We start from the raw sequence: 230,686 nt of genomic DNA, 5'->3' as shown, positions 1-230,686 counted from the left end.
ATAATTTTTATGCTGTTGCGAGATTGTGTGATGAGCAAAAAGATATTATTGACCAAGTTGTCTATCAAAAAAATAATACTATTTTAAGACGCGATTTCTATTCTTACACTAAGTATGCAGCAGAATACTATTTAGGTGCAGCTGAAAATAATCGTGTAGTTTTCAGAGAATTTTATAATGAAGATGGGTCCGTTGCATATACTCAGCATTTAAATAATGATCAAGAGACCTATGAATTTACAAATGGTGAAATTATTTATTCTAAAGATGAATTATATTTAAAGATGCTCAAAGCACTTCATTTTGTTAAAAATGATGTCATTATATTGGATCGTGAGGATGAAGATAAGACTTTAATTAATGGACAGTTAATTTTTGAAAATCATGGCTTAGCCAAAATTATTGTTGTTGTGCATGCTGATCACTATGATAAGCATTTTACTAATGATAAGCATGTTTTATGGAATAATTTTTATGAATATCAATTTTCACATGCTTCAGAAGTAGCAAGCTTTGTAGTGGCAACGCCGGCACAAAAGAAAGTACTAGAAGAACAATTTCAAAAATATTATCATATTACACCCCGTGTTGATTGTATCCCGGTTGGTAGTCTGTTGAAGTTAACTTATCCGGTTAAAAAACGTGAGCCATTTTCACTCATTACTGCATCGCGTTTAGCTAAAGAAAAGCATCTTGATTGGATTGTTAAAGCTGTGATTGCTGCTAAGAATCAAATTCCAGAACTAAAGCTTGATATCTATGGTAATGGCAGCGAAGGAGCAGCTCTTGACGAAATGATTAAAAAACACCAGGCTGAAGATTATATTCATTTAAAGGGGCAACACGATTTAAAAGATATTTATGTTAAATATCCAGCTTATATCGCTGCTTCAACCAGTGAAGGTTTTGGATTATCATTACTTGAAGCGATTGGCTCAGGATTAGCCATGATTGGTTTTGATGTTCCTTATGGAGATCCAACCTTTATTAAAAATAATGAGAATGGGTATTTACTGCCTTATGACGAGGATTGGAATGAGTATCGCAAGGTGGAATTATTGACTAAGGCAATTATTAAATTGTTTAAGCAAAGTGATCTAAAAGCCTTTAATGAAAAATCATATCAAATTGCGGAACCTTATCTAACTGATCGCGTAGCTAAGCAATGGAAAGAAGTATTGGGAGAATTAACAAATGATTAACTTATTTGAAAATTTGGATGTCGCATCAACTGATTTCTTGAGGTCGCAACTTTTCGCTGGGCTTAATATTCCTTCAGTCGTTATTCATGATGATGGTTTTTTACCCAAAGAAGTAGATTCTCCAATCAAATTTTATTGTAAGGTTACCGACCGAAATACTCCCTTATATTTTGATAAAGTTAAGATACCAAAGTTCTATCGTATTGTTGCTACGGCGCAAAAAGGTGAAATTTTTGATCTTCATCAAAAGAAAGCTGATATTGTTTTTGCTGCTACGGATAATAATCGTTTAGTTAAAGAAGTAAGGTGGTTAGACGATAAGGGGCAATTAAGCTGGATTGATCATTATAATCGTGAGGGGAGAATTTTTGCCAAGACTTATTTGAATAATGGGCAAGAAGCTTTACGAAAGTACTTTGATAATGAGGGAAAAACTGTAATTGTTCATTATTTAATAGCTGGAGATATTTTACTTTTTGATGCTGATCAAACAAGACATTTCCCTAATTTGGTCCAATTTATGCAATATTATTTAAAGGTACGCCATTATAAGGTAGATCATATTTTTTATAATACTTTGAATCAATCACTGTTCGTTAGTTTAGGCATGGATGAAGGAGGCTCGGATACGCTGTTTTGGCATGAAAAATTAGGTGAAGAGTTGCCAGGAAATATGACCTACCTCTCAAAGAATGGTACACGTACTAAGCATGTAGTATTTGAAAATTATTTAGATTGGGAGAAGTGGAAAAATAAGGTACCTAAAGATGGTAAGTTAGATTTTCGCTTTTTAGGGATGATTTATCCACATGCACGTGGTAATAAATTACGTCCAGAGGCTGTCATTTTGACTAATTCTGACCAAATAGAACACTTGCAAGAAATAGTTGAAGCACTACCTAATATTAATTTTCATATTGCAGCTATAACAGAAATGTCATCTAAGCTTTTAGATTTTGATAAATACAATAATGTTCACTTGTATCCTAATGCTACACCGAAGAGAATGAAGGATTTATATCAGTCGTGCGACATCTATTTTGATATTAATCATGGTAATGAAATTCTTGATGCTGTTCGTGGCGCATTTGAACAAAATATGTTAATTGTTGGCTTTAAGAATACTCTGCATAATCCTAATTTTGTAAGTCCAGATAGTATTTTTGAAGATGATCAAGTGAATGATATGGCATTGAGAGTTAATGAAGCGTTAGAGGACACAAAAAAGATGCAAGAATTTGTTGATGACCAGCGATTAACTGCTGGAGATACAACGGTTGAAAATTATCGAAAGGTAATTGGAGCATTGAATCATGAATGAAAAGGGTAAAACGCTTGTTGAAAAACATGCATTAAAAAGATTAGCGAAAGTAGAAAAGAATAAACAAAAGGCATATGAAAGAAAACCAAAAGAGATCCCTTGGAAGACAATTATTATGGGAATATGTTTTACAATTATTTTAGTAATGATTTTATTACAGACTTTTGTTAGATAAAAATTTGTACTAAATAAGGCAAAGTAGTGAAATATATACTTTGCCTTATTTTTGTCATCTTTTTATAAAGAAATCGATCTGTTCGATGTTATGTTTGTAAGAAAGAAGATAATATAACAATGCGAAAAAATTGAAAAGAAAAATTATTAGTAAACTTCATTTAAACTTACTAAAAATCAACAAAAATCACTAAATAATATATTAAATTCTATGTGTAATTTAATAACGATTGATGTATTATAAATTCAGGTACTACTATTAATTTAACGGTTATATAACTTGGTTATAATTAAAATATTACTACTAGGAATAAATACATTAGAGGCACAGCTTATGAGAAGATATTTTAGAAATAGAAAACGTCAAAAACATGTTAAACATTATGTTGATCCTAATGCAATTAGAGACGACAAGGATGATGCAACTTCTTATTTGAAAGATATTGCAGGGCTAGCTACAATTCTTGGCGTTGGAGCAACTGGTGGAGCTTTGCTTCCTAACGGGCGAGTATATGCGGCTCAAACTTCCGTTGATCCAAAATCTCAAGTTGTTGGATCTGTTTCTGACTTTATTAAAAGTGGAGCATCAGATACTACTGGTAGCAAGTCCGATAACAAGACTTTTAGTATTAGTGCGTCTGAGGATAAGACTAAATCGACTTCCGCATCTAAAAGTACTCAACTATCTCAAAGTCTTTCAAAATCTGTGAGCCAGTCAATTAGTCAATCTGAATCTTTAAGTCATTCGTTAAGTGAATCTGAAAGTGTCCTTAGTTCACTAAGCTTAGCTAAGAGTAAAGAAAAAGAAGCTAAGTCTAATAAACAACAATCAAGTACTTCACATAAGTCAAATACCAAAGAGAGCCAATCTGAAACAACAAATGTAAAAAAGAGTGAACAAAATAATAGACAAAGTGCTGAAAAATCTCTCTCAAATGGTTCTACTTCTGCTAGCCAAGAACAGAATTCTACATCTGTTTCTACCTCTAATGATATTACTAACGGGTTACAGTCAAGCCTTAATCTAAGTAATGATCTTTCTTCATTATCTAACTTACCATTAGCCTTTAATAGTGTTTCTAGCAATAATTCCACTTCAAATAATTCAAATTCTCAATTATCAGTTGCTTTAGCTGCTAACTTTATGACTTTGGCAGCAACGAATGATGCTGTTGTTAAGCCAACATTTTCTGGTACTGTATGGCTTGATGCAAATGGAAAATCATATAGCGGAACTAATGTACCAAATTATACTTTTAGATTATCTACTTATGGTTCTTCTACAGTAAAGAATCCGCAATTTATTGTTGCAATTCCAGCAGGATTTACTGCTACTCCAAGCGATTTTACTTTCAATGGTAGTACTTATCCTGGGAAAGTTTCATCAGTTACTTATCTTGGTGAAGTAGAAGATAGTGCAAATAAGGCCAATGTACAATTATTTGAAATTTCCTTAACTGGTGATACGCCAAATTATGATAAACCAGTTAGTGGTCAAGTTAAGTTGAGTATAAATTCACAGTCTAGTGGACAATATACGTATAATGACTGGAATTTACCATTGATTTCTGAATTGTCTGAATATGGAAATGAAGGTGCTGTGGCCGGTGCTGGTGGTGGTTCATATACATTTAACGTTAACGGAAAGACCTATAATGTGGTAAAAAGTACGTGGACGGTTAATGAACAACAATGGACTGGCGCTGGAAGTACTGTTACTTACGCTGTAAACCAAGCAGTAAAGCCAACATTCACTGGTATTGCTACTTTAGGTAATCTTTCTAATGGCACTTTTGTTTCAGCTGACGGTACTAACTACAATACTGATACCCCATCAGGACAATTACCTACATTAAATATTCGTTTGTCAACAAATGGTACTACGACTGTTACTAATCCACAATTTATTGTTACAATTCCTAAAGGATTTAAGGTAACTGGTAATAGCTTAATTTCATCTGATACTGTAACTAAATATTTTGATGGTAATTTCAAAGGAACTAATAATTTTAATAGCAGTGATTACAGTGTTAAATCATTAGGAACAAATAGTAATGGTGAAGAAGTTTACAGCGTAAAGCTAAACTTCAATCCATCTGAAAGTGACAATAAAGATTTAGGGTTACAGTTTAAATTAGCTGTAGATACAAGTGCCAAAGGTAATTTTAAATATGACAGCACCACTCCGTTAGTAACTGAACTTGCAAGTGATGGCCAAAGTACAGCAGGAACATCTACAGTTACAGTTAATGGCACAACATATGACGTTGTAAAGAGTAGTAACGCAATAAATGTAAGCTACTATATAAATGATGCACAATTACCGTCATTTACTGGTGATGTAGCTTTTGGTAATTTAAATTCCTCAAATCAATTTGTATCTGGAAGTTCAATTAACTATACATCGACGAGTACAAATCTTCCGACTCTTTCTGTTCGTTTGTCGACAAATGGTACTTCCACTGTTAAAAATCCACAATTTATTGTGATGATTCCTAAAGGATTTACTTCTAGTACATCTGATTTTGGGTTAATTCCCGCTAATTCAGGAAATTACTTTAATGGAGTATTTAATGGATCTAACAAAAGTAAAGATTACTCAATTCAAGATTTAGGTAAAATTGGGCCAAATGGCGAACAACTCTTCAAAATAACATTAAACTTTAATCCAAGTTGGTCTCCAGCAAGTAATTTTGGTGGTCAATTTAAATTAACTTTAGATCCAACACAAAAGGGTTACTATACATATGATTCGAAAACTGCACCAATAGTGTCTGAGCTTGCAAGCGATGCAACATCAAGTGTAAGTGGAGATAATAAAACATATACATTTGATGCTAATGGGCAAAATATTAAGGTTGTAAATAGTAGTTACGCATCTTCAAACAGTATTAATTACGGCATTGATACAAATGAACTACCAACCTTCACTGGTACTGCCAATCTACTTGACGCTAACGGAAATCCGATAGCAGATAATACAGTATACAGTGGCACGCAAGTTCCACAATATACTTTCCGCTTATCCACTGCTGGTAATTCAACTGTTCAGAATCCTAAATTTATTGTAATGATTCCTGCAGGCTTCACTGCAACTACAGATTCATTTAAATTTACGTATGGCTCCTATGACGGAACGGCTAAAGTTGAAGAAGTAGATGGTAAAGGACCAAATGGTGAACAACTTTTTGAAGTTACATTATCTGGTGCTACACCAAACTTTACGACTGCTCAAGTTACTGGCTCTATAACTTTAACGCCAAACTTTACTGGTGAAAACGGTGGTAGTCATACTTATTCAAATTCTACAGCACCGTTAATATCGGAACTTTCAACAGATGGTCAAGCTGGTAGAGGTACATATACTTTTACTACGAATGCAGGCCCTATAAATGTTGTTCAAAGTAATCAAACTGTAAATTGGCTTAATGCAGGAACTACTGGTGCAAACAGCGGAGTAAGTGCTACTTACATTATTCAAGTGGGTAAAGAAAAGTTGGCAACAGATGCTTACTCTATCAGTAACATTAAAGCGACACCTCATGAAGGTAAGACTAGTAATGATGCTGGATATGAACAACTTAGCTTTACTTTTACTCCAAAAGGTGAATTAAAAGATGGGCAATACTTTGATGTTCACTTAGGCTTACCAAATCAAAATGGTATTGAGTTATATGACAACATGCTAGGGGCTAATCTTCCTATTTATGCAAAAGATGGTACTCAAGTTGGTACTGCCTATAAGATGGGAACATATTATAGAGTTGTCTTTAACTCAAATGCTGAAAAAGTTACTACCGGTAATAATCATCCAAGTTGGACTTTAAACTTGAATTGGGGTAATCCTCAGTCTCAACAGCCATCAATTAGCACTAATCAAAGTAGTAGTAATACTACCGACTTAGGTAAGGTGTATGTATATCAATATACAGACGATCAATCTAAGAATGGAATGGGATTTGCCTACACTCCAACAAATGACGTAAATATTAATGGACAAACATTTGCTAGTGGATTACATATTCAAGGTGAATATGTTTACAGTAAACAATATCTTGAATACAACAAGAAAACAATGCCGGAAATTACATTTCCTTACAATAGAACCTGGAGTCCAAATAATGGTGTCGTTACAAATACTGACTGGTATAACAATATTGGCTTTCAAATTGCTACTAGTGGAGCAACTAAGTCCCAACAAAATACAAGCAATAATTTTGATTTAACTATTACTGTAGGTAAAAGCGATCAATTTAATTATAATTGGGCTTCTGATGCTGATATAGAAAAGCAAATTAAAAATAACTTTGCGTGGTATGTGAACAATGAGTTAAGTAATGAGGTCACAGGTACGACTTCTGACCAAGTTTACTTGAAGAATGAAGTAAAAAAGGATACACAAACTACTTCAGATGTAGTTGTGACACATGAAGACGTAACTACAACAGATGGAACTCTTAAGAGAATTTACCATGTCCAAATTAGTGATCCAAATGTTCGTTTAGGAAGTGTACCTGGTACTTCTCAAAGTGGTATTATTTTTCCACTATCAGTAACTGCTAAAAGTGCATTTACGATGCCGACTGATATTAAGTCATATCAAGAAGATTTAAATGCAGCAGCTACAGTAGATAAAGATAATTATGCTAATTATCCACAATATGGGTTAAAAACTTCAAATGAAGCACTCCAAAATGCTTTGATTAATACACAACACCCAACTATGGTTATAAAAAATAATACTAGCAATGAGGTTGTTCCTGAGCCTTCTAATTTTTATTACAATACTTGGAAATCCTCTATTGGTTATAACAATAATCGCGGTGTTAATAACTCAGCCGATGCATCTAACTATAGAACAGCTACACTTGAATTTTACAATGATAATGATCCAGCTAATCCAGTTCTAATTGATGGTACAACTATTGATTATCAAGGTGCTTCTGATACTCCAATTGATTTTGCAAATGCTACATCAACTTTAGCTGACTTAATAAGTAAAGGTTATACTTTAGAAAAAGTTGAAGATCCTAATGGAAATGTAATGACACCAGGACCTGACGGAAAACTTGCTTTAAGTGATTATCCTTATGGAAACTTAATTAACTCTTCTAATATATTCAAAGTTTATTTGCATTACACTGACGTTCAAAGCATTAGCACAAGTCAAAGTGTGTCTACCAGTATTTCAAATAGTTATTCAATTCAAAGATCTGAAAGCAGAAGTGAATCATTAAGTATTAGTGAAGCTACGTCAGGAAGTATAAGCAGAAGCTTAAGTAATTCAATTAGCCAGAGTGAAAGTACTAGTAGGTCACTCAATCAAAGTGAAAGTCTGAGTCATTCAACAAGCCAGAGTGAAAGCTTAAGTAACAGCTTGAGTCAGAGTGAGAGCTTGAGTAACTCCTTAAGTCAAAGTGAAAGTTTGAGTAACAGCTTGAGTCAAAGCGAAAGCTTAAGTAATTCCTTAAGTCAGAGTGAGAGCTTGAGCAACAGCTTGAGTCAAAGCGAGAGTTTGAGTAACAGCTTGAGTCAGAGTGAGAGCTTAAGCAACTCCTTAAGTCAGAGTGAGAGTTTGAGTAACTCCTTAAGTCAGAGCGAGAGTTTGAGCAACAGCTTGAGTCAAAGTGAGAGCTTAAGCAACTCCTTAAGTCAAAGCGAAAGCTTATCTAACTCCTTGAGTCAGAGTGAGAGCTTATCTAACTCTTTGAGCCAAAGTGAAAGTTTGAGTAACAGCTTGAGTCAAAGCGAAAGCTTGAGTAACTCCTTAAGTCAGAGCGAGAGTTTGTCTAACTCACTAAGTCAAAGTGAGAGCTTGAGTAACAGCTTGAGTCAAAGCGAGAGTTTGAGCAACTCCTTAAGTCAAAGTGAAAGCTTGAGTAACAGCTTGAGTCAAAGTGAGAGCTTGAGTAACTCCTTAAGTCAGAGTGAAAGCTTAAGCAACAGCTTGAGTCAAAGCGAGAGCTTATCTAACTCCTTGAGTCAGAGTGAGAGCTTGAGTAACTCCTTGAGTCAAAGTGCGAGTTTGAGCAACTCCTTGAGTCAAAGCGAGAGTTTATCTAACTCCTTAAGTCAGAGTGAAAGCCTAAGCAACTCCTTGAGCCAAAGTGAGAGTTTGAGTAACTCCTTAAGTCAGAGTGAAAGCTTATCTAACTCCTTGAGTCAAAGCGAGAGTTTATCTAACTCCTTAAGTCAGAGCGAGAGTTTGTCTAACTCACTAAGTCAAAGTGAGAGCTTGAGTAACAGCTTGAGTCAAAGCGAGAGTTTGAGCAACTCCTTAAGTCAAAGCGAAAGTTTGAGTAACTCCTTAAGTCAAAGTGAAAGCTTGAGTAACTCATTGAGTCAGAGTGAAAGCTTGTCTAATTCCTTGAGTCAAAGCGAGAGCTTGTCAAACTCCTTGAGTCAAAGCGAGAGCTTATCTAACAGCTTGAGTCAAAGCGAAAGCTTGAGTAACTCATTGAGTCAGAGTGAAAGCTTGAGTAATTCCTTGAGTCAAAGTGAGAGTTTGAGTAACAGCTTAAGTCAGAGCGAGAGCTTGAGTAACTCCTTGAGTCAAAGTGAGAGTTTGAGCAACTCCTTGAGTCAAAGCGAGAGTTTATCTAACTCCTTGAGCCAAAGTGAGAGCTTGAGTAACTCCTTAAGTCAGAGTGAAAGCTTGTCTAACTCCTTGAGTCAAAGCGAGAGTTTGAGTAACAGCTTGAGTCAAAGCGAGAGTTTGAGTAACAGCTTGAGTCAAAGCGAAAGCTTGTCTAATTCCTTAAGTCAAAGCGAAAGCTTGAGTAACTCCTTAAGTCAAAGCGAGAGTTTGAGTAACTCCTTGAGTCAAAGTGAAAGCTTGTCAAACTCCTTGAGTCAAAGCGAAAGTTTGAGTAACTCCTTGAGCCAAAGCGAGAGTTTGAGTAACAGCTTAAGTCAAAGTGAGAGTTTGTCTAACTCCTTGAGCCAAAGCGAAAGCTTGAGTAACAGCTTGAGTCAAAGCGAGAGTTTGAGCAACTCATTAAGTCAAAGCGAAAGCTTAAGCAACAGCTTGAGTCAGAGTGAGAGCTTGTCTAACTCCTTGAGTCAAAGTGAAAGTTTGAGTAACTCCTTGAGTCAAAGCGAAAGCTTAAGCAACAGCTTAAGTCAAAGTGAAAGCTTGAGTAACAGCTTGAGTCAAAGTAAGAGTTTGAGTAACTCACTAAGTCAAAGCGAAAGCTTGAGTAACTCACTAAGTCAAAGTGAAAGCTTGTCCAACTCTTTGAGTCAAAGCGAGAGTTTGAGTAACAGCTTGAGTCAAAGCGAAAGCTTATCTAACTCCTTAAGTCAAAGTGAAAGCTTGAGTAACAGCTTGAGTCAGAGTGAGAGCTTGAGTAATTCACTCAGCCAAAGCGAGAGTTTGAGTAACTCCTTGAGTCAGAGTGAAAGCTTGAGTAATTCACTCAGCCAAAGCGAGAGTTTGAGCAACAGCTTGAGTCAAAGCGAGAGTTTGTCTAACAGCTTGAGTCAAAGTGAGAGCTTGAGTAACTCACTAAGTCAAAGCGAGAGTTTGTCTAACTCCTTAAGTCAAAGTGAAAGCTTGAGTAACAGCTTGAGTCAAAGTGAGAGCTTGAGTAACTCCTTAAGTCAGAGCGAAAGCTTAAGACAAAGCGAGAGCTTAAGTAACAGCTTGAGTCAAAGTGAGAGTTTGTCTAACTCCTTAAGTCAAAGCGAAAGCTTGTCCAACTCATTGAGTCAAAGCGAGAGCTTATCTAACTCCTTGAGTCAGAGTGAAAGCTTATCTAACTCCTTGAGTCAGAGTGAGAGCCTGAGCAACTCCTTAAGTCAAAGCGAAAGCTTAAGTAATAGCTTGAGTCAAAGTGAGAGTTTGAGTAACAGCTTGAGTCAAAGTGAGAGTTTGAGCAACAGCTTGAGTCAAAGCGAAAGCTTAAGTAATAGCTTGAGTCAAAGTGAGAGTTTGTCTAACTCCTTGAGTCAAAGTGAAAGCTTGAGTAACAGCTTGAGTCAAAGCGAGAGTTTATCTAACTCCTTAAGTCAAAGTGAGAGCTTATCGAACTCCTTGAGTCAAAGCGAAAGCTTAAGTAACAGCTTGAGTCAAAGCGAGAGTTTATCTAACTCCTTAAGTCAAAGTGAAAGTTTGAGTAACAGCTTGAGCCAAAGTGAAAGCTTATCTAACTCATTGAGTCAAAGCGAGAGCTTATCTAACTCATTGAGTCAAAGCGAGAGTTTGAGCAACTCCTTAAGTCAAAGTGAGAGCTTAAGTAACAACTTGAGCCAGAGTGAAAGCTTATCTAACTCATTGAGTCAGAGCGAAAGCTTGTCTAACTCCTTGAGTCAAAGTGAAAGCTTGAGTAACTCCTTAAGTCAGAGTGAGAGCTTGTCCAACTCCTTGAGTCAAAGCGAGAGTTTATCTAACTCCTTAAGTCAAAGTGAGAGCTTATCTAACTCCTTGAGTCAGAGTGAGAGCTTGAATAACTCCTTAAGTCAGAGTGAAAGCTTATCTAACTCTTTGAGCCAAAGTGAGAGCTTGAGCAACAGCTTGAGTCAAAGCGAAAGCTTATCTAACTCCTTGAGTCAAAGTGAGAGTTTGAGTAACTCCTTAAGTCAGAGTGAGAGCTTAAGCAACAGCTTGAGTGAAAGCGAGAGCTTGAGTAACTCCTTAAGTCAGAGTGAAAGCTTGTCTAACTCCTTAAGTCAAAGCGAGAGTTTATCTAACTCCTTGAGTCAGAGTGAGAGCTTGAGCAACAGCTTGAGTCAAAGTGAGAGCTTGTCCAACTCCTTGAGTGAAAGTGAAAGCTTAAGTAACAGCTTGAGTCAAAGCGAAAGCTTGAGTAACTCCTTAAGTCAGAGTGAAAGCTTGAGTAACAGCTTGAGTCAAAGCGAGAGTTTGTCTAACTCCTTGAGTCAAAGCGAAAGCTTGAGTAACAGCTTGAGTCAAAGTGAGAGTTTAAGTAACAGCTTGAGTCAGAGTGAGAGCTTGAGCAACAGCTTGAGTCAGAGTGAAAGCTTAAGCAACAGCTTGAGTCAGAGTGAAAGCTTGTCTAACTCCTTGAGTCAAAGTGAGAGTTTGAGTAACAGCTTGAGCCAAAGTGAGAGCTTATCAAACTCCTTAAGTCAAAGCGAAAGCTTAAGTAACAGCTTGAGTCAAAGCGAAAGCTTGAGTAACTCCTTGAGTCAAAGCGAGAGCTTGAGCAACAGCTTAAGTCAGAGCGAAAGCTTGTCTAACTCCTTAAGTCAAAGCGAAAGCTTAAGTAACAGCTTGAGTCAAAGCGAAAGCTTGTCTAACTCTTTGAGTCAGAGCGAAAGCTTATCTAACTCATTGAGTCAAAGTGAGAGTTTGTCTAACTCATTAAGCCAAAGCGAAAGCTTGAGTAACAGCTTGAGTCAAAGCGAGAGCTTGTCTAACTCCTTAAGTCAAAGTGAAAGCTTGAGTAACTCTTTGAGCCAAAGTAAGAGTTTGAGCAACAGCTTAAGTCAAAGTGAGAGCTTGTCTAACTCCTTAAGTCAAAGCGAGAGTTTGAGCAACTCATTGAGTCAAAGCGAAAGCTTATCTAACTCATTGAGTCAAAGTGAGAGTTTAAGTAACAGCTTGAGTCAGAGTGAGAGCTTGAGTAACAGCTTGAGTCAAAGCGAAAGCTTGTCCAACTCCGTGAGTCAAAGCGAAAGCTTGTCCAACTCCTTGAGTCAAAGTGAGAGTTTGTCTAACTCCTTAAGTCAGAGCGAAAGCTTGTCTAACTCCTTAAGTCAAAGTGAAAGCTTGTCAAACAGCTTGAGCCAGAGTGAAAGCTTATCTAATTCTTTAAGTCAAAGTGAAAGCTTGAGCAACAGCTTGAGTCAGAGTGAAAGCTTAAGTAACTCATTCAGCCAAAGTGAAAGCTTGAGTAATTCCTTAAGTCAGAGTGAAAGCTTGAGCAACAGCTTGAGTCAAAGTGAAAGCTTGTCTAACAGCTTGAGTCAAAGCGAGAGTTTGAGTAACTCCTTAAGTCAAAGCGAGAGCTTGTCTAACTCCTTGAGTCAAAGTGAGAGCTTGAGCAACAGCTTGAGTCAAAGTGAGAGCTTGAGCAACAGCTTAAGTCAGAGTGAGAGCTTGAGTAACTCCTTAAGTCAAAGTGAAAGCTTGTCTAACTCCTTGAGTCAAAGCGAGAGCTTGTCTAACTCCTTGAGTCAAAGTGAGAGCTTAAGTAACAGCTTGAGTCAAAGCGAGAGCTTGAGCAACAGCTTGAGTAACTCCTTAAGTCAGAGTGAGAGTTTAAGTAACTCCTTAAGTCAGAGCGAAAGCTTGAGTAACTCACTCAGCCAAAGCGAGAGTTTGAGCAACAGCTTGAGTCAAAGCGAAAGCTTGTCTAACTCCTTGAGTCAAAGCGAGAGCTTGAGTAACAGCTTGAGTCAGAGTGAAAGCTTGAGTAATTCCTTAAGTCAGAGTGAAAGCTTGAGCAACAGCTTGAGTCAAAGTGAAAGCTTGTCTAACAGCTTGAGTCAAAGCGAGAGTTTGAGTAACTCCTTAAGTCAAAGCGAGAGCTTGAGCAACAGCTTGAGTCAAAGCAAAAGCTTGTCTAACTCCTTGAGCCAAAGCGAGAGTTTGAGTAACTCCTTAAGCCAAAGTGAAAGCTTGAGTAACTCATTGAGCCAGAGCGAAAGCTTAAGTAACTCCTTAAGTCAAAGTGAGAGCTTGTCTAACTCATTAAGTCAAAGCGAGAGTTTGAGCAACTCCTTAAGTCAAAGTGAAAGTTTGAGTAACTCCTTAAGTCAGAGCGAAAGTTTGTCTAACTCCTTGAGTCAAAGCGAGAGTTTGAGCAACAGCTTGAGTAACTCCTTAAGTCAAAGTGAGAGTTTGAGTAACTCCTTGAGTCAAAGTGAAAGCTTGAGCAACAGCTTAAGTCAGAGTGAAAGCTTGTCTAACTCCTTAAGTCAAAGCAACAGCTTGAGTAACTCTTTGAGCCAAAGTGAGAGTTTGAGCAACAGCTTAAGTCAGAGTGAGAGCTTGAGTAACTCCTTGAGTCAAAGCGAAAGCTTGAGTAACAGCTTGAGTCAAAGCGAAAGCTTAAGTAACAGCTTGAGTCAAAGCGAAAGCTTAAGTAACAGCTTGAATCAGAGTGAGAGCTTGAGTAACAGCTTGAGTCAGAGCGAAAGCTTATCTAACAGCTTGAGTCAAAGCGAGAGCTTGTCTAACTCCTTAAGTCAAAGTGAAAGCTTGAGTAACTCTTTGAGCCAAAGTAAGAGTTTGAGCAACAGCTTAAGTCAGAGTGAGAGCTTAAGTAACTCCTTAAGTCAGAGCGAAAGCTTGTCTAACTCCTTAAGTCAAAGTGAGAGTTTGTCTAACTCCTTGAGTCAGAGTGAGAGCTTGTCTAACTCTTTGAGTCAAAGCGAGAGCTTGAGTAATTCCTTAAGTCAGAGCGAAAGCTTAAGTAACAGCTTGAGTCAAAGCGAGAGTTTGAGTAACGGCTTGAGTCAAAGTGAAAGCTTGAGTAACTCCTTAAGTCAGAGTGAAAGCTTATCTAATAGCTTGAGTCAGAGCGAAAGCTTAAGTAACAGCTTGAGTCAAAGCGAGAGCTTGAGTCAAAGTGAAAGCTTATCTAACTCCTTGAGTCAAAGTGAGAGTTTGTCTAACTCCTTGAGTCAGAGTGAAAGCTTGAGTAATTCACTCAGCCAAAGCGAGAGTTTGAGCAACAGCTTGAGTCAAAGCGAAAGCTTAAGTAACTCCTTAAGTCAGAGTGAAAGTTTAAGTAACTCCTTGAGTCAGAGCGAAAGCTTGAGTAACTCACTAAGTCAAAGCGAAAGCTTGAGTAACTCACTAAGTCAAAGCGAAAGCTTAAGTAACTCACTCAGCCAAAGCGAGAGTTTGAGCAACAGCTTGAGTCAGAGTGAAAGCTTGAGTAATTCACTCAGCCAAAGCGAGAGTTTGAGCAACAGCTTGAGTCAAAGCGAGAGTTTGTCTAACTCCTTAAGTCAAAGTGAGAGCTTAAGTAACAGCTTGAGTCAAAGCGAAAGCTTGTCTAACAGCTTGAGTCAAAGTGAGAGTTTGTCTAACTCCTTGAGTCAAAGCGAAAGCTTATCTAACTCCTTAAGTCAGAGTGAGAGCTTGAGTAACTCCTTGAGTCAGAGCGAGAGCTTGTCTAACTCCTTGAGTCAAAGCGAAAGTTTGAGTAACAGCTTAAGTCAAAGTGAAAGCTTGAGTAACAGCTTGAGTCAAAGTGAGAGTTTGAGTAACTCCTTAAGTCAGAGTGAAAGCTTGTCTAACTCCTTAAGTCAGAGTGAAAGTTTGAGTAACTCCTTGAGTCAAAGTGAGAGTTTGAGCAACAGCTTGAGCCAAAGTGAAAGCTTGAGTAACTCCTTAAGTCAGAGCGAAAGCTTGAGTAACTCACTAAATCAAAGTGAGAGTTTGTCTAACTCCTTGAGTCAGAGTGAAAGCTTGAGTAACTCTTTAAGTCAGAGTGAAAGCTTGAGTAACAGCTTGAGCCAAAGTGAAAGCTTGAGTAACAGCTTGAGTAACTCCTTAAGTCAGAGTGAAAGCTTGTCTAACTCCTTGAGTCAGAGTGAGAGCCTAAGCAACTCCTTAAGTCAAAGTGAGAGTTTGAGTAACAGCTTGAGTCAAAGTGAGAGCTTCTCCAACTCTTTGAGTCAGAGTGAAAGCTTGAGCAACAGCTTGAGTCAAAGCGAGAGTTTATCTAACTCCTTGAGTCAGAGAATGAGCGAAAGTGCTTCCGATTTGAAATCAACAAGCCTGGCAAGTCAAACAATGAGCGAGAGTATTTATGAAAATTCTGATTCAAATAATTCGTCAAGTGAATCAATTACACAAAATATCTCAATTCCTTCAACTGTTAGTCATAATACTTTGACTCCATCTACCAAGCCTTCGGAATCTATCTTTGGTAAGAATGGAAAGCAACGTAGAAGTCAAACTCAAAACGTTCCAACTAAGAAGATGAATGTTAAAGGAACTAGACAAAGAAGATTGCCACAAACAGGTACTTCAGAAGGATCAACTTCATTACTTGGTGCAATTGCAGCAACTATAGGTGGCTTACTTGGATTTAGACGCAATAAGAAACGTAGAAAAAAGTAAAAATAAATAGATAAATGAATAAACCCCTGGAACTTCAGTGAAGCTTCAGGGGTTTATTTATACAGAAATATATGAAACTAATATAATTAAAATAACGTTGTAAACAGTAAAATCATTGGCGGATATAATGTCTATGCTAGTTTTAGAAAAGTATAATAAAGTCATGAATATAATAGTGTTAAGTGGAAGTTATAGATAAGATAGAAACAACAATTAAATCGCTTCTTTATCATAATAAAAACATTGAAGTTCATGTAATTAATCCTGACATTTCACATGAGTGGTTTGTTAATCCAAATTAATGCAATGTAGGTTAATTTTGATAAAAACAGATCTCAAATAACTTAGTCAGCAGGATAAGCTATAACATAGTAAGTTAATTGATAGAGTATGAATAGTTTAAAAATAAAGCAAAGATTAAACTAAAAGCAACTAAACTTAACTTTAATGAAAGTATTGGAATACAAAATTTCAATACAGAGTAGCAATAAAAATTATATGATTTTTTGATTGATGTATTTTTATAATCACAAAATAAGGTAAATATAATATTTTACTTTCATTTACTATATTTGGTTTTCCATTTAATAACATTAGGTGTAAGATAAACATAGTTATTATATTGGCACTTAAAAATATATGATTGTGTAATAATTTTCTATAAAAGGTTCAAATATCGGAGTAGAGGTAAAGTATGAGACGATTACATTTTAGAAATAAAAAGAATCGCAAACAACAAAAAAATTACATTGATCCTAATGCATTAAGGGAAGATCAGGATGATCCTAAAGCATATCTTAAAGAATTAGCTGGATTGGCGACAATTATTGGAGCAGGTGCAACGGGTGCGACCATTTTACCAAATGATCGTGTTTATGCTGCACGTACCTCTGTAGATCCTAAGTCGCAAATTGTCGGTTCTGTAGCCGATAGTATTCAAACTGGGATATCAAATAAGCCGAATAGTAAGTCCAACGAAAAAGGGTTTAGTATTAGTAACTCTGAGGCTAAAAGTATGTCAGCTTCTATCTCAAAGAGTTTATTGATTTCTCAAAGTACTTCCATTTCTGCGAGTCAGTCAATAAGCCATTCGCAAATTTTATCTAAATCCTTAAGTCAATCTCATAGTATATCTGAATCCTTAAGTCAATCGAGTAGTATTCTCGGTTCTTTAAAGCTCTCTGAAAAAGAGACCTCTAGTTCTGGGAAAAGACATACTACTACATCATCAAAATCTCATACTATTAAAAATTCTACTTCTAAAAATTTTATTAAAAATAGTAGTTCGAACTCAGTAGATAATTCTTTAAGCCAAGAATCTCCTAAGGACCTTACAGCTAATAATTCTGATACTACTATAAATAGTTTGGAATTAAGTAATGCTTCATATCCTGCTAACCAACTTTTGAATGAAAATTTAAAGACGCCATTTGGATTGCAAACATCCACTACTAAAACTACTAATGTAGACAAAGTTCAAAGCGATAAAAAGAAGCAAAGCTATGAATTAAATTTAAATAATTCCTTTGTTGAATTAGCTCAGACTAATGATGGAGTAAATGTAAATACTGCACAAGGATTTTATAACCAAATTAATAATGGTAATGCATCCGTTATTAATTTAACTGGTGATATAGATCTTGGAAATTACACTTCTAGCGCCATTGTTATGAATAATTCACGAAGTGTAACGGTTAATGGTAATGGTTATACCATTAACTTTGGAAATAGTTATATTAATCCTAATTGGAGTTTATCTTCTTCCCCTGTGGTCTTAACTTTTAACAATACAAATATTTATACTGCTAATAAGTATGGAGCTGTATTTCTCAAAGATTATGGTATACTTTATAATTCCAATGTAAAATTGATCTATAATAACGTTCATGCAATTGGTGGGACAGCAGTATTTGCTGATACGACTGTTAACGATTTTATGAACGGGCGTGCTAATCAGAATAAGCCATTAAAAACTTTTGAAATTTCTGGTAATACTACAATTACTGGTGTAAATTCTTACACTTTTAACGGAAATTCATATAGTACAAGTTTTAATAATGATGATGGCCATGGAACAGCACTCTTGTCTCCATCTTTTAATTTAATTATAGATAATGGTTCTCATGTTACACTTGATGGAGGAAATAATTGTCAATATGATATTAAACTTGTCGGCAATAATGCAACTCATACAATTACCATTGGGAAGAATACAGAAGTAGCAATAAAGGGCGCTACAACAAATAATATTTACTCCCCTAATTATAATGGTGGTAATAATTCAATTTCTATCGGGGAAAATGCTAAAGTTAAATTAGATACTCCCGGAACTAATATTTCACTTAATAATTATGGATCATCAATAAATAATACAGTAACTATTAATAATGGTGCTACTGTAACAATGAATGGTGCGGCTAATTTTAGTTCAACTACATATTCTCAATCAACTACCATTAATATAAATGATCCTCAAAAAGTTACTTTAAACAATAATGGCGCAGCTGCATATAGCGGTGGTGCAGTCTATACGATACATGCTACTTACACTAATGTGCAAGCTGATGGTCAAAGTTCGCCATATTTTGAAAATAATATAGCGACTATCCAAGGAACTAATGTTACAAGTAGTAATACTGTATTAGAGCCTGACCAATTAGGAACAGTTGCAGACGTAGCCAATGTAAATAATAATATTGTAAAAAATAGTACTAAAACAGTAATTTATAACGGATATACAACTTATGAACATAGCACATCAACAAGTACATCGACATCCGTGTCAAAGGCTATTTCTCAAAGTATAAGTAACTCAGTAAGTACACATAAGAGTCTAAGTAATTCGTTAAGTGAAAGTAGGTCTAGTTCCCTAAGTCAAAAAGAGAGCATTAGTAACTCAGTGTCGCTGAGTGAGAGTTTAAGCAACTCAGTGTCAATAAGTAAAAGTTTGAGTAATTCAGTTTCAGCGAGTGAGAGCTTGAGTAACTCCTTAAGTCAGAGTGAAAGCTTATCTAACAGCTTGAGTCAGAGCGAAAGCTTAAGTAACAGCTTGAGCCAAAGTGAGAGCTTGAGTAATTCCTTAAGTCAGAGCGAAAGCTTAAGACAAAGCGAGAGCTTAAGTAACAGCTTGAGTCAAAGCGAAAGCTTAAGTAACTCCTTAAGTCAGAGTGAGAGCTTAAGCAACAGCTTGAGTGAAAGCGAGAGCTTGAGTAACTCCTTAAGTCAGAGTGAGAGCTTAAGCAACAGCTTGAGTGAAAGCGAGAGCTTGAGTAACTCCTTAAGTCAGAGTGAGAGCTTAAGCAACTCCTTGAGTCAGAGTGAAAGCTTGTCTAACTCCTTAAGTCAAAGCGAGAGTTTATCTAACTCCTTGAGTCAGAGTGAGAGTTTGTCCAACTCTTTGAGTCAAAGTGAGAGTTTGAGTAACTCCTTAAGTCAAAGCGAGAGTTTGTCTAACTCCTTGAGTCAAAGTGAAAGCTTGTCTAACTCCTTAAGTCAGAGCGAAAGCTTAAGTAACTCCTTGAGTGAAAGCGAGAGCTTGAGTAACTCACTAAGTCAAAGTGAGAGCTTAAGTAACAGCTTGAGTCAGAGCGAGAGCTTGTCTAACTCCTTGAGTCAGAGTGAAAGCTTGTCCAACTCATTGAGTGAAAGCGAGAGTTTGAGTAACTCCTTAAGTCAGAGCGAGAGTTTGAGCAACAGCTTGAGTCAAAGTGAGAGCTTGTCAAACTCCTTAAGTCAGAGTGAGAGCTTGAGTAATTCCTTAAGTCAGAGCGAAAGCTTGAGTAACAGCTTGAGTCAAAGCGAGAGCTTAAGTAACTCACTCAGCCAAAGCGAGAGTTTGAGCAACAGCTTGAGTCAAAGTGAGAGCTTGAGTAACAGCTTGAGTCAAAGTGAGAGTTTGTCTAACTCCTTAAGTCAAAGCGAAAGCTTGTCTAACTCCTTGAGCCAAAGTGAGAGCTTGTCTAACTCCTTAAGTCAGAGTGAGAGCTTGAGTAATTCACTCAGCCAAAGCGAGAGTTTGAGTAACAGCTTGAGTCAGAGCGAGAGCTTGAGTAACTCTTTGAGCCAGAGTGAAAGCCTAAGCAACTCCTTGAGTCAGAGTGAAAGCTTGAGTAACTCATTGAGTCAGAGTGAGAGCTTAAGCAACAGCTTGAGTCAAAGCGAGAGCTTGAGTAACTCCTTAAGTCAGAGTGAGAGCTTAAGCAACTCCTTAAGTCAGAGTGAGAGCTTGTCCAACTCTTTGAGTCAAAGTGAGAGTTTGAGTAACTCCTTAAGTCAAAGCGAGAGTTTGTCCAACTCTTTGAGTCAAAGTGAGAGTTTGTCTAACTCCTTGAGTCAAAGTGAAAGCTTGAGTAACTCCTTAAGTCAGAGCGAGAGCTTATCTAACTCCTTGAGTCAGAGTGAAAGCTTGTCTAACTCCTTAAGTCAAAGCGAAAGCTTGAGTAACAGCTTGAGTCAGAGTGAGAGCTTAAGTAACTCCTTAAGTCAAAGCGAAAGCTTATCTAACTCCTTGAGTCAAAGTGAGAGTTTGTCTAACTCCTTAAGTCAGAGCGAAAGCTTAAGTAACAGCTTGAGTCAAAGCGAGAGCTTATCTAACTCCTTAAGTCAGAGCGAAAGCTTATCTAACTCCTTGAGTCAAAGCGAAAGCTTAAGTAACTCCTTAAGTCAGAGTGAGAGCTTGAGTAACTCCTTGAGTCAAAGTGAAAGCCTAAGCAACTCCTTAAGTCAAAGCGAAAGCTTAAGCAACAGCTTGAGTCAGAGTGAAAGCTTATCTAACAGCTTGAGCCAGAGTGAAAGCTTATCTAACTCATTGAGTCAAAGTGAAAGCTTGAGTAATTCCTTGAGTCAGAGTGAAAGCTTATCTAACTCCTTGAGTCAAAGCGAGAGTTTGAGCAACTCCTTAAGTCAAAGTGAAAGCTTGAGTAACTCCTTAAGTCAGAGTGAAAGCTTGTCTAACAGCTTGAGCCAGAGTGAAAGCTTATCTAACTCCTTGAGTCAGAGCGAAAGCTTAAGTAACTCCTTGAGTCAAAGCGAGAGCTTGAGTAACTCACTAAGTCAAAGTGAGAGCTTAAGTAACAGCTTGAGCCAGAGTGAAAGCTTATCTAACTCCTTGAGTCAAAGTGAGAGATTGTCCAACTCCTTGAGTCAAAGCGAGAGTTTGAGCAACTCCTTAAGTCAAAGCGAAAGCTTAAGCAACAGCTTGAGTCAGAGTGAAAGCTTATCTAACAGCTTGAGCCAGAGTGAAAGCTTATCTAACTCCTTGAGTCAGAGCGAAAGCTTAAGTAACTCCTTGAGTCAAAGCGAGAGCTTGAGTAACTCACTAAGTCAAAGTGAGAGCTTAAGTAACAGCTTGAGCCAGAGTGAAAGCTTATCTAACTCCTTGAGTCAGAGTGAAAGCTTGTCTAACTCCTTAAGTCAAAGCGAAAGCTTGAGTAACAGCTTGAGTCAGAGTGAGAGCTTGAGTAACTCCTTAAGTCAGAGTGAGAGCTTGAGCAACAGCTTGAGTCAAAGCGAGAGCTTGAGTAACTCCTTAAGTCAGAGTGAGAGCTTAAGCAACTCCTTAAGTCAGAGTGAAAGCTTGAGTAACTCCTTGAGTCAAAGTGAGAGTTTATCTAACTCCTTGAGTCAAAGCGAAAGCTTAAGTAACAGCTTGAGTCAAAGTGAGAGTTTGAGTAACAGCTTGAGTCAAAGCGAAAGCTTGTCTAACTCCTTAAGTCAGAGTGAGAGCTTAAGCAACAGCTTGAGTGAAAGCGAGAGCTTGAGTAACTCCTTGAGTCAAAGCGAGAGTTTGAGTAACAGCTTGAGTCAAAGCGAGAGCTTAAGCAACAGCTTGAGTCAAAGCGAAAGCTTGAGTAACTCCTTAAGTCAGAGTGAAAGCTTATCTAACAGCTTGAGTCAGAGCGAAAGCTTATCTAACTCCTTGAGTCAAAGTGAAAGCTTGAGTAACAGCTTGAGTCAAAGTGAGAGCTTATCTAACTCCTTAAGTCAAAGTGAAAGTTTGAGTAACAGCTTGAGCCAGAGCGAGAGCTTATCTAACTCCTTAAGTCAGAGCGAAAGTTTGTCTAACTCCTTAAGTCAAAGTGAAAGCTTGTCTAACTCCTTGAGTCAGAGCGAGAGCTTGAGTAACAGCTTGAGTCAAAGCGAGAGCTTGAGCAACTCCTTGAGCCAAAGTGAAAGCTTGAGTAATTCCTTGAGTCAGAGTGAAAGCTTAAGTAACTCCTTAAGTCAAAGCGAGAGCTTATCTAACTCCTTAAGTCAGAGTGAGAGCTTGAGCAACTCATTGAGTCAAAGTGAGAGCTTGAGTAACAGCTTGAGCAACTCCTTGAGTCAAAGCGAGAGTTTGAGTAACAGCTTGAGTCAAAGCGAGAGCTTAAGCAACAGCTTGAGTCAAAGCGAAAGCTTGAGTAACTCCTTAAGTCAGAGTGAAAGCTTATCTAACAGCTTGAGTCAGAGCGAAAGCTTATCTAACTCCTTGAGTCAAAGTGAAAGCTTGAGTAACAGCTTGAGTCAAAGTGAGAGCTTATCTAACTCCTTAAGTCAAAGTGAAAGTTTGAGTAACAGCTTGAGCCAGAGCGAGAGCTTATCTAACTCCTTGAGTCAAAGTGAGAGTTTGAGTAACTCACTCAGCCAAAGCGAGAGTTTGAGTAACAGCTTGAGTCAGAGTGAGAGCATGTCAAACAGCTTGAGCCAAAGTGAAAGTTTGAGTAACAGCTTGAGTCAAAGCGAGAGCTTATCTAACTCCTTGAGCCAAAGCGAGAGTTTGAGTAACAGCTTGAGTCAAAGCGAAAGTTTGTCTAACTCCTTGAGTCAAAGCGAGAGCTTGTCTAACTCCTTAAGTCAAAGTGAAAGCTTGTCTAACTCTTTGAGCCAAAGTGAGAGTTTGAGTAACAGCTTAAGTCAAAGCGAAAGCTTAAGTAACTCCTTAAGTCAGAGTGAAAGCTTATCTAACTCCTTGAGTCAGAGTGAAAGCTTGTCAAACAGCTTGAGTCAGAGTGAAAGCTTGAGTAACTCCTTAAGTCAAAGTGAAAGCTTGAGTAACAGCTTGAGTCAAAGCGAGAGCTTGTCTAACTCCTTGAGTCAGAGCGAGAGCTTGTCTAACTCCTTGAGTCAAAGCGAAAGCTTGAGTAACTCCTTGAGTCAAAGCGAAAGCTTGAGTAACTCCTTGAGTCAAAGTGAGAGTTTGAGTAACAGCTTAAGTCAGAGTGAAAGCTTGAGTAACAGCTTGAGTCAAAGTGAGAGTTTGAGTAACAGCTTAAGTCAAAGTGAAAGCTTGTCTAACTCCTTAAGTCAAAGTGAAAGCTTAAGTAACTCCTTAAGTCAAAGTGAAAGCTTGAGTAACAGCTTGAGTCAAAGCGAGAGTTTGAGTAACAGCTTGAGTCAAAGTGAGAGCTTGAGTAACTCCTTGAGTCAAAGCGAAAGCTTGAGTCAAAGTGAAAGCTTGTCTAACTCCTTAAGCCAAAGCGAAAGTTTGAGTAACTCATTGAGTCAGAGTGAAAGCTTGTCAAACAGCTTGAGTCAGAGTGAAAGCTTGAGTAACTCCTTGAGTCAAAGTGAGAGTTTGAGTAACAGCTTAAGTCAGAGTGAAAGCTTGAGTAACAGCTTGAGTCAAAGTGAGAGCTTGAGTAACAGCTTGAGCAACTCCTTGAGTCAAAGTGAAAGCTTGAGTAACTCCTTAAGTCAGAGCGAAAGCTTATCTAACAGCTTGAGTCAAAGCGAAAGCTTGAGCAACTCCTTGAGTCAAAGCGAGAGCTTAAGCAACAGCTTGAGTCAAAGCGAAAGCTTGAGTAACTCCTTAAGTCAGAGTGAAAGCTTATCTAACAGCTTGAGTCAGAGCGAAAGCTTATCTAACTCCTTGAGTCAAAGTGAAAGCTTGAGTAACAGCTTGAGTCAAAGTCAGAGCTTATCTAACTCCTTAAGTCAAAGTGAAAGTTTGAGTAACAGCTTGAGCCAAAGTGAAAGCTTGAGTAACAGCTTAAGTCAGAGTGAAAGCTTGTCTAACTCCTTGAGTCAAAGTGAAAGCTTGTCTAACTCCTTAAGTCAGAGCGAAAGCTTATCTAACTCCTTGAGTCAAAGCGAGAGCTTGAGTAACTCACTAAGTCAAAGTGAGAGTTTGAGCAACTCCTTAAGTCAGAGTGAAAGCTTATCTAACTCCTTGAGTCAGAGTGAAAGCTTGTCTAACTCCTTGAGTCAAAGTGAGAGCTTGAGTAACTCCTTGAGTCAAAGTGAGAGCTTGAGTAACTCCTTGAGTCAAAGCGAAAGCTTGAGTAACAGCTTGAGTCAGAGTGAGAGCTTGAGTAACTCCTTAAGTCAGAGTGAGAGCTTGAGTAACTCCTTGAGTCAAAGCGAAAGGTTGTCCAACTCCTTGAGTCAAAGCGAGAGTTTGAGCAACTCCTTAAGTCAAAGTGAAAGCTTGAGTAATTCCTTGAGTCAGAGTGAAAGCTTGTCTAACTCCTTAAGTCAGAGCGAAAGCTTATCTAACTCCTTGAGTCAAAGCGAAAGCTTAAGTAACTCACTAAGTCAAAGTGAGAGCTTGAGTAACAGCTTGAGTCAGAGTGAAAGCTTGTCTAACTCATTGAGTCAAAGCAAGAGCTTGAGTAACTCACTAAGTCAAAGTGAGAGCTTAAGTAACAGCTTGAGCCAGAGTGAAAGCTTATCTAACTCCTTAAGTCAAAGTGAAAGCTTGTCTAACAGCTTGAGTCAAAGCGAAAGCTTAAGTAACTCCTTAAGTCAGAGTGAGAGCTTGTCTAACTCATTGAGTCAAAGCGAGAGTTTATCTAACTCCTTGAGTCAGAGTGAGAGCTTGTCCAACTCTTTGAGTCAAAGTGAGAGTTTGAGTAACAGCTTGAGCCAAAGTGAGAGCTTGAGTAACTCCTTAAGTCAGAGTGAAAGCTTGAGTAATTCACTCAGCCAAAGCGAGAGTTTGAGCAACAGCTTGAGCCAAAGTGAGAGCTTGAGTAACTCCTTAAGTCAGAGTGAAAGCTTAAGTAACTCACTAAGTCAAAGTGAGAGCCTATCTAACTCCTTGAGTCAGAGTGAGAGCTTGAGTAACTCCTTAAGTCAGAGTGAAAGCTTATCTAACTCTTTGAGCCAAAGTGAGAGCTTAAGTAACAGCTTGAGTCAAAGCGAAAGCTTATCTAACTCCTTAAGTCAGAGCGAAAGCTTAAGTAACTCTTTGAGTCAGAGTGAAAGCTTGTCTAACTCCTTGAGTCAAAGTGAGAGTTTGAGTAACAGCTTGAGTCAAAGCGAAAGCTTGTCTAACTCCTTAAGTCAGAGTGAGAGCTTAAGCAACAGCTTGAGTGAAAGCGAGAGCTTGAGTAACTCCTTAAGTCAGAGTGAAAGCTTGTCTAACTCCTTAAGTCAAAGCGAGAGTTTATCTAACTCCTTGAGTCAGAGTGAGAGCTTGTCCAACTCTTTGAGTCAAAGTGAGAGTTTGTCTAACTCATTAAGTCAAAGCGAGAGTTTGTCCAACTCTTTGAGTCAAAGTGAGAGTTTGTCTAACTCCTTGAGTCAGAGTGAAAGCTTGTCTAACTCCTTAAGTCAAAGCGAAAGCTTGAGTAACAGCTTGAGTCAGAGTGAGAGCTTAAGTAACTCCTTAAGTCAAAGCGAAAGCTTATCTAACTCCTTGAGTCAAAGTGAGAGTTTGTCTAACTCCTTAAGTCAAAGTGAAAGCTTATCTAACTCCTTGAGTCAGAGTGAGAGCTTGAGTAATTCCTTAAGTCAGAGTGAGAGTTTGTCTAACTCCTTGAGTCAAAGCGAGAGTTTGAGTAACAGCTTGAGTCAAAGCGAAAGCTTAAGTAACTCCTTAAGTCAGAGTGAGAGCTTGAGTAACTCCTTAAGTCAAAGTGAAAGCTTATCTAACTCCTTGAGTCAGAGCGAAAGCTTAAGTAACTCATTGAGTCAAAGCGAGAGCTTGAGTAACTCACTAAGCCAAAGTGAGAGCTTAAGTAACAGCTTGAGCCAGAGTGAAAGCTTATCTAACTCCTTGAGTCAAAGTGAGAGCTTGTCCAACTCCTTGAGTCAAAGCGAGAGTTTGAGCAACTCCTTAAGTCAAAGTGAAAGCTTGAGTAACTCCTTGAGTCAGAGCGAAAGCTTAAGTAACTCATTGAGTCAAAGCGAGAGCTTGAGTAACTCACTAAGTCAAAGTGAGAGCTTAAGTAACAGCTTGAGCCAGAGTGAAAGCTTATCTAACTCCTTGAGTCAGAGCGAAAGCTTGTCTAACTCCTTGAGTCAAAGCGAAAGCTTGTCTAACTCCTTAAGTCAGAGTGAGAGCTTAAGCAACAGCTTGAGTCAAAGCGAGAGCTTGAGTAACTCCTTAAGTCAGAGTGAGAGCTTAAGTAACAGCTTGAGCCAGAGTGAAAGCTTATCTAACTCCTTGAGTCAGAGTGAGAGCTTGTCCAACTCTTTGAGTCAAAGTGAGAGTTTGAGTAACAGCTTGAGTCAAAGCGAAAGCTTGTCTAACTCCTTAAGTCAAAGCGAAAGCTTAAGTAACTCCTTAAGTCAGAGTGAGAGCTTGAGTAACTCCTTGAGTCAGAGTGAAAGCCTAAGCGACTCCTTAAGTCAAAGCGAAAGCTTAAGCAACAGCTTGAGTCAGAGTGAAAGCTTGTCTAACTCCTTAAGTCAAAGTGAAAGCTTAAGTAACAGCTTGAGCCAGAGTGAAAGCTTATCTAACTCCTTGAGTCAGAGTGAGAGCTTGAGTAATTCCTTAAGTCAGAGTGAGAGTTTAAGTAACAGCTTGAGTCAAAGCGAGAGTTTATCTAACTCCTTAAGTCAAAGCGAAAGCTTGAGTAACTCCTTGAGTCAGAGTGAAAGTTTGAGCAACAGCTTAAGTCAGAGCGAAAGTTTGTCTAACTCCTTGAGCCAAAGTGAAAGCTTGAGCAACAGCTTGAGTCAAAGCGAGAGCTTATCTAACTCATTGAGTCAGAGTGAAAGCTTAAGTAACTCACTCAGCCAAAGCGAGAGTTTGAGCAACAGCTTGAGTCAGAGCGAAAGCTTGTCTAACTCCTTAAGTCAAAGTGAGAGTTTGAGTAACAGCTTGAGTCAAAGTGAGAGCTTGAGTAACTCCTTAAGTCAGAGTGAAAGCTTGTCTAACTCCTTAAGTCAAAGTGAGAGTTTGTCTAACTCCTTAAGTCAGAGCGAAAGCTTATCTAACTCCTTGAGTCAAAGCGAAAGCTTAAGTAACTCCTTAAGTCAGAGTGAGAGCTTGAGTAACTCCTTGAGTCAGAGTGAAAGCTTGTCTAACTCATTAAGTCAAAGTGAAAGCTTGAGTAATTCCTTGAGTCAGAGTGAAAGCTTATCTAACTCCTTGAGTCAAAGCGAGAGCTTAAGTAACTCATTGAGTCAAAGCGAAAGCTTGAGTAACTCCTTGAGTCAGAGTGAGAGCTTGAGTAACTCCTTAAGTCAAAGCGAGAGCTTGAGCAACAGCTTGAGTCAAAGCGAAAGCTTGAGTAACTCATTGAGTCAAAGCAAAAACTTGAGTAACTCCTTAAGTCAAAGCGAAAGCTTGAGTAACAGCTTGAGTCAGAGTGAAAGTTTGAGCAACAGCTTAAGTCAGAGCGAAAGTTTGTCTAACTCCTTGAGTCAAAGTGAGAGTTTGTCTAACTCCTTAAGTCAAAGTGAAAGCTTGAGTAACAGCTTGAGTCAGAGTGAGAGCTTGAGTAACAGCTTGAGCCAAAGTGAAAGCTTGAGTAACAGCTTGAGTCAGAGTGAGAGCTTGAGTAACTCCTTAAGTCAAAGTGAGAGCTTGTCTAACTCCTTGAGTCAGAGTGAGAGCTTAAGCAACAGCTTGAGTCAAAGTGAGAGCTTAAGTAACAGCTTGAGTCAAAGTGAGAGTTTGAGTAACAGCTTGAGTCAAAGCGAGAGCTTAAGCAACAGCTTGAGTCAAAGCGAAAGCTTGAGTAACTCCTTAAGTCAGAGTGAAAGCTTGAGTAACAGATTGAGTCAGAGCGAAAGCTTATCTAACTCCTTGAGCAACAGCTTAAGTCAGAGCGAAAGCTTGTCTAACTCATTGAGTCAAAGTGAGAGTTTGTCTAACTCATTAAGTCAAAGTGAAAGCTTGAGTAACAGCTTGAGTCAGAGTGAGAGCTTGAGCAACAGCTTGAGTCAAAGTGAGAGCTTATCTAACTCCTTGAGTCAGAGTGAGAGCTTGAGTAACTCCTTAAGTCAAAGCGAGAGCTTGAGTAACAGCTTGAGTCAGAGTGAGAGCTTGAGTAACTCCTTAAGTCAAAGTGAGAGCTTGAGTAACTCATTGAGTCAGAGTGAGAGCTTAAGCAACAGCTTGAGTCAAAGTGAAAGCTTGTCTAACTCATTGAGTCAAAGCGAAAACTTGAGTAACTCACTAAGTCAAAGTGAGAGCTTAAGTAACAGCTTGAGTCAGAGTGAGAGCTTGTCTAACTCCTTAAGCCAAAGTGAGAGTTTGAGCAACAGCTTAAGTCAAAGCGAAAGCTTGTCTAACTCCTTAAGTCAGAGTGAGAGCTTGAGTAACTCACTGAGTCAAAGCGAGAGCTTAAGTAACTCCTTAAGTCAAAGCGAAAGCTTAAGCAACAGCTTGAGTCAAAGTGAAGATTCAATTACTAATTCAACTAGTCAATCAACTTCAATTTCTAGTCATTCAGAAGTAAGCGAGAGTATTTCTGAATTGAACAGTAATACTAATAATTCTGAATCGATAAATAGTATTACTAATCCACGTCCTGCTGAATATGTCAGAGAACAAGCTAACGTAAGCATTACTCCAGAAAAACAACCAGCAGAATCAACTGAACAACAAGTTAGTGCTAAGAGACATCATGTAAGAATGAGTAATCGTCGCAGATTACCACAAACTGGTGCTTCTACGAATTCATCATCCTTACTTGGATTAATTGCAACTGCCGTTGGTGGTCTTCTTGGTTTGAGACGTAAGAAGAATAGAAAGAGAAGAAGATAATAGAAAAAGAAAAAGACCATAGCTCGTTTGCTATGGCCATTTTCTTGTCTAAAATAAATAACAAAACAGCTCCCCAAAATTTTTAAAAAGTTTTAGAGAGCTATTTTTATTATTGATAACATGTGTGTGAATTATTTTTAAATTTGAAATATAGAACTAATAATTAGTATTATAATTATTAATAGATGATAGTTATGGGATAAAGATAGAAAGCGAAGTAAGTTATGAAAGTAATCGCTTTATGTGCAGATTATGGATATCTGGATAAAACAGAGACTGCGATTAAGTCAATTTTATATAACAACCAGTATGTAAAGATTTATCTTTTGAATTGTGATATTCCACAAGAATGGTTTGTTAATATTAATCAGTATATTAATCAGATTGGGTCTGAAGTAATTGATGCAAAGTTTGACCATGGAATTTTAAATGATTCTCAAGGCCCTAGACCGGGCATTAATGAAATGGGATTTGCTAGATTTTTAATTCCAGAATTAGTGCCAGAAGACAGAGTTTTATATCTAGATAGTGATTTAATTGTGGATGATGCAATTGATAAGTTATTTACTATTCCTTTTAATGGAAAAGAAATATTGGGAGTAGGCGATATCTTTGATTCGGATGATCAAGGGGATAAAACAACAAGTTGCTTAATAAATTCAGGGGTTTTAGTTTTAGATAATGCTGCGTTAAAAAAGAACAATGTAAGTCATGACTTAATTGAAATGAGTCGTAAAAATTACGTCAACGGCGATCAGCAAATAATTAATGAATATTTTAAGGATCAGATTGGTCTGCTTTCTCATCAGTATAATTATCAAGTGGGTGCGACATATTTTGCTTACTCCAGAAATGATCAACGAATGATCAATCTTCTTAGTTCAGTTAAAGATCCTAAAATCATCCATTATATTATGAAAGGAAAGCCATCAGATTTTTGTTATTTGGGAATAATGCGAGAAAAATGGTGGTTTTACCGTAATTTAGAATTATCAAAAATTGTCCAAAAATTTACGATCTTTGATTCAATGAAAATAGGAGCATCTAAGTTTGCTACGGAAGCCTTGATTTTTACGTATTCTGCTAATATCCAAAATCTTGAAAGCTTAATTAAGGCATTGCCAGAGGTTCACTTTAATATTGCAGCTTATACAGAAGTTGCGACAGGATTATTGAATCTAATGAAATATCCCAATGTTACTGTTTATCCTGCAATAATTTATGCTCGTATGGAAGAATTGATTAAAAAGTGTGAGTTGTATTTAGATATTAATTATTATCAAAAAGATGAAAATATTTTGCATCAAATCCAAGACAAAAATATTCCGATTTTATCTTTTGAAGATACTGCAAATAAAGAAAATAAGTATTCAAATTATAAGGTATTTGGAAATAACCAAGTAGATCAAATGGTGCAAGAGATTAAAAATTTGGAAGAGTAAGAGTAATGAAAAAAGTAATAGCTTTAAGTGCTAATTATGGTTATATCGATAAAGTTGAAACTACAATAAAATCAATTTTATACAATGTAAAAAACGTAGAGATACATCTTTTAAACTATGATATTCCCCAAGAATGGTTCGCAAATATTAATCGTTATGCAAATCAAATTGATTCCAAAATTATTGACGAGAAATTTGATCCCGAAGAATTGCATGATTTGAATTCTGGATTCAAACATATTAATCAAATGACTTATGCTCGTTTATTAATACCTAAATTAATTAAAGCAGATCGAGTATTATATTTAGATTCAGATCTTGTTGTAGATAATGAAATTGATGAACTATTTTCTCGCAAGTTTAATGGAAAAAAGATTTTAGCAGTCACGCATATTTTTGATGTTAGAAATAAAAATGAAAGTAGAGTAGATCTCCCTGTACCTTCAATAAATGCAGGTGTTTTATTAATTAATAATCAGGAATTGCGTAAAGACCATAATTTGAGCGAAAAACTGTTAGATTATGCTCGGAAAAATAATTTTCCGCAAGATGACCAAGATACAATTAACAATTGGTTTAAGGATGAAATCGGAAGTTTATCTTTTAAATATAATTATCAAATTGGTGCAGATAGATTTCTATTTTGGTCAAATAATTCTAATACAGAAACAGCAACTGAAATATTGGATAAGGTAAAGAATCCCAAAATAATTCATTATGTTTCAGATGATAAACCGTTCAATATTTTTTCTGAAGGAAGAATGAGGGAGACTTGGTGGTTTTATCGGAATCTAGAGTTAAGCCAAGTAGTAGAAAAGTATAAGCCATTAAATGTGGATAAACTGAAAGAAGGACATTTTACTGGAGAAATATTTACTTTTACTAACTCAGCTATTATTGATCATTTAGAAGAATTAGTACAAAAGCTACCAGAATTTCATTTTAATGTTACAGCTTGGAGTAATATGGCTTGGAATTTAAAGCATTTGGTTAAATATCCTAATATTACTTTGTATCCTTTTGTAATTGGAAAACGTCTGGATTATTTATTTAAGAATACAAATATTTATCTAGATATAAATGAAGGAAATAAAGAAAAAGATATTGTTGAACAAATAAAAGAAAAAGACATTCCAATCTTATCATTTGAATCAACAGCAGATAAAAATAATAAATATTCAAGGTATGAAGTATTTGATAATGATCAAGTAAATCAAATGGTGCAAAGGATTAGACAATTGGCTAAGTAGTAACACCTAATCTCATAGAAAGAAGAGTATGAATGGATACTATTGCATTAGATGCTGATGTTAACGATTTAAATAAAATTGAGACAACGCTTAAATCAATTTTTCTTCATAATCAACATGTAGAAATTCATATTATTAATTTTAATATTCCACATGAATGGTTTGTTAACGTTAATCAATATGTAAACCAATTTGGGAGTATGATAATTGATGAAAAAATTGACCCAAATTTTTTAGGTAATGTTAGTACTAGCTCTGATAAAATAAGAAAAATTTCGTTTGCTTATTTTTTAATTCCAGATTTAATTTCAGCTGATAAAATTTTTTATCTTGGCTCAGATTTAATTGTAACTGATAATCTGCAAAGTATTTTTAAAATTAATTTTGATAATAAGATGTTATTTGCTGCATCTGATTATCAAAATTTAGATCAATTTAACTCAAGTGTAATGCTAATTAATAATAAACGCTGGCGTGAAGAAAAAATGAGTTCTAAGCTCGTTGAAATGGTTAAAAAGCAAGGATTAGCAAATGATCAAGCAATTATTAATGAAGCGTTTAAAGATAAAATTGGAAAATTAAACTTATCATACAATTATCAGATTGGTCTTGAAAAGAATGCTTATTGGAATAATAAACAAGTAGTTTTTGATAATTACAAAAGGGTGCCTATTCCTCGAATTATTAACTATTCTGGTGATGATAACCCGTTTAATTTGGTTTCCACAGGAGATTTAAGAAATAATTGGTGGCAATATCATAATTTAGAATGGTCAGATATTGTTAAGCACTATGGTAAATTCGATAAGAGCAAGATTAGAAAAAAAGAATTTGATGCTGAAACATTTATTTTTGCCCGTGTTGCTGAAACTAAAGATTTAGAATTATTAATTCAAAAATTACCTAATGTACGTTTTAATATTGCTTCATATACCGATATGTCATGGCTATTGAAAAAGTTGGTAAAATATGACAATGTAAAATTACATCCATTTGTAATGAATCCAACTTTAGATAATCTAATCAGTAATGCTGACTTTTCTTTAGATATTAACTATCTTAAGGAAGATGATGTTACTGAAAAAATTGTTAGTCAACAAAAGCCAATTCTTTCTTTTGAAGAAACTAAAAATAATAATATTTCTTACGATAAATATTATATTTTCGCAAATGACGCTCAAGATGAAATGGTAGAAGCAATAAAAAAAATAATTGATAAGAAAAAGAAAACTTCTGTTTTTGACATTAAAGTAAAAGATATTGATGAATCCTTAGACTTAATTTTGAATGAACATAAGTCAGTCATTCGTTTTGGGGATGGCGAGTTTAATATTATTCGTGGTGAATCCATTTTTTATCAAGATTACAATAAAGAATTAGCTTTGCGCCTAGAAAGTATCATTTTAAGCGGTAATTACGATAATACATTGATTTGTTTGCCAGATGTATTTGAAGATTTGGCACGCTACAATGACTATGCTCAAAGAACTTATAAGAAGCGCTTTTTCCCGCAGAATGCTGCTTTCTTAAAGCGAATAGAACAAACTAGAAATTGGTATGGATCTACTTTTGTGTCAAGGCCATATATTGATTTGGTCGATAAGAGTGAAAGTCCTGGCTATTTTGAAAAGTTAAGACAGATTTGGAGTCAACGTGATGTTTTAATTGTGGAAGGTAAGTATTCACGTTCAGGCGTAGGAAATGATTTATTTGATAATACTAAATCAATTAAGAGAATTCTATGTCCATCTCAAAACTCATACGAGAAGATTGATCAAATTGAATTAGCCATTAGAAAGTATGCGGACAATAGGTTAATTTTATTAATGCTTGGTCCTACAGCGAAAGTTATTGTAGATGACTTACAAGATCTTAATAATCAAAAAATTGATATTGGTCATATCGACTCAGAATATGAATGGTTCAAGATGGGAGTTACAGACAAGATAAAATTAAAGAACAAGCATACTGCTGAATTTAATCGAGATGTAAATATCACACCAATTCATGACAAAATGTATAGTAGTCAAATAATAGAGAGAATTGAGTAGGTTTAAGATGGAAAATAGTAAAAAAGTCTCTGTAATTATTCCTGTGTATAACGATGAAAAATATTTAAGACAGTGTGTAGACAGTGTTTTGGCTCAAACTTATTCTGATTTAGAAATTATCTTGGTAGACGATGGTTCAACGGATCATACGCCAGAAATATGTGAAAAATATCGTGAAAAATATGATCAAATCAGAGTTCTTCACAAGAAAAATGGTGGAGTTGGTTCAAGCAGAAATGCCGGACTTGCCCTAGCAACTGGCGAATATGTCTTATTTGTCGATCATGACGATTGGCTTGACCAACATCATATTGAAGACTTGTATAACTTAGCCGTAAAAAATAAGGCTGATATAGCAGCAGGGAATTTCAATATCTTTTATGATGATAAGTCGACTTTTGCTTATTGGCTAAATAAAGATAACTATTTTGAAAAAGATTATTCAATCAAAGAATGGTTTAGTTTGCAGTATCGCACTGATTATTACAATATGTCTTTAGTTTTTACCGTTCCATGGGATAAATTGTATAGACGCTCTTTATTTAAAAATATAGTTTATCCTGAAAATGTTCCAGTAGAAGATGATTTGACTACATGGAAGATATATTTACTTGCAAATAAAATTGCGTATGAAAATAAAGCGATTTATACGCATCGCATTTTAAAATCAAGCGTATCAGCCAGTGTAAGTGAAACTGATGTCTTTCCTTTACGATCAATTGAAGAAAGAATTACAATTTTACGCTTAATCGGTTTTGATACGAGTAATGAAGAATCTGCTTATCGGTATCGGTTAGAAAAATGGAAAAATCATGCGTTAGATAAGGGAGAATATTTGAAATACAGAGATACACTACAAAAACTGGCTATTCTTGAAAAGTGGAAAAACTAATAAAAAGGGTTGCTGAGCATTTGAGAGCTTAGCAACCTTTTTGTATATAGATTATAGATTAATTTAAATTCAGCATATAATGAACAAAATTTATTCGTATCTGGCTTTAACTACTGCATCGGCTAAGGCTTTTTTAGTGAAATAACCTTCACGAATTAATTTAGCAAAACTGTAGTGACCCACAAAAATTGGACACTTTATTAATATTATGCAACTAAGGATTGATTTCGATATTGAATCGGAGTCAGTCCTTTTAGTTTACTCTTTGTCCTTTCGTAATTATAGAAATGAATATAATCTTTAATCGATTGTTCCAATTCATTCAGATTGGCATAGTTTGATTCTTTGCCATAAAACATCTCTCTTTTAAGTATGCCAAAGAAGCCTTCCATAAGCCCATCGTCTGGAGAACAGCCTTTCCTAGACATGCTTTGTTCAATGCCACGTCTTGCAAGTTCATATTGATAAGTCTTATGTTGATATTGCCAGCCACGATCTGAATGAAATACTAATCCATTCAATGAACCATTAGCTTTAAATGCATCATCAAGCATAGTCATTACCTGCTGTAAGTTGGGACTACGAGAGATATTATAAGCGACAATATCTCTCCCACAGCCATCGATAATAGGCGATAGATAAAGCTTTTGTCCTCTTAAGTTGAATTCAGTAATATCTGTGTACCATTTCATATTTGGCCTAACGGCAAAGAAGTTGCGTTTAATTAAGTTAGGTTTAATTCTTCCTTCAATTTCACCCTCAAAGCTGTTGTAGCGTCTTCTACGTTTCATACGATATCCAATCAAATTAAGTTTACGCATTAAACGATAGACTGTTTTTCGATTGATTATAAAGCCTTCACTATGTAAGTGATCAGTTATTGTTCGATAACCTGGAGCAGTGTATCTAGCTTTAAGTTCAAAGAATATTTCTTTAATTCGTTTAATTAGACCGTGGTGCTTTATCTCATCTTGATCTTCGCGCTTTAAAATATCGTAATAATTGCTTCTGGATAAGCTAGGTAAAGCATTATTCGGATCATTTAAAATCGACAAGATAGTTTTAACACCCAACCCAAGTTCTAGCCTTAATTCTCTAACAGCTTGTGCTATTTCTGTTTTGGTTGGTTTTTTCTCTTTTGAACCAAGGCATCCAATTTTTTTATAAATGCGTTCTCGACAGTAAGCTTTAAATTCTGGCGACGCAATTCTTCGTTTTCTTTCTTCAATTTCTCTAGTTCTTTGTTCACAGGTTCGTCGTCCCTTCCTCTTAATAACGACATTATACCCGTTTTCTTTATAAGAGCGAATCCAATTAATAAGCATGCCTTGACTTTTCAAGCCCAATTCTAAAGATACAGAGTAAGCAGTCTCATGATTGACTAAAACCCGATTGATAGCTTCTAGCTTAAATTGGGCTGAATAATAAGTATAGGGCTTATCTAATATATCTATTCCATGCCTATGAATGAGTGAAACTAAGTACTTAATACTAACTGATCCTATTCCATACTTTTTACTTAAATATGTCGATCTTTTATTTTCAATCGTCCATTCTTTATAAATATTCAATTTATCTTTTTTAGTTAATTTAGACATAGTAAAACCCCCGAAATCCGTGTCCGAATTTCGGGGGTCACTACAAACTTTCTACATTATCAGTCATTTCTTTATATTCATCATCATTTACTTGAAGGACCTTGGCTTGTGCCTCAGCTAAACTATCAGCAATAATTCCTAGTTTCTTACGTTTAATAGTTTCTGCTTCAGGCGTTTTACTATTTACAATAATTGGAATTCCAGCAGCAAGGTAGGTACTTAGTTTATAAGAAGTGTTCATTGTCATATATTCTGACCAGTATGGTTCTTCTGACCAAACTAGACCAAAGCCACCAGATCTACGTAATTCTTCAAGTAAGATAGGATCATTTTTCCAACCCATAAATTCCAAGTTTTGATCATCAAATTTTTTGCTTGGATCGGAAAAGACCTGTAATTTCACATGAGGATTTCCCCAATTGTTAACAAAGTCAAACTTGTCCGCATTACCAGCAAAGTTTATTACCTTATTATTTTGTGGAGTTATAAAATAGTTTATTTGGCAAGGATAGTGATCCCAAAAATGCTGTACGACATATGGTTTTTCTTTTAATCCATTTTTTCTTAAAAAATCGTACATCTTTTTGGAAGGTACAATTAAGACGTCTGCCTTGTTATAGTAATCAATATGTTGTGGCAATAAGTAACGATTGCTTTCAAACATTAAGGGGATAACATCATGAATAAAGATAATTTTTTTTACGTTAGGATAAATATTAACATGATCAATTAACGCTTGATCCCATTCAATTGCTATCCAGTTCGGTGATTGGAATATAACTGTGTCCCCAACTGATAACGAAGCAATGATTCCATCAAAGCGTGTACTTTTAGCTTGGTCAGGCTCTTCTTTCCAATGGTAGGCATAAATCCCAAGTTCATTCATTCCCATTTGGACTCCAATTTTAGCGACCATTTGTTGTGCTATTTGTGCAACACTATTCATTGCCATGCCATATAAATTCGTAATATGAACTGTCATAAATAACTCCTTATATAAACCTATAAATTAAGTATAGGGCAGGGAAAATCGATTTACAAATTTAACTCTCAATAAAAAACTCCGTTAGATATTTTTCTAACGGAGTTAATTTTTATTTGCTTTTGACTTCTTGATATCCGTCTAAGACATTAGCGTAGCGAGCTAGGGTAAAGAGATAGTCAGATAGACGATTAATATATTCCAGGTTAAAAGGTGAAATTGGCTGCTTTTTATCATTTAGCTCAACTAGTGACCGTTCAGCGCGCCGTGTCAATGTGCGGCTATACTGCAAATTGGCAGCGGTGGGTGAGCCACCAGGAAGGATAAAAGCTGGAATTCGAGGATATTGCTGTGTAATCTTATCAATCCTGACTTCTAATTCTTTAACCTTATCGGGAGTAATTTCTTGGTGTCGTCTGACGACAATATCGGCTTGAAACTGATATAGTTCTTTTTGTCTCTTTTGTAGTTCATCTTTTAGAACTTGGCAATTATCTGATAAGTTAGCGATTGTTACGCCTAAGTAAGATTGAAGTTCGTCAAGATTGCCGAGAGTTTCAATTTGTAAGTCATATTTTGGGACCATTTTTCCACTAACTTGCTTGGTTTTTCCCTGGTCGCCGACTTTAGTATAAATTTTAAGTGTCATATTAATCCTCAAAGAAATGCTTAAGTGCTAAAGAGATAGGTTTATATAAGAGTAAGTAAAAAACAACATTGCCGATTGCATGATAGGTATCAAATAAAATACTACCTGCCCAGTAAGCAATAAAGGCTGGTAAACTGCCAAAAATCGTCATTCCTAAATCTACTAAGATCCCATATTCAATACCTAAAAATGCTACTAGAGCTAATTGCAACCAAAACCATTTTGTAAGTGGAGTTAGCTTTTTAAATAGAAGAATTGTTAAAACGCAACCACCATAGGCAAGAATCTGCGGAATTGTCCAAATGCCGAAACCAAGAAAAATATTGGAAATAATCATCGTTAAAATGGCCAAGGCAAATCCCATTTCTCCGCTTACAAAGAGGGTAGTGAGCATGATGATTGCAGTAACAGGTTGAACATTAGGAACAGGAATAATTTTGAAAATTCTCAAAACAACGCATAAGGCGGTTAGAACTCCTAAGAGCGCGAGCCTCTTAGTTCCTGCAAGTTCTTCTGTCACCATTAATACTTACTCCGAGTGAATACTACCTTGTCCTTGTTCTTAAGCTTTTGTTGGTAAGCAGTTTTGTTTACCATTTTGCCATTTACTGTATAAGTCCAGTAGATCTTCTTTTGAGGATTTTGCTTTTTACCATCAATAGCAGTGATGAATTCTTTTTGGCTCTTTACTTTCCAATTTTTTTTAAGACCAGTAGCTACAGTAGAATTCTTTTTAAGATGAACTTTTTTGTTAGCAAAGGTCTTTTTGTTATCTTTCAAAGTATAGGTAACAGTAATTTGATCGGTTTTAGCCTTAGCTTTTTCTTGATTATTTTGACAGCCAGTTAGACTAAAGGTAAAAAATAAAATAATTGCAGCAAAAATACTTAACTTTTTAGTGTTTTTCATTATTAGAATTCTCCTCTTATTACTTAATTGGGCAAGCACCATTATCACAATCGCTTTGGTCTACTAATTCAAGTCCCTTTTGATCCTCATTATTCTGTTCAAAGACTATTTCGACATTGCCAGTGATTTCGTTATCAGCTTTTTCGTATTTTTCTTTACTAATTGGTTCTTTTGGAGCTTGCTTTAGTGAGCCGCCATAATAAGGAAGAAGTGAAGTAGATTTAATAGCGTGGCGATATTGATGTAGAAGTGGTGCTATTTGATCACTTTCATCATTTTGAAAAGTAATGGTACAACTTACGGCGTTGTCTGACCAATAAGTTTGGAGAAAGGCTTGCGTAGCAAATTGTTCAGCAATTGAAACAGTTCCAGCAGAGGCAAAGTTGTTACTATCGGCATTGGCAGCCTTAATTGGAAACTCAACACAGATAGTATGTGGTGTGTAGATATCAGGTTCAGTTCGATAGCCGCAAGCTTTTAGTGCTGGAAGAAGGGGATCGGTTTCTTGGAAGCGAATGCGTTGAATCAAGTAACCTGAATAGTGGAAGTGCATTCCTTCGGAAACTCCTGCAAGTTTGGCCACAGTACCAGAAGGCTTTACTGTAGTGTGTTTAATTGAGGTATTGCAATTTAGTTCTTGGCTGTAGTCTTTATCTGCGTTAACAACAGATTGATATAAGTCGTCCACAGTTTTGATGATTTCAGGATCATAAACAGGATCTTTAATTTCTTTGCCGGTTTCTGAATCCGTTGCAGTCTTAAAGCCAGTAACCACGCGATGGCCAAAAGTAGATAGAATCCAGTCTTGAATACCAGACATTGATACACCAATTCGGCGATTTTTGTTGATAATCTTACGCGAAACTTCCCAATCATAAGGACTGAAAGTAACACGTTTGGTGTAGCGAGCAGCTAATCTGAAAGCTTCTTTAAGATCCCAGCCTTGCTTTTGAGCAATGAAAGGAAAGACTTCAAATAAGTTACATGGTTCACCGTTAGCTAATGAAATTTCTCCACAAGGATTAGTTCCTTCGACCTCATCATCAATGCCAGCTTGATAACCGTCTTTAATACGACCGTAATTGCGAGATAATTCAAGGTTAACAACACCAGGTTCACCGTTATGCAAAATGCTGTCTGCAATTGGTTGATAATTATCGAATTCCGAATTAATAGCTACACTATTATTTGATGCCCAGCGGTGGTGGTAAAGTTTCTTTTTATCTTGCTTCATTGTGATGAAATCTTGATTATCACTTGAGCCAAGTGCTAGCTCTGCACTTCTTCTTACGTTACCAGCAACTACTGTTTTACCAATTAAGTTGCAGATATCTGTTGCATCAACCGCAGTTAGTTTTTGACCAGCACGGTCATTAAGAATTTGATTAATATCAAAAAGCATTTCTACTAGTGGCATTGGGCCAGAAGCTGTACCGCCAAAGCCGTGAATTTTTGCTCCATAAGGACGAATGTCACTGATATCGAGTACGAGCTTTTTCTTATTTTCAGGATTAGTTGAGTCGAAATGCATGTCAATTAAACGGGCATTGGCTAAAACCCAACCTTCACGAGTGTCAGGAAGTTTGTAGTAAATGTAATCATCTTTTTCGTGATTATCTTTTTTCCATTCATCAAGGTCGGTAGCACCTAACTTGATTGAAGCATCATATGATTTACTCTTTTTGTCAATAACAATGGCTAAGTCTACCTTTTGATTAAGCTTAGGAATCTGCTTAATGTTTTCATCAACTACAGAAAAGCCAACGCCGCCGCCTTTCATTAATTGGTCAAAAAGAAATGAAAAAGGCATCGATGGGGCGATTTGGTCTTGAGTAAGGTAAGCAGGAACTATGTGACTATTACCGTATTTTTGAGGACGAATGGCAATAAACCAGCAGTTATTTAGTGAATCGCCATTTCTCTTTTGATAGTCAGTTCCTGAAATCCATAAGTTTCGACCAGATGGAGTAGCAGCTAGACCATAGACTAGACGGAATAGTTGCTTAGCCTCAGCTGTTAATTCTTGGACGGTCTTTTCACTAGGATTATGTTGCAAGCGTGGATCAAGATTAATATTACCTTCAATTACGCGTTTAACAGTTTCGTCCCAATTTTCAGAACGATTTTTATCATCAAGCCAGCGTGCATATGTTCTTTTATATGTAACCCAGCCTAACTCTCCCCAGTGAGGAGTAATCTCTTTTTTAGTTTGTGCAATAAAATCTGGATCAAGTGTGATTCTCAAATCAGACATATTTTTATCTCTCCTAAAGTACAATATCTTGTCGACACTTCAGAGGATAACACAATATCTAGTACAATCAAGTGGCGTAAACTACTAGAAATTGTGATTTGTATCTAACAAAAAGTTGAGAGAGCAGGGAAGAGAATAGCTTGGAAAAAATTTAAAAGTTTTATTGTAATATGTAAAGCAAAAAAATTTTGAATATGAAAAAACTAGAAAGGGTTGATTGATCACTCCTTTCTAGTCTTTATAATTTAATCAATAACAGTAATAGAGTTATTTTTTATCTCTTTAAGTAAGTATTTGGTGTACTTATCAATTTTGGAAACAGAGGTAGTATTATGTAGTACTCCTTCAATTAAATAAGCCAATGCATACACATTTTTATATTTTTCTTTCCAGTTATTGTTCATAAAAATAACTCTATCTTGGTTAGAAGCAACTGGAATATAGGTTGGATTCATATCAAGACAAATACAATCGATATTTTTTTCTTGCGCAAAATTTTCTAAGCGTTGAATTAAAACTTCTTCTGTCATGATAATTCTTCCCTTACCTTAACGCTAACATCTGTATCAAATTTAATCCAAAATAAAAATGCGAGGTTGCCTCAATAGCACCTTGCATTTTTATATATTATTAATTTCTATCGCTAAATCCAAAGATTTGTAAGAATTGTAAGAACAAGTTAACGAAGTCTAGGTAAAGTGCTAAAGCACCTGCAACAGCCAAACCATCAACAGAAACTTGACCACCGTAGTTTTCGTAAATTTGCTTCATTCTTTGTGCATCCCAAGCAGTTAAGATAGTGAAGATGATAACTGCGATGAATGAAAAGATGTAAGAAACCATTGGATTTCTTAAGAACATGTTGATAAGCATTGCAACAATTAAACCAATCAAGGCAGCTGAAGCGTAAGAGCCAAGATTGTTTAAGTTCTTCTTAGTTGTTGTACCAATTACTGCCATTGTAATGAAAACAGTAGAAGAAGCAACGAATGCGGAAGCGATGCTACGACCAGTGTAGGCACCGGCAATTAAAGAAAATTCAACTCCGTAAACAATTGCCATAATCATTAACATGACAAAGCTAGCTACCGGATTTCTTGTTGCTCTAAAGCTAATTCCAAAAGTCAATGCAAGTGGAACTAACAATAAAATCCACGTCATTGCTGGGTTGCTAGCAAATAAAGTCATTACTTGTGTTCTAAAGACAGTCATTGTTAAGTAAGCACTTAAAGCAGAAACTAAAACGGCGATTGTCATCATACCGTACATTCTGCTTAAGAATCTATTTAAGCCAGTTACGTCAACGATTGTGCGACGTTCTGGTTCTTGTGAAAAGTTATTCATAAGCTCTCCCTCTTTCATTATTATTAATATATTTTAACGTATATTAACAGTAAAAGAAACTTTTACACAAACGGATTGTAAAAGCGTCCTGAGTTGACTTTGAAGAGCAGAATAACAACTAAAACGAGAATAAAAGCTAGACTTGTAACTAAGTAATCAGCTAGGCTAAATTTTTCAGCTACGTACCAAGTTCGCTTTTTCTTTGAGCCGAATCGTCTGAGCTGCATAGCAGTACTGATTGTATCAATACGGTCAAGACTTGAAAAGATAAGGGGCGTCACAATATTTAACGTTCCGTGGATTCGCTTGCCTAGGGATGCCTTTTTAGAAAGCTCATTTCCTCGCGCTTGTTGAGCAGCAGAGATAGACCAATAGCTCTCTTGAATGTTAGGAATATAGCGCAAGGCTAGAGAAACAGCATAAGACACCTTATAGCTCACACCAATTTTATTTAAGCTAGCTGCGAATTGACTAGGATTAGTTGTTAACAAAAAGAGCAGAACTAATGGAATTGAGCAGATATATTTCAGACTAACATTGAATAAATAAAATAGTTCTTGAGCAGTTAAGGTAAAATAACCCGCATTGATTAAAACAGTTCTTGAATGATACAAACTTTCACCATAAGTTGGTTGAAAAATGAAAACCGCCAAAATATTAATTACAGCAAACACAATAATGAACTTAACAATAAAAGAAACTTGTTTCCACTTGATACCGGCAATTTTTAATAAAATCAACGATAGAACGCAGATTGCAATTAAAAAACGAGTATCGTAAGTAACCATGCAGGCGATTGAGACTAGAATTAAAAAGATCATCTTTGTAGTAGCATTCAAGGCATGAATAAAACTATTTCCTGGCTGGTAGCCTAAAATCTTACTATCATTCATAATCTTCATCCTTCCAGTTCTTTTGTTCAGAATTAATGTAGGCTTGTACAAACTTATTTGGATCAGGTAAATGGTAATGCTGGGCAAGTTCAAATAGACTTGTGCGTTTCAAAGATGCTTCGCTAATTAATTCAGGATTAGTGAGTAGGTCGATTGGACTTGTGTCTGCAATTAGTTTTCCTTTAGCAAAGGCAAGTGAGCGCGTAGTATATTCAAGCATTAAGTGCATGTCGTGCGTGATGATAATGATCGTCTTGCCTAAATTGTTTAAGTGCTTTAAAAAGCCCATGATTTCTGTATATGTTTTCCAGTCTTGTCCAGCAGTCGGTTCATCCAAAATAATAATTTCTGGTTCTAAGACTAAAATTGAAGCAATTGTCACACGTTTTTTTTGTCCAAAACTAAGGGCAGAAATTGGCCAATGTCTGAAAGGATAGAGACCACAAATTTTTAAAGTTTGATTTACCTTTTGTTTGATAGTATCTTCATCAATATTACGCAAGCGTAAGCCAAGAGCGATTTCATCAAAAATCATCTTTTGTGAAATCATTTGATTTGGATCTTGCATTACATAGCCGATTTTTTCAGCTCTTTCTTTGATTGATAAATTGGCTAGATCTTGATCTTTAAGAGTAATCTTTCCTTCATTAGAAATAAAACCACAGATAATGCGACATAGAGTGGTCTTGCCAGCTCCGTTTTGACCAACAATTGAGATAAAGTCGCCCTGATTAATAGTGGCAGAAACGTCTTTTAAAGGATAAGGTTGATTCTTACTGTATTGGTGCCCAACGCGATCTAATTTTAATAAAGGTTGATGAGCCTTTGTTCTTTCTTTAACTGGAGTTTGATCAACCCAATTTTCTAATTTTTGACCAATTGACTCTGAATCAGGTAAGTCAGATATTTTGTCTAATTTTTTAATCGAATCTAGGTCAATATTTGCTGCCGACATGGCTTTTAAATAAAGTGGTTGCCGTACGCCAACTTTTTCTAAAATGTCATCGTGAAGAAGCTGATTAGTGGGCTTATCGGCAAGAATTTGACCCTCATTAACTAAAACGATCCTATCAATTGGTTGGCTGAGAACTTCTTCGACACGGTGTTCAATAATAATGACTGTGGCGTTAAGTTCTTTCTGGATTTTGTCGATAATTGCCATCGTTTTAAGACCAGAAGCAGGATCAAGGTTAGCAAGTGGTTCGTCAAAAAGTAAAATTGGTGATTCATCAACTAGGACGCCGGCTAGGGCAACAATCTGTTTTTGACCACCAGAAAGACTTTGTGGCGATTGGGTGAGAAGCTCTTTAATTTGTAATTCTTCTGCCCATTGATTTACAGTTTGATGCATTTTATCCTTGGGCTGGCAATCATTTTCTAGGGCAAACGCAATGTCTTCGCCGACTGTTAAGCCGATAAATTGACTGTCTGCATCTTGTAAAATTGTTGAAGTAGTAAATGAGAAGTCAAAAAGACTGGTTTGAGTAATATCTTTACCATTGACTAAGCATTCACCGCTTATCTCACCTTGATCAATGTTTGGAATAAGACCATTAAGGCAGCGACCAATTGTGGATTTGCCGCTGCCTGAAGGTCCGGCCAAGAGAATTTTTTCCCCTTTATTAATTTTAAGATTGATATTTTTAAGGGTAGGTTCAGCTTGGCTATTGTATTTAAATGAAAAATCTTTAAATTCAATAATCGGTTCTGTCATTAATTGAGTAACCTTTCGTGATTAGTCTCTACGTAAACTACCTTTCTTAACTTTAGTTGCTGCATAGGCCTTAAGTAAGATAGTTCCTAAGATAAGAATGGAAAGTGAGTTAGTAATAGTTGCAGTTGCACCTTGTAAGAAAACTTTGTTTTGAGGTTCGCTGTAGATTAAAATATCGCCAATTGGAGCAATTACTAACCAGGAAACAACATTAGCAATAATCTGTACAATGTTGAAACCAACCATTTGCTTAACAGTGAAGACGCCATTTTCTAAGTCAAGACGCATACCGTAAAGACCAATGATTAAACCTAAAACAGCAGTAGCTAAAACCCAGCTCCACCAGGTTTGACCATACATTAAGAAGTCACCTAATGCGTGTCCAATAAAACCAACAGAAAAGCCGACAACAGGTCCATAAATAGTTGCAAGTAAAGCTAAGAATGGATAGACAATTTCGATATTAGTGTTTGGAATACCAGTTGGAATTGATGTGAAACGTGCCAAAATAACATAAATAGCTGCTCCAATACCAATTGCAACGACGCTTTTTACTGATAAACCTTTTTGATTATTCATAATTTTCCCCCGTAAATAAAATTTATTCTTTAGTTAAATCAATTTTCCAATCATTTCCTGTGCCAATATTGTAAGTATTCGCAAATGAAGCTTGATTCAATCCGATACCAACCTTAACCAAGGAATTGATATACATTAAAGGATCATTGAGTGCTACATCAGCAAAAGATGTTACAAAAGGTATTGTATCATGATAATAAGTTTGATTTTGATAAGTAATTGTGACGGTAATTTTGTCACCACGCTTGATATTAGCCTTTTTAACTAATTCATAAGGAATATTTGTCCATAAAGAGCCAAAACGAATATCTAATACATCAATTGACCCCTTAAGGTGATCACTTTCTAATTTAGCTTCAGTGAGTGGCAATTTTACAATTGAATTTGGATCTAATGATTCTCCCAATTCTTTAAAAGTCTTTTCACCATCAGCTAAAAGAGCACCGTTGTAAGCATAGATATCGCGACCATGAAAAGTGTTACTTTCAGATGAGTAGGGAAGGCGATTTTTTTGTTCGTCAATTTCTCTCACTTCGTCGATTCCCATATAAGTCGCAATATGAGTTAGAGAACCATTATCAGGTGTGATAATAAAGTGCCCGCTTTTGGTTTTAACTGCAATACTCTTTCGATCTGAACCTACTCCTGGGTCAACCACTGAAACGAAAGTTGTACCTTCTGGCCAATACTTAATTGTTTGGTAAAGGCGATAAGATGCAGCCCAAATATCATAAGGCGGAATCTCATGAGTTAAATCTGAAACAACAACATGCGGCGCAACCATATGAGCTACTCCATGCATGGCACTAACGGCTCCATCTTTTAAGCCAAAGTCGGTTTGTAGTACTAGAAAATGATTTGTTTCCATCAAATTCCTCCTTTAATATTTTTTTAATTACTAATAATTTACAATGTAATAAAAAATTCGTCAATAAAAATCCGTACTATTTCGCTATGTAAGCGCATATAGTACGGATTTTATTAATGATAAATTATTTTTCAGATTTATTTTGCCACTTTAAGCCAATTCCGGTTACTCCAGAAATAATTGAGAAAATTGGAGAAAGTAAACTAAAGAAAGTAAAAGGAATAAAAGCTAAGACAGGAACGCCAAGAGTAGAAGCCGCAAATGATCCGGCTACTCCCCAAGGAATTAAGTAGTTAATTACACTACCACCATCTTCAAGAACGCGACTGAGAGCAAGCGGTGCAAGTCCAATTCTGTCGTATGCTTGCTTAAAAGCACGACCGGGCAAGATTACAGATAAGTATTGTTCACCAACAAATAAGTTAATACAGATACCTGAAAGAATAGTAGTAATTACTAAACGGCCAGGTTTTTTTAGGTGTTCGACTAAAGGTTCCATGGCAGTTTGAACAATGTTAAATTTCATTAATAAGCCGCCAAGAGATAGGGTGGCAATAATTAAACCAACAGTATCCATCATGCTGGAAATACCACCACGAGTCAGTAAGGCATTAACAGAGGAGTCGCTAGTTTTTGCGACAAAACCTTTCATAATAAGGTTGGTTAGGTCCGTAATTGATTGCTGGCGATTTTGAATAAAAATCATGATAATGGTGACTGTAATATTTAAAAATAGAGTAGGAATAGCAGGAATTTTTTTCCAAGCACAAACTAGCATTAAAATAATTGGAATAATTGCCCACCAAGTAATAGTAAAGTTCTGCTGTAAAACAGCAACGGTATGGTTAATTTTTGAAGCATCGATTGATCCGCTATTTCCTAAGATCCAAAATAAAATTAAAGATACAAGAAAAGCAGGAATAGTGGACCACATCATATTTTTGATGTGAGCAAATAATTCGCTTTCAGCAACGGCAGAAGAAAGATTGGTAGAATCAGATAAGGGAGACATTTTATCGCCAAATACTGCTCCAGAAATAATTGCTCCTGCGACAAGAGCTGGATTGGCATTCATGCTAGCCCCAATACCGAAGAGGGCGATTCCAACTGTTGAAATTGTAGTAAAACCACTTCCGATTGCTAAACCAACGATTGAACAAACAATAAAAACAGAAGGTATGAAGAACTGTCCACTAATTAGGTGAAAACCAAGAACCATGATTGAAGGAATAATACTACCCTTGATCCATAAACCAATTAAGGCACCAATTAGAATGAAGATAAAGATTGGAATAATAGCAACGCCAATTCCTTCTTTAATTCCGTCCTGGATAGACGCCCAGTCATTTCCACGTATTCTAAGCCAAAAAACTAATAAGCAGACTGTAAATAAAACTGGAACTTCTGGCATTAAACCAAATTTTATTACCGAAATACCTAAGATAACTAAAAGCAAAAGTAAAATAATAATTGCTTCTGGAAAAGAAACTTTCTTTTTCATAAAAATCCTCCATAAAAAAAGTCCTGTTGAAATTAATCAACAGGACGCATTACCGTGGTACCACCTATCTACTGCATATTTGCAGCACTCTCATCAGGTGATAACGGCACTGATTGTGGCCGAATAAAGATTGATCGCTGTAATTCGTAACTTATGCCTGACTGGTTCGCACCTTACCACCAGCTCTCTGACGCCCAACATAAGCACTACTGTGACGATAATTGTTGCAATTATGATAACAAGCTTAAAAAAAGATGTCAATGAATTTATTCATAAAAATGATTAGAATTTCGAATTATGCACTCCGAGCGGTAAAATAGATAGGTAGAGAAAAAAGTATAAATATAAATTGAGGGATTAAGATGACTGATATTTTAACCACCAAAGAATTAGGAAAAAACTTCAAAAATAAACATGTTTTGAGCCGAATCAATATTCATGTTCCTGAAGGAAAAATTTACTGCATCATGGGACCGAATGGGGCTGGTAAGTCAACTCTTTTGAAAATGATTAGTGGAATTGAGAAACCAACTGAAGGCAGCATTAACTTTAATGGAAAAAACTGGAAGCGAGAAGATTTAAAAGCTATTGGATCCTTAATTGAAGAGCCGGGGTTGTTTGATAATTTAACTGTTGAAGACAATATCAAATTGAAGTTAAAACTTCATCATGTTGAAAATAAGGATCAAGAGAAAATCTTGAACACGTTAGGCTTTGGCGATCATAATCAAGAAAAGGTTAAAGGATTTTCAACCGGAATGCGACAGCGCTTAGGAATTGCCCTTGCTTTTATGGGAAATCCAGATTTAGTAGTTTTAGATGAACCAACAAATGGTCTAGATACATTTGGAATTCATGAATTGCGTGAGCTATTAATGTTAGAGAAAAAGCAAGGTAAAACAATTATTATTGCTAGTCACATGCTTTCTGAAATTCAAAAAGTAGCTGATCGCATTGCAATCTTGGGTAATGGAGAACTTTTGCTAGAAGAGGATTATGGTCAGGAGAGAGATTTGGAGGATTTATTTATTTCAACTCTAGAAAAGGCAGGCGTAAAGCATGACTAATATTTTGAAAGTTGAATTTTTAAAAACAAAGCATACCATTATTCGCTTACTAGTTTGGCTTTTACCGTTAGTTGCTATTTTAATGATGGCCGCTGTTTTCTGGGATAATCAATATTCAGTACAATTAATGATGGGGCAGTGGAGTTATTTTTGGCTGAATATGTCTCTTGCTCTAATAATAGGTATTAGTACTTATTACCAAAAGCAGGCTACAAAATTCAAAGAAATTTTGACTTCACCACAAGATCTTTTTACTTATGAGATTGGTCGAATCATTCACGGAATTTTACAAGCAACTTTAATGAGTGTAGTTTTCTTAGTACTGATAATTATTGTTCGCTTTATCTTTTCAAGTAGTGAAGAAATCGGTTTAATGGCTAGCTCTATACTTGGAATTTTGCTCACTTCTGTTTGGCTAGTTCCGTTTTATTCGTGGCTGTGCCGAATCACTAACTTATATTTTGCCTTAGGAATTGGATTTTTAAGTTCAATTATAGCTATGTTCTTAAGCCGTACGCTTTGGAGTATGTGGTGGCCTTTTGATTGGGGAATACTTTTAAATAATATGTGGCTTAAGGGTGATTTTACATTTGGATCTTGGAGTTTAATCATTTGTAGCTTGATTTTAGGATTTATTTTAAGTATCTTTAGTGCCTATTCTTTTAAAAAACAATAATATTTTTTAGTAAAATAGTAGCAAGTATCTAAAAAAGGATTGAAATTATGCAAAAGAATCAAATTGTCGATTTAGAAATTACCGACTTATCTTATGAAGCAATGGGAGTTGCTCACTTAGACGGACTGACTGTCTTTGTAAATAGTGCTCTTCCAGGCGAAATTGTTTCAGCTAAAATTTTAAAAGTAAAGAAGAACTTTGCTTTCGCTAAAATTGAAAAAATTAAGAAGGAAAGTCCAGATAGAATTAACGTTGAACTTCGTCAATGGGTTCAAACAGGCTTGGCCTCACTTGCTCATATTAAATATGAAAAGCAACTTGAATTTAAACGTAATCAAGTAGTGAACTTATTACATAAGGCCGACTTAGATAATATTAAGGTTGGTCAGACTTTGCCTAGTCCAGAAGAGACAGGCTATCGTAATAAGGCACAAGTGCCAGTTCGTGAAGTTCATGGCAAGCTTGATATTGGTTTCTTTAGAAAGCATTCACATGATTTAGTGCCGTTAACTAATTTCTTTACCACTGATCCAGAAATTGATCGAGTTTTAATTAAAGTTCGCGATATTTTAAGAAAGAATCATGTACCAGCTTATGATGAAATCCACAATAAGGGTGAAGTGCGTTATCTTGATGTACGGCGCTCAAAAGCAAGTGGAGAGATTATGGTGATTTTGGTCTGCTTGCATAAGGATTTTCCACAATTGCAAAAAGTGACTAAAGAAATCAGTGAAATTAAAGGTGTTACAAGCATAGTGTTGAACCATAATCCTAAAAAGACTAACGTGATTTTAGGTAAGAAAGATTACTTGCTTTGGGGAGAGCCTCAGATTACCGACAAAATTGGGGATGTTAGTTTTAAGATTTCACCGCAAAGTTTCTTTCAAATTAATTCACTGCAAACTCCTCGTTTGTATGATTTGGCAATTCAAAAGGCAGATCTTAAACCAGATGATGTGGTAATTGATGCCTATTCCGGAATTGGAACAATTGGTTTGTCAGTTGCTAAGCATGTAAAGGCGGTGCGAGGGATGGAAGTTATCAAGCCGGCCGTTGACGATGCTAACGCAAATGCCAAATTAAATGGGATCACGAATGCTGAATATGTTGTAGGTAAAGCAGAAGAAGTAATGCCGCGCTGGGCTAAAGAAGGGTTAAAGACTGATGTCATCTTCGTTGACCCGCCTAGAAAAGGATTAACTCCAGAATTTATTGACGCAGCTGTTGAAACTGACCCTAAGAAAATTGTTTATATTTCATGTAATCCGGCTACAATGGTTAGAGACCTGCAATTGTTCCGTGAGCAAGGCTATGATTTTAACGAAATTGATCCTGTCGATATGTTCCCTCAAACTCCGCATGTTGAAGCTGTGGCGGTGCTTGAGAAGAAGTAATAAATGTATCTAAGAAATTATAATTCCACCGATTGTAAGAATTTAGCGGAGCTATTTTATGATACGGTTCATAGTGTAAATGCAAAGGATTATGCCAAAGAAGCATTAGATGTTTGGGCAACGGAAAAAATAGATTTGAAGGAGTGGAACCGTTCTTTCATTCGGCATCATACAGTTGTTGCTGTGGAAAATAATGTGATTGTTGGATTTGGCGATATAGATAATTCTGGATATTTGGACAGATTATTTGTTCATAAAAATTATCAAAGACAGGGAATTGCAACAGCAATTTGCAATGAACTAGAAAGTGCTGTAACTGTGACACGGATTACAACTCATGCATCTATTACAGCAAAACCATTTTTTCAACGAAGAGACTATAAAATTGTTAAAAAGCAAGAAATAATCCGATGTGGGATAGTTTTGACAAACTATTTAATGGAGAAACTTAAAAGAGATAAAGATTTTAGCTATGATAAGAAAATTACAGAAAGCAGATATAGATAGGGTAATGGAAATCTGGCTTATTAGTAATGAAGATGCGCATCCCTTCGTGAATAAAAAATACTGGGAAGCGAACTTTAATGAAGTTAAGAAACAAATGTTACAGGCCGAAGTTTTTATCTATGAGCAAAAATCAGAAATTCAAGGTTTTGTTGGACTAGTTGACAATTATATTGCTGGGATTTTTGTTGATAGAAAATATCGTTCTTCTGGTGTTGGACATAAACTGATTAAGTATATAAAAGAAAGTCATAATGAATTAACATTGGAAGTATATACAAAAAATAAAGGTGCTGTTAACTTTTATAAAAGAGAAGATTTTAATATTATTTCAAAGCAAGTAGAACCAGATACGGATGAAACAGAATACTTGATGTCATGGAATAAGATTAATTTTGATTAAAATGTATAGTGAAAAGGCATGACTTAGGATTAGCTAACCAAGTCATGCTTTTTGCTTTGTTTTCATCAATCGTCTGTATTTTATTTAGGTTATTACCTTTTTTAACATACTTGTAAATTGAAAGTGTACTTTTTACGTGGATAGCTTGAGCGTACTGACAAATTAGGCATACAATTAAAGAAAAGCAATCAAGGAAATTCTGCAAAAAACGTAGTTATCTTGGACGGTAATTGAAAGGAATAGCTATGCATCTGAAAAAAATTATCCTCTATATTTTCTTAGCTGTCTGTATGTTCTCAGTGTTTTTATTTGTTGTCCCTTCAGGAAGCAGAATAGATCCTGGAATTAAAAATTCACAAAAACAGCTAAAGGCTTACATGAAATCTCATCATATAAATGGTGTGATGCTCGTGAGCGGAAAAGATGGTCAGCCAATTGTCATTAAAAATAATGAAACGTCTAGCAAAAATGACATAGTGAATGCAGATCAGTTATTTCCAACTGCTTCTCTTCAAAAGATTATCACAGGAACTGCGATTTATAATTTACAGCAAAAAAGTCAGCTAAATTGGAATACGCCTTTATCTAAGTATTATCCGCAAGTTTCAGGCAGTAGCGATATAACGATTCGTGAGTTGATGAATCATACGAGTGGATTAATTAATAATGCCCGTCCGTCTGAGCCGCTTAAAAATCAAGAAGAGCAAATTGCTTATATGCTTAAATATATGCAGAATGATCATTTGCATACTTGGGACTACCAAGATGTAGACTATGAGTTATTAGCAGCTATTATTAGTAAAGAAAGTGGTTCAAGCTATAATTCATATATTCAGAAGAATTTTGCTAAACCATTAAAACTGCATCAAATCAAAGATTATTCTGAAGTTAAGCAAAATGAGGTTCCTCAACCAATGAGTAGTAATGTTGACTGGCATAAGGTGGTTGTTACGACATCGTCTGATTTTGGTGCTGGAAACTTGTTTGTATCGCCGAATGATTATTGGAAATTTGTATATAACAGTGTTTTAAAAGACCCCAAAATGATTAACGAATATGCGCAGCAGGCTAAACACCAAGAAGTAGCTTACTATGGTGGTGTCTACTTCAAGGGAGATGTTATTCGTGCAGAGGGTAGTATTCCTGGGTATAATTCATGTTTTGTAGCTAATTACAAAACTAAGGAAATGATTATGCTGTTTTCCAATAATATTAATTACTTAACTTTGAAGAGAGCATCTGATTATTTGCTTCATCATTATATGGGACTATTTTAATGAAACAGACTTTAATTAAGAAAATTCCAAATCAAGTACCGCAAGAATTGCAGCATTTGATTGCTGGTGCAGATATTTATGATAGTTCATCATCTCCTGAGGCTCGCGTATATTTTATCGATAAAGATGGCGGTTATTATTTAAAATGTTCCAAAACTGGTACGCTTGAAAAAGAAGCTAAAATGACGCAATATTTTCATTCAAAAAAATTGGGTGCTGAAGTGTTGAACTATACTTCAAATACTCATGATTGGCTGTTAACTAAGGCAGTAGTAGGGCACGATTGTATAGATAGTGAGTATTTAAGCCATCCTAAGCGCTTATGCGATACGATTGCTACCGAATTAAGAAAATTACATGAAATAGATTATAGTGACTGCCCAGTGATGGATAGAACGGCTGAGTATTTAGCAAATGCTGAAAATAATTATAGGACAGGAAATTATGATAAATCGAGTTTCCCAGATAGTTTTGGGTATCGTTCAGCTGAGCAAGCTCATGAAGTTTTAGCTGCTGGTAAAAATGCTTTGCAAGGCAAAGTTTTATTGCATGGAGACTACTGTTTACCCAACATTATTCTAGAGAACTGGAAACTTTCAGGATTTATTGATCTTGATTGTGCAGGTGTTGGCGATCGCCATATCGATTTGTTTTGGGGAGCTTGGACACTTTGGTTTAATTTGAAGACTAATCAATATCGTGATCGCTTTCTTGATGCATATGGTAGAGATAAGGTAGATGAGTCATTACTCAAAGTTGTTGCTGCTGCGGAAGTTTTTGGGTAATTGAGATAATGTCTTAAAAAGTGAATATGGGCAGTATCAAGATGTATAAAAAGTAAAGAAAATAATATATTGAATAGTATGGTTACTCTTCTATTAAGTAATCATACTTTTTTTGAACTATGTAAATTAACAAGCCAGAATGTCTATTGAAATGGACATTTTTTTACTTTCAAGATCATTAGCAATTGCTAAACTTAAGGTAAGGAGGGAGGAATGATGCCTAAAAATAGCAGTAAAATTATTAATATTTTAGTTAAATCAGGACGTTTTATGACGTCACAAGAATTGGCCCAAATTATAGGTGTTTCGTCTAAAACCATTTATCGGGCAGTGAATAAAATAAACCAAACTTATGAATTTCCAATTATTAAATCTGAAAGAGGAAAAGGTTATCTTTTGGATTATGAAAAGTATCTTGAGTTAAATGACGGTTTTCATGAAAAGCCCCATTTAATGATACAGTCACCTTTGGAAAGACGAAATGAAGTAATTATTAAATTACTTTTTAGTGCACCATTATCGGTTAATATCAAAGACGTTTATGCTTCTTATTATGTAAGTACCGAGTTGATTCGCCAAGATTTATTTACAATTGGCGAATTATTAAAAAGATATAACTTGAAATTAGCTCATCAAGGTAATTATGTAGTTATAAAAGGTGAAGAAGAAAATATCCGTAAAGCAATTAATAATGCACTTATTCAAAGTAAAGCGATGAATACAGAAAGTATTAGTGATTTGGCAAATGAATTTAAAGATTTGAGTAGTTATGATAATCAATTTTTAACTACACAAATTGAATGGATTCAAAAATCACTTCATACTACTGTACCTTATCCATACAATGTAAATATTTTTTCGCATTTATATATTTTGATTAAAAGATTTAGAAGAGGAAAAACAGTTCAGTATAAAGAAAAAATAAATATTGGAAATAAATATCATCACTTAAAAGAAAATAATTCTATTTTTTGGAAAGTTAGTAATGATGTAATTCATAACACTGCTGATTATGTTCACCGAGAAATACCTAGTGCCGAAATTTACTACTTGTTAGAGTATCTGATCTCTATGCGTTACAATCACGATTTTGCCATTGATGATAAGATTTCGGCAGATTCAAAACGTTTAGCAAATTATTATATTAAATGCTTTAACTTAGATATAAATAATCCCAAAACACGAGCGTTAAAAAGTGATTTGATTAGTCATATTCGTCCAATGTATAACCGTCTAAATAATCACATTATAATTGCTAATAAATTACTTGATGATATAAAAAACGAATATAAGGAGACTTTTAGTAAATTAAAGGCATTAAGTTCTAAAGCTTATGGCAAGAAATACTTACCATGGAGAATTAGCGATGATGAGATTGGTTTTTTAACATTATATTTTGCTAAATATTTTGAAGAAACTAACTTTACAAAAAAAGCTATTGTAATGTGCGCTAGTGGGATAGGGACCTCAAAACTATTGTATGCAAAGATTCATAGAAATTTCCCCGATTTGGATTTAATGGGAACTATTTCTAAAAATGAGTATGAAAAAAATTATACTCAATACGCTGATCTTGACCTTATTATTTCAACTATTCCTATCCTTCCTCAAAATAATGAACAGGTTATTCTTTCTAGTGCTATGTTCAATACTCAGGATAAAAATAGATTGAGTAGGTATTTGAATGAAAATAAAGTTAGTGAAATTAAATAATATTAGCAACTATGAACAATGGCTTCAACAAACTGTTGACAGTCTTGGCTTTTCATCGGGATTAAACATTAATTTATTGAACTTACTTCATGAACGGGATGCTTTAGGAAGTGTTCAGATTTCTCAACACGTAATAATGCCCCATATAGTAACATATGAAATTCCTGAAAGTGTAGTAATCGTAAGCCAATTGACCAAACCAGTTAAATATTTTACTAGTAAAGATATCACTACTGCTATTTATATATTTTCATATCCTGATGATATTTCAATCGAATCACTAATTAATTGCTTAGTAGATGAGAAGATAATTAATAGGTTACAAGCCCCTACATTATCTTCTAAAGAATTAAAAAAGATGTTTAATTTAAGTGTAGGAGAAAAAAATGCTTTTTGATAAAAAAGTTTTACTTTTTGACAAAAATCCTTCGACTAAAACTGAAGCGTTGACTGAATTGGCCAATGAGTTATACAAAGTCGGAGTTGTAACTAAAGAGTACACACCCGCTATATTAAAACGTGAATCCAACTTTCCAACGGGATTAATGACACAAACAATGGGAGTAGCCATTCCTCATTGTGATCCAGATAAAGTTATTGCTCCTCAGATTGGATTTATGCGTTTAAAAGAACCAATTACCTTTCATCAAATGGGAGATAATACTAAAATTCCAGTTAATATGATTTTTATGCTGGCTTTAAAACAATCTGATAGCCAGCTTAGTATGTTGCAGAAGTTAATGGCTCTCTTTCAAAATCGAGAGGCTATGAACACTCTTCGTAGTATTACTTCAGTTGATGAATTTATTTTAGTGATGAATAAAAATGGCATTATTAATTTAGAATAAGGGGATAAAGACTATGGATGCGATTAGTTCAGGTTTACAATGGTTTGTTAACCTGGGAGCTAGTGTTATGCTACCGATACTTTTATTTGTTTTTGCATTAATTTTACGAATAAAACCAGGTAAAGCTTTTAAAGCAGGGTTAACTGTTGGTATTGGATTTGTAGGATTAAATTTAGTGATCGAATTACTTACAAAGAATTTAGGACCAGCCTCACAAGCAATGGTTAAGAATTTTGGCTTACATCTATCAACATTAGATATTGGTTGGCCTGCTGGTTCTGCGGTAGCATACGGGACTGTACTGGGAAGTTTAGCTATCCCAGTGGGAGTTATTACAAATATTGTTTTACTTTTAATTGGTTTGACTAAAACATTAGATGTTGATGTTTGGAATTATTGGCATATAGCTTTTACAGGCTCAATTGTTTATGCAATTACAAATGATTTTGCACTTGGAATTTTTACAATGGTAGTGCATATCATGATTATTTATTTGTTAGCGGATATGTCAGCTCCGTATATTCAGAAACAATATGGCTTACCCGGTATTTCCTTCCCTCAGGGAGCTTCTGATCCAGGATTTTTACTGGCATTACCATTAAATTGGTTAATGGACCATATTCCAGGAATGAATAAGATCAAAATAACTCCTAAAACAGTTCAAAAAAGAATGGGAGTTTTTGGTGAACCTTCTGTTATGGGATTAATTATTGGGATCGTAATAGGAATTCTAGCAAAATATTCGGTAGCAAAAGTTCTTCAATTAGGAGTGATTACGGCGGCAGTTTTAGTTTTAATGCCACGAATGGTATCACTTTTAATGGAAGGGTTAACTCCAATTTCTGAAGGAGCAAATGATTTCATTAAGAAACGTTTTCCAGGTAGAAATTTATATATTGGGATGGATAGTGCCTTAGCTGCAGGTAATGAGACAGTTCTTTCCTCTGCTTTGATTTTAGTACCGATTACTCTGTTAATTGCAGTTATTTTACCAGGAAACAGTACTCTTCCGTTTGGAGATTTGGCTACTATTCCATATATGATCGCTATTATGGCAGCTGTATTTGGCGGAGATATTTTTAGAACGCTTATTGGTGGTGTAGTAGATATCATTATTACTTTATATATCGCTTCTTGGGTAGCACCATTTGTCACTGCTTCAGCTAAAGCAGCACACTTTGGTTTACAAGGCGCTAGCTCAATCACGGTTATGAGCGATGGAGGAGTATGGACTACTTGGCTAATTGTTGGTCTTGGAAAATTAATGACCTGGGGCGGAATTGGCTTGATTGGAATAGTAACTCTCGGTTTTATGATTTGGTTTAATAAATTTCATAAAGCCAAAAATGAAAATACATTATAAGAGATATTTTACAAGGAGAATTTATTATGAAAACTTTAATGGTTGTTTGTGGTAGTGGAGTCGCTACATCTACAGTGGTAGAGGGGAAAATTCGTGACTTTTTAGAATCGAAGGATGTTTTAGATAAGGTAAAATTGTTAAAAGGAAATATTGCTGAACAAATTAATAATGTTGATGATTATGATGCATTTGTAAGCACAACTGTAGTTCCTGATGATGTAAAAGATAAGGTAATTAGTGGGTTACCAATTTTAACAGGTATAGGGGCTGATAAAGTTTATGATGAGATTTTGCGAAAGTTAGATTTAAAGTAAAGCTATATTGATATAAGTATAAAGATATTTGTAAAGCGTAAATTAAAAAGCCTATTAGATTTTGGTGCAGTAAATCAATTATGATTTTAATGAGGAATCAAGCAGTTAAAAAAAGTTGTTTGATTCTTTTTTTGACAAAATTTTTTTAAGTTTGATTTTAATTAAAAGATTGCTAAAATTCCTAATTTATCACTGAGACAATCAAGTAATTATTATTTGGTTTTTATTTTATAAGAAAAAATATGTTATAAATTTATTTGATAATGTCATAAATTTCTTTAAGTTGTATGGGTAATTATCATAAAAATGAGTAAAGGATTTTTAATTCTAAATTATTTAGTTGCTATTATTGCTGATATGATTTTGGCAACTAAGTATATTGAAGTAGTCGTATTTTTATATCACTTTTCATCAGTAACTTAGGTATTTATTGTTTAATTGTTATTAGTATGATAGAAATAAAATTAACGACAGGACATTAAGAAAGTAAAATGAGAAAAGTAAGTTTATTTATTGCGATGAGTCTTGATGGTTATATAGCTGATACTAAAGGCGGAGTTGACTGGATTTCTGGTCAAGGCGATCATGAAAAAATATAAATACATATTCTGAATTTATTAAAGATATTGATATCGTTTTAATGGGATGGAATACATATCATCAAGTTGCTACTGAACTTTCTCCGAATAATTGGGTATATGCTGGAATGACGACATATGTTTTTACTTATCATCAAGAAAAATCTACTGATGATATTAAATTTACAGATGAAAATCCAGTTGATTTGATCAACAGGTTGAAGCAACAAGATGGCAAAGATATCTGGATTTGTGGTGAAGCTAATCTTATTCAGCAATTAATTAGAAATGACTTAATTGATAAATATTATATTTCTATTGTTCCGACTTTATTAGGTAAGGGATTGCGTCTCTTTGGAGAGAGTTGCCAAGAACAAAAGCTTAAGCTCATTAATACATTAATACCAGAAATTATAATGGGATTGTCGATGTAGTTTATGAACGCAGATAGATGAACGATTATCAGAAAGTTTCAATTAAATAATCTTGATCTGTAATGAAGATATGGTTAGAAAACAATATACAAGCTTATTCCTTTGTTACAAAAATTACTGGAATGATCATTTTTCTGAGATTGACGAGGCTATACAAACCACCGAGAATATCATAAATTTTATTTTTATTGATGAAACTGGAAATTTAGAATATGTAATAAGATGAGAAAAATAAATTATCTTGCCTTATTAATTAAGATTTTTCTTTCCAACCTTGTTAACTTTTTGGTATGATAGATATGTTGTAAAGGTTGCCTCAATGGCGGAATTGGCAGACGCGCAGCGTTCAGGTCGCTGTTCACGCAAGTGAGTGCAGGTTCGACTCCTGTTTGAGGCACATGAAAAAGAGGTATGCAATTTGCATATCTCTTTTATTTTTATCTCAATTTAACAGTTTTACTTTCAAACTTAAAAGGTCTCATAAATGTGAGTTGATAAGCAGTTAACTGTAATTTCTCTCCATTTTGATAATCTGGATTATATAGTGGATCTCCAATAATTGGAGCATCAAGTGCTGCTAAGTGAACTCTAATTTGATGTGTACGCCCAGTTTCGAGAGTAAGTTTTACCAATACCTTATTTTCATATTCTTTAACTATTTCGTAATGAGTAATAGCCTTTTGACCGTCGGGGTGCACCATCCTTTTTCTTTGATCATTTGGGTCGTGACTAATTGGAAGAGAAATAGTACCACTTTGCTTCAACTTGCTAGATTTATTTACCCAGGCTAAGTATTCTCGATGCAATGTTTTATTAGTTAATTGCCGATTTAAGATTGGAACAACGGCTGGATTTTTAGCTACTAGTAATAGACCATTTGTAAGCATATCAAGTCTATGAACAATAAAAGGACTATAGCCTAAGTAAGTAGCGCAATCATTTAATGCAGTATCTTTTTCATATAAATTCGGATGTGTTTTTTGTCCAGCAGGCTTATTAATTACTAGAATATCTGGATCTTCGTAAACAATTTGGGGTAAATTTCCACTAGCTGGATAAGTTTGTTGATCACTTTCAACATGCTCAAGATAAATATCAATTTTATCACCTGGTTTTATTAGAAAATTAATTGGCAAGTATTTGTTATTAATCAGGATTTTATTTTCAGTACGTAAAAAATGACGCCATTTTCTTGGAATCAGGAGCTTACGCATTAAGTCATCAACGCTTATTGGTTTTAAATTAGTGGGATATTTAAGAGAATAATGGTATATAGTCATCTTTTTCACCTTATCTAATTTTTAACTTTTAAAATACTATTTTTCAAATAAAGATATGCTAAAATCGTCATATTAGGTTTATTGATGAAAAGGGAGTTTTAATTATATGCATTCCCAAAATCACGAGTTTTGGCATCGCGTTCATTTAGCGATTAAAAACTTCAACCATCGCTTTCAAATTTGGCGTTGGTTAATTTTAATATTGCTGTCGTGTTGTTTATTCGTTTGTACTTATTATACCGTTAAGGTAAAAACTTCAAACATCTCTAACATGAAGGCATCGCTTTCTACTACAACTACTATTTATGATAATAAAAATCAAAAGGCAGGTTCGCTCTATTCTCAAAAGGGTTCTTTTGTTGAGTTAAGTCAGATTTCGCCTTATATTCAAGATGCTGTCATTGCAACTGAAGATAGGACATTTTATAAAAATCCTGGTTTTAGTGTGAAAGGGATGGCGCGTGCTGCGGTAAGCAGTCTAATTCATCGCGGAATTGTCGGTGGTGGATCGACTTTAACGCAGCAGCTGGCTAAGAATGCTTTACTAACGCAAAAGCAAACTTTTTCTAGAAAGTTAGAAGAATTATTTTTTGCAATCGAGATTAATCGTGTTTATTCTAAAAAAGATATTCTGACAATGTACTTGAACAATGCTTACTTTGGCAATGGCGTTTGGGGCGTTCAAGATGCAGCAAGGCGCTATTTTGGTAAAAACGCAAGTGACGTAACTGTAGGTGAAGCTGCAACAATTGCCGGAATGCTTCGAAGTCCAAGCTACTATAATCCGATTGATCATATGGACAATGCAATTTCACGACGCAATGTAGTATTAGGCTTAATGGCTGATACTGGCAAAATTTCGCAGACGCAAGCTGATAATGCTAAAAAAACTACATTAACTTTAGATGATACATTTTCTCAAGAAGATGGGTATCGTTATCCTTACTTCTTTGATGCAGTCGTTGATGAAGCAATTGATCGTTACGGCTTAAAAGAAGAAGATGTAATGAACAAGGGCTTGAAGATTTATACAACTCTTGATACAGGTTATCAAAGTGCCTTGCAAGATAGTTTTGAAGAAAGTTGGAATTTTCCACCAAACGCAAGTGATGGTACTAAAGTCCAAGGAGCAAGTGTTGCGATGGATCCAAAGAGTGGAGCTGTTCGGGCAATCGTTGGAGGAAGAGGACAGCATGTTTTCCGTGGCTATAACCGTGCAACACAGATGAAGCGACAACCAGGCTCAACTATGAAACCACTTGCTGTCTATTCACCGGCTCTTCAAAACGGCTATCATTATGATTCTGAGCTTTCTAATAAATTACAAAAATTTGGTAAGAATGGTTATGAACCAAAAAACGTTGATAATCAATACTCGAATAAGATTCCAATGTATGAAGCTCTAGCACAAAGTAAAAACGTGCCAGCTGTTTGGTTATTAGACAAAATTGGTGTCAGCAAGGGTGTTCAATCTGTTGAAAACTTTGGTATCCATGTTAATAAGAGTGATCAAAACTTAGCCTTAGCCTTGGGTGGTTTGTCGACTGGAGTTTCTCCAATGCAAATGGCAAGAGCATATAGCGCTTTTGCTAATGAAGGAAACTTACCAAATCAGTCTTACTGTATTACTAAGATTACTGATGCTAGCGGAAATGTAATTGCCCAAAATAAGAATCCTGGTAATCACCGAATTATTTCGACTAATACAGCTAAAGAAATGACTTCAATGCTCTTGGGAGTGTTTACATCTGGTACAGGTAGATCAGCACAACCTGCAAGCTTTAGAGTAGCTGGTAAAACTGGTTCCACAGAAGTACCAGATAGTTATGGATTTGGTACAAAAGACCAATGGATTGTTGGTTATACTCCAGATGTTGTTTTATCAACTTGGGTTGGTTTTGATAAGACTGATCAAAATCACTATATGGAAGGAATTTCTGAAACAGGAATTACGCACCTTTATAAATCTGAGCTTGAACGCTTGCTGCCATATACTTCACAAACGCAGTTTAAAGAAAAGAGTGCTCAGCAAATTTCGCAAGATACAGGGGCAAATTCAGATTGGCTTGGTAATATTGGAAAACAAGTACAAAAAGGGATCAATGATACTGGGTCTAAGTTTAACGAATGGTATAATAATCTTAAAGGACTTTTAGGTCAGTAAAAATAAAGGAGTTTAATTTTAAAATGGTTAATATTTATGATAATGCCAACCAATTGGCAAAAGACTTACAAGAAACTGAACAATTCAAGGATTTAAAGAAATCTCTTGAAAACTTAAAGAATAATCCAGAAAGCTTGGACCTTTACCAAAGAATGGATAAACTTCAACAACAAATTTTGGCTGCTCAAAATTCAGGTCAACCACTTTCTGACGATGTTAAGAAAGAATATCAAAAGATTAACGAAGAAGTTCGTAACAATGAAGAATTAAAGGACATGATCACTAAAGAACAAGCTCTCTTCCAAATGATCAATGATGTTCAACAAGCTATGACTAAGCCAATTGGCGATTTATATGATGATTTAAAGGCAAAATAGTTAATATGAAATTTATGCATTTAGCAGATGCGCACTTAGATAGTCCCTTTCAAGGACTATCTTTTTTGCCATCTAATGAGTTTAATAATATTAAACAGTCAACCCAAAAGTCGTTTACTAAAGCAATTGATATAGCTCTAGAGCAGAGTGTAGATTTAGTCCTAATTGCGGGTGATACTTTTGACTCAGTTCATCCTAGCCCTCAAAGTCAGTTGTTTTTTAGCAGAGAAATAAAGAGACTTACTGATCAAGAAATACAAGTTGTTATGATCTTAGGAAATCATGATTATTTAAATCCAGATGAGATGATCTTACCTCAATCGCCATACTTTAAGCTCTTAGGTCCTGATGAAAAAGTAGAAGAAGTTCAATTTAAAACCAAGACCGGTTTTCCTTATACAGTTGCTGGCTTTTCTTACCAACATAATCATATTGAAGCTGATAAGATTAGCGAATTCCCAAAAAAGGGCGACAATTTTACTATTGGTTTGATGCATGCTGGGGCTAAGACTACAGCAAAACATCAAAATGTTTACGCTCCTTTTACTACAGCTGAGATTAAAGACTTAAATTATGATTATTTTGCTTTAGGACATATCCATTTGCGTCAGACCTTAAGCCAAGAGCCATGGATTGTCTATAGTGGTAATTTACAGGGAAGACACATTAATGAGAGAGATGCTAAAGGCGTTTATCTTAATACAGTAGATGAGACAACTAAGAAGATTAGTCTTGACTTTGTTGAAACCGCGCCAATTATTTGGCAAATGGTGACTTTAAGTTTAGACCAAGAAGTTTCACAAGCTGACTTAACAAAAAGAATAGTTGATATTCTGACTAAGAAAAATACGCAAAAAACTTTATTTGGTCTGACAATTCAAGGCGCTCAATATTTAAGTGAACAAGAGTTAGAATTAATCAACGACAGTGACTACTGGCTTCAGTTATCTAACTCATTGAACTTCGATTCTCGTCTAGTCAAAGTTTATTTAACAAACAATGAGAAGCTACAACTTAAAACAGCAGATAAAGAAGCGTTTGACCAAGCAGAAAGCGAAATTTTTGATCTAGACAAAATTTATTCATTAGCTAACGATTTAAGCAAAAAGAGTAATTATGTTGCTGATCTTTTGAAAAAGCAAGAATTTATTGACGAAGTAAAAGAATTAGCGCAGGTTAAGTTAGGACAGAAATTAAAGGATATGGATGATGAAACTAACTCAAATTAAAATTATTCACTTTGGAAAATTAAATGATGTAACTTTTAATTTGAACAAAGATTTAACTGTATTTTTAGGTGCAAATGAAGCAGGAAAAAGTACTACTGTCGCTTTTGTTAAGCAAATTTTGTTTGGCTTTCACTTAAGAACTAATAAATCACCATTTTTTGAAAATTATCAACCTTTAGACCACGTAAGCCCGATGGGTGGGAGTTTAACCTTTGAAGATAAGGATGGAACTTTTGTTTTAAGTCGTTTATATGCAAAGGGCGATACTAAAAAGGGTGTTTTGACTGTTAGCTTAAACGACCAGGAAGTGCCAGAAAGTGTATTTTTTGATCGAATTCAGAATATCGACGGTAGTTTCTATACTGATAGCTTTATTTTTAATCAAGACATGTTGCGAGAAGTAAATGGCTTGTCGCAAGCAGAGTTGATGGAGCAGATTTATTTTTTAGGTGCTTCGCAAAGCCATAAGCTGCTTGATTTAAGGGATGAATTCTCAAACAACGCACAAAAATTATTCAAAAAAAGCGGGCGCAAACCTGTAGTTAACCAATTAATTAATCAAATTCAAGAGCAAAAAGAGGTTTTAGCTCAAACAGATAATGAATTTAAAGATTACCGTGAGCTTGAAGAAAAGCTAGCTCAAGAAAGAAATAATTTAAAAGAAGTTCAAGAAGAGCTAGCTAAGTTAAATGAACAAGGGCAAAAAATTAGTCTTTTGATGCAAAAATTGACTAATTTTAAGCAATATCAGGAACTTAAGCAAGAGTTAAAACCTATTTCGTTTTCTAAAGAAGATTATGAAAAAGCACAAGCTATTCAAAGTAAGATTGCTGACTTAACAGTTGATGTTAATAACTTAGACAAGCAGCTACAAGAAATTGAAACAAGTAGTGACTTAACTAATAAAGATAAAATTCAAGCCTTAGTTGACCATAAAGCGGAAGTACTTCATTGGGAAAGCGAAAGTAAGGATTTGCAAAGGCAAATTGAAGCGACTAAAAAAGATTTACAGTCTTATGAACAATTCCAACCAGAAGCGGTTAAATTAGGAAAGCTTTCTAGTGAAACAAGAGAACAAATAAAGTCAGATTACCAGGATTTGAAAAATCAAAAACAAGAAGCTAATAATTTACCCGGAATTGTGTCATTGATTTTATTAGTTGCTGGTCTATTTAGCGCAATCGCAATTAATAATTTATTTGTCCGTTTTCTTGGAACAATGATCGCACTTGGAGGCCTGGGTCTATTTGTTTGGACAAGACAAAAGAATGCCAAGGATGGACAAAAAGAGCAAGAATTTATTGAGAAATATGGACTTGATCCAAATACAGTAGATTTAAACAGTTTATGGAACGAACTTGTTCAAATTGAATCTAAGAAGCAAAATCTTTTGCAATTAGACCAGGAACAACAGTCTTTAAACGAAAAAATTCAAGCCTTTGTACAAGATTTACATCCCTTTATTACAGGCAATATTCAGACTTTTTCAGATATTGTGAGTCAATTAAATTCCCTACAAAAATTGCTTGACCAGAATAATTTAGCTAAGCAGCATTTAAATGATCTTGCCGTGCAATTGCAGGAGAGAAAGAACCAATTAGCAAAAAATAAAATTGAGCTTTCTAAAATTTTTGCCGCAAATAAGGTTACTGATTTTGCAGAATTTTCCGACTTAAAAAAGCAAGCTGAAGAGCAAGATCAATTAAAATTGAAAATAGATGCATTGCAGAATGACTTGCAAGCTGATTTAACGCAATTAGAAAAAATTGCTCAAGATCCAAATGCTTTGGCAGAAAATAAGGCTCATTTAGAGGAGCAAATTTCAGCTAAGCAAGCGCAAATTAATGATTTACATGCAGAAAATGCTAAGCTAGAAAATCAGATGAATATTTTGGCAAATTCTGATAAATACTTTGCAGAGAAACAGAAACTTGCTGATTTAGAATCGTCATTAAATGAAAATGTTAAAGAATATCTGGCTAATTTGTTAACGAGCAACTGGATTGCTAGAGGGCTCGATCTAGCTTCAAATGAACGCTTTCCTAAGATGCTTGAAGATGCAAAGAAATACTTTAAGTTATTAACTGGTGGCAGGTATATCGATATCGAATTAGATAAAAAACTTAAAGTTAAAAGAGCAGATGGTAAGAAGTTTGAGGTCGACTATCTGTCTCGAGGAACCAGTGAACAATTATATTTTGCTCTAAAATTAGCCTTTGTTGAGCAAGTTTCTGATAAAATCGCCTTACCAATTTTAATTGATGATGCTTTTGTAAACTTTGATGCACAAAGAACTAGTCATATTGTTAAACTGCTAGAAGAATTAGCTAAAAAGACACAAGTGTTAATTTTTACAGCAAGGCAGGATTTAGTAGATAACTTAGCTATTGAACCGATAAAGATAGAGAAGGAATAACCATGATTAAAAGGTTGCTTGATTATAATGATGGCGAAGATATGGATTTGGTTTTACTTTTAAAAGATTCCAGTCTTCGTACCAGTAAAAACGGAAAACAATATTTAGTTTTACAATTTAGTGATTCAAGCGGAACAATTAGAGGTAATTTGTGGAATGCGAGTCAACAAGATGCTGATACCTTTAGTCCTGGGACAATCGTTGAATTAAGTGGAAAAAGAGAAGAGTATCAAGATCGACCACAAATAAGAATCTATGATTTAAGAGTAGTGGGACCAAATGAAGGCTATGATTTAAGTCAATTTGTTCATTCTGCTCCGATTAAGCAAAAAGAGCTTGAAGAAGAAATTAATAAACGCGTATTTGAAATATTGAATCCAACTTGGAATCGGATTGTACGCTATTTACTTAAAAAGTGGAATAAGCAGTTTTTCTCATATCCGGCAGGTAAGTCTAATCACCATGCTGTCAGAAACGGTTTGGCTTTCCACACTGTTTCGATGTTAAGGGATGCAGAGGGAATCGCTAATACTTATCCGCAAATTGACCGTTCTCTCCTTTACGCAGGTTGCATTTTACATGATATGGGAAAAGTAATTGAGCTATCTGGCCCGGTTGCTACCAAGTACACGACTGAAGGAAATCTAATTGGACATTTAGTTTTGATTGATGAACAAATTATGTTGGCAGCGCATGAATTGAAGATTGATGAACATAGTGAAGATTTAATGCTTTTAAGACATCTTGTTTTATCACATCATGGTTTGCCAGAATATGGTGCAGCTCATCGACCTGTAGTTTTGGAAGCTGAAGTTTTGCATAAAATTGATGATTTAGATGCAACTGTTTATGCAATTACTAATGCTTTGCAACAAACCAAACCAGGTGAGTTTACCGAAACAATTAAGTCGCAAGATAATCGGAGATTTTACCGTCCAAAAAATGATGAAGCTTTAGATAAAGCACCAAAATTAGAATAGAGCAAAAAAATACCGAGATCGTAAATTGATCTCGGTATTTTAGTTATAATGTTTTATTTTGAAAGGCTATCTGATGAAACGTATTGAGAAAGAACATTCTTCAAGTCCTTGTCCTTGATAGAAACATCAGCACGCTTAAGAACAGTAGCAATTACGCTTCTCATAACGCTTTGATCTTCGGACATTGATTGATAGATTTGGTTATCAATTTGTTTCTTGTGTTCTTTGAAAGTACCTTTAGCAGGGTGCTTAATCATTTTAATTACGTGATAACCGTATTGAGTCTTAACTGGAGTAGTAGTAATTTCACCAGTCTTAAGTTTAAATGCAGCAGTCTTGAAACTAGAATCTAAAGTAGAATCAGTTGAGTCAAATGCAGGTAACTTACCGGCATCATTTTTAGTTGCAGTATCAGTAGAGTATTTCTTAGCTAATTTCTTGAAGTCGCCACCATTTTGTAATTGTTTAATGATGTCTTCAGCTGTACTCTTCTTTGAAACAAGAATGTGTTGTACAGTAACTTCTGGTTGATAATTCTTCCAAGCTTTCTTTTCTTGAGCTGGAGTAATCTTCTTGATGTGCTTCAAAGCAGCTTCAGTTAAAAGATTAGTCTTCAAGTTGTCCTTAAAAGTAGAAGCAGTCATTCCATTTTGTTCAAGGACAGAATCGAATTGACTACCATATTGCTTCTTGTACTTGTTGTATTCTTTATCAACTTGCTTTTGAGTAACGTCTTTGCCGTATTGACTTTCTAAGGCATCAGAAACAATCATGCTGGCAAGAGTAGATTGACCTGCTTGAGATTCTTTCATTTTGTCGTAGTATTGTGATTCGGTAATTTTACCACCCTTATAAGTAACGACAGCTTTACCGCCAGAACAAGCAGTAGCGCCCAAGGCAATTCCTGCAAAAGCTAAAACAGCAGCTGCTTTTTTCCATGTTTTTTTCATAAATTAATTTGCACATCCTTTGCTTAATTACAAATTCAAATATAACATAAAAACTCCCATTATCCCAATGGACAATAGGAGTTTTCTTGATATTTATAAAAAAGACTAACAAATCTTAAGATTAAAGTTCATTTTTTATTCCATCAACTGTAGTTTTTGCTTCTTCAGTCAAATGAGAGACATTTTCCATCATTTGATCTACTTCTGGTTTTATTGAACTTTGAAAATTAGTTAAGCTATTTTGAATATCTTTAACTGACTGTTCGGCTTGTGGTAGATCACTAATTAGTTGACTAGCAGCGTTTTTAGCTTGTTTTGTGCTAGTTGCTAATGAAGTGGCATCATTTTTAGTATCATTTAAAAAGAGACGGACATCGTCTTTAACTTTATGACCAGTTTGTGGATTGGGAAGAAGAGAAATACCTAATCCTGCTAAACTTCCTAATCCTAAGCCAATTCCAAAAAATTTCATTAATTTTCTTCCTTATTTTCTTTATGTTCTTCTTCGCTTGCACCAGAATTTGTATCTACTTTTTCTTCATCTTGAGTAGTATCTTTAACATCATCGCTTGCGTCTTCAAGATCTTCTTTTGCTTCATCTAATTTATTTTTAATTGCAGCAAATACACGATCATGATCGACAGCCTTAAATGAAGCTGCAGAAAAAGCATCGACTAAATCATGAGCTTTGTCTTTAAGTGAAGGACGTTCTGAAACTGCAACTTCTTCATCTTCAGCTGGAGTTTGAGTAGCATCAGTGTTGTCAGTCTTTGTTTCTTCTGGTTGTTCCATTCTCTTTTCTTCTAGTTCATCATAAATTGTCTTAACGCGGTGAACAGAATCAGTGAAGTTATTTGCTGAATCCTTAACATCACTTCTAATTGAGTTGCCACTTAATGGATTCTTTGCGTATGATAATAAGCCACCTGCAACAGTTCCACTAAGAATTCCTAATAAAAATCCAGACATAATGTATACCTCTTATCTATTCAATAATTTTTTACTTAATAACCATCTTTATTGTACCGCATTAAAAGGAAAATTACTGATATTATAGATTGTTTTTGATAGCGTTTGCAACAGCTTGATAATCTTCTTCTGAGTATTTATCGGCATTGTTTACATGTGGAGTGGAAATAGGATCACTTTCACCTCGGCGTGGAATTAAGTGAATGTGTGAGTGCATTACTACTTGACCAGCAATTTCTCCATTATTTACTTCAACATTTAATCCTTTAATAGTTGGATCGGATTTTTTGATTGCTTGTGCAACAACTGGAATATATTGTAAAAAGCGAGCTGCATCTTCTTGGCTGTAATCAAAGAAGTTAACGAGATGCTTTTTAGGAATAATTAGAGTATGTCCCTTAGTTACTTGAGAAATATCAAGAAAAGCTTTAACGTCATCATTTTCAAAAACTGTGTAAGAGGGAATTTCTCCTCTAATAATTTTACAAAATAAACAATCCTTTTCTAATTCTGTCATGAATAAGACCCCTTTCGTAATGAAAAGAAAATTTAGTTTAACTTATGTTCATGCTATCATAAATATGTATCTTATTGCAGTAGAGAGGAAAAAGTAATGGCACTTAAAATAGAAAATTTAACCGGGGGCTACTCGGGAATTAATGTCATTAAAAATGTAAATTTAACAATTGAACCAGGTCAAGCTGTTGGTTTAATTGGATTGAATGGTGCTGGTAAGTCAACTACAATTAAGCACTTGCTTGGATTACTAAGAATGCAAAAGGGAAAGATTACTTTAAATGGAGTAAGCTTAACTGAAAATCCTGCTGAATTTAAAAAGATGATTGCTTATATTCCGGAAACACCAATTTTATATCCAGAATTAACTTTAAAAGAGCATCTTGAGTTAATAATGCTTACTTATGGTCTAGACCATGATCAAGCGTGGGCACGAGCAAAAGAATTATGCAAGATGTTTCGATTAGAAAATAAGCTTGAATGGTTGCCGATTAACTTTTCTAAAGGGATGAAGCAGAAGGTAATGATTGTAACCAGCTTTTTAGCAAATGCGGATCTTTTAGTAATTGATGAACCATTTACTGGACTTGATCCCTTAGCCGTAGCAAACTTTATCGACTTGGTTAAAGAAGCAGTTGCTAATCAAAAAATGGTTTTAATGACTACTCATGTTTTAGCTGAAGCCCAAGAAGCTGTTCAGACTTTTGCAGTACTAAATAATGGCACAATTGAAACTGAAGGTAGTTTAAATGAAATTAGAAAATTTTATGGGCTAGAACCAAGCGACTCATTTGATCGTTTATATCAAATTTTAAATCAGAAAACGGTGAAAAAGCATGACTGAGTTAATTAATAATAGGCTCAATAAGAACTTTAAAAAGCAGATGCACTATTTGACTTTAGTCTTCAATGACTTTTTTATTCTAGCTTTAATTTTTCTATTCGGAGCCTTAATGTTCTGGTATGCTCAAAATATTAAGAAATGGCCAAATAATCTATGGTTTTATAAGCCACTTTTAGCCTTAATTTGGACTGCTACTTTAGGAATAGGGCACTTTGCAACTTTATTTGATAGAGCGGATGAACATTTCTTGTTCAATCAAGATAATGAAATGAAAAAATATTTTAAGCCATTGTATATACACAATATGATTTTGCCGGTGGTTTTGATTATCTTGGTATCAGGTATTTTGTTGCCATTTGCGACAATGAGAGCTAATTTTTCAATTGGTAACTTGGTCTTTATCGTAATTGGATTAATTGCAAGTAAAGATTTACAGTTTAAGTTGATCGTTAGAAGTTTTTATTTTAATAAGCGTGATTATTACAATACTTGGCTTTTTTTAGGGATTAACTTTTTAGTACTCTATTTATCTTTTTTAGGATATTATCCTAACCCAATTCTTTATTCAACTGTAGCAATTGCAGGGTGGATTTGGATAGATTACTTACCACGTGGTAAGATGTTTGACTGGTACAAGGCCCTAGATTATGAAGAAAGAAGAGTAGACTTACTAAATAATTTCTATAGCATGTTTACTGATGTACCAGATAAGAAGGTTCGCATTTCTAGAAGAAAGTATCTAGACTTTTTAATTAAAACTGAAGATCAAACACCGAATACTTTTATTTATCAAAGGGTATTATTAAGAGATCCAGAGTATAGTAATTTATTAATTAGAATGGTGCTTTTTTCAATTTTATTAATTGCTTGTTTGCAAGATGCGCGCTGGGCAATTGGAAGCGGAGCCTTGATTATTTTCTTAACGCTTTATCAATTAATTCCTCTTGGAACGGTTTATGAGCATAATATGATGTATCATGTAATGCCAATCCCATTTGCTTCTAGAGGAGAAGCATTAAGAAAAGTTTTACAAAAGGGAATGTTACTTGAGTGGGGATTGATTAGCTTAGCAATTCTTATCTTTTCTCCGCAAAAATTAGAAGCAGTTGGCGGCGTAATTGGTTTGCTTGCTTTAACATTCTTATTGCTATATTTCTATTTACCAAGTAAAATTGAACAGTTATTTAAAAAAGTTAGATATTAGGTTGTGAAAAAATGAGATTAAGAAATAAACCTTGGGCTCAAAAGTTGGTAGTTGAGCATCCAGAAGCAATTTTAAATGAGCCAGATCCAGAAAAGAAAATTAACTGGGAGGAAAGATTTGATGATTTTTCTAAACCTCTTGCTATTGAAATTGGTTCAGGTAAGGGTCAATTTATTACTACTTTAGCTAAAAATCATCCCGAAATGAATTTTATTGGGGTCGAGTTGCAAACAACAGCTGCAGGGATGATTTTGAGAACTAAGTTAGAAGAAAAGATAGATAATTTACAGTTGATGTGTGCAGATGCAGCTAATATTGCAATGTATTTACCAGAAAACAGCGTAGACGTTGTATATTTGAACTTTTCTGATCCATGGCCAAAGACTCGTCATGAAAAGCGGAGATTGACTTATAAGAGCTTTTTAGACAAGTATCGTCAGATATTAAAACCAGAAGGACATTTAGAATTTAAGACAGATAATCAGGGATTATTTGAATATAGTTTGGTAAGTCTCAACAATTATGGGATGAAATTTGATTATGTAAGTTTGGATTTACACCATGCAGAAAATGAGATTTCTGAAAGAAATGTCGAGACTGAATATGAACATAAATTTGCAGCAAAAGGTAATCCAATTTACTGTCTACATGCACATTTTGAATAGAGCCGAAAAATGTTTCTCATTTTGGGAAGCATTTTTTATTTTCTCAGGAAAAATAGCACCACTTTGCGTAATAAACATATGGGGTAGCCTGATCAAGATAAGTCGAAACAATTGCAGGATGGTGTGACAAAGATTATCATTAATTCACAAGTTTCAGCTGAGGGACAAAGTGAAGACTTAAAGGCTCTAGCTAAACTAATGAACAATGAGCCAGTTAAATTAAATAAACGTTTTGATTACGTGCAAAGAAGAATTAAAGAAATCAATGAAGATCCAGAAATGAGGGAAAAGATCATGCTTTGCAAAACAAGAATGCTAGAACGTGAACAAGCTGCTGGGAGAGCAGGATATGAGTAAGGAAAAGTCGATTCTGCCAAAATTATTCTTGAGAATCAAATGGAAAATGGCAGTACTTTAGAACAAGCTACAGAATTCGTAAAAAATTTGAAATTGATTTCTGACAAAGAGTTAGAAAAAATCGTTGCTATGTATAAATAATAAAAAGTGTCTGAGAAAAATTGATTTCCTTAGACACTTTTTTCATTCAATTATCTATTTTGTAATTTCAACTCTAGAAGCAATTCATTTGTATAGTTAACCGCTCTAACAAACTTTGTAAAAGCTTTAATATGATCGCTACTATCTACAAAATTATCGAATGTAAGAATTTCGTCATTGAACGCATCCATTACTTTTAAAGTTTCATTTGAAGCATATTTTAAGTGTGAAGGTAAACCGTTCTTTCTTGTATTGGTAGTGATTCTGGCCGCGATTTTATGATAATTAGAGATCGATAAAGAAATTTGGTCAATATTTTCTTCAATAATCATAATCCAATTATCAGTATCTTTTCTGATATCTTGAATCATTTCATCAAAAATTAAGTGTAGACGATAACCGGCTTGAAGTAGTTTCTTGTTCATATCAACCATTATTTTACTACCTTCTTTCTTAATTTTTATTGTAGTCTGTTTTTATGACAAGCTAAAAGATCTTGGACTAGATTTTTAAAATAAAAGGTTGTAAAATAAATATAACTTATAAAAAGTAAGAAAAGAGTGAGATAAAATGGAAGAAATTAAAGAATTAACTCCTGAAAAATTGAAGGAAATCACTAAAAGTGGCAAAGTAGTTCTATTGTTTTCAGCTAAGTGGTGCCCAGATTGCCGGTTCTTAGATCCATTTTTACCACAAATTGAAAAAGATAATTCTGATGCAAAATTCTATAAGATTGACCGTGATGGCTCAATTGATGTAGCAAAAGAATTAAATATCTTTGGAATTCCTAGCTTTGTTGTCTACCAAGATGGCAAAGAAATTGGTAGACTAGTAAATAAGGACAGAAAGACTAAAGAAGAAGTAGAAAACTTCCTTAACTCTCTCAAATAGTCTAGGAAAGGAAATTTACTAGAAATGATTATTTCTACCAATAAAACAAGTTACCCTGATACTTTAATTGTGATTCTTGACCAAGATAAGGGTCGTAGTAAGTTCACAGAAAAGGATCAAGTTACGCGAGTTGAAAATGAAGATGGCGAAGTTATTGGATTTAATTTCTTTAACGTAAGTAGCTTTTTAGATTATGATAAGCTACCAAATGGTGAAATTAAGCCAACGCAAGAATTAGTTGATACTTTGAACAAGAAGTTAGTTGAAGCTGGTTTTGACACTAAGTTAGAAATTGGGAAGCCAACTCTTGTTTATGGTTACGTTAAGACTTGTGAACCACACCCAGATTCTGATCACTTGCATGTAACTACTGTTGATGTAGGAAATGGTGAAGAACACCAAATCGTTTGTGGTGCTCCAAATATTGCTCAAGGTCAAATGGTAGTTGTTGCACTTCCTGGTACTTTGATGCCAAATGGTCAACAAATTTGGCCAGGTGCACTTCGCGGTGTTGATTCATACGGTATGATTTGTTCAGCTCGTGAATTAGGATTGGCACATGCTCCTCAAAAGCGTGGTATTATGGTCGTTCCTGATGATTTTAAGGCTGGAGACGAATTTGAACCAACTAAATGCGATGAATTATTAGCTAGTGGTCAAATTAGTTTGTAATAAATTTTAATTAATAAAATTATAAAACCCGGAATTCAGACGAATTCCGGGTTTTGTTGTAATATAAAGATAAAATTAAACTTCAGTGAGGTATAACGGATGATCAAGGAAGTATGCGTTGAGAATTTTACTAATGTTCCTTTGCTAATTAATCGTGGAGCTAACCGAATTGAATTAAATAATGACTTGGTTGCTGGCGGAACAACACCTTCATATGGCGTAATTAAGAAGACAGTTGAATATGCTCATAAGTATGATGTTCCAGTAGTCGTTATGATTAGACCACGTGGTGGAAATTTTATTTATGATGCTGATGAACTAGAAATAATGGTTCATGACATCCAGATTTGTAGCTTGCTGGGTGCAGATGGTGTAGCCTTTGGTTGTTTGACTGAAGACAATTATTTAGATAAATTTGCGATGAAAAAGTTAATCTCAGCTGCACATGTTGGAAATTTAGAAGTTGTGATACACATGGCGTTTGACGAATTAACAAATAATGAACAAAAGAAAGCCTTAGAGTGGTTAGTTGAAAATAACGTTATACGAGTTTTAACGCATGGCGGAACATTAAATAAGCCAATATCAGATACTCTTTATCACTTGAAAGAATTAGTTACGCAAGCACAAGATAAAATTGAAATTTTACCCGGTGGTGGTATTACAGATGAAAATGTCAGGAATGTTATAAAACAAGTTGGTGTAAATCAAGCACATGGCACAAAGATATTAGGAAAAATTTAGGACTGTGTAATTTAAAACTTCTTTTGATGAGTCATGCATCATATCTTGTTCGCTAAAAAATTATTAAATCGTATATCTATCAATATATAAATTGAAAATTATGAAAACTTATTATCTTTATTATGTTATTTAATTGCTAGAAGTGCTATAGTAAAAATGTAAGAAATAGTGTTTTTTATTTTAATATATATGGTGAATAAAGTGATGGAGCGAGATAGTAATTATGAAGTACGATGTGTACAGTATACTAGTAAATCCTCCCAAAATTCTGGGGGGGGGGTATAGCCTCACTTATCGGCCTAGTATAAAGGATATGAGAAGTTTTTTTGATGATTATCATTTTGGGTTGTCGCCCACATAAGAAGGCCAGGACGTTGAATTGATGATCTGAAACTGCTTAATATTTTAGGGTCCGAAAAGTAATTTTGTTAAAATTAACAAAAATAAAGATAGCAGGGAGCAAGGATGAGCTTACTGCTTTCTAAATTAGAACATAACATTGGGTTATGTTCTTTTTTTGTGTTAAAAATGGTAGAATTAAATCGAATATTTTGGCATAAACAATGGAGATATTAATAATATGTTAGACAAAAACAAACAAATTTGGTTCATTGGTATAAAGGGAACTGGTATGGCTTCATTAGCCTTGGTTTTACATGACTTAGGTTATAACGTTGCTGGTTCAGATATTGAAAAGTATACTTTTACACAAGTTCCACTTGAAAAGGCTGGTATTGAAGTAAAAGATTTTGATCCAGCAAATATTAAGAGTAATGATGAACAAGTAATTGTTAAGGGAAATGCATTTAAGCAAGATAACCCAGAAGTAGCAACTTGCCTAGATAAGGATGTTGAATGGCAAAGCTATCCGGATACTGTTGAAGAGATTGTGCAAATGCATACTTCAATTGGTGTTTCTGGTACTCATGGTAAGACTTCAACTACAAGCCTTTTATCACACGTTTTAGGTGAAGTTGCACCTACTTCTTATCTTATTGGAGATGGACGAGGTAAAGGTGTTGCTGATTCTCGTTTCTTTGTTTACGAAGCAGATGAATACCGTCGTCACTTCTTGGCATATCACCCAGATTACCAAATTATGACTAACATAGACTTTGATCACCCAGACTACTTTAAAGATCAAGACGACTATACCAGCGCTTTCCAAACTGCTGCTGATCAAACTAAGAAAGCTCTCTTTGTTTGGGGAGATGACAAACGTCTTCAAAGCTTAAAGACTGATATTCCTAAGTACACTTACGGCTTTAAAGACACTGATGACTTCCAAGCAGTAAACATTGAAAAGACTACTACTGGTTCTAAATTCAATGTTTTAGCTCATGGTAAGGACTTAGGCCGTTTTGAAATACACTTATTCGGTGACCATAGTATTTTAAATACTACTGCTGTAATTGCGGTCGCTTACACCGAAAAGGTCCCAATGAAAGACATTAAGGATGGTTTGCTTACTTTCAAAGGTGCTAAGAGAAGATTTGCTGAAAAAGACTTCGGCGATGTTTCAGTGATTGATGACTATGCTCACCATCCAACAGAAATGCGCGCAACTATTCAAGCCGCACGTCAAAAATTCCCAGATAAAGAATTGGTTGTAGTCTTCCAGCCACATACATTCTCAAGAACTAAGAAATATCAAAAAGACTTTGAAGAGATTTTGTGTGATGTAGACAAGGCATATATTACCCCAATTTATGCTTCTGCTCGTGAAGCTGGTGGGGATATTTCAAGTGAAGACTTGGTTAAAAATATTCCTGGTTCGGAAGTAATTGACTTAGATAATATTGCGGACTTAACTAAGCATAAAAATGCAGTTGTTGTATTTATGGGTGCTGGTGACATTCCTAAGTACGAAGATGCATATGAAAAATTACTTTAATTAAAATTTACGCTCAACTTATTAGGTTGGGCGTTTTTGTTACGCTAATTTTTTGCATGATGAACAAAGAGGGATACAATAAAATTAAGAAAAGCATCTGTTTATAAAATGAGGCGCAGTATGTCAATTTTAGCAATTATAGAGATAATTTGTATTGGTTTAGTAACAGGGACCATAACAAGTCTAATTGGGGCAAGTGGTGTTACGATTGTAGTTCCGGCTTTAACGCTGTTGTTTGGAATTAATTCTCACTTAGCAATTGGAACAAGCTTACTAGTAGATGTAATTACCAGCATTGTAGTTTCGATTGAGTATATAAAACATAAAAATATACGGCTTCAGGCTAGCATTTGGATTACAGTAGGTTCAATTATTGGAGCACAACTCGGAAGTCACTGGGCCGGCTTAATTTCTGATACAAAGTTAAGTGGTATCTTTGCAATTATGTTGATTATTTCTGGTATTGCTACGTTAAGAAAAAAGAATAAAAGTTTTGATACCAATAAGGGAGTACATTTTAAGTCAAAATTTGCTCAAACAATGGCGCTTCTAGGATTAGGCTTTGGTATTGGAATTATCAGCGGCTTAGTTGGTGCTGGTGGCGGAGTAATGGTTCTGCTTACAATTATATTTATTCTACATTATCCTATGCACCAGGCTGTTGGAACGTCAACGGTTATTATGGCAATTACAGCTTTGTCGTCATTATTAGGATATGCAAGACAGGGAAATGTAGATTGGAAATATGGTCTTTGGATTGCGTTAGGTGCGGTCATAGCCGGTTTTATTGGATCGAGATTTGCTAATAAAATTAATGAAGCTAAGCTTAATAAAGTAGTTGCTTGGGTATTTATTTTGCTTGGTATTATTATGGTCGGAATGAAGTTTTTACATTAAAAATAATGAAGATAGAAAAAAGAGAAACGTTTCAATACGTTTCTCTTTTTTTGCTGTTTTAATGCCGCCAGCTGGTTTAACTTCTTTAGCCAAAAAATGTCTCTGCTTTTTTGTTAATATTCATTTTTATTGATTTGATGTTGAATATTGAAAAGTTGAAGATTTAATTGATTATTTTTAAGAGCATTTTGAATTAGATAATTCAATTCATCAGACCGTCGATCGTAGTTTCTAAATTTTGGCGTTATAGCTACATTTTTAAGAATTGAATCTAATTCTTGGGTAGTAAGGGTGTTTTGCTGCTCTTTTTGAAAAATCTTTTTGGTGTAGGTACTATTAATTACCTTGGGCAATACTGAAGATCCCATTCTATTCTTGATTACTTCTTGTTGAATTTCCTTGTCTGTGCACATTAATTTGATGAACTTCCAAGAAAGTGTGGGATGGTCGGTTTTAGCAGAAATCCCTAAACAAACAGTTGCAGCCGGTGTTGCTTGAACATTAGTAATTGAAGGCATTTGAAATACTTTCCATTTGAAGTTAGAAGTATGTGCAACATGATATGGATATGAGGTATAAGTACGATATTTAGCTAATGAAAGTGGCATAAAAGCAACTCTACCTTGATCAAACTGATTTGAATTAACTGATTGATAACCATTTTCATTAGTTAAATCTTCAATTAATGAAAAGCCTAACCGTGCCTTATTTGAGGTCAGATTAATAGCCGAATTTTCAAAAACTGAGTTGCCATAAGCTAGTTGAGCATCCTGCCATGTGTAGTCCGATGTAATACCAGCATAATCTTTATTAAGACTAATTGTGTGGCAAATATTTTTTAGTTTTCTTGGAGATAGATGCTGCTTTAAATTTGAAAAGCCATTTTTAGCTAGTAAATCATTATTAGCAATCATTAGCATGGGATTTGTTTCGTAAGGAAGTCCATACTGAATATTATGATATTGACCAGCTTTCAAGGCACCACGATAGAAAGTTGAAGGTGAGAGACGATCATCTTTTATAGAGCTATTTAGTGATTTTAAAGTGCCATTACTAGCTAGTAGGTTAAAAATATCCTCAGGTAACATTATTACATCAGGAGTAGTTCCCTTAACAATCTTTTCAGTTAGCCAGTTATTATAGTCGTTTTTACGAATTCCAGCTTCATATTTGATTTGAACATTAGGATATTTTTTCTTGAATTTTTTGATTGCCAGTTTTGTAACATAATCTGCATCCCCATTAGGCACCTCCCAGCTGCTATCCGTATAAACTCCAATAGTTAAAGTAGGGCGACTATATTTAAGCTTAAAGAAAATAAATATAGCTGATAGTGCAACTGCTAAAAGTAGGATGCCACATAATATTTTTTTACTTCTGATCGATATTTTCACTAGTAACACCTGTTTGAACGGCCCAAATTGCTAATTGAGTTCTATCACGTAAATCTAACTTTTCCAATATTTTAGAGATGTAGTTTCTTACAGTTCCCTCAGAAAGAAATAATTTAGTGGCAATTTCTTTGTTTGATAAGCCTAGACCAACCTGTTGAATTACACACCATTCGCTTTTAGAAAAATCTTTTGTTTCTTTATCATCAACTGAAATAGCGTAATTTGATTGAGCCATTTTTGAAAACAGTTTAAAGACTTTCTCTGTAATATCAGGATTAATCATTGCTCCGCCTTGGGCAACAGTGCGAATTGCTGTGAATAAATCAGAAGGGGAACCACCTTTTAATAAATAGCCCGAAGCCCCATACTTTAAGGCACTAAAAATAAAGTCATCATCGTCAAACGTAGTTAAAATAATTACTTTAATATCAGGATATTTTTCTTTAACGTATTTTGTACAAACTGTTCCATCCATTACTGGCATTCTAACGTCCATTAAAATAATGTCCGGCTTATTTTTTTGTATGCTATCTAAAACTTCTTTACCGTTACCGACTGTATCAGTGACGGTAAAATCGTTATTACTTTCTAAAATAATTTTGATTGAATCTCTAATTAATTGTTGATCATCCGCAATTAGTATTTTAATCATTTTAAACACCTACCTTAGGAAATTTTACAAGTGTAGTAAAACCTTTTTTACCATCAAACTCAACTGTTCCGTTAATAATTGCTAGTCGCTCTTTCATTTGAGTAATACCGTAACCAGGCTTGATATTTGCTTCGCTTTTACCGTTATTATGAATTGATAAAATATATGAAGAATCAGTAGTAGTGCAGTTAATCCAAATTTTTGTTGCATGTCCATGACGTAAAGAATTAGTAACTGTTTCTTCGATTACGCGGAAAATTATATTTTCAGTCGTTTTTTGAAAATCTACTTCTCCCCATGAATAATTAAAATTTATCTTGATGTGAGAAATATCGCTGTATTCTTTTAACATTTTATTCAAAGCAGATTCTAGAGTATAACTCTTTAAAGCATCAGGACGTAGCTGATTTAAAACTTGCCTTACTTCTTTTAATCCTTGCTTAATTGCAGTAGATATTTTTTGCAGTTGATTCTTAGCTGCTTCAGGATTGATATCAATTAATACCATGGCAGCATCAATTCCTGCAGCCACTCCAGTTAAAGTGTGGCCGACTGTATCATGAATATCACGGGCGATTCTTTTCCTTTCATGATCTTGAGCAATTTTTTCAGACATTGCTGCATAGCTTTTAAGTTCATCGTTAGCTTTTTGCATGCTATGCAATTTTGATTGAACTACATGAGTTCGATTTAAAATATAAATTACGTAGCCAAGACAAATGCAAATAAATGTAATTAGATTTAATGAAACAAGAAAATTGTTAAAGAAAACAAGAATTGAGCGAAACTGAATGGGAAGAAAATCTAGATAAGTATTTAAACTAGGCATTTTAAAGAAGACACCCAAAAGAGAATAATTTGAAAAAGAAAATAAAAGAAGAAAGATTATTCCTGAAATTCCCCAAAAACAGTAGCTTTGAATAGTAGGTAAGTTTCTATAAGTTAATAATAAGTCGATAAAAACTAGTAAAAAAATACCATTATAGTTCATTCTAACTGCGAAAAAGATAACAAAGGCAAGAATAAATTCAAGCACAAGTAATAAAAGTGTATTTTGAGTAGAAAAATGATGATGATAAAGAAGATACATCACTAGAACTAACAAACTATAAGAAATAATGCATTCACTAAATAAAATTATGGGAGAATCTGGAACGCGTACTAAAGTAGATAAAAGCTCGGAACTTAATTGATGATTAAGAATATATTGGGTAATTAAGAGAAACTGGGCTCCAATAAAAGAAATGATAATAAAATTTAAAGTCACCATAAAGTGACGCATAGTTACTAAATATTTAAACTTCATTATTGCCACCCCGTAATATTATATTTTTTAATATTTTTAGATGTTATGAGCTTGACTGGCAGGATGATTTCTTTTGGAACTTTTTGATGGTTTACGAGCTTATAAGCGACCTTAACGGCAACTTTTCCTATTTGAAGAGGTGATTGAGCGACAGTGGCCTTAATTTTAGAATTTTTATTACTAATCATCTTTTTGATATTTTCTGAACCATCAATACTATAGATAGAAAATTTTTTGTTTTCATTAATAGAATTAATAGCTGCTAAAGCTCCGACAGCGGTCTTATCATTTAGCGACATAATTGTGTCGAAATTTTTCCCCTGTTTAAGATACCTTTGAACCTTAGGATAACTGTTTTCCGATTGCCCAGTAGTATTGATTTTATCTACAATATGGAAATTTTTATTATTTTTAATTGTATCTTCAAATCCCTTAATTCGATCAACAACAGAAATAGCAGTTGGTTGCTGCAAAATAAGGATATTAGCACTTTTTTGATTTGCCATTAGTTCTTTTGCACAAAGAACTCCAGCTTGATAGTTATTCGATCGAATAGTGCAGTCGACATAATCAGTTGAATCTTTGATTTGACTATCCACGACGATAATTTTAATGCCCGCTTGATGGGCTTTTTTTAATGCCTTAATTAACTTAGGGGATGTGCCATCAACAGGATTGATAAAAATGGCCTTAACATCGCTTTTAATAAAATTTTCTATTTCGGTAACTTGATTATTAACGCTCAGTTCTGGATTTCTGCTGTAAAGGATGTCATTTTTATCGTCAATTTCATTAGCAATTGGCTCATTTAGTGTTTGATAAAAATCGTTATTCATTGTCATATAGGTACTGCCGAATCTTAATGGCTTGTGACCAAATGGCTGGGCATAGAAGAGATAGATAATTATCCCAATGATCAATATTGGAAAGATTATTTTACTTACTGCATATATTTTTTTCATTTTAACCCTTTTATTACACTCTTTATTAAACATGTTGTATTATGCATATTTTATAAAAATTTTAAAAATAAGTTAAGCAGTAAAAATGTGACAAATATCATGTTAAATATATAGAAAACGATTACATTTGACACTTATGCACACGCTTTCATAATGATAAATTATAACTGTAATTACGAGAAGGGGTGTAAAAGTGAAAAATTTGATTTTAGTTTCTCATGGTAAATTTGCGGAGGGACTCAAGACTTCCTTAGACATGTTTGCTGGAGATGCAATCGAGCGAGTCCATACATCGTGCCTATATAACGGAGAATCAGCTGGCGATTTTAAGAAAAAGGTCAATGATTTCTTTGATAAGCATGAATTTAGTTCAGAAGATGAATTTATAATTTTAGCCGATATTATTGGTGGAAGTCCATTAACTACATTTTTAAGCGTCTTTTCTGAAAGAGGATTAATGGATAAAAGTGTCGTTCTGGGTGGCATGAATTTCACCATGGCTTTAACTGCAACTGTTTCTTTAGACACAATGAGTAAAGAAGATATTGCAAAAAATGCTTTAGATGAAGCCAAGCAAGCATTAAAGCAATACGAAATTACACCAGATAATAGTTCAGACGATGATGATGATATTTAGGAGGAAATAAAAATGACTGTATCACTTGTTAGAATTGATGACCGTATGATCCATGGATTAATTACTACTCGTTGGGCAAAAGAAGTTCCATGTGATGGAATTATTGCCGTAAATGATAAAGCTCATGATAATCCTATTTTAAAGGAAGCTTACAAGTCAGCAGCTGAAGGTCAGGGCAAAAAGTGTTTTGTTTGGACTATGGAACACTTTAAGAAGGTTCAAGATAAAGTTTTAGCTTCAAATACACGTTACTTTTTGATTACTAAGAATCCTCTTGATATGAAGACTATCTTAGTTGACTGGGGATTTAAGCCAAGCGATGTTGATGAAGTAATCGTTGGACCAGGTAATGATCGTCCAGGTGCTATTAAGTTAGGCGACAACCAATCATTTACTCAAGAAGAAGGAGATGCCTTTGAAGCAATGGCTGACAAGGGATACAAGATTCACTTTGCACTTCTTCCTGATAAGCAAATTGGTTACTGGGATAAATTCAAGGGTAAGTTTGGTTATTAAAAAATAAGTAATAAGTATAGGTAAAAGAGGTAAAAAAATGACGATAAGTTGGTTACAAGCCTGTATATTTGGCCTATTAGCATGTTTATGTTCAAACTCTTGTATGGCTGGTCAAGCCATTGGTAACTACATGATTGGTCGTCCATTAGTTGGAGGATTAATTTGTGGAATTGTAATGGGAAATGTTCCATTAGGTATTGCTTGTGGTGTTGCTACACAACTTGTTTACATTGCTTTGGTAACACCAGGTGGTACTGTTTCAGCCGATGTTCGTGCTATTTCTTATATTGGTATTCCTTTAGCAATGGTTGCTATTAGTTCTAGAGGCTTAAGTCCATTCAGCAGTCAAGCTGCTAACATGGCTAAGTCACTAGGTACTTTAGTTGGTACTATCGGTTCAGTTCTATTTTACTCAGTTGCATTCCTTAACTTGGTTTGGCAATCATTTGGTTGGAAAGATATTGAAAATAATAAATTAGATAGATTATATGCAGTCAACTTTGGTTGGCCATGGGTTTCACACTTAATCTTCTCATTCTTACCAACTGTTTTAATGACTCACTTTGGAGCACAAGGTGTTACTGCCTTACGTAACGCCCTTCCTATGGATGGTATTCCAATGAAAACTTTGTTTACTGTTGGTGCCATGCTTCCATGTGTTGGTATTGCTATTTTGCTCCGTCAGATTGTTAACAAGTCAGTAGACTTTATTCCATTTTTAGTTGGTTTTACATTAGCTGCTTCATTGAAGTTGAACTTAGTTTCAATCACTGTAGTTTCTCTCTTATTCGCTGTAATTATGTACGAAATTGAAATGACAAAAGCAAAGCCTGCTCCAGCAGCAACTAATACAAATACAACGACAGATGATGACGATGAGGAAGACGAGGATATTTAAAATGGATGAAAAGAAGATTAGTCACAAAACATTAAATAAATCCTTTAACTTATGGTTCTGGGGAGCATTAACATGTTTCTCACAAGAACAAATGCAGACATTTGGATACTTAGCTTCAATGTTGCCAATTATTAAGGAATTGTACCCAGATAAGAAAGAGCAACAAGAAAATATTCATGCTTATACAGCTTTCTTTAACACTAACCCTATGTTAGGTTCAGTTATTATTGGTACTACTGCTAGTTTGGAAGAAGCTCGTGCAAACGGCAAGGGTATTGATGGTGAAACTATTAACGACATGCGTGCTGGTTTAATGGGACCAATTGCTGGTATTGGTGACTCATTGATTGATGGTACTTTAATCCCTATTCTTTTAGGTATTGCCTTAGGGATGTCAAGAAATGGTTCACCAGTTGGTGCTATTTTCTACATTATTGCTTGGAGTTTAATTGCTTACTTTGGTCAACGTTTCTTATACTTCCGTGGATATAAGTTAGGTGATAAAGCCGTTGATATCTTAGTCGGTACTCAAGGTAAAGCAATTCGTAAAGCTATTTCTATTGTTGGTGGAATGGTAGTTGGTGGTGTTCTTGCAAGTTGGGTAAGTGTTACAACATCATTGAAATTACGTGACTCAAGTGGTCGTGTATTTATGGACTTGCAAAAGCAGCTTGATAATATTTATCCTGGCTTACTTACCGTTATTGTTACCTTCTTATGTTGGTGGTTAATGGCTAAGAAACATGTTTCAGCTATTTGGACAATGATTATTTTAATTGGAGTTGCCTTCTTAGGTGTACTAGTTGGCTTCTTCAACCCAGGTTTATCATACTAATTAAAAGCTTGGAGGAGATTAATAATGACAATTGAAGAGTTAAGAAAAGGCTATGTTAACGAAGTTAATTATCAAAAAAAGATGCTAAAAAATTTGAAATCTTGGTTTAATTTGTTTTTTATGATTAGTGCAATTGGAGTTGTATTAATTTATTACTTCCATGCTAAAACTCTTTGGTTGTTTATTGCAGGAATTGTCCTCTTTGTATTAGGAGCTTTGGGCATGTCGGTCTTTGGCTATGGACAATGGAAGGGCCGACAAAATTTAAACTTGTTGATAGATGACTATCAACAAAAAGTAACTATTTTCACGAAAAAAGCAGAATCTAAATAAAAACTTTTCCCCCATAATTTGTTTTCGCTTAGAGTCTTGTTTAAAGGAATCACATTTGCAGAGATGTGATTCTTTTTTTTGTCCTAAAAATCTGTTTGATATCTAACTATTTTGTTTTATAATGAATTAGTTAGACAACTAACCAAATAAGAAGAGATAGTATGGAACCTCTGAAAAAGTTAATTAAGCAAGCAGCTACTCAGATTGATCGGGAACGTGAAATTTTTGCAAGTAGTTTAGGCGTAACTGGAGTACAAATGTCAGTGATTGATTTTTTATCTAATCATGAAGATAACACTGCTTCGCAAAATGAAATTGAGCATGAATTTAATATTAAGAGATCGACAACTACAATCATGCTTCAACGGATGGAGAAACGTGGGCTAGTTATTAGAATTGACGATGCCAAAGATAAGCGAAAAAAGCATGCGCAATTGACTGAATCTGCTTTAGAATTAGTGCCCCAAATTAAGCAATATATGAAACAAGATAATGAAGAAGTTCTAGGAAAATTATCGTCATCTGATCTTGATACCATTACATTATTTCTAGAAAATATTAAGGAAGGAAGAGCAAATGGTTAAAGAAAAGATACCTAAACATGTTTTAGCAGCAATTTTTGCGACAGGTATTCTCTCCTTTAGTGGTGTAATTATTGAGACTTCAATGAATATTGCCTTTCCGACTTTGATGAAAGAATTTAATTTGACCACTAATACAGTTCAGTGGTTAACTTCAATCTATTTGCTGACGATATCGATTATTGTGCCTTTGTCAGCAAATTTGAAGACGCGCTTTAAGACAAAAAGTTTGTTTATTGTAGCTAATTTGCTGTATTTAAGTGGCTTGATTATCGGAGCGTGTGCGCCTAATTTTGAATTTTTATTATTGGGACGAATTGTCGAAGGATTAGGAACGGGAATTGCTCTACCATTAATGTTTAATATCATTATGGAGCAGGTTCCAAAGAGTAGAGTCGGGGTAATGATGGGTGTTGGAAATATGATCACCGGTATTGCGCCAGCTCTAGGCCCAACTTTTGGTGGGTTAATAGTAACTCATTTAGGTTGGCGCTGGATCTTTTACATTATGATTCCGTTTATTTTAATTTCTTTAGTACTTGGTATTGTAGGAATTAAACAAAAATCAGAATTGCGTGAAGTTAAGTTTGACCTTTTGAGTATTGTATTGATAGCTGTCTTCTTTATCGGGATGATTTTAGGATTCAGTAATTTAAGTACTGGTAATTATTTGGCACTTGATTGCTTAGGCGCTATTTTGATTGCTTTAATTTCGTTAGGATTGCTTATTTATCGTTCAAGAAAAATTAATGATCCGATTTTAGATTTAAGTTTGTTCAAAAATAAGTTCTTTGCAGCTCATGCTGTGGGCTTTTTCTTGATACAGATCATTTCGTTAGGAAATGCGTTTTTATTACCAAACTATATTCAATTAGTTAATGGCAATTCTGCTTTGATTGCGGGATTAGTCGTTTTACCAGCAGGTTTTGCAGGTGCATTTTTAGCACCTTTTGGAGGAAGTTTGCTAGACCGGTATGGTGCACGAAGACCAATTTTAATTGGTTCTAGTTTCATGTTATTAGAGCTACTTATCTTTACCATTTTTACAAGTCGCTTAAGTAATCTTCTTATTCTATTTGTCTATATTTTCTATATGGGCGGAATGGGAATGATGATGGGATGCGTTATGACAGATGCATTAGACAATCTAGAAAAAAGTGAAGTAACTCAAGGAAATGCAATTTTAAATACTTTACAAGAATTTGCTGGTGCGGTTGGTACTTCAACAACTGCTGCTTTTGTAGCATTTGCGCAAAGAAATGCTGGTTCAAAAGGCACAATTCCAACAGCTCATGGTACACATTTAGCTTATATTTTCTTACTGGTTCTTGTTTTGATTATTATTGCTATTTTTCTTAAGTTTACCCAAGCAAATAAAAGCGAATAGTTACTTATAAGGAAGATGTAGAGACAAAAATAATCGCTTTTAGTATTTAATGACTAAAAGAATGTAGATAATTAAATCAAATAAGAAAAACTGTTAAAATAGTTAAGAGACTAATTTGACAGTTTTTTTATTTAAGGAGAAAAATATGGCACAAAAGAAATTACTTTTAATTGACGGGAATTCAGTGGCCTTTCGTGCCTTTTATGCTTTATACCGTCAACTTGACCGTTTTACTAGTCCAGACGGTTTGCATACAAATGCAATTTTTACTTTTAAAAATATGCTAGATGCAATTATAAAGCAGACTCAGCCGACTAATGTATTAGTAGCCTTTGATGCAGGAAAAGTTACTTTTAGAACTAAAATGTATCAAGACTATAAAGGTGGTCGACAAAAGACTCCAAGTGAATTATCAGAGCAATTACCTGTAATTCGCGAATTGCTTAAAGACTTAGGAATAAAAAGTTACGAACTAAAAGATTATGAAGCAGATGATATTATTGGGACTCTTTCGAAAATGGGAGAGGATGCAGGATATACAGTTGATATTGTTACCGGAGACCGTGATTTAACTCAGCTTGCTTCTGATAAAACTACTGTATTAATCACTAAAAATGGGGTCGGTGATACTGAAGCATACACTCCAGAACATATGAAAGAAGTTAATGGTGTTACTCCGACAGAGTTCATTGATATGAAGGCATTAATGGGCGATAATTCTGATAATTATCCAGGTGTAACAAAGGTCGGTCCTAAGACTGCTTCACGCTTAATTCAAAAGTATGGTTCAGTTGAAAAACTTTACGAACATGTGGATGAAATGAAGAAGTCCAAGTTAAAAGAGAATTTAATCAATGATAAAGATAAGGCATTTTTAGCTAAAAAATTAGCAACTATTGATCGCGATTCTCCTGTTGAAATTACTTTAGCTGATACTAAACTTCAAGATCCAAACATTGAAGATCTGCGTAATTTATATGAGCGATTAGGATTTAAGAAATTTCTATCTGAATTAGGTACCTCTGGTACTGATAGCAATAAACAAGAAATTGAAAAATATGAATATCTTGAATTAACAAAAGAAAATATTGTTGAACTAGAAAAAATTAATGAAAAAGAAGTAACTTTCTATTTAGCAATGCTTGGGGATAATTATCACTTAGCTCCAATTGAAGGATTTTCATTAAAAGTTGGCAATAAGATTTACGTTTCTAAAGATGCAGTTTTATTGCAAGAAGCCCCACTTCGTCAAATATTAGAAGATAAAGATATCAAGAAAAATGTTTTTGATATTAAAAGAACCTATGTTGGCTTACATCGATTAGATATTAAGTCAGAAGGCTTAGACTATGACATGCTTCTTGCTTCTTATCTAGTTAATAATGAAAATAATTCTAACGATCTCGGCGAAGTAGCTCATCTATATGATGATTATTCAGTAAAAACTGATCTTGAAATTTATGGTAAGGGTAAAAAGCAGGCTGTACCTGAAGATGATGAATTCTTTGAGCATTTAGCAGCTAAGGTTGCTGTAATTGAAAAGCTAAAAGAGCCGCTTCTTGCAAAATTAAAAGATCATGAACAAGATGATTTATATGAAACAATTGAAATTCCGGTTGCTTTTGTTTTGGCAAAGATGGAGATTACTGGGATTAAGGTTGAAGCATCAGTTTTGAATCAACTTGGTAATGAATTCGCCATTAAATTACAAGAATTAGAGCAAAAAATTTATCAACAAGCTGGTGAAGAGTTTAACTTAAATTCACCTAAGCAATTAGGTCACATTCTTTTTGAAAAGCTAAACTTACCACCAATTAAAAAGACCAAGACCGGATATTCAACATCTGTTGAGGTATTAGAACAATTGAAGATGAAGAGCCCAATAGTTTCAGAAATTTTGGACTACCGTCAAATTGCTAAAATTCAAAATACTTATGTTAAAGGGCTACTTGATTGTATTCAGCCTGATAGCAGAATACATACTCGTTATTTACAGACTTTGACTGCAACAGGTCGTCTTTCTTCAGTAGATCCTAATTTACAGAATATTCCAACTAGAACTGATGAAGGAAAGCAGATTAGAAAGGCTTTTGTTCCGTCAACTAAGGATGGCTATATTTTCTCTTGTGACTATTCACAGGTTGAATTAAGAGTTTTAGCTCATGTTTCTGGGGATGAACATATGCAAGAGGCGTTTAAGTCTGGCTACGATATTCACGCTCACACCGCTATGAAGATCTTCCACTTAGATTCGCCTGATGAAGTAACGCCTTTAATGCGTAGACATGCTAAGGCAGTTAACTTTGGAATCGTTTATGGGATTTCTGAGTATGGCTTATCTAAGAATTTAGGCATTAGCCGCAAACAAGCAAAGACTTTTATTGAAAACTATTTTGAACAATATCCACAAATTAAGGATTATATGGATGAAGCGATTAAAAAAGCTCGTGAGAACGGTTATGCAGAAACAATTATGCATAGAAGACGCTACTTACCAGATATCCATTCAAAGAACTTTAATGTGAGAAGTTTTGCAGAAAGAACTGCAATCAATTCACCAATTCAGGGATCAGCAGCTGACATTATTAAGATTGCAATGATCAATATGCAGAAAAAACTTGATGAACTTCATTTAAAGACTAAAATGGTTTTACAAGTGCACGATGAATTAATTTTTGATGTACCAAAAGAAGAGCTAGATACGATTAAGAAAATTGTTCCAGATGTTATGCAATCAGCAGTAAAATTAGATGTGCCATTAATTGCTGATTCTAACTGGGGTCATAATTGGTATGATGCTAAATAAAAGTAGGTGATTTAATGCCAGAAATGCCAGAAGTTGAGACAGTTAGACGAACGCTAACGCCTCTAGTTAAAGGCAAGACAATTGCTAAGATTATTCTCTGGTATCCTAAGATTGTAGTTAACGATCCAGATGAATTTATAAAAAAACTAACTAATAAAAAGATTTTAAAAATTGATCGTTATGGTAAATATTTACTTTTTAGGTTCAACGATGATCTAACGATGGTTTCGCATTTACGAATGGAAGGAAAGTACCATTTAGTAACTCCTGATGCGCCTAAAGGAAAGCATGAGCATGTAGAATTTATTTTTACAGATGGGACAGCCTTACGCTATGATGATGTGCGAAAGTTTGGCAGGATGCACTTGGTAGAAACTGGTACTGAAAGACAGACTACTGGAATTAGGCATCTGGGACCGGAACCTAATACTGCTGAATTTAATTTAAAATATTTTACTGACGCTTTAAGTAGAAAAAAGAAGAATATTAAAAATGCTCTCTTGGATCAAACGATAGTCTGTGGATTAGGAAATATTTACGTTGATGAAGTCCTTTGGCAAAGTAAAATTCATCCTTTAAGCAGTGCAAAATCGATTCCCGCTGATAAGGTGGCAGATTTATATCACAATATTAACCAGACAATTACTATTGCAACTAAGGAACGCGGCACGACAGTTCATACATATTTAGATGCAAATGGTGATATTGGTGGCTACCAGAATATGTTACAAGTTTATGGACATGCTGGTGAAGAGTGCAGTAATTGCGGCACAGTTTTAGAAAAGATTAAGGTAAACGGACGCGGCACGACCTTTTGTCCGCATTGTCAGGTGTTATACAAATGACATATTTTTTAGGCTTAACTGGTGGAATTGCCAGTGGTAAAAGTACAGCTGATGACTTTTTTAAAAAGAAAAATATTCCAATTATTGATTCAGATTTGATTGCGCACCAGATAATGGAAGTAGGTCAAAGTGGCTATAATGCAGTAGTTGCTTGTTTTGGAACTAATATCCTCAATGATGATCAAACAATTAATCGGCGTCAGTTAGGCGAAATAGTTTTCAATGATAAAGCTAAACTAAAAAAGCTTAATGATTTAACGCACCCACTTGTCCATCAAGAAATTAAACGACAAATGGAGCACTATAGCTTAGAAAAAGAAAAATTAGTTGTGATTGATGTTCCTTTGCTGTTTGAATCAGGCTTTGAAAGCTTATGTGATGGGGTTTTAGTTATTTCTATTTCACCTGAGTTGCAAATTAAGCGTTTAATGAAAAGAAATAATTTTACTAAAAAAGAAGCGTTAGCTAGAATTAATAATCAAATGCCACTAAGAGAGAAAGAAAAAAGAGCTACCTACGTTGTAGCAAATACTGGTACAATAGGTGACTTAGAGAAAAAATTATCTGATTTATTACAAGAGATAGGCAGGTAGAGAAAATGGAATGTCCAAACTGTCACAAGAATGCTTCAAGAGTAATTGATTCTCGTCCAAGCGATGAAAATAGAGCAATTAGACGACGTAGAGAATGTGAAAATTGTGGTTTTCGTTTTACAACTTTTGAAAGAGTGGAACGTTCACCTTTATTAGTAATTAAAAATGACGGCACCCGTGAGGCCTTTAACCGTGATAAGATCTTGCATGGTGTAATGATGGCTGCCCAGAAGCGACCAATTTCAAGCGAACAACTAGATACTTTGGTAGACCACGTCGAAAATGAAATTAGAAAACAAGGTCTTAATGAAATTTCATCTAAAGATATTGGTAACTTGGTAATGAAAGAGTTAGCTAATTTAGATGATGTGGCTTACATTCGCTTTGCAAGTATTTATCGTCAATTTAAAGATGTCTCAGGATTTATGGAAGCCATGGAAGATATGATGGCTAAACATGATAAGGAGTAGGTAACCTGTGTTTGAAAGTGCTGATCCTAAGCAGCCTTTTTATGTAGCTAATCAAGTTGCTATTAATGAAGAGAATATCAGAGTGTTAACGACTCTTTTTGAGCCTCTTGTTGGAATACAGGGGGTTGGTCTATATATAACTTTGACTAAGGAATTTGATGAGGTCCCTTTTGCTAAAGATTATAAAACCTTATATCAACTTCAAGATCAGACGAACCTGAAATTAGAAGATCTGTTTTCAACACTGCATCATTTAGAAGCAACTGGTTTAGTTAAGACATTTTTGGGTTCGAATCCTGTTTTAGGAGAAGTTTTAATTTTTGAAGTGGAGAAAGTTCCTTCAGCAGGCGAATTTTTTCATACCTTTTTACTTTCAAGTTTATTATTAGAGCGAGTGGGTACTGTAGCCTTTAATAAGTTAGTGAAAAAATTTACTCCACGGATCTTTGCTAGTTTAAAGGATGCTAAAGAAGTTACGAGTGGATTTTTTGATGTTTTTCACTTAAGTGCTGAGAATGCAATCGATGCACCAGTTGAAGTTAAAGAAGCCGCAAGTGAAGTCCCTAAAGAAGCTAAGGGAGAAATAAAACTAGGCAATGAGCCAGTAAAAATTGATTGGAGCTTTCTGGTTGATTTATTTGAGAGTTACCATATCAAGAAAGAAGAAGTTTTAAGGCATCAGGTAGAAATTAAACAAATTATTGATTTTTACCACTTAACTGAACAAGAATTTGTAGACACTGCTTTAATTACTATGTCAGCTGGTTCAGAAAAGCTGAACATGTATGCAATTCAAAATGCTGTTAATGAAAACTTTGGTCTCAACCGTAATAAAGAAATGGTTAAAAAGCAATTGCGACAAGCGCCAAAGAATGCTGAAAAAGCAATTAAGAATCTATCTAAAACCGATGCGGATTTAATTCGAGCAGTAGATAGTAAAGTGCCGACAGATTATTTGTATGAATTAAAGGAGAAAAAGGGCGGTTATGTAACTGCTAATGAAAAGAAAGTTATCTTCCGTTTGCAAGATCAAATGGGACTAACGCCGCCTTTAATTAATTTAATTGTTCATACTTGTTTTGAATATGATTCAGTTTTAAACAATAACTTAGCTGATCGTATTGCTAATGATTGGCTTCAACAAGGGATTACTACACCAACCGAGGCAATTGCTTATCTTAAGGAGCGTAAGAATAAACGCAATCGTCAGTATTATAGTGTTCCGAAAAAGACAGTTCGTAAAACAACTGATTGGTCGAAGTATGAAAAACAGAATCAAACTAAGAAAACTACAATGTCTGCTGAAGAAAGAAATCGAATTTTCCGTGAGTTTGGTAAAAATGAATAGGAAGTGTTGTACTGGTGGAAGATATTTCTGAAGTAATTACACGTATTATAAAGAAAAGAAAATTGGGCGAAGATGGTAAGAAGATTGCTAAAACAGCAATAAAGCATCCTAGTGTCCAAGCTTTTCTTGCGCAAAATAAAGATAAATTAAATAAAGAAATTGTCCAGGCTTCACTTCCTACAATTTTTAACTATGTTGAACAAATTGAATCGCCGAATCCGGTAATGGAAGGATATACGCCAAGACTCTTTCTTAATGGAAAAGTAATAGACATTACTTATGTTCCAACTGAAGCTAAATTAAATTCAGAAGCTAAGATGCGAGCAGAGCGTAGAATTGAATTAATTGATTTACCCGGTAAGCTTCGTCATGTTGAATTAGAGAATGTTGATTCAACTCCTGAACGTGATAGTGCTTTAAATGAAGTAGCTATGTTTTTGGCTAGCTTTAGAAAGAATAAACATCTAAAAGGTTTATATTTGACTGGTGATTTTGGAGTCGGAAAGACTTATATTTTAGCTGGTTTAGCAAATGCAATTGCTCGTCAAGGAAGTCGCGTGGTATTTTTGCATGTGCCTTCTTTTATCGCTAGTCTAGGTAGCCATTTCCAAGATAATAGTCTAAATGATGAAATTGATCGTATTGCTTCAGCTCCGGTCTTGATTTTTGATGATATTGGTGCAGAGACATTAAGTGAATGGTCACGCGATGACGTCTTAGGCGTAATTTTACAAAAGCGAATGGATAATGTTTTACCCACTTTCTTTAGTTCAAATATGACTATGGATGATTTAACAGATCATTTTGCTGAAACTAGAAATAATGTCGATGAAGTTAAGGCAAGACGATTAATGGAGCGGGTTCGCTTTTTAAGTAAGGAAGTTTTTGTTGGTGGTAAAAATCGTAGAAATTAATTTAAAATTTCTCTTGCATCTGTTCGATGAGCTAGTATAATGAAAGTCAATGAAAGACATGATTTTCTTCAACTCAGAGACAGGAGCCTAGTTCTGGAAGCTCCTGATTAGAAGAAGACCCCAATTTCATTCCTGAAATTTTTATAATTTGGCTAGGTACCATTAACGACCTTTAGAGGAACTAGTTTTTGACAATTAGTTCGAATTTCGGGTGGAACCACGTATTTTAACGTCCCAGCACTATTTTTAGTGCTGGGATTTTTTATTTGGAGGTAAAAATTTATGAGTTTTTCTGTAACTTTGCCAGACGGCTCAAAGAAAGATTTTGACAAGGCAGTTTCTGTTAAAGAACTAGCATCTTCAATTGCTACTTCTCTAGGAAAAGCTGCTGTTGGTGCAAAAATTAATGGCGTAATGAAGCCTTTAGACTATGTTGTCGATGAAGACGTAGAAGCAGCTATCATTACTGATAAAGACGAAGAAGGCTTAGATATTTTACGTGCCACTGCTGCATTCTTACTTGAAGCTGTTGCTAAGCGCAAATACCCAGAATTACGTTTAGGGATGCACGAAGCCGATGAAGGTGGTTTCTTTGTAGATACTGATAAAGAAGATCAAATTAAGATCACAGAATTACCAGAACTTGAAAAAGAAATGCAAAAAGCCATCAAGAATGGTGAAAAGATTGAATATACTTCAATGAAGAAGAGTGAATTGGAAGAAATCTTTAAAGATGACCAATTCAAATTAGATCTTTTGAAAGATGAAAAAGACGAAGTTGCAGTTTACAAGTTAGGTGACTTTGTTGACTTTGGTTTTGATGCTTTATTGCCAAACACTGGTAAGATTAAGAACTTTAAGCTTTTATCAGTTGCAGGTGCATACTGGTTAGGTAAGTCTTCTAACCCAATGCTTCAAAGAATCTTTGGTACTGCATTCTTTAAGAAGGCTGCCTTAGATGAAGATTTGAAGCGTCGTGCTGAAATTAAAGAAAGAGACCACAGAACTATTGGTAGAGACTTAGATTTATTCTTTGTTGATCCTAAAGTTGGAGCAGGTCTTCCTTACTGGATGCCAAAGGGTGCTACTATTCGCCGCGTTGTTGAAAGATACATTGTGGATAAGGAAGTTGCTGACGGTTATGAACACGTTTATACTCCAGTTTTAATGAACGTAGATGCTTACAAGACTTCTGGTCACTGGGCACACTATAGAGATGATATGTTCCCACCAATGGACATGGGTGATGGCGAAATGCTTGAACTTCGTCCAATGAACTGTCCTTCACATATTCAAATTTATAAGCACCACATTCGTTCATACCGTGAATTGCCAATCCGTATTGCTGAATTAGGTATGATGCACAGATATGAAAAATCAGGTGCCTTATCTGGTTTACAACGTGTACGTGAAATGACTTTGAATGATGGGCACACTTTCGTAGCACTTGATCAAATTCGTGAAGAATTTGCTAAGGTTTTGAAGTTAATCATGGATGTTTACAAGGACTTTGATATTACTGATTACTACTTCAGACTTTCTTACCGTGATCCAAAGAATACTGACAAGTACTACGCAAATGATGAAATGTGGGAAAGATCTCAATCAATGCTTAAGGCAGCTATGGATGACCTTGGTCTTGACTACGTTGAAGCAGAAGGTGAAGCTGCATTCTACGGTCCTAAACTTGATATTCAAACTAAGACTGCTTTGGGTAATGATGAAACTATGTCAACTATCCAACTTGACTTTATGCTTCCAGAAAGATTTGGCTTAACTTATGTGGGTCAAGATGGTGAAGAACACCGTCCAGTTATGATTCACCGTGGTATTGTTGGTACTATGGAAAGATTCATTGCTTACTTAACTGAAATTTACAAGGGTGCATTCCCAACTTGGCTTGCTCCAATTCAAGCTGAAATTATTCCAGTTAACGAAGAAGCCCACGGTGAATATGCTGACAAGGTTCGTGCTGAATTAGCTAAGCGTGGATTTAGAGCCGAAGTAGACCACAGAAATGAAAAACTTGGCTACAAGATTCGTGAATCACAAACTCAAAAGGTTCCTTATACTTTAGTTTTAGGTGACGAAGAAATGAACGCAAATGGTGTTAATGTTCGTCGTTACGGTACTGAAGAACAAATTTCTAAGAGTTTAGATGACTTTATTGCTGAAATTGATGCAGATGTTAAGTCATACTCAAGAGAAAAATAGTTTTGATGTTTGATAAATAATAAAAATCCGCTAGGAAGAAGATCCTGGCGGATTTTTTATAGAAAATAACCATTCACTAAGAACGTCTAATTTTCAAAGAACTCACAACAGATGAGTTCTTTTCCTTATGCATGAAATGTCTTTAAAAAAATGAGAGATCTTTATAATAAAAAAACTAGATAACTAACTGGAGGAATAGAATGAAAAATTTTATTTTGTCACATAAGAGATGGCAACAAATTTTTGATGTCCAATTATTAATCGCACTTATCGGAATATTTTTAGAAGTTCCATCTCAGAATAAAAAGAGTTTAGGAATTTTAATTCAAGGAGCTTTTTTTATAATTGTTCTTGGACTTAATCTATACAGTCAAAAAGTAAATAGACAGAACGTAATAATCTTTGAAATTGTAAGATGGCTAAATTTATTTGGCCTAAGTACTTTATTCCCAAGCGTGTGGGTAGAGATAGGTAATTACTTCTTAAAAAATGTCCCTCAATTAGAAATTCTATGGGTTCTTTTACTCTGGATGAGCTATTTAGTTTTACTGCTACCATTAGCGATTTTATTTGTGGGTACCTTGAAGAATTGGTTTTTGCGTTTAATAGGAGTTGGTCTTCTAGGAACACAATATGGTCCCGATTCTTTATTGAAAATTAGCAAGAATTTACCATGGCTTCATTCAATTACTAGCCAAGGGGTAATTGCAGCGCTTGCTCTATTAATCTTAGCTTGCTTTTTAGGAAAAGAATGGGGTTTTCACTTTAATCCTAATTTAAAGTTTGTAAAAAGTAGAAGCTTTCAATATTCAGTTTTAATATTACTGATCCTGTTTGCGTCTATCGATGTGTTTTATAATGCCTTTATTAACTATGATAAGCAAATTTATACAGCATTTTTTAAATATTCAATTGATTTGCAGAAAAAATATTTTACGATTGCAAGTTTTACATCTGCTTTAGAGCCAGGAATACTGGAAGAAACTGAAAGATATTTGGCTATTATAATTTTACTTGCTGGTTTTAAGCGATATCGTAGTTGGCGTGTACCAATAGCAATCTATGGTTCTGCACTTCTTTTCGGATTATCTCATCTAGGTAACATTGGGTGGAATGGTGAAACATTTGAAGCTACAATTGCTCAAGTTATTGGAGTAATGGGAAGTGGTTTTTTATGGGCTGTTCTTTACTTATATAGCGGAAAGCTTTGGTTACCAATGATTTTTCACTTCTGGATGGATTATCTTGCAAATCTGCAAACTGGTTGGAATTCTGCGGGCTGGCAATTCAATGGCTGGGCTACAGATTATATCTCTGAAGTTTTAATGGTTTTAGTTCCATTAGTTGTTACAATTTGGATGATGTATGGTAAAAGAAGAGAATTGTTAGAAGAAAATGCGGACCGATTGATGAATGTGCCACTGAAAAAATTAATGGTTGCATTTAATTAGTTCTTGACGTAAATTAATTAGATGGTATAATTTAGAAGTTGAGAACAAGAAGAAGCTCCCGCTTCTCGCCTAAGTTAAATAACCTCTAGGCTGATCGATAATATCTGTTGATTAAAAGCGGGCGTTGACTTTGCCCGCTTTTTTCTTGTCCTCGAAATTAACGTGGAGGTGAATACTCATACCAAGAAATATGATCTTAAACGAAGATATTCGTGCTCGTGAAGTTCGTTTAATTGGAGTCGATGGCCAACAAGTTGGTGTCGTATCCAAGAATGAAGCTTTACGTAAAGCAGCTGACGCTGACCTTGATTTGGTTTTACTTTCTCCTAATGCTAAGCCACCTGTTGCTAGAATTATGGATTACGGAAAATTCCGGTTTGAACAACAAAAGAAAGCCAAAGAAAACCGTAAGAATCAAAAGGTTATGGCTGTCAAAGAAATTCGTTTAAGTCCAACAATCGAAGGTAATGACTTTGACACTAAGTTAAAGCATGTTCGTAAATTCTTGACCAAAGGCGCTAAAGTTAGAGTTTCTATTCGCTTTAGAGGCCGGGCAATTACTCACAAGGAGTTAGGTAAACAGGTCTTAGAAAAGATGGCTGATGAAGCTAGTGACTTATCTAATGTAGTTACTAAGCCTAAGATGGAAGGCCGTTCAATGTTCTTAATGCTTGCTCCATTAAGTGAGAAAGATAAAAAGAAAAAGTAGTTAATTGGAGGAATAGATATGCCAAAGCAAAAAACACACCGCGCTTCAGCAAAGCGTTTCAAAAGAACTGCTAATGGTGGTTTAAAGCGTCACCATGCTTACACTGGACACCGTTTCCACGGTAAGACTAAGAAACAACGTCGTCATTTGAGAAAAGCTGCTATGGTTTCAGCAAGTGACTTAAAGCGCATCAAACAGATGCTTTCCCAAATGCGTTAATTATTAGAAGACTTTTTGAGGAGGAATTTTAGATGCCAAGAACTAAAGGTGGAACCGTAACACGCGCTCGTCGTAAGAAGATCATGAAGTTAGCCAAGGGTTACCGTGGCTCAAAACACTTACAATTTAAAGCAGCAAGTACTCAAGTATTTGTTTCTCGTAAATATGCTTTCCGTGACCGTAAGAAGCGTAAGAGTGAATTCAGAAAATTATGGATCGCTCGTATCAACGCTGCTGCAAGACAAAACGGTCTTTCATACTCTAAGTTAATGCACGGCTTGAAAGTAGCTGGTATTGACATGAACCGTAAGATGTTAGCTGACATTGCTTACAACGACGAAAAGGCTTTTGCTGATTTAGCAGATGCTGCTAAGAAAGCTTTGAACTAAAGATATTAAAAATGCTCCGCATCAGCGGAGCATTTTTTTCTCAATTTGTACTAAAGATATGGAATAAGCGACTTTTTTCTTGATCTGTCACAAAGGCTGCATTAATAGAGTTCAATAGTAATTGATGTTCATCTATATTTGTAAGCTTTGTTTTTGCTTCAAGTAGTTCAAATTCTTTAGGTAAGTTAGTATTTGAAACAGTCATATTATCACAATTCAGTGTTGCTTTTATTTTTCTTGAGAGTAGTTTTCTGATTGGATAAGAGTCAATATTTTTAAATACTTTAGTATTGAGATTAGAAGTAGCACAACATTCTAGAGTAATATTTCGGTCAACTAATTCATGAACTAGTTGCTCACTTTCTAAGCAACGAACTCCGTGCCCAATTCGTTTAGTGCCTAAATCTAGTGCTTCTTGCATGGATTCAGGACCTGCAGCTTCTCCTGCATGAATTGTGAATGGAATATGCATTTCTTTTGCATCGTCAAAGAAGGGCTTAAATTTTCTGTTAGGAATTGGTCCTTCTGGACCTGCTAGGTCAATTCCAGCAACATGTTCATTAGCATATTTAGCAGCTAATTTAACAGTTAAGTTGTTTTCCTGTTCACGGTTTGGCAGACGCATAAGGCAGAGAATTAAATTCGCATGAAGATGATAAAAATTGTCCTTTTGCTCGTCTTGCCATTTGTAGAATTTTCTTAGTCCTAAAATACAAGCTTTGACAGCATCTTCTTGAGTTAGATTCTTTTGGGTATGTAGTTGCGGAGCAAAGCGTATTTCAGAATAAACGAGTCCTTGAGAACGTAATTCTTTTAGGAGATCAAAAGTTGCTAAGTCTAAATCTTTTTTGGTCTGTAAAAAGAGCAATGGAAAATCAAATTTCGTTAAATATTCTTGTAAATTAGCACATTTTTCAGAAACAGACAGCTTTTCTTTTAATTGTGAGTCAGTTAAACTTGGAAAATTGTGACTATCCATTAACTTTTTTACAGTAGCGTATGGCAAAGAACCATCTAAATGTAGATGGAGATCAATAAAATTTTTCATTTTTAACTCCTTTGTGTAATACGGTGGAAAAATTTAAATTGTTCTTATTTTACCATCTTTTGTGCTAAAGAAAAGTAAAATTTAATTTTTCAATTATCAAATGTTTCTAAAGATTAAAGATTTCTGATACTATAGATATGAGAAAAAAGTGGAGATTTTTTAATGTTATTTAGACCTCGTTATACAATAGATACTATCTATAATTTAGATCCAAAACAGTTAAAAAAGATGGGAATTAAGGCTGTTTTTAGTGATTTGGACAATACCTTGCTTGCTTGGAATAAGGCTGACACAGCAATTGAAATGGATCAGCTGAATCAGCGTTTATCAAAAGCTGGAATTCGCTTAGTAGTTATTTCAAACAATAATGCAGAACGTATCGGCAAAGTTTTAAATCCATATCATATTTCTTTTATTGCAAAAGCTAGAAAACCTCTTCCTATTGGAATTAACAAGGAATTGAAGGATCTGAATTTAGAAAAAGATCAAGTTTTGATGGTAGGTGACCAGTTAATTACCGATATACAGGCTGGTAATTTAGCTGGGGTAGCTACGGTTTTAGTGAAACCCCTAGTTGAAACTGATAAGTGGAATACAAGAATTAATCGTTTCTTTGAAAAGTTTATTTTTTTCTTTTTGAATTTAAGAAAACCAGTAGTTTTTAAGGAGAAATTAGAATGAGTGAAGAATTACGTTGTATTGGGTGTGGAAGTATCTTACAAGATCAAGATCCTAAAAAGTCGGGATACTTACCATCATCTGCCTTAAAAAAAGCTTTAGAAAGCGAAGATAATGAAGTATATTGTCAGCGCTGTTTTAGATTAAGACACTATAACGAAATTATGCCAGTGGAAGAAAATAACGATGACTTTTTGGCATTGCTTAATTCAATCAGTCAAAAGAAAGCATTAGTTGTTAATGTAGTAGACTTATTTGACTTTAGTAATTCACTAATTTCTTCAATTAAGCGTTTCATTGGTGGAAATGAATATATTTTAGTTGGCAATAAGGTAGATCTATTTCCAAAAAATTCTAAAGAATCAAAAATTAAGGATTGGATGCGCCAAGAAGCTAACCGAAATGGGTTAAAGCCAGAAAAGATTTTTTTAGTTTCAGCAGCTAAAAAGAAAAATTTAGATGATTTGATGGCTTTTTTAGCTAAAAAAGGTGAAAAAAAAGACATCTATTTTGTGGGAACTACTAATGTGGGTAAATCAACCTTAATTAATGCCATCATTAATATGAACAGTGATTTGAAGGATGTTATTACTACATCTAAGTTTCCTGGAACAACTTTAGATGAAATTAAAATTCCTCTTTCTAATGGTCATTATTTAATTGATACTCCCGGAATTTTAAATGCTAACCAATTAGCTAGTCACTTAAGTGGAAAAGAACTTGAAGTTGTTGAGCCAAAGAAGCCATTAAAGCCAGCCACTTATCAGCTTTTACCAGGACAAACAGTTTTCTTAGCTGGATTAGGGCGATTTGATTATGTTGATGGACCATCTGCTGGTTTTACAATTTATGTAGCTCGCGATCTTTATGTTCATAGAACAAAGACTGAAAATGCTGATGCGTTCTATGAAAAGCATAAAGATGACTTATTGCTTCCACCAAGTAAGGAAGATGATTTAGGTCCATTAAAGGGACAAACATTTTCACCAAAAGAGAAAAGCGATATTTTATTTGGGGGCGTAGGTTTTATTACAACGCCAGCTAACGTTGTAGTAAAGGCATATACACCTGAAGGAATTGGTTTAGGAATTAGAAGAGCGTTGATATAATGCAGTGTGTTGTAAAAGAAAAGCCACAAGTAAAGTTTGAACCAGCTACAAGTTCTGCACAACAAATTGGAATTATGGGAGGAACTTTTAATCCTGTCCATTTGGCGCACTTAGTTATGGCAGAACAAGTGAGAAAACAACTTCATTTAGATGAAATTTGGTTTATTCCAAATAATACGCCACCACATAAGCAACTTGCTGGAAATATTAGCGCCAAAGATCGTTGTGCCATGCTTGAACTAGCTACTCATGACAATCCATACTTTCATGTTAAGCTTTTTGAAATAATGCGAGGTGGCACATCCTATACAGTTGATACTTTGCGCTATTTGAAAAAAAGAGCACCACGTAATCAATATTATTTGATTATGGGGAGCGATGAAGTAAATGATTTTGAAAATTGGCGTGAGCCAGAAACGATTGCGCTTCTATCTACTCTAGTTGGGGTTAGAAGACCAAATTATCCTCAGAATCCTAAATATCCAATGATTTGGGTTGATGCGCCCGATTTAGATATTTCATCTTCATTAATTAGACAAAACGTAGCTACTGGTAATTCTATTCGATACTTAGTACCTGAGAGCGTACGCTTATACATTGAATCAAGAGGCCTGTATCGTGACTGAAATTAATTTTGTTAAAACTTATTCCCCGTTAACTTCCGATGAGATTGTTGCTAGAGAAAAGGGCAACATGGATGAGAAAAGATTCAGACACTGTATTGGTGTAAGCCAAACTAGTCGTAAATTAGCTGAGTTAAATAACTATGACCCAGATAAGGCAGCTTTAGCAGGTTTTATTCATGATTATGCTAAACAAGTAGCACCTGAGCGATTTATTGAAGTAATCAAGGAACAAAATTTTGATCCAGATTTACTTAATTATAATCGAGCTATTTGGCACGGAATTGTTGGTGCGTACTTCATTGAAAAAGAGTTAAAGATAACAGATCCGGAAATTTTAACAGCTATTAGACGGCATACTACAGCTGATGTTGAAATGACTACGCTCGATAAAATTGTTTTTGTGGCTGATTTTATTGAACCTGGACGTGATTTTCCTGGAGTAGAAGAAGCCAGAAAAGTAGCTTTTGCTAATTTAGATGATGGAGTAGGGTTTGAATTAGCTCATACACTTGATTTTTTAATAACTAATCGAAAGAAAATTTATCCTAAAACTTTTGCTGCATATAATAAATGGGCTATAAAAGATTAACTTTTTGAAAGGAATTATAAAAATTGGAAAGTAAGAAATTATTAGACTTAACTGTAGAAGCTATTGATGAAAGACATGGTGAAGATACTGAAGCATATGATATGCAAGGTATCAGTATTCTAGCTGATTATTATGTTGTAACAACCGCTGGTTCAAACCGTCAACTTCATGCGATTGTTAACAGCATTATTGATAAAATCCATGAACACGGAAAAGAAGACTACCGTATTGAAGGAACTCGTGATTCTAACTGGCTCTTGGTAGATATGGGAGACGTAGTTGTGAATGTCTTTACCGAAGATGCAAGAGACTTTTATGGCTTAGAAAAGCTCTGGAGTAACGGTAAAAAGCTAGAATTAAACTTAGACTAAGGTAAAAGTATGAGTGTAATTGGCATTGTAGCTGAATATAATCCTTTTCATAGTGGACATGAATTTTTGTTAAATCAAGCTCGTTTAGTTGCTGAAAATGATCCAATTATTGTTGTAATGTCAGGCAATTATGTTCAACGTGGACAAATGGCAATTATGGATAAGTGGCAAAGAGCTAAAGCTGCTTTAAATTCTGGAGCTGATTTAGTATTTGAATTGCCATTTTCCTTTGCTGTGCAGCCAGCTGATATTTTTGCTAATGGTAGCATTAAGATGCTAAGTGATTTGGGAGTATCTGAATTATTTTTTGGTGTAGAGGATGCTAATTTAAATTTTTCTTATTTAGGACAAAAAATAAACCAAATTCCCAAAAATCGAATGGATTTTAGAGATTATACTCAAACCTATGCGACTCAATATAATGAAATGGTTGCTAGAGAAGTAGGTCATGAAGTAAATCAACCTAATATGATGCTGGCTGTTGCTTATGCAGTAGCAAGCGAACAACTTGAAAATCCGCTTCGTTTGCATCCAGTAACAAGATTAGGTAGCGGGCATGATGATCCTCTTTTGCAGGATAAGATTATTTCTTCGGCTACAGCAATTAGAAACTATTGTTTACATCATCCAAATGACTTAAGTGAGTTGAAAAAGTATCTTCCTAAAGGTGAACTAGCAGCTTTAGAGAAACAAAAAGTCTATCCAAACTGGAATCTTTTGTTTAACTTTTTAAAGTATCGAATTGAGAGTGCTAGTTTAGAGGAATTACAATCGATTTATCAAATGAGTGAGGGTCTTGAGTACAAGATGAAGGAAGAGATTCATACTGCGGAAGATTTTACTTCATTTTTACGTCAAATTAAGTCTAAACGTTATACGTATGCTCGTTTAAGAAGACTTTGTCTCTATACTCTTTTAAATGTAACAGAGAAGGAGATTGAAGATTCTTATCAGGATGTTTCAACACTTCTTCTTGGCTATAACGGACGTGGAAGAAATTATCTTAAGAAAATTCGGAAAGATGTTGAACTCCCAATTATTTCAAAGGTTGATAAGAAAAATGCAGCAAGTGGAACATTGGGCTTGCAGGTGAGAGTAGATCGACTTTTTGAACAAATTATGGGGGAAGATCAAAACTTTGGTCGCAGACCAATCGAGGTAAAATAATGTTAAATTTTTCATATTCGCAAATTAAAAATAGTCGTAATCCCTTAACACATGTTGATGAGGATGTAGAATTAAGTAAAGAATTTTTTGATAGAAGTAAGGAACTACTTGAAGATGCTAAAAATGTGTACGTTAGTGGTGATTTCTTCTACGATGAACCTTTTGTGACTGGTAACTTCACGGTTGAAGCAGATGTAATTGCTCCATCTACTCGTAGCTTAAAGCCAGTAAAATTGCATCAAAAGTTCAATTTTACTGAGAACTATAGTGAAGTAGAACCAACACAAGAGCAGCTCGATGAAGAAGATACAATTGTAACTGTTAAAGATGATACAATTGATCTTCAAAAGGCTGTCGAAGATAATTTGCTTTTAAGTTTGCCATCAGTGATTTTAACTCCTGAAGAAGAAGCAGAGGGAGACTTTCCTGAAGGAGAAGGATGGAAAGTTGTTTCTCAAGAAGCTTACCAAGAGGAGCAATCTAATAAAGAAAATCCAGCTTTTGCTAAGCTTAAGGATTTGTTTAATGATGAAAAAAACAAGTAATAAACCCTTGCATTAATGTATCTTTAAATTTAATATTAATTTATTAATAAAATTTTTAACCAGATTAAATAGTAGTGGAGAAAATAATGAGTAAAATTCTGATTATTGAAGATGAAAAAAATCTTGCCCGTTTTGTAGAACTAGAATTAAGACATGAAAAGTATGAAACTCAAGTTGAAGGGAACGGCCGGAAAGGATTGGATTTAGCTTTAAACGAAGATTTTGACGCAATCTTGCTAGATTTAATGTTGCCAGATCTTAACGGATTAGAAATTGCTCGTCGCGTTCGCCAGGAAAAAACTACTCCGATTATTATGATGACTGCAAGAGATTCAGTAATTGATCGTGTTTCTGGCTTGGATCATGGTGCTGATGACTATATTGTTAAGCCTTTTGCAATCGAAGAACTATTGGCTCGCTTACGTGCTGTTTTAAGAAGAGTACAAATCGAAAAGAGAGCTATGGGCGATACGATGGGTGTGCAAAAAGTTGTTCACTTTAATGATTTAACTATTGAAACAGCTAACCGAATCGTTCACCGCGGAGATAGTACAGTTGACTTAACTAAGCGTGAATATAACCTATTGATGACATTAATTGAGAATAAGAATAATGTTGTTACGAGAGAGCAGCTTTTAAACAAAATTTGGGGACCTGAGTCTAAGATTGAAACTAATGTTGTCGAAGTCTATGTACGTTATTTACGTAATAAGATTGATGTACCGGGCCGTCCATCATACATCAAGACTGTTCGTGGTACCGGTTATATGGTAAGAACTGATGAAAATGATGAAGCACGTGAAGAAGCAAAATAAATCGACAAAAGAGACCCTCAAGTCCTCGCTAACATTTAAGTGGGTAAGCTTAGTTGCAGCGACAATTACGGTCTCTTTTGTTATATTTTCAATTGCAATTTATTCTTTAGTTAAACAACAGATTGTCTCGCAAGAAAGAAATCTAACTGAAAGTGTAGCAACTACTTTTCAAAGAAGATTGGTCGAGATCCCGACCAGCTTGCAAATTTCAAATGTTGTTCCGCAGCTTTCTCCTAATACAAATCGTATTTTAGAAGGACAAGCCCCGATTACTTCAAATGATGGTGGGAATGTCTTTAATGATGACGTTTTGGCGACTTTATCTAATCGAGATACTAGCATTACTATTTATAATCCTGACGGGGATGTAGTATTTAGTAATGGAAATGTTCCTGATGGTGGGATGCCAAACTTCAGTAAAACTGAAAACCACGTTTTAAGAGTTGAGACTTCACGTGGCAAAATTCATATGAAGATTTATCAGAAGATTTTTTCTGAAAGAACACATCGTTTAACTGGATATTTGATCGTTGATAATTCAATGGATCAGCAAAACCAAGTTTTAAAATCAATTCGTCATTGGATGATTGGCTTATCGATTATTGCGATTGTAATTTTCATTGGTTTGTCTTACTTAATAGTTAATAGTGTAGTGCAGCCAATTAAGAAAATGTCGCAAATTTCTCGCGATATTAATAAAGATCCAACTGATAAACGAAGAGTACCTGATCTTCATCGAAATGATGAATTGGGAGAGTTAGCTACTTCTTTCAACGAAATGCTAGATCGAATGCAAGCATACATGCAGCAACAAAAGCAATTTGTCGGGGATGTATCTCATGAATTGCGGACGCCTGTGGCAGTAATTGAAGGTCATTTGAACTTATTAGAGCGTTGGGGAAAAGATGATCCTCAAGTTCTCGAAGAATCAATTCAAGCATCCCTTCAAGAAAGCAAACGTATGAAGCACTTGATTCAGGAAATGCTGGATTTAACTAGAGCAGAACAGGTTGATTTACAATATCCTGATAAAACAGCAGATGTTAATGAGGTCCTGAATCGTACCGTTAATGATATGAGAATGATTCATAAAGACTTCACGATTACGTATGATGATAGTGATTTGAAGCCAGATACGATTATTAAAATTTATCGTAACCACTTAGAGCAGATTCTGATTATCTTGATTGATAATGCTATTAAGTATTCGACCGATAGAAAAGAAATTTTAGTAGATGCTGCTACTGAAAAGGATAAGGTTAAAATTTCTGTTCAAGACTTTGGAGAGGGTATTGCTCCAGACGAACAAGATAAGATCTTTAATCGTTTTTACCGTGTAGACAAAGCTAGAACTCGTGAAAAAGGTGGTAATGGTTTAGGTTTAGCAATTGCTCAAAAACTGGTAGAAAGTTATCATGGAAAAATTAGTGTTAGTTCAACACTTGGATCAGGTAGTAAATTCATGATAGAATTTCCACTACTAAAATCTGAATCAGATAAATAGATCAACAAAAAAGGAATCCTTATTGGATTCCTTTTTAATATATTAATTTTTATCAGAGTCGTTTGGACGTTTTTGCTTTCCTGCATTACGTGCTCGTAAATCCTGATGGAGATCTTTATTTTCTTCACTATTGGTAGTAGTTGAAGAAGTAGTATTAAGAATATTGTCAATTGTTTCTTGCGTAACTACAACTTTAAGTGGACGGTCATTTAACTCAGCAGCAACATCCTTTTTAACCTTTGGCATAATGACAAAAGTAGTAATTAATTGTTGCAAGATAGCGATAAGTCCACCAACCAAGAAGTAAAGTGCTAAGGCACCAGGAGCGGAAATACTGATGAAGAAAGTCATTGCTGGACTTAAGATTAAAGTCATTTGCATTGCTTTCTTTTGTTCTTCAGGTATGCCGATCATTGAAAGATATCCTTGAATTACATAGAACAAGGTAGCAATAACGGTCAAAATAATGGATCTTTGTCCAAGAGAAATACCGAAGAAACTTGAAGCAGCTAGCTCTTTTGAATAGGCTACTGCTTGATAAATTCCCATCATGATTGGAAGCTGGATAAGTAATGGTAAACATCCCATACCACCCATCATCGACATGTTATTTTCTTTGTAAACTCGCATTTGAAGTTGACTGATTTGCATTTGTTGTGGTTGAGTTAGACCAGGCTTCTTAAGTGCTTCTTGAATCAACTTCATTTGTGGTTGAAGTTTTTGAGTTTTTTCTTGTTGCGTAGTCATTTTACGCTGGGATGCTAGTCGAAGTGGCATAACGATTAGTTGAACAACAAAGGTAATAATAATAATTGCCCAACCTGCTCCGTTTGAACCTCCAATTTGGTGTTCAACGGCTAACATGATATTTTGAATTGGCTTGCCAAACAAACTAAAAATCCAAGCATAAGGTCCACTAGTAGGTGCTTGATAGATACTTTGACCATTATTAGCACATCCAGTTAAGACTAATGCAAGAACGGTTAGCATGGCAAAGAGACTAAAATATTTAGTTTTTGATTTCATTAACTATAACCTTTCCTACTTTATTATTACTGCAATAAAGTTTACTAGTTATTAGTTAAAGTATCAATAAACCACGCTAAAGCGAGTAAATTTTTCTGCGTTAGGAACCGTCTCTAAATCCACATGGTCGACATGTCCAGCTACTGAAGGAGAAGCCTTTATTTTTTTTATAAAATGTTCTAAGGGAAGTTCTTCTCCTTGAGCTACAATTGAAACAGAACCATCAGGATTATTTTTAACAGTTCCGGTAATTCCTAATTGTTGAGCAACCATTTGTGTGGTCCATCTAAATCCAACGCCTTGAACAAGACCTGTAACTCTCATTGTGACGGTTTTCATTGGTATCACTCTTTTCTGTATATTCTAACTTAAATTTTAACATGTTAATTTTGAGCCAGGTAATTTAAAATATTAGATTAGAAGGAAGTAGAAATTTATGATAGAAATTAACTCAGTAAATAATCCCACAATTAAAAGCCTTAGAAAGCTTGAACAAAAAAAGTATCGTAAAAAGACACAAACGTACTTAATTGAAGGTTTTCATTTAGTCGAAGAAGCTTTAAAGAATCACGAAAATTATCTTTATGTTTTAGGTACAGCAGAAGCCTTAGAAAAGCTCACAACTAACTATAAATTAAAAGATGATAAGGTAATTCAAATTACTGATGCAATTGCAGAACATTTAAGTAGTACTAAAAATAGTCAAGATATTTTCATGGTTTTACCTATTAACCAACCCAAGTCATTTAGTTTTGAATATGGAAAATGGGTTGTTTTAGATAATTTAACGGATCCAGGAAATGTTGGAACTATTATTCGAACTGCAGATGCCGCTGGATTTGATGGTGTTGTTTTGTCTGAAGAAAGCGTTGATCTTTATAATCCAAAAGTTCAACGCAGTATGCAAGGTAGTCAATTCCATGTTCAAATTATTCAAAATCCAATCTTAGAAGCAATTAGTAGCTTTAAAGAAAATGGCATTCCAGTTTATGTAAGTATTTTAGATAAGACTGCAAAATCTTTAAATAACTGCATTCCTGTTCCGCAATTAGCATTGGTAATTGGAAATGAAGCACATGGAGCAAGCAAAGAGATAATTGAGACGGCAGACAAGAAAATTTATATTCCAATAAAGGGAAAAGCAGAATCATTGAATGCAGCAGTAGCAGCAGGAATTATGATTTATCATTTTTCATAAGCTTACAGCTTGTTTTTAGTAAGTGATATCACTATAATTTTAGTATAGATGATCGAAAAATATTTTAATTTTTTAGGAGGAATATATATGTCCCAAGAAATTGAAAGCAAAACTAAAATGACTGACTGTCCGGATCCAGAAGATTACTCACTGTGTTCGCATTTTATTGATGCTTTTGGAATTATTGGTAAAAAATGGAATGGGTTAATTATTAGTTCTTTATGTGATACTAATGCAATGCGCTTTAAAGATTTAGCTCGTTGCATTAGTAAGTGCTCTGATCGTGTTTTGGTTGAACGATTAAAAGAACTTGAAAAAGACGGAATCGTTAACCGTACTGTAGACGAGAAGAGCGGAATTATTAGTTATACTTTGACTCAAAAGGGTGCTGATTTGCAGCCTGTGTTTGAGCAAGTCCATAATTGGGCTGATAAATGGGCCTAAAGATAATTGCAAAGTTAAGTAAAAAGTTTTAAGATACTATTATACTTAAATGCGATGATTAAGATTAGTAATGTGGATATCTTTTTAGAGAGAGTTTCGTTGGTGGAAGGAACTTAAGGTAGAAGCATGAATTTCATCTTAGGAGCAGAATCTAATCAATTCCGGTATTTCACCGTTATATGAAAAGAGTGTGAACACGCACTTTATTTGTGCTAGTTCAAACTAGGGTGGTACCGCGAAGCTTCGTCCCTTTTGGGACGGGGCTTTTTTTGTTGGAAAGGAAAATGAGATGGACTTATTCGATAGAATAAATAAGTTAAAAGAAGAAGGATTAGATCAAATTAAGCAAGCTGAAAATCAAAAGATGCTTGATAAGATCAGAGTAGAACTAATGGGTCGTAAGGGTGAATTAACTGAAATCTTACACTCAATGAAAGATATTGCACCAGAAAATAGACCAAAGGTTGGTCAAGAAGTAAATCAAGTTCGTGATATTCTTCAAAAGCAATTAGATGAGGCAAAGGATCATTTCTTACAAGCAGTAATTGCTAAAAAATTAGAAGAAGAAAAAATTGATGTGACTTTACCAGGTCGCGAAGGACATTTAGGCTCAAAGCACCCAATCAATATTATTTTAGATGACCTAGAAAGCTACTTCATTGGAATGGGTTATGAAGTAGTACAAGGCCCAGAAATTGAAACTGACCATTATGTCTTTGAAATGATGAACTTGCCTAAGGATCACCCAGCTCGTGACATGCAAGCAACTTTCTATATTGATGAAGAAAACTTGCTTAGAACTCAAACTTCAGGAGATCAAGCTAGAGTTTTAGAAAAACATGATTTTTCTAAAGGTCCATTGAAGATGGTGGGTCCTGGTAAGGTTTATCGTAGAGATGATGATGATGCAACTCACTCTCACCAATTCCAACAAATGGAAGGTTTAGTAATTGATAAAAACGTTACTATGTCAGACCTTAAGGGTACTTTAGAAATGATTGCTAAGCATGTCTTTGGTCAAGATCGTAAGACACGTCTTCGTCCATCTTACTTCCCATTTACTGAACCATCAGTTGAAATGGATGTTTCTTGTTTCAACTGTGATGGTAAGGGATGCCCAATTTGTAAGTATACTGGTTGGATTGAGGTACTTGGTGCCGGAATGGTTCACCCTAACGTTTTGGAAAATGCTGGCGTTGATTCAACAGTTTATGGTGGTTTTGCCTTTGGTTTAGGTTTGGATCGTTTTGCAATTTTGAAATACGGTATTTCTGATATTCGTGATTTCTACACTAATGATGTTCGTTTCTTAGCACAATTCCGTAAGGAGGAAGATTAATGCTCGTTTCATACAACTGGTTAAAAGACTTTCTTGATTTAGACGAAGATCCTAAAGACTTAGGAGAAAAAATTACTAGAACTGGTGTCGAAATTGCATCAGTAGACCATCCAGCAGAAGGCCTAAAAAAATTAGTGGTTGGTCATATTTTAGAATGTGAAGATATTGAGGGAACTCACTTGCATAAGTGTCAAGTTGATGTAGGTGAAGAAGATGCAATTCAAATCGTTTGTGGAGCTCCTAATGTTGCAGCCGGCGAAGATGTCATTGTTGCTTTGCATGGTGCAAGAATTGCAGGCAATGAAAAGATTAAGCGTGGTAAAATTCGCGGAATTAAATCAAACGGAATGATTTGTGGTCTTCAGGAAATTGGTTTTGCAGATAAAGTTGTACCTGCAAAGTACGCAGATGGCATTTTCGTATTTCCTAAGGACTCAGATGTAAAACCAGGTGAAGAAGTTTATGAAGCGCTTGGAATGGATGACTACATTTTAGACTTTGATATTACGCCCAACCGTGCTGATACTTTGTCAATGGAAGGTGCAGCTTATGAAGTTGGCGCAATTGTTGATGAAGAACCTAAGGTTGAACCAGTAGTTCTTAAGGCAGATGGACCTGAGTGGACTGATGAATTAGATGTTAAAGTTGATGAAGAATTGGCGCCTAAGTTTTACTTAAGAAAAGTTTCTAATGTAAAAATTGGTGAAAGTCCATTGTGGATGCAGAGACGTCTTTGGAACGCAGGCATTCGCCCAATCAACAATGTTGTTGACGTAACTAATTACGTAATGCTTTTAACTGGTCAACCAATGCATGCATATGATGCACGTACTTTTAAAGATGGTAAGTTAGAAGTTAGAAAAGCTAATAAAGGTGAAAAACTTACTTTATTAAACGATAAAGAAGTTGAATTAGATCCAAACGACATTATTATTACTGACGGACAAAAGCCTGTAATGATGGCTGGCGTTATGGGTGGAAAGAATTCAGAAGTTGAAGATGATACTACTGATGTAATCTTAGAATCCGCTATTTTCGATGGAACTAGCGTTAGAAAATCTGCTTTGCGTCATGCAAATCGTACTGAAGCTTCAAGCCGTTTTGAAAAGGGCGTTAACTGGGATAATACTCAAAAGGCCCTAGATATGGCTGCTTTATTATTACGTAATGATGCGGATGGTACAGTTAATGAAGGTGAAATTAAAGCAACTGACGCTCAAAGAAATCCTTCAGTAGTTAAAACTACTGTTTCATACATCAACAAAGTATTAGGAACAGAATTAAGTAGAGCTGAAATGGAGAAGATTTTTGATCGTTTAGGCTTTACTGTTGCTGGTTCTGAAGATGAATTAATTGTTACAGTTCCTAATAGAAGATGGGATATTTCAATTCCAGCAGACTTAGTTGAAGAAGTTGGTCGAATTTATGGCTACGATAACTTAAAGTCTACGCAACCACTTTTGGCTGAGACGCACGGTGGTTATTCAGAAAAAGAAACTGCAATGCGCAGAATTAAGGATATTGTTCAAGGACAAGGCTTAATGGAAGCTATTTCTTATTCATTAACTTCTCCAGAAAAGGCAATCTCATTTACTAAAGATCCTAAGCCAGTTGTTGAAGTTCAATGGCCATTGAACTCAAGTCGTTCAACGATGAGAGAAAACTTGTTAACTGGATTAGTTGATGCTGCAAGCTATAACATGGCTCGTAAGCAAAAGGAATTAGCTTTGTTTGAACAAGGTCGAGTTTATGATCATGAAAATAATACTTTTAATGAACATGAACATTTAGCTGCCCTTTACTCAGGTCATACCTTGTCAGCAAACTGGCAACACTTAGATCAAAAGATTGATTTCTACTTTGTAAAAGGTCAATTGACTAACTTATTTAGAGCAATCGGTATTAAGGATGCTGACGTAGAGTATCGTCCAGAAACCATTATTGGGATGCACCCAACTAGAACGGCTGGTATTTACATTAATGACCAATATGTAGGTTTAATTGGAATGCTTGCTCATACTGTTACTACTCTTGATAAGGCTTTGCGTGGAAGTGAAATTTATGCTTATGAGCTTGATCTAGATGCAATTATTTCAATGCTTAATAAGGGAATGAAAGCCAAAGCTGCTCCTAAATTCCCAGCTATTGAACGTGATTTATCACTATTAGTGCCAAATGCAGTAACCAATGCGCAAATTGAAGCTCAAATCAAATTAAATGGTGGCAAGTATCTTCATGATATACGAGTAATTGACGTTTATGCTGGTAGTCAAATTGAATCAGGTCATAAGTCAATTTCTTACTCATTAACTTTCTTAAATGAAAAAGATACATTAACTGATGATGTAGTTGCTAAAGCAATGGAAAAAATTGAGGCAGATCTGAAAGAAAGTCTAAAGATTAAAGTTCGCTAATTTTTTTCTAGGGAGCTTTGCTATAATTGTCTTAGATTTTTGTGATTTTCGGAGGAAAAGCATTTGCTAAATCAGGACAAAAAGAAAAATCATGAGCTAGAAGAACAGGCATCTAAAAAGGTTACGCGCTGGATTCTTAGTGGATTAGGAGCAATTTTAGTTTTAGTTGTCTTAATTGGGGGTTGCTATGTTGGTTATGCACTTCAACCTGCAAATCGTCATGATGAAGATGTTGTTAGTGTTCACATTCCTGCAGGAGCAACTAATAGTCAAATCGCTCAGATTTTACAAGAGAAAAAGATTATTAGAAATGCAGCAGTTTTTAACTTTTGGTTAAAGAGCCATAGTGCAACTAATTTTCAGGCAGGTAATTTTTACCTGTCACCTTCAATGCATAACAAAGAAATTATTAGTCAATTGCAAGGCGGAGGCGGACGACCAATTGTTGGTCACGTTTTGATAAAAGAAGGACAAACAATTGATAGTATTGCTACTACAGTTGGTAAGAATACAAAATATAGCCGTCAAGACTTCTTGAAATTGATGAAAGACCAAAGTTTTATGAAGAGTTTAGAAAAACAATATCCTAAACTTTTGACTAGTTCAATGAATAGTAAGGGTGTTCGTTATCACTTAGAGGGTTATCTCTTCCCGGCTAAATACGATGTTTATCAAGGAGCTTCTTTAAAAGAACTTGTTAACCAGATGGTCGATAAGACTGATCAAGTTTTACAACCATACTATAGTTCAATTAAGAAAAAGCATTTAACTGTTCAGGAAGTATTAACTTTGGCTTCTCTTGTAGAACGTGAAGGTGTAAAAACTAAGGACAGACGGATGATTGCTGGTGTGTTCTTTAACCGACTTAAGGCTAATATGCCACTTCAATCTGATATTTCAGTAATGTATGCTTTGAATAAGCATAAGCATTCTTTGACGCTAAAGGATATTAAAGTGAAATCGCCATATAACTTATATGTACATAAGGGATATGGTCCAGGACCATTCAACAATCCAAGTTTAGATTCTATTAGTGCAGTATTGAACCCAATTAAGTCTAACTATCTATACTTTGTTGCTAACCTGAAGACTGGTAAGGTTTACTACAATGAAAACTACGATGAGCATTTGAAGCGAAATAGTAGTTTAGGTCAGTAAAAATGGTTGACTTTTTTAGGTAGAAAACATAAGCTGATTGGTGCAAAGAAAAATAGGTATAGGTAAGGAGAATTTTTAGTATGGCAGAAAAAGTTTATCCAATGACCGCTGAAGGTAAGGAAAAGCTTCAGAAAGAATTAAAGAACTTAAAATTAGTAAAACGTCCAGAAGTTATTGAAAGAATCAAGGTTGCTAGATCATTTGGTGACTTATCAGAAAACTCAGAATATGATGCAGCTAAAGATGAACAAAGTGCAGTAGAGCAACGTATTGTTCAAATTGAACAAATGCTTAAATATGCACAAGTTGTTGATGCAGATAGCGTTGATCCTAACGAAGTTTCAATTGGTAAGACTGTTACTTATACAGAAGTAGGTACTGATGATCCAGAAACTTATACTATTGTTGGATCTGATGAATCTGATCCACTTAATGGAAAAATTTCTAATGATTCACCAATTGCTCAAGCTTTACTTGGTAAGAAAAAGGGTGAAAAAGTAACTATCAATACTCCTGGTGGAACTTTTGATGTTACTATCAATGATGTAAAAACATTGAACTAATTTTAATATTTTGTCCAAAAAAGGGATTAACCTAGTCATTACGGCAGGTTAATCCCTTTTTGATTTGAAAATAAACATGATAATAAGAGAAACTATTGAAATTAAAAGGCCTAGTAGAAATGCAAAAGGAACATAAATTAAGAGGAGATGGTGTTGTCCTTTGCTTAGCTGAGCACTTAGAAAAGTTTGAGCAAATTTTTGAGTTTTAAGGAGCTTACCATTGTTAAAGATTATCCAATTTCTTGAGTAAGGAATAGTGGAATTTAAGATTTTCTTTTTTTCCGCACTATAGTTGATTCTTAAGGAAATAGGACTTGTTTGATAGGTTATAGGTTGTTTTTGCTTAAACTTTTTGATTATCTGCTTAAATTCTTGTTCTTTAAATTGAAGTACTCGCACACCATTTAAGTTGATGTCTTTTTTATTTAAGTTGAAAATGATTTTAATTGGTTTATTTGTAGAGTAATAGCCAATGTTTAATAATTTATTTGAAATCCCTAGATCTTGATTATTAAGCTGATGGTCATTAACAATGATTGATGTTGTATTTTCATCCAAGTTTGAAGGAAGTTCTAAGTAATATGGCCCTTTTTGAAACGATGATATTTCAAAAGTAATAGTGGCGTTTTTAGTGTTCGTATTCTTTTTATACTCATTAATATTTTTAGTTAACTTGACATTTTTTAATTTCGTAGGCTGTGTTAAGTATAAACTGTTGAATAAATCATTTTTTTGTCCTGTAATGCTATTAAATAAGGCATTTTGATTTGCTGCCGGCATACTAGTGTAAAAAGTTGTTTTTAGATTAGCGGGAGAAATAAAAATGAGTGGTAATGCAGAATTATTTTTTCTAATTTGAAGTTGTTCGAAACTTTTAACTACTTGATTGTTAACTAGATCTGGCCGATAAAAGGCACTAGTGAAGACTATTTGTTTGTTTTGAGGTAAGTTTCGACGATTTTTGATAGGAACAATATCATATTTCACTCCTAAAATACTATCTGATAATGGAGTGGCAAAATTGTTGGTAAAAGAGTTGTCATTATTTTCAAGTCCTAAATATTCAACTAAGTTGATGGTTGAACGATCAGAAATAGAGTTGAAATTACTAATGCCATAGTAGTTATTGCTTAAAGGATCATCATCGGAACGGGTAAATGTCTTTTCAGTTCGATATAAGCTATTGTCATATTTATGTAAGTATGCCGTACTTTCAGAAACATTTTTAGTGAAATTAGTGTAGTCAAAGTTTTTTTGGTAAGAAATATTGTCTAAGCTTGCTAATAAGTTAATACTTACTTCAAGCCCAACAATGCCAAAAAAGATTACAGGAATCCATTTGTAATTGAAAAAGAGAATTATTAACAGGCTGCAAAGTAGAAAAAGAATGGTAAGGGTAATATTAGTTTGATTTAAAAATTCTTTTTGGTGAAGATTCAAGAAAAGAAAGGCACTTAAGCTAAGTACTAGTAGTAAACATGCTATTTTACTGCTGACACTAAATTTTTGAATATGAGCAAGAACTTGAACTCCGAGGTAGATTGCGTAAAAAGAGAAGATAAAACTAAAGCGTGCTGGATACCAAACTGGATATTGACTTAAGTGCCAAAGTAAGACCAAAGGATTAAAAGAAAAAGAGAAGAATAAAAATAGAAGTAAAGTGGCTGCTGTGATTTTTTCTTTAATTGAAAAGTGTCGATTAAAGAAGTAAAGCACACATAAGAGGGTAAATATACTAGTTAAAAAAATATTTGGTAGTCCTTTTTCCATTTCGGTAAAGTTGAAAGCGCCAATTGTTAATTTATAAAGAGATTGATATGGCGCAAATTGAACGTCCATGGATAAGGTAGTATCAGACTGTATCTTACCGTTTAATATTTCAAAAAAGGCAGGAAACAAGACAAATGCAGCTAAGCTGGTTCCGAGGATGCTTTTTGCAAGGTACTGAATAATCTGTTTTTTAGAAAAAGAATGATTAATCAACTTCGTAATAAAATAAAGTAAGCCAAAGAAAAGCGCCATAAAGCCTGTGTAGAAATTGGTAAACCACAGTAAAAATGTAATCATGCTAAGATAAAAATAATGCGTTTCCTGCGTAAATAGTTTATCTATTGCATCCAGTAAAAGTGGCAATAAGATTAGACTATCTAACCACATCAGGTTTAAGTTATAGCTGACTACAAATCCATTTAGGGCAAAGGCGAGGCTAGCAGCAAGGGCAAAAATCTTGTCTTCGCCTTTGAAAAATTTCTGAAAATAGTAAAAGCTACTTAATCCAATACTGCCTACTTTTAAACTGATAATAAAAAGAATTGCTTGAGGTAGGAAGGAATTTGGAAAAATAAATAAGAGCAAATTAAAGGGACTGGTTAAATAATATGCTGCAGTTCCAATAAAAGAGTTCCCGAGGCCACTACTAAAGGTAAAAATAAAGTTTAGGGGATGAGAGAGTAAGTTGTTTTTATAAAATGAAAGAAAATCAATATATTGCTGGCCCAAGTCAACTGTTAAAATCTCTTGACCGCGATATAGAAAATAACTTGCAAAGATACAAGTGGGTAGTAAAAAAGCAAGCCAATATAGATATTTGTTTTTAAAATGCGTTGTAATTTTAGTAATAATCATTAATAAATACCCTACTTCTTAAGAATATATAATTATTGCGATTTTCATCGATGGAAAAATAGAATTTAGATGCTTTTTTTGCTAAAATCAATTCTAGTTTAGTGAGGTTAGAATTTTGAATTATTTAAAACAAAGTAAAGGTTCGAATAGAAATTCCACTTCGACGCCCCTAAGAATGAAGATTATTTTGGGCGTCATTTTAGTTTTATTTTTATTATTGATTGGTCAATTAGCATACTTGCAGCTTTTTTACGGCGGCCGTTTTCAAGCCGAAGTACAGCAAACAGACCAAAAGATTGTATCAAATAATGTGCCACGTGGTGTGATGTATGACAGTAGCGGTAAAGTTTTGGTAGGTAATAAAGCTAATAACGCAATTACTTATACCAAAAATTCTAGTGTTACGTCTAGTCAAATATATAAAGTTTCTAACGCTTTAAGTCAATACATAACACTTGATGATGAAAAGCCTACTCAGAGACAGCTTTATGATTATTATTTAGCTAATAGCAAAATTTCAGAAAAAGAAACAGCAAAGTTGCCTAAATCTGAACGCTATGACAGTAACGGGGATGCTTTAAGCTCCAGTCAAATTTATAATAATGTTTTAAAGCGTGTTGAAAAGCAGAATATTCATTTCACTAAGCGTCAAAAGACAGCAGCTTTAATTTTTAATAAGATATCTGGAGCATATACGCTTTCAACTATCTATATTAAAAATAAAGATTTAACTGACCGTGAAATGGCTTTAGTTGGGGAGCACTTATCTGAATTGCCAGGTGTAGGTATTGGAACAGACTGGTCAAGAAACTATCCAAATGGAAAATCCATTAAAAGTATCATTGGTTCAGTTTCTTCAGAAAAAGCTGGTTTGCCAAGTGATAACTTGCAATACTATTTAACTCAAGGATACTCACGTAATGACCGTGTTGGTACAAGTTATCTTGAGGAAAAGTATGAGCCACTTTTAAAGGGAACAAAATCTAAATCGCAAGTGGTAACTAAGTCAAAAGATGGCGTTGAACAGACGAAGACTGTTTATAAGGGTCAAAGTGGTTCAAGTTTAATTTTGACTATGAATGCTAAGTACCAGCAAGAAGTTGAAAAGACTTTGAAAAAAGTTTATGCTTCAGCTCAAGCTGCAGGTGCTACTCAGTACTCAAATGGAGCATATGCTGTGGCCATGAATCCAAAGACTGGTGCACTTTTAGCAATTGCAGGTATTGATCATAACGCTAAAACTAATAAAGATAGCGATGATGCCTTGGGTGTAATTAACAAATCCTTTGTTATGGGTTCTGCAATCAAGGGTGCTACTGTTGCTGGTGGATTGATGAACGGTATTATTACACCAACTAACAATGTAATGCCTGATACACCAATCTACTTGCCAGGATCTCCAATTAAGAAATCCGTTTATCCAGTTGGTACTTTTGGTAGCTTAGATGCTCCAACTGCTCTTGAAGTTTCAAGTAACATCTATATGATGCAATTAGCTTTAAGATGGGTAAATGCGAAGTATACACCACATAGTTTTATTTCAATGCCATCAGATGCATTTACTAAATTAAGACGTAACTTTGCAATGTTTGGTTTGGGACAGAAGACTGGTGTAGACCTTCCAGGTGAGGTTTCTGGTATTCAAGGTCGCTCATACAATTCAGCAGGCCAACTGCTTACTGGTTCTGTACTTGACTTAGCTTACGGAAACTACGATGCTTATACACCAATTCAGCTTGTGCAATATGTTTCAACAATTGCTAACGGTGGATATCGTATGCGTCCATACTTAGTTCAATCTGTTGGTGAAACTAATTCACAAGGAAATAAGGTATCAATTCTTTATAATACTAAGCCTCAAGTACAAATGCGTATTCCTTGGACTCAAGATCAGCTTGATGTCATTCACCAAGGATTTTATCGTGTGGTTCACGGTACTAATTCATGGGGAACGGCTCATTCATTAAAGGATGTAAAACCTTCAATTTCTGGTAAGACTGGTACTGCTCAAACTTTCTATTATGATGAGGATAATCCAGGTAATCCAAATGCACCAGAAGTTATTAACGCTACTTTTGTTGGTTATGCACCTTCAAAGGATCCACAAATTGCGATTGCAGTTGTCTTCCCAGGACTAGATCCAGATAAAGAAGGAACATATACACTTCAAGTTGCAAAGGCAATGGTTGAAGACTACTTCAAACTTAATAAATAGAAAAGTACTGGTAAAAGTAGGAAAAACATGGTATAGTTTAACAGTTAACTAAATAAGTAGGTGGTGGAAAAGATGGCAGAACATATTATCCTTGAATGCACCGAATGTGGCGATAGAAGTTACTTATCTGAAAAGAATAAGCGTAAGCATCCGGAACGTTTAGCTTTAAAGAAGTATTGCCCAGTTGAAAGAAAGGTAACACTTCACCGCGAAACTAAGTAATCAAAGCAACAGGCAATTCCTGTTGTTTTTTTGTATCCAGTGATATTTGATGAATTTGATTAATAAAAACGAATTACGAAATTTACAAATAAAAAGATTAACAGAATTTGCAAGCACAAGGCAGAAGCTTTTAGAAGATACTAGACTAAAAGAAAAGATGCTTATGAGCCCACTGATACGTGAAGTGAATAGTATTGGTATTTCTATTTCAATGCCATTAGAAGTTGATACAGCCCCAATTATTGCCGCTTTGTGGCAGATGGGAAAGAGTGTGTATATTCCGCGTTGTTTATCAAAGAGAAAGATGGAATTTACATATTATGATCAAAATACAAATCTGACTAAAACTAAATTTGGTGTTTTAGAAGATCATGATCCTAAAGCTATAGTAAAAAATGACTTAGACTTAATTATCGTTCCAGGTCTTGCTTACGGATTGGATAAAGGCAGTCGACTTGGCTTTGGTGGTGGATATTATGATCGTTTTTTAGAAAAGCACGAAGCACAAACTCTTAGTTTAGTTAATTCACTTCAAAACTTTAGTAAAACGTCATGGGAAGTTGAAAAACACGATATTCCAATTAAGAATTTCATTTTAGCTAAGTAAGGGGGAAGATTTGCAATGCAGAATTTGAAATCTAGCCGATTTTCTAGCACTTTTGTTACAAATACAATTTTAATAGTACTCTTTATTGTCTTTATAATTGAAACAATAATGGGTGGATCGACTAATATTAATACATTGCTTCGTCTGGGTGCGATGAATAATCAGCTTGTTACTGTTGAGCATCAATGGTGGCGCTTGTTTACGGCTCAGTTTTTGCATATTGGTTGGTTACATATCGCTTCTAATGCAGTAATGATCTATTACATCGGTCAATTTATGGAGCCACTTTTAGGTCACTGGCGGTTTTTAATTGTTTATCTATTGTCAGGTGTTGGCGGAAACTTATTAAGTTATGCCTACGGAAGCGATTCAGTAGTTAGTGCTGGTGCATCAACTGCCTTATTTGGACTTTTTGGGGTTGTCATTGCGCTATATTTAGCAAATCGATCAATTCCAGCAATCGACTATTTAGGAAGACAAGCACTGGCCTTAGCTATTATTAATTTGGCGCTTGATTTGTTTGCCAGTCATATTGATATTTTTGGTCATCTTGGTGGTTTAATATCTGGTTTTCTTTTAGGAATAATTTTTGGAAGTGCTCATTTAAGACAGTATCACCATAAATTAAGAGTTATTGCGGCAGTAATTGCAATTATTTACGTTGTATTCTGTTTACGTCAGGGAATAGTGATTAGTAATTAATAATGAAAAATTTACACGATGTTCAAAAACTTTTAAAAAAATTCAATATTATAGTTTATGTTGGTAAACGTAAGTGGGATATTGAATTGATGGGAATTGAGCTAGATAACTTATATCATGCCGGCGTAGTTTCTAAAAAGGAATATATGAATGCAAAGTTGATTTTAAGTCATGAACATGAAATTGAAGAAGAAAAGGAAACTAGCGCAAAAGATAGTAATGGATTATCATAGTACTATAGAAATTCTTATATAGGGGTAAGTAGTTAATGAATATTTTTGGGATTATCAACATTATCTTAATCATCATTATTTTAGCCTTTGCCTTGAGTTGGCTTTGGACATGGATTCAATCAAAGCGGGTTGGTGGTGCTTTAACTAATGAAGAATTTGAAAATGGAAAGAGAAAGGCACAAATTATTGATGTACGTGAAAAGGGGCCTTTTAAAAAAGAACATATTTTAGGAGCACGTAATATACCGTATACGATGTTCAAGTATCAATATCAAGAAATTCGTCCAGATTTGCCAGTCTATCTTTATTCTGACTCAAGTGCTTTAACTATTAGAGCAGCGCGTTTTTTACAAAAGAAAGGCTATAAAAAAGTATATTGGCTAAAGGATGGCTTTGAAAAATGGGATGGCCAAACAAAGGCCTCTAAATACTAAAAGAGAGATCAACACCTTTAAACGGGGATTAATCTCTCTTTTTTATTTTAACCTTGGTGAGCTGAGTAGCTCTTTCTGTTGGCTTTAATTCTGTTTTGCTCAATTCTGTCAGCTTCTTTTTGTTCAGGTTCTACTACCTTTTTCTTGTAAGTAGCAAGTCCTGCGGCAAGAGCGCCAACAGTTGCTAAAACACCTGTTACAACACCAGCTCCAAATTTCTTTGCCATAGTAATGCCTCCCTAAAAATTATTTTATCAATTCAAATTTTAGCAATAATTCTTATTTCGATAAAGCCTTTTGCTATATTAAGTCTGAAGAAATAGCAGTTTTTTGTTAGAATTGATATCAAGAAATAGAGGATTTAAAATGCAAAAAATTGTTGTCCTGATTGGACCAACCGGAATTGGAAAAACTGATCTAGCATTGAATTTAGCGCCAAAGATTAATGCGGAAATTATTTCTGGTGATTCAATGCAGATCTATCGAGAAGTAAGCATTGGTACGGCCAAGCCGACTGATGAGGAGTTAAATAAAGTAAAACATTATTTAGTCAATCAACGCTCAATTTTTGATGAGTACTCCGTTAAAGATTTTGTTGCAGAAGCTACAAATGCGGTAAGTGAAATTGCAAATAATAATGCTATACCTTTAGTTGTTGGAGGAACTGGTTTTTATATTAATGCATTGGTTAATAAGCTTCAATTAGGAGAGCCTGGAGAATATAAAACTAGCGTTGATCCTAAATGGGAAGAATATTTGAAAGAAAACGGCGAGGATAAATTGTGGCAGCTTCTTAATGAAAAGGATCCAGCAGCTGCTGAAAAAATTGCTCCACAAAATAATCGTAGAACGCTTAGAGCATTAACGGTAATTAGCCGAACAGGTAAACTATTTAGCAAGCAGCAACAGAAAATTTTACCAAGATATGATGCCTTAATTATTGGATTAAATAGTGAACGAGAGCAAGTCTATCAACGAATAAATAAGCGAGTAGATAAAATGATGGATCTTGGTTTACTTAAGGAAGCTGAGTTTGTTTATAAGAATCGTGAACGAGAACACCAAGCCATTCAAGCAATTGGTTATAAGGAATTTTTCCCTTATTTTTCTGGCCAAAAGACGCTTGATCAATGCGTAGATAAGTTAAAACAAGCTTCGCGCAAATACGCAAAACGGCAATTAACGTATTTTAAGCATCAATTACCTGTTGTTTGGCTTGATCCGTTGCAAGATGAAAATGTATCGGAAAAAGCACTTAAAGAAATAAATGATTTTTTAAATAATTAAAAATGAGGACGATGACAGACTATTATAAGTGTCTTTATAATAATAAGTTTAAAATATATCTAAAAAAATATTAATATTGATTGACGAGACCAATTTAGTCTGTTATTGTTTTCATTGTGCATAAGCACAAGTAGTGAATAGATTTTTAAGGACTATACCAGTTGCAAATATTAGGCTTAGTTCTTTAGAATAGGTGTGTACAATGAGTAAAACTATTACTGCAGAAGATATTAAAAAGAGTGTTAAGGATAACGATGTTCGTTTCTTAAGATTAGCTTTTACTGATATTAACGGAACCTCTAAGGCTGTTGAAGTTCCAACAAGTCAATTAGATAAAGTCTTAACTAATGACATTCGTTTTGATGGTTCTTCAATTGATGGCTTTGTTCGTCTAGAAGAAAGTGACATGGTTTTATACCCAGATTTCTCTACTTGGGCAGTTTTGCCTTGGGGAGATGAAAAGGGTGGTAAAATTGGTCGTTTAGTATGTTCCGTTCATAAGACCAATGGTGAACCATTTGAAGGAGACCCAAGAAATAACTTGAAGCGTGTCCTTAAAGAAATGAATGACATGGGCTTTACTGATTTTGATATTGGTTTTGAAGCAGAATTCCATTTATTTAAGTTAGGTGAAGATGGCAATTGGACTACTGAAGTTCCCGACCATGCTTCATACTTTGACATGACATCTGATGATGAAGGTGCAAGATGTCGTCGTGATATTGTTGAAACATTAGAAAATATCGGTTTTGAAGTTGAAGCTGCTCACCATGAAGTAGGTGACGGTCAACAAGAAATTGACTTTAGATTTGATGATGCTTTAACTACTGCTGACCGTGTTCAAACATTTAAGATGGTGGTTCGTGAAGTAGCTAGAAAGCATGGCTTATATGCTACATTTATGGCTAAGCCGGTAGAAGGCCAAGCTGGAAATGGGATGCACACTAATATGTCTTTATTTAAGGATGGTAAGAACGTCTTTTACGATAAAGATGGTGGATTCCACTTATCAGATACTGCACTTTACTTCTTAAACGGAATTTTGGAGCATGCGCGTGCAATAACAGCAATTGGTAATCCAACTGTTAACTCATACAAGCGTTTAATTCCAGGTTTTGAAGCACCTGTTTATATCTCATGGGCTTCTAAGAACCGTTCACCACTTGTTCGTATTCCAGATGCTGAAGAAATTAATACTCGTTTGGAAATGCGTTCAGCTGACCCAACAGCTAACCCATATCTTTTACTTGCAGCATGTTTAACTGCTGGTTTAAATGGTATTAAAGAAGCTAAAAAGCCAATGGCACCTATTACTTCTAACGTCTTTGAAATGTCAGAAGAAGAAAGAGCTAAGCGTGGTATTAAGCCACTTCCATCTACCTTGCATAATGCTGTTAAAGCATTCAAGGCTGACCCATTAATCCAAGAAGCTTTAGGTGAACACCTAACTCAAAGCTTCATTGATTCTAAGAATCTTGAATGGTCTAAATACACTCAATCAGTTTCTGATTGGGAAAGAGACCGCTACATGGGTTATTAATTAAATTAAAGAAAATAATTAAGCCAGTTGAGTAATTTCAACTGGCTTTTTTGATTGGATTAAAAATGTGATAAAGTTAAAAGTAATAATGCTAGAGAGGAGCTAAATGATTGAAAAGAAGGCAATCAATTTATACTAAAGACGTTATTTTAGTTATGGCAGCGTCTTTCTTTTTTATGTTCTCAGTTATGTTTGTAACGCCTTTAATTAACGGTTATGCAATTAGTTTGGGAGCAAGTGCAGTTTTTGCTGGTGTTATAACGGGAATTATGAGTGTTGTGTCAATGTTCTTAAGACCTGTGGCTGGTAATTTAACTGATCGTTTTTCAAAATATAGTCTGTCTTTTATTGGCGGAATATTAATTTTAATTGGAGTAGGAGGCTATTGTTTTTCGCCATCAGGAGTATGGTTATTAATCTTTCGATTAATTAATGGTACTGGATTTGTTTTAGCTACTGTTTGCATGACGACTTGGTTAGCGTTTTTAGTTCCTCGTAGTCATGTTGGAGAAGCAATGGGATTTTATGGATTAATGAATGCTTTAGCAATGGCGCTTGCTCCAGCTTTGGCTATTAATTTATATAAGGTAATTGGTTATAAGTCCGCTCTATGGCTTGCTGTAATGGCAGCTATTTTGATGATTGTTTCAATTCAATTTGTTGGTAATCATGCTAAGCCTAAAATTGCAAATCGCAAAAAAAGGAAAATAAAAATTATCCAAAAGGATGCAATTCCGATAGCTTTATTGACAACTTTTTTTGCAATTCCATATTTTATTACTCAGGCTGATATTGTCGTGTACGTTGAAAGACAGCATTTTTCGATAGCTGTTGGCTACTTTTTCGTAATTTATGCAGTTGCCTTATTACTAATTAGAATTGGCTTGAAAAAGTATTTTGATTTAATCCGATTTGGATTTTGGTTCTGGTTAAGTTTAATAGCAATGATTTTATTTTTAATTGTTGCTACTTTTATGGTTAATAACTGGTTAATGGGATTGGCTGCAATTATGCTGTCAGTTGGTTATGGAGTTATCTATTCTGTAAATCAGTCTACGGCTTTGATGTTAGCTCCAATTGAAGAGCAAGGATTAGCTAGTTCAACTTTTTATTTGGGCCTTGATATTGGAATGGCAGCTGGTCCAATGATTGGTGGTATAACTGCTCAAAATTTAGCTCCAGATTATTTTTATCCAATTTTATTAGTTATTGTGCCAATTATTTTAATTATTTATTTTGTATATCGTAAGAAATTAAACGGTGCTTTAAACCATCGTTAGTAAGCTATTATCATATAAGGAGATAAAAATATGACAATTCCTTTTAAAGCAGTGGCGGTTGACATGGATGGAACCTTTCTAAATGATAAGAGAAGTTATGATCATGAACTTTTTGATCAAGTTTTAAATAAGCTTGAAAAACATAATATTCAATTTATAGTAGCCAGTGGCCGTCCTTTTGCTCGTTTAAAAAATGATTTCTCTGATTTTATTGATCGAATGGATTTTGTTACCGCCAATGGTTCAAGATTAATCGTTGAAGGAAAAGAAGTCGCGTTTGAAGGATTAAATAAGAAACAAACAATTGAATTAATTAATTTTGTTCATGATAAATATGGCAGTATGGCAACAATGGCTTATGGAAGAGAGAAGGCCTATATCGGAACTGAAGCTCCAGCAAAAGATAAAGAATTTTTGCAATATTTTGCAAAGGAAAGTACTGAAATAAGTGATTGGCAAGATTTACCAGATGATACTTTTATTGAATTAACCTTTCATTATGATAGTAAGATTGCTAAGGATATTGAAAGAGATTTTAATGAAAAATACGGCAAATTAGTTACTACGTTTGCATCTAATCCTGTTGCAATTGATGCAGTTAAGTATGGAATTAGTAAGGCTACGGGGCTAAAGAATTTACTGGCTCGTTTTGGTTTAACGGGCGAAGACTTAATTGTTTTTGGTGATAGTGGTAATGATGTTCCAATGCTTGATTTTGCAAAATACAGTTATGCGATGGAGAACGGGATGGAGATTGCTAAAGAACATGCTAAGTATCTTGCCCCAAGCAATAACGATAGCGGTGTTTTACAGGTCTTAAATAAATATTTAGATGAAAATTAAAAGAATGGAGCGTTGGCTCCATTCTTTTTTGTCTTATAAAAGGTAAACTTTTCCCTTATTTAGATTTATTTGAATACCAAAAATTTTTTCTTTTTTATCTAATTCTTTGTCGTAAATATATACTGGGATATGCGCATACTTTAATTTATCTAATAAATGCTTTATTTGAGTAATTGTTTTAGCTTTTTTTCCAAGTAATAATAAACATTGATCTCCTTCAACTTGAATCTTACTAATTGGAAAAGCAGGATTAGATTTGCTAGTTTGGTAGAAGAATTGGAAGTTAGGATGAAGGTCAGAAATTAAAATTAAGAGATCATCTAAGTACATATTAATTCACCATATCTTGATTTCTATATTTATTAGAGATAATATAGATTATATCTTTAAAAAAGAGGTCTTCTAATGAAGATAAAGAGTAAAAAAATAAAAATAGTAATTATCTCTATTTTAGCAGTTTGTGGTCTCTTTATAGCAGCTGGACTATATTTCTATCAAGTTGCAGTTGTTCCAGGACATAAATCTTTTATTAATAATGATACTAAATTAGTAAAGACTGATCCGCTTTACAAAGAAAAGAAATGGTATCAAGATGTTCCTAAGCAAAAGTGGATTATGAAGTCAGCTGATGATAATTTGAAATTAGATGCAAATTATATTCCAGCAGCTAATTCTAAGAAGACAGTGATTATTCTTCATGGATTTATGAATAATAAAGATACCATGGGAGCTTATGCAGCGATGTTTCATAAGTTGGGATATAATACCCTCTTGCCAGACGCGCGGGGACATGGACAAAGTGAAGGTAATTATATTGGATATGGCTGGCGTGAAAAGGTAGATGTTAAAAAGTGGGCAGAAAAAGTTATTAAAAAGAATGGATCTAACAGTAAAATTGCTATTTTTGGTGTAAGTATGGGTGGAGCAACAACAATGATGGCTAGTGGGTTGAAAATGCCCAAGCAAGTAAAGGCATATGTTGAAGATTGCGGCTATACAAATGTGAAAGATGAAATAGAGCATGAAGCTGAAGATTTGTATCACTTTCCAGCTTTTCCACGTTTTCCATTAGTTGAAGTACTAAGCGGAATTACTAGACTTAGAGCTGGCTATTTCTTAAAAGATGGTAGTAGCGTAGACCAAGTAGCCAAAAATAAGCGGCCGATGCTTTTTATTCATGGAGCTAAAGATACTTTTGTACCAACTGAGATGGTATATCAAAACTATAGGGCTGCTAATGGTAAAAAAGAACTCTGGGTTGTTCCAGGGGCCAAGCACGCAAAGTCATTTGCGACTAAACCAGTTCAATATCAGAAAAAAGTAAATAAATTTTTGAATAAATATATGTAGAAGATTGCTAGGATTGCTTAGCAATCTTTTTTTAGAATTGATTAAAAATATGGCACTTAGTGTATCTGCTTAAGTTTGTGAGCTATCATAGTTATTAGAATAATTTTTATTAAGAGGTGGAAGCGTGTTACAGGATGTTTATATCGTAGGAATGAATCGAATTCCTTTTGGTAAGTATCGTGGATTTTATAAGGATAAAAGTGCGGTTGATTTGGGAGTTTTAGCACTTAAAGGCTTATTAAGAAAGAATATTATCTCACAAGATAAGATTGATAATGTATTGATTGGGAATGTCTTAAGCGCTGGTTTAGGGCAAAATATTGCTCGCCAGATTGCTTTGAAGTCTGGACTAGCTGAGTCAATAGTTGCGACTAGCATAGATGATGTTTGTGGTTCAAGCTTAAAGGCATTACGGTTTGCTCAGGGGCAGATGCTGCTTGGAGATTCCGAAATTGCCATTGTTGGAGGAGCAGAAAGTATGACAAATGCTCCACTTTTGCTTGATAAGAGTAAAAAGCATGATGAAAATCCAGCATACCGAGACAGTTTAATGATAGATGGAATTGGGGATGCCTATTCTCAAAAGCCAATGGGAATTACTGCTGAAAATGTAGCAGATAAATATCAAGTTACGCGTCAAAATATGGATGAATTTGCACGCGATTCTCATGCTAAGGCCTATGCGGCTCAAGAAAATAATTGGTTTGAAGAAGAATATGCTCCAGTTAAGTTAGATGGTGAAGTTCTGGATCATGATGAAACTATTCGACCAGATACAAGTTTAGAAGCATTAAATAAATTAAAGCCAGTATTTAAAGAAGATGGACGCGTTACAGCAGGTAATTCATCGCCATTAACTGATGGTGCAAGTATGCTTTTGCTTGCTAATCAAAAAAAGGTTGATGAATTGGACTTAAATCCTTTAGCTTATTTAGGAGCTTATGCAGAAATTGGCTGTGATCCTGCTTACATGGGATATGCACCATATTTTGCAATAAAGAAACTGCTAAAAGAAACTAATAGTACAATTGATGACTATGATTTGGTTGAAATTAATGAGGCATTTGCTGCCCAAGCTTACGCCGTCGCTCGTGATTTGAGCATTCCAAAAGAAAAATTAAATATTGCTGGTGGAGCAATTAGTTTAGGACACCCATTAGGAGCAACAGGAACGCGTTTAGTAATGAGTGCGGTAAATAGTTTACGTAAGATCAATGGTAGAAGAGCTATTGTATCTTTATGTATTGGTGGCGGTCAAGGAATTGCATATGAAATCAGAAGAATTATCTAAGAAGAAGTTTTATCAGTGGTTACCAGAAGAGAGAAGAGAATTTCTTAAAAATGAAGGAATTGAACTTAGTGAAGTTGATTCTGGTGCACTAGATAGGCTAGATAAACTTAGTGAAAATGTGATTGGACAAGTTCGACTTCCATTGGGAATTCTTCCTAGATTAATTGTTAATCAACAAGCTTATCGTGTGCCGATGGCCGTTGAAGAACCCTCAGTTGTAGCAGCAGCTAATCATGCAGCTAAAATTTTTAATAAAAATGGTGGCGTAGTTGCAAATAGTATCAGAAATGGTATTTATGGACAAATCGTTTTAGAAGTTTCTGATGATTTTGATTTGACCAATTTTAGAGAAGAATTTCCACAGTTAGTTGAGTTAGCTAATCAAAAGTTTGCTAGTTTAGTTAATCATGGTGGGGGAGTTCGTGAAATTGAGGCTTCAAAAAAAGCAAATTTAGTTTTTATTCGTGTCTTAGTTGATCCAGCAGAAGCGATGGGTGCTAATAAAACAAATGCTATCTTAGAGTTTTTAGGCAATAAATTAGAAAAACAAGTAGATATTAAACATACTTTGTATGCGATTTTATCCAATTATCCAACTCAGCTAACTACTGCAAAGGTAAGTTTAGCTCTAGATAGTATTGGTGGATTAGAAATAGCCAAGAAAATAGTTCTTTTAAGCGAAATTGGTCAAAATGATATATATCGTGCAGTAACTAATAATAAAGGAATTATGAATGGTGTTGATAGTGTCTTAGTCGCAACTGGTAATGATTATCGAGGAGTTGAAGCAGCAACTGCTGTTTTAGCAAATGAAAATGGCACCTACACATCATTGAGCAAGTGGAATATTGAAGGAGATAAGTTAAGCGGAACTGTAACTATTCCTTTAGCAATTGGCGTAGTTGGTGGCTCGATTAAGTCTCGCAAAGATGTTCAACAAAGTTTTAACTTACTTGGTCATGTATCTGCCAAGCAATTAGCAGAAATTATTGCAGCAACTGGTTTGGCCAATAACTTTTCAGCTCTCTTAGCAATATCAACTAAAGGCATTCAAGCTGGACATATGAAGTTGCAAGCTAGAAACTTAGTAGCAACTTTAAATGCCACTGAAGATGAAAAGGCAGAAGTTTTAGAAAAGCTCCAGCAAAGTAAGCAATATACTCAAGAAGCTGCTATGAAATTTTTAAAAGAAATAAGAAAGGATAAAAAGTAGATGAAGGTTGGAATTGATCAAATTGGATATTTTACCCCAAATAAGTATGTGGATATGGTAGATTTAGCTCATGCTAGAAATCAAGATCCAAATAAGTTTTTGATTGGAATTGGACAGAAGAAAATGAGCGTGGCTGATTCAACGCAAGATGCAGTTTCGATGGGAATTAATGCTACTTTGCGTTACTTAGATAAAATTGATAAATCAAAGGTTGGACTGTTGATTTTCGGTACTGAAAGTAGTGTTGATCAATCTAAATCAGGGTCATTATTTGTAAAATCAGCCTTAAAACTTGATCCAACCGTTAGAACTTTTGAGGTTAAAGAAGCATGTTTTGGCTTGACCGCTGGTCTGATGATTGCTCAAGACTTTGTTCGATTACATCCCGATCAAACTGCAATTGTAATTGGAAGTGATATTGCCCGTTATGGAATTAATACTGCTGGTGAAGTTACTCAAGGAGCAGGAAGTGTCAGTTTATTAATTTCTAGCGATCCTAAAATTTTAGAGCTTAATGAAGGACATAGTGCTTATAGTGAGGATATTAATGATTTCTGGCGTCCAAACTATTCTAAAACAGCTAAGGTAGATGGAAAGTACTCAACTCAGGTTTATCTAGACTTTTTCAAACATACTTTTTCTGATTATAAAAAACAGAAGAAACTAGAAACAAAAGACTTTGCAGCGATTGTTTATCATTTACCTTTCACTAAAATGGGCTTGAAGGCAAATCGATTAGCGGTTGAAGGAGTAGATGAAGAAACTAATGCACGCTTGATGGATAGTTTTACTGCTGCTAAAGAATTAAATGCTAATGTAGGTAATATTTATACTGGTTCGTTATATTTAAGTTTGCTTAGTTTACTTGAAAATGGTGGCTTAAAGGCTGGCGATTTAGTGGGGCTATTTTCTTATGGTTCAGGTGCCATGGCTGAATTTTATTCTGCAAACGTGGTTGAAGGATATGAAAATGAGCTGGATAAGAAAGCTGATGAAGCGTTACTAGATGAGCGGAAGAAATTAACTGTTGCTGAATACGAAGAAATATTTTCTGCAAGTTTAGAGGATCCTGAAAATAATATTGAACTCACTAGTGATGAAGAAAAGGGTAGATATTATTTTGCCGGAGTTCGTGATGATATTCGTCAATATCGAGTTAAATAGCTTGTATTCGCTTACATAGTTGTTATAATAAGACATGTGGAGAGGTAGAATAATATTGTAAAAAGTTTTTATCTCCAGATTGTAGTGTTTTAAAGACAAGATTCTCTTAGTAAGATCAAATAGTCGTTATTCAATACAGATGCAAACAAGTGATGTTGATCAAGTCATAATATTGAACCCAGATACTGATGTTATGGCGCTAGATAGTATTTACCTCATCCACTTGAAAAAAGGTTGTAGTCTAGGCAGTCTACAACCTTTTTTGTATGTAAAAAAGCAGTCGCTTGGACTGCTGAAAATCAGATTAATATGTTACTTACTTATTTTTTCTTAAAACTAATTTTGTGACACCTTCCCAACGCGGAGTTTGAGGCATCATATCAACTGGTTGGATAACGCGAACATCGTAAGCTTCGCTTAACAAAACTAGATCTTTTGCAAGAGTGGCTGGGTTACATGAAACATACACAAAAGTTTCAGGTTTAACTTCTAGTAAAGTTTTGATCAATTTTTTACTTAATCCTGTTCTTGGTGGATCGACAATTAAAGCATTAATTGGAACGCCTTGATTTTTTAATTCAGGAAGTAGCTTTTCAACATTTCCTTGAACGTATTCTGCGTTTCTAACATGATTTAAGCGACAATTTTCTTGTGCGTCAATTACGGCTTCAGGAATAGATTCAATTCCAATCACTTGCCTTACTTGGTCACTAGCTAATATTCCTAATGTACCAACGCCAGCATAAGCATCAATTAAAGTTTGATCAGGCGTTAAATCGAGATACTTAAGTGCTTCTGAATAAAGCGTGCTAGTTTGTTCAGGATTAAGCTGGAAGAAGGCACGAGGTGAAAGTTTGAATTTTTTACCTAATATTTCTTCAGTAATGTGTGATTTTCCGAATAATTTAATAGTCTTGTTGCCCCATACTTGAGGATTTTGCCATTGGGTTTCATTTTGAAAGACAGAAACTACATTAGGAAGCTTCATAATGTGGCTAGCAAGTAATTTGAGATCTTTAATCTTTTTACCAATTGTAATTAGAGTCACTTGAATTTCACCAGTAGCATTGCTTTGACGGACAACAACAGTTTTAATTCCATCATTATGACGTCTAAAGTCAGCAATACGAATGTGAAGTTTATCAATTAATTTCTTGATTTCACGTTCAGTTTTTTGCGTTTCTTTTGTTTGAGTAGGCATCTCAGGTAAATCGATCAAGCGACGTGAGTTAGGAGCATAAAGGCCAAGTTTACTTTTACCCTTATTAAATTCAATTTGATACTGAGCTTTATTACGATAGTGCCAGTCATTTGGTGCTGGAATAGTCTTTTTAACTTTATATTTAATGTAGTCTCTTGGATGATATTTTCTAAGTGATTCTAAAATTAAGTGTTGTTTAAACTCAAGTTGCTTTGGATAAGAAAGATGAGCTAATTCTAATCCGCCAACTGCTGGATCAACTCCCTTAGGGAATGCAATTCTATCAGGAGATTTTTCTTTAATTCGAACTAATTCACCTTCTAAGTAGTGTGGGTGATGATTGACTATTTTAGCTACAACGACTTCATTTGGAAGAGCACCAGGAATAAAAATGATTTTCTTTTTATAATATCCAATACCCTCACCATTAATACCTAAGCGCTTGATGGTAATGATAATGTCTTTTTCTTGTTTATTTTTAGTAAATTTTGTCAAAATAAGGCCCTCATTTCGATTGATTCATGAAAAAAGTGTCACAATAAGCATAAGCGTTATTTTCAAGTGATACAAGTATTTAATTTATTATAATATAGAAGAAACTAAAAAATGAAGAAGGTGTGGCAATGCCGATTATTACTAAAATTAGTACGCAAAAGCGTAAAGGTCGATACAATATTTTTATCGATAATGAGTATGCTTTTAGCGTAAGTGAGAGAACATTAGCTGAAAGAAGATTATTAAAAGGAACAGAATTAAGCGAGGAAGACATTGAAGAGATAAAAAAAGCTGAAGCAGATAGTCATGCCATTCAGCTAGCTATGTCTTATTTAAGTTATCAGCCACGTAGCATTTATGAAGTTTTAGAGCATTTGAATAAGCATGAGATTAGTCAAGAAGCTAGTCAAGCTGCTATTGAGAATCTAATGGATTTGAATTATCTGAATGATAATAATTTTGCACGCTTATTTATTAAAAATAATCTTCGAGTTGGAAAAGATGGACCAAGATCAATTAGCAGAAAATTGAAGCAAAAAGGTGTGGCTCCAGATATTATTCAAGATTCTCTTTATGAAACTGGGGATGAAGAATGGATCGATGCTGGTGTTCGTTTAGTACATTCGCTAGTTCATCAAGTAGGTAAATTATCATATAAAGAAATTAAGCAGAAGGCTTTGACTAAACTTCAGACGCATGGTTTTGACCAAGATCTAGGCGAATTAGTAGTTGAACATCTAAATTTAGAGCACGATGATGATGAGCAACTAGAAGCTTTAGAAAAACAAGGAATTAAGGCTTGGCGTCGTTATCGGAGAGATGACGATTTTAAAAGAAAGCAAAAAGTTAAGAGATATCTATTTCAACATGGATTTTCAGGTAGTGAGATTGACAGCTTTTTAAGTGGTGAATTAGTCAATCTAGAAGAAATAGATGAATATTAATTTGCTGGTATAATGTTTAGTGAGGAGGCGCACATTATGGAAATGCCTCGTGAAGGCGATTATATCGCAATACAAAGTTATAAACATAATGGCACGTTGCATAGAAATTGGCGTGACACTATGGTAGTTAAGACAGAGCAAAATATTATTATCGGCGTCAACGATCGGACTTTGATTACTGAAGAAGATGGTCGAAAGTGGATTAGTCGTGAACCAGCAATTGTTTATTTTCATCGTAAACTTTGGTTTAATGTGATTGCAATGCTCAGACCTGATGGTGTTGCATACTACGCCAATTTGGCTAGTCCATTTATTTTAGATCGTGAGGCTTTAAAATATATTGACTATGATCTAGACATCAAAGTCTTTCCAGATGGAGAAAAAAGATTGCTTGATGCAGATGAGTATGCCATGAACAAAAAGCGCTGGCATTATAGCGAAGAGATTGATAGTATTTTGCGTAGTACTAGTTTTGAATTATTAGATTGGATCGATCAAAAGAAGGGCCCATTTGCAAAGAAATTTGCGCAAATTTGGTATGAACGCTATAACCAATTGCGTCCTGATTTAGATCGGAGCTTTTTTAAGGGGAGAGAAAATGAAGAAAGAAAAATACTCGGCACATAATTTTATTGGTAAGGTTTTTATGCCAAATCAAATTGATGAAAATAAAACTTATACAGCTGCTATTCAAGAAATGGAAAGTGATCCTGTCTTTCAAGAGTTTATTAAAGATAACGGTTATGAAAATGAACGAGCAAGTTTAGTTGTATTTGGTCCAGAAAACTTTATGTTTTGGTATGGCGTTTTAGCTGATGATAAGCAAATGCCTGTTGCTGGATTAAATAAGTTTGAATTACCTGCTTCTGAAATTGCTGAAATTGATACTCCAAACAGTAACTTGGCATTCTTTAGTCAACCTCTAAATTTTGTGATTCCTACTTTTTTAGATAAGTTATCAAAAGACGGAATTACAATGTATGAAAATCTAGGTGACAGCGAAAAGCCTTATGTTTTAACAAAATTAAATTTAGAAACAAAAGAACTGGCACAGATCTTATATCTGGATGCCAGTTCTGAAGGTGATTCTAAGTAATTACTTCTGCTTGGGGTCAATAGAAAGATTATCATATTCGATGTAAGCACCAATACAGGTTGAAATTAACATGATTAATAAGACAATGCCAACGGAGTTTCCAATAATGAAGGACAAAGAGAAAAATCTTCTTACTAAGTCCATGGCAAGCCAGCAAAGTGCGAAATCAACTAAGCAATTGCAAATAAGGAGTAATTTACGTCTTCGAATACTGTAAAAACGCAGAATTTGCTTAAAAAAATTATCTGGTACTTCATCGGATACTAAATCAAGTGGTCGCTGAATAGTCGCTTTAATTGCGAACATAATGATTGTTCCAACTAAAGCACCAATGAAACTCCGGAAGACATCACTAGAATGTCTAACTAAAGCGTTGTAGCAAATCCCAATTAAGGTTAAGCTGCAAAGATACGGAATTAGCAATAAAAAAGTAAATACTAAGTAGATGTTTTGTTTTTTCATCTATATGACCCCATTTCTTGTTCCTTATTTTATCATAGATTCGCATGTGATATAATTACCGATAATTGTGATAAAAACAGGGATTAAGATAATGATAGAAAGAGAGAATTAAAGATGAGTAGTGATCCCGGTGCTGGGGATATATTTAGCAAATTAAGAGCTAAATTTCGCGGTGATGAAGATATTGACGGTCAACGCAAGCTAAACAAGATTCTAAATAAATTGCATGAGCAACAAGAAATTAGCGATCGTGAATTTTCGATGATGGAAGGTATTCTAGAGTTCGAGGAAAAAATGGCACGTGAAGTAATGGTGCCTAGAACAGATGCCTTTATGGTTGATATTAATGATGACTTTCAAGAAAATCTAGATAGGATTTTGAAGGAGCCTTATTCAAGAGTACCGGTTTATGATGGTGATAAGGATAAAATCGTTGGTGTTATTCATATTAGAACAGTTTTACGAAAGGCTCATAAGTTTGGTTTTGATAAGCTAGATTATGATCAAGTAATGTTTAAGCCATTATTTGCACCTGAAACTATTGAATTAGGTGAATTATTAGTTGAAATGCAAGAAACACAGAGACAACTTGCTATTTTAACTGATGAATATGGCGGTGTTGTGGGATTAGCGACAATTGAAGATTTAATTGAAGAGATTGTTGGTGATATTGACGACGAAGTTGATAAAGCTGAGGTTCTATTTTCAAAAATTGGTCCAAGAGAATATGTAATTTACGGTAAAATGCCCTTAGCTGATTTTAATGAAGAGTTTGGAACTGACCTAGCAATGGAAAATGTAGATACTGTTGCGGGCTATGTAATTACGAAATTAGGCTTAATTCCAGCTAAAGGAGAAAAGTTAAGTGTCAAGCTCGATAATGGGATGGTTTTGACAACTAGAAGGATGAAGGGCTCACGCTTATTAACTCTCTTGCTTACAATTCCAGAAAAACAAGAAAAGGAAGAAGTTAAAGATTAATGACAAAGTTAACGGATGAAGTGAAAAAAAGACGCACATTTGCGATTATTTCTCACCCTGATGCGGGTAAGACAACGATTACTGAACAAATGCTCCTTTTTGGTGGAGTAATTAGAAGTGCAGGTACAGTTAAAGCACGTAAAAGTGGGCATTATGCAACTAGTGACTGGATGGCAATTGAAAAAAAGCGTGGTATTTCTGTTACTAGTTCAGTAATGCAGTTTGAATATCAAGGTAAGAGAATCAATATCCTTGATACGCCAGGACACCAAGACTTTTCTGAAGATACTTACCGTACTTTAATGGCAGTAGACGCTGCAGTGATGGTTATTGATTCTGCTAAGGGTATCGAACCTCAGACCAAGAAATTATTTAAGGTTGTTAAAAAACGTGGTATTCCGATTTTTACTTTCATGAACAAGTTGGATCGTGATGGTCGCGAACCTTTAGACCTAATTGCTGAATTGGAAGATTTGCTAGGTATTGAAGGCGTGGCAATGAACTGGCCAATTGGAATGGGTAAGCAATTGAAAGGTTTGTACGATATTGCTAATAATCGTGTTGAGCTTTATCGAAAAGATGATGATGACCGCTATTTACCATTAGATGAAAATGGTAAGTTATCAGAGAAAGAACCTTTGGCCCAAGATAGTTTATATCAATCAACATTAGATGATATTGACTTGTTAAAAGAAGCTGGAAATACTTTTGATAAAGAAAAAATTCTCAAAGGAGATCAAACACCAGTCTTCTTTGGCTCCGCTTTGACTAATTTCGGTGTTGAAACTTTCTTAGATAGTTTTGTTAATTTGGCACCAGCTCCACAAGAGCATACTGTTAATGATGATGAAAAATTGGCTGCTGATGATCCAGAATTCTCTGGCTTTGTCTTTAAGATTCAAGCTAATATGAATCCCAACCACCGCGACCGAATTGCGTTTGTAAGAATTGGTAGTGGAGAATTTAAGAAGGGGATTGATGTAACTTTAGCTAGAACTGGAAAACCAGTTAGATTAAATAATGCAACTGAGTTTATGTCTAGTGAACGAGTTCAGGTGTCTGATGCTGTAGCCGGTGATATTGTTGGGCTATATGATACAGGAAACTTCCAAATTGGAGACTCAATTTACGCTGGTAAGAAGAAAATTGTCTATCCGGCTTTGCCACAATTTACACCAGAAATTTTCATGCGTGTAACTGCTAAAAACGTTATGAAGCAGAAGTCGTTCCATAAAGGGATGAATCAGCTAGTTCAAGAAGGTGCAATTCAACTTTATCGAGGCTATGCAACTGATGATTATATTCTTGGTGCAGTTGGTCAATTGCAGTTTGAAGTCTTTTCTTTCAGAATGAAGAATGAATATAATTCGGAAGTTGAGCTTCATACTTTAGGAAATCGTGTTGCACGCTGGATTAATCCTGATCAATTGGATCCTAAGATGTCATCGTCTCGTAACTTGTTAGTGAAGGATAGAGAAGGCGAGCCATTGTTCTTGTTTGAAAATGCATTTGCCGAAAGATGGTTTAAGGATAAATATCCAGACGTAGAATTAACATCAAGATTGTAAGAAAAAAGCCGTGGAAAATTTCCACGGCTTTTTTGAATTGCGATTTTATCGATCACAAGTAATAGAAATAATTTTTCTACTTTTATCAACTGTTATGTCATAAATTCGATCTTCATGAATTAGACGCTTAATAACAAATTCTACTTCATCTTGTCTAATAGGACGTTTATGATTTTCCATAACAATTTCAATCTTATCTACTGTTTCGCTGTATACTACTGTGGTATTACCTAAAGAGTAAACTTTTACGAATTGACTATTAGTAGCTGCTAGTTGTCTTTGGACTAAATCACGGTAGCTATTTGTAACATCAATTAAATGCATCATATTTATAACCTCGATATATAAATGTGTCTTTAAAATCCCAATTTAAGTATAACCTTTTTTGAACGATTTATAAAAAATAAATAAAAATAAGAGCCAAATTGTGTGGCTCTTATTTTCGATATATAATGATTATTTTTCGCTAATCGTAATTTCGTTATCAACTACATCTGCTTTTAACTCTTTAGCGGCTGGATTATCTAATTTGTAGTCAGCTACTTTATCTTCAATTTCTTCTTGAATTGTACGACGAAGCGGACGAGCTCCCATAGATGGATCATAGCCTTTTTCTACAAGTAGCTCTTTTGCTTGAGGAGTAACTTCAATATGAAGACCTTGATCTTTAACCATATTGTTAGTGTTAGCAAGCATTAGGTCGACAATCTTAATTAAGTCCTTCTTATCAAGAGCATTGAATTCAACAATATCATCAAGTCTGTTTAAAAATTCAGGCTTGAAGTATTGACCTAAAGTATTCTTGAATTGTTCTTGATGGCTATTTTCAGCAGCAAAACCTACACTAGCTTCTTTAATTCCTTGTCCAGCATTGGAAGTCATGATGATAATCGTGTCTTTGAATGAAACTGTCCGACCTTGAGAGTCAGTTAAGCGACCATCATCAAGAATTTGTAAGAAGAGGTGAAGTACATCTGGGTGAGCTTTTTCGATTTCATCGAATAAAATTAAGCTGTAAGGATTGTGACGTACTCTTTCTGTTAATTGACCAGCTTCTTCATAGCCGACATAACCTGGAGCAGAACCGATTAATTTAGATACTGAGTATTGTTCCATGTATTCACTCATATCAAAGCGAATCATAGCATCTTCAGTACCAAAAATTTGTTTAGCTAATTGCTTAGCTAATTCTGTTTTACCAACACCAGTTGGTCCTACAAATAAGAATGAGCCTATTGGACGACCTGATTTGTTGAAACCAACACGGTTACGACGGATCGCGCGAGCTACAGTTTCAACAGCTTTATCTTGACCAATTACATTATCTTTAAGATCAGTAGCTAAATTCTTTAATTGGGTCTCTTCTTGTTTTTGTAAATCGCCAACTGGAATATTAGTTTTTTCTTCAACGATCTTATTCATGATCTTTTCAGTAATTTTAGGAGTTTGATCAGGATCTACCTTTTGATCTTTCAGCTTTTCATACTTTTCAATTTGATCACGGTAGTAAGCAGCTTTTTCGTAGTCTTCATTCTTTAAAGCATCTTGCTTTAGACTTTCAGCAGCATCTAGTCTTTCTTTGATCTTTTCACTATCGACATAAGGAATAGTGAGGTTCATTCTTGAACCTGCTTCATCTAATAAGTCAATTGCCTTATCTGGTAAAAAGCGGTCTTGGATGTAACGAGAAGAAAGATCAACTGCAGCTTGAATTGCTTCGTCTGTATAGTGAACGTGGTGGTAATCTTCGTAACGTTTACGAATACCTTGCAAGATTCTAACAGTTTCTTCAGTAGTAGGTTCCTTAACTTCAATTGGTTGGAATCTACGTGCTAGAGCAGAATCTTTTTCAATGTTACGGTATTCTTTAATGGTAGTAGCTCCAACTAGTTGGAATTCTCCACGAGCTAAAGCAGGCTTGATAATATTACCAGCGTCCATACCGCCTTCGGCATTTCCTGCACCAACTAATTCGTGAATTTCATCAATAAATAGGATAATATTATCATTTTGTTCAAGTTCTTTAATTAGTTGTTGCATCCTTTGTTCAAATTGCCCACGAATGCCAGTACCTTGAACCATAGAAACCATATTTAATGAAATAATTCTTTTATCTTGAAGTTTGGCAGGAACAGACCCGTCGACAATTTGTTGTGCTAAACCTTCAACAACTGCGGTTTTACCAACACCGGCTTCTCCAATAAGAACTGGATTATTTTTAGTACGTCTATTTAAAATTTCAATAACGCGGGCGATTTCCTTGTCACGACCAATAACTGGATCGATTTTACCTTTTTTTGCTAGGTCGGTTAAATCTGTACCATATTGATCTAATAGTGACTTTTGACCACCGTTATTTCCACCGCGGCGTCCGCCGCCCATTTGCATACGTGGATCTCTGCCTTGAGGATTATTTTGTTCATTGTTATTGTTATTATTTAAGGCGTTGAATAAATCATCAAAATCGCCAAAAAATGCATTGTTATTCATGTTATTATTTTGTCCTTGTTGATTTTTCAATTCTTGATAGCATTGTTGACATAAAGAAATTTCACGGTCTTGTCCATTTACATTTGTGTAAAGATGAATGGAAGCAGGACGTTCATGACAGTTATCACATAACATTAATAATTCCGCCTTTCTTATAATATTCAGGCTATATTTTATCTTAGCACTCTTAACGCTTAAGTGCTAACTTGCTAATATCATAGTACGGATACTTACTAATTGCAAGTAGTAAGACTAGTTTTTTATTCAAAATTGTTATAATAGTTAGAGAATTAAATTTTTTATTAAGATTATGCAAAATTCAGAGAGGAAAGCTATAAGACATGGATTATGAAAAAATATTAGATCAAATCATAAGTGGAGAATTAAAGGAATATAAAGTTAGTCCAAAAGATGCCTTTCAATTCCAGTTAGCCCTTAGAAGCTATGGTAAAAGACAAAGTATAACTGGAATTGCTCAACGTGGGGGAGACATAATTTATACCTTATCTGACAATGAAAATTAAGCACTTTATAATGTAAACATTTACATTTGTGTTGTTTTCATTTTGAAAACATGATAACCTAATAAACGAGTGGGTATAAAACTCCCGATTATTTTTGATTTTAAAGGAGATAATTTAAAATGGAAAAACGCGAATTTCATATTATTGCTGAAACTGGTATTCATGCTCGTCCAGCTACTTTGTTGGTACAAGCTGCTTCTAAGTTTAACTCAGATATTAACTTGGAATACAACGGTAAGTCAGTAAACTTGAAGTCAATCATGGGTGTTATGTCTTTAGGTGTTGGCCAAGGTGCAGACGTAACTATTACTGCTGATGGTGACGATGCTAAAGAAGCAATCGAAGCTATTGCTGACACTATGAAAAAGGAAGGTTTAGCTGAATAATGTCGAAAACTTTAAAGGGAATTGCTGCCAGCGATGGTATTGCAGTTGCACCAGCCTACCTTTTGGTAGAACCTGACCTTTCGTTTTCTAAAACCTCAGTTAGCGATGTTGATGCTGAAGTAGCTCGCTTTAAAAAAGTTGTTGAAGAATCAACTAAGGAACTTGAAAAAGTTCGTGATAAGGCTAAGGAAAGTTTAGGAGCAGAAGAAGCACAAGTTTTTGATGCTCACCTTCTCTTCTTAAGTGACCCAGAATTTACTGGTGCCATTGAAACAGAAATCAAAGATCAAAAAGTTAATGCTGAAGCTGCATTAGATGAAACTGCACAAAAGTTCATCGCCATTTTTGAAGGCATGACTGATAATGCATATATGCAAGAACGTGCTGCTGATGTACGTGATGTTTCAAAGCGTCTTATGGCACACCTTCTTGGTAAGAAATTACCAGATCCTGCAGCTATCGACCATGAAGTTGTTGTTGTAGCTTACGATTTAACACCAAGTGATACAGCTCAACTTAACAAGAAATACGTTAAGGGATTTGTAACTGATGTTGGTGGTAGAACTGCTCACTCAGCAATCATGGCTCGTTCATTAGAAATTCCAGCTGTTGTTGGTACTGAAAGCATTACTAAAGATGTTAAAGACGGCGATATGCTTATTGCTGACGGTTTAGATGGAGATGCTATCATCGATCCAACTGATGCTCAAATCGAAGAGTACACCAAAAAGGGTGAAGCCTTCGCTAAGCAAAAGGAAGAATGGAAGAAGCTTAAGAATGAACCATCTGTAACTGCTAACGGTAAGAAGTTCATTATTGCTGCTAACATTGGTACTCCTAATGATATGAAGGGTGTAAAAGAAAACGGTGCTGAAGCAATTGGTTTGTACAGAACTGAATTCTTATACATGGATTCAAAGGACTTCCCATCTGAAGAAGCTCAATTCGATGCTTACAAGAAAGTTATCGAAGACATGGATGGTAAGCAAACTATCATTAGAACTTGTGATATCGGTGGTGACAAGCACTTAGACTACTGGGATCTTCCAGAAGAAATGAACCCATTCCTAGGTGTTCGTGCTATCCGTCTTTCTATGCAATACAAGGATATCTTTAGAACTCAATTAAGAGCTTTACTTCGTGCATCTGCATACGGTCCATTAGGAATTATGTTCCCAATGATTGGTACTTTAGCAGAATTACGTGAAGCTAAGCAAATCTTAGCTGAAGAAAAAGATAAACTTGCTAAAGAAGGCGTTAAGATCGGTGACGACTTACAAGTTGGTATGATGATCGAAGTTCCAGCTGCAGCAGTGTTAGCTGACCAATTTGCTAAAGAAGTTGACTTCTTCTCAATTGGAACTAACGATTTGATTCAATACACTATGGCTGCCGATCGTGGTAACGATAATGTTTCTTATCTTTACCAACCATACAACCCATCTGTTTTACGTTTGATTAAGCACACTATTGATGGTGCTCATGAAAATGGTATTTGGTGTGGTATGTGTGGTGAAGCTGCTGGTGATGACATTATGTTCCCAATTCTTTTATCAATGGGACTTGATGAATACTCAATGAGTGCAACTTCAATCTTACGTATCAGAAGTTTGATGAAGAAGATCAATACTGAAGATATTAAAGAGTTAGCTAATAAAGCTTGCTTCGTTTCAGAAACTGCTGATGAAAACAAGAAGCTAGTTGAAGAAACTATGAAGAAGCTTAACATTATTGACTAGTTAAAAAGAGTACGTAAGTACTCTTTTTTTCTTGCATAACTTCACACAAACTTCATTATTTGCTGATAAAGTATACTTGTAAGCTAATAAAAAAGAAATTTGATTACAACTTACAAAAAACAAGTATTTGTGATACAATATTTGTTGTAAGTGAAACAGTAGTTATTTTTCTACACGCAAAGGAGTGTGGAGTTAAGTGTTAAATTTATATACATCACCAAGTTGTACTTCATGTCGTAAGGCTAAAGCATGGTTAAAGGAACACGATATTTCATTTAAAGAAAGAAATATTTTCGCCAACCCATTAAATAAAGATGAAATCATGCAAATTTTACGAATGACTGAAAACGGAACAGAAGAAATTATTTCTACTCGTTCTCGTACTTTTCAAAATTTAAAGATCAATTTAGACGATCTATCAATTGATCAATTAATTGATCTTGTTGAAAAGAATCCAAGTCTATTAAGACGTCCGATCATCATGGATGACAAACGTTTGCAAGTAGGTTATAACGAAGACGAAATTAGAAGATTTCTTCCTCGAAAGGTACGTCGCTTAGAACTCGAAGAGATCCAAGCAATGACTGCTGATTTTTAAATAAAAAGTTGTAAAAACGTTAGCTTTTTTAAGCTAGCGTTTTTATATGAGTAAGAAAATAGGTTACAATGTATTAAAGACAGAGACTTCGAGGTGATAATAAGTGGAAGTACACAGAATAAGTGAAAATACCATTCGTGTAACAATGGATGCAGATGAACTTAAAGAGCGTGGAATAACAATGCTCGATTTGTTAGGAAACAAAAGTCAAATTCAACATTTCTTCTATCAAATTTTAAGTGAAGTCGATACAGATCATACTTTTGCTAAAGGCGATCCAGTTACTTTTCAAGTTATGCCAAGTAGTTCTGGGTTAGAATTACTTATTTCCAAAGTACCAGATAGCGATGATGATACTAGTGACAATCCTAATGATCAATTACGTGATCTGTTAAAAGGATTGGGAGCTGGAGCAGAGGATGATCAACGCAAAACTGAAATCAACAATGATCAAGATAAATTAGTTAGCGATAATCGCCGAGTCTTTAAGATTGATAGTATTGATTTAGTTGCCGCCTTAGCTGATGCGTTAAAAGTTGAAGGATTAGCATCTAGTCTATATACATACCATCATGAATATTATTTGGATTTAGCATATTTGGATGACAATTATGTAGAATTAAAACCTGAGGATACTTGGGTAATTGCGAATGAGTATGGAAATGGAATGACAGAGAAACAATTCCAAAGAATAAAGAAAAATGCTAAATGCTTAATTGGCCAAGATGCATTAGGAAATTTAAGACAATATTTTGACTAAAAATAAAAGGAGATGAAAAAAATCATCTCCTTTTTGCGTACATAATATTGGGCGATAAAATGTATGCTGCTATTTTAAATAAAAAACTAGTTTTAGCGGTTAATGAGGCAGAGCAAGTTAGTAAGGGATTAAAGATATTGAATCGTGATTATTATACTTGTCCCTCTTGCAAACACAGAATGATTTTAATTATATCAGAAGAAAAGATGCCATTTTTTAAGCATTTTCATTAATTAAAAGGGACAGGTGAGAAAGAGGAACATTCGCAAGCAAAGAATCTTTTATGCACAGCCTTAAAAGCAAATGGAATACAAGCAGACGTTGAAGTTACGCTTTTGGATCAACAATTAAGGGCAGATGTATTAGTAGCTAATAAATTGTCTTTTGAAGTGCAGTGCGCTCCATTAAGTGAGGCAGAATTTAGTCATCGTCATAATCTTTATAAAAAGTTACATATAAAAGATATTTGGATTGTGGGGAAGAGACATTATTTGAAAAATAAACTTAACCACTCTCAAGAAATTTTCCTAAGATATAGTAGAAAATGGCAATGGTATTACTTAGAGATTAACCCTTTTAATTGTGTAATTACCTTGAAATATAATATTTTGAAGGCTGCACTTAGCACAGAAGTTGAATATGCTGTTAAGACATTTCCACTAGATGAAAAAGGCATTTTTGACTTATTTACTTTTACTCCATCTGGAAAAGTAAAGTCAAAGTTTTCTCGTATCCAGGATCAAAAATTATATTTACAAAAGCAAATTGCTCAGAAAAGTAAGCTAGGATTAGAAATTGGCGCTCTATTATATCAGTTGCACTACTCTGTAGTAGATATACCTAATGAATTGTTTTCCAAATTAAGGGAGCCTAAAGAACAAAGCCCAATAATAATTTTTCTACAAAAAAAGCTAGATGAATTCAAAATCATCTAGCCTAATGAATTACAATAAGCGTAAACTATTATCACTACTAGTCTGTTTATCCCCAGCGATTGCAGACTCAATTTCTTCACGATTTGCGCAACCTTCGATCATCATTCCTGAGTCTCCACGATCATCATCATAGTTAAAGATAATCGTTGTTGGAGTAGTTACAACATTTAAATCGTCAGCAAGTTTTAAATCCTTCTCCATTGAAAGTTTAATGTAATTTGATTCACGATTCTTTTTGAAGTTCTTAAGTGGAACATCTAAAGAATTTAGAACCTCATTTACAAGCTTTGGAGAATAAGTTTGGCCCAGATCATTAATTGCATGTTGCAAATTAATGATATATTGTCTGGCTTTTTTATTACCTACGATTAATTTTAGGGTGTGATAATCTTTGGTCGCATTATAAGCACTTTGACTAAAAGTGTTAAAAACCTCGACATTGTTTGAAGAAAGATGACGAGCTTTGATATCGTTACGAATTGTGTTCATAGTAGTCATGGGAATAAAGTGGTAAGAAATATTTTGATTGTAACCACTGACTGCAGCAATTATTTCCTGTTCATTTTGATAACAGTTAATCCCAATCGGATTAACAAAGAAAAATATTTCAAACATTTTGTTATTTCCTCCGTCCAAGTTCATGAATACTGTATCAGAAATTGGACGAAATGGAAAAAATTTTGTTTTATTTTTTGTGTTCCCAGGCACGTTGCACTTTACTTTGGTTAGTATTTTCTTTATTAGCTGTAAAATTAAATTGTTTTTCTAATTCAGCAAGTACTTTTTTAATAGTATCAGGATCATCATTTTCTATTTCTAATTCAAAATCGTAGTAGCCATCCGGAAACTCTGTTAAGTCTAAAGTCAGTTCGCAGTTTTCTGGTCCAGTAGCTAATATTCTACGAGTTTGACTCCAAGAAATTAACTTTAAAGAATGAATTGCTTCATTAGAATAATGTTTTTGTAGATAGTCACCAACATCACCGCCAAATAAGAAGAAGGTACCTTCGTATGCACTTTGGGTCATTTGCTGTGCTTGTGCTACAGAGAGCAAATCGTTGATTTCAACTCGTTCGCTATATTTCTTTTCTTTAGGATTTGTTTCTTTGACTTTAATAGTTTGTTCTGCATGATCGACAAGAATTCTAACTCTGAGGCTGGCATCACTATTTTTGAGATCAAAATCAGGTGTATCAAAGTAATAGTTTTTTTGAATAAAATCTGATTTAGCTGTGAATGCATCACGCATTTTTTCATAGGTTTCTTTATCTAGGAGTGTTTTTGATTCAATTTCTAAATTTTTACTCATAATTTTATCCTTTCACTAGTTAATGTTATCCCTCTCTATGGTAGAATAATTTTGTTTGAAACGGAAAGGATTTATACATGAAAGATTGGGATTTATTTTTATGGCCTTATCAACAGGCCGTTTCTGAATTAAAAGTTAAATTTCGATCACTTAGGCAAAGTTTTTTAAACAAGGGTGAGCATTCGCCGATTGAATTCGTGGTCGGACGCGTAAAAACAGTCGATTCAATTAAAGAAAAAATGACACGGCGAGTAATTGCTCCTGATGTCATTGAAAATGATATGCAAGATATTGCTGGTATTCGGATTATGTGTCAATTTGTCGATGATATTTATCGAGTAGTTGATTTGATTCATGAGCGCCAGGATATGCAGGTAATTGAAGAAAGAGACTATATTCAAAACGCAAAGCCGTCGGGATATCGTTCTTATCATATGGTAATTGAATATTCTGTCTTTTTACCAGATGGACCAAAGAAAATTATTGCTGAAATTCAAATTCGTACCTTAGCAATGAATTTCTGGGCAACGGTAGAACATACGTTGAATTATAAATATCAAGGGAAGTACCCAGAAGATATTTCTAAGCGACTTAAAACAACAGCTGAAGCTGCTTATAAGTTAGATGAAGAAATGTCATCAATCAAAGATGAAGTGCAGGAAGCACAAAGAATTTTTACTAAATCTAAAGGAAAAGAGCAATAATGAAAGTCGCACTCGTTTATAATAATAAAGTTGAAACCTTAGCAGTAGTTAAGGCATTGGAAAAATTACTGGATTCAAGAAAGATTGAAATCGATCCAGAAAATCCCGATGTGGTCATTACAGTTGGTGGAGATGGAACACTAATTTCAGGATTCCATAAATATCAAAATCTAGTTGATAAAATAAGATTTATTGGTGTGCACACCGGACACTTGGGTTTTTATACTGATTGGCGTAATTTTGAAATTGGTAAGATGGTAGATAATTTAACTAAAAAGCAACCATCTTCTGCTTCTTATCCATTGCTAGAACTAATAATAACTACAGGTTCTGGAGAAAAGAAAAAACTCCTTGCTTTAAATGAAGCGACTATTAAACGAGTTTCAAAGACTTTAAAGGCTGATGTTTATATTAGAGATCAATTTTTTGAGAGCTTTAAGGGTGACGGATTATGCGTTTCGACACCAACAGGATCTACTGCTTATAGCAAATCTTTAGGCGGAGCAGTTATTCATCCCCGGTTAAAGGCTTTACAAATGACTGAAATAGCTTCAATTAATAATCGTGTTTTTAGGACACTATCGTCACCAATTGTAATTGCTCCTGATGAATGGATAACGATTAGACCAGAAACTGGTAGTGACGATCATTATGTGGTTACATACGATGGTTATGAATTTAATCATAAACATATTAAGAAGATTGAATACCGTATTTCTCAACATGTTATTCGCTTTGATAAGTATCAGCACACACACTTTTGGAATCGTGTAGAAGATGCCTTTATTGGGCAACCTAAAGATAAATAAAAATGCAATATTTTAAATTAAAATTTGAAAATGAAACACCTCAGAAATTGGGGCGTTTTTTGTTAAGAAATGGTTTTTCGAAGAGAGCATTAACCAATAGTCAGCATCACGGCGGGATGGTTTTAGTAAATCATCGTCGACGTTATACTAGTTATCTTTTACATACTGGAGATGAAGTAATCTTTATCCTAGGCGAAGAAAAAGAAAATCAATGGTTAAAACCATCTGCTAATAAGCTCAAGATCGTTTTTGACCAGCATGACTATTTAATTGTTAATAAAGACGCTGGTGTTTTATCGATTCCGTCTCGTTATGAAGATAATGATGCAGTAGTAAATCGTCTGCTATCTTATTTTCAAAAGAACGGTCAAAAAGATCTTAAACCGCATATTATTACTAGGCTTGATCGAGATACGTCAGGATTAGTTTTAGTAGGAAAAAACGCAGTTGCTCATGCTCGTTTTAGCAAAATGGGAAAGGATTGTTTTATCAAAAAATATCATGCAATTGTACATGGTAATTTTGAAAAAAATCAGGAAAAGGGAGTGATTGATGCTCCGATTGGAAAGCTGGATACTGGGGTTAAACGAGGGATAGTTGCTACTGGGCAGCGCTCAATTACAAAATATCATGTTTTGGATCAAGTTGAGGGTGCAAGCTTAGTAGAATTGCAATTGTTGACAGGAAGAACTCATCAAATCAGAGTCCATATGCAGTATCTGGGACATCCCTTGTTTGGAGATCCATTGTATGGAATTCAAGATGACTTTAAACGACAGGCACTGAATTGTTTTTACCTCGAATTTGATGATCCTTTTTCAAAAAAGAAACAACATATTGAGATTTCTGATCCAAATGATATGAAAAATTTGTGGAAGAGCTTAATAAGCGAGAAATTATAAATATAATAGCCAAATACATTGACTATTGAAACCGCTTTACATAGAATTGAATATAAGAAGTGTTAATACTATCCTAATATAGAAAAGAGGATCACTTGTATGTATTATTCAAAGGGAAACTATGAAGCTTTTGCAGATACGAAAAAGCCAGCAGATGTAGATAAAAAATCTGCTTATATTATTGGTAGTGGATTAGCTGGTCTTTCAACAGCATTCTTCTTAGTTAGGGATGCAAAAATGGCCGGTGATAAAATTCATATTTTAGAGGAATTAGACGTTGCTGGAGGATCATTAGACGGAACTAAACGTCCTAATGCTGGATTTGTAGTTCGCGGTGGTCGTGAAATGGAAGATCACTTTGAATGTATGTGGGATATGTACCGTTCTGTTCCATCCTTGAGAATACCAGGAGCATCTTACTTAGATGAGTATTACTGGCTTGATAAAGAAGATCCTAACTCCTCAAACTGTCGTTTAATTCATAAACGTGGTAATGAATTGCCAACAGATGGTCAGTATCAATTAGGTTCTCATGCTAGTGAAATTGTTAAGTTGATTTTGACGCCAGAATCTGAAATTCAAGGAAAGACGATTGAAGAATGGTTCTCACCTGAATTTTTCGAAACTAATTTCTGGACTTATTGGTCAACAATGTTTGCTTTTGAAAAGTGGCATTCTCTTTCAGAAATGAGACGGTACTGCATGCGTTTCATCCACCATATTGATGGGTTACCAGACTTTACTGCTTTGAAATTCAATAAATATGACCAATACGATTCTATGGTAAAGCCACTACTTAAATACTTAAAGGATCATGGTGTTAAGTTTGAATATGGTGTTCAAGTAGAAAATGTTTTGGTTGATCACGAAGGCAATGAAAAGGTTGCTAAAAAGATTGTCATGAAGAAAGATGGCAAGCAAGAAGATATTGATTTGACTGAAAATGATCTTGTATTTGTGACTAACGGATCGATTACTGAAAGTTCAACTTATGGTAATCAAACAACTCCAGCTCCAATTACTCATGCTAAAGGTGGTTCATGGAAATTATGGGAGAACTTGGCTAAGCAAGACCCAGCATTTGGTCATCCTGATGTTTTTAGTGAAAACTTGCCAGAGAAGTCGTGGTTTGTTTCCGCAACGACAACCTTGAAGAATAAGAAAGTAGCTCCTTACTTTGAAAGATTAACTAAACGTAGTTTATATGATGGAAAAGTAAACACTGGTGGCATTATCACAGTTACTGATTCTAACTGGGGCTTAAGTTTTACTATTCACCGTCAACCTCACTTCCCAACTCAAAAACCAAATGAAATTGTAGTTTGGATTTATGCTTTATATTCAGATACTGAAGGAAATTATATTAAGAAGAAGGTTGTCGACTGTACTGGTCAAGAAATTGCTGAAGAAATGCTTTATCATTTAGGCGTTCCAGAAAGTGAAATTAAAGAACTTTCTTCAGAAGAAAATATGAATACTGTTCCAGTATATATGCCTTACATTACAAGTTACTTCATGCCTCGTCATGATGGTGACCGTCCAGCAGTTGTTCCAGAAGGATCAAAAAATTTAGCATTTATTGGTAACTTTGCAGAAAGTCCTACTAGAGATACTGTATTTACTACAGAATATTCAGTTAGAACTGCAATGGAGTCAGTTTATACCTTGCTTAATGTAGATCGTGGAGTACCAGAAGTTTGGGATTCTGTCTACGATATTCGTGAATTACTCCGGGCAATGTACTACATGTCTGATAAGAAGAAGTTAGCAGACCAAGAGATGGCTTTACCTGAAAAATTAGCTGTCAAAGCAGGGATGAAGAAGATTAAAGGAACCTGGATTGAAGAATTGCTGGCAGAAGCAAACTTGATTTAAAGATGTAACAATTTATTTTAATGAGAATTAAGAAAATAGGCGATGGTGTAGTGCTATCGCCTATTTTTATTGCTCTATTTCTTTAAACATAGAAACTAATGTTTTTCTAAGTAAAGGATCATGTGCATAGATATAAGTTCCTTTAATTCCCCGTTTAAATAAAACATTTAAAGAATTAAGAACCATTCTTTCTTCTAAATTCTTAATTTCATCAGGATCAGTCAAATCTTTTCTTTTTTTGAACATTTCGATATCGGTAATTTTATCTAGGTTAACTTGAATTTTATTTTGATTAGGCAGCTGACTGATTGGTGGCCCAATAATAATACCGGTATAGTTTAGATCAAAACCCTGGCATGTGTAGATTGATCCTACTTCATTAATAGTTTCTGGAATTTCTGCCCAAGGTGTAGCCGTGTAGTTATATTGATCCCATGGCATTTTAAATTTACCTTCGTGGATATAATGCTTACCACCGTCTAAGGTTGAGGGATAACCTGATGTAGAAAGAATTCTGCTTAATCCTACTTCATTATTTCGCTTAACTATTTCTTTTCTCATTTCTTCAGCATCTTTAAAAATACGAAAATCATAATTTTCAATTGCATTTTCAGGAATAGGTTTAATAATTTGGTTTTCAGTGAAAGAATTGAACCAATCTATTAAATCTGGCGAAGCATTCATTCTAAATTGATGTTTTAAATAATATGTTTGATGCGGATAGAGCTTGGTAATTTTTTCTAAGCGGTCTTTTGTCCAGAGAGTTTTCATTTTTAAGACTTGGTAAGGATCAAAGACGAGAACCACTATCTTACTTCTTTTGATGATTTCTACTAATTGATTTTCGTGATAAAAATTGTTGTAGTGATCAGGCTTTGAAAGGAGTAGATGTGCTTCATCGATAATGACTACATCGGCTTTTTCATTTTTCTTATCCAGTTGATTGATAAAACTAGTTGGACGTTGAAAGTTTTTCTTTAATAGTTCTGGTAGTTCACCCGCAATTTGACGGTAAACCTTAAGAATTTCAGGGTGATTAACAAGAAAATAGTTATTGGTCTGGTAGAAATTACTATTTTTGTTATGTCGCATTTTTTGAATTTGATCAAAAAGGGAAGAAAGAACTACGCTTTTTCCCGTACCAGCATCCCCATAGATAGTAAAAACAGCTGGAAAATTTTTATGAAGATGTTGGTCAGTAAAATTAAGAATTTGAGAAATTAAATTTTTTTGTTCTGTTGTTAATTCTTTGAATGGTGAAAGTTTATCAGTTGCTTTGTTTTGCATTGAATTTTATTCACTTCTTTCTGAATAAAGAAAAGCCATGAATAATCATGGCTAAATATAAATTATTTATTTTAGATAATCAGATAAATAGTTTAATTTTCTTCAAATAATACTCGTGTAGCTTCAGGAACAGGAATATCTTTTTGAAGTGGAGTTAAACTACCAATTTCGGAGTTTCTACGATATAAGGTAGCATTATTAGTATTTTGGTTAGCTACAACAAGGTATTTTTCACTCTTATCCCAGTTAAAGTCACGTGGGAATGAACCAAAGACAGAAACTCTTTGTGTTAATTCAAGTTCGCCATTGTCTAAAACTTTGAAGACTGTAATTGAATCGTGACCACGATTAGAAACGTAGATGAATTTTCCATCTTTAGAAATTCTAATTGCTGCAGCGCCATTATGTTCAGTGAAGTTATCAGGGATGGTCTTGTAAGTTGCAACATTTTCAATTTCCCAGGTATTTTCGTTTAAGTGCGCAACATTAACTTGGCTGGATAATTCGCCAACAATATACATAGTTTTACCATCTGGTGAGAAGGTGATGTGACGAGTACCGAAACCTTTCTCCATTTGATAGCGAGCAAGATGTTTTAGCTTATCTCCGTCTAACTTATAAAAATCAACTGCATCAATTCCCAAGTCACATGAAACTAAGTTGCCAGCAGGGGTCTCATCAAAGAAGTGTGGGTGAGCTTGATCTTGCTCAACTCTTGGTCCATGTCCTTCATGCTTGTCATTGGTAATAAAAGTTAATTTTCCGTTTTCGTCGTAAGAAAATACGTTAATAGTTGCTAAATGATAGTTTGCAGTAAAAATCAAATGCTTTTCTGGATCAACGCTAATATAACAAGGTGAAGCACCATCATGAAGATAAACATCTAATTGCTCTGCTTTTCCATCTTTAATTCGGTAAGAAGCAATTCCACCTTGATTATCTTTTTGGATGATAGTAAATAATAAATCACCGACTAATTGAAAATAAGTTGGTCGCTCAAGTTCAACAATATTTTTAATATCAGCTAGCTTAATATCAGTTCCATCATTTTCTACATTAGCTGTATAAATTCCTTTTGAGTCATGACTAGTATAGCCACCAAACCAAACTTTCATATTTTTACCTCCTGATAAAAACTTTCCATAACATATTTATTTTCTACCTTTTAACCTAAATAGGCAATTCTAATTAAGTATTATCGACTGGGCAAAGCGATATGGTAAAATTTAATAAAAGAGGTTGATAAAAATGAAATGGAATTCTACAATTACTGCTATCGGATCAGAAGCGTTAGATCCAAATGATAATATCGTAATTTTATTTGATAACAAAGCAACTGATAAATTAAGGGATGTTGCTGTGTTACAAAAGTTTGATCAGGCAACTTCTGTAGAAAAGTTTGTTTTTAAAAAAGATGATTCAATTACGATTGATGGGACTACTTATTTAGCTTTATATGTTGGACCAATGGTGCAAATGAACATGCAGGCGATTGGACATGCAACTTTGGTATTTACTGATGAAGTTCCAAAAAAGCCAATGACAAATGCAATTTATTTAGAAAAAGATCCAAAAGAAAAGATGCCTGAATTTAAGTTAGGCGATTGGATCACCTACGAACATAGATAAGAGGGGAAGCTATGGGTGTAGAAAAACATCATCAGAAGAACAACTTTTTTGTTAAGTGGTTTTTAAACAACCGTTTTAGTATAGCCTTACTTAATATTTTGTTGTTCTTCTTAATCATTTTGGTATTTAACCAAATTTCTTTTGTGTTAAATCCATTTTGGACATTTTTCAATGCAATTTTACCGCCAATTTTGGTTGCATCGATTCAATATTATTTAATGGATCCAGTAGTTGATTGGATGGAAAAGAAATTAAAAGTACCACGAATTATTACAATTATTTTATTATTTGTAATTGTAGTAGGTGGCTTAATATGGATTATTAATACTTTAATCCCAATCATCCAACATCAAACTGATTCTTTAGTAAAAAATTGGCCAGCTTATTGGAAAGACGCGCAAAAGGGTTTTGAGAAAATGATTCGCGATCCACGGCTAAATGGAGTTCGTGGAGGTATTAATCAAGCTATTTCTGATGCTCAGACTAAGATGTTCAAAACCGGTCAAGATAGCTTTAATGTGGCTTTGAGTAATTTATCTTCCGCTGTTAATGTAATTACGATGATTTTTATGACATTGTTAACAGCACCCTTTGTTTTATTCTTTATGTTAAAAGATGGACATCGTTTAAATCCTTATGTAACTAAATTTGCACCTCAAAGATTACAACCAAGTTTTTCAAGCTTACTTAGTGATATTAATGGAGCAGTTGCTTCTTACATTAGAGGTCAAATTACGGTTGCTTTCTGGGTTGGGGTAATGTTTGCTATTGGATATTCTGTAATTGGCCTAAATTACGGAATTACATTAGCTGTCTTAGCTGGGGTTTTAAATATGATTCCTTATTTTGGAACTTTTATTGCCTTTATTCCAGCGATCATTTTAGGACTAATTAGCTCACCAATGATGTTAATTAAGGTTTTAATAGTCTTTGCGATTGAACAAACCCTTGAAGGACGTGTGATTTCTCCATTAGTAATGGGAAATAAGATGAATATGAATCCTGTTACGACTATTTTGTTGTTAATTGGAGCAAGTGCAGTTGCTGGCCTTTGGGGAGTAATCTTTGCAATTCCGGTTTATGCCGTAATTAAAATTATTGTAACTAGACTATTTAATTATTATCGTAAGATTTCTAATCTTTATGATGAGATATCAGCATCAGATGATGATAATCAAAAGGCTAAAGAGTAGAATAAAAATAGAATTGAACGTGGCACTTGCCCTCTTACAGGTGCTGCGTTTTTTTACAAGAGGAGTTTTTTATGACAAATCATGTTGTACTTTACGAACCATTAATGCCAGCAAATACAGGAAATATTGCTCGTACTTGTGCTGGAACTAATACAGTTTTAGATTTAATTGAACCACTTGGTTTTCAAATTGATAATAAAAAGATGAAACGTGCTGGGCTAGATTACTGGGATAAGGTAGATATTAGAATGCATGATGACTTAGATGCTTTTTTAAGTACTCTTGGTCCGAATGATGAAATGTATCTAATTTCAAAATTTTCTTCCAAAAATTATGCTCAGGTAGACTATACTGATCCTGATAAAGATTATTATTTTGTTTTTGGTAAAGAAACTACGGGTTTGCCAGAAACGTTTATGAGAGAATATTATGACCGTAATTTAAGAATTCCTATGTCTGATAATATTCGCTGCTATAATTTATCTAATTCAGTTGCGATGGTTCTTTTAGAAGCTTTAAGGCAGCAAGGCTTTCCAAATATGGAAAAGAGTCACCATTATGAAAATGATAAGCTAAAAGATAACTATAATCGTCCAGAACGATATGAAAGAAATTTAGGAGATAATTAAAGATGGATTTTAAAAATATGACCCCAATTGTAGTGCGTTCTTTTCACTACGATTTAAACGATGAGCAAAAGGTAAAAAATGAAGTTAATGTTTCATTGAGACAAGTCTATCAAGATTTAGATGATGGTAGTCAAGATGAAGGTAAGAATGGCAAGTATTTTGAAATTGCCGTTCCTTTTGAAGTTGCTCCAGCACCTGGTGATTTTACTGTTAGCGGCGTAATTACAAGAGTTGTTCAATTTATTGATTACTTTGGTGACGGTTCAGATTTAGAACCATCTGATTATCAATTGCTTTCTAGACCATTAGTTGAACAAATTGAAACTTTAACTTATGAAATTACACAATTAACATTAGATCATCCTGTTAACTTGAGCTTTAAATCAAACTTTAATGAATTGAATAAAGATGATCGAAATAATAAAGATGATAATTAAAAAGATTGAGAAGGTGTCTTGATGGCTAAAAAGCGAAAACGCAGGACAAAAGGAAGGAAAAAGTCAACTACTAAAAATAAAAAGCAAGGTATGGATTGGGTTATTACAGGAATCATCCTTGTTTTAGTAGCAGTTTTAAGTTGCGTTCACTTCGGCTTATTTAGTCAACAACTAATCAATTTAATTCGCTTTTTTGTTGGGGATAGTCACTACTTAGCTAGCATTATTCTAGGACTATTTGGCTTAGTAATGGTAATTTACGATCAACCACCTCGCTTTACTTTAAAAAGGGGAGGCGGATTAGGAATTTTTTACTTAGGTTTGCTTCTCTGGGAGAGCTCGCGTGTTTTTAATCAGATGATGATTCATCAGGGATTCGTTAACGCTTTTCTAACATCAATTGGAGAGGAATTTTCAAGAGCCCAAATTACAACTAAAGTTGGTGGCGGTTTTATCGGAAGTATGTTTTATCAACTAGTCTTTCCAATTTTAGGAATTGTTGGATCAGAAGTAATTTCTTTATTGATGATGTTAGTAGGCGTACTGATGATCTGCAACGTGAAATTTGCTACTTTGCTTTCTGGTTTTCAAAAGGGATCTCAGCTTGTAATTGAAAAAAATAAGGATGCTGGGAATGCTTTAAAGAGCAAATACAATGATTTAGTTGAGAAACATGAGCAAAATAAGCAAGAAAAATTGAATAATCGTGAAAAACTAACCGATCCTTTAAATGATCATGATTCAACTTTTCCAAGTACAGCTGATTTTACTGATGAACCTTCTTCATCAAATGCAAAGGATAGTGAAAATGAGGCTGAAAGTATGCCTCATTTTGAGCCTAAGATTGAAGTTTCTCAAGAAACAGCTACGCCTGAGCCAGAGGTCCAAGTACCGGCTACTGATGATTTGCCTATTTCACATTCTTATGCTGAAGAAGATCAGAAGATGAAGCAAGAATTACAGAATGTTGATCATGGTGATTTAGAAACTAAGCAAAGTTCCCAGCCTAAGAATGCAAATTATAAAAAGCCACCAATTAATTTATTAGCACCAGTAAAAAGTGTTGATCAGAGTCAAGATAAGGCTTTAATTCAAAAGAATACAGAGGTTTTAGAGTCTACTTTTAAGAGCTTTGGCGTACATGTTATTGTAAAAAAGGCGGTCTTAGGACCAACAGTTACACGTTATGAAGTCCAACCAGCAGTTGGTGTGAAGGTAAGCAAGATTGTAAACTTAGCAGACGATTTAGCTCTCGCTTTGGCTGCAAAAGATATACGTATTGAAGCACCGATCCCTGGTAAGCCTCTAATTGGAATCGAAGTTCCTAATCGAACTACTTCAGCTGTTTCCTTTAAGGATGTAATGCTACATCAAGATACAAAGGCAAAAGATATTTCACTCGATGTCCCTTTAGGTAAGGATGTCGAAGGAAAAGTAATCTCAGCGGATTTACGTAAAATGCCCCACTTATTAATTGCGGGTTCTACTGGATCTGGTAAATCAGTAGCAATTAACACAATTATTACCAGTATTTTAATGAAGTCTTATCCCGAAGATGTCAAGCTAGTTTTAATTGATCCGAAGATGGTTGAACTTTCTGTATATAACGGAATTCCTCACCTACTAATTCCGGTTGTTACTGATGCAAAACTGGCAACAAATGCCTTACGTAAAACAGTTAAGGAAATGGAAAGACGCTACCAGCTTTTTGCTGCGGGCGGCGTTCGTAACATTACTGAATATAATCAAAAGGTAGATGAAAATAATGCTGATAAAAGTAATTCAGTAATGGAAAAATTACCATATATTGTAGTAATTGTTGATGAGTTAAGTGACTTAATGATGGTTGCAGGTCATGATGTTGAAGATGCAATTGTTCGTTTAGCTCAGATGGCACGTGCAGCAGGAATCCATATGATTTTAGCAACCCAAAGACCAAGTGTTGATGTTATTACTGGTTTAATTAAGGCTAACGTTCCATCTAGAATATCTTTTGCTGTTTCAAGTGGTGTAGATTCAAGAACTATTTTGGACCAAGTTGGTGCAGAAAAGCTTTTAGGACGCGGAGATATGCTCTTTTTACCAATAGGCGCTGCAAAGCCAGAACGTGTTCAAGGAGCCTTTATCTCTGTAAATGAAGTGGAAAAAATAGTATCGTGGGTAAAGGACCAACAAGAAGCTGTCTATAACGAGGATATGATTCCTTCGAAAAATGATTCAGACAGTCAAACAGAGAGTGAAGATGAGCCTGAAGATGAATTCTATGATCAGGCAGTAGCTTTGGTAAGAAAACAACAGTCAGCAAGTGTTTCAATGCTTCAGCGCCGATTTAGAATTGGGTATAATCGTGCTGCAAGAATTGTTGACGCAATGGAAGCTAAGGGGATAGTAGGTCCTTCTGAGGGATCTAAACCTAGACAAGTACTTATTCCATCAGAAAAGGACGAGGATCAGTAATTATGACGAATATTAGAATTGACCATAATTTAAAATTTAAAACAGCCACGCTCGGCTGTTTTTTGCGTTTACCATTAGATAAGAAAACGTTGGCTTTGGCAAATATCTTAGCCTGTATGCAAAGTAACGCTAGTAAGGCGTTTCCCGGAATTAACGTACAAGCGAGAACATTTTCAAACCTTTATAACGCAAGTTTGCAGGTTTTTCCGGAAGTATTTGGAAATCAAATTGTGGTTTTTTACACTATAAATTTTGTTGAGCCAAGAGAAATTCTAGATCCTGATTATAATTATCAGGTAGTAATGGATGCCTTTTTTAAGGTGGTAAAAGAGCCACTTTTTGATGGTCAATTATTAGAATTGGCAAAAAGACAGCTTGAGCAGGAAAGAAAACAATATTATGAATTGCCAGCAAATTTTGCTTTAAGTGGTTTCTTTAATAATTGGTATCGAAGCACTCCGAACTATCAAGATAGTGTTTTTGGGGATGAAGAAACTTTAAAAAATGCTAGCTTAGAAGAAGTTAAATCGTTTTTTGATACTTTGAGAAATGCACCTGCATTTTGCTTGGGTCAAGCTCAAGATCCTGACAGTTTGACTGATTTAGTGCAGCAACAAATTGATTGGGCAGGATATTTTGATGATTTTGTAGTTCCAACGCTGTCTATTCCTACAAAGGAAGATCCAATTGAAAAAGAAATTCAGTTTAAGAGTGAACAAGCTCAACTTTTGATTGGATATGGCTATGATCAATCGCTTCCGGTGCATTTTAAACAATTTGGCGGCTTATTTTTGGGAGAATATCTTGCTGGAGATGAGTCATCTAAATTGTTTACTGAAGTTCGAAAGAAATTAGGCGCCGCTTACGCAATTGATGCTACTAATTACGTTAATAATTCTCTTTTCTTAATAAGTACAGGAATTTCTAAAGATAAGATTACAGCTGCCACTAGAGCAATTAAAAGCAGTGTAAAAGCTGTTCAAGAAGGTAAGGTAGACGAAGATACCTTTGTAAAGGCGAAGGCAGCTTTAAAACGTAATTATCAAATAAGTACTGATCGTCAAGATTTAATTTTGATTCAAATGTTGGCAAACGCTCTTAGAGGACGCGATTATACTTTTACTCAGCGAATCAGCGATGTTGATAGATTTAAGATAGAAAAATTAGTTGAATTTAGCCAAAAATTGTACTTTAACGAAAGCTATTGTTTAAAATGAAAAAATTAGATGTAACAAGCAGAGAATATAAGTCTGGATTTCGAGCAAAGGTAATTAGAAGGCCACTTTTTACTCAAAAATTTATGGGAATTATTGTAGATTTTGGTGGGAGTGATCCACAAAAGTTATGCGGTGGAGCTCATTTTTTAGAACACAAACTATTTACTAAAAAAAATGGAGATATTTCCCAACGATTTGAGGCAATTGGGGCATCAACGAATGCCTTTACTACATACAATGAAACAATGTTCTATGCTAGCTTTACAGAGCATTGGCGGCAAGTTTTACCCCTAATTTTTGAGTTAGTTGGGACAACACACTTTACTAAGAGTAATGTTTCTAAAGAAGCCAAAATTATTGCTCAAGAACTAGCAATGTATCAAGATGATCCTAACTGGCAAGTAAATTATGAATTAATGCAAATGATGTTTCCAAAAACGAATCTGGCTGAAGATTTAACTGGTACCAAGGCTAGTCTGAAGAAAATGACGCCAGATATTTTACAAGAAATTTATGATGATAATTATGTCACCAGCCGGATGGAATTTGTTGCATGTGGGGGATTTAGCGAAAATCAAACAAAAGAGATTCTACGTGAAGTGGGAAAGCTTGAAAGTAAGTACCTAACTTCTAAAAATCTTGCTCCCAAAAAAGTCAAACTTGTAAAGCCGCAAAAGCAGCATAATACAGTTATTGAATCGGATTTAGCCACTTCACGGGTTGGTGTCGGAATTAGATTACCTGATTTTGAAAAGATAGGATTAAAAAATAGCACAGCACAAAGTATTCTTGAAATGATGCTTCAGGCTAAATTAGGAGTAACTAGTCCTTGGTTTGAAAAAATGCAAAAGCAAGGAATTTTAAATTCACCAATGGAACTTCAAGTTTCTTATACTACAGAAGGAAACTTTGCTACAATCATTGGCGCTTCTAATAAACCAGATCTATTTTTAGAAAACACTAAAAACCAACTTTTAGAAGTCCCTATATCTGAAGATGCGTTTGTATTTCAAAAGAAAGAAGCTTTGGCTCAAACAATTAGAGAATTTGATGATTTGAGTACAATTGCGATTGAAGAAGCCGAATATGGACTTGAAAATGATGACTTTAATGTAGCAGTGCAAGCAATTCAATCTTTAAGTTTTAATGAATTTTATACCGCAGTTGATAATATTCTAGCTAAAAGTGATATATTTACTACAATTTTAAAAAGCGAAGAGGAAGCTAATTAAATGAAACGTGCAATAATTTTTGGTGCAACAGGAGGAATCGGTAAGACTATTGCAGCTGAATTAGCTGAAAAAGGTTGGTCCTTATATATTCACTATAATAATAGCAAGCAGGATGCTGAAGAAATGGTAAGAGAACTAATTAGTAGGTATCCAGATCAGGAATTCTTTTCATTGAAACTCGATTTTTTAGCTAAAGACGAGGTAATTAAGAAAACGATTTCCAGTCTTTTACCGATAAGTGCCGCTATTTTTACTCAAGGAATTACTAATTATCAGTTTCTTGGCAGTCAAGGATTAGACCAAATAGAAAAAATTATGCAGGTTAATTTGTTAGTTCCGATAAAGATAACGTCGCTTTTAGAATCACAGCTTTTAAAGCGTGAGCACGGAAGAATAGTGTTTATTGGATCTGTATACGGAGGTCAAGCAAGCGCCCTTGAGAGTGTATATAGTGCAAGTAAAGGCGGCCTATCAAGCTTTGTACAAGGATATGCGCGTGAAGTCGCGTCAGCTAACTTGACAGTAAATGTAATTGCTCCTGGAGCAGTAGATACACCAATGAATGCAATTTTTGATGCGGAGACTTTAAATGAAGTGAAAAATGAGATTCCAGCGGGCCGATTGGCTAGACCAGCAGACATATCGTTTTGGGTGGAGAACTTGCTTGATGAACGTTCGGACTATTTGACAGGCCAAACGATTTATGTCGATGGTGGTTGGCTTGTTTAATGGTTGATTAGTTTGGTATACTCATATTTGAATTATTGCAAAAAGTTGAGAGGATATTATGGCAGATATTGGAGATAAATTACGCAGTGCTCGTAAGGCAAAGGGCATGTCGATTGAAGATGTAGAAAAAATAACCAAGATTCAGCGTAGATATCTTACAGCAATTGAAAATGATGATTTTGATCAATTGCCAGGAGATTTTTATGTGAGAGCTTTTATTAGACAATTTGCTGATGTAGTTGGCCTTAATGGTAAAGAATTGTTAGCAGATTATAAGTCTGAAGTGCCTGAGGCAAAACCAGAAGAATATGTTGAAAATTCGATTGATAATAAGAGCGAGAGAATTAAAGAAACTACCAATAATCGTAAAGGTATGTGGCGTAGTTACTTGCCACAAATTGCTACGGTAGTAGGCGTTGTTTTAGTAATTTTAGTAGTTTACATCGTTTATACACGCTTCTTTACTGGAACCGATCAACAATCAGCAAATCAAGCAGAGAATGTAACTGTTTCTTCTTCTCGTATTAAATCTTCAAAATCTAAAACTTCATCTAAGAAGAAATCAACTTCTAAAGCTACAGCTTCAGAAATTAAGATTTCTAGTTTAGGCAATAATAGCTACCGTGTTAGCGGGATGAAGAATGATCGTACTTTAACTTTAGGTACAACTAAAAATGAAGTTTGGGCACAAATTTTAGTTAACGGTTCTTCAGTTTGGCAAGGAACATTAAAAGCAAATGGCAAACATTCTGTTCAATTGCCACAAAATGTAAGTAATGTTTCTGTACAAATGGGGAATAGCGTTTCAACTACTTTGACCTTAGCTGGTAAAAAGGTAAACGCACATAATGCTACTAATCCAGCTTCACCGATGACAGTGAGATTTACTTTTACTGGACAAACTAGCCAAAGCAGTAGCACTCAAAGTAGTGCAACTACTCAAAGTTCAACTACTACAAATACTGTAAATACTCAAACACAGCAAAACCAAAATACTCAAAACACCCAAGGTACACAAAATACGCAAAATAATACGCAAGGACAAACAACTACTAATCAAAACAACGGAGGTCAAAGTAACCGTTAATGAATTTACCAAATAAATTAACTATGTTCAGAATTTTTATGATTCCAGTTTTTATGCTAGTTTTAATTTTTAACTGGCCAGCTGGTGGTGCAACTTTTTTAGGTGCGCATATTTATTGGTCTCATGTATTGGCTGCAGTAATTTTTGCAGTAGCTTCAATAACTGACTTTTTAGACGGACATATCGCTCGTTCAAGAAATTTAGTTACTAACTTTGGAAAATTTGCTGATCCATTAGCGGATAAAATGTTAACTATGACAGCCTTTGTATTTTTGATTTCATTAAACTTAGCACCAGCATGGGTAGTAGCAATTATTGTTTGCCGCGAACTTGCAGTTACTGGTTTAAGATTAATCTTAGCTGAAAATAAGGGACAAGTTTTGGCAGCAAAGATGCCGGGTAAGATTAAGACAACAACTCAAATGTTATCGATTATTTTCTTATTACTTGGCGATGTTTACTATATTGGTACTATTTTATTGTACATTTGCTTAATCTTTACTATTTACTCTGGTTATGATTACTTTAAGCAGAGTGGTGACGTATTTAAAGGCGAAATTTAAGACTAAAAGAAGCAGAAATGCTTCTTTTTTTTGAAAAAAATAAAGAAAAATTACGTAATAAAAAGTAGAGAAATACGATATTGAACGCTAGTTCGTATTTCTCTTGCTTTTAGGTAGCCAAACCAAGTATAATTATTAATAAATGAATAAGGAGGAAGAGATTTGGCTAAAGATGATAAAAAGAAGGCCTTAGATATTGCCTTAAAGAAGATTGAAAAAGACTTTGGAAAAGGCGCAGTTATGCGCATGGGTGAAAAGGTAGACACTCAAATTTCCACTATTCCTTCCGGTTCACTAGCTTTAGATGCTGCTCTTGGAGTTGGTGGATATCCACGCGGACGAATTATCGAAGTATATGGACCAGAAAGTTCTGGTAAGACGACTGTAGCCCTTCATGCAGTTGCAGAAGTTCAAAAACGTGGAGGAACGGCTGCTTATATTGATGCTGAAAATGCAATGGATCCTGCCTATGCCGAAGCTCTGGGTGTAGATATTGACTCACTAATCTTATCTCAACCAAATACTGGTGAAGAAGGATTACAAATTGCAGATACTTTAATTGCTAGTGGTGCAATTGATATTTTAGTTGTGGATTCAGTTGCCGCTTTAGTACCTAGAGCTGAAATTGATGGAGATATGGGAGATTCTCATGTTGGTTTGCAGGCAAGATTAATGAGCCAGGCCTTACGTAAGTTGTCTGGGAATATTTCTAAGACTAAAACTATTGCCGTTTTCATCAACCAGATTCGTGAAAAAGTTGGGGTTATGTTTGGAAATCCAGAAACTACTCCTGGTGGTCGTGCTTTAAAATTCTATTCTACTATTCGATTAGAAGTTCGTCGTGCAGAACAAATTAAGCAAGGTTCAGATGTAATTGGTAACCGTGTTAAGTTAAAGGTTGTCAAGAACAAGGTTGCTCCACCATTTAAAGTTGCAGAAGTTGATATTATGTATGGTAAGGGAATTTCTCAAACTGGTGAGTTAATTGATATGGCTGCCGACAAAGATATCATTAAAAAGGCTGGTTCATGGTATTCATATGGTGATGATCGTATTGGACAAGGTCGTGAAAATGCTAAGCAGTATCTAGAAGAACATCCAGATGTTTACGATGAAGTAAAAGCAAAAGTTCGCGAAGCATATGGTATTGATGCTAAAGCAATTGAAGATCGTGAAAATCCTGAAAAGATTAAGCAGGAAAAGGAAGCAGCAAATAAAGATGCTGCCGATGAAAAAAGCGAAAAAAAATAGTAAACAAATACAATTAAACCTTGGCTTTTAACTGCCAAGGTTTTTTGTATGATTGACATCACTTCACGATACTTTTATTATTAATAATGTGTGAAATAATTCTATAAAAAAGGCGATAGTAAAAGATATGATAAATACAATTTTAGTTCCTGTTGCTGTCGCTATTGTTTCTGTCTTAGTTGGAGGTTGTGCTGGATATAGTATCCGTAAGAATAAATGGGAAACTCAGGCACAAAACGCAGCTCATGATGCAAAACACATCTTGGCAGATGCAGAAAGTAAAGCTAAAGCTGTAAAAGCTGATCTTGCTTCACAAAAAGAAGCTATGAAGAAAGCAGCAGCTGATGCAAAAAAAGAAAAAATCTTGGAGGCACAAGAAGAAATTCATCATTATCGTGAAAGAGTAGATAATGAGCTTAATGAACGTCGACAAGAAGTTTCTAGACAAGAAAATCGCTTACTGCAACGTGAAGATGCTATTGATCATAAAGATAGTTTGCTGGATCAGAAAGATTCACAACTCACACAAAAAGAAAACCAAATTAAAAAATTGCAGGCTCAAGTTTTAGAAAAAGAAAAGAGAGCCGATCAATTAGTGACCGAGCGAGAGCAAAAGCTCTATGAAGTTGCAGAGTTGAACCAAGAAGATGCTAAAAAGATCGTTTTAGATAAACTTTCTGACCAATTGGTTAAAGAAAGAGCGGAAATGATCGAAGAGAGCAACCAACTTGCTAAAGCAAAAGCAGATCATTTTGCTCGTAAAGTAATTGTTGATGCAATTCAAAGTAGTGCAGCAGATACAGTTTCTGAGAAGACTGTTTCAGTTGTTAATTTACCAAGCGATGATATGAAGGGTCGTATTATTGGTCGTGAAGGTAGAAATATTCGTTCATTTGAGGCTCTAACAGGAGTAGATGTAATTATTGACGATACTCCGGATGTGGTTGTCTTAAGTGGTTTTGATCCAATTAGGCGTGAAATTGCCAAGAGAGCTTTAGAGCGTTTAATTAAAGATGGTCGAATCCATCCGGCACGGATCGAAGAAATGGTCGATCGAGCTCGTAAGGAAGTTAATGACGATATTTACGAAGCTGGAGAAAGTGCCTTAATGGAGCTTGGTATTCATAAGATGCATCCAGAATTAGTAAAAATTTTGGGTCGCTTAAAATATCGTACTTCTTATGGACAAAATGTTTTATCTCACTCAATTGAAGTAGGTAAGTTAACAGGTGTGATGGCTGCTGAACTTGGTTTAGACGAAAAAATAGCGGTACGCGCAGGATTATTACACGATATTGGGAAGTCAATTGATCATGAAATCGAAGGCTCCCATGTAGAAATTGGTGTTGAACTTGCACGAAAGTATCATGAACCAGATTTGGTTGTGAATGCAATTGCTGCTCACCATGATGATGTTCCGAAATTATCATTTATTGCGGAACTAGTTGTGGCTGCTGATACGATTTCCTCAGCTCGACCAGGTGCTCGAAGCGAATCTTTAGAAAATTACATTCGCCGATTAGAGCAATTAGAAACGATTGCTAAGGGTCATATTGGTGTAAAGCAAGCATATGCAATTCAAGCTGGTCGTGAGATAAGAGTAATGGTTGAGCCAGATAAGATTTCAGATGCTCGAACTACTATTCTTGCTCATGACATTAGAAATCAAATTGAACAAGATATGGAATATCCTGGTAACATTAAAGTTACGGTTATTCGAGAAAAACGTGCTGTTGCAATAGCTAAGTAAAGACGAATCTTAAGATTCGTCTTTTTTATTTATCGCTTTATTGTGTTTATATTGGGGTGTAGGTATAATGAAAAAAAGAAGTTTAAGAAAGTAGATTGTTATGTTTCAAACAATTGTAAATATATTCTTACTAGTAATTATAACTGCTGCTATAACTCCTTTTATTAGAAAATTAGCTTTTGTTTTGGGTGCAGTTGATAATCCAAATGCTCGCCGGATTAATAAAAAGCCAATGCCTACTATTGGTGGATTAGCAATTTTTGTGGCTTTTAATATTGGAGAATTTGTTTTACTGAGAAAAGATTTTCCAACGCATGAGCTTTTTTCTGTATTGTTAGCATCTAGTGTTATTATTCTAACTGGTTTGATCGATGATATTTTAGAACTAAAGCCTAGACAAAAAATGTTTGGAATTTTTGTGGCATCTTTAGTTGTATATTTCCTTGCTGGAATTAAAGTGAGAGAATTAAGTTTACCTTTATTAGGGCACATTCAATTAGGTTGGTGGAGTTTTCCAATCACGATTTTTTGGATTCTTGCTTTAACAAATGCTGTTAATTTAATTGATGGCTTAGATGGACTAGCAACGGGTGTTACCTTGATTTCACTTGTAACGATGGGAATTGTCGGATTTTTCTTCTTGAAGAGTTGGCAGCACTATGTTCCTATCATGTGTATCATGTTAGCAGCTTGTTTACTAGGATTTTTGCCGTATAATTTTCATCCTGCTAAAATCTTTTTAGGGGATACCGGTGCGCTATATATTGGCTTTATGATTTCGGTGCTTTCCTTGAAGGGATTAAAGAATGTAACTTTTGTATCATTATTAGTTCCTATTCTAATTTTGGGAGTTCCAATTACTGATACAGTTTATGCAATGATTAGACGCAAGTTGAATAAAAAGAATATTTCTCAAGCAGATAAACATCATTTGCATCATCAGTTAATGCGAATGGGATTAACTCATAGACAAACTGTGTTGGCTATCTATGGAATATCACTTATTTTTTCTTTTGTATCGCTTCTTTCCTTGGTTTCACCTAGATGGGGTATTTGGCTGTTAATTCTAGGATTACTATTTGCAGTTGAACTTTTTGTCGAAACAATTGGATTGTTAGGTGAGAAGTATAAGCCACTTCTCCATTTTTTACAGCGAACTATTAACAAAATGGAACGTGCCGATCCTGAAGTAAAAGTACGACGTTTAAATAAAAAGAATACAGACAAAAAAGATTTACGTTAAGGACAACGTAAATCTTTTTTTATTGTTCATGAAAATTTAAATCAGTAACTGGAATTTCGTTAAATCTTTGATCTAGTTTCTTAAATTCTACTTTTCCAGATAATAGGTTGATCAGATCGTCTTCGACTTTTGAAATTTGATCTAGATCTAAATAGATTTGAATGGTTACATTTGTCGTGTATTCTTGATTAGCTATCAAAATCTGATGTTCTTCTAAGTAGTGATTAATCTCATCTACACGATTGTATGGAATTGAGAATTCGATTCGCTGTTGCATAACACATTTAACGACACCAATATTTTGGACCGCTTCAGTGACTGAATTAGAATAGGCACGAATCAAACCTCCAGCGCCTAACTTAATACCACCGAAGTATCTTGTAACAACTGCTGTTACATCCTTTAGTTTCATTAATTGAAGAGCTTTTAACTCTGGAATTCCAGCTGTTCCAGAAGGCTCACCGTTATCACTTGCTTTGACTTGATTATCGTTCAATCCTAGTGTGTAGGCGTAAGTATTATGTGTTGCATCATGATATTTTTTAGAAATTTGTTCAATAAAGTCTTGAGCTTCTTCAACTGACTTAGTACGAGCTAAAGAGCAGATGAATTTACTTTTCTTAATAACTATTTCATGTTGGCCATTTTGGCTAATTGTTAAATAATTTAATTGTTCTGATGACAAAAAAATCGCCTCCGACTGCGTAATTAATATTGGGTGATAAAATGAGCGAATTAAAAGGACGCCAATGGATATATAATCAAAATAACCATAACATAAACGGTGGCGAAACGACAAAAGTTCCGGCAATGATAAAGGGAATTTGCCAACGATGTAATACTCAGTCATTTTTTAGACTGCCAGATGGTCGACGATATTGCCGAGAATGTATTGGAATCGGAAGAATAACTGAGGGAGATAAGCTAGAGAGAAATATTGAAGATAATGATTATCCCAAAATCTTGAATCCTTTAAGCTGGCAGGGGACTTTAACTGAGCAACAAGAAAAAATTTCAAAAGAATTAGTTAATTCTTTTGAAGAAAAACGCGATCATTTAATTCACGCAGTGACAGGTGCTGGTAAGACGGAGATGCTGTTTAAAGTAGTAGAAGCAGCTTTAAAAAATGGGGCACGAATTGCAATTGCAACTCCTAGAATTGATGTGGTTGATGAATTGTTTCCACGATTTCAGGTGGCTTTTGAAAAGGTAGAAATTGGAAAATATCATGGACGTGAATATCATGAAGCAAAAGATGAACAGTTCATTATCTGCACAACACACCAGCTTTTAAAGTTTTATCGAGCTTTTGATTTAATCGTAATTGATGAGGTAGATTCTTTTCCATTTTTTGAAAATAAAATGCTCCATTTTGCTGCTGAAAATGCTGTAAAAAAAGCGGGTTGCACTTTCTTTCTGACAGCAACTCCAGATGAAAAATTATTGAAGCGAGCAAAGAATAAAACGATTAACTATTCTTTGCTTAAAAGAAGATTTCATCAGGGATTATTGCCTGTGCCAAAAGAGAAATACTTTTTTAAACCGTTTATTTCAGCTAAAGGTAAAATTCATCCTACCTTAATTACTCAAATCAAGAAAGTTCTTATTATGAAAAAGCCTCTTTTGGTATTTGTTCCTAGAATTAAAGAATTGCCAATTTATGAAAAGCATCTAAGTACTATTTTTAAAGAAAATAAAATAGTGAGCGTATATGCAGGAGACAAGAATAGACAGGATAAAGTTGCGAAGTTTCGCAAACAAGAGATTGATATTTTGCTTACGACGACGATTTTAGAGCGAGGAGTAACGTTTAAGCACGTTCAGGTAATTGTAATTGCGGCTGATGATCCGATTTATAATACGCCAAGTTTAGTTCAAATTGCTGGACGAGTGGGAAGAAGCGCAGAAGATAGAGATGGATTAGTGATGTTTTGTTATCACAAATATACTAAAAGCATGCGAGAAGCGATGCGACAGATTAGGATGATGAATAGATGAGTAAATGTTTATTATGTAATTCTAATTTCAGGAGAGAAATTAATTATGAAAAATTATTTTTATTTATAAAGCCTACGAAAAAATATACTTGTAATGATTGTTTACAAAAATTTGCCAAGAAAAAGGGAATACTTTGCCTGGGATGCAGTAAAGAAACGAATGCAAAAGGGATGTGTTCAGACTGTATTCGGTGGAGAAAAATCTATGAGAACAAAATGTTAGACAATCGTTCGATCTATCAGTATAATGATGCTTTCCATGATCTTATGGTGCGATACAAAAGATATGGAGACTATGTTTTATGCAATGTATTAGCTGAATTAGTTGATACTTTACCAGAAGCAGATTATTATGTCCCTGTTCCAAGCGCTCCCAGTCATTTACAAAAAAGAGGCTTTGATACCATTTATTCTATTTATCAAAATTTGGTACCACTAACGAAATTGTTGGTTAAGGAAGATACTGAAAAGGCTCAAGGAGAAAAAAATAGGGAAGAGCGTTTATTAACTACTCAAACATTTTATGCAATAAAGAAGAAAAATATTAGTGGAAAAATTATGTTGCTAGATGATATTTATACAACTGGTAGAACGCTGTATCATGCGCAGGATGCACTACTAAAAGCTTATCCTAATTGTAAAATAAATAGTTTTACGATTAGTAGATAAATCATTAGTAAAACCGCTTTCAATTTGCTATACTAGGTGTGTAAAGAAAAACGTCATAAGACGTTGGAAGGAGAATCTACAATGTTAAAATACAATGTTCGTGGAGAAAATATCGAAGTTACTGATGCCTTAAGAGACTATGTTCAAAAGAGATTGACTAAGCTCGAAAAGTACTTCGAAATTAATTCTGATGTAATTGCTCATATCAATTTAAAGGTTTATCCTGATCACACAGCTAAGGTTGAAGTAACTATTCCACTTCCATACTTAGTCTTACGTGCAGAAGATACAACTGATGATATGTACAAGAGTATTGACTTTGTTTCTGAGAAGTTAGAGCGTCAAATTAGAAAATACAAGACTCGTATTAACAGAAAGAGTCGTGAAAAGGGCTTAAAGGACTTCTTCTATGAAGATTTAGAAGAAGAAAAGAAGGCACCTAAAGAATTTGATATTGTTCGTAACAAGCACTTAGACTTAAAGCCAATGAGTGCTGAAGAAGCAGTTTTACAAATGGATTTATTAGGTCACGATTTCTTTGTTTTTGAAGATGCAGATACTAATGGTACAAGTATTGTATATCGCAGAAATGATGGTCGTTACGGCTTGATTGAAACTAACGAATAATTAAAACAATCTTATAAATTAAGAGTCTCTTGAGCAATGGTTTAGCTTAGGAGGCTTTTTCTTGCAATAGTAGGTTTCTCATTTTTCCAAATTAATGTTAAAATTACATAGTATTATTTTAGATTTGTGCACAAAATTTAAACTTAAGGACCGATTAAATGGCTAATATTCTTAAAAAAATTTATGACAATGACAGAAGAGAATTAAAGAAATTTGAAAAATTAGCAACTAAGGTAGAATCTTTAGCAGATGAATATGAAAAATTGTCTGATGAACAATTGCAGGCTAAGACGCCAGAATTTCGCAAGCGTTTAGAAAAAGGTGAAACCCTAGATGATCTTTTGCCAGAAGCTTTTGCGACAGCACGTGAAGGTGCTAAGAGAGTTTTAGGTCTCTATCCTTTCCGTGTCCAAATCATCGGTGGTATTGCTCTTCACTACGGTAATATCGCAGAAATGATGACTGGTGAAGGTAAGACTTTAACTGCAACTTTACCTGTTTATTTAAATGCTTTAACTGGTAAAGGTGTTCACGTAGTAACTGTTAACGAATACTTGTCTAGTCGTGACGAAAGTGAAATGGGACAATTATATAAGTGGCTTGGTTTGACCGTAGGTTTAAACCTTAACTCAATGTCTGCGGATGAGAAGAGAGACGCTTATAATTGTGATGTTACTTATTCAACCAACTCCGAATTAGGTTTTGACTATTTAAGAGACAACATGGTTGTTTACAAAGATCAAATGGTACAGCGTCCGCTAAATTACGCAATTATTGATGAGGTGGACTCAATCTTAATTGATGAAGCTAGAACGCCTTTGATTATTTCTGGACAAGCTGAACAGGCAAATAGTGAATATATTAGAGCTGATCGCTTCGTTAAAACTTTAACTGAAGATAAAAGTGATGACGATGCAGACGATAACGAAGATCATGGTGATTACAAGATTGATTGGCCAACAAAAACTATTAATTTGACCAATCAAGGAATTAAGAAGGCTTGTGAACACTTTGGTTTAAAGAACTTGTATGACATCGATAATCAAGTTTTAGTTCACCATATTGACCAAGCTTTAAGAGCTAACTACATCATGTTGAAAGATATTGATTACGTAGTACAAAATGGTGAAGTCATGATTGTTGATTCCTTTACTGGACGTGTAATGGAAGGACGTCGCTATTCTGACGGGCTTCACCAAGCAATTGAAGCAAAAGAAGGAGTTAAGATTCAAGAAGAATCTAAGACTCAAGCAACTATTACTTACCAGAACTTCTTTAGAATGTACAAAAAACTTGCTGGTATGACTGGTACGGCTAAGACTGAGGAAGAAGAATTCCGTGAGATCTATAACATGGAAGTAATTACCATTCCAACTAACCGACCAATTGCACGTAAAGATTTACCTGATATTTTATATCCAACTTTAGATTCTAAATTTGAAGCTGTAGTAAAAGAAATTAAAGAACGTCATGCAAAAGGACAACCAGTCTTAGTTGGTACTGTTGCTATTGAAAGTTCTGAACGTTTAAGTCAAATGCTTGATCAAGCTGGCATTCCACATGCAGTTTTGAATGCGAAAAACCATGCTAAAGAAGCTGAAATCATTATGAATGCTGGTCAAAGAGGAGCTGTCACTATTGCTACTAACATGGCCGGTCGTGGTACTGATATTAAGCTAGGGCCTGGTGTTAAAGAATTAGGTGGGTTAGCAGTCATTGGTACTGAGCGTCATGAATCACGTCGTATTGATAACCAACTTCGTGGTAGATCTGGTCGTCAAGGAGATCCTGGTGTAACAAGATTTTATCTGTCTCTAGAAGACGATTTAATGAAGCGTTTTGGTGGAGATCGAGTAAAATTATTCCTTGATCGAATTTCTGATAATGATGATGATAAAGTCATTGAATCACGTATGATTACTAAGCAAGTTGAATCAGCCCAAAAGCGTGTTGAGGGTAATAACTACGATACACGTAAGCAAACGCTACAATATGATGATGTTATGCGTACGCAACGTGAGATTATTTATGGTGAAAGAATGCAGGTTATCTCAGAAGAAAAATCATTGAAACCTGTTTTGATGCCAATGATTAAACGTACGATCGATCATCAAGTTGATATGTATACGCAAGGCGACAAGAAAGACTGGCGTAACGATCAATTGAGAGACTTTATTTCATCAGCAATTACTGACGAAGAAACTACTAAGAAACTTAACATGAAGCACTTAAGTGCCGAAGAACTTAAGAAACGTCTATATAAGATTGCAGAAGATAATTACGCTGAAAAAGAAAAACAACTTGCTGATCCAGAACAAATGCTAGAGTTTGAAAAAGTTGTTATTTTGCGTGTTGTGGATGAACGCTGGACTGATCATATTGATGCGATGGATCAATTACGTCAATCTATTAGCTTGAGAGGATACGGACAACTAAATCCATTAGTTGAGTATCAAGAAGCCGGCTATAGAATGTTTGAAGAAATGATCAGTGATATCGAATTTGATGCCACCCGTCTATTTATGAAGGCTCAAATAAGACAGAACATTAGTCGATAAAAACAAAAAGGGAGGCAGATAATGTCTCTCTTTTTTGCTATTATTAAAGTAAAAATTGATTTATATGATGTGAGGAAATATAAAAATGGAGATTAGTGAAATTCAATCCAAATTAAATGAATTAGATCCTAAGTTAGAGCACTTTAGGAGGTCTCTTTGACTTTGATTCATTAAACGAAGGAATTGCAATCAATGAGCAAAAGATGGCAGAACCTGGCTTTTGGGATAATCAAGAACAAGCACAAAATTTAATTAATGAAACTAACCGGATGAAAGAGAAAAGCGAAAACTTCAAACAACTTGAAGCAAAGTTTGATGATGCACAAACAGCCTTAGAATTACTTAAAGCTGATCCGGATCCTGAATTAAGTGAGGAACTATCTGAAGAGATGGTTTCACTATCACAAAGTTTTCATGATTATGAATTATCATTATTATTATCAGATAAATATGATCAACATAATGCTCTGATGGAAATTCATCCTGGTGCAGGGGGTACAGAAGCTATGGACTGGGCTGATATGCTTTTAAGAATGTATCAGCGCTATGCAGCTAATCACGACTTAAAGTTTGAAATTGAGGACTATGAGCCAGGTGAAGAAGCTGGAGTTAAAAGTGTAAGTATTCGTGTTCAGGGAAAGAATGCTTTTGGTCTACTTAAATCAGAAAACGGTGTGCATCGGTTAGTGAGAATATCTCCTTTTGATTCTGCTAAAAGACGTCATACTTCTTTTGCTTCGGTTGAAGTAATACCTGAAATTGACCAAAGTATTGAGGTCGACATTAATCCAGATGATTTAAGAATTGATGTTTATCGCTCTAGTGGTGCGGGTGGACAGCATATTAACAAGACTTCAAGTGCTGTTCGAATCACTCACTTGCCTACTGGAATTGTTACCTCATCTCAAGCACAGCGTTCTCAATTACAAAATAGAGAAACTGCGATGAACATGCTGCGAGCAAAATTATTCCAGCTAGAAGAAGAAAAGAAGAGAAAGCAGACCGAAGAACTCAAAGGTAATCAAAAAGAAATTGGATTTGGTTCACAGATTCGTTCCTATGTTTTTCATCCATACAATATGGTAAAAGATCATCGTACTAACTTTGAGACTAGTGATGTAAATGGTGTAATGGATGGAAAGCTAGATAATTTTATTTATGCTTATTTACAGTGGCTTTTAAGCCAAAAAAATCCAAACTAAATGTTAAGGAAAAAAGCTTATGGGATTTGTAACTATTTTAATCTTAGTATTAGCTGCATTAGTTATTCTAAGTATTTTATTTTCAATATTTAAGTTCTTTATTGGACTTTTACCTGCTGCATTAATTGTTGCTTTAATAATTTGGTTAATAGCTAAATTTTCTGGCAATAAAAAAGATCCGAATAATTCTGAGGTTCATAATCCAGTGCAGCCTACTACTAATAATCAAAAGCGAAAGAAAGCACGAAATGTTTCAGTCAAAGATGTAGAAGATAAAGAGGATAACAAAAATGGTTGAAGCAGTTAAAGTTAGCGAATTAATAAAAGATGTACCTTCACTTAAAATAGTTGAAGGAAAAGAATACTTAAGTCAAAAATTAATTGATACTTCTGATATTTCACGTCCGGGTCTAGAATTAACAGGATATTTTGACTTTTATCCTAAAAATCGAATTCAACTTTTAGGAAGAACTGAAATTTCTTATAGTGCACGCTTAGATCATGATTTACGTGAACGCGTATTTAATAAGATGGCAACGCCTGAAACACCTTGTTTTATTGTTTCTCGCGGATTACCGATTCCATCTGAAATGCTTGAAGCAGCAGAAAAAGAAAATATTCCAGTACTCTCTAGCAATATGCCTACGACACATTTGTCTAGTGTTATTACTCAATTTTTAGATGAACAATTGGCTCCAAGGAAAAGCATGCACGGTGTATTAGTAGAAATATACGGTATGGGAGTGCTTATTATCGGAAATTCTGGTGTTGGTAAATCCGAAACTGCATTAGATTTGATAAAAAGAGGCCACCGTTTAATTGCGGATGATCGAGTAGATGTTTATCAAAAGGATGATAAAACTGTTGTTGGAGAAGCACCTAAGATTTTAAAGCATCTAATGGAAATTCGTGGAATTGGTATTATTGATGTAATGAACTTATTTGGTGCTGGTGCAGTAAAGAATAGCACTGAGATTAAATTGATTATTCGGTTGCAAAATTGGGATCCTAAGGCTAATTATGATCGTTTAGGCTTTAATGAAAAAACGCAAGAAATTTTTGACGTAAATGTACCGCAAGTAACTGTTCCGGTAAAAGTTGGTCGAAACTTAGCAATTATCATTGAAGTAGCAGCGATGAACTTCAGAGCTAAGAAAATGGGTTATGATGCAAGTCAAAAATTTGAGCAAAATCTAACTGAATTAATTTCAGATAATTCTAAAAAAGGCGAAGGTGAAGGCAAGAAATGAGTTTAGCTTTAAATCCAGTAGCTTTTAATTTGGGGCCAATCCAGGTTAAGTGGTATGGCATTTTAATGGCTACTGGAGTTTTAGTAGCTACTTTAATGGCAATTAATGAAGGAAAAAAACGTCAAATTATGCCTGATGACTTCATTGATTTTCTACTTTGGGCAGTACCGATAGGATTTATCGGGGCGAGAATTTATTATGTTGTTTTTGAATGGGGATATTTTTCTCAGCATCCGGATCAAATAATTGCTATTTGGAACGGCGGAATTGCTATTTATGGCGGTTTAATTGCTGGCTTAATAGTATTACTAGTTTTCTGTCATCAAAGAATGCTGCCACCATTTCTAATGCTAGATATTATTGCACCCGGAGTGATGGCTGCTCAAGTAATTGCTAGATGGGGCAATTTTATGAATCAGGAGGCCCACGGCGCTAAGACGACTTTATCGTTCTTAGAAAGTCTACATTTGCCGCATTTCATTATTCAGCAAATGTATATCAATGGTGCTTATTATCAGCCAACCTATTTATATGAATCAACTTTAAACTTAATTGGTTTGATCTTAATTTTAAGTCTGCGACACAAAAAACATCTATTTAAACGTGGAGAAATATTTTTAAGTTATGTGATTTGGTATTCTGCCGTTCGTTTCTTTGTTGAAGGGATGAGAACGGATAGTTTGTATATTGCTAATACAATTAGGGTTTCCCAAGCATTGAGTTTGATTTTGTTCTTTGGAGCAATTATTCTTTGGATTTACCGGCGAAAAGTTGTAAAACCAAAATGGTATTTAGCTGGTAGTGGATTAAAATACCCGTATAATAGAGATTGAAAGAAATAATTTTTTATAGAAAGTTTGAGTAAGAAAATGGCAAAGATTGCAGTTTTAGGTAATGGTTCATGGGGTTCTGTTCTCGGTTCAATGCTAGCTGATAACGGAAATGATGTAGTATTATATGGAAATATCGATAGCGTTAACCAAGAAATTAATGAGCACCATACTAATACTCACTACATGAAAGATTGGAAACTTAATCCTAATGTACCAGCTACTGGAGATTTAGAAAAAGCGTTAGATGGTGCAGAAATTGTTTTATTTGTTCTTCCAACTAAAGCAGTTCGAATTGTAGCTAAAAATGTACGTAAAATTTTAGATAAAAGTGGTGCTGCACCTTTATTGGTAACTGCAACTAAAGGAATTGAACCAGGAAGTAAAAAATTAATTTCTGATATTTTAACTGAAGAAATTTATCCAAATGATAGTGAAAAGATTGTCGCTATTTCCGGTCCAAGTCATGCTGAAAATGTTGCACAAAAAGATTTAACCGCAATAGCTTGTGCTTCAACTAGTGAAGAAAATGCTAAGAGAATTCAAGAGGTTTTCTCAAATAACTATGTCCGCTTCTATACTAATAATGATTTAGTTGGAGTAGAAGTAGGTGGTGCTGTAAAGAATGTTATTGCAATTGCAGCAGGTATTTTAGTTGGTCAAGGATACGGTGATGATGCTAAGGCCGCTTTAATGACTCGTGGTTTGGCCGAAATTACACGTTTAGGTGTAAATTACTTTGGTGCAAAACCAATGACATTTTCTGGTTTATCTGGCATTGGTGACTTAATTGTTACTTGTACTTCAGTTAACTCACGTAACTGGCGTGCTGGTAAACAAATTGGTGAAGGAAAGAGCCTAGACTATGTCTTAGAAAATATGGGTCAAGTTGTTGAAGGAGCAACAACTGTTAAGGCTGTTCATGAATTAGCTCAAGAAAAGAATATCGATATGCCAATTAGTGAAGCAATTTATCGAGTTTTATATGAAAATGCTAATGTTGAAGATGAAATTAAACAGATGATGGGAAGAGCTCCAAAACCTGAAATTCAACTTTAAGCAAAAGAATTGCATTTTTTGTTTTCGCATAGTATTATATGCTTACAAAAAGTAAGAATAGAGGCGAGAATATGTCTGAGAAAAAAACATATGATGTAATTGTAATTGGCGCTGGTCCTGGTGGATTAACTGCTGCCTTATATGCTGCTCGGGCTAACTTAAAAGTCGTGATTTTAGACCGTGGAATTTATGGCGGTCAAATGAATAATACAGCTGGAATTGATAATTATCCTGGTTTTGTCGACATTCAAGGACCTGAATTAGGTGAAAAGATGTATCAAACTGCTATGAATGCTGGTGCTGAATTTGCTTATGGCGATGTACAAAGTATTGAGCAAGATGGCAATAAAAAGATTGTTAAAACTGATTCAGGTGAATATGAAGCAGGTGCAGTAGTAATTGCAACTGGCGCAGTTCATAAGCATCTTGGAGTTCCTGGTGAAGAAGAATATGCCGGAAAAGGTGTATCTTACTGTGCAGTTTGTGATGCTGCATTCTTCAGAGATGAGGATGTTGCAGTCATTGGTGGTGGTGATTCAGCTATTCAAGAAGGATTATATTTAGCTCAATCAGCTAAATCCGTAACTGTTATTCACCGTCGTGATCAACTTCGTGCCAAAGCCGAATTGCAAAAGAAGGCTTTTGAAAATGATAAAATGAAGTTTATCTGGAATGCTCAAACTGAAGAAATTGTCGGTGATGGTAATAAGGTAACCGGTGTTAAATACAAGGATAAAGAAACTGGTGAAGAAAAAGAAGTTAAAGTAGCTGGTGTATTTATCTACGTTGGTATTCAACCACAAACGGATGCTTTTAAAAATTTAGGCATTACTGATGAACAAGGTTGGATTTTAACTGATGACAATATGCGTACTAAAGTTGATGGTATTTTTGCTTTAGGTGATGTTCGTGCTAAGGAACTCCGTCAAATTGCAACGGCAGTTGGCGAAGGAAGTATTGCTGGTCAGGAAGTCTACAACTACTATCAAGGTTTGAGCGAAAAGTAAATTATCCAAACTAAAAGCTGTCTATCATGAGTTGGTAGACAGCTTTTGTGGTACGTGAAATTAAAATTATTATTTTGCTTTATTCTTTACTTATCTTCGTAGCCCTTTGGGTGGCTCTTGTGCCAGTTCCAAGCAGTTGCGATAACGTCATCAACATTTTCATGCTTTGGCTTCCAGCCTAGAACTTTACGCGCCTTACTTGAGTCGGCAACTAATGAGTCAGGATCTCCGCCTCTTCTTGGTCCAATAGTGTAAGGGATGTCAATGCCAGTAACTTTCTTAGCAGCTTCAAGAATTTCTAAGTTTGAGTAACCTTGAGCAGTACCTAAGTTAAAGACATCAGACTTGTTAGTTTCCATTACGTGCTTAAGAGCTAAGATATGAGCGTCAATTAAGTCTTCAACTTGAACGTAGTCACGGACATTAGTACCGTCTTTAGTGTCATAGTCGTCACCAAAAATAGTAAAGTTGCCATCACCAGAAATAGCACTCTTTAAGATATTTGGAATTAGGTGAGTTTCAGGACCGTGATCTTCACCAATTGAGCCGTCGCTTGAAGCACCAGCAACATTAAAGTAGCGAAGAGCGATAGACTTAATGCCGTTAGCCTTGTCAGCCCAGTGCATAATCTTTTCCATCATCATCTTGGTTTCACCATAAGGATTGATTGGATCAAGTGGTGTATCTTCAGTAATCGGTAAAGTCTTTGGAATACCATAAGTAGCAGCGGATGAAGAAAATACTAAGTATTTAACTTTAGCGTCCTCCATTGCTTGAAGAAGAGAAATCATACCAGAAACATTGTTGTCATAGTACTTCAAAGGCTTTTTAACAGATTCAGGAACTAAAGAGTAAGCGGCAAAGTGCATAACAGCATCAATGTTTTCATCACGTAAAATCTTGCTTACTAAGTTAGTATCTTCGATATCGCCTTGGTAAAATTTAGCTCTCTTGTCAACGGCCTTTCTATGGCCAGTGTAGAGAGAATCAAGGACAACAACATCGTTACCTTCTTCAATTAATTTTCTAACAGCGTGAGAGCCGATATAACCGGCACCACCAATAACTAATACTCGCATGTTATACTCCTTTGCTTAATTATTTTTTGAAATCGATTACATTATAACATGTAAGCTAATAAAATGTTTACTTACTTAGTAAATAATTTAGTAATAGCTTATTTATAAAGACTGTGATACAGTATTTATGAATGAAGAAAAGTGGTGGAATACATGACAACGATTAAAGAAATAGCTGCTAAATCTGGTTATTCACCTGCAACAGTATCACGATTATTGAGTAATGATCCTCGTTTATCGGTTACTTCTGAAACGAAAAGCAAAATTTTAAAAGTCGCAAATGAATTGGGATATTTTAAAAAGAATAGTAACAAGATAACTAACTTAAGGCCAGAAATAGCCTTACTTTATCGAGTAAATGGAAATGAGCAATTACAAGATGAGTACTTTTCTTTTTTACGAGATGCGCTTAAGAAAGTGGCGAAAGAAAAAGAAATAAATCTTACAATATTTACAAGTGTTTCAGAACTTGTAAAACAGGCTTCAATATTTCAAGGCTTTTTAGGAGTTGGGACAGCGGAAATTAGTTATAAAGAATTAGAAAGATTGCATGATGTCCTACCTAGCGGTATCTTTATTGATATTAATCCTGCTCCAAGTTTATTTGATTCTGTTCAGCCTAATCTTGAATTGACTGTACAAGATGCAATTGAAAAACTGCTTTCCCGCGGTTACACTAATTTAGGCTATATTGGCGCTGAAAGTTTTACTTTAGATCATAAGCCTCAAAGAGATATTCGTGAAATTACCTTTACTGAGTATTGTAAGACTCGTGGAGTGAAAAAGACTGAAGTCTTTGCTAAAGGGATTGTTAGCGTGAAGAATGGTTATCAATTAGCAAAAGAAGTGGTGACAAAATTAGGTAAAAGTTTGCCTGATGCTTTTATTATTGCGTCTGATACGCTAAGTGTTGGAGTTTTACAATATTTTAATGAAGTAGGAATTAGGGTTCCAAAGGATACGGCCATTATTAGTATTAATAATAGTGAAGTGGCTAAATATATCTCTCCGCCACTTACTTCGTACAACATTGATCAAGTAGCTTTAAGTAAATTAGCCATTTCGGTTTTACTGATGAGAATTACAAATTATGAGTTACCTAAGGTTCATGTAACAATGAATACCGATTTAATTGTTAGAAAGAGTTTTAATTAGCACATTGAGTTTATCAATGTGCTTTTTTGTAAAAATGATTAGTAAATATATTTACTAAATTAATAAACAGTTTTATAATTATTTATGAAAACGATTACAAGATAAAGTTAATTTAAGAGGTAAAAATTATGAATAAAGATGAATTACTTAAAGACTATCAAGAAGTATTTATTGATAGTGGAAAAGATGTTTTCTTCTCACCTGGTCGAATTAATGTGATTGGAGAGCATACTGACTATAATGGAGGACATGTTTTTCCAGCAGCAATTAGTTTAGGTGTTTACGGCGTTTATGGACCAAGAGATGACAAAAAGGTTCGTCTTTATTCAGGTAATGTAGATGGTGAAATTGTTGAATTTGATTTAGATGATGATTCAGTAGAAAAAGATAAACGCTTTTGGACTAATTATTTTAAAGGAATGATTACTTATTTACGTCAAAGAGAAGACGGCGAAAAAATTAACCATGGTTTTAACCTTTATATTAAAGCTGACTTACCATCAGGATCTGGTCTATCTTCAAGTGCAGCAATTGAAATGCTAATGGGGATGATTTTAAAAGATGAATTTGATTTAGATGTTGATCGTCCAACTTTGGCAAGACTAGGACAAAAAACTGAAAATGAATTCGTTGGCCTAAATTCAGGAATCATGGATCAATTTGCTTGCATCATGGGTAAAAAAGATAGTGCTATTTTCCTTGATTGTAACACGATGGAATATGAATATAAGCCACTTAAACTGGGCGATTATGAAATTATTATTATGTCTACTAATAAAGAGCATACTTTAGCAGATTCTGCTTATAACGATCGTGTTAGTGAATGTCACAAGGCCTTAAAAAAACTACAAACTAAGCTTGATATTAAAGCACTAGGTGAACTAGACGATAATACTTTTGATGAATATTCATACCTAATTAACGATGAAACGGAATTAAAACGTGCTCGTCATGCAGTTAGTGAAAACGGAAGAACAATCAGAGCAACTAAAGCCATGGAAGATAACGATCTTGAAAAATTGGGTCGATTGATTGATGCATCTCATATTTCCCTTCATTATGACTATGAAGTAACGGGTAAGGAACTTGATACTTTAGCAGAAGCAGCTTGGAAACAAGACGGAGTTTTAGGAGCCAGAATGATTGGTGGCGGTTTTGGCGGTAGCGCAATTGCAATTGTGAAGAAGAACGAAGCTGAAAACTTTAAGAAAAATGTTGGCAAGATTTATCGAGATGCAATTGGTTATGACGCAAGCTTCTATGATGCAGAAATTGTAGATGGAACTAAGAGAATTTAATATTAAGAGGCTACAGAAATGAAAATTATTGAGAAATTTGCAGATGAAGTTATTGAAAGTGGAGCCTATCAAGAATTAGATCGTGTATACATAATTAACAAGATCAAAGCTTTAGTTGGTGATGAAGACCAAGAATATGATGAAAAACAAACATCAGTACACCAACTTGTGCAAATGGCTGTCGATCGTAAAATTATTCCAGATGACAATACTTCACGCGAAGTCTTGAATGATGAGTTATATGATTTGAAGACTCCAACACCTTCAAAAGTAAATGAAATTTTCTGGCAAAAGATGCAAAAGGCAGCTAATACAGCAACTGATTGGTTTTATAAGCTTTGTGTTGATAATAATTATGTCAAAAAAGAAGCAATTGCTAAAAATATTGTTTTTTCAGGCAGGAGTTCTAAGAATCATGAATTAGAAATTACTATTAATCTTTCAAAGCCTGAAAAAGATCCTAAAGCCATTGCTGCCGCAGCTCACAATACTGGTAATAAATATCCTCAATGTGCTCTATGTTTAGAAAATGAAGGTTATGTTGGCGGATATGGAAAAAATGCCAGAAGTAATTTACGTGTAATTCGAATGACTATCGGTGGTCATCCATGGGGCTTTCAATATTCGCCATATGCTTACTTTAATGAGCATTGTATTTTCTTAGATCAAAAGCATATTCCAATGATTATTAATCAACAAACCTTAATTAATTTGATTGATATTGAAAAACAGCTCCCAGAATATTTTGTTGGTTCAAATGCAGATTTGCCAATTGTTGGCGGTTCAATGCTGGCTCATGAACACTATCAAGGCGGACGTCACGTCTTTCCAATGATGAAGGCAAAGATTAAGAAAGAAGTTATTTTTGATAAATATCCGGATGTTAAGGCAGGAATAGTTGATTGGCCAATGAGTGATTTGCGGCTAATTAGTAAAAATTCACTAGCTTTAATTAGTCTAGGTAGTAAGATTATTGATTTTTGGGATCGTTATAGTGATCAAGATCGTCAAATTACGGCTTTTGATGGTAAGACTAGACATCATACGGTTACTCCGATTATGCATCGTGATGGAGAAAAATTTGTTCTAGATTTAGTTCTTCGCGATAACAATACTAGCGATAAGTATCCATTAGGAATTTTTCACCCACATTCTGAGCTTTGGCATATTAAGAAAGAAAACATCGGTTTAATCGAAGTTATGGGAAGAGCAATTTTGCCTGGAAGACTTAAGAAAGAACTAGAAGAAGTAAAGAAATATTTACTCGATGAAAATAATGAGATAGCTGAAAGCCATCTTGCTTGGGCTCAAGAAATTAAAGCTAACCATCAAATTACTAGTGAAAATGTAGATAGCATCCTTCAACAAGCTCTAGTTGAAGTGTTTGATCAAGTTCTTGAGTGTGCCGGGGTCTTCAAGAATAATGAAAATGGAGAAGCTGGCTGGCAAAAGTTTACCGAGGCTTTAGTTAGCGAGGTAGATAGATAAAATGAAAACAAGTTTTAGAAAGTATAGTCGTAAAAATGGTCAGGACTTATGTGAAATTAGTCTTGAAAATAATCAAGGAATGAAGGTTAAGATCCTTAATTATGGAGCAACTTTAGAAAAAGTACTACTTGATGGCGAAGATATGATTTTGTCATTAAATAGTCCAGAAGATTATTCAAAAGAAAGGAATTTTCTAGGTGGGACCGTTAGCAGAATTTGTGGACGCGTTCGGCTAGGTCAATGGAAACATGGCAACCAAATATATCAACTTCCTCAAAATGATGGAGAAAACCACATTCATGGTGGTATTGGAACTGATATGAAAATCTGGAACTTTAAATTAAAAAATTCAGAACAAGAGTCTCGAGTTGATCTCTTTCTTTTTGATCCAGATGGAGATAATGGCTATCCCGGCAACATGAAGTTACATGCCACTTATAAGCTTGATAATGAAAATAACTTATCATACAAATTAGAAGCTGTTAGTGATCAGTTAACAATTTTTAATCCGGCTAATCACACATATTTCAACTTAGGTGAAAGAGCTACCGACTTAAAACTCCAACTTGCAGCGGATTACTATTTGCCAGTAGGTACGGATGGATTGCCAAATCAAGGAATGAAAAATGTAGAGAATACAGTGTTTGATTTTAGACAAGGTAAGAAGATATCTACTGCTTTAGATAGTGATGATAGTCAAATTAACTTGCGTAACGGTCTAGATCATCCTTTTATTTTGAATGGGATGCAGCCTGCAGCAGTATTGTCATCTAATAAACACAAAATGATTATGACCACTAATGCACCAGCAATTGTTACTTATACAGCTAACCATTTTAATCATACCGGTGTAGCAAACAATATTGGACAGTACGATGGAATTACTTTAGAAGCACAATATCCACCAGCAGAAGATATAGAGTTAGGAGAAATTACTTTACTCCCTTTTGAAAAGTTTGAGCGTAAGATTAACTGGAACTTTAGTTAATGACATACAAACAGTAGTAAATTTTATAAAAGCGTTTAATATCTTTTGCAAACAGAATAATTTAATTGTTAATTATGATAGCAATTTCATTATAACTTGCGTTAAAATAGCAGATGAAACCATAAAATTTACGTAAAGAGGAAATTATGAACGCAAAAGAAATTTATAGTCAATGGACTAGTGCAGATAATTTACCTGATTATTTAAAAGATCAATTAAACAATTTAGGTAAAGATGAAAAGTGGATTGAAGATGCTTTTGGACAAGATATTAATTTTGGTACGGCTGGTATGAGAGGGAGACTCGAACCAGGTACAAACAGAATTAATTTGTTTACTGTGGGAAGAGTAACAGAAGGTCTTGCCAGATTAATTGACGAAAATGGCGAAGAAGCTAAGAAGCGCGGTGTTGCAATTTCTTTTGACTCACGTTATCACTCAAGAGAATTTGCTGAACATGCAGCTCGTATTTTAGGTGCACATGGAATTCATGTTTACTTATTTGATGATTTAAGACCAACTCCAGAATTATCATTTGCTGTTCGTCACTTAAATACTTTTGCTGGTATCAACATCACTGCTTCACATAATGCTAAGCAATATAACGGCTACAAGGTATATGGTGAAGATGGCGCTCAAATGGCTCCAGAAAATGCAGATCGCTTGTTTGCTTATGCTCAAAAAGTTGATGATATTTTTAGTGTGAAAGCTGCTCCAGTTGAAGAATTACGTGCTAATGGTACTTTACAATTAATTGGTGAAGATGTAGATGAAGCATATTTGGCACACTTAAAGGATGTAACTGTTGATCCTGAAATGGTTAAAGCTAACGCTGATAAGTTGAAGATTATTTACACTCCATTACATGGTACTGGTAAGATGCTTTACGATCGCGCATTTAGACAAGGCGGTTTTGATAATGTAATCCCAGTTCCAAGTCAATCAATTATTGATCCAGAATTCCCTACAACAATCAAACCAAATCCTGAATATCGTGATGTATTTGAACCAGGATTTAAATTAGCTAATGAAGTAGATGCTAATGTTATTATTGCAACAGATCCAGATGCTGATAGAATGGGTGCTGCTGTTAGAAAATCAGACGGTGATTTCCAAGTTTTAACTGGTAATCAAATTGCTACTTTAATGGCATACTACTTATTAGTTCATATGAAGGAAAACGGTACTTTATCATCTGACTACGAATTAGTAACTTCAGTTGTATCAAGTGCTCTTCCATTCAAGATTGCTGATGATTTTGGTATTAAAACCAAGCATGTGTTAACTGGATTCAAGTACATTGGTGAAGAAGTTGACCGCATGAACAAAGAAAATGACGGTAAATTCTTAATGGGCTTTGAAGAAAGTTACGGTTACTTGTTTAAACCATTTGCTAGAGATAAAGATGCTATGCAAGGTGCGTTGATGTTTGCAGAAGTAGCAAGCTACTATGCTTCTAAAGGCATGACTGTCTTTGATGGCTTGCAAGAAATCTGGCAAAAATATGGTGTAGCTTACGAAATTACTAAGGCTATTGAAATGCCAGGTATTGGTGGTCAAAAGAAGATGGCTGAGTTAATGAGTAAATTACGTAAAGAACACTTAACTGAAATTAATGGTGCCAAGGTTGTCAAGATTCAAGACTTTGAAACTCAAGAAACCATTGAAGGCGATAAGAAGACCCCATTAACTGGATTTCCTAAGTCTAATGTTTTGAAGTACTTCTTAGATGATGAAACTTGGGTTGCTCTTCGTCCATCAGGAACTGAACCTGTAATTAAGGCCTATGTTGGTGTAAACAAGAAGGATATTGAAACTGCAGAAAAAGCAGCTGAAGAATATCAAGACGCATTAGCAAATTTATTAAAGTAATGCAAAATTAGTGCGAAAGTACGTTCGCTGTAGTAAAATAAATACGTTAATAGAAGTTGGGCTATTTTAGTCCAACTTTTTTTGCGGAGGATGAAAAATGATTAGACGACAAAAAAATAAGAAATTTGAACTTGTCTCTAAATTTCAACCAGCAGGAGATCAAGAGCAAGCAATTAAAAAGTTGACCGATGGCTTTGAACAAGGAGAAAAAGCACAAATCTTAGAAGGTGCAACTGGTACTGGGAAGACTTTTACTATGGCGAACGTAATTGCCAAGTTGAACAAGCCAACTTTAGTTATCTCGCATAATAAAACTTTAGTTGGTCAACTTTATGGTGAATTTAAAGAATTTTTCCCTAAAAATGCCGTTGATTATTTTGTATCTTACTATGATTACTATCAGCCAGAAGCTTATGTACCGCAGTCAGATACTTATATTGAAAAAGATTCATCAATTAATGATGAAATTGATCAATTGCGTCATAAAACCACTAGTGATTTAATGTCTAGAAACGATGTAATTGTCGTAGCTTCTGTATCATGCATTTATGGTTTGGGTGATCCAAGAGAATATGCGGCAAGCGTAGTATCTTTATCTGCAGGACAGGAAATTAGCCGGGATGTATTATTACGAGACTTAGTAAATATTCAATATGATCGTAATGATATTGACTTTCAACGTGGTCGCTTCAGAGTGCGTGGAGACGTAGTAGAAATTTTCCCCGCTGGATATTCTGATCATGCATTTAGAGTGGAATTTTTTGGGGATGAAATTGATCGAATTGTAGAAGTAGATTCTTTGACTGGTGAAGTAATTGGTGAACGTGAACAAGTATCAATCTTCCCAGCTACGCACTTTGTTACTAATGAACAAATTATGCAAAGAGCTTTAGCCTCAATCAAAGATGAAATGAATATTCAGGTCAAGAAATTTGAAGGTGAAGGTAAACTTTTAGAAGCTCAAAGAATTAAGCAAAGAACCACTTATGACATGGAAATGATGAGTGAAGTGGGTTATACAAATGGGATTGAAAACTATTCCCGTCATATGGAAGGTCGTCAAGCAGGCCAACCACCACATACTTTGCTTGATTTCTTCCCTGATGATTTTTTAATTTTAATTGACGAATCTCATGCTACAATGCCGGAATTAAAGGCAATGTATAACGGAGACAGAGCACGTAAACAAACTTTAATTGATTATGGTTTTAGACTACCTTCAGCTTTAGATAACCGACCATTAAAGTTAGAAGAGTTCGAAAAGCATGTTAACCAAATAATGTATGTTTCAGCAACTCCAGGCGACTATGAATTAAACCAAACCGATCATAAAGTTGAACAAATTATTCGACCTACAGGATTACTTGATCCTGAAATTGAAGTCCGTCCAATTAAGGGCCAAATTGATGATTTAGTTGGCGAAATTAATAAGCGAATTGATCGCGATGAACGTGTTTTTGTTACAACTTTAACTAAAAATATGGCTGAAGATCTAACCGACTACCTAAAAGATCTAGGGATTAAGGTACGTTATTTGCATTCAGATATTAAGACATTAGAACGTCTTGAAATTATTCGCGACTTACGTCTTGGAAAATTCGATGTCTTAATTGGGATTAATCTGTTACGAGAGGGTATTGATGTGCCTGAGGTTTCTTTAGTCGCAATTTTAGATGCAGATAAAGAAGGATTTTTACGCTCAACTAGGCCTTTAGTTCAGACGATTGGTCGGGCTGCCAGAAATTCAAATGGTAAAGTAATTATGTATGCTGACTCAATTACGGATTCGATGCGTGAAGCAATTGACGCTACGGAGAGAAGACGTAGTTTGCAGATGAAATTTAACAAAGAACATGGTATTACGCCTAAGACTATTGTTAAGCCAATCAGAGATGTCATCTCAATTACTAAAGATAGCGACGATAAAGAAAATAAAGAAAGCTTTGCTGACCTAAACTTTGATGAGTTGACTAAGAAACAAAAGCAGAATATGATTAAAACTTTAACTGCTCAAATGCAGGAAGCTGCTAAGAAGTTGGACTTTGAAGAAGCTGCTAACTTGCGTGATGCAATTATGGCTTTACAAAATCAAGTGCATGAAAAGAAAAAGTAGTAGAGGAGGATAATTGTTAAATGGTAAATGATAAAATCGTTATTCATGGAGCTCGAGAACATAACTTAAAAGATATAAGTTTATCAATTCCTAAGGATAAATTAGTAGTTATTACTGGTTTATCAGGCTCGGGAAAAAGTTCATTAGCCTTCGATACTTTATATGCTGAGGGTAGAAGAAGATATGTAGAATCTCTATCAAGTTATGCGAGACAATTCTTAGGTCAAATGGACAAGGCTGATGTGGATTCAATCGATGGACTAAATCCAGCAATTTCTATTGATCAAAAGACTACTTCCCATAATCCACGTTCAACAGTTGGAACTGTAACAGAAATCAATGATTATTTGCGTTTGTTATGGGCACGTGTAGGTCATCCAATTTGTCCAAATGATGGGACTTTAATTGAAAGACAAAGCGTGGATCAAATGGTAGATCGAGTGATGAATTTACCTGAAAGAAGTAGGATTCAGATTTTAGCTCCTGTTATTCGTGCTAAAAGAGGGGAACACAAGGAAGTCTTTAAACGGATTCAGCGTGCGGGTTATGTTCGTGTAATTGTCGATGGTGAAATGCATGAGATTACTGACGATTTTGACCTAGATAAAAATAAGCGCCACAGTATTGATATTGTTGTCGACCGTTTAATTGTTAAAGAAAATATTCGTAGTCGTTTATTCGATTCTGTTGAAGCTGCTCTTCGTTTAGCTGATGGCTATATGGATGTAGATGTGATTAAAGGCGAACGCATTAACTTTTCAGAATACTATGCTTGTCCAATTTGTGGCTTTACTGTCGGTGAAATGGAACCACGCCTATTTTCATTTAATGCACCTTTTGGAGCTTGTCCTGATTGTGATGGATTAGGGATGAAACTATCAGTTGATGAAGATTTAGTAATTCCCGATAAGGATAAGACTTTAGGTGATGGGGCATTAGTTCCTTGGGCTAATTCTAAATACTATACAGCAATGTTAGAACAGGCTTGCAAAGCATTGAAGATCCCTCTAGATAAGCCATATAAAAAATTAACTAAGAGACAAAAAGATTTAATTTTAAATGGCTCAAATGGAAAGAAGATCAAATTTCATCTTGAAGGCGATTTTGGTGTAAATGATACTGTTCAAGAATTTGAAGGAATTTTAAATAATATCAATCGTCGTTATCATCACCCAATGTCTAAATTTATGCGTGATGCGATGGGGAAGTATATGACTGAATTGACCTGCTCAACGTGTCATGGTAAGAGACTAAACGAAAAAGCTCTAGCAGTAAAAGTAAATGGTAAAGACATTGCTGAAGCTTCAGATCTTTCAATCGCTAAGTCATTAGAGTTCTTTAATTCAGTGAAATTAAGTGAACAAGAAGAGATGATTGCTAAGCCAATTTTGAAAGAAGTACGGGATCGTTTAACTTTTTTAATTAATGTTGGTTTAGATTATTTAACTTTATCTCGTTCTGCTGGAACCTTATCTGGTGGAGAAGCTCAGAGAATTAGGTTGGCAACTCAGATTGGATCTAATTTATCTGGTGTTATGTACATTTTAGATGAGCCATCAATTGGTCTTCATCAACGCGATAATGATCGTCTTATTTCTTCTCTTAAAAAGATGCGAGATCTTGGTAATTCATTGATTGTGGTCGAACATGACGATGAAACTATGAAACAAGCAGATTATTTGGTTGATATGGGACCAGGAGCTGGTGTATATGGTGGAAAAGTAATGGCTGCTGGTACACCGGAAGAAGTAATGAAGAATCCAGAATCTTTAACTGGGCAATATCTATCAGGTAAAAAGATTGTTCCTGTTCCATTAGAACGTAGAAAGGGTAATGGTAAGAAAATTACTGTTACTGGTGCTGCAGAAAATAACTTGAAGGATATCTCAGTTGACTTTCCTTTAGGTAAGTTTGTTGTGGTAACAGGCGTTTCAGGTTCTGGAAAGTCCACTCTTGTTAACTTGATTTTAAAGCGTGCTTTAGCGCAAAAATTAAATAATAACTCAGCTAAGCCTGGTAAATATAAGTCAATTAAGGGATATAAAAATATCGAAAAGATTATCGATATTGATCAAAGTCCTATTGGGAGAACTCCGCGCAGTAACCCAGCTACCTATACCAGTGTGTTTGATGATATTCGTGCTTTATTTGCGCAGACTAATGAAGCAAAAATGCGTGGATATACTAAAGCTAGATTTTCCTTTAATGTTAAGGGCGGTAGATGTGAAGCATGTCATGGCGATGGAATCATTAAAATTGAAATGAATTTCTTGCCAGATGTTTATGTGCCTTGTGAGGTTTGTCATGGGACAAGGTATAATTCAGAAACTTTAGAAGTTACTTATCGTGAAAAGAATATTTCTCAAGTCTTAAATATGACGATTAATGAAGCTTGCAAGTTCTTTGAAAATATTCCTAAAATTCATCGCAAACTGCAAACAATTGTTGATGTTGGACTAGGTTATGTAAAACTTGGTCAGTCTGCTACCACTTTATCTGGTGGTGAAGCTCAAAGAATGAAATTGGCATCAGAGCTGCAGAAACTTTCAACTGGTAATAACTTCTATATCTTGGATGAACCAACAACCGGTTTACACACTGATGATATCAAACGCTTGCTAGAAGTATTGCAACGCTTAGTTGATGAAGGAAATACAGTTTTAATTATTGAACATAACTTGGATGTCATTAAGAATGCCGATTGGTTAATTGATTTAGGTCCTGAAGGTGGAGATGGAGGTGGCCAAGTAGTGGCTACCGGTACTCCAGAAGAAGTGGCTAAAGTTAAAGAGAGCTATACTGGTCAATACTTAAAACCAGTTTTGGAGCGAGATACTAAGCTAACCAAAGAGTTGATGAATGATAAAGATAAGCCAGAGGAAAGTTAATGGTGTTTTAGAAAATTAAGTGTAGAATATTATCTGGGAGGATATAAAAATGAACGACATTTATAATTCTAGACACCAAGGCTTTGACTGGGGTTCATTCATAGCAGGTATTTTGTTTGTTATTGCATCATTCTTGTTACTGCGCTATCCTGGTCGTGGCTTAAGCGCATTTGTATTTGTATTTGGTATTTTATCAATTTTACAAGGAATTATTTGGATTTCAGCATATGTAAAATTCCATAATATTTTTGATTTGAGCTGGGTAACCTTAGTATCAGCAATTATCGATATTGTAATCGGAGTTTTATTCTTATGTTCACGTGAAATTGGGGGATTAACCTTAGCAATTTTGTTTGCTATTTGGTTCTTAGCCGATTCAATTATTGGAATAATCTTTTCATGGCACTTACGCGAATATTCAACTGGCTATTTTGTTCTTTGCTTAATCTTGAACATTATTAGTTTAATTATTGCTTTTGCTTTATTGTTCAATCCAATGCTTGCAGCTGTTACTTTGGTATACTTAGTAGCATTTTGGTTAATGGTATTTGGAATCAATGAAATCTTTGTTTCATGGATGCATAGATAAAATAAAAAGTCGTATCTTAAACTATAAGATAACGGCTTTTTATTTTTATTCAAAAAATGAAACACCCGGTATGTTATAATAGCGATTAAGGAGGGATAGCTATGGCTGAACAGAAAAAACAATTATTAATTGTTACTGGTATGAGTGGCGCAGGTAAAACTGTTGCTATTAAAGCTTTAGAAGACATGGGATATTTTGTGGTAGACAACTTACCACCAGAATTGTTGGGAAGTTTCTGGGAATTGATTAACAATTCGTCAGATTTTAGTAAGGCAGCGGTAGTTGTTGACCTAAGAGTGAAAAGTTTCTATAAAGATTTAGTTGATGAAATTAAATCTTTAGAGGATAGCCAAAATGTTCAGTCAACTGTCTTATTTTTAGATGCTTCAGATGATGTTTTAGTATCTAGATATAAAGAAACAAGACGTTTACCACCTTTGGCTCATACAGGCCGATTACTTGATGGTATTCAAGAAGAAAGAGCTATTTTATCAAGAACAAAAAATATTTCTAATATAATAATTGATACCTCCCGTTTATCTACAAAAGAATTAAAGGCAAAATTAGTAGATAAGTTTGGAGATAATCAAACTCGTACTTTCTCAATCGAAGTAATGAGCTTCGGATTTAAGTATGGCATCCCAATTGATGCTGATATTGTGATGGATGTAAGATTTTTACCAAATCCTTTTTATATTCCGCAGCTTAAACCATTTACAGGCTTAGATCGTCGAGTTTTTGATTATGTAATGAGCAAGAAAGAAACCAAAGAGTTTTATGCTAAATTTTTAGACATGTTGGAGACGGCTATTCCCGGATATATTGCTGAAGGTAAAGAAAAATTAACTATCGCAATTGGATGTACTGGTGGTCAACACAGGAGTGTTTCAATTGCACGCCAATTGGCAGTTGATTTGGCTAAGAAATATCCAGTTGATATTTCTCATCGAGAAATTAGTCGTTATATTGGACAATAAAGGAGTTCGAGATGGCGTACGGAGAAAATAAAATTGTACGTGTCATTCGCGGACGTCGCCCTAAAATTGTTGTTATTGGCGGTGGAACAGGTTTACCTGTTATTTTAAATGCTTTAAAAGAGCAAAATGCTGATATAACTGCAATTGTTACTGTGGCAGACGATGGTGGATCGTCCGGTGCAATTAGAGACTATATTAATGTAGTTCCGCCAGGTGATATTAGAAACGTATTAGTTTCTTTGTCGGATTTACCAAAAGAAGAAAAAGATATTTTTCAATATCGTTTTAATTCTTCTGATTCATTTTTTGCAGGTCATGCGATTGGAAATTTAATTATTGCTGCTTTAGATGAAATGCAGGGAAATATTTTTGACGCAGTTCAATCTTTATCCAGAATGATGAGAATTGATGGTCGAATTTTTCCTGCTTCAAATGAACCTTTGACCTTGAATGCAGAATTTGTTGATGGAACAACCGAAGCAGGAGAAACCGAAATTACTGCAAAGGATAAAAGAATTAAGCGTGTTTGGGTAACTGATACAGATTCTGACGATGAACCTAAGGCAGTATTACCAGTTTTGGCTGCTATTATGCAGGCGGATGCGGTAGTTTTAGGACCAGGAAGTTTATTTACTTCAATTTTACCTAATTTAATGATTTCTAATTTGGGGGATGCAGTAAGACAAACAAAGGCTGAGGTAATTTATATTTGTAATATTATGACTCAGCAAGGTGAAACAGATCACTTTACAGCTGCTGAACACGTTCAGGTAATTAATGATCACTTAGGTGGACACTATATTAATACAGCTCTAGTAAATGGAGCAAAAATTGATATGAGTAAATTTAATCCAGCTGACTATGATGCTTATCTTGAACCGGTAAGAAATGACTTTGCGGGATTACGTGCTCAAGATTGTCGCGTAATTACAGCTGACTTTATTGATCAACATAGCGGCTTGGTTTTCCATGATGGAAAAAAAGTGGCTGATGAAATATTAAATTTAGCTTTTGAAGCATATTGTCGCAGACAGAAGGAACAGGATTAGTTAATGGTTTCATACGCAAGTGATGTAAAAAAAGAACTAACTAGTTTGCCAGTTCATCCAGAACATGCTAAGGCAGAACTAGCAGCTTTTTTGCGAATGAACGGTGTACTTAGCTTGCATGATCGCCAATTTAGCTTAGATATTACAACTGAAAATCCAGCAATTGCGAGAAGAATCTTTTCATTAATTAAAACAGCTTATGGAATTGAGCCCTTGTTAATTGTTTCTAAAAAAATGAAGTTAAAAAAGAACTATCAGTATTTGGTTCGGCTTCAGAAACAAGTACACGAAATTTTGAGTGATTTAGAAATTTTTGATAGCGAAAATGGCTTGATTACTGGGATTCCAGAAAAAATTATGACCTCAGAACAAAGAGCAATGTCATATTTAAGAGGTGCGTTTTTAGCAGCTGGCAGTGTAAATAATCCAGAAACTAGCCGTTATCATTTAGAAATTTATTCGCTTTATGAAAATCACAATCAAGATTTGTTAGATTTAATGAATAATTTCTTTTACTTAAATGCAAAAGCTACAAGAAGACGTAGTGGATATATTGTATATTTAAAAGAAGCTGAAAAGATTGGCGATTTCTTACATATTGTGGGTGCTGTTAATGCAATGCTGGCATTTGAAGATTTGAGAATTATGCGAGATATGCGTAATTCAGTAAATCGCTTAGTAAATTGTGATACAGCTAATTTGAAAAAAACAGCAAATGCTGCTGCTAAGCAAGTTGAAGATATTCAATTGATTGATGAAAAGATAGGTTTAGAAAATCTTCCAGAAAAGCTAGCAATTTTGGCGCGCTTTAGACTTACTCATCCAGAACTTTCTCTTAAGGAAGTTGCAGCTCAAGTGCCAGATGGTCCAATTTCAAAATCAGGAGTTAACCATCGTTTTCAAAAAATTCGTGAGATGGCGCAGCAGTTAAAAGAAGAAAATTAGGTAAAAAAATAGAGCTCATTGAGCTCTATTTTTGTTTATTCAATTACATTAATCTTTCTTTTGGTTAACCAAGATTTCATCAATTAAACCATAGTCTTTAGCTTCTTCAGCGGATAAGTAGTTATCACGTTCAGTATCCTTAAGGATCTTATCAAGAGGTTGACCAGTAGTTTCATGTAAAATTTGGTTAAGCTTTTTACGACTCTTCAAAATTTCATTAGCAGCAATTTGAATATCAGTTTGTTGACCTTGTGCACCACCTAAAGGTTGGTGAATAAGAACTGTTGAATTTGGCAATGCGAAACGCTTACCCTTAGTTCCACTAGTCAAAAGAATTGATGCCATAGAAGCAGCCATACCAATTGCAATAGTAGAAACGTCTGACTTAATAAAGTTCATAGTATCCATAATTGCTAGACCAGAGGTAATAACACCACCTGGAGAATTAATATAAAGCGAAATATCTTTGGTATTATCTTGTGCATCTAAGAATAAAAGTTGAGCAATGATAGAGTTAGCCATTTGGTCGTTAATCTCACCGCTAAGCATAATGATTCTATCTTTTAATAATCTTGAATAAATGTCGTAGGCACGTTCACCACGTGCAGTTTGTTCAATAACTGTAGGTACGAGCATTAATTTTACCTCCTAAACAAAATTAGCACTCTAATAAGCACAGTGCTAATTAAATCACTTACTTTTAATCATGTCAACTAATCAAACCTAATTTTATGTAGAAAAAATGCACGATATTGGCTATCGTGCATTTTCAGCTAATTCATTAGTGGATTACTACCATCTTCTCTTTTTTTGATTGCTGGTAAAATTAAGCCAAGTGCAATCAAGATAATTGGGGTAATAATGTTAAGGAATAAAGTAAATGGATCTGGTGAGTAGATACCGAAAATACAGCAGGCAGCTGTAACAATAAAACACCAAACGCCAGCTGTATAAGCTAATCCTTGATTTTTAGTCATTTGATATGAAGTATCAAATTTCTTTTGCTGTTTTCTCAGGGCAATGTAAGCTGCAAATACCCATAGGTAACGCATTGGCATTGTAGTTGAATTTAATTTAACTAACTGTGCCATAACAGCTTGTGCATCTGGTAATAATGCTTGTGCAACAATTAAGCCTCCTGATAGGATTACGACCATCCAAATACCGTTAATGTAGGCACCATGTTTATTGACCTTGAGAAGTTTCTTAGGAATAAAGTTTTTAGCTTCTTTACTACCAAGTAACATTCTCAAAGGTGCATCGATACTGATAACTAAAGTAGAAAATTGACCGATGACGTTACACCATGAATAGATGTACATAAATAATCCGCCAACGTGGTAGTATTCACCTAAACGTTGGAATGCCATGTAAGCACCGTTTGAAATATACTCATTTAAGTTATTATTAACAACCTTTGGATCAAACATCAAAGCCATAGCAAAAGTTCCTAAGATTGCGGAAATCATAACCATAATGGCTAAAGCCATCATGGCTTTAGGGAAGTTCTTTGAAGGATTTTTAACCTTGTTTACATATGGAGATATTTTCTCACATCCACCAACGGCAAAAACTAAAATTGAAAGTGAAGTCAGATATTTTAGATTAAACGTTGGCATAAAATTCTTCCAGTTAAAGTTGATTGAATAATAACCGGCATGTGGATTAATTGCTGGAGCGGCAAACATCATAATGATGAATAAAATTGACATGATAAACATCGATGATCCAGCAATAGTTGCTAAACTTTTAAGAACTGGAATACCTTTAGTAGTGACCCAGCAGAAGAATAGAAAAATTACTAGCGTTGCAAGTTGTGTCCATGCAGTAGGGAGTCCATCATACCATTTGGTATTTCCAAAAATCCCCCAAGCCATAGCTCTTAAACCACCTGTACCTTTACTTGAAATATAAACTACGTGACATGCCCAATATGTCCATCCAGCATAGTAGGCCCATTTTGCACCCATAGTAGCGTTTACCCATGAAGAGACACCACCATTAGCATCTTTGAAGGTAGCACCTAATTCTCCAACCATTAATGCATAGGGGACAAAATATAATAGGAACATTAGTATCCAACTGAATACAACTTTAGTACCATCAAAGTAGACATATCCATTAACAACGTTCCCAAAGCCCCAAACAGTTGAAAATGCCATCATTGCTAGCGTTGGCCAGAGCATTTTCTTGGCATCAGACTTTTTTTCTTCTTCGATCATAAAATAACCTTTCTGTCTATGTACATAATTAACACCAATTTTAATTATAACGAAAATGCTTACAAATGATAGGCTATTTCTAAATAAAGGAAGTAATTAAATTAGAAGAATAAAAAAGACAGTCTCAATGACTGTCTTTACTATGCGCCCCCTGAGAGTCGAACTCAGATTTTAAGAACCGGAATCTTACGTGCGATCCATTACACTAAGGGCACGACAAACTAAAATAAGTATATCAGAAAAAGTAGAAAGTACAAATTAATTATTCTGGAGGATATATCTTGAATTTAAAAAAAGATATTGCTATACTAAAAACTGTCGAGAGAGAAATGTGAATTTAAATTTGATTAATTCGCGTCTCTCTAATATTTTTAAGCTTTTTGGGTCGCTTACCGTCATATGGTGGTATCACTTTTGACCCAATAGAGGGAGCGAGCAATGGACTCGGATTTAACCTTGTTGCAAAGCTTAGTTCCTGATGTTTTAAAAATAATTCGGCAACGTTTTCTTGTTCTCGAACAGATTTCGCTGTTAGCTCCAGTTGGGCGACGAGTTGTTGCTAAAAAATTAGGATTAAGCGAGCGCAATGTGCGAACTGAAACTGATTATTTACGACAATTGGGTTTGATCAGCATTCAAAGCTACGGCATGGAATTAACTGATAAAGGAAAGAGAACTTTAAAAGAAGCAGCTCCATTGATTGATCGCTTATTCAATGCAAGTCAAACAGAAATTGAACTAGCACAGAAATTAGGGATCGATCGAGCAATAATTGTTCCTGGTGATATGGACCGACAAGAACGAGTTGTTGACTTGATGGGTGAACAACTCAATTCAGCTCTTGATTTGCTTCTACCATTAGGAAAAAGTATTATCACCGTTTTAGGTGGTACAACAGTTGCGGGAGTAGCTCGTCATCTTTCTCCAAAATTAAGTCGTTATCGCGATTTATTATTTGTTCCCGGTAGAGGAGCAGTTGGAGAAAGTGTTGAAATCCAAAGCAATACTGTCGCTCAAATGATGGCGTCTGAAACTGGAGGTAGACATAAAGGTCTTTATCTTCCAGAAAATGTGTCATCTGAGGCCTTGACTTTATTACTTCAAGACACAGATATTGCGAATGCGATTTCAAACATTTATAATAGTGATATGGTGATACATGGAATTGGAAGAGCAGATGTCATGTCGAAAAGACGTGGCCTAGATGTGATGACTAGTTCCAAGCTTCGAAATGATGGAGCTGTGGCCGAATGTTTCGGGTATTTCTTTGACCAACAAGGCAGACTTGTTAAACGTATCCCACGTATTGGTCTTCAATTGGAAGACTTAGATAAAATACCTCATGTATTTGCAATTGCAGCTGGAGCTAGTAAAGCTGCTGCAATTACAGCTTACATGCATCATGCTCCTAAACAGACGTGGTTAATCACAGATGAGGGAGCCTCAAACTTGGTTTTAAAGGGGAAGTAATTCCCGTTTAAAATAAATTGTTACTTACATATTTCCTAAGGAGGAATATAGGATATGACAGTTAAAATTGGTATTAACGGTTTCGGCCGTATTGGTCGTTTAGCATTCCGTCGTATTATGGATTTAGGCGAAAAGTCTTCAGATATTGAAGTTGTTGCAATCAACGACTTGACTACTCCAGCACTTTTAGCTCACTTACTTAAGTACGACTCAACTCATGGTACTTTCAACCACGAAGTTTCAGCAACTGATGACTCAATCGTAGTTGATGGTAAGAAGTACCGTGTTTACGCTGAACCACAAGCACAAAACATTCCTTGGGTTAAGAACGATGGTGTTGACTTCGTTCTTGAATGTACTGGTTTCTACACTAGCAAGGCTAAGTCAGAAGCTCACCTTAAGGCTGGTGCAAAGCGTGTATTAATTTCTGCACCTGCTGGTTCAGACTTGAAGACCATTGTTTACGGCGTAAACGATGATACTTTGACTGCTGATGACAAGATTGTTTCAGCTGGTTCATGTACTACTAACTCATTAGCACCAATGGTTAATGCTTTACAAAAAGAATTCGGCATTGAAGTTGGTACTATGACTACTATCCACGCTTACACTTCAACTCAAATGCTTTTAGATGGTCCTGTACGTGGTGGTAACTTACGTTCTGCTCGTGCTGCAGCTATCAACATTATTCCTCACTCAACTGGTGCTGCTAAGGCTATTGGTCTTGTTGTTCCAGAATTGAACGGTAAGTTGAATGGTCACGCACAACGTGTTCCAGTTCCAGATGGTTCTGTAACTGAATTAGTTTCAATCTTAAGCAAGGATGTAACTGCTGACGAAGTTAACGAAGCAGTTAAGAAGTACGAAAGTCCTTCATTTGCATACAACGACCACAACATCGTTTCTAGCGACGTTTTAGGTATGACTGCTGGTTCAATCTTTGACCCAACTCAAACCATGGTAACTACTGCAGGTGACAAGCAATTAGTTAAGACTGTTGCTTGGTACGACAACGAATACTCATTCACTTGCCAAATGGTTCGTACTTTATTGAAATTTGCTACTCTTTAATCATTAATTTAATTACTGATTTTAGTAAGCAGACGAGAGAAGGCGGAGGGAATTACTTCCTCCGCCTTTTTTCAAATAATCTATCGGAGGTAAATTAGTTTAAATGGCTAAATTAATCGTTTCAGACCTTGATCTTAAAGGTAAAAAAGTTTTAGTTCGTGTTGACTTTAATGTTCCAATTAAAAATGGTGTTATCGGTGATGACAACCGTATCGTTGCTGCATTACCAACTATCAAGTACATCATTGATCACGGTGGTAAGGCAATCTTACTCAGCCACTTGGGTCGTGTTAAGTCAGATGCTGACAAGAAAGAATTATCACTACGTCCAGTAGCAGAACGCTTAAGTGAATTATTAGAAAAGCCTGTAACTTTTGTACCAGAAAATGAAGGTAAAGAAGTAGAAGAAACCATCGATAAAATGAAGGATGGCGACGTTGTTGTTCTTGAAAACACTAGATTCCAAGATATTGACAATGACTTTGGTAAACGTGAATCTAAGAACGATCCAAAACTTGGCGAATACTGGGCAAGTCTTGGCGATGTATTCGTAAACGATGCATTTGGTACTGCTCACAGAAGCCACGCTTCAAACGTTGGTATTGCAACTGCTATGAAGAAGGCTGGTAAGCCAGCAGCAGCTGGTTACTTGCTTGAAAAAGAAATTAAGTTCTTAGGTGACGCTGTTGAAAACCCAGTTCACCCATTTGTAACTATTCTTGGTGGTGCAAAGGTATCCGACAAGATTGGTGTTATTGAAAACTTAATTCCTAAGTCAGACCACATCTTAATCGGTGGTGGGATGGCTTACACTTTCTTAGCAGCACAAGGCCACAAGATTGGTAAATCATTATTTGAAGCTGATAAAGTTGAACTTGCAAAAGAATTATTAGAAAAAGCTGGCGACAAGATTGTATTGCCTGTAGATAACGTTGCAGCAACTGAATTTTCAAACGATGCTCCTCACGAAGTTGTTGGTGATGATATTCCTGATAACGAAATGGGTCTTGACATTGGTCCTAAGACTGTTGAAAAATTCAGAGACATCTTAAAGGATGCTAAGACTGTTGTTTGGAACGGACCTATGGGTGCTTTCGAAATGCCAAACTACGCAGAAGGTACTTTGGAAGTTGGTCGTGCATTAGCTGATTTGAAGGACGCCGTAACTATTATCGGTGGTGGTGACTCAACTGCTGCTGCTAAGCAATTGGGAATTGCTCCTAAGATCAGCCACATTTCTACTGGTGGTGGTGCTTCACTTAACTACCTTGAAGGTAAAGAATTACCAGGAATCGCTTGTGTTTCTGACAAGTAAAATTAGGAGGAATTTTTAAATGCGTACACCAATTATTGCTGGTAACTGGAAGTTACATATGAACCCTGAACAAACTGTTGAATTTGTAAACGCAGTTAAGGGTAAGTTACCAGATCCAAATAAAGTTGAATCAGTTATTGCTGCACCTGCAGTTGACCTTTACGTTTTAAAGAAAACTGCTGAAGGTTCAAACTTACATACTGGTGCAGAAAATGCATACTTTGAAGTTGAAGGTGCATTTACTGGTGAAACTTCACCTAAAGTTTTAAACGAAATGGGTATTGACTACTGTATTATTGGTCACTCAGAACGTCGTGGTTACTTCCACGAAACTGATGAAGACATTAACAAGAAGGCTAAGGCTTTATTTGCTAATGATGTAACTCCAATTATTTGCTGTGGTGAATCTCTTGAAACTCGTGAAGCTAACAAGCAAGATGAATGGGTAGTTGCTCAAATTAAGGCTGCTTTAGATGGTTTGACTGCAGAACAAGTTTCTAAGCTTGTTATTGCTTATGAACCAATTTGGGCTATTGGTACTGGTAAGACTGCTTCTGCTGATCAAGCTGAAGAAATGTGCAAGACTATTCGTGAAACTGTAAAAGACTTGTACAACGAAGAAACTGCTGAAAACGTTCGTATTCAATACGGTGGCTCAGTAAAACCAGCTAACGTTAAAGAATTAATGTCTAAACCTGATATTGATGGTGGTTTAGTTGGTGGTGCTTCACTTGATCCAGAATCATTCTTAGCATTAGTAAACTACCAAGATTAATTAACAATTTATTTAAACGGAATTAGAAAAAAAGGAGAATCTCCATGTCTGTTATTACTGATATTCACGCACGTGAAGTTCTTGACTCTCGTGGTAATCCAACTGTTGAAGCAGAAGTTTATACTGAATTAGGCGGCTTTGGTCGTGCTATTGTTCCATCTGGTGCTTCTACTGGTGAACATGAAGCCGTAGAATTACGTGATGGTGACAAGTCTCGCTTTGGTGGTCAAGGCGTTTTAACTGCTGTTGAGAATGTTAACGGCGAAATTGCTAAAGCTGTTATCGGTTTAGACGTTACTGATCAACGTTTAATCGATCAAACTATGATCGATCTTGATGGTACTCCAAATAAAGGTCGTTTAGGTGCTAACGCAATGTTATCTGTTTCATTAGCAAGTGCTCGCGCTGCAGCTGATGAATTAGGTCTACCTTTATATGAATACTTAGGTGGTCCAAATGCTCATGTTTTACCAACTCCAATGATGAATGTTATCAATGGTGGTAAGCACGCAGATAACAACGTTGATATTCAAGAATTCATGATTATGCCAGTTGGTGCTAAATCACTTCATGAAGCTGTTCGTATGGGTGCAGAAACTTTCCATACTTTGAAGGGCTTATTGCAAGAACGTGGTGAATCAACTGCTGTTGGTGATGAAGGTGGTTTTGCACCTAACTTGAAGAACAACGAAGAACCATTTGAAATTTTAGTAGAAGCTATTCAACGTGCTGGCTACAAACCAGGTCAAGACATTTCTATTGCCTTTGACTGTGCTGCTTCTGAATTCTACAACAAGGATACTAAGAAGTACGTAACTGTTGCTGACGGTCGTGAATACACTGCTGAAGAATGGACTTCATTAATTGAAGATTTAGTTGACAAGTATCCAGTTATTTCTGTTGAAGATCCTTTGGATGAAAACGATTGGGAAGGTTGGAAGACCTTTACTGAACGTTTAGGCGATAAGGTACAAATTGTTGGTGACGATTTATTCGTAACTAACACTAGTTACCTTGAAAAGGGTATCAAGATGGGTGTTGCTAACTCAATCTTAATTAAACTTAACCAAATTGGTACTTTAACTGAAACTTTTGAAGCTATTGAAATGGCTAAAGAAGCAGGTTACACTGCTGTTGTTTCTCACCGTTCTGGTGAAACTGAAGATACTACAATTGCTGATTTAGTTGTTGCAACTAATGCTGGTCAAATTAAGACTGGTTCAATGTCAAGAACTGACAGAATTGCTAAGTACAACCAATTAATGAGAATTGAAGAAGCTTTGGGTTCAACTGCTCAATACAAGGGAATCCACAGTTTCTACAACTTACACAAACAATTTTAATTAAAAAATTTAATTAATCGTTAAAATAATAGATAAAAGGGGGCGTCGCTTGAGGTGACTCCCTTTTTCTTTTAGCATTCGTTAGTTAAATATGGTAAAATCAGTACAGTAAGAAATTTAGGTAATGGAGGCAGCGCTTTGTATAATATCGTCATGACGCTACTCATCATTGTTAGCTTTTTAATTATTATTGCTACATTGATGCAGCCGCAAAAGCAACAAGATGCCTTAAACGCATTGTCCGGCGGTGCAGTATTTAGTGGCCAGACAAAGAAGCGTGGATTTGAAGCATTAATGGAAAGGATTACCGCTGTATTGTTGGTTCTCTTTTTTGCTCTTGCTTTAATCTTGGCAGTACTTTCATCCAAGTAAAAAAAGCCTTCCGATCATAGGAGGGCTTTTTTAATTTCTTTTATCTTAACTTATCTTATAAAGAAATTGAGGCAATTTAGATAATGACACAGAATGAACGGGTTTTAGCTGATGTTTATGAAACATTTAGACATAATCCTCAAGAACAATATGATGTAGATCAACTTGAAAATGATCTAAGCCGTAATCAAAGATTGAATTTCCCAGATCTTGTTAAAGCGTTAACTTTTTTAGAGCATAGTAAAAAAATTGTAACTGATGGTCAAGGTAAATATCAGTTAAATCAATTAAACACAGTTGCCGAAGGTACTTTTAAAGCAAATGATAAAGGCTTTGGCTTTGTTAAGTTTGATGATGAGAGCATGGAAGATGCTTTTATTGATAAGCACAATACTAAATTTGCTATTGATGGAGACCATGTTAAAGTAAAAATCATTGCTGGTGCTAACCCTTGGAATGGTAAAGGACCAGAAGGTCAAATTGAAGAAATTACTGAGCGCGGTGTAAAAACTTTAGTTGGTGAATTCCATCCATATTCTGATGAAGTTGTTAAATCAAGTGGGTTTTATGGATATGTTGTTAGTGAAAATAGAAAACTAAAGAAATATAAGATTAATATTACTGATAATGGCGTTAAGCCACAAATGGGTGATATGGTAAAAGTTTCTATTACTAAATATCCTGATGAAGATCAACCTGATGAAATGCAGGGTGTGGCACTCTTAACAATTGGTAATAAAAATGATCCTGGCGTTGATATTATGTCAATTGTTGTTGATAATGACATCCGCACTGATTGGCCTGAGGATGCAATAGATCAAGCAAATAGCATTCCTGATCATGTAACAGAAGAAGAAAAAGCAAAACGCGTTGATATTACTGATCAACCTGCTGTTACAATTGATGGAGACGATTCTAAAGACTTTGATGATGCAGTTGTAGTTTGGAAACTCCCTAATGGTAACTATCACTTAGGTGTTCATATTGCAGACGTATCACACTATGTAAAAGAAGGTAGTCCTTTAGATAAAGAAGCCTTTGCGCGTGGTAACAGTACTTATTTAGTTGACCGTGTTATTCCAATGCTTCCATTTAGATTGTCAAATGGTATTTGTTCACTTAATGAAGGAGTAGAACGCTTAGTTCTTTCATGCGATATGGAAATTACTCCAGAAGGAAAGCGCGTTGGATACAGAATATATCCATCAGTTATGAAATCGCATGGTCGTTTAACATATAATAATGTTAACAAGGTTCTTGATCCAAATAATCATGAAAAATTAGAACAAAAGTATGAAGACGCAGCTCCAATGCTTCATGATATGGCTGATTTACATAGTATTTTATATAAACAACGTCATCAACGTGGTGCAATTGATTTTGAAGAACCAGAAGCAAAGATTGTTGTTGATGATAAGGGCAAGCCAACTGACATTGTTCTTCATGAGCGTGGTACTGCTGAAAAAATGATTGAATCATTCATGTTAATGGCAAATGAAACAGTGGCTGAAGATTACTACAAGAAGCATACGCCATTTCTTTACCGTGTTCATGAAACTCCAGACCAAGAAAAGATGCAATCATTCTTTGAGTTTGTAAGTGCATTCGGCTTAAATGTAAAGGCAGACCCAAATGATGTAAAACCAAAAGACTTACAAAAGATTGTGGCTAAGACAGAAGGCACTCCAGAAGAGGCCGTTGTTCAAATGATGATGCTTCGTAGTTTGAAACAAGCACATTATTCTCCAGAACCACTTGGACACTTTGGACTAGCAGCTAAGTATTATACTCACTTTACTTCACCAATTCGTCGTTACTCTGACTTGATGGTTCACCGTATGATCCATGAATATGCAGATAAGAATATGGATAAGGATGCACAAAAGCACTTCAAGTCACAACTTCCAGATGTTGCTGAACAAACTTCAACTCAAGAAAGAAAGTCAATTGACACTGAACGTAGTGTAAACGATTTGAAGATGACTGAATTTATGGCGGATAAGGTTGGACAAACATTTGACGCAATTGTTTCTTCAGTAACTAGTTTCGGAATGTTTATTCAATTACCAAATACTGTTGAGGGCCTAATCCATATTTCTAACTTAAACGATGACTACTATAATTTTGATGAAAAGTCGTTAACTTTAACTGGACGTAATTCTCACAAACAATTTAAGATTGGTATGCCAATTAAAGTTAAGTTAATTAGAGCAGATGTTGAACAACACCAATTGGACTTTGAAATTTATGATCCAAATGCTCCAAAACGTCCTCAAAGAAGCAATAATCGCGGAAAGCGTAGTTTTAATAAGGGACGTGGAAATAACAATGGAAAGGGTAATAATTCCTTTCATGTAAATAATGGTCATAATTTCAAGATTCGTCATCGGAAGAGCGCAACCGTCAAAACTAATAAAAAATAATTAGGAAGAAAACGATGAAACAAAAAGCAGAGAATTTGATTGCTCAAAACAAAAAAGCAAATCATGACTATTTTATTAAAGAAACTCTTGAAGCGGGAATTGCTTTAACTGGTACAGAGATTAAATCAATTCGTGCACGGAGAATTAATTTACGTGATGGATATGTTCAAATAATTAATGGTTCTGCTTTTTTAGAAAATGTTCATATTAGTGAGTATAAGGAAGGTAATCGCTATAATCATGATCCGTTAAGATCACGGCGTTTATTGCTACATAAAAGAGAAATTGCTCGTTTAGCTGGCATTCAAGCTCAACAAGGAATGGCAATTATTCCATTAAAAGTTTATCTAAAACATGGTTTTGCTAAGGTTTTAATTGGGGTCGGACAAGGTAAGAAGCAATATGACAAACGTCAAACTATTAAAAAACGTGATCAAGATCGCGAAATTCATCGTAAGTACGGAATCTAAATAGGTGGACTAAAATGATTAGAAAAGCAAAGTTAACTGATTTTCCATTAATTTATCCCATTTTAAAACAAATTTTTGATGAAATGGATATGGATACAATTAAGGCACTCCCAGAAAGCCAATTCTATGATTTGATGAAACATGGTTTCTATTCACCTCATTACCGCTATTCACATAATAGAATGTGGGTAGAAACTGATGAAATGGATCGTCCAATTGGGTTGATTGTTATGTACGGGTATGATGATCAGGGCTTAATTGATATTTCATTGAAAAGCTCATATCCTAAAGTTGGTTTGCCGCTTGATTCAGTTATTTTTTCAGATAAAGAAGCATTACCACATGAATGGTATTTAGACGCAATTGCAGTTTCTCCTAATCACTGGGGAGAGGGAATTGCGCAAAGATTAATTAAGATTGCTCCTGATATTGCTCAACAAAATGGTTATAAAAAATTAGGCTTGAATGTTGATCAAGATAATCCTCGAGCAGCTCGTTTATATGATTATATGGGGTTTAAGACAACATCTACAATGACTATTGGAGACCGCATGTATGATCATATGGTTAAAAAAGTAGATTAAAGTAAAAGGAAATTAATCACGGTAAGTTGATTAATTTCCTTTTTTGTTAAATTTAAAGAAATATTTAAAAATAACACTATTTACATTATTACTATTGCTTACAATTATAAAAGCTGATAAAGTAATAGAACTGTCATAGAAAGGTAGAGTGATCCATTCTTAGAAAGGAAATTAAGATGGATGTTGACAGAATTACAACGAGTTCAAAGTGCTTTACACGACATGTTATCTAAGCCAGATGTGAAGAAGGTAAATATTTCTAAGCTGTGTTCTGAAGCACGAATTAGTAGAAAAACTTTCTATTTGCGGTATGGAAAAGTAAATAATTGTCTTGAAGCATGCATTTTACTAGAACTAAGAAAAGAGTTACGTAAAAATAAAAAAAGGAGTTTACGACAACTCCTAAATATTTTATGTAATTATATTCAAGATAATAAGCAATATTTCTATAATGCCTATCATTTAAGTGAACAAGATTGTATATGTGAAAAGATGAGAGAACATTTTTTCACATATATTCGTTCTTATGTTTATGAACGTGGAAGCTTTTCTGAACTCATACTTAAGCAATTAACCAATCTGTTATATGATCGAATTTGTCTTTGGATTAGTCATGGATGTGACCGAAGCTTTAGTTACTTGTTAGAAGATTTGGCAATCATTATTGAATTGATAGATTTCCAAAAACAAGTTTGTTCACCTCAATATCAAGTTTTTAATTTCTCACATTACTATTTGAATTGTGATTAGGACAGTGCACTAATTCTATTTTGAAAATTAAAAGTTGGTAAAAATAATGGTTTGGTATGCCATTGTGTAAATAGTAGGCTAATTAAAATAATAAAGGGTACATCTTCAGGACGTGAAATATCACAGCTCCAAGTTAGCCCCGTATCAGTGACTAGTGAACAAACACTAGCCACTTTTTTTATACCCGAGTAGAAACTATATCTTCCTTGCTTCAAGCTACCTTGAACCCAATAATTTAACCGGGTAATATAGAACAAGTTTGTAAAACGACTATTTATTTTTTTTACCTTAACTAGAGAATGATTGATAACATCGACACTATAACTAGATAAGAGTCGATTAGAGTCTAAATACAAACGGCCAATCTCTTTATGATTAATATCAGTTAGAATTATGGGTTGGTTAAATTCATTTAGGTTTCCTTTTAAAATATAGACAATCTCACCATGTTGATTCTTTACAGGAATTTGACCACAAGTTTGTCCTTGAGTAAGTTGAACGGTATAACGCATAATTTCATCTGCCTTTATGAAAAATTATGTTTAATTGCAAAAATGGCGAATAGCGTATGCAACTCCATTCTCATTATTGTTTTTAGTAATAAAGTTAGCGATTTTTTTAATCTCAGGTGCCGCATTTTCCATCGCAACCCCAACACCAGCCATTCGAATCATTGATTCGTCATTAAGATTATCACCAATTGCCATTACTTCATTAGGCTTATAACCTTGAAGTTTGGCATAGTCCATCAGAGCAATTCCTTTTTGAGCTTTAATATTATTAATTTCGATATTTGTGGATGAACTTGCGGTAACGATTAAGTCACCCATTTTTCCGATTTCTTCGCGAATATGTTCGAAAACTTTCGGGCCATTTGGATGGAAAGCGACGAATTTCATTGCTTCAAACGATGGCTTTTCAAGTAAATCCTTAAAATCGGGTACATACTTAATTCGCATGATTTCATCAGAACCTGCAGCAAAAGAAACAGCTTTTTTAAAGGTCAATTTCTTATTGAGATCAACTAGTAGATCAGAAAAATTAGCAATTCTTCTGAGTCGAGAGTCTGAATAAACGTTATCAGCAGCAACAATTTCAAAGTAAAAGCCAGAAGCCTTAAGTAATTTATTAATTTGGATACTTTGTTCTTTAGGAATGGGCTCATTTACAATTAGTTGACCAGCTGTATTAAAGACCATTGCACCGTTTAAGTTGATAAAGCCTGTATGAAGTCCAGCTTTAGCTAGAATACCTTGAGACTCAGAAGGTGCACGGCCGGTTGCTACTAAAAATTCAACGCCTTTTGCTTGTGCTTCTTTTATAGCTGCAATATTTTCGGAAGAGATTTGCATTTGCTTGTTTAATAAGGTGCCATCCATGTCACTTGCAATAAGTTTAATCATTTTAAATCCTCCAATCTTTTATCTATATGATATCATGAACTTGGATTTCTTAGAGAGACAAGAGGATAGAATAAGTATGAAAAAATTAATCGGAAATGATTGGGATGAAATTTTAGCACCGGCTTTTGAGAGTGAAAAATACCAACAATTGCATGATTTTCTGAAGGAAGAATATCAGACTAAGCAGATTTTTCCAGATATGTATCATATTTTTACAGCTTTTAAATTGACATCTTTTGCCGATACGAAGGTTGTGATTTTAGGTCAAGATCCATATCATAATCCAGGTCAGGCAACAGGGATGAGTTTCAGCGTAAATCCAGGAGTTCCTTTACCACCGTCGTTAAAGAATATTTATAAAGAACTGTACGATGATGTAGGGGCAGTTCCGGTAAACCATGGTTATTTGAAAAAATGGGCTGATCAAGGAGTTTTATTACTAAATGCAGTTTTAACAGTGCCTTACGGAAATGCGAATGGTCATCAGGGAAAAGGTTGGGAAACAATCACTGATGCAGCTATTAAAGCACTTAGTGATCGTGGAAAAGTTGTATTTATTTTGTGGGGAAGATTCGCTCAGAATAAAATTCCGTTAATTGATGAAGGAAAGAATGTAATTATTAAGTCTCCACACCCCAGTCCATTTTCAGCAGATCGTGGCTTTTTTGGCTCACGTCCGTTTTCTAGATGTAATGATGCTTTGATTAAGTTTGGAGAAAGTCCAATTGATTGGCAATTACCACAAGAAGTTAGCCACGCAGACATGGCATAGTTTTTGTTTTGAGAAAAAGCTTTGAAATTGTAAAATATTACCTAGAGATAAAAAAGAAAGGCTTAATTTGTTATGAAAGTATTTGACTCACTTAAGAAAAAAGCAGAAGAATCAAAAAAAGTAATTGTTTTTCCAGAAGGAAATGATGAACGAATAATTAGAGCTGCTGTTCGTCTTGCAGAAGAAGGTATTGTTGAACCACTTTTATTAGGAAAACCAGACGAAGTAATAAAGTCAGCTGAAGAATTAAACGTTGATTTAGATTCAATTGAGATTATTAATCCAGCAGTTTATCCAGACTTTGAAAAAATGTGTCAAGATTTCGTTGAATTGAGAAAGGGAAAGAACACGCTAGCAGAAGCAAAGGAAATTTTACAAGATGTTTCTTACTTTGGCACAATGTTAGTTTATGAAGGAAAAGCTGATGGTATGGTTTCGGGTGCTACTCACTCAACTGCTAATACTGTTCGTCCAGCTCTTCAAATTATTAAAACTAAAAAGGGAATGAGCCGTGTTTCAGGCGCTATGATTATGGAACGCGGAGATGAAAAATATATTTTTGCTGACTGTGCTATTAATATTGATCCAGATAGTGAAACTTTAGCTGAGATTGCTTACCAGTCTAGTAAAACCGCTGAAATGATTGGTCTTGATCCTAAAATTGCGATGCTTAGTTTTTCAACCAAAGGATCAGCACAGGGACCAATGGTAACCAAAGTTCAAAAAGCAACTGACTTAGTACATGAAAAATATCCTGAATTAATTTGCGATGGTGAACTACAATTTGATGCTGCAGTTGTCCCACGTGTTGGTGAAGCAAAGGCTCCAGGTTCTGCGGTTGCGGGTCATGCAAATGTATTTATTTTTCCCGAATTACAATCTGGTAATATTTCTTATAAGGTCGCAGAACGATTAGGAGGTTGGAGTGCAATTGGTCCTGTGTTACAAGGATTGGCTGCTCCAATTAATGATTTGTCTCGCGGATGCAAAACAGAGGATGTATATTTGCTAGCTATTTTGACTGCTGCACAAGCTAATATGGAGAAATAAAATGGAATCATTAGAGATAAATTCTGATGAAGAAATGCAAAAATTAGGTAAAGCAATCGGTGAAAGTAGCAGGGGGCATGATTTGCTCTTATTGTCTGGTGATTTAGGCGCTGGAAAGACAACTTTGACTAAAGGAATTGCTAGATCATTAGGTATTAGACGACCAGTAAAAAGTCCAACTTTCACAATTGTCAGAGAATATCGAGAAGGGAAAATGCCGCTTTTCCATATGGACATGTATCGGCTGGAAAATGGTGATTTATCAAGTATTGATATGCCTGCTTATTTAGCAGAAGATGGCTTAGTGGTAATTGAATGGCCACAATTTATAATTGATGATCTTCCTGATGATTATCTTGAATTATCAATTAAGCGTGTAGATGATTCTTGGGATTCGACAAAACGAGTAGTTGAATTTAAGACTGTTGGAGAAAGAAACAAGGATTGGTTGTCAGATATAAAAGAATACTTTAAATAATAAATTAAAAATGGTTAAGCTTAAATTTGCTTAACCATTTTTTTGATTGGATCGTCTCCAACACGTTTATTTTCTTCGATTAAAATTCCTGCACATGCTTCGCTATCGCTTAAAGCGTTATGGTGGTGCCACAAGTTAATATTTAAAGCTTCTGAAACAGTATCTAGTTTGTGATTAGGAAGATTAGGTTCGAAAGCTTTACTAGTTGCTAAAGTGTCAATTGCAAAGTAATGCGGAGCAGCAATATTGTAGCGAGCAAGCGATTTTTCCATCACGCGACAGTCAAAACGCGCATTATGAGCAGCGACGAGCATTCCAGGTTGATATAATTTTTTGATTTTTGGCCAAACTTCAGCCATTGTTGGTGCATTTTTTACGTCTTCGGCAGTGATACCGTGAATTTTTATATTGCGACTATCAAACGGCATTTGCGGATTAATGACTGTATAAAAACGATCGACAATTTCGTTGTTTCTCACCATAACTAAGGCAAGAGAACATGCACTTTCAGGACGGCTGTTTGCCGTTTCAAAATCCATTGCAGTAAAGTTCATTTTTATCCTCTAAATAAAATATTATTTTTCTTTTTAGTATAACACTTAAGGTAGAAAACTAGCTATTTAATGCGGTATGATTAAAGGGATGATTATTTAAGGAAAAGAGAGATAAACAATGCAACTGATGGATTTAAAAAAACAAGGAATTGATATTCAAGAAAATATTCCATTAAGCCGTTTTACTTTTACTAAAACTGGTGGACCTGCACAATATCTTGCTTTTCCAAAAAATTTAGATGAGTTAGAGCTATTAGTAAATACAGTTAAGGAGGATGATATTCCTTTAACTGTTATTGGAAATGCTTCTAATCTAATAATTAGAGACGGAGGAATCTCCGGATTAGTTTTAATTCTGACCAAAATGGACACAATTACTGCAAATAAAGAGAATGCAACTGTTACTGCGGATGCTGGTGCAAGAATTATTGATACATCTGAAGCTGCTTGTGAAGCTGGCTTAAGTGGACTCGAATTTGCGGCTGGCATTCCGGGTAGCGTAGGAGGAGCTGTCTTTATGAATGCAGGTGCTTATGGTGGCGAGACAGAATTTGTCATTAAATCAGTTCGAGTTTTAACTCGCGATGGCGAATTTAAGACCTATACTCATGATGAAATGGAATTTGGTTATCGTCATTCTTTAGTCCAAGAAACGGGCGATATTGTAATTAGTGCAACTTTTGGACTTGAACCAGGAGATAAATGGGCAATTAAAGCAAAAATGGAATACTTTAACGGTCTACGTAGAGCTAAGCAACCACTTGAATATCCATCTTGTGGAAGTGTCTTTAAGCGCCCAGCAGGTCATTTTGTTGGCCCAATGATTATTAAGGCTGGTCTTCAAGGGAAGCGAATTGGTGGAGCAGAAGACTCAATGAAGCATGCGGGCTTTATTGTTAACGTTGGTGGTGCTACAGCTACCGATTATTTAGATCTGATTCACTTAATTCAAAAAACAATCAAGAAAGACTTTGATGTTGATCTACAAACTGAAGTAAGAATTATTGGAAAAGAAAAAGATTAGATACTGTGACAAAGCTACAAGTAACGGCTTGTAGCTTTTTTGATGAGATGGTGAAAAAATTGAGCGATATTATTAAATTAACGCATGTACGTAAAGAATATGATGACGGTTTTGTAGCGCTAAAAGATATCAATTTAACAATTGAATCAGGAAAATTTTATTCCCTATTAGGCCCGTCAGGTTCAGGTAAAACCACTATTCTAAGAATAATTGCTGGTTTTAGTGAACCAACAAGTGGTCAGGTCTTTTTTGATGGGAAAGACATTACTAATCTAGATGCGGCAAAAAGAAAAATTAATACAGTTTTTCAGAATTATGCTTTGTTTCCGCATATGAATGTTTTTGAAAATGTAGCTTTTGGCCTGCAAATTAAGAAAAAAGATAAGCAAGAAATAAAATTAGCTGTTAAAGAAGCACTTCATATGGTTCAGTTAGATGGTTTTGCTAACCGTGAGATTTCTGAGTTAAGTGGTGGACAGCAGCAAAGAGTTGCAATTGCAAGAGCGATTGTCAATCAACCAAAAGTATTACTTCTAGATGAATCTTTATCCGCACTAGATAAACGTTTAAGAAAAGATATGCAGTTTGAATTACGAGAGATTCAGAAAAAGTTAGGGATTACATTTATTTTTGTTACTCATGATCAAGAAGAGGCACTAGCAATGAGTGATGAAATCTTTGTTTTAAACGAAGGTAAAATTCAGCAAAGCGGAAGTCCAGTTGACATTTATGATGAGCCGGTTAATGACTTTGTAGCGCGCTTTATCGGAGACTCTAATATTTTAAGCGGACGAATGATTAAAGATTATGAAGTAGAATTTGGCAACCACCGTTTTGAATGTGCAGATGCAGGGATAAAACCGGGAGAAAAGGTTGAGGTTGTTTTAAGACCGGAGGATTTAGATATTACCGATATCGAACATGGAAAATTAAGAGTCATGGTTGAAAGCCAATTATTTTTAGGTGATCATTTTGAAATTAAGGCGATTGATAGTGATGAAAATGAATGGTTAATTCACTCAACTAATCCAACAAAAATTGGTAAAGAGGTTGGAGTGTTTTTTGATCCTGAAGATATCCATGTTATGAGATTTGGTGAAAGTGAAGCGGAATTTGATAAGCGGTTAGAGGCTTATGAAGGGGAGGATTAAGCTATGAAGAAAAGCAAGCTATTTTTTCTAATTCCTTATGTCCTTTGGCTTAGTTTATTTGTTATTGCCCCAATTATTTTAATAACTATCAATGCTTTTCAGGGAGATGATGGTTTTACCTTAAAAAATTTTCAACAGTTCTTTGTTAATGGAACTTTTTTAAGGATGACTTTAAATTCGTTTTGGTATGCATTCTTAATTACTTTAATTACTTTATTAATTTCTTATCCAATCGCATATATTTTAAGTCAAATGAAAAACCAACAATTTTGGCTACTTTTAATTATATTACCGACCTGGATTAATCTTCTTTTAAAAGCATATGCTTTCATCGGAATATTTAGTAAGCATGGATTATTAAATAATTTTTTAAAACTTTTTGGAATAGCACCGGCAAATATTTTATTTACTGATTTTGCTTTTATTTTTGTTGCAGCGTATATTGAAATTCCATTTATGATTTTGCCAATTTATAACGCGATTTGCGACATTAATCCAGCTGTAATTCAAGCAGCTTATGATTTGGGAGCAAGTAAATGGCAAACTTTTACTAAGGTTTTATGGCCACTTTCTAAGTCTGGAGTAGAATCGGGAATTCAAGCTGTCTTTATTCCTTCGCTTTCCCTATTCATGCTGACAAGATTAATTGGAGGAAATCGAGTAATTACACTTGGTACGGCTATTGAAGAATATTTTATGACTACAATGAATTGGTCAATGGGTTCAACAATAGGAGTTGTATTAATAGTATTGATGGTAGTTGTTATGCTATTTACTTCGTCTGATCATCATCATAAAAAGGAGGTTAAGCTATGAAAAAAATAAAGTGGTCCCGAATTTATTTTGCTTTTGTCCTCATCTTGATGTATTTGCCTATTTTTTATTTAATATATTATTCTTTTTCAAGCGGTCATAATATGGATCATTTTGAAAAGTTTACATTGAGTCATTATCAAGATCTTTTTAACGATAATCGATTATTGGCAATATTTTTAGAAACCATCTTGCTAGCCCTTTTGTCTAGTTTAATTGCAACAGCAATTGGTACTTTCGGAGCAATTGCGATTAGTCAAACTAAGAATAAAAAAGGACAAAAGACGTTGTTAGCCTTAAATAATGTATTAATGGTTTCTCCAGATGTAATTATTGGTGCTAGCTTTTTGATCTTTTTTACCTTTTTAGGAATTGGTTTAGGCTTTGGCTCAGTTTTACTAAGCCATATTGCTTTTTCGATTCCAATAGTTGTGTTAATGGTTCTACCTCGTTTAAAAGAATTTGACTATTCACTAGTCGATGCAGCCAGAGACTTAGGGGCATCAACTTGGCAAGTCTATAGCAAGGTAATGATTCCTGCAATTACGCCTGGAATTTTGGCTGGTTTTTTTATGGCATTAACGTATTCTTTAGATGATTTTGCAGTTACCTTCTTTGTGACCGGTAATGGATTTTCGACACTATCGGTAGAAATTTATTCACGTGCCCGGCAGGGAATTAATTTAGAGATTAATGCACTGAGTACATTAATGTTTATCTTTGTAATGATTTTGGTATTGGTTTACTACCTAATCACTAATCATAAGACCCATATTGGTAAGGGGCGTGCACAATGAAAAAGCTATTAATTGGAATTGTTGCTATTTTACTAGTCTGCCTTGGTTTGGAAGCTGGCGCTAAAAAATTGAATAATAATGGTGTTAGTTCTAATAATAAAAACTTAATTATCTATAACTGGGGCGACTATATTGATCCTAAATTGATAAAAAAATTTGAAAAACAAACTGGCTATCATGTGATTTATGAAACTTTTGATTCTAATGAAGCCATGTATACTAAGGTAAAACAGGGCGGTACAGCCTATGATATCTGTATTCCCTCAGATTATATGATTTCCAAAATGCGTAAAGCTAATTTGTTATCCAAAATTGATACCAAGAAAATCCCAAACTATAAGAATATTGGAAATGAATTTTTGCATCATTCTTTTGATCCTAAAAATACATACTCAATCCCATATTTTTGGGGGACTTTAGGAATTGTATATAACGATAAATTCGTAAAACCTGGACAAATAAAGCATTGGAATGACCTCTGGTCGAAAAACTATCGCCATAATATTTTATTAGTAGATTCAGCTCGAGATATTATGGGACTTTCTCTAGCTTCAATGAATAAGTCGCTCAATACTACTAATTCATTAGATCTTAAATTAGCCAAAACCAAGTTAGATGGATTAGGACCAAATGTAAAAGCAATTATTTCTGATGAATTAAAGATGTATATGATTCAAAATGAAGCTGCTATTGGAGTAACTTGGTCAGGTGAAGCAAGGACAATGCTAAATGATAATAAGCATTTGCATTATGTTGTTCCTCCAGAAGGATCAAATTTGTGGTTTGATAATTTTGTTATTCCGCGAACTGTAAAAAATAAAGCTGGAGCTTACGCCTTCATTAACTTTATGTTAGATCCTAAAAATGCTGCTCAAAATGCAGAATATATTGGCTATGCAACGCCAAATGTAAAAGCTCAGAAACTATTACCTAAAGAAATAAGAAATGACAAGCAATTTTATCCAAGCAAACAAGCGATGAAAAATTTACAAGTTTATCAAGATTTAGGCCCAAAGAAAATTCAAGAATATAATGATCTATTTCTTGAATTTAAAATGTATGGTCGTTAAGAGATGTGTTTAGGTATAATTAAAGTTTAGGAGGGACGGGCAATGAAGTTTAATATTGAGCAGATATTCACCTGGCAAAATTTTATGAATATTATTGATATTCTAATCGTTTGGTACATTATTTATCGCTTAATTATGCTGGTAAGAGGTACTAAGGCTGTCCAATTAGTTAAAGGAATATCATTAATTATTCTGGTCAGAATTGTAGCTGGGTTGTTACATTTACATACATTAACTTATTTTGTTGATCAAATTCTTTCTTGGTCAGTAATCGGAATAATTGTTATTTTCCAACCAGAAATCAGACGTGGTCTTGAACACTTAGGTCGCTCACCAATTTTTGGTGGAACTACAATGACTGAAAAACAGGCTGCTGAAAAGATGATTGGGGAACTAGATAAGGCAATTCAATATATGTCTAAAAGAAGAATTGGTGCCCTAATTACCATTCAGCAAAATACGGGGTTAGAGGATTATATTGAAACTGGTATACCTATTGATGCTGATATTACCGGCGAATTGCTAATCAATATTTTTATTCCAAATACTCCATTGCATGACGGTGCTGTAATTATTCGCAACAATCGAATTGCCGTAGCAGCTGCATATTTACCACTTTCAGACAATAGTATGATTCCTAAAAAGCTTGGAACGCGTCACAGAGCTGGTGTAGGTATTTCAGAAGTTACAGATGCAATAACCATTGTTGTCTCTGAAGAAACCGGTGGAGTAACAATTACGCGTAATAGTCAATTTATGCTTGATTTGACTAGAGAAGAGTATTTGAAATATTTAAATGCTCAATTGGTTCCAAAAGAAGAAGAGGAAAAGCCGAAGTGGTACCAAAGAATTGTAAATCATGTATGGAATTGGGGGTCAAATAAAAAATGAAAAGATTTTTTGATAAACCTTGGTTCTATCGAATTGTTGCATTGATTTTGGCCATTTTATTAACTATCTATGTTTCATCTAACCAACAAGGCTATGTAACACAAGGAAGACGTGAAGAAACTTTAAAAACTGCTACTAAGACGCAGGTAATTAAGGCTCCGTTGCAAGTTTCAGTAAATACTGATAAATACTATGTAACAGGTTATCCAGAAAAAATAAATTTAACTTTAGAAGGATCTAATGCATTAGTTACATCTACTATTAATACTCAAAATTTTCGTGTTTATATTGACTTAAGTCACTTAAAGACTGGTGAACATACAGTACCAATTAAGGTAAATGGCTTAAGTACGCAATTAACTTATAGTGTCAGTCCCAGCAAAGTACGTGTAAATATTCAAAGAAGAAAATCTCGCACTCTTCCTGTACAAATAGAGTATAATAAGAGTGCTGTATCTCGTGGATATAATCTTGGAACGGCTAAGAGCGATCCAGAAGTAGTTAACATTACTGGTGCTAAAAGTGAAGTTAACCAAGTTGATCGTGTTGTAGCTAGAGCAAGTTTACCTAAGGGAATAGACAGCACATTTGAGCGCGAAGAAATGCTGGTAGCACTTGATAAGGATGGACATCAGCTTAATGTTGCGATTGATCCAGCAACAGCGCATATTACTATCCCAATTAACTTATCGAAAAAGAAAGTTAAAATAAACGTAACATCGAAAAATGAGTCATCGACTCGCGTTTATTCTTTAACTGCAAAGAAGGAAACAGTTGAGATATATGGTGATGAAAATACACTTAAGAAAATAACATCCATTCCTTTAAAGGTTGATTTAAGTGGCATTGATCGAGATGTTACTAAGGATGTTGCAATTAAGTTGCCTAATGGCGTAGTTAAATCTTCACCATCGGTAATACCGGTGCATATAAAGGTAACCGCTACTACTGCTAAAAAAGAATAAAACAAGGAAAGGTTGTTAAAAAATTATGCTTAAATATTTTGGAACAGATGGTGTACGGGGGGTTGCTAATGCAGGCTTAACTCCAGAAATGGCTTTTAAATTAGGTCGTGATGGAGGATACGTTCTTACTAAAGATAAAAAGGATGGAGAAAGAGCTAAAGTATTAGTTTCTCGCGATACTCGTATTTCTGGACAAATGTTAGAATACGCATTGATTTCTGGTTTACTTTCCGTGGGAATTGAAGTTTTAGAAGTTGGTGTTATTACTACACCTGGTCTTTCTTACTTAGTACGTGCCCAAGGTGCAGATGCCGGTGTTCAAATTTCTGCTTCACATAATCCAGTCGAAGATAATGGAATTAAGTTCTTTGGTAGCGATGGTTTGAAGTTATCGGATGCTAAAGAAGAAGAAATCGAAAAATTAATTGATGCACCTGAAGATAAACTTCCTCGTCCTTCAGCAGAAGGTTTAGGCACTGTAACAAATTACCATGAAGGTGCTTCTAAGTACTTACAATTTATTGAAAATACTTTACCAGAAGAATTAGATGGTATTAAAGTTGTTGTAGATGGTGCAAATGGTGCGGCTAGTGCTTTAATTTCAAGATTATTTGCTGATATGGGCGTTGATTTTACTACTATTGCAACTCATCCAGATGGCTTAAATATTAATGACCACGTTGGAGCTACTCACACTAAGAAATTACAAGAAGAAGTTGTAAAGCAAGGTGCACAATTAGGTTTGGCATTTGATGGGGATGCTGACCGTTGTATTGCTGTTGATGAAAACGGTAATGAAGTTGATGGTGACCACATTATGTACGTCATTGGATCATACCTTGCTGATCACGGACGTTTAAAGAAAGATACCATTGTTACAACTGTAATGAGTAACCTTGGTTTTACTAAGGCTTTAGAAAGACGCGGCCTTAAGAATGTAAGAACTCAAGTTGGTGACCGTTACGTTTCAGAAGAAATGAGAGCTAATGGCTACAATCTTGGCGGTGAACAATCAGGTCACGTAATTATCAGCGATTACCATAATACTGGAGACGGTATGCTTACTGGATTACATTTATTATATGTAATGAAGGATACTGGTAAGTCATTAAGTGAATTATTAAGTGACTTTAAGGAATATCCACAACGCTTAATTAATGTACCCGTTGAAAACAAAAAAGACTGGAAAGAACATAAACGCATTACAGAAGCAATTAAGAAGGTTGAAGAAGAGTTAAGTGATGAAGGACGTATTTTTGTTCGTCCATCAGGAACTCAAAGTTTGCTTCGTGTAATGACTGAAGCTCCAACACAAGAATTAGCTGATAAATATTGTGAAGAAGTAGCTAAAGTTGTTGAAGAAGAAATGGGCTCGAAATAGCATTGAGTTTATATTAAAATCTAATAGGTGATGGCGTTCACCAATTTAACCGATTAATATCTGACGACGCCTACTTTCTTACATAGATTGAGGAGGTAGTGTCGTCTTTTTTTATGCATTTTTTGTATAATAGAAAGGAAAGTGAACGATTACATAGGAGAAAAATAATGAATATAAAATTAATTGCTGTTGATCTTGATGGAACTTTATTAAACGATAAGCAAGAAGTAAGTACTAAAACAAAAGAAGCATTGCAAAAGGCATCTAAGATGGGGATCAAGATAGTTCCATGTTCTGGTAGACCCTTTCCTGGTATTAAAGAATATCTAGATGAATTAAATTTAAAGGACCCCAATCAATATGTAGTTGCTTTTAATGGAGCGTTGGTTTTAAATTCTGCTGGAAAACCAATAGTTGAGGAATTGCTTAACTATAGTGATTTTCTATTTTTTGAAAAAATTGCAGAGAATTTACAGGCTAATTTTCATATTGAAGTAAGGGATAAGTTTATTACTCTAAATCATTTTATTAATTATTATTTATCACGTGAAAGCTGGCTGACTAGGATGCCAATCGAAGTTTCTGAGCTAAAAAACATCTCAGAAGACATTAAATTTACTAAGGCTATGTTCTCGGGCTCACCTGCTGAAATGAATAATATCTATCAAAATTTACCCAAAGATGTGGTCGAAAAATATAATGTCTCTACTTCAGATGAAACTTTGATTGAAATTAATTCTAAGCAGGCTTCAAAGGGAAATGCTCTAAAAGAATTAGCTAAAAAACTTAATTTTAAACAAGATGAAGTAATGATTTTTGGTGATCAGAAAAATGATATTTCGATGTTTGATGTTGCTGGGTTTTATAAAGTGGCGATGGGAAATGCTGTACCAGAGATAAAAAAACGTGCCAATTATGTTACTAAAACGAATAATGAAGATGGAATTGCGTATGCATTGAGAAAGTTGATTTTTGATGAATAAAAAGTGGAAAAATTATTTAAGTGTAGGAGTATTTGCCTTTTTTGGAGGTGCATTAAGGGCGTATTTGAATTTGATCTGGTCGCAGGCTGGAACTTTTACAGCTAATATTATTGGTTGTTTTTTATTGGCATTTTTCACCTATTTCTTTGTTGAATATAGAGAAGGCCGTGATTGGCTAGTTACGGGATTAAGTACTGGTTTTGTCGGTTCCTTTACTACTTTTTCTAGTTTTCATTTAGATACATTGAAACAATTAGAAAATGGGATGAATAGTCAGGCAGTAATTTATTTCTTTAGTTCAATATTTATCGGATTTTTATTTGCGTATTTAGGAATGATAATTGGAAAAAGAACAGGTAGAAAGTTGGCAGTAAAAGCATGATGACGATTTTGACAGCAGGTTTTGGAGCTATTTGGGGCGCAATCTTAAGATATGGAATTACGAATTATGGTAAAAAGCATTGGTCCAAAAATTTTCCATATGCGACTTTATTCATAAATCTTACAGGAGCGTTTATTTTAGGTTTTGTATTCTCATGTAATTTGTCGCCCTTTGTCTATGCTTTAGTTGGAACTGGGGTGTTAGGTGGTTATACTACATTCTCAACTCTAAACGTTGAGCTGCTTTCTCATTGGCGCGACCACAATTATAGTACTTTTATTCTGTATGCTTTACTTTCCTATGGTGGAGGATTGATCTTAGTATTTGCGGGATATAAAGCGAGATCGTTAATTTAAGAAAAAAGAATGCTGAGGAATTAATTCTCCAGCATTCTTTTTTGAATAATAAATTAATTTTGATTCTTAATTGATACTTTTCCTACTTCGCTTGTAATAGCTATTGAACTATTGGAATCTTCTCGTCCAACATAACCCTCAATTTTGTCGTAATCATCGCTACCATAAATAATGGAATCAATAGGAAGATCAGTAGGACCAATCTTTTTGGTATTAATTTTGAACTTGAAAAACATAGTATGTGGAATATTAACAAGTACATTTCCGACTTTAGTGTGAATTGAGAGGTTAAATTGCGGATTATCAGCAAGAGACAATTTAATTTTACCAACACTAGATTTAATATTGCCACTTCCTTTAATTTTACTAAGCAACATGTTTCCAGTATCAGTTACTATATCAAGATTTTGGCTATTTAAACCGGTAACCGTAATTTTTCCGCTTTTAGTATCGATAAAGAAATCTTTAGTTGAAATATTTTCTAAATCAATGTTACCGCTACTGGTATGGTACGATATTTCTTCTTTTGCTTGAACATTATCACTTGTTAGAACACCAGAATGAGCATTAATATGAAAAACATTTGCGGACGTATTAGAAACAGCTATATCACCTGATTTTAAGTCTGCTTGAACTCGTTTAAGGGTAGAGTGGGCTAATAAGAGATCACCAGAAACAGCTGTTATATCAAGCATGCAATAATTGGGAATTTTATTAATGTAAACATCCCCGCTTTGACTGCGGATAGTTAAAAAGCCATTGAAATCTTTAGGCAAAAATAATAAAGTTTTATTCTTAAAAATCCCTACTAATTTACGTGGTCCCTGAGTAATTTTTAAAACATTTCCTACTTTTTCTACTGTCGAGTAAAGATTTTCGATATCACGAGACATAAAATCATGGACAATTAAATTTGAAGAATTAGTTGGTAAAACTAAAATATCTCCTAGACGATAGTTAAGGTGAATTTCATCAATTTGATTTAACTTTAGTTTTAATTCATTGACTAGTTTAGAATCAAAAATTTTGGCAAAGAAATCATTATATTTGCTATAGTCAGTTTCTTCTAAATTTTTTAATTGAGATAGGAGAGTATCAAGATCAGTTAAGTTCAAAAGCGCTTTTTGTTCTGCTTCAATTTGACTTGCACCGTGTTGAATCTCTTTTTTTATTAAATTGTTAAGCTTTTTACTTAAAGTGTTTTGTAAAGGTTTATTTTCTTTGATATGAGGAAATTTATTGAAAAATTCTTTTAGTTTTTCATCAATCATGCTGAACTCCTTTAATATTTGTTACACTTTTATTATATAGCACTGAAAAAACTGTATGTAATTAATTTATTAACGATAAAATAGATAAAAAGTTTTGTTAGGAGAAAAAATTGAAATTTCTAAAATGGATTTGGAGATTGGTCGTCATTGGATTGATCTTTATATCACTAAGTTTAACTTTAACGAGTCCAGTTGAACTTAAAGTAGATAGTACAGCCGGATTAGTTAAAAGCTCAATTAATAAAGTTGTTGATCAAGCAAATAATAGTGATTTGCAAATGGGCGTCAGTTTTCTGCAGGAGTCAGGAATCGAGGACACACTCTTATCGCAACTGCCTAAAAATATTGAATTAAAGACGTCTTATCAAGGTCTAAATCAGTTAAGTACGAATTATTTAGCAAATGAAAAACTGACGGCGTCCGACTTAAAATTAAACAATGACACGCAACAGGAACAGGTTTTTAATCAGGTTGTATTACAATTAGTTAATGAACAACTAAGACAAAATTCTGCCGATGTAAAACAAGCTGCTGAGATTTATCATTTGATCTATTTCTTATTGATTGGTTTGTATATTTTGGCAATGGCATTAGCATTATTTGGCAGAAAGAGTGCATTAGTTCCGCTCCTAGTTGCTGCAATTGGCTCTTATGGTGTTTTATCATATGCGGCAGGGATTGCGACTACATCACTGCAGGAAAGCGTTTATAGCGGAATTAACGTGAGTCTAAGTAGTGGATTAAGTCAGGCTTTGATTACTGCAATTATTGCTGCAGTGGGATGTTTATTCATTAAAATTAAGAAAGAGAAGGAGTAAAAATGCTTTTTAAAACGAGCGATGATATAGAAATTGATTACGAATTGAGTGGGAAAGGAAAGCCAATCGTTTTAGTTAACGGCTTTGGAGCATATCAAGAAATTTGGTCAGCGCAAGTACCATTTTTAACAAAGTTAGGCTATCAAGTTTTAACTTATGATCATCGGAATATGGGCCCGAGTCAGCGGACTGAGAAAGGGCATAATATTGCACGTTTGACACAGGATTTATATGAACTAACATCTTTTTTGAAAATAAAACAGGCAATTTTTATGGGACACTCAATGGGTGCGTCAATTATCTTTTGTCTAATGAAAAAATGGCCAGAAATAGTTAAACAGGCTTTGTTAGTGGATCAATCACCTAAGATGCTTAATGATAAGAACTGGGAATATGGCTTTATAGATTATACCAGTAAGAATTATGAAGAAAAATGCCAGGAAAGGCCACATGTTCACGAAACTTATGCTGGTTTAGATGATGGTGTGTATGCAAAGTTAATGTTAGCTAAAAAGGCTAATCCTTTTGATAGAAAAGATAATGTGGACTTACTTGAGAATCATATGTCGCTAGATTGGCGTGAAGTTTTAGAAACAACAAACATCCCGACTACTTTTTTCGTTGCTAAAGAAAGTCCATATTATCGTGATGGATATGAAAAGTGGCTTGAACAGAAAAATAAAAAGATAAATAGCTTTATTATGTCACCGAGTGGACATGTAATTATGGCTGAAATTCCACAACAATTTAATAGTAAGCTAAAGGATATTTTAGAGTAGAAAAAAAGAGGGCATGCCCTCTTTTTTTGTTGTGAGTAAATTATTTTAGTTTTTTATTAATATTTGCCAAATTTTGGTAATTTTCTGTCATCCATGCAAGATAAGTTGTATTGTTAGGAATGGTTTCGCGAACTTGTAAAATTGGAATGTTTTTTGATTTAGCTCTTTTAACGAAATTATTGACAGTAGAACTACTTACTTGAGAATTTTTGACAAAGAAAGAAATTCCACGATTACTAATTGTTTGATTCATTTGATGAACAATCTTAGCACTAGGATCAGTTTCATTTTCAATAGCTTCTTCAAAAGCTTTATCGCCAATCTTAAAGTGAGTAGCTTTTAAAGCATAATCGAATACTGGTTCACTAACATATACTGGTTTTTGCTTTGCTCCATCGATAGAATCAGCAACTTTTTTAATTTTATTGATTTTTGCTAAGTATTTAGCACCATTTTCTTTATAGTAAGTTGCATGTTTTTTATCAATCTTAGATAAGCGTTTAACTAAATAGTTAACATATTTTGTTGGCATATTTAAATCAAACCAAATATGTGGGTTAGCACCATTTTTTAGATCCATTAGATCTTCGCCAACTAGGACGGCAGATTTATTATTGGATTTGGCAAGTTTGGGTAACCAGGAGTCATAGCCTAAGCCATTAGCAACTACAATTTTTGCATCTTGAACCTTTTTGGCATCAGCAGTTGTTGGTTCGAAGTCATGCGGATCAGTGGAGCTGTTAGTAATGATAGCAGTAGCTTTTCCATATTTGCCTAAAACGTTTTGTGCAATATCGGCATAGACGTTGGTACTTGTGACAATAGAAAGTTTATTTGATGAAGAATCAGATTTTTTTGAACAGCCAGTAAGAATTAAAATAAGAGCACCCGCTGTAACAAAGAGAGCTAAAAATTTTTGAAAATATTTTTTCATTTTTATGTACGTATCCTTTCAATTACGTGATTGAGATCTGTATTCACTATAAATAATATCAGAAACCACTAATAATTTTACATTTGCCAATTGATTTTTGTTAATTCGGCTCAGTTAGCTTGTGTTATAGTAGAAAGAAATTATGAAATTAAGGTAGATAAAAGATGAAAGCTACAATATATATTACGGGAAGTATTGCTGCTTATAAAGCAATTAGCGTTGTACGCGATTTTCAAAAAGAGGGACATGAAGTTAGAGTAGCTATGACTAAAGAAGCAGTTCATTTAATTGGTACGCAAACTTTAGCTGCTTTGACTAAATATCCTGTGTTAACTGATCTCTGGAAGGAAGAAACAGCTGATAGAATACAGCATATTGAATTGGCAGATTGGACGGATATTGCAGTAGTTGTTCCAGCAACGGCGAACTTTATTGCAAAAATTGCTAACGGCCTAGCTGACGATGCAGCAAGTACTACTTTTTTGGCAACTGCTGCTCATAAGTATGTTGTGCCAGCAATGAATAGCCATATGTGGGCTAATCCAGCCTTTCAAAGAAATTTGTCCTTGTTAAAGCAAGATGGAATTTCTGTAATGGAGCCGGCTACTGGGCGTCTAGCTGAAGGATATAGTGGAAAAGGAAGAATGCCAGAGCCAGATGAGATTATGTCTTGGATAAATGAGTCTCTTCAAGCTAAAGATGAATTAAAAGGAAGAAAAATCGTTATTACGGCTGGCGGGACTGTTTCTCCGCTTGATCCAGTTCGCTATTTAGGAAATCGCTCTAGCGGGAAGATGGGGATAGCACTAACCAAAGCAGCTCTTGCAGCAGGAGCAGAGGTTATTTTGATTTCTGGCCATATTTCTGTTCCCCTTCCTCAATCACCAAAATTAAAGAACGTTCATGTAGAAACTACTGAAGACATGTTATCAGCCGTGAAAGATGTTTTTTCTAGTGCAGACGCATTAATTATGGCAGCTGCGGTAGCGGATTATGAGCCAGTAAATTATATTGACCATAAAATTAAAAAGCAGGACCAGGGAGATGAATTAAAGATATATTTAAAAGAGACTCCCGATATTCTGAAAACAATGGGAAGCTTAAAGAATAAAAAACAGGTCGTAGTTGGCTTTGCGGCTGAAACAAATGATTTATTAGAAAATGCTGCGAAAAAATTACAAAAGAAAAATGCAGATATGATTGTAGCTAATGACGTTAGTCACGGCGTATTTGGAAGTGATGAAGATAAGGTTACAATTTTAAGAAAAGATAAGGCAAATCAAAATCTAAAAGAAAGAACTAAGGTGGAGATTGCTAAGAAAATAATAGCCTTGGTTGCTGATGAGCTTGAAAGTAGGGAAGATATAGAATGAAAAGAACTTTATTAACAAAGCGAGAAATTATATTTGTCTGCTTAATGCTGCTGGTATTGCTAGGTTTATTCATTTCTAGTTCGATGACTTACCATGAGCAAGAGATGTCACCAGGATTTATTCATCGCCATTTTCCAATTATTGAGAAAATAGTAGGAAAGTGGAATATTTACTATGCTGGACGCTGGCATAATGCATTTTTGGATAATGGCGAAGCAGGGATGACACAGTTTGTTATGAGAAAATTTGCTCATTTTTCATCATACTTTTTAGTTGGATTATTTGCCTGCTTAGGTTTAGATCGTTTATTTAAAAAGTGGTGTGGTCCTTTGTTTATTTGGCTAGGAATTATTGGACTGGCTGGATTAGACGAATTCCATCAATATTTAACAGGAGATAGAACTCCGAGTCTTCATGATGTTGCTCTTGATTCAGCAGGAGCACTTTTAGCTATCTTAATCTGTATTTTCGTTTACTGGCTTAGGCACCATCAAGAAAAAAATAATTCCTAGTCGATCATAGATTGAATTTAAACCTTTAGTGCGTTATGATTGACAAGGTTAACTATATTAAATAAAAAGAAAGAAGGATTCTTATGTCAGGACATTCAAAATGGCACAATATTCAAGGCCGCAAGAATGCGCAAGACGCTAAGAGAGGTAAAGTTTTCCAAAAATTATCTCGTGAAATTTATATGGCTGCAAAGAGTGGTGGTCCTGACCCTTCAGGAAATCCTACTTTACGTATGGTTATGGATAAAGCACGTGCAGCTAACATGCCTAAGACTAACATCGAACGTGCTATTAAAAAGGCTGAAGGTAATTCAGATGAACATTACGACGAAATTACCTACGAAGGCTATGCACCAGGTGGTGTAGCAATTTTAGTTGAAGCTTTAACTGATAACAAGAACCGTACTGCTTCTGATGTTCGTGTAGCTTTCACTCGTAATGGTGGCTCACTTGGTGCAACTGGTTCTGTTGCTTACATGTTTGACCGTAAAGGCTACATTGTAATTGACCGTTCAACTACTGATGCTGATGAAGATCAAGTATTACTTGATGTTATGGATGCTGGTGGGGATGACTTAGAAACTAGTGATGATGCATTTGAAATCTACACTGATCCTAAGCAATTTACTGCTGTACGTGATGCATTAGAAAAGGCTGGCTACAAGTTAGCTAATGCTGAATTGACTATGATTCCACAAAACACCACTCCAGTTCCAGCAGATAAGAAAGAGCAATTTGCTCACTTAATTGATGCATTAGAAGATAATGATGATGTTTCTAATGTATATACTGCTGCTGCAGATGATGATGAATAATTAATT

The 230,686-nt window shown here is 34.8% G+C and carries 206 protein-coding genes, 1 tRNA gene, 2 pseudogenes, 1 riboswitch and 2 other annotated features (1 of these 212 only partly in view); of the genes and pseudogenes, 163 read left to right on the top strand and 46 right to left on the bottom strand.

Translation table 11 applies throughout. The annotated features are described in order from the left end of the window. The 9 genes from gtfA to QM512_RS06385 form a co-directional block, all read left to right on the top strand. On the top strand, window positions 1-1,202 hold the 3' portion of the coding sequence (gene gtfA / locus QM512_RS06425; RefSeq protein ID WP_282804960.1) for an accessory Sec system glycosyltransferase GtfA. The gene continues 328 nt to the left of window position 1, outside the view; the window shows 1,202 of its 1,530 coding nt (coding positions 329-1,530); its start codon lies beyond the left edge, outside the window; it ends in the stop codon at window positions 1,200-1,202. After that, the gene (gene gtfB / locus QM512_RS06420) at window positions 1,195-2,523 is read left to right on the top strand and encodes an accessory Sec system glycosylation chaperone GtfB (RefSeq protein ID WP_282804959.1); all 1,329 of its coding nucleotides are present in this window, start codon (window positions 1,195-1,197) and stop codon (window positions 2,521-2,523) included. The genes gtfA and gtfB overlap by 8 nt, the downstream gene beginning before the upstream one ends. Next, entirely contained in the window at window positions 2,516-2,698 is a 183-nt protein-coding gene (locus QM512_RS06415) for a hypothetical protein (protein ID WP_282804958.1), read from the top strand. The genes gtfB and QM512_RS06415 overlap by 8 nt, the downstream gene beginning before the upstream one ends. Before the next feature lie 333 nt (window positions 2,699-3,031). Next, the gene (locus tag QM512_RS06410) at window positions 3,032-15,739 is read left to right on the top strand and encodes an LPXTG cell wall anchor domain-containing protein (protein ID WP_282804957.1); all 12,708 of its coding nucleotides are present in this window, start codon (window positions 3,032-3,034) and stop codon (window positions 15,737-15,739) included. A gap of 694 nt (window positions 15,740-16,433) precedes the next feature. Then, window positions 16,434-28,661: a pectate lyase-like adhesive domain-containing protein gene (locus QM512_RS06405; RefSeq protein WP_282804956.1), complete on the top strand. Its 12,228-nt coding sequence runs from the start codon at window positions 16,434-16,436 to the stop codon at window positions 28,659-28,661. Between the two features lie 224 nt (window positions 28,662-28,885). Continuing rightward, window positions 28,886-30,103, top strand: coding sequence for a glycosyltransferase family 8 protein (locus tag QM512_RS06400; protein ID WP_282804955.1), 1,218 nt, complete (start codon window positions 28,886-28,888; stop codon window positions 30,101-30,103). A 5-nt stretch (window positions 30,104-30,108) separates the two neighbouring features. After that, entirely contained in the window at window positions 30,109-31,353 is a 1,245-nt protein-coding gene (locus QM512_RS06395; RefSeq protein WP_282804954.1) for a glycosyltransferase, read from the top strand. A 32-nt stretch (window positions 31,354-31,385) separates the two neighbouring features. Next, window positions 31,386-33,404 (top strand): SP_1767 family glycosyltransferase, encoded by a 2,019-nt coding sequence (locus QM512_RS06390; RefSeq protein ID WP_282804953.1) that lies wholly within the window; start codon window positions 31,386-31,388, stop codon window positions 33,402-33,404. Between the two features lie 7 nt (window positions 33,405-33,411). After that, entirely contained in the window at window positions 33,412-34,296 is an 885-nt protein-coding gene (locus tag QM512_RS06385; RefSeq protein WP_282804952.1) for a glycosyltransferase family 2 protein, read from the top strand. A gap of 206 nt (window positions 34,297-34,502) precedes the next feature. Here the strand turns inward: QM512_RS06385 and QM512_RS06380 are convergent, their stop codons facing one another. From QM512_RS06380 to nhaC, 13 genes are all read right to left on the bottom strand, one after another. Beyond that, complete coding sequence (locus QM512_RS06380) at window positions 34,503-35,894, bottom strand: IS3 family transposase (RefSeq protein WP_282804951.1); 1,392 nt, start codon at window positions 35,892-35,894, stop codon at window positions 34,503-34,505. Between the two features lie 40 nt (window positions 35,895-35,934). Continuing rightward, window positions 35,935-36,876 carry a sugar transferase gene (locus QM512_RS06375; RefSeq protein WP_282804950.1) on the bottom strand — a complete coding sequence of 314 codons (942 nt, stop codon included), beginning with the start codon at window positions 36,874-36,876 and terminating at the stop codon, window positions 35,935-35,937. A gap of 112 nt (window positions 36,877-36,988) precedes the next feature. Continuing rightward, entirely contained in the window at window positions 36,989-37,525 is a 537-nt protein-coding gene (locus QM512_RS06370; RefSeq protein ID WP_282804949.1) for a cob(I)yrinic acid a,c-diamide adenosyltransferase, read from the bottom strand. Between the two features lies 1 nt (window position 37,526). Beyond that, window positions 37,527-38,048, bottom strand: a complete 522-nt coding sequence (locus tag QM512_RS06365) for an ECF transporter S component (RefSeq protein ID WP_282804948.1) — start codon at window positions 38,046-38,048, stop codon at window positions 37,527-37,529. After that, window positions 38,048-38,434, bottom strand: coding sequence for a DUF4430 domain-containing protein (locus QM512_RS06360; protein ID WP_282804947.1), 387 nt, complete (start codon window positions 38,432-38,434; stop codon window positions 38,048-38,050). The genes QM512_RS06365 and QM512_RS06360 overlap by 1 nt, the downstream gene beginning before the upstream one ends. A gap of 19 nt (window positions 38,435-38,453) precedes the next feature. Then, on the bottom strand, window positions 38,454-40,688 hold the full coding sequence (nrdJ, locus tag QM512_RS06355) for a ribonucleoside-triphosphate reductase, adenosylcobalamin-dependent (RefSeq protein ID WP_282804946.1): 2,235 nt from the start codon (window positions 40,686-40,688) through the stop codon (window positions 38,454-38,456). A 245-nt stretch (window positions 40,689-40,933) separates the two neighbouring features. Further along, a complete protein-coding gene (locus QM512_RS06350; protein WP_282804945.1) occupies window positions 40,934-41,218 on the bottom strand; it encodes a hypothetical protein in 285 nt (94 codons plus the stop codon). 100 nt (window positions 41,219-41,318) lie between these two features. Continuing rightward, complete coding sequence (locus QM512_RS06345; protein WP_003653819.1) at window positions 41,319-42,032, bottom strand: Bax inhibitor-1/YccA family protein; 714 nt, start codon at window positions 42,030-42,032, stop codon at window positions 41,319-41,321. A 62-nt stretch (window positions 42,033-42,094) separates the two neighbouring features. Then, the gene (locus QM512_RS06340; RefSeq protein ID WP_282804944.1) at window positions 42,095-42,925 is read right to left on the bottom strand and encodes an energy-coupling factor transporter transmembrane component T family protein; all 831 of its coding nucleotides are present in this window, start codon (window positions 42,923-42,925) and stop codon (window positions 42,095-42,097) included. Further along, window positions 42,918-44,639: an ABC transporter ATP-binding protein gene (locus QM512_RS06335; protein ID WP_282804943.1), complete on the bottom strand. Its 1,722-nt coding sequence runs from the start codon at window positions 44,637-44,639 to the stop codon at window positions 42,918-42,920. The genes QM512_RS06340 and QM512_RS06335 overlap by 8 nt, the downstream gene beginning before the upstream one ends. Window positions 44,640-44,660: 21 nt before the next feature. Beyond that, window positions 44,661-45,218, bottom strand: coding sequence for an ECF-type riboflavin transporter substrate-binding protein (locus QM512_RS06330; protein WP_282804942.1), 558 nt, complete (start codon window positions 45,216-45,218; stop codon window positions 44,661-44,663). A gap of 22 nt (window positions 45,219-45,240) precedes the next feature. Further along, window positions 45,241-46,086: an SAM hydrolase/SAM-dependent halogenase family protein gene (locus tag QM512_RS06325; RefSeq protein WP_282804941.1), complete on the bottom strand. Its 846-nt coding sequence runs from the start codon at window positions 46,084-46,086 to the stop codon at window positions 45,241-45,243. A gap of 124 nt (window positions 46,087-46,210) precedes the next feature. Further along, window positions 46,211-47,587: a Na+/H+ antiporter NhaC gene (nhaC, locus tag QM512_RS06320; RefSeq protein ID WP_282804940.1), complete on the bottom strand. Its 1,377-nt coding sequence runs from the start codon at window positions 47,585-47,587 to the stop codon at window positions 46,211-46,213. A gap of 362 nt (window positions 47,588-47,949) precedes the next feature. On the opposite strand from nhaC, the gene QM512_RS06315 reads away from it, so the two are divergent. The 15 genes from QM512_RS06315 (at window position 47,950) to QM512_RS06245 (ending at window position 59,340) form a co-directional block, all read left to right on the top strand. After that, window positions 47,950-48,654, top strand: a complete 705-nt coding sequence (locus QM512_RS06315; protein WP_282804939.1) for an ABC transporter ATP-binding protein — start codon at window positions 47,950-47,952, stop codon at window positions 48,652-48,654. Then, a complete protein-coding gene (locus QM512_RS06310; protein WP_282804938.1) occupies window positions 48,647-49,330 on the top strand; it encodes an ABC-2 family transporter permease in 684 nt (227 codons plus the stop codon). Before QM512_RS06315 ends, QM512_RS06310 begins: the two co-directional genes overlap by 8 nt. A 47-nt stretch (window positions 49,331-49,377) precedes the next feature. Continuing rightward, window positions 49,378-50,724 (top strand): 23S rRNA (uracil(1939)-C(5))-methyltransferase RlmD, encoded by a 1,347-nt coding sequence (gene rlmD / locus QM512_RS06305; protein ID WP_282804937.1) that lies wholly within the window; start codon window positions 49,378-49,380, stop codon window positions 50,722-50,724. Window positions 50,725-50,727: 3 nt separating this feature from the next. Further along, window positions 50,728-51,231 carry a GNAT family N-acetyltransferase gene (locus tag QM512_RS06300; RefSeq protein WP_282804936.1) on the top strand — a complete coding sequence of 168 codons (504 nt, stop codon included), beginning with the start codon at window positions 50,728-50,730 and terminating at the stop codon, window positions 51,229-51,231. A 4-nt stretch (window positions 51,232-51,235) separates the two neighbouring features. Next, window positions 51,236-51,631 (top strand): GNAT family N-acetyltransferase, encoded by a 396-nt coding sequence (locus tag QM512_RS06295; RefSeq protein WP_282804935.1) that lies wholly within the window; start codon window positions 51,236-51,238, stop codon window positions 51,629-51,631. 245 nt (window positions 51,632-51,876) lie between these two features. Continuing rightward, window positions 51,877-52,908, top strand: coding sequence for a serine hydrolase domain-containing protein (locus QM512_RS06290; protein ID WP_282804934.1), 1,032 nt, complete (start codon window positions 51,877-51,879; stop codon window positions 52,906-52,908). Further along, window positions 52,908-53,693 (top strand): aminoglycoside 3'-phosphotransferase, encoded by a 786-nt coding sequence (locus QM512_RS06285; RefSeq protein WP_282804933.1) that lies wholly within the window; start codon window positions 52,908-52,910, stop codon window positions 53,691-53,693. Before QM512_RS06290 ends, QM512_RS06285 begins: the two co-directional genes overlap by 1 nt. 213 nt (window positions 53,694-53,906) lie before the next feature. Continuing rightward, entirely contained in the window at window positions 53,907-55,406 is a 1,500-nt protein-coding gene (locus QM512_RS06280) for a BglG family transcription antiterminator (protein ID WP_282804932.1), read from the top strand. Then, window positions 55,378-55,803 (top strand): PTS sugar transporter subunit IIA, encoded by a 426-nt coding sequence (locus QM512_RS06275; protein ID WP_282804931.1) that lies wholly within the window; start codon window positions 55,378-55,380, stop codon window positions 55,801-55,803. The genes QM512_RS06280 and QM512_RS06275 overlap by 29 nt, the downstream gene beginning before the upstream one ends. Continuing rightward, window positions 55,793-56,254, top strand: a complete 462-nt coding sequence (locus tag QM512_RS06270) for a PTS sugar transporter subunit IIA (protein WP_282804930.1) — start codon at window positions 55,793-55,795, stop codon at window positions 56,252-56,254. The genes QM512_RS06275 and QM512_RS06270 overlap by 11 nt, the downstream gene beginning before the upstream one ends. A 13-nt stretch (window positions 56,255-56,267) precedes the next feature. After that, complete coding sequence (locus QM512_RS06265) at window positions 56,268-57,617, top strand: PTS galactitol transporter subunit IIC (RefSeq protein ID WP_282804929.1); 1,350 nt, start codon at window positions 56,268-56,270, stop codon at window positions 57,615-57,617. A 26-nt stretch (window positions 57,618-57,643) separates the two neighbouring features. Beyond that, window positions 57,644-57,931 (top strand): PTS sugar transporter subunit IIB, encoded by a 288-nt coding sequence (locus QM512_RS06260; protein ID WP_282804928.1) that lies wholly within the window; start codon window positions 57,644-57,646, stop codon window positions 57,929-57,931. A gap of 491 nt (window positions 57,932-58,422) precedes the next feature. Beyond that, window positions 58,423-58,530 (top strand): dihydrofolate reductase family protein, encoded by a 108-nt coding sequence (locus QM512_RS06255; protein ID WP_282804927.1) that lies wholly within the window; start codon window positions 58,423-58,425, stop codon window positions 58,528-58,530. A gap of 41 nt (window positions 58,531-58,571) precedes the next feature. Beyond that, complete coding sequence (locus QM512_RS06250) at window positions 58,572-58,943, top strand: dihydrofolate reductase family protein (protein WP_282804926.1); 372 nt, start codon at window positions 58,572-58,574, stop codon at window positions 58,941-58,943. A gap of 313 nt (window positions 58,944-59,256) precedes the next feature. Next, window positions 59,257-59,340, top strand: a tRNA-Leu gene (locus QM512_RS06245). Between the two features lie 40 nt (window positions 59,341-59,380). On the opposite strand, the gene QM512_RS06240 is transcribed toward QM512_RS06245, so the two are convergent. Next, window positions 59,381-60,223 (bottom strand): RluA family pseudouridine synthase, encoded by an 843-nt coding sequence (locus QM512_RS06240; RefSeq protein ID WP_282804925.1) that lies wholly within the window; start codon window positions 60,221-60,223, stop codon window positions 59,381-59,383. A gap of 106 nt (window positions 60,224-60,329) precedes the next feature. Between QM512_RS06240 and QM512_RS06235 the strand changes: the two genes are divergently transcribed. From QM512_RS06235 to QM512_RS06215, 5 genes are read left to right on the top strand one after another with little or no spacing between them, the layout of a single operon-like run. Next, entirely contained in the window at window positions 60,330-62,387 is a 2,058-nt protein-coding gene (locus QM512_RS06235; RefSeq protein WP_282804924.1) for a PBP1A family penicillin-binding protein, read from the top strand. A gap of 23 nt (window positions 62,388-62,410) precedes the next feature. Beyond that, window positions 62,411-62,764: a YlbF family regulator gene (locus QM512_RS06230; protein ID WP_282804923.1), complete on the top strand. Its 354-nt coding sequence runs from the start codon at window positions 62,411-62,413 to the stop codon at window positions 62,762-62,764. Window positions 62,765-62,769: 5 nt separating this feature from the next. Then, window positions 62,770-63,993, top strand: coding sequence for a metallophosphoesterase family protein (locus tag QM512_RS06225; protein WP_282804922.1), 1,224 nt, complete (start codon window positions 62,770-62,772; stop codon window positions 63,991-63,993). Next, window positions 63,974-66,409: an AAA family ATPase gene (locus QM512_RS06220; RefSeq protein WP_317133745.1), complete on the top strand. Its 2,436-nt coding sequence runs from the start codon at window positions 63,974-63,976 to the stop codon at window positions 66,407-66,409. The genes QM512_RS06225 and QM512_RS06220 overlap by 20 nt, the downstream gene beginning before the upstream one ends. Before the next feature lie 2 nt (window positions 66,410-66,411). Further along, window positions 66,412-67,389 carry a 3'-5' exoribonuclease YhaM family protein gene (locus QM512_RS06215; protein ID WP_282804920.1) on the top strand — a complete coding sequence of 326 codons (978 nt, stop codon included), beginning with the start codon at window positions 66,412-66,414 and terminating at the stop codon, window positions 67,387-67,389. 53 nt (window positions 67,390-67,442) lie between these two features. On the opposite strand, the gene QM512_RS06210 is transcribed toward QM512_RS06215, so the two are convergent. The 4 genes from QM512_RS06210 to QM512_RS06195 all read right to left on the bottom strand — a co-directional run bounded on the left by QM512_RS06210 (window position 67,443) and on the right by QM512_RS06195 (window position 69,825). After that, a complete protein-coding gene (locus tag QM512_RS06210; RefSeq protein WP_282804919.1) occupies window positions 67,443-68,339 on the bottom strand; it encodes a peptidylprolyl isomerase PrsA in 897 nt (298 codons plus the stop codon). A gap of 121 nt (window positions 68,340-68,460) precedes the next feature. After that, complete coding sequence (locus QM512_RS06205) at window positions 68,461-68,811, bottom strand: YtxH domain-containing protein (RefSeq protein ID WP_282804918.1); 351 nt, start codon at window positions 68,809-68,811, stop codon at window positions 68,461-68,463. Beyond that, window positions 68,811-69,308: a hypothetical protein gene (locus QM512_RS06200; RefSeq protein ID WP_282804917.1), complete on the bottom strand. Its 498-nt coding sequence runs from the start codon at window positions 69,306-69,308 to the stop codon at window positions 68,811-68,813. Before QM512_RS06200 ends, QM512_RS06205 begins: the two co-directional genes overlap by 1 nt. Window positions 69,309-69,390: 82 nt before the next feature. Next, window positions 69,391-69,825 (bottom strand): HIT family protein, encoded by a 435-nt coding sequence (locus tag QM512_RS06195; RefSeq protein ID WP_282804916.1) that lies wholly within the window; start codon window positions 69,823-69,825, stop codon window positions 69,391-69,393. 96 nt (window positions 69,826-69,921) lie between these two features. Between QM512_RS06195 and QM512_RS06190 the strand changes: the two genes are divergently transcribed. From QM512_RS06190 to QM512_RS06175, 4 genes and pseudogenes are all read left to right on the top strand, one after another. Next, the gene (locus QM512_RS06190; protein ID WP_282804915.1) at window positions 69,922-70,668 is read left to right on the top strand and encodes an ABC transporter ATP-binding protein; all 747 of its coding nucleotides are present in this window, start codon (window positions 69,922-69,924) and stop codon (window positions 70,666-70,668) included. Next, window positions 70,661-71,872 (top strand): ABC transporter permease, encoded by a 1,212-nt coding sequence (locus QM512_RS06185; RefSeq protein ID WP_282804914.1) that lies wholly within the window; start codon window positions 70,661-70,663, stop codon window positions 71,870-71,872. The genes QM512_RS06190 and QM512_RS06185 overlap by 8 nt, the downstream gene beginning before the upstream one ends. Window positions 71,873-71,883: 11 nt before the next feature. Continuing rightward, entirely contained in the window at window positions 71,884-72,537 is a 654-nt protein-coding gene (gene trmB, locus QM512_RS06180) for a tRNA (guanosine(46)-N7)-methyltransferase TrmB (RefSeq protein ID WP_282804913.1), read from the top strand. Window positions 72,538-72,648: 111 nt separating this feature from the next. Next, window positions 72,649-73,035: pseudogene (locus tag QM512_RS06175) on the top strand (hypothetical protein). A gap of 50 nt (window positions 73,036-73,085) precedes the next feature. Here the strand turns inward: QM512_RS06175 and QM512_RS06170 are convergent. Further along, the gene (locus QM512_RS06170; protein ID WP_282804912.1) at window positions 73,086-73,469 is read right to left on the bottom strand and encodes a hypothetical protein; all 384 of its coding nucleotides are present in this window, start codon (window positions 73,467-73,469) and stop codon (window positions 73,086-73,088) included. Window positions 73,470-73,605: 136 nt separating this feature from the next. Between QM512_RS06170 and QM512_RS06165 the strand changes: the two genes are divergently transcribed. The 5 genes from QM512_RS06165 to QM512_RS06145 all read left to right on the top strand — a co-directional run bounded on the left by QM512_RS06165 (window position 73,606) and on the right by QM512_RS06145 (window position 78,133). After that, entirely contained in the window at window positions 73,606-73,926 is a 321-nt protein-coding gene (locus QM512_RS06165; protein ID WP_282804911.1) for a thioredoxin family protein, read from the top strand. Window positions 73,927-73,950: 24 nt separating this feature from the next. Then, the gene (gene ytpR / locus QM512_RS06160; RefSeq protein WP_282804910.1) at window positions 73,951-74,598 is read left to right on the top strand and encodes a YtpR family tRNA-binding protein; all 648 of its coding nucleotides are present in this window, start codon (window positions 73,951-73,953) and stop codon (window positions 74,596-74,598) included. Between the two features lie 99 nt (window positions 74,599-74,697). Further along, window positions 74,698-75,342, top strand: coding sequence for a copper homeostasis protein CutC (locus tag QM512_RS06155; RefSeq protein ID WP_282804909.1), 645 nt, complete (start codon window positions 74,698-74,700; stop codon window positions 75,340-75,342). Window positions 75,343-75,922: 580 nt separating this feature from the next. Then, entirely contained in the window at window positions 75,923-77,236 is a 1,314-nt protein-coding gene (gene murC / locus QM512_RS06150; RefSeq protein WP_282804908.1) for a UDP-N-acetylmuramate--L-alanine ligase, read from the top strand. A gap of 120 nt (window positions 77,237-77,356) precedes the next feature. Beyond that, window positions 77,357-78,133: a sulfite exporter TauE/SafE family protein gene (locus QM512_RS06145; RefSeq protein ID WP_282804907.1), complete on the top strand. Its 777-nt coding sequence runs from the start codon at window positions 77,357-77,359 to the stop codon at window positions 78,131-78,133. Between the two features lie 113 nt (window positions 78,134-78,246). On the opposite strand, the gene QM512_RS06140 is transcribed toward QM512_RS06145, so the two are convergent. Genes QM512_RS06140 through QM512_RS06125 form a run of 4 tightly spaced genes read right to left on the bottom strand, consistent with a single transcriptional unit; the run spans window position 78,247 to window position 82,447 of the window. Further along, window positions 78,247-79,527, bottom strand: coding sequence for an ABC transporter substrate-binding protein (locus tag QM512_RS06140; RefSeq protein ID WP_282804906.1), 1,281 nt, complete (start codon window positions 79,525-79,527; stop codon window positions 78,247-78,249). Further along, complete coding sequence (locus QM512_RS06135; protein ID WP_282804905.1) at window positions 79,505-80,179, bottom strand: response regulator transcription factor; 675 nt, start codon at window positions 80,177-80,179, stop codon at window positions 79,505-79,507. The genes QM512_RS06140 and QM512_RS06135 overlap by 23 nt, the downstream gene beginning before the upstream one ends. 1 nt (window position 80,180) lies before the next feature. Further along, the gene (locus QM512_RS06130; RefSeq protein WP_282804904.1) at window positions 80,181-81,485 is read right to left on the bottom strand and encodes a sensor histidine kinase; all 1,305 of its coding nucleotides are present in this window, start codon (window positions 81,483-81,485) and stop codon (window positions 80,181-80,183) included. Continuing rightward, window positions 81,485-82,447, bottom strand: coding sequence for a substrate-binding domain-containing protein (locus QM512_RS06125; RefSeq protein ID WP_282804903.1), 963 nt, complete (start codon window positions 82,445-82,447; stop codon window positions 81,485-81,487). The genes QM512_RS06130 and QM512_RS06125 overlap by 1 nt, the downstream gene beginning before the upstream one ends. 193 nt (window positions 82,448-82,640) lie before the next feature. On the opposite strand from QM512_RS06125, the gene QM512_RS06120 reads away from it, so the two are divergent. The 18 genes from QM512_RS06120 (at window position 82,641) to rplT (ending at window position 99,592) form a co-directional block, all read left to right on the top strand. Then, window positions 82,641-83,084 (top strand): PTS sugar transporter subunit IIA, encoded by a 444-nt coding sequence (locus QM512_RS06120; protein WP_282804902.1) that lies wholly within the window; start codon window positions 82,641-82,643, stop codon window positions 83,082-83,084. Between the two features lie 12 nt (window positions 83,085-83,096). Beyond that, window positions 83,097-83,600 carry a PTS sugar transporter subunit IIB gene (locus QM512_RS06115; RefSeq protein WP_282804901.1) on the top strand — a complete coding sequence of 168 codons (504 nt, stop codon included), beginning with the start codon at window positions 83,097-83,099 and terminating at the stop codon, window positions 83,598-83,600. A 37-nt stretch (window positions 83,601-83,637) separates the two neighbouring features. After that, window positions 83,638-84,498 (top strand): PTS mannose/fructose/sorbose/N-acetylgalactosamine transporter subunit IIC, encoded by an 861-nt coding sequence (locus QM512_RS06110; RefSeq protein ID WP_282804900.1) that lies wholly within the window; start codon window positions 83,638-83,640, stop codon window positions 84,496-84,498. Between the two features lies 1 nt (window position 84,499). After that, complete coding sequence (locus QM512_RS06105) at window positions 84,500-85,333, top strand: PTS system mannose/fructose/sorbose family transporter subunit IID (RefSeq protein ID WP_282804899.1); 834 nt, start codon at window positions 84,500-84,502, stop codon at window positions 85,331-85,333. A gap of 24 nt (window positions 85,334-85,357) precedes the next feature. Further along, a complete protein-coding gene (locus QM512_RS06100; RefSeq protein WP_282804898.1) occupies window positions 85,358-85,666 on the top strand; it encodes a DUF202 domain-containing protein in 309 nt (102 codons plus the stop codon). Window positions 85,667-85,827: 161 nt separating this feature from the next. After that, the gene (locus tag QM512_RS06095; protein ID WP_282804897.1) at window positions 85,828-86,250 is read left to right on the top strand and encodes a MarR family winged helix-turn-helix transcriptional regulator; all 423 of its coding nucleotides are present in this window, start codon (window positions 85,828-85,830) and stop codon (window positions 86,248-86,250) included. Beyond that, the gene (locus QM512_RS06090) at window positions 86,243-87,634 is read left to right on the top strand and encodes a DHA2 family efflux MFS transporter permease subunit (RefSeq protein ID WP_282804896.1); all 1,392 of its coding nucleotides are present in this window, start codon (window positions 86,243-86,245) and stop codon (window positions 87,632-87,634) included. The genes QM512_RS06095 and QM512_RS06090 overlap by 8 nt, the downstream gene beginning before the upstream one ends. 145 nt (window positions 87,635-87,779) lie before the next feature. Beyond that, a complete protein-coding gene (gene polA, locus QM512_RS06085) occupies window positions 87,780-90,440 on the top strand; it encodes a DNA polymerase I (RefSeq protein ID WP_282804895.1) in 2,661 nt (886 codons plus the stop codon). A gap of 14 nt (window positions 90,441-90,454) precedes the next feature. After that, window positions 90,455-91,285, top strand: a complete 831-nt coding sequence (mutM, locus tag QM512_RS06080) for a DNA-formamidopyrimidine glycosylase (protein ID WP_282804894.1) — start codon at window positions 90,455-90,457, stop codon at window positions 91,283-91,285. Continuing rightward, window positions 91,282-91,878 carry a dephospho-CoA kinase gene (coaE, locus tag QM512_RS06075; protein WP_282804893.1) on the top strand — a complete coding sequence of 199 codons (597 nt, stop codon included), beginning with the start codon at window positions 91,282-91,284 and terminating at the stop codon, window positions 91,876-91,878. Before mutM ends, coaE begins: the two co-directional genes overlap by 4 nt. Before the next feature lie 5 nt (window positions 91,879-91,883). Then, window positions 91,884-92,348 (top strand): transcriptional regulator NrdR, encoded by a 465-nt coding sequence (gene nrdR, locus QM512_RS06070; RefSeq protein WP_003646909.1) that lies wholly within the window; start codon window positions 91,884-91,886, stop codon window positions 92,346-92,348. A 7-nt stretch (window positions 92,349-92,355) separates the two neighbouring features. Beyond that, entirely contained in the window at window positions 92,356-93,696 is a 1,341-nt protein-coding gene (locus tag QM512_RS06065; protein WP_282804892.1) for a DnaD domain protein, read from the top strand. A 14-nt stretch (window positions 93,697-93,710) separates the two neighbouring features. Further along, window positions 93,711-94,610, top strand: coding sequence for a primosomal protein DnaI (gene dnaI / locus QM512_RS06060; RefSeq protein WP_282804891.1), 900 nt, complete (start codon window positions 93,711-93,713; stop codon window positions 94,608-94,610). 282 nt (window positions 94,611-94,892) lie between these two features. Then, window positions 94,893-96,824, top strand: a complete 1,932-nt coding sequence (gene thrS, locus QM512_RS06055; RefSeq protein ID WP_282804890.1) for a threonine--tRNA ligase — start codon at window positions 94,893-94,895, stop codon at window positions 96,822-96,824. Window positions 96,825-97,024: 200 nt separating this feature from the next. Next, window positions 97,025-98,275, top strand: coding sequence for a CPBP family intramembrane glutamic endopeptidase (locus tag QM512_RS06050; protein WP_282804889.1), 1,251 nt, complete (start codon window positions 97,025-97,027; stop codon window positions 98,273-98,275). 40 nt (window positions 98,276-98,315) lie between these two features. Continuing rightward, window positions 98,316-98,427: a sequence feature (ribosomal protein L20 leader region), on the top strand. 38 nt (window positions 98,428-98,465) lie between these two features. Further along, entirely contained in the window at window positions 98,466-98,984 is a 519-nt protein-coding gene (gene infC, locus QM512_RS06045) for a translation initiation factor IF-3 (RefSeq protein WP_004893676.1), read from the top strand. Window positions 98,985-99,002: 18 nt separating this feature from the next. Next, on the top strand, window positions 99,003-99,203 hold the full coding sequence (gene rpmI, locus QM512_RS06040) for a 50S ribosomal protein L35 (protein WP_003646917.1): 201 nt from the start codon (window positions 99,003-99,005) through the stop codon (window positions 99,201-99,203). 32 nt (window positions 99,204-99,235) lie between these two features. Continuing rightward, complete coding sequence (gene rplT, locus QM512_RS06035; protein WP_003646918.1) at window positions 99,236-99,592, top strand: 50S ribosomal protein L20; 357 nt, start codon at window positions 99,236-99,238, stop codon at window positions 99,590-99,592. A gap of 40 nt (window positions 99,593-99,632) precedes the next feature. Here rplT and add read toward each other — a convergent pair whose 3' ends face one another. After that, window positions 99,633-100,640 (bottom strand): adenosine deaminase, encoded by a 1,008-nt coding sequence (gene add / locus QM512_RS06030; RefSeq protein ID WP_282804888.1) that lies wholly within the window; start codon window positions 100,638-100,640, stop codon window positions 99,633-99,635. A gap of 162 nt (window positions 100,641-100,802) precedes the next feature. Here add and QM512_RS06025 point away from each other — a divergent pair, with 162 nt between their 5' ends. From QM512_RS06025 to QM512_RS05985, 9 genes are all read left to right on the top strand, one after another. Then, a complete protein-coding gene (locus tag QM512_RS06025; protein ID WP_282804887.1) occupies window positions 100,803-101,321 on the top strand; it encodes a YqeG family HAD IIIA-type phosphatase in 519 nt (172 codons plus the stop codon). Beyond that, window positions 101,318-102,427: a ribosome biogenesis GTPase YqeH gene (yqeH, locus tag QM512_RS06020; RefSeq protein WP_282804886.1), complete on the top strand. Its 1,110-nt coding sequence runs from the start codon at window positions 101,318-101,320 to the stop codon at window positions 102,425-102,427. The genes QM512_RS06025 and yqeH overlap by 4 nt, the downstream gene beginning before the upstream one ends. Beyond that, window positions 102,427-103,053: a nicotinate-nucleotide adenylyltransferase gene (locus QM512_RS06015; protein ID WP_282804885.1), complete on the top strand. Its 627-nt coding sequence runs from the start codon at window positions 102,427-102,429 to the stop codon at window positions 103,051-103,053. The genes yqeH and QM512_RS06015 overlap by 1 nt, the downstream gene beginning before the upstream one ends. Beyond that, window positions 103,046-103,642, top strand: a complete 597-nt coding sequence (yqeK, locus tag QM512_RS06010; protein WP_282804884.1) for a bis(5'-nucleosyl)-tetraphosphatase (symmetrical) YqeK — start codon at window positions 103,046-103,048, stop codon at window positions 103,640-103,642. Before QM512_RS06015 ends, yqeK begins: the two co-directional genes overlap by 8 nt. 23 nt (window positions 103,643-103,665) lie before the next feature. Beyond that, window positions 103,666-104,013, top strand: coding sequence for a ribosome silencing factor (gene rsfS, locus QM512_RS06005; RefSeq protein ID WP_282804883.1), 348 nt, complete (start codon window positions 103,666-103,668; stop codon window positions 104,011-104,013). A gap of 9 nt (window positions 104,014-104,022) precedes the next feature. Next, entirely contained in the window at window positions 104,023-105,180 is a 1,158-nt protein-coding gene (locus tag QM512_RS06000; RefSeq protein WP_282804882.1) for a nucleotidyltransferase, read from the top strand. Beyond that, entirely contained in the window at window positions 105,180-105,725 is a 546-nt protein-coding gene (locus tag QM512_RS05995; protein WP_282804881.1) for a DUF177 domain-containing protein, read from the top strand. The genes QM512_RS06000 and QM512_RS05995 overlap by 1 nt, the downstream gene beginning before the upstream one ends. 86 nt (window positions 105,726-105,811) lie before the next feature. After that, complete coding sequence (locus QM512_RS05990; RefSeq protein ID WP_003646926.1) at window positions 105,812-106,540, top strand: response regulator transcription factor; 729 nt, start codon at window positions 105,812-105,814, stop codon at window positions 106,538-106,540. Beyond that, window positions 106,506-108,044: a HAMP domain-containing sensor histidine kinase gene (locus QM512_RS05985; protein ID WP_282804880.1), complete on the top strand. Its 1,539-nt coding sequence runs from the start codon at window positions 106,506-106,508 to the stop codon at window positions 108,042-108,044. The genes QM512_RS05990 and QM512_RS05985 overlap by 35 nt, the downstream gene beginning before the upstream one ends. 42 nt (window positions 108,045-108,086) lie before the next feature. Here the strand turns inward: QM512_RS05985 and yidC are convergent, their stop codons facing one another. After that, entirely contained in the window at window positions 108,087-109,070 is a 984-nt protein-coding gene (yidC, locus tag QM512_RS05980; RefSeq protein WP_282804879.1) for a membrane protein insertase YidC, read from the bottom strand. Between the two features lie 63 nt (window positions 109,071-109,133). Further along, window positions 109,134-109,409: an acylphosphatase gene (locus QM512_RS05975; protein WP_282804878.1), complete on the bottom strand. Its 276-nt coding sequence runs from the start codon at window positions 109,407-109,409 to the stop codon at window positions 109,134-109,136. Between the two features lie 97 nt (window positions 109,410-109,506). Here QM512_RS05975 and QM512_RS05970 point away from each other — a divergent pair, with 97 nt between their 5' ends. From QM512_RS05970 to greA, 6 genes are all read left to right on the top strand, one after another. Continuing rightward, complete coding sequence (locus QM512_RS05970; protein WP_282804877.1) at window positions 109,507-110,268, top strand: TrmH family RNA methyltransferase; 762 nt, start codon at window positions 109,507-109,509, stop codon at window positions 110,266-110,268. 87 nt (window positions 110,269-110,355) lie between these two features. Then, complete coding sequence (locus tag QM512_RS05965; RefSeq protein ID WP_282804876.1) at window positions 110,356-110,712, top strand: winged helix-turn-helix transcriptional regulator; 357 nt, start codon at window positions 110,356-110,358, stop codon at window positions 110,710-110,712. Window positions 110,713-110,757: 45 nt separating this feature from the next. Further along, window positions 110,758-110,966, top strand: a binding site (T-box leader). A gap of 35 nt (window positions 110,967-111,001) precedes the next feature. Next, on the top strand, window positions 111,002-112,051 hold the full coding sequence (pheS, locus tag QM512_RS05960; RefSeq protein WP_282804875.1) for a phenylalanine--tRNA ligase subunit alpha: 1,050 nt from the start codon (window positions 111,002-111,004) through the stop codon (window positions 112,049-112,051). Then, window positions 112,051-114,465, top strand: coding sequence for a phenylalanine--tRNA ligase subunit beta (gene pheT / locus QM512_RS05955; RefSeq protein ID WP_282804874.1), 2,415 nt, complete (start codon window positions 112,051-112,053; stop codon window positions 114,463-114,465). Before pheS ends, pheT begins: the two co-directional genes overlap by 1 nt. Before the next feature lie 63 nt (window positions 114,466-114,528). Continuing rightward, the gene (mltG, locus tag QM512_RS05950) at window positions 114,529-115,623 is read left to right on the top strand and encodes an endolytic transglycosylase MltG (protein ID WP_282804873.1); all 1,095 of its coding nucleotides are present in this window, start codon (window positions 114,529-114,531) and stop codon (window positions 115,621-115,623) included. Window positions 115,624-115,703: 80 nt separating this feature from the next. Then, window positions 115,704-116,186, top strand: a complete 483-nt coding sequence (gene greA / locus QM512_RS05945) for a transcription elongation factor GreA (RefSeq protein WP_003646934.1) — start codon at window positions 115,704-115,706, stop codon at window positions 116,184-116,186. A gap of 48 nt (window positions 116,187-116,234) precedes the next feature. On the opposite strand, the gene QM512_RS05940 is transcribed toward greA, so the two are convergent. Next, window positions 116,235-118,811 (bottom strand): YfhO family protein, encoded by a 2,577-nt coding sequence (locus QM512_RS05940; protein WP_282804872.1) that lies wholly within the window; start codon window positions 118,809-118,811, stop codon window positions 116,235-116,237. Window positions 118,812-118,926: 115 nt separating this feature from the next. On the opposite strand from QM512_RS05940, the gene QM512_RS05935 reads away from it, so the two are divergent. The 6 genes from QM512_RS05935 to QM512_RS05910 all read left to right on the top strand — a co-directional run bounded on the left by QM512_RS05935 (window position 118,927) and on the right by QM512_RS05910 (window position 123,224). Further along, window positions 118,927-121,026: a peptidoglycan D,D-transpeptidase FtsI family protein gene (locus QM512_RS05935; RefSeq protein ID WP_282804871.1), complete on the top strand. Its 2,100-nt coding sequence runs from the start codon at window positions 118,927-118,929 to the stop codon at window positions 121,024-121,026. Window positions 121,027-121,098: 72 nt separating this feature from the next. Beyond that, window positions 121,099-121,248, top strand: coding sequence for a 50S ribosomal protein L33 (rpmG, locus tag QM512_RS05930; protein ID WP_003646937.1), 150 nt, complete (start codon window positions 121,099-121,101; stop codon window positions 121,246-121,248). A 49-nt stretch (window positions 121,249-121,297) separates the two neighbouring features. Next, window positions 121,298-121,855: a 5-formyltetrahydrofolate cyclo-ligase gene (locus tag QM512_RS05925; RefSeq protein ID WP_282804870.1), complete on the top strand. Its 558-nt coding sequence runs from the start codon at window positions 121,298-121,300 to the stop codon at window positions 121,853-121,855. Window positions 121,856-121,870: 15 nt separating this feature from the next. Continuing rightward, window positions 121,871-122,557 carry a rhomboid family intramembrane serine protease gene (locus tag QM512_RS05920; RefSeq protein WP_282804869.1) on the top strand — a complete coding sequence of 229 codons (687 nt, stop codon included), beginning with the start codon at window positions 121,871-121,873 and terminating at the stop codon, window positions 122,555-122,557. A 2-nt stretch (window positions 122,558-122,559) separates the two neighbouring features. Continuing rightward, window positions 122,560-122,790, top strand: coding sequence for a YqgQ family protein (locus QM512_RS05915; RefSeq protein ID WP_004893755.1), 231 nt, complete (start codon window positions 122,560-122,562; stop codon window positions 122,788-122,790). Window positions 122,791-122,825: 35 nt separating this feature from the next. Continuing rightward, window positions 122,826-123,224 carry a rhodanese-like domain-containing protein gene (locus QM512_RS05910; RefSeq protein ID WP_282804868.1) on the top strand — a complete coding sequence of 133 codons (399 nt, stop codon included), beginning with the start codon at window positions 122,826-122,828 and terminating at the stop codon, window positions 123,222-123,224. Window positions 123,225-123,271: 47 nt separating this feature from the next. On the opposite strand, the gene QM512_RS05905 is transcribed toward QM512_RS05910, so the two are convergent. Continuing rightward, window positions 123,272-123,451, bottom strand: a complete 180-nt coding sequence (locus QM512_RS05905) for a DUF3042 family protein (protein ID WP_004897769.1) — start codon at window positions 123,449-123,451, stop codon at window positions 123,272-123,274. Window positions 123,452-123,590: 139 nt separating this feature from the next. Between QM512_RS05905 and miaA the strand changes: the two genes are divergently transcribed. The 4 genes from miaA to QM512_RS05885 all read left to right on the top strand — a co-directional run bounded on the left by miaA (window position 123,591) and on the right by QM512_RS05885 (window position 128,174). Further along, entirely contained in the window at window positions 123,591-124,511 is a 921-nt protein-coding gene (gene miaA / locus QM512_RS05900) for a tRNA (adenosine(37)-N6)-dimethylallyltransferase MiaA (RefSeq protein ID WP_282804867.1), read from the top strand. A gap of 202 nt (window positions 124,512-124,713) precedes the next feature. Continuing rightward, a complete protein-coding gene (gene glnA, locus QM512_RS05895; RefSeq protein WP_282804866.1) occupies window positions 124,714-126,051 on the top strand; it encodes a type I glutamate--ammonia ligase in 1,338 nt (445 codons plus the stop codon). Window positions 126,052-126,161: 110 nt separating this feature from the next. Then, window positions 126,162-127,331, top strand: a complete 1,170-nt coding sequence (locus QM512_RS05890; protein ID WP_282804865.1) for an MFS transporter — start codon at window positions 126,162-126,164, stop codon at window positions 127,329-127,331. 30 nt (window positions 127,332-127,361) lie between these two features. Continuing rightward, window positions 127,362-128,174: a Cof-type HAD-IIB family hydrolase gene (locus QM512_RS05885; protein WP_282804864.1), complete on the top strand. Its 813-nt coding sequence runs from the start codon at window positions 127,362-127,364 to the stop codon at window positions 128,172-128,174. Window positions 128,175-128,207: 33 nt separating this feature from the next. Here the strand turns inward: QM512_RS05885 and QM512_RS05880 are convergent, their stop codons facing one another. Continuing rightward, window positions 128,208-128,504: a hypothetical protein gene (locus QM512_RS05880; RefSeq protein ID WP_282804863.1), complete on the bottom strand. Its 297-nt coding sequence runs from the start codon at window positions 128,502-128,504 to the stop codon at window positions 128,208-128,210. A gap of 75 nt (window positions 128,505-128,579) precedes the next feature. Here QM512_RS05880 and QM512_RS05875 point away from each other — a divergent pair, with 75 nt between their 5' ends. From QM512_RS05875 to QM512_RS05860, 4 genes are all read left to right on the top strand, one after another. After that, a complete protein-coding gene (locus QM512_RS05875) occupies window positions 128,580-129,524 on the top strand; it encodes an alpha/beta hydrolase (protein ID WP_282804862.1) in 945 nt (314 codons plus the stop codon). Between the two features lie 124 nt (window positions 129,525-129,648). After that, a complete protein-coding gene (locus QM512_RS05870) occupies window positions 129,649-130,815 on the top strand; it encodes a thiolase family protein (RefSeq protein WP_282804861.1) in 1,167 nt (388 codons plus the stop codon). After that, window positions 130,793-132,028 (top strand): hydroxymethylglutaryl-CoA reductase, degradative, encoded by a 1,236-nt coding sequence (locus QM512_RS05865; protein WP_282804860.1) that lies wholly within the window; start codon window positions 130,793-130,795, stop codon window positions 132,026-132,028. The genes QM512_RS05870 and QM512_RS05865 overlap by 23 nt, the downstream gene beginning before the upstream one ends. Then, a complete protein-coding gene (locus tag QM512_RS05860) occupies window positions 132,029-133,192 on the top strand; it encodes a hydroxymethylglutaryl-CoA synthase (RefSeq protein WP_282804859.1) in 1,164 nt (387 codons plus the stop codon). Between the two features lie 316 nt (window positions 133,193-133,508). Here QM512_RS05860 and rlmD (QM512_RS05855) read toward each other — a convergent pair whose 3' ends face one another. Next, complete coding sequence (gene rlmD, locus QM512_RS05855) at window positions 133,509-134,888, bottom strand: 23S rRNA (uracil(1939)-C(5))-methyltransferase RlmD (RefSeq protein ID WP_282804858.1); 1,380 nt, start codon at window positions 134,886-134,888, stop codon at window positions 133,509-133,511. A gap of 128 nt (window positions 134,889-135,016) precedes the next feature. Between rlmD (QM512_RS05855) and recX the strand changes: the two genes are divergently transcribed. Genes recX through QM512_RS05840 form a run of 3 tightly spaced genes read left to right on the top strand, consistent with a single transcriptional unit; the run spans window position 135,017 to window position 136,928 of the window. Continuing rightward, window positions 135,017-135,832, top strand: a complete 816-nt coding sequence (gene recX / locus QM512_RS05850) for a recombination regulator RecX (RefSeq protein ID WP_282804857.1) — start codon at window positions 135,017-135,019, stop codon at window positions 135,830-135,832. 36 nt (window positions 135,833-135,868) lie between these two features. Next, window positions 135,869-136,459, top strand: coding sequence for a DUF402 domain-containing protein (locus tag QM512_RS05845; RefSeq protein WP_282804856.1), 591 nt, complete (start codon window positions 135,869-135,871; stop codon window positions 136,457-136,459). Further along, the gene (locus QM512_RS05840; RefSeq protein WP_282804855.1) at window positions 136,431-136,928 is read left to right on the top strand and encodes a hypothetical protein; all 498 of its coding nucleotides are present in this window, start codon (window positions 136,431-136,433) and stop codon (window positions 136,926-136,928) included. Before QM512_RS05845 ends, QM512_RS05840 begins: the two co-directional genes overlap by 29 nt. Here the strand turns inward: QM512_RS05840 and QM512_RS05835 are convergent, their stop codons facing one another. After that, window positions 136,929-137,390 carry a hypothetical protein gene (locus tag QM512_RS05835; RefSeq protein WP_282804854.1) on the bottom strand — a complete coding sequence of 154 codons (462 nt, stop codon included), beginning with the start codon at window positions 137,388-137,390 and terminating at the stop codon, window positions 136,929-136,931. It lies immediately after the preceding gene. Between the two features lie 114 nt (window positions 137,391-137,504). On the opposite strand from QM512_RS05835, the gene QM512_RS05830 reads away from it, so the two are divergent. Beyond that, on the top strand, window positions 137,505-138,371 hold the full coding sequence (locus QM512_RS05830) for a hemolysin family protein (RefSeq protein ID WP_282804853.1): 867 nt from the start codon (window positions 137,505-137,507) through the stop codon (window positions 138,369-138,371). Then, the gene (locus QM512_RS05825; RefSeq protein ID WP_282804852.1) at window positions 138,371-139,939 is read left to right on the top strand and encodes a peptide chain release factor 3; all 1,569 of its coding nucleotides are present in this window, start codon (window positions 138,371-138,373) and stop codon (window positions 139,937-139,939) included. Before QM512_RS05830 ends, QM512_RS05825 begins: the two co-directional genes overlap by 1 nt. A gap of 45 nt (window positions 139,940-139,984) precedes the next feature. Here the strand turns inward: QM512_RS05825 and QM512_RS05820 are convergent, their stop codons facing one another. Beyond that, window positions 139,985-140,263, bottom strand: coding sequence for a DUF1827 family protein (locus QM512_RS05820; RefSeq protein ID WP_282806455.1), 279 nt, complete (start codon window positions 140,261-140,263; stop codon window positions 139,985-139,987). 132 nt (window positions 140,264-140,395) lie between these two features. Beyond that, window positions 140,396-142,564, bottom strand: coding sequence for an ATP-dependent Clp protease ATP-binding subunit (locus QM512_RS05815; protein ID WP_282804851.1), 2,169 nt, complete (start codon window positions 142,562-142,564; stop codon window positions 140,396-140,398). 206 nt (window positions 142,565-142,770) lie between these two features. On the opposite strand from QM512_RS05815, the gene QM512_RS05810 reads away from it, so the two are divergent. From QM512_RS05810 to QM512_RS05785, 6 genes and pseudogenes are all read left to right on the top strand, one after another. Then, window positions 142,771-142,953, top strand: coding sequence for a hypothetical protein (locus QM512_RS05810; RefSeq protein ID WP_282804850.1), 183 nt, complete (start codon window positions 142,771-142,773; stop codon window positions 142,951-142,953). 119 nt (window positions 142,954-143,072) lie between these two features. Next, window positions 143,073-143,339 (top strand): phosphocarrier protein HPr, encoded by a 267-nt coding sequence (locus tag QM512_RS05805; protein WP_004893814.1) that lies wholly within the window; start codon window positions 143,073-143,075, stop codon window positions 143,337-143,339. Next, a complete protein-coding gene (gene ptsP / locus QM512_RS05800; RefSeq protein ID WP_282804849.1) occupies window positions 143,339-145,078 on the top strand; it encodes a phosphoenolpyruvate--protein phosphotransferase in 1,740 nt (579 codons plus the stop codon). The genes QM512_RS05805 and ptsP overlap by 1 nt, the downstream gene beginning before the upstream one ends. Window positions 145,079-145,274: 196 nt before the next feature. Beyond that, window positions 145,275-145,676, top strand: a complete 402-nt coding sequence (gene spxA, locus QM512_RS05795) for a transcriptional regulator SpxA (RefSeq protein WP_282804848.1) — start codon at window positions 145,275-145,277, stop codon at window positions 145,674-145,676. A 103-nt stretch (window positions 145,677-145,779) separates the two neighbouring features. Further along, window positions 145,780-146,436 (top strand): adaptor protein MecA, encoded by a 657-nt coding sequence (locus QM512_RS05790; RefSeq protein ID WP_282804847.1) that lies wholly within the window; start codon window positions 145,780-145,782, stop codon window positions 146,434-146,436. A 59-nt stretch (window positions 146,437-146,495) separates the two neighbouring features. Further along, window positions 146,496-147,371: pseudogene (locus QM512_RS05785) on the top strand (competence protein CoiA family protein). Between the two features lie 9 nt (window positions 147,372-147,380). On the opposite strand, the gene QM512_RS05780 reads toward QM512_RS05785, so the two are convergent. Then, window positions 147,381-147,986 (bottom strand): DsbA family protein, encoded by a 606-nt coding sequence (locus tag QM512_RS05780; protein ID WP_282804846.1) that lies wholly within the window; start codon window positions 147,984-147,986, stop codon window positions 147,381-147,383. Window positions 147,987-148,056: 70 nt separating this feature from the next. After that, window positions 148,057-148,680 carry a CYTH domain-containing protein gene (locus tag QM512_RS05775; protein ID WP_282804845.1) on the bottom strand — a complete coding sequence of 208 codons (624 nt, stop codon included), beginning with the start codon at window positions 148,678-148,680 and terminating at the stop codon, window positions 148,057-148,059. A gap of 77 nt (window positions 148,681-148,757) precedes the next feature. Here QM512_RS05775 and QM512_RS05770 point away from each other — a divergent pair, with 77 nt between their 5' ends. From QM512_RS05770 to QM512_RS05755, 4 genes are all read left to right on the top strand, one after another. Beyond that, on the top strand, window positions 148,758-149,384 hold the full coding sequence (locus tag QM512_RS05770; protein ID WP_282804844.1) for a GTP pyrophosphokinase: 627 nt from the start codon (window positions 148,758-148,760) through the stop codon (window positions 149,382-149,384). Beyond that, window positions 149,384-150,193: an NAD kinase gene (locus QM512_RS05765; RefSeq protein ID WP_282804843.1), complete on the top strand. Its 810-nt coding sequence runs from the start codon at window positions 149,384-149,386 to the stop codon at window positions 150,191-150,193. Before QM512_RS05770 ends, QM512_RS05765 begins: the two co-directional genes overlap by 1 nt. 2 nt (window positions 150,194-150,195) lie before the next feature. Beyond that, on the top strand, window positions 150,196-151,095 hold the full coding sequence (locus QM512_RS05760) for an RluA family pseudouridine synthase (RefSeq protein ID WP_282804842.1): 900 nt from the start codon (window positions 150,196-150,198) through the stop codon (window positions 151,093-151,095). 99 nt (window positions 151,096-151,194) lie between these two features. Continuing rightward, window positions 151,195-152,970 carry an oleate hydratase gene (locus QM512_RS05755; RefSeq protein ID WP_282804841.1) on the top strand — a complete coding sequence of 592 codons (1,776 nt, stop codon included), beginning with the start codon at window positions 151,195-151,197 and terminating at the stop codon, window positions 152,968-152,970. Between the two features lie 66 nt (window positions 152,971-153,036). On the opposite strand, the gene QM512_RS05750 is transcribed toward QM512_RS05755, so the two are convergent. Both QM512_RS05750 and QM512_RS05745 read right to left on the bottom strand, forming a co-directional pair. Further along, on the bottom strand, window positions 153,037-154,257 hold the full coding sequence (locus QM512_RS05750; protein WP_282804840.1) for a DUF2075 domain-containing protein: 1,221 nt from the start codon (window positions 154,255-154,257) through the stop codon (window positions 153,037-153,039). A 92-nt stretch (window positions 154,258-154,349) separates the two neighbouring features. Beyond that, the gene (locus tag QM512_RS05745; protein WP_282804839.1) at window positions 154,350-155,372 is read right to left on the bottom strand and encodes a lactonase family protein; all 1,023 of its coding nucleotides are present in this window, start codon (window positions 155,370-155,372) and stop codon (window positions 154,350-154,352) included. A gap of 133 nt (window positions 155,373-155,505) precedes the next feature. On the opposite strand from QM512_RS05745, the gene QM512_RS05740 reads away from it, so the two are divergent. From QM512_RS05740 to QM512_RS05680, 13 genes are all read left to right on the top strand, one after another. Next, on the top strand, window positions 155,506-155,886 hold the full coding sequence (locus QM512_RS05740) for a PTS glucitol/sorbitol transporter subunit IIA (RefSeq protein WP_282804838.1): 381 nt from the start codon (window positions 155,506-155,508) through the stop codon (window positions 155,884-155,886). Window positions 155,887-155,897: 11 nt separating this feature from the next. After that, complete coding sequence (locus QM512_RS05735) at window positions 155,898-157,079, top strand: AI-2E family transporter (RefSeq protein WP_282804837.1); 1,182 nt, start codon at window positions 155,898-155,900, stop codon at window positions 157,077-157,079. Between the two features lie 71 nt (window positions 157,080-157,150). Beyond that, entirely contained in the window at window positions 157,151-157,708 is a 558-nt protein-coding gene (locus QM512_RS05730) for a tRNA (cytidine(34)-2'-O)-methyltransferase (RefSeq protein ID WP_282804836.1), read from the top strand. Between the two features lie 2 nt (window positions 157,709-157,710). Continuing rightward, the gene (locus tag QM512_RS05725) at window positions 157,711-158,145 is read left to right on the top strand and encodes a DUF1149 family protein (RefSeq protein WP_282804835.1); all 435 of its coding nucleotides are present in this window, start codon (window positions 157,711-157,713) and stop codon (window positions 158,143-158,145) included. A gap of 21 nt (window positions 158,146-158,166) precedes the next feature. Continuing rightward, the gene (locus QM512_RS05720; protein ID WP_282804834.1) at window positions 158,167-160,602 is read left to right on the top strand and encodes an FtsK/SpoIIIE family DNA translocase; all 2,436 of its coding nucleotides are present in this window, start codon (window positions 158,167-158,169) and stop codon (window positions 160,600-160,602) included. A gap of 2 nt (window positions 160,603-160,604) precedes the next feature. Continuing rightward, window positions 160,605-161,819, top strand: coding sequence for a M16 family metallopeptidase (locus tag QM512_RS05715; protein ID WP_282804833.1), 1,215 nt, complete (start codon window positions 160,605-160,607; stop codon window positions 161,817-161,819). After that, the gene (locus QM512_RS05710) at window positions 161,816-163,051 is read left to right on the top strand and encodes a M16 family metallopeptidase (protein ID WP_282804832.1); all 1,236 of its coding nucleotides are present in this window, start codon (window positions 161,816-161,818) and stop codon (window positions 163,049-163,051) included. The genes QM512_RS05715 and QM512_RS05710 overlap by 4 nt, the downstream gene beginning before the upstream one ends. Further along, complete coding sequence (gene ymfI / locus QM512_RS05705) at window positions 163,052-163,780, top strand: elongation factor P 5-aminopentanone reductase (protein WP_282804831.1); 729 nt, start codon at window positions 163,052-163,054, stop codon at window positions 163,778-163,780. 58 nt (window positions 163,781-163,838) lie between these two features. Beyond that, window positions 163,839-164,867 carry a helix-turn-helix domain-containing protein gene (locus tag QM512_RS05700; RefSeq protein ID WP_282804830.1) on the top strand — a complete coding sequence of 343 codons (1,029 nt, stop codon included), beginning with the start codon at window positions 163,839-163,841 and terminating at the stop codon, window positions 164,865-164,867. Beyond that, the gene (pgsA, locus tag QM512_RS05695; protein ID WP_004893865.1) at window positions 164,867-165,430 is read left to right on the top strand and encodes a CDP-diacylglycerol--glycerol-3-phosphate 3-phosphatidyltransferase; all 564 of its coding nucleotides are present in this window, start codon (window positions 164,867-164,869) and stop codon (window positions 165,428-165,430) included. The genes QM512_RS05700 and pgsA overlap by 1 nt, the downstream gene beginning before the upstream one ends. Window positions 165,431-165,592: 162 nt before the next feature. Next, entirely contained in the window at window positions 165,593-166,681 is a 1,089-nt protein-coding gene (gene recA, locus QM512_RS05690; protein WP_282804829.1) for a recombinase RecA, read from the top strand. A 127-nt stretch (window positions 166,682-166,808) separates the two neighbouring features. Next, window positions 166,809-168,431, top strand: a complete 1,623-nt coding sequence (gene rny, locus QM512_RS05685; RefSeq protein ID WP_282804828.1) for a ribonuclease Y — start codon at window positions 166,809-166,811, stop codon at window positions 168,429-168,431. A gap of 100 nt (window positions 168,432-168,531) precedes the next feature. Further along, a complete protein-coding gene (locus tag QM512_RS05680; protein WP_282804827.1) occupies window positions 168,532-169,674 on the top strand; it encodes a glycosyltransferase family 4 protein in 1,143 nt (380 codons plus the stop codon). A gap of 19 nt (window positions 169,675-169,693) precedes the next feature. Here the strand turns inward: QM512_RS05680 and QM512_RS05675 are convergent, their stop codons facing one another. Continuing rightward, on the bottom strand, window positions 169,694-170,359 hold the full coding sequence (locus tag QM512_RS05675) for a YigZ family protein (protein WP_282804826.1): 666 nt from the start codon (window positions 170,357-170,359) through the stop codon (window positions 169,694-169,696). 41 nt (window positions 170,360-170,400) lie between these two features. Between QM512_RS05675 and QM512_RS05670 the strand changes: the two genes are divergently transcribed. The 10 genes from QM512_RS05670 (at window position 170,401) to trxB (ending at window position 180,873) form a co-directional block, all read left to right on the top strand. Then, the gene (locus QM512_RS05670) at window positions 170,401-171,672 is read left to right on the top strand and encodes a DEAD/DEAH box helicase family protein (protein WP_282804825.1); all 1,272 of its coding nucleotides are present in this window, start codon (window positions 170,401-170,403) and stop codon (window positions 171,670-171,672) included. Further along, window positions 171,669-172,340: a ComF family protein gene (locus QM512_RS05665; RefSeq protein WP_282804824.1), complete on the top strand. Its 672-nt coding sequence runs from the start codon at window positions 171,669-171,671 to the stop codon at window positions 172,338-172,340. The genes QM512_RS05670 and QM512_RS05665 overlap by 4 nt, the downstream gene beginning before the upstream one ends. Before the next feature lie 81 nt (window positions 172,341-172,421). Further along, the gene (gene hpf, locus QM512_RS05660; RefSeq protein WP_282804823.1) at window positions 172,422-172,967 is read left to right on the top strand and encodes a ribosome hibernation-promoting factor, HPF/YfiA family; all 546 of its coding nucleotides are present in this window, start codon (window positions 172,422-172,424) and stop codon (window positions 172,965-172,967) included. A gap of 158 nt (window positions 172,968-173,125) precedes the next feature. Beyond that, on the top strand, window positions 173,126-175,525 hold the full coding sequence (gene secA, locus QM512_RS05655; protein WP_282804822.1) for a preprotein translocase subunit SecA: 2,400 nt from the start codon (window positions 173,126-173,128) through the stop codon (window positions 175,523-175,525). 85 nt (window positions 175,526-175,610) lie between these two features. Continuing rightward, a protein-coding gene (gene prfB / locus QM512_RS05650; protein WP_282804821.1) for a peptide chain release factor 2 occupies window positions 175,611-176,727 on the top strand; the annotation gives its coding sequence in 2 pieces (ribosomal slippage) (window positions 175,611-175,682 and window positions 175,684-176,727; 1,116 coding nt in all). A 19-nt stretch (window positions 176,728-176,746) separates the two neighbouring features. Continuing rightward, the gene (locus tag QM512_RS05645; RefSeq protein WP_282804820.1) at window positions 176,747-177,025 is read left to right on the top strand and encodes a hypothetical protein; all 279 of its coding nucleotides are present in this window, start codon (window positions 176,747-176,749) and stop codon (window positions 177,023-177,025) included. Then, a complete protein-coding gene (gene hprK, locus QM512_RS05640) occupies window positions 177,018-177,977 on the top strand; it encodes an HPr(Ser) kinase/phosphatase (RefSeq protein WP_282804819.1) in 960 nt (319 codons plus the stop codon). The genes QM512_RS05645 and hprK overlap by 8 nt, the downstream gene beginning before the upstream one ends. Further along, complete coding sequence (gene lgt / locus QM512_RS05635; protein WP_282804818.1) at window positions 177,974-178,810, top strand: prolipoprotein diacylglyceryl transferase; 837 nt, start codon at window positions 177,974-177,976, stop codon at window positions 178,808-178,810. The genes hprK and lgt overlap by 4 nt, the downstream gene beginning before the upstream one ends. 36 nt (window positions 178,811-178,846) lie before the next feature. Then, entirely contained in the window at window positions 178,847-179,866 is a 1,020-nt protein-coding gene (locus QM512_RS05630) for an NAD(P)H-dependent glycerol-3-phosphate dehydrogenase (RefSeq protein WP_282804817.1), read from the top strand. A 71-nt stretch (window positions 179,867-179,937) separates the two neighbouring features. Then, window positions 179,938-180,873, top strand: coding sequence for a thioredoxin-disulfide reductase (trxB, locus tag QM512_RS05625; RefSeq protein WP_282804816.1), 936 nt, complete (start codon window positions 179,938-179,940; stop codon window positions 180,871-180,873). Between the two features lie 86 nt (window positions 180,874-180,959). On the opposite strand, the gene galE is transcribed toward trxB, so the two are convergent. Next, a complete protein-coding gene (galE, locus tag QM512_RS05620; RefSeq protein WP_282804815.1) occupies window positions 180,960-181,952 on the bottom strand; it encodes a UDP-glucose 4-epimerase GalE in 993 nt (330 codons plus the stop codon). A 153-nt stretch (window positions 181,953-182,105) separates the two neighbouring features. Between galE and QM512_RS05615 the strand changes: the two genes are divergently transcribed. The 11 genes from QM512_RS05615 to whiA all read left to right on the top strand — a co-directional run bounded on the left by QM512_RS05615 (window position 182,106) and on the right by whiA (window position 197,313). Next, complete coding sequence (locus QM512_RS05615) at window positions 182,106-183,107, top strand: LacI family DNA-binding transcriptional regulator (protein WP_282804814.1); 1,002 nt, start codon at window positions 182,106-182,108, stop codon at window positions 183,105-183,107. A gap of 128 nt (window positions 183,108-183,235) precedes the next feature. Beyond that, window positions 183,236-184,405, top strand: a complete 1,170-nt coding sequence (locus QM512_RS05610; RefSeq protein WP_282804813.1) for a galactokinase — start codon at window positions 183,236-183,238, stop codon at window positions 184,403-184,405. 18 nt (window positions 184,406-184,423) lie between these two features. Next, window positions 184,424-185,893 carry a UDP-glucose--hexose-1-phosphate uridylyltransferase gene (locus QM512_RS05605; protein WP_282804812.1) on the top strand — a complete coding sequence of 490 codons (1,470 nt, stop codon included), beginning with the start codon at window positions 184,424-184,426 and terminating at the stop codon, window positions 185,891-185,893. Between the two features lies 1 nt (window position 185,894). Then, entirely contained in the window at window positions 185,895-186,881 is a 987-nt protein-coding gene (locus QM512_RS05600; protein WP_282804811.1) for an aldose epimerase family protein, read from the top strand. Window positions 186,882-187,027: 146 nt separating this feature from the next. After that, window positions 187,028-188,752 carry a phospho-sugar mutase gene (locus tag QM512_RS05595; RefSeq protein ID WP_282804810.1) on the top strand — a complete coding sequence of 575 codons (1,725 nt, stop codon included), beginning with the start codon at window positions 187,028-187,030 and terminating at the stop codon, window positions 188,750-188,752. 97 nt (window positions 188,753-188,849) lie between these two features. Further along, window positions 188,850-190,865, top strand: coding sequence for an excinuclease ABC subunit UvrB (uvrB, locus tag QM512_RS05590; RefSeq protein ID WP_394358292.1), 2,016 nt, complete (start codon window positions 188,850-188,852; stop codon window positions 190,863-190,865). 20 nt (window positions 190,866-190,885) lie between these two features. Continuing rightward, on the top strand, window positions 190,886-193,753 hold the full coding sequence (uvrA, locus tag QM512_RS05585; protein WP_282804809.1) for an excinuclease ABC subunit UvrA: 2,868 nt from the start codon (window positions 190,886-190,888) through the stop codon (window positions 193,751-193,753). A 49-nt stretch (window positions 193,754-193,802) separates the two neighbouring features. Next, window positions 193,803-194,342: an HdeD family acid-resistance protein gene (locus QM512_RS05580; protein WP_282804808.1), complete on the top strand. Its 540-nt coding sequence runs from the start codon at window positions 193,803-193,805 to the stop codon at window positions 194,340-194,342. 101 nt (window positions 194,343-194,443) lie between these two features. Then, on the top strand, window positions 194,444-195,319 hold the full coding sequence (gene rapZ, locus QM512_RS05575) for an RNase adapter RapZ (protein WP_282804807.1): 876 nt from the start codon (window positions 194,444-194,446) through the stop codon (window positions 195,317-195,319). 11 nt (window positions 195,320-195,330) lie between these two features. Further along, complete coding sequence (locus QM512_RS05570) at window positions 195,331-196,368, top strand: gluconeogenesis factor YvcK family protein (RefSeq protein ID WP_282804806.1); 1,038 nt, start codon at window positions 195,331-195,333, stop codon at window positions 196,366-196,368. 3 nt (window positions 196,369-196,371) lie between these two features. After that, window positions 196,372-197,313 carry a DNA-binding protein WhiA gene (gene whiA / locus QM512_RS05565; protein ID WP_282804805.1) on the top strand — a complete coding sequence of 314 codons (942 nt, stop codon included), beginning with the start codon at window positions 196,372-196,374 and terminating at the stop codon, window positions 197,311-197,313. Window positions 197,314-197,361: 48 nt separating this feature from the next. Here whiA and clpP read toward each other — a convergent pair whose 3' ends face one another. Both clpP and QM512_RS05555 read right to left on the bottom strand, forming a co-directional pair. Beyond that, window positions 197,362-197,949 (bottom strand): ATP-dependent Clp endopeptidase proteolytic subunit ClpP, encoded by a 588-nt coding sequence (clpP, locus tag QM512_RS05560; RefSeq protein ID WP_003647009.1) that lies wholly within the window; start codon window positions 197,947-197,949, stop codon window positions 197,362-197,364. A 137-nt stretch (window positions 197,950-198,086) separates the two neighbouring features. Further along, a complete protein-coding gene (locus tag QM512_RS05555) occupies window positions 198,087-199,535 on the bottom strand; it encodes an APC family permease (protein WP_282804804.1) in 1,449 nt (482 codons plus the stop codon). Between the two features lie 438 nt (window positions 199,536-199,973). On the opposite strand from QM512_RS05555, the gene QM512_RS05550 reads away from it, so the two are divergent. From QM512_RS05550 to QM512_RS05505, 10 genes are all read left to right on the top strand, one after another. Then, entirely contained in the window at window positions 199,974-201,005 is a 1,032-nt protein-coding gene (locus tag QM512_RS05550; protein WP_282804803.1) for a sugar-binding transcriptional regulator, read from the top strand. 54 nt (window positions 201,006-201,059) lie between these two features. Continuing rightward, complete coding sequence (gene gap / locus QM512_RS05545) at window positions 201,060-202,076, top strand: type I glyceraldehyde-3-phosphate dehydrogenase (RefSeq protein ID WP_003647012.1); 1,017 nt, start codon at window positions 201,060-201,062, stop codon at window positions 202,074-202,076. 103 nt (window positions 202,077-202,179) lie between these two features. Beyond that, on the top strand, window positions 202,180-203,391 hold the full coding sequence (locus QM512_RS05540; protein WP_282804802.1) for a phosphoglycerate kinase: 1,212 nt from the start codon (window positions 202,180-202,182) through the stop codon (window positions 203,389-203,391). A gap of 19 nt (window positions 203,392-203,410) precedes the next feature. After that, window positions 203,411-204,166: a triose-phosphate isomerase gene (gene tpiA / locus QM512_RS05535; protein ID WP_282804801.1), complete on the top strand. Its 756-nt coding sequence runs from the start codon at window positions 203,411-203,413 to the stop codon at window positions 204,164-204,166. Window positions 204,167-204,210: 44 nt separating this feature from the next. Further along, entirely contained in the window at window positions 204,211-205,509 is a 1,299-nt protein-coding gene (gene eno, locus QM512_RS05530) for a phosphopyruvate hydratase (RefSeq protein ID WP_282804800.1), read from the top strand. A 138-nt stretch (window positions 205,510-205,647) separates the two neighbouring features. After that, complete coding sequence (gene secG, locus QM512_RS05525) at window positions 205,648-205,881, top strand: preprotein translocase subunit SecG (protein WP_004897700.1); 234 nt, start codon at window positions 205,648-205,650, stop codon at window positions 205,879-205,881. 83 nt (window positions 205,882-205,964) lie between these two features. Beyond that, a complete protein-coding gene (gene rnr / locus QM512_RS05520) occupies window positions 205,965-208,304 on the top strand; it encodes a ribonuclease R (RefSeq protein WP_282804799.1) in 2,340 nt (779 codons plus the stop codon). A 14-nt stretch (window positions 208,305-208,318) separates the two neighbouring features. Further along, on the top strand, window positions 208,319-208,774 hold the full coding sequence (smpB, locus tag QM512_RS05515; RefSeq protein WP_282804798.1) for an SsrA-binding protein SmpB: 456 nt from the start codon (window positions 208,319-208,321) through the stop codon (window positions 208,772-208,774). Between the two features lie 14 nt (window positions 208,775-208,788). Then, window positions 208,789-209,358: a GNAT family N-acetyltransferase gene (locus tag QM512_RS05510; RefSeq protein ID WP_282804797.1), complete on the top strand. Its 570-nt coding sequence runs from the start codon at window positions 208,789-208,791 to the stop codon at window positions 209,356-209,358. Window positions 209,359-209,538: 180 nt separating this feature from the next. Further along, the gene (locus QM512_RS05505) at window positions 209,539-210,108 is read left to right on the top strand and encodes a TetR-like C-terminal domain-containing protein (protein WP_282804796.1); all 570 of its coding nucleotides are present in this window, start codon (window positions 209,539-209,541) and stop codon (window positions 210,106-210,108) included. Here the strand turns inward: QM512_RS05505 and QM512_RS05500 are convergent. Together QM512_RS05500 and QM512_RS05495 are read right to left on the bottom strand one after the other, a co-directional pair. Continuing rightward, window positions 210,105-210,620: an LURP-one-related/scramblase family protein gene (locus tag QM512_RS05500; protein ID WP_282804795.1), complete on the bottom strand. Its 516-nt coding sequence runs from the start codon at window positions 210,618-210,620 to the stop codon at window positions 210,105-210,107. The two genes, QM512_RS05505 and QM512_RS05500, sit on opposite strands and share 4 nt — an antisense overlap. Window positions 210,621-210,650: 30 nt before the next feature. Then, on the bottom strand, window positions 210,651-211,511 hold the full coding sequence (locus tag QM512_RS05495; RefSeq protein WP_282804794.1) for a Cof-type HAD-IIB family hydrolase: 861 nt from the start codon (window positions 211,509-211,511) through the stop codon (window positions 210,651-210,653). Between the two features lie 76 nt (window positions 211,512-211,587). Here QM512_RS05495 and QM512_RS05490 point away from each other — a divergent pair, with 76 nt between their 5' ends. The 3 genes from QM512_RS05490 to tsaE all read left to right on the top strand — a co-directional run bounded on the left by QM512_RS05490 (window position 211,588) and on the right by tsaE (window position 213,811). After that, window positions 211,588-212,283 carry a uracil-DNA glycosylase gene (locus QM512_RS05490; protein ID WP_282804793.1) on the top strand — a complete coding sequence of 232 codons (696 nt, stop codon included), beginning with the start codon at window positions 211,588-211,590 and terminating at the stop codon, window positions 212,281-212,283. Between the two features lie 72 nt (window positions 212,284-212,355). Further along, on the top strand, window positions 212,356-213,333 hold the full coding sequence (pta, locus tag QM512_RS05485; RefSeq protein ID WP_282804792.1) for a phosphate acetyltransferase: 978 nt from the start codon (window positions 212,356-212,358) through the stop codon (window positions 213,331-213,333). A 1-nt stretch (window position 213,334) separates the two neighbouring features. Next, window positions 213,335-213,811: a tRNA (adenosine(37)-N6)-threonylcarbamoyltransferase complex ATPase subunit type 1 TsaE gene (gene tsaE, locus QM512_RS05480; RefSeq protein WP_282804791.1), complete on the top strand. Its 477-nt coding sequence runs from the start codon at window positions 213,335-213,337 to the stop codon at window positions 213,809-213,811. Window positions 213,812-213,831: 20 nt separating this feature from the next. Here the strand turns inward: tsaE and QM512_RS05475 are convergent, their stop codons facing one another. Further along, entirely contained in the window at window positions 213,832-214,365 is a 534-nt protein-coding gene (locus QM512_RS05475; RefSeq protein ID WP_282804790.1) for a 3'-5' exonuclease, read from the bottom strand. A gap of 118 nt (window positions 214,366-214,483) precedes the next feature. Between QM512_RS05475 and murB the strand changes: the two genes are divergently transcribed. The 11 genes from murB (at window position 214,484) to crcB (ending at window position 224,178) form a co-directional block, all read left to right on the top strand. Further along, window positions 214,484-215,389 (top strand): UDP-N-acetylmuramate dehydrogenase, encoded by a 906-nt coding sequence (gene murB / locus QM512_RS05470; protein ID WP_282804789.1) that lies wholly within the window; start codon window positions 214,484-214,486, stop codon window positions 215,387-215,389. Window positions 215,390-215,448: 59 nt separating this feature from the next. Beyond that, window positions 215,449-216,540, top strand: coding sequence for an ABC transporter ATP-binding protein (locus tag QM512_RS05465; protein ID WP_282806454.1), 1,092 nt, complete (start codon window positions 215,449-215,451; stop codon window positions 216,538-216,540). Between the two features lie 3 nt (window positions 216,541-216,543). Then, entirely contained in the window at window positions 216,544-217,356 is an 813-nt protein-coding gene (locus QM512_RS05460; RefSeq protein ID WP_282804788.1) for an ABC transporter permease, read from the top strand. After that, on the top strand, window positions 217,353-218,150 hold the full coding sequence (locus tag QM512_RS05455; protein WP_282804787.1) for an ABC transporter permease: 798 nt from the start codon (window positions 217,353-217,355) through the stop codon (window positions 218,148-218,150). Before QM512_RS05460 ends, QM512_RS05455 begins: the two co-directional genes overlap by 4 nt. After that, window positions 218,147-219,220 carry an ABC transporter substrate-binding protein gene (locus tag QM512_RS05450; protein WP_282804786.1) on the top strand — a complete coding sequence of 358 codons (1,074 nt, stop codon included), beginning with the start codon at window positions 218,147-218,149 and terminating at the stop codon, window positions 219,218-219,220. Before QM512_RS05455 ends, QM512_RS05450 begins: the two co-directional genes overlap by 4 nt. 42 nt (window positions 219,221-219,262) lie before the next feature. Continuing rightward, window positions 219,263-220,111 (top strand): diadenylate cyclase CdaA, encoded by an 849-nt coding sequence (gene cdaA, locus QM512_RS05445; RefSeq protein ID WP_282804785.1) that lies wholly within the window; start codon window positions 219,263-219,265, stop codon window positions 220,109-220,111. Next, window positions 220,108-221,076 (top strand): CdaR family protein, encoded by a 969-nt coding sequence (locus tag QM512_RS05440; protein WP_282804784.1) that lies wholly within the window; start codon window positions 220,108-220,110, stop codon window positions 221,074-221,076. Before cdaA ends, QM512_RS05440 begins: the two co-directional genes overlap by 4 nt. Window positions 221,077-221,101: 25 nt before the next feature. After that, a complete protein-coding gene (gene glmM, locus QM512_RS05435; protein ID WP_282804783.1) occupies window positions 221,102-222,457 on the top strand; it encodes a phosphoglucosamine mutase in 1,356 nt (451 codons plus the stop codon). A gap of 17 nt (window positions 222,458-222,474) precedes the next feature. Continuing rightward, window positions 222,475-222,537, top strand: a riboswitch (Fluoride riboswitch). A gap of 87 nt (window positions 222,538-222,624) precedes the next feature. Further along, entirely contained in the window at window positions 222,625-223,440 is an 816-nt protein-coding gene (locus QM512_RS05430; RefSeq protein ID WP_282804782.1) for a Cof-type HAD-IIB family hydrolase, read from the top strand. Continuing rightward, entirely contained in the window at window positions 223,433-223,822 is a 390-nt protein-coding gene (locus QM512_RS05425; RefSeq protein WP_282804781.1) for a fluoride efflux transporter FluC, read from the top strand. The genes QM512_RS05430 and QM512_RS05425 overlap by 8 nt, the downstream gene beginning before the upstream one ends. Then, a complete protein-coding gene (gene crcB, locus QM512_RS05420) occupies window positions 223,819-224,178 on the top strand; it encodes a fluoride efflux transporter CrcB (protein WP_282804780.1) in 360 nt (119 codons plus the stop codon). The genes QM512_RS05425 and crcB overlap by 4 nt, the downstream gene beginning before the upstream one ends. A 53-nt stretch (window positions 224,179-224,231) precedes the next feature. Here crcB and QM512_RS05415 read toward each other — a convergent pair whose 3' ends face one another. Beyond that, a complete protein-coding gene (locus tag QM512_RS05415; RefSeq protein WP_282804779.1) occupies window positions 224,232-225,449 on the bottom strand; it encodes a DUF4097 family beta strand repeat-containing protein in 1,218 nt (405 codons plus the stop codon). 110 nt (window positions 225,450-225,559) lie between these two features. Here QM512_RS05415 and QM512_RS05410 point away from each other — a divergent pair, with 110 nt between their 5' ends. Then, window positions 225,560-226,267: a hypothetical protein gene (locus tag QM512_RS05410; RefSeq protein WP_282804778.1), complete on the top strand. Its 708-nt coding sequence runs from the start codon at window positions 225,560-225,562 to the stop codon at window positions 226,265-226,267. A 2-nt stretch (window positions 226,268-226,269) separates the two neighbouring features. Then, complete coding sequence (locus QM512_RS05405) at window positions 226,270-227,046, top strand: alpha/beta fold hydrolase (RefSeq protein ID WP_282804777.1); 777 nt, start codon at window positions 226,270-226,272, stop codon at window positions 227,044-227,046. Window positions 227,047-227,086: 40 nt separating this feature from the next. Here QM512_RS05405 and QM512_RS05400 read toward each other — a convergent pair whose 3' ends face one another. Further along, on the bottom strand, window positions 227,087-227,980 hold the full coding sequence (locus tag QM512_RS05400) for a metal ABC transporter solute-binding protein, Zn/Mn family (RefSeq protein ID WP_282804776.1): 894 nt from the start codon (window positions 227,978-227,980) through the stop codon (window positions 227,087-227,089). A gap of 164 nt (window positions 227,981-228,144) precedes the next feature. Between QM512_RS05400 and coaBC the strand changes: the two genes are divergently transcribed. The 3 genes from coaBC to QM512_RS05385 all read left to right on the top strand — a co-directional run bounded on the left by coaBC (window position 228,145) and on the right by QM512_RS05385 (window position 230,680). After that, the gene (gene coaBC, locus QM512_RS05395) at window positions 228,145-229,353 is read left to right on the top strand and encodes a bifunctional phosphopantothenoylcysteine decarboxylase/phosphopantothenate--cysteine ligase CoaBC (protein WP_282804775.1); all 1,209 of its coding nucleotides are present in this window, start codon (window positions 228,145-228,147) and stop codon (window positions 229,351-229,353) included. Beyond that, the gene (locus QM512_RS05390) at window positions 229,350-229,865 is read left to right on the top strand and encodes a VanZ family protein (protein WP_282804774.1); all 516 of its coding nucleotides are present in this window, start codon (window positions 229,350-229,352) and stop codon (window positions 229,863-229,865) included. The genes coaBC and QM512_RS05390 overlap by 4 nt, the downstream gene beginning before the upstream one ends. Before the next feature lie 83 nt (window positions 229,866-229,948). Then, window positions 229,949-230,680, top strand: coding sequence for a YebC/PmpR family DNA-binding transcriptional regulator (locus QM512_RS05385; protein WP_282804773.1), 732 nt, complete (start codon window positions 229,949-229,951; stop codon window positions 230,678-230,680). Window positions 230,681-230,686: the final 6 nt, after the last annotated feature.

The sequence above is a fragment of the Lactobacillus isalae genome, assembly GCF_947539375.1.
Taxonomy (GTDB): Bacteria; Bacillota; Bacilli; order Lactobacillales; family Lactobacillaceae; genus Lactobacillus; species Lactobacillus isalae.
The sequence above is the reverse complement of the archived record's forward strand: the minus strand, read 5'-3'. Positions and strand labels throughout refer to the sequence as shown.

What these genes read in the sequence shown, in the direction of transcription:
- gtfB (WP_282804959.1), top strand. Translation starts at nt 1,195, where the DNA reads ATGATTAACTTATTTGAAAATTTGGATGTCGCATCAACTGATTTCTTG.
- QM512_RS06415 (WP_282804958.1), top strand. Translation starts at nt 2,516, where the DNA reads ATGAATGAAAAGGGTAAAACGCTTGTTGAAAAACATGCATTAAAAAGA.
- QM512_RS06410 (WP_282804957.1), top strand. Translation starts at nt 3,032, where the DNA reads ATGAGAAGATATTTTAGAAATAGAAAACGTCAAAAACATGTTAAACAT.
- QM512_RS06405 (WP_282804956.1), top strand. Translation starts at nt 16,434, where the DNA reads ATGAGACGATTACATTTTAGAAATAAAAAGAATCGCAAACAACAAAAA.
- QM512_RS06400 (WP_282804955.1), top strand. Translation starts at nt 28,886, where the DNA reads ATGAAAGTAATCGCTTTATGTGCAGATTATGGATATCTGGATAAAACA.
- QM512_RS06395 (WP_282804954.1), top strand. Translation starts at nt 30,109, where the DNA reads ATGAAAAAAGTAATAGCTTTAAGTGCTAATTATGGTTATATCGATAAA.
- QM512_RS06390 (WP_282804953.1), top strand. Translation starts at nt 31,386, where the DNA reads ATGGATACTATTGCATTAGATGCTGATGTTAACGATTTAAATAAAATT.
- QM512_RS06385 (WP_282804952.1), top strand. Translation starts at nt 33,412, where the DNA reads ATGGAAAATAGTAAAAAAGTCTCTGTAATTATTCCTGTGTATAACGAT.
- QM512_RS06380 (WP_282804951.1), bottom strand. Translation starts at nt 35,894, where the DNA reads ATGTCTAAATTAACTAAAAAAGATAAATTGAATATTTATAAAGAATGG.
- QM512_RS06375 (WP_282804950.1), bottom strand. Translation starts at nt 36,876, where the DNA reads ATGACAGTTCATATTACGAATTTATATGGCATGGCAATGAATAGTGTT.
- QM512_RS06370 (WP_282804949.1), bottom strand. Translation starts at nt 37,525, where the DNA reads ATGACACTTAAAATTTATACTAAAGTCGGCGACCAGGGAAAAACCAAG.
- QM512_RS06365 (WP_282804948.1), bottom strand. Translation starts at nt 38,048, where the DNA reads ATGGTGACAGAAGAACTTGCAGGAACTAAGAGGCTCGCGCTCTTAGGA.
- QM512_RS06360 (WP_282804947.1), bottom strand. Translation starts at nt 38,434, where the DNA reads ATGAAAAACACTAAAAAGTTAAGTATTTTTGCTGCAATTATTTTATTT.
- nrdJ (WP_282804946.1), bottom strand. Translation starts at nt 40,688, where the DNA reads ATGTCTGATTTGAGAATCACACTTGATCCAGATTTTATTGCACAAACT.
- QM512_RS06350 (WP_282804945.1), bottom strand. Translation starts at nt 41,218, where the DNA reads ATGACAGAAGAAGTTTTAATTCAACGCTTAGAAAATTTTGCGCAAGAA.
- QM512_RS06345 (WP_003653819.1), bottom strand. Translation starts at nt 42,032, where the DNA reads ATGAATAACTTTTCACAAGAACCAGAACGTCGCACAATCGTTGACGTA.
- QM512_RS06340 (WP_282804944.1), bottom strand. Translation starts at nt 42,925, where the DNA reads ATGAATGATAGTAAGATTTTAGGCTACCAGCCAGGAAATAGTTTTATT.
- QM512_RS06335 (WP_282804943.1), bottom strand. Translation starts at nt 44,639, where the DNA reads ATGACAGAACCGATTATTGAATTTAAAGATTTTTCATTTAAATACAAT.
- QM512_RS06330 (WP_282804942.1), bottom strand. Translation starts at nt 45,218, where the DNA reads ATGAATAATCAAAAAGGTTTATCAGTAAAAAGCGTCGTTGCAATTGGT.
- QM512_RS06325 (WP_282804941.1), bottom strand. Translation starts at nt 46,086, where the DNA reads ATGGAAACAAATCATTTTCTAGTACTACAAACCGACTTTGGCTTAAAA.
- nhaC (WP_282804940.1), bottom strand. Translation starts at nt 47,587, where the DNA reads ATGAAAAAGAAAGTTTCTTTTCCAGAAGCAATTATTATTTTACTTTTG.
- QM512_RS06315 (WP_282804939.1), top strand. Translation starts at nt 47,950, where the DNA reads ATGACTGATATTTTAACCACCAAAGAATTAGGAAAAAACTTCAAAAAT.
- QM512_RS06310 (WP_282804938.1), top strand. Translation starts at nt 48,647, where the DNA reads ATGACTAATATTTTGAAAGTTGAATTTTTAAAAACAAAGCATACCATT.
- rlmD (WP_282804937.1), top strand. Translation starts at nt 49,378, where the DNA reads ATGCAAAAGAATCAAATTGTCGATTTAGAAATTACCGACTTATCTTAT.
- QM512_RS06300 (WP_282804936.1), top strand. Translation starts at nt 50,728, where the DNA reads ATGTATCTAAGAAATTATAATTCCACCGATTGTAAGAATTTAGCGGAG.
- QM512_RS06295 (WP_282804935.1), top strand. Translation starts at nt 51,236, where the DNA reads ATGGAAATCTGGCTTATTAGTAATGAAGATGCGCATCCCTTCGTGAAT.
- QM512_RS06290 (WP_282804934.1), top strand. Translation starts at nt 51,877, where the DNA reads ATGCATCTGAAAAAAATTATCCTCTATATTTTCTTAGCTGTCTGTATG.
- QM512_RS06285 (WP_282804933.1), top strand. Translation starts at nt 52,908, where the DNA reads ATGAAACAGACTTTAATTAAGAAAATTCCAAATCAAGTACCGCAAGAA.
- QM512_RS06280 (WP_282804932.1), top strand. Translation starts at nt 53,907, where the DNA reads ATGATGCCTAAAAATAGCAGTAAAATTATTAATATTTTAGTTAAATCA.
- QM512_RS06275 (WP_282804931.1), top strand. Translation starts at nt 55,378, where the DNA reads ATGAAAATAAAGTTAGTGAAATTAAATAATATTAGCAACTATGAACAA.
- QM512_RS06270 (WP_282804930.1), top strand. Translation starts at nt 55,793, where the DNA reads ATGCTTTTTGATAAAAAAGTTTTACTTTTTGACAAAAATCCTTCGACT.
- QM512_RS06265 (WP_282804929.1), top strand. Translation starts at nt 56,268, where the DNA reads ATGGATGCGATTAGTTCAGGTTTACAATGGTTTGTTAACCTGGGAGCT.
- QM512_RS06260 (WP_282804928.1), top strand. Translation starts at nt 57,644, where the DNA reads ATGAAAACTTTAATGGTTGTTTGTGGTAGTGGAGTCGCTACATCTACA.
- QM512_RS06255 (WP_282804927.1), top strand. Translation starts at nt 58,423, where the DNA reads ATGAGAAAAGTAAGTTTATTTATTGCGATGAGTCTTGATGGTTATATA.
- QM512_RS06250 (WP_282804926.1), top strand. Translation starts at nt 58,572, where the DNA reads ATGGGATGGAATACATATCATCAAGTTGCTACTGAACTTTCTCCGAAT.
- QM512_RS06240 (WP_282804925.1), bottom strand. Translation starts at nt 60,223, where the DNA reads ATGACTATATACCATTATTCTCTTAAATATCCCACTAATTTAAAACCA.
- QM512_RS06235 (WP_282804924.1), top strand. Translation starts at nt 60,330, where the DNA reads ATGCATTCCCAAAATCACGAGTTTTGGCATCGCGTTCATTTAGCGATT.
- QM512_RS06230 (WP_282804923.1), top strand. Translation starts at nt 62,411, where the DNA reads ATGGTTAATATTTATGATAATGCCAACCAATTGGCAAAAGACTTACAA.
- QM512_RS06225 (WP_282804922.1), top strand. Translation starts at nt 62,770, where the DNA reads ATGAAATTTATGCATTTAGCAGATGCGCACTTAGATAGTCCCTTTCAA.
- QM512_RS06220 (WP_317133745.1), top strand. Translation starts at nt 63,974, where the DNA reads ATGAAACTAACTCAAATTAAAATTATTCACTTTGGAAAATTAAATGAT.
- QM512_RS06215 (WP_282804920.1), top strand. Translation starts at nt 66,412, where the DNA reads ATGATTAAAAGGTTGCTTGATTATAATGATGGCGAAGATATGGATTTG.
- QM512_RS06210 (WP_282804919.1), bottom strand. Translation starts at nt 68,339, where the DNA reads ATGAAAAAAACATGGAAAAAAGCAGCTGCTGTTTTAGCTTTTGCAGGA.
- QM512_RS06205 (WP_282804918.1), bottom strand. Translation starts at nt 68,811, where the DNA reads ATGAAATTTTTTGGAATTGGCTTAGGATTAGGAAGTTTAGCAGGATTA.
- QM512_RS06200 (WP_282804917.1), bottom strand. Translation starts at nt 69,308, where the DNA reads ATGTCTGGATTTTTATTAGGAATTCTTAGTGGAACTGTTGCAGGTGGC.
- QM512_RS06195 (WP_282804916.1), bottom strand. Translation starts at nt 69,825, where the DNA reads ATGACAGAATTAGAAAAGGATTGTTTATTTTGTAAAATTATTAGAGGA.
- QM512_RS06190 (WP_282804915.1), top strand. Translation starts at nt 69,922, where the DNA reads ATGGCACTTAAAATAGAAAATTTAACCGGGGGCTACTCGGGAATTAAT.
- QM512_RS06185 (WP_282804914.1), top strand. Translation starts at nt 70,661, where the DNA reads ATGACTGAGTTAATTAATAATAGGCTCAATAAGAACTTTAAAAAGCAG.
- trmB (WP_282804913.1), top strand. Translation starts at nt 71,884, where the DNA reads ATGAGATTAAGAAATAAACCTTGGGCTCAAAAGTTGGTAGTTGAGCAT.
- QM512_RS06170 (WP_282804912.1), bottom strand. Translation starts at nt 73,469, where the DNA reads ATGGTTGATATGAACAAGAAACTACTTCAAGCCGGTTATCGTCTACAC.
- QM512_RS06165 (WP_282804911.1), top strand. Translation starts at nt 73,606, where the DNA reads ATGGAAGAAATTAAAGAATTAACTCCTGAAAAATTGAAGGAAATCACT.
- ytpR (WP_282804910.1), top strand. Translation starts at nt 73,951, where the DNA reads ATGATTATTTCTACCAATAAAACAAGTTACCCTGATACTTTAATTGTG.
- QM512_RS06155 (WP_282804909.1), top strand. Translation starts at nt 74,698, where the DNA reads ATGATCAAGGAAGTATGCGTTGAGAATTTTACTAATGTTCCTTTGCTA.
- murC (WP_282804908.1), top strand. Translation starts at nt 75,923, where the DNA reads ATGTTAGACAAAAACAAACAAATTTGGTTCATTGGTATAAAGGGAACT.
- QM512_RS06145 (WP_282804907.1), top strand. Translation starts at nt 77,357, where the DNA reads ATGTCAATTTTAGCAATTATAGAGATAATTTGTATTGGTTTAGTAACA.
- QM512_RS06135 (WP_282804905.1), bottom strand. Translation starts at nt 80,179, where the DNA reads ATGATTAAAATACTAATTGCGGATGATCAACAATTAATTAGAGATTCA.
- QM512_RS06130 (WP_282804904.1), bottom strand. Translation starts at nt 81,485, where the DNA reads ATGAAGTTTAAATATTTAGTAACTATGCGTCACTTTATGGTGACTTTA.
- QM512_RS06125 (WP_282804903.1), bottom strand. Translation starts at nt 82,447, where the DNA reads ATGAAAAAAATATATGCAGTAAGTAAAATAATCTTTCCAATATTGATC.
- QM512_RS06115 (WP_282804901.1), top strand. Translation starts at nt 83,097, where the DNA reads ATGACTGTATCACTTGTTAGAATTGATGACCGTATGATCCATGGATTA.
- QM512_RS06110 (WP_282804900.1), top strand. Translation starts at nt 83,638, where the DNA reads ATGACGATAAGTTGGTTACAAGCCTGTATATTTGGCCTATTAGCATGT.
- QM512_RS06105 (WP_282804899.1), top strand. Translation starts at nt 84,500, where the DNA reads ATGGATGAAAAGAAGATTAGTCACAAAACATTAAATAAATCCTTTAAC.
- QM512_RS06100 (WP_282804898.1), top strand. Translation starts at nt 85,358, where the DNA reads ATGACAATTGAAGAGTTAAGAAAAGGCTATGTTAACGAAGTTAATTAT.
- QM512_RS06095 (WP_282804897.1), top strand. Translation starts at nt 85,828, where the DNA reads ATGGAACCTCTGAAAAAGTTAATTAAGCAAGCAGCTACTCAGATTGAT.
- QM512_RS06090 (WP_282804896.1), top strand. Translation starts at nt 86,243, where the DNA reads ATGGTTAAAGAAAAGATACCTAAACATGTTTTAGCAGCAATTTTTGCG.
- polA (WP_282804895.1), top strand. Translation starts at nt 87,780, where the DNA reads ATGGCACAAAAGAAATTACTTTTAATTGACGGGAATTCAGTGGCCTTT.
- mutM (WP_282804894.1), top strand. Translation starts at nt 90,455, where the DNA reads ATGCCAGAAATGCCAGAAGTTGAGACAGTTAGACGAACGCTAACGCCT.
- coaE (WP_282804893.1), top strand. Translation starts at nt 91,282, where the DNA reads ATGACATATTTTTTAGGCTTAACTGGTGGAATTGCCAGTGGTAAAAGT.
- nrdR (WP_003646909.1), top strand. Translation starts at nt 91,884, where the DNA reads ATGGAATGTCCAAACTGTCACAAGAATGCTTCAAGAGTAATTGATTCT.
- thrS (WP_282804890.1), top strand. Translation starts at nt 94,893, where the DNA reads ATGAGTTTTTCTGTAACTTTGCCAGACGGCTCAAAGAAAGATTTTGAC.
- QM512_RS06050 (WP_282804889.1), top strand. Translation starts at nt 97,025, where the DNA reads ATGAAAAATTTTATTTTGTCACATAAGAGATGGCAACAAATTTTTGAT.
- infC (WP_004893676.1), top strand. Translation starts at nt 98,466, where the DNA reads ATGATCTTAAACGAAGATATTCGTGCTCGTGAAGTTCGTTTAATTGGA.
- rpmI (WP_003646917.1), top strand. Translation starts at nt 99,003, where the DNA reads ATGCCAAAGCAAAAAACACACCGCGCTTCAGCAAAGCGTTTCAAAAGA.
- rplT (WP_003646918.1), top strand. Translation starts at nt 99,236, where the DNA reads ATGCCAAGAACTAAAGGTGGAACCGTAACACGCGCTCGTCGTAAGAAG.
- add (WP_282804888.1), bottom strand. Translation starts at nt 100,640, where the DNA reads ATGAAAAATTTTATTGATCTCCATCTACATTTAGATGGTTCTTTGCCA.
- QM512_RS06025 (WP_282804887.1), top strand. Translation starts at nt 100,803, where the DNA reads ATGTTATTTAGACCTCGTTATACAATAGATACTATCTATAATTTAGAT.
- yqeH (WP_282804886.1), top strand. Translation starts at nt 101,318, where the DNA reads ATGAGTGAAGAATTACGTTGTATTGGGTGTGGAAGTATCTTACAAGAT.
- QM512_RS06015 (WP_282804885.1), top strand. Translation starts at nt 102,427, where the DNA reads ATGCAGTGTGTTGTAAAAGAAAAGCCACAAGTAAAGTTTGAACCAGCT.
- QM512_RS06000 (WP_282804882.1), top strand. Translation starts at nt 104,023, where the DNA reads ATGAGTGTAATTGGCATTGTAGCTGAATATAATCCTTTTCATAGTGGA.
- QM512_RS05995 (WP_282804881.1), top strand. Translation starts at nt 105,180, where the DNA reads ATGTTAAATTTTTCATATTCGCAAATTAAAAATAGTCGTAATCCCTTA.
- QM512_RS05990 (WP_003646926.1), top strand. Translation starts at nt 105,812, where the DNA reads ATGAGTAAAATTCTGATTATTGAAGATGAAAAAAATCTTGCCCGTTTT.
- QM512_RS05985 (WP_282804880.1), top strand. Translation starts at nt 106,506, where the DNA reads ATGAAAATGATGAAGCACGTGAAGAAGCAAAATAAATCGACAAAAGAG.
- yidC (WP_282804879.1), bottom strand. Translation starts at nt 109,070, where the DNA reads ATGAAATCAAAAACTAAATATTTTAGTCTCTTTGCCATGCTAACCGTT.
- QM512_RS05975 (WP_282804878.1), bottom strand. Translation starts at nt 109,409, where the DNA reads ATGAAAACCGTCACAATGAGAGTTACAGGTCTTGTTCAAGGCGTTGGA.
- QM512_RS05970 (WP_282804877.1), top strand. Translation starts at nt 109,507, where the DNA reads ATGATAGAAATTAACTCAGTAAATAATCCCACAATTAAAAGCCTTAGA.
- QM512_RS05965 (WP_282804876.1), top strand. Translation starts at nt 110,356, where the DNA reads ATGTCCCAAGAAATTGAAAGCAAAACTAAAATGACTGACTGTCCGGAT.
- pheS (WP_282804875.1), top strand. Translation starts at nt 111,002, where the DNA reads ATGGACTTATTCGATAGAATAAATAAGTTAAAAGAAGAAGGATTAGAT.
- pheT (WP_282804874.1), top strand. Translation starts at nt 112,051, where the DNA reads ATGCTCGTTTCATACAACTGGTTAAAAGACTTTCTTGATTTAGACGAA.
- greA (WP_003646934.1), top strand. Translation starts at nt 115,704, where the DNA reads ATGGCAGAAAAAGTTTATCCAATGACCGCTGAAGGTAAGGAAAAGCTT.
- QM512_RS05940 (WP_282804872.1), bottom strand. Translation starts at nt 118,811, where the DNA reads ATGATTATTACTAAAATTACAACGCATTTTAAAAACAAATATCTATAT.
- rpmG (WP_003646937.1), top strand. Translation starts at nt 121,099, where the DNA reads ATGGCAGAACATATTATCCTTGAATGCACCGAATGTGGCGATAGAAGT.
- QM512_RS05925 (WP_282804870.1), top strand. Translation starts at nt 121,298, where the DNA reads ATGAATTTGATTAATAAAAACGAATTACGAAATTTACAAATAAAAAGA.
- QM512_RS05920 (WP_282804869.1), top strand. Translation starts at nt 121,871, where the DNA reads ATGCAGAATTTGAAATCTAGCCGATTTTCTAGCACTTTTGTTACAAAT.
- QM512_RS05915 (WP_004893755.1), top strand. Translation starts at nt 122,560, where the DNA reads ATGAAAAATTTACACGATGTTCAAAAACTTTTAAAAAAATTCAATATT.
- QM512_RS05910 (WP_282804868.1), top strand. Translation starts at nt 122,826, where the DNA reads ATGAATATTTTTGGGATTATCAACATTATCTTAATCATCATTATTTTA.
- QM512_RS05905 (WP_004897769.1), bottom strand. Translation starts at nt 123,451, where the DNA reads ATGGCAAAGAAATTTGGAGCTGGTGTTGTAACAGGTGTTTTAGCAACT.
- miaA (WP_282804867.1), top strand. Translation starts at nt 123,591, where the DNA reads ATGCAAAAAATTGTTGTCCTGATTGGACCAACCGGAATTGGAAAAACT.
- glnA (WP_282804866.1), top strand. Translation starts at nt 124,714, where the DNA reads ATGAGTAAAACTATTACTGCAGAAGATATTAAAAAGAGTGTTAAGGAT.
- QM512_RS05885 (WP_282804864.1), top strand. Translation starts at nt 127,362, where the DNA reads ATGACAATTCCTTTTAAAGCAGTGGCGGTTGACATGGATGGAACCTTT.
- QM512_RS05880 (WP_282804863.1), bottom strand. Translation starts at nt 128,504, where the DNA reads ATGTACTTAGATGATCTCTTAATTTTAATTTCTGACCTTCATCCTAAC.
- QM512_RS05875 (WP_282804862.1), top strand. Translation starts at nt 128,580, where the DNA reads ATGAAGATAAAGAGTAAAAAAATAAAAATAGTAATTATCTCTATTTTA.
- QM512_RS05865 (WP_282804860.1), top strand. Translation starts at nt 130,793, where the DNA reads ATGAAATCAGAAGAATTATCTAAGAAGAAGTTTTATCAGTGGTTACCA.
- QM512_RS05860 (WP_282804859.1), top strand. Translation starts at nt 132,029, where the DNA reads ATGAAGGTTGGAATTGATCAAATTGGATATTTTACCCCAAATAAGTAT.
- recX (WP_282804857.1), top strand. Translation starts at nt 135,017, where the DNA reads ATGCCGATTATTACTAAAATTAGTACGCAAAAGCGTAAAGGTCGATAC.
- QM512_RS05845 (WP_282804856.1), top strand. Translation starts at nt 135,869, where the DNA reads ATGGAAATGCCTCGTGAAGGCGATTATATCGCAATACAAAGTTATAAA.
- QM512_RS05840 (WP_282804855.1), top strand. Translation starts at nt 136,431, where the DNA reads ATGAAGAAAGAAAAATACTCGGCACATAATTTTATTGGTAAGGTTTTT.
- QM512_RS05835 (WP_282804854.1), bottom strand. Translation starts at nt 137,390, where the DNA reads ATGAAAAAACAAAACATCTACTTAGTATTTACTTTTTTATTGCTAATT.
- QM512_RS05830 (WP_282804853.1), top strand. Translation starts at nt 137,505, where the DNA reads ATGAGTAGTGATCCCGGTGCTGGGGATATATTTAGCAAATTAAGAGCT.
- QM512_RS05825 (WP_282804852.1), top strand. Translation starts at nt 138,371, where the DNA reads ATGACAAAGTTAACGGATGAAGTGAAAAAAAGACGCACATTTGCGATT.
- QM512_RS05820 (WP_282806455.1), bottom strand. Translation starts at nt 140,263, where the DNA reads ATGCATTTAATTGATGTTACAAATAGCTACCGTGATTTAGTCCAAAGA.
- QM512_RS05815 (WP_282804851.1), bottom strand. Translation starts at nt 142,564, where the DNA reads ATGTTATGTGATAACTGTCATGAACGTCCTGCTTCCATTCATCTTTAC.
- QM512_RS05810 (WP_282804850.1), top strand. Translation starts at nt 142,771, where the DNA reads ATGGATTATGAAAAAATATTAGATCAAATCATAAGTGGAGAATTAAAG.
- QM512_RS05805 (WP_004893814.1), top strand. Translation starts at nt 143,073, where the DNA reads ATGGAAAAACGCGAATTTCATATTATTGCTGAAACTGGTATTCATGCT.
- ptsP (WP_282804849.1), top strand. Translation starts at nt 143,339, where the DNA reads ATGTCGAAAACTTTAAAGGGAATTGCTGCCAGCGATGGTATTGCAGTT.
- QM512_RS05780 (WP_282804846.1), bottom strand. Translation starts at nt 147,986, where the DNA reads ATGTTTGAAATATTTTTCTTTGTTAATCCGATTGGGATTAACTGTTAT.
- QM512_RS05775 (WP_282804845.1), bottom strand. Translation starts at nt 148,680, where the DNA reads ATGAGTAAAAATTTAGAAATTGAATCAAAAACACTCCTAGATAAAGAA.
- QM512_RS05770 (WP_282804844.1), top strand. Translation starts at nt 148,758, where the DNA reads ATGAAAGATTGGGATTTATTTTTATGGCCTTATCAACAGGCCGTTTCT.
- QM512_RS05765 (WP_282804843.1), top strand. Translation starts at nt 149,384, where the DNA reads ATGAAAGTCGCACTCGTTTATAATAATAAAGTTGAAACCTTAGCAGTA.
- QM512_RS05760 (WP_282804842.1), top strand. Translation starts at nt 150,196, where the DNA reads ATGCAATATTTTAAATTAAAATTTGAAAATGAAACACCTCAGAAATTG.
- QM512_RS05755 (WP_282804841.1), top strand. Translation starts at nt 151,195, where the DNA reads ATGTATTATTCAAAGGGAAACTATGAAGCTTTTGCAGATACGAAAAAG.
- QM512_RS05750 (WP_282804840.1), bottom strand. Translation starts at nt 154,257, where the DNA reads ATGCAAAACAAAGCAACTGATAAACTTTCACCATTCAAAGAATTAACA.
- QM512_RS05745 (WP_282804839.1), bottom strand. Translation starts at nt 155,372, where the DNA reads ATGAAAGTTTGGTTTGGTGGCTATACTAGTCATGACTCAAAAGGAATT.
- QM512_RS05740 (WP_282804838.1), top strand. Translation starts at nt 155,506, where the DNA reads ATGAAATGGAATTCTACAATTACTGCTATCGGATCAGAAGCGTTAGAT.
- QM512_RS05735 (WP_282804837.1), top strand. Translation starts at nt 155,898, where the DNA reads ATGGGTGTAGAAAAACATCATCAGAAGAACAACTTTTTTGTTAAGTGG.
- QM512_RS05730 (WP_282804836.1), top strand. Translation starts at nt 157,151, where the DNA reads ATGACAAATCATGTTGTACTTTACGAACCATTAATGCCAGCAAATACA.
- QM512_RS05725 (WP_282804835.1), top strand. Translation starts at nt 157,711, where the DNA reads ATGGATTTTAAAAATATGACCCCAATTGTAGTGCGTTCTTTTCACTAC.
- QM512_RS05720 (WP_282804834.1), top strand. Translation starts at nt 158,167, where the DNA reads ATGGCTAAAAAGCGAAAACGCAGGACAAAAGGAAGGAAAAAGTCAACT.
- QM512_RS05715 (WP_282804833.1), top strand. Translation starts at nt 160,605, where the DNA reads ATGACGAATATTAGAATTGACCATAATTTAAAATTTAAAACAGCCACG.
- QM512_RS05710 (WP_282804832.1), top strand. Translation starts at nt 161,816, where the DNA reads ATGAAAAAATTAGATGTAACAAGCAGAGAATATAAGTCTGGATTTCGA.
- ymfI (WP_282804831.1), top strand. Translation starts at nt 163,052, where the DNA reads ATGAAACGTGCAATAATTTTTGGTGCAACAGGAGGAATCGGTAAGACT.
- QM512_RS05700 (WP_282804830.1), top strand. Translation starts at nt 163,839, where the DNA reads ATGGCAGATATTGGAGATAAATTACGCAGTGCTCGTAAGGCAAAGGGC.
- pgsA (WP_004893865.1), top strand. Translation starts at nt 164,867, where the DNA reads ATGAATTTACCAAATAAATTAACTATGTTCAGAATTTTTATGATTCCA.
- rny (WP_282804828.1), top strand. Translation starts at nt 166,809, where the DNA reads ATGATAAATACAATTTTAGTTCCTGTTGCTGTCGCTATTGTTTCTGTC.
- QM512_RS05680 (WP_282804827.1), top strand. Translation starts at nt 168,532, where the DNA reads ATGTTTCAAACAATTGTAAATATATTCTTACTAGTAATTATAACTGCT.
- QM512_RS05670 (WP_282804825.1), top strand. Translation starts at nt 170,401, where the DNA reads ATGAGCGAATTAAAAGGACGCCAATGGATATATAATCAAAATAACCAT.
- QM512_RS05665 (WP_282804824.1), top strand. Translation starts at nt 171,669, where the DNA reads ATGAGTAAATGTTTATTATGTAATTCTAATTTCAGGAGAGAAATTAAT.
- hpf (WP_282804823.1), top strand. Translation starts at nt 172,422, where the DNA reads ATGTTAAAATACAATGTTCGTGGAGAAAATATCGAAGTTACTGATGCC.
- secA (WP_282804822.1), top strand. Translation starts at nt 173,126, where the DNA reads ATGGCTAATATTCTTAAAAAAATTTATGACAATGACAGAAGAGAATTA.
- QM512_RS05645 (WP_282804820.1), top strand. Translation starts at nt 176,747, where the DNA reads ATGGGATTTGTAACTATTTTAATCTTAGTATTAGCTGCATTAGTTATT.
- hprK (WP_282804819.1), top strand. Translation starts at nt 177,018, where the DNA reads ATGGTTGAAGCAGTTAAAGTTAGCGAATTAATAAAAGATGTACCTTCA.
- lgt (WP_282804818.1), top strand. Translation starts at nt 177,974, where the DNA reads ATGAGTTTAGCTTTAAATCCAGTAGCTTTTAATTTGGGGCCAATCCAG.
- QM512_RS05630 (WP_282804817.1), top strand. Translation starts at nt 178,847, where the DNA reads ATGGCAAAGATTGCAGTTTTAGGTAATGGTTCATGGGGTTCTGTTCTC.
- trxB (WP_282804816.1), top strand. Translation starts at nt 179,938, where the DNA reads ATGTCTGAGAAAAAAACATATGATGTAATTGTAATTGGCGCTGGTCCT.
- galE (WP_282804815.1), bottom strand. Translation starts at nt 181,952, where the DNA reads ATGCGAGTATTAGTTATTGGTGGTGCCGGTTATATCGGCTCTCACGCT.
- QM512_RS05615 (WP_282804814.1), top strand. Translation starts at nt 182,106, where the DNA reads ATGACAACGATTAAAGAAATAGCTGCTAAATCTGGTTATTCACCTGCA.
- QM512_RS05610 (WP_282804813.1), top strand. Translation starts at nt 183,236, where the DNA reads ATGAATAAAGATGAATTACTTAAAGACTATCAAGAAGTATTTATTGAT.
- QM512_RS05605 (WP_282804812.1), top strand. Translation starts at nt 184,424, where the DNA reads ATGAAAATTATTGAGAAATTTGCAGATGAAGTTATTGAAAGTGGAGCC.
- QM512_RS05600 (WP_282804811.1), top strand. Translation starts at nt 185,895, where the DNA reads ATGAAAACAAGTTTTAGAAAGTATAGTCGTAAAAATGGTCAGGACTTA.
- QM512_RS05595 (WP_282804810.1), top strand. Translation starts at nt 187,028, where the DNA reads ATGAACGCAAAAGAAATTTATAGTCAATGGACTAGTGCAGATAATTTA.
- uvrB (WP_394358292.1), top strand. Translation starts at nt 188,850, where the DNA reads ATGATTAGACGACAAAAAAATAAGAAATTTGAACTTGTCTCTAAATTT.
- uvrA (WP_282804809.1), top strand. Translation starts at nt 190,886, where the DNA reads ATGGTAAATGATAAAATCGTTATTCATGGAGCTCGAGAACATAACTTA.
- QM512_RS05580 (WP_282804808.1), top strand. Translation starts at nt 193,803, where the DNA reads ATGAACGACATTTATAATTCTAGACACCAAGGCTTTGACTGGGGTTCA.
- rapZ (WP_282804807.1), top strand. Translation starts at nt 194,444, where the DNA reads ATGGCTGAACAGAAAAAACAATTATTAATTGTTACTGGTATGAGTGGC.
- QM512_RS05570 (WP_282804806.1), top strand. Translation starts at nt 195,331, where the DNA reads ATGGCGTACGGAGAAAATAAAATTGTACGTGTCATTCGCGGACGTCGC.
- whiA (WP_282804805.1), top strand. Translation starts at nt 196,372, where the DNA reads ATGGTTTCATACGCAAGTGATGTAAAAAAAGAACTAACTAGTTTGCCA.
- clpP (WP_003647009.1), bottom strand. Translation starts at nt 197,949, where the DNA reads ATGCTCGTACCTACAGTTATTGAACAAACTGCACGTGGTGAACGTGCC.
- QM512_RS05555 (WP_282804804.1), bottom strand. Translation starts at nt 199,535, where the DNA reads ATGATCGAAGAAGAAAAAAAGTCTGATGCCAAGAAAATGCTCTGGCCA.
- QM512_RS05550 (WP_282804803.1), top strand. Translation starts at nt 199,974, where the DNA reads ATGGACTCGGATTTAACCTTGTTGCAAAGCTTAGTTCCTGATGTTTTA.
- gap (WP_003647012.1), top strand. Translation starts at nt 201,060, where the DNA reads ATGACAGTTAAAATTGGTATTAACGGTTTCGGCCGTATTGGTCGTTTA.
- QM512_RS05540 (WP_282804802.1), top strand. Translation starts at nt 202,180, where the DNA reads ATGGCTAAATTAATCGTTTCAGACCTTGATCTTAAAGGTAAAAAAGTT.
- tpiA (WP_282804801.1), top strand. Translation starts at nt 203,411, where the DNA reads ATGCGTACACCAATTATTGCTGGTAACTGGAAGTTACATATGAACCCT.
- eno (WP_282804800.1), top strand. Translation starts at nt 204,211, where the DNA reads ATGTCTGTTATTACTGATATTCACGCACGTGAAGTTCTTGACTCTCGT.
- rnr (WP_282804799.1), top strand. Translation starts at nt 205,965, where the DNA reads ATGACACAGAATGAACGGGTTTTAGCTGATGTTTATGAAACATTTAGA.
- smpB (WP_282804798.1), top strand. Translation starts at nt 208,319, where the DNA reads ATGAAACAAAAAGCAGAGAATTTGATTGCTCAAAACAAAAAAGCAAAT.
- QM512_RS05510 (WP_282804797.1), top strand. Translation starts at nt 208,789, where the DNA reads ATGATTAGAAAAGCAAAGTTAACTGATTTTCCATTAATTTATCCCATT.
- QM512_RS05505 (WP_282804796.1), top strand. Translation starts at nt 209,539, where the DNA reads ATGTTGACAGAATTACAACGAGTTCAAAGTGCTTTACACGACATGTTA.
- QM512_RS05500 (WP_282804795.1), bottom strand. Translation starts at nt 210,620, where the DNA reads ATGCGTTATACCGTTCAACTTACTCAAGGACAAACTTGTGGTCAAATT.
- QM512_RS05495 (WP_282804794.1), bottom strand. Translation starts at nt 211,511, where the DNA reads ATGATTAAACTTATTGCAAGTGACATGGATGGCACCTTATTAAACAAG.
- QM512_RS05490 (WP_282804793.1), top strand. Translation starts at nt 211,588, where the DNA reads ATGAAAAAATTAATCGGAAATGATTGGGATGAAATTTTAGCACCGGCT.
- pta (WP_282804792.1), top strand. Translation starts at nt 212,356, where the DNA reads ATGAAAGTATTTGACTCACTTAAGAAAAAAGCAGAAGAATCAAAAAAA.
- tsaE (WP_282804791.1), top strand. Translation starts at nt 213,335, where the DNA reads ATGGAATCATTAGAGATAAATTCTGATGAAGAAATGCAAAAATTAGGT.
- QM512_RS05475 (WP_282804790.1), bottom strand. Translation starts at nt 214,365, where the DNA reads ATGAACTTTACTGCAATGGATTTTGAAACGGCAAACAGCCGTCCTGAA.
- murB (WP_282804789.1), top strand. Translation starts at nt 214,484, where the DNA reads ATGCAACTGATGGATTTAAAAAAACAAGGAATTGATATTCAAGAAAAT.
- QM512_RS05460 (WP_282804788.1), top strand. Translation starts at nt 216,544, where the DNA reads ATGAAGAAAAGCAAGCTATTTTTTCTAATTCCTTATGTCCTTTGGCTT.
- QM512_RS05455 (WP_282804787.1), top strand. Translation starts at nt 217,353, where the DNA reads ATGAAAAAAATAAAGTGGTCCCGAATTTATTTTGCTTTTGTCCTCATC.
- QM512_RS05450 (WP_282804786.1), top strand. Translation starts at nt 218,147, where the DNA reads ATGAAAAAGCTATTAATTGGAATTGTTGCTATTTTACTAGTCTGCCTT.
- cdaA (WP_282804785.1), top strand. Translation starts at nt 219,263, where the DNA reads ATGAAGTTTAATATTGAGCAGATATTCACCTGGCAAAATTTTATGAAT.
- QM512_RS05440 (WP_282804784.1), top strand. Translation starts at nt 220,108, where the DNA reads ATGAAAAGATTTTTTGATAAACCTTGGTTCTATCGAATTGTTGCATTG.
- glmM (WP_282804783.1), top strand. Translation starts at nt 221,102, where the DNA reads ATGCTTAAATATTTTGGAACAGATGGTGTACGGGGGGTTGCTAATGCA.
- QM512_RS05430 (WP_282804782.1), top strand. Translation starts at nt 222,625, where the DNA reads ATGAATATAAAATTAATTGCTGTTGATCTTGATGGAACTTTATTAAAC.
- QM512_RS05425 (WP_282804781.1), top strand. Translation starts at nt 223,433, where the DNA reads ATGAATAAAAAGTGGAAAAATTATTTAAGTGTAGGAGTATTTGCCTTT.
- crcB (WP_282804780.1), top strand. Translation starts at nt 223,819, where the DNA reads ATGATGACGATTTTGACAGCAGGTTTTGGAGCTATTTGGGGCGCAATC.
- QM512_RS05415 (WP_282804779.1), bottom strand. Translation starts at nt 225,449, where the DNA reads ATGATTGATGAAAAACTAAAAGAATTTTTCAATAAATTTCCTCATATC.
- QM512_RS05405 (WP_282804777.1), top strand. Translation starts at nt 226,270, where the DNA reads ATGCTTTTTAAAACGAGCGATGATATAGAAATTGATTACGAATTGAGT.
- QM512_RS05400 (WP_282804776.1), bottom strand. Translation starts at nt 227,980, where the DNA reads ATGAAAAAATATTTTCAAAAATTTTTAGCTCTCTTTGTTACAGCGGGT.
- coaBC (WP_282804775.1), top strand. Translation starts at nt 228,145, where the DNA reads ATGAAAGCTACAATATATATTACGGGAAGTATTGCTGCTTATAAAGCA.
- QM512_RS05390 (WP_282804774.1), top strand. Translation starts at nt 229,350, where the DNA reads ATGAAAAGAACTTTATTAACAAAGCGAGAAATTATATTTGTCTGCTTA.
- QM512_RS05385 (WP_282804773.1), top strand. Translation starts at nt 229,949, where the DNA reads ATGTCAGGACATTCAAAATGGCACAATATTCAAGGCCGCAAGAATGCG.